We start from the raw sequence: 223,294 nt of genomic DNA, 5'->3' as shown, positions 1-223,294 counted from the left end.
ATTCTCTTATCGAGGTGTCCACTTTTTATTCTAGTTCTAAAATTCACGGTAAATTATTACCTGCCAATATGGGGTTCACATTAACTGGAGGTTTTCCAGTTATTTCGTATGCCTACAGAGAAAAAAACTATATATCCGCAAAATTTTCCATAAATACACTTTAATACTAGCAATGGCCTAATATATATTCTATAATAAGGAAACAAGAGACGAAGAACGTCCCGCTTTCACTCCTAGGAGTGCGCGGGGCGTTTTTTGTTTTTTAGGAGTAAAGAGATGTTGTTTAGTGAGGCATGAGAATTGGTTGAATAGGGTGCTAAATGAGGTAGGAGAACAGGTTAGATGGAGTGTTTAGTGGAAGCAGGAGGATATGAGAATAAGTTAGGTGGGAAGATGGGTTACTAAGTTATCTAGGAGTATAAAGGAGTCAAAGTAGAATGAAGGAGGATGGAGCAGAATGAGTATGGGTTATGTAGGTTTTGAAGAAGCGCATAATTTATTTATTCAAGAGCATCTCGCTTGCCGTACTGGAGAACGTCGCAGAAGATTGGAGAGTGGACATTCCCCTGCTGAATCACTATTTCTACGTAACGTCTGGTGGCCACTGCGGGGGAATTTTCAAGATCTTCATCCTGAATACGAAGTACTCGATTGGCGAGGTAGATCATACTTTGCTGATATAGCCTGGCTCCCGGGATATGTGAAGCTGATATTTGAGATTAAGGGATTTACTACACATGTACGTGACATGGATCGTCAGAAATATTGTAATGAACTGAACCGCGAAACCTTTCTATATGCAATGGGATACAACGTCATTTCCTTTGCCTATGATGATGTCGAGCATCGTCCTGACTTGTGTATCGCACTACTACGTATGGCATTAAGTAGATATCAACCCGCAGCTTCGCCAATTTCTCGCGTCATTCTCGCTGAGAAAGAGATCATCCGGCTTGCCCTCCATTTTACTGAACCCATTCGCCCCAAGGATGTGGAGATTCACTTTGGTATCGATCACAAAACAGCAGTACTGATACTGAGGAGACTTTGTGTAAAAGGATGGTTGCAGCCTTCTTTACGAGGTAACGGTGAGCGGATTGTCCGCTATGAGTTAGTACGTGACAGCCTTCATTATCTCGATTAGCTTTCGTCGAAGCAGGAAATGAGGGCATGATTCAGTTCATGAACGAACATATCTCGCGTCCTGAGGTTGAGAAAGTGGTTATGTAGAACGGCCAAATCACTTTGACCGCTCTTTCTGCTAGATTTAGTTCACTACCTTCATATAATCTGCTAACTTATCACTTTTAATATAGATATCCGGCTTTATGCCTGTATACATGATATTGTTCTGCCGTACATTCCAGTAAAAGTTAATAACGAACACCATAATTTTATTCTTTTTATCTTCAAAAACCTCTTGCCCAACTCCTTTACCAAAGGTATCTCGCCCTACAACTGTGACGTTATTCAGGTACGTTTTCAAGCCCAAAGTTAATAGTTCGGCTGCACTGGCGGTATACTCATCGACCAAGATATATACTTTTTTGAAATCAATATGTGAGGCGTCCGAATAGTAATTATCCGTATAACCTTGTTTATCGATTAGTACACTCGTGACAACCTCGGGAAGGAGCACGTCTAGCATATGATTTGAACTATCCATACGTCCCCCGGAGTTGTTACGTAAATCAAGTACCAACACCTTTTTCTCTGGATCTGGTATTTGGTCTATCATTTCAGTAAATTTGTCATCTGTATTGCCAGCGAATTCGTAGATTCGGAAATAGGCAATATCACCCTGATCCTCATACGTAATATCAGAACCAGTCTCCACCGTTAGTTGATCATATTCATCCCCATATAAGGCAAAGGTGAACCAGTCATCTGGCTTCTTCACGCGCTCGATCACATCAGCTATGTCTTTATTCGTAAGATTAGCCTCGTCTAGCTTTGCCAGAGTTTTATCGAGATTACCACTACTGTCCTGATATAAATAATCATCTCTGAAAAATTTGCTAATCTGTTTGCCCAACGGCTTTTGTTTCTCCTGAATAGCATTCTTTACATAGTTGGCTGTCGAATTATCAGCGTACAAATTCAAACTTTTCTCACTATACTCTTCAGCTTTGTCGTTATCTTCAAGCATTAAATACGCATAAGCCATGTTGGCGTAGGACTCATCATCATCTGGATCAATCTCCACGGCACGCCCGAAGTTATCAATGGCCTCCGGATAGTTTTCTAATTCAAAATTACACTGCCCGGTATACCAAGCTATATCTGTAGAGGTGGCTAGTTGTTTTCCCGCCTTTTCACCAAATGCAGCACAACGCAAATTTCTTTTGCCGTTATAGAGTGCTTGAAGCTTGTTGATATTGAAGTCTTCATCTAACGGATCAATTTGGACCGCTTGGTCGTAATATTCTACTGCTTCAACATATAAGGAGTGATCACTATAGATATCTCCCATGGTGGTGTATAAATCTACATAAGATTTGTCCTTCTTCACGGCCTTAGCATAGCTAGCTTTAGCTTGTTCTAGCTCCCCTATCGCACTATACGCCTTGATCATCTGTACAAAGATATCCATTTCATCCGGAAACTTTTCAATCATGGATTCAAAATACTTCTTTATATCTGCCAATTCGCCCGTATTTTCTATCACTGTTGCCTTTATCCTGTAAGTCTCATAGTTGGTCGGGGCGCGTTTGATTAGATCCTCTGCGAATGATAAAGCCTGCTCAGTGTCACCTAGATCCATATAGGAATAAATTTTCATTTCCATTGCATCTATGTCGGTACTGTCCAAACTTAGGTATGTATCAAACTCATCTATTGCCTCTTGATATTGGTGCCGATCATAATAGATCATGCCCTTGCCATAGTATGCACTTTTATCATTCTTCTCCAGTGAAATGGCTTGATCATACTGGACTAACGCTTCATCATACCTATACAATCCATACAGAGCATTTCCTTTGTTCACATATTCCACATCACTGTTTGGCAGGATGAGGAGCGACTTGTTGGCATATTCCAATCCCTTTTCAAAATCCATTTGCTCATTATACGCCCAGCTTAAATTGTTAAAGGGAGAATCCATCAACTCGGATAGCTCAATTTCATGATCTAGATTAACAAGGCTAGGTTTTAACTTGTAGATATACTCTACCGCCTTATCGAGATACGTTATTGCTTCTTCGTATTCACCACGCTCAACTAAATCGTAACCCTTTTGGTTATTCTCAGTCACTTGGTCTTCCAATTCCATTCGTTTGGTATACGAGAATGGATTACATGCGCTTAGTAAACTGATACTAATTAGTAACGTAACAAGCAGGATTATTCTATTTATCTGCTTCAAAACGATCCCCTCACATCCTATTTCTACTCCGGCCTAATCTCCAATCTCATCTTATCACGGACAACGCGTGGGAGATATTGTAATTAAGTAAAATATAGCGAATCCATAAAAAAATAGGCCAGCCAGTAATTGGCTAGCCTATTCGATGCAGTTATCTACCGATGCGAGCGAAAGGGACAGTAAGCAAGTCGATATCGGCCCACTCTAAAGGAGAGTTAGATTCGCTTACCCCTGACGTGTCGGAAGTCGAAGGATCATTAGGAAGGGTATCCATTGGTGAGAACTCACCTTGGTGCAGCATTACACCGATCCCTACATGCTCAATATCCGGGTTACCCAGTGCGCTCAGTGGAATTTTAGCTTCATAGAATGTATCGCGATTTGCATCGTGACCCAGCATCATGTATTCTACAAGTTTGCTAGGATCGTTAACATCATCAGCATCCTTCACACCCCATAGAGTTGTGTAACCTTTACCTTTGGCAAATTTAACAGTAATACCTGCAGCTGCACCTGTCTTATAGTTTACACTGCCATCATCAACAGGGAATACACCGTTAATGGCTTTGGAGATGTAGCCGGTATGGAACATATTCGAAGCAATATTGAATTGGTAATCTGGAAGGTTGGCTCCCCCCCATAGCGGCTGATTAGCATTCTTCTTCCACATATCATTACTTGCGCCAGCACCAGAAATTGTATCGAATGCAATCGTTTGTGGCATATCCATAGAACGTATTGGTGTACCGCCTGCAGAACCCGCATTAGCTGGATCTACAATGTCTGTTACGTCTACGTATTGCCATGCGAGATACAGATACTCATTATCCCATGCCGCCCATAGATGGCTGAGATCCATTGGTGATTCATGCAGAGACCAATTACTGCCAAGTGTACGTGGGTCATCACCAGCCATGTCGATAGCAATCAACATGTCATCTGTCCATTCACCGTTATTAACGCCATCAATCGTAATTGGAGTAGCTACGCGCTTGCCAAGAGTCGGGTTCGTAGAATACGGTTTATCCCCTCCAGGAATGAAGATCGGCGTTTGTAACGTAACAACGGTAATTTCATTACTCTCAGAAGAGAAATTACCAGCAATATCATAAGCTTTAACGGTATAGCTATAAGGAGTTGTTTCATTTAAGCCTATATCTATGAAGCTTGTTATGGTCGAAGTGCCTACCTGAACTCCATCTCGATAGATCACATAACCTTCCACACCTGTATTATCCTCTGAAGCTGCCCAAGATAAGCTCACTGTGGTGTCGGTTACATCATTCGATACAAGATCCGCTGGTATGCTCGGCGGTTGTGTATCTCCTGGATTGTCTGTACTAAACTTCATGTCATCCACTATAAAGCTACCCGAACCGTTTTCCCCAGATCCACGAAGGATAACATACACTTTGGCACTGACTGCAGTATCTGGCGTAATACCACTCAACTGTAGTGGACTATAGCTGTCAGAAACCTCACTATGATTCAGCACCGCGTATCCAACGAATGCGTTGCTTGCATCATAGAAATCGATATAAAACTGAATAATGGCATCGGTCAGGCTGTTTATTTTAAATTGACCGCTTGCGGTATATGATGTGTTCGCTTCAACTGGAATAAGCTGATACACCATAGCCGCACTACCGATGGACAAGTTAGTGCCCGTTATTTGTTGTGCTTGGCTTCCAGAAGTTACTGGTGTTGTCACCAATTCAAAACTAGCGGTTACTCCATCCGAAGTTGCATCGACCCAATTGTCCGCCACGCCGTTACTTCCTGTATAGGCTTCAAAACCTGGGTTAAGAAGCAAGTTACCACTAAAGACATTCTCTAATGTTGTCACGTTAAAAGCTAGGCTTGGATCGGACTTATTGCCCGCCGCATCCTCCGCTTTCACGGTAAAACTGTAGACCGTGTTTGGCGATAAGCCTGTAATCGTATAACTTGTTGCTGTACCTGCCACGCTTCCGGCTAACAAGCTACCATTGAAGATGTCATAACTTACAACTCCAACGTTATCCATTGAAGGCATCCATTGAATCGTAACAGAGGAAGTTGTCGCTGTACCTGTTACGTTAGTCGGTTGGGATGGTGCGATTGTATCACCACCTCCTGGCACTACAACCGTTACTTCATTACTATATCCAGAGAAGTTGTTTGCTTCATCACGAGCGCGAACCTGGTACTTGTAAGTCGTACCTTCCGTTACTGTGCTATCGATAAAGGTTGTACCATCAAGGTCAATCGTCTCTGAATTTGTACCTACCTTTCGGATTATTTGGTATCCCACAACACCAATATTGTCTGTAGAGGCGCTCCAAGTCAGGGTAATAGTTTTAGGAGAACCTACGCTGAGATTGCCTGCTAAATTTGCAGGAACCGAAGGAGCTATCTTGTCCGTGCCTTCTGGTTTCTCACCGATTTTCACTTGTCCTACAGCACCGTTGATACCCGGAATGTAAATATTATCTCCCACATTAAAGAAATAGTTCTTCTGACTATTACTGTCCCAAACATTACTTCCATTGTTGAAGCATGCTTCAAGTCTGGTTGCCGTCCCAATATCAATCGTTATTTTCTTGTAGCCAGGGTTTATTGGATCATTGGCCATGGTTACACCAGGAACTGCCGTCCAAGTGCCACCCTCTGCACGATAGTGGATATTCACGTTGCTCCAACCCTCTTTGTAATAAACCGTCACTTTATTGCCTGGCCCAGGTATTGCTGGTTTGCCAGCAGTTACCGTACCTGCGCTATAAATATTGTCCCCTTTGTTGAAGAAGTAGTTCTTCTGGTTGTTGCTGTCCCATTGTCCGCTACCATTGTTGAATGCTGCTTCAACTCGTGTTGCTGTAGAGGTTCCAAGATCTATGGTGTATACCGCATAACCAGGAATTGCTGACTCTTCCATCTTCACGCCCGGAACCGCAGTCCAAGTACCACCCTCAATGCGATAGTGAATGTAAGGTGTCGCATATCCCTTTTTATAATAGATAGTCACAACATTGTCTGGAATAGGTCCTGTCTTTTCAGTTGTTACCGTCAAATCACCACTCGGATCAGAAGTACCGCCAGATTGGCTTCTGGCAATAACCTTATAGGTATACGTCGTTTCAGCAGTCAACCCCGTATCCTTATAAGTCGTTGTTGTAGGCGATCCTACCTTAACATTGTTACGGTATACATCATATCCCGTGATTCCAGTAACGTCCGTGGATGCTGTCCATGTCAATGTTACCGTTTTGTCGGTTTTTACCGATGCAGTCACGTTCGACGGAGTCGTTGGTTTCGTGAGGACACGTGGATCCGTATCATGCCATACACTTCCGTCATACCAGCCAGTTGCTGCTCTTGTAAAACCAGGTTGGTTCTGTGCCGGCATCTGCTTACCTGTACTGTCCTTAAAGATAAATGTTGCTTTCTCAGCTGTTGCGAAGGTGTACACATACCAATCGCCACCATCACTCTGCATTGCCGGTGCTGTGGCCCATGTTGGATCGTTGTCCTTCGGAGCTGTGTCATAGAAGTATAGGCTTGGAGTTCCCCAAGCAGCCGGTTTCTTGAAGAAAATTTGCAGCTTCGCATTAGGGTCACCCTTCGTAAAGGTGTACGATGCTGTCCCCTCACCGTTCTCATTTGTACCATATAATTTTAATGTTTTCGTATCATCTATGGCCATATCTGCGCCAATGGTAATCGTTGTTCCGTTTGTAAATGCAATACCATTAATCGGATCACTGCCGTCTAGCGTATATTTACCACTATCCGCATTTTTCACCGAAAGAGTGATCGTCGTTGTTGCTGTTTTGAATTTACCGCCCGCTGGAGAAGCCGTTAGAACCGGGAACTTCTTGTTAGCGCCCACATTCTCAATCAGAATAACTCCATTAGCTCCGGCCGTAAACTTGGCTTTACCATTACTTACAACAACTTCGCTCTTCGTGTAAGCATCTCGTACGGTAGTACCATCAGGGAACATACTAGATACGTTAATATCTACAGTACCCGAGGTACCCGTAGCAACAACAACCTTATCAAGTATGTCTCCTTGCTCATAGGTGCGGGAGAAAGTATACGGGCTGTCCGCGATTTTCTTGTGAGTTCCTGCACCAACAGCGATATGGTTATTTCTGAACTGTCCAATTTTTTGCCAGTGAGACAGAATAGTCTGGTTCATATTGTTCCAATTCATATCTGAACGCGCGCCTTGGTCAGGGTCAGAACCCGTAGCTCCAAATGGTCTTCCAGACTCATCGCCATAGAAGGTTTGGACTCCACCTGGAAGTAACAATAGTGCTGTACCTGCTTGAATCAGGTTGTCACGACTGTACAACCCTTTATCATGTGATGAGATGTAACTGAGCATGTTGTAATTAGGTAGATCGTTATTAAACTCGCTTGCATAACGAGAGAACGTACCTTCTAGATCGTTCATATTTGAGCCCTTGAATGAGAAGTTGATTAAAGAGTCAAACCCGCCAGTGTCAAAATACCTGGTATCCCGACCGAGTCCTTGATCAAATACTTCCCCCGTCATCCAGAAGCTGTCTGTCCAATTCGCTCCTGGTTTGGTAGGGTTGCTCTGTCTCCACTTTGTAAGGGCGCTGTTTGCACTCGTCTTAAGATCTTTCCATCTATCAGCTTGTACGTGCTTCGCCGTATCAATCCGGAAACCGTCGATTCCGAATTCTTCAACCCAAGAGGACAACCATTTAATCATGTAATCCTTAGGTGCAATATTTAGGTCTTTGCGGTATTGTTTAGCAGCCGGAACAATCCAGTTATCATAACCACTAGTTTCTTTGCCAAATTTCGTTTTTAAGACAGGAGGCAAGGAAGTACCACTGGTAGACTCCGTCTTAATGTCTGGCAAGAAACCTACTAATGATGTAAGCTCATCGCCGCCACCTTGGTCATACCCAGAAATGTTACTAGCGCGAATCCAACTACTGCCCCACCATGTTGCCCATGCGCTCGTATTCGTCGTATTCATAATATTGTTGTGCGTGTGCCAAGTCTGGCCCTGATCCTTATTCGGAGTCCAGTTGCCTGCTAGTCCTCCACGATCACCATATCCGTATTCTGCCATGTCTACGAGATTCGGATAAGCGACATGGTTCATAACAACATCAAATACAACACGAATACCCTTGGTGTGTGCGAGATCAACAAACTCACGCATTTCGTCAATAGTTCCTATGCTCTTATCCATTTCAGTGAAATCAAGTCCATAGTATCCATGATAGCCGTAATGGGCAAAGTCGCCATCTTTACCTCCCACCCAACCGTGCATTTGTTCCCACGGAGCTGTGAGCCAGATCGCGTTCGTACCCAAGTCAGTAAAATAGCCTTCTTCTAATTTTTTCGTCAGACCTTTGATGTCCCCACCGTGGAATGTACCAACATTGGAGCCCCAAGCATCCGTCTTTGGTCGTCCATATGCACCGTCATTACTTGTGTTACCGTTGTTGAAACGGTCTGTCATGACAAAGTACATATTGACATTATCCCAACTGAAAGAGCTTACTACCTCTTGCTGCCCGCCGTTGCCGATTTTGACGCTAACCGGAGAGCTAAACGATGATCTCTGTCCAATAGTATCGACAGCCCTAACTGTATAGATATACGTTTTGTCATTCGCAATGTTTGAATCCGCATAGGATGTGCTGACTGACTCCCCTCTAAGTGTACTGTCACGATAAATTTCATATTTCACCACACCTTTGTCATCTGTGGATGGACTCCATGTCAGACTAACAGATGAAGTGCCTACTGCAGTTCCTTGTACATTCGCTGGCGCAGTAGGGATTTGATCCTGCGTCCCACTGCCTGTTGTGACTGAAATTGCAGTAGTGGCTGCAGACTTCTGTCCAATTGTATCCACAGCTTTGATTGTATACGAATATGTCTTATTAGCTGACACTGTTGTATCCGTATACGAGGTAGTCGTGGTTTCCCCTATGAGAACGCCATCACGATAAATCTCATATTTCACCACGCCTTTATCATCAGTAGAAGCATTCCAAGTCAAGTTAATAGATGTAGTCCCTACGGCGGTGCCTTGTACATTCGTTGGTACAGTAGGAACTTGATCTACTGTTACTGCATCGCGTACCCATACCGATACTGAACCATCTTTAACCTTAAATGTTCCATTACCGTTGGAACCAATAGTCACCTTATCAGTGAAGTTGCCTGTGATGTCCTTCCATTGTTCACCAGCATGGCTTGTCCCGACATACATTGTTTTCGATCCGCCGGTACGGTCAGACATCACTGTAGCCAAACCAGAATTAGGTTTAGACGCCAACCCTTCACGAGTCCAACCGATCAAATCAGTGTTATCGAGATAATCGTTCTGTTTGCCGTAAGCGTAATCCTTACGTGCTATGAGAAGAGGATCAATCTTGCTTTTGAGGGATTTAATTTTCCCAGTCCCAGGAGCCGCTGTACTGCTACTTCTAGTTCCATAGTAATCGCCATAGAATACAGTAGGATACCCTGCTTCACGTGTCAGTGTATACGCATAAGCAAGTGGTTTGAACCAATCAAGAACGGGTGCCCCGTGAGCATCTGTTCCACGGTCAGGCTGCGTATCATGGTTCTCTACGAAAGTTACAGATTTAGTAGAATTTACCGCTGTCAACGTACCACTAGAAAGATTGCGCAGATCGAAGTTCCCGTTAGAACTAGAAGCCTGTGCAAAATTGTTTCGCATCGGAAAATCAAACAAAGACATGCTTTGGCTGACTTTACTCAGGTAGTATTGAAGGTCATTTACACTACCGATAAATTCACCTACAGAGAACAGCTCTTTCCCTGTTTTCGCACGAGCATTTTCTAAAAATTCCTGCATGAAGCTATATTTAATATGCTTAACAGCATCAAGTCTGTAGCCATCTAAACCAATCTCGTTGACATACCATACGCCCCATTTTTTGATTTCATCAGCAACATACTGATTATCGTAATCAAGGTCAGTACCCATCAAGTAATCGTAATTTCCATTCTCACTACTTACTTCCCAGTCCCAGCTTTTGCCTGGATAACGGTAGATCTTACCGTAGTCATCCGAACCATCAAAATGCGTCCAATCCCATTTAAACCCGGAATAAGTATTGTTACGCCCACTAAAGTTATATTTAGTCGAAACGTTTGTATTAAACTCACTAATCGTATTATTGCGATTATTACCTTCTACTTGTGTTACTTTAATATTCTCGGTCTGGTCAGCGCCCATCATATGGTTGACCACAATATCAGCATACACCTGCACGTTATTGCTGTGGAGTGCATTAACTGCTGTCTTCAACTCCGCCTTTGTACCGTACTTCGTCCGTACAGTCCCCTTTTGATTAAATTCACCCAGATCATAAAAATCATAGACACCATAACCAACGTCATCAATCCCAACATGGCCTTTATAAGCAGGAGGTATCCATATCGCCGTGATCCCCACATCGCTTAAATTTTTTGCTTGAGCGGCTAGCTCATTCCAGTGTCCGCCGTCCTTAGCTGAATTCCATTCGAAGAACTGCATAATTGTACCATTAACTGGTGTGCTATCCGCTGCCGCTAATGTTGCAGGAGCTTCCGCAACCTCTATTGCGGGTAAAACTTCGACTTCAATTGCGGAATCCATCACCACTGCTTCTGTTGCCGTTACTAATGGAACCGCAGGTGAAACAGCAATCCCCCATAACATCGAAAAGAGCAACATCATGCTTACAAGAAATTTGTACCTCTTCTTTACCATTACCTTATCCCCCTTATAGCTAGTTGATATAAACAAGTGCATTACCCAATACAAAATACACCCTTTTGCTAATGGAAACGTTTGCACTTTAGTCAATATTATCAACCTTTGTTAAAGTTTGGTTAAAGTAATGCATTTTTTTGTAGAATCATAGTCTTGCTTTCGAACCTTATTTAGAGTTGGTTGTCGATATGATCATCGGATAGGGATACGGACCCGTTAAATTTATATCCAGCCCCACGAATAGTATGAATATAAAGTGGTTCCTTTGGTTTTTTCTCGATTTTTTGCCGCAAGTTATAGATGTGAACCATGACGGTCCTTATATCCCCTTCCTTCATATCCCTCCATATAAGTTCGTATAGGGTTTCCGTGTGAAAAATTCGATTCGGATTCTTAGCTAGGGTGACAAGAAGTCGAAACTCCTTGGTAGATAGGACAACTTCTTTGCCATATGACTTAACAGAGCGTGCGGAGGGGTCAATTTCCAGACCCGGATAGAGCAACAAATGACGTTGATTTACGGGGAAGGCTCGTTTATATCTGCGGATGTGGGCTTTAATTCGAGCGAGTAGGACATCAAAGTTGAATGGTTTCAAAACATATTCATCCCCACCTTGATTTAAAGCGTCAATTCTGAGATTAACTTCACTATGCTGACTTGTAAAAAGTACAGGTTTGTCGCTAAATTTACGCAACTCCATACATACAATCAAACCGTCCACGCTTGGCATGGATACATCAAGAATAATGAGATCCGGATCATGAGAGTGAATATAGGCGATGGAGGCTTGATTGCTGTAAGGGTAGCTAAAAGCTTCAAATCCGTGCTTAGACAAGTATTGAACCAAAAGCTTGCGAGTGTTAGCATCATCATCAATGATTATGATTTTATTCCGCATTGTAATTCTCCTTCCACAAGGATAGAAAGCGCTTTCTAATTGTTCTTTAGCTTTCGCCATACACCAACCTTTTTAAAATGACCACTCCTATAATTACAAGTAATTGGTAAAATTATACTGTATGGTGTACATATTAACACTACATAACCATTTTTTAGCGGGTATTAGGTCCTATTTTTATAAAATATTGCAATAAACGCCTTTATCTGATGAATTCCCATGTACAACTAACAAAAAAAGCCAATCACCCTGTCTCTACCGAGCCATGGCAATCAGCTTATATATGAATCTCTTAAATTTAAGCTAGGGGTTCATTATCTGAAAATAGATCAGGATTGTTCCGCAGCATTTCGGTAAGGATATCCGTCAACTTTACTGTGTCACATACCCATACATTTGCATCACCCAGCTGACTTCTATATATCGCCCCTTGCTCCTCAAGCAATGTCTCGACTTTCCAAAAATGCTCCGACCAAGATAAACCGTGATGTCTTCTAGATGGCACCGGTATTTCTGTTCCATCGCTGAGCACCGTGTATAATTCCTCATGGCTGTCGGTTAATCTCCCTGGAATGTCCAGCCACTCCTCAATACCATGAATGAATGTATTTCTTCGCAAATCTACTCCTACCAATATAATAGTTGCTTGACGATCAAGGAGCTTGCCCCAAGGTGATTCCCGGTGACATGGAGTATCGAGGCGTTCATTTCCTTCTACGAACGATTCCGCATCCTGACCCAAGGCTGCCACGGAGTGAGTTGGATGATAAGAACGTACAACTCCCGAGCGCTTCCGGAATAGTTCAGGCAAAATGCCTATGCATGAAGGTGAAGTCTCTACATAAAATTTAGGATTATCAGCGTTGATAAAAGACCAAGTATGTGTAGGTAGAACAAGTAATCCGTCTTGCATATATTCTGTTAAGGCATCCAGTACGGTATCCGCTCCTCCCTCGACCTCCCCAATACTTTTGAGAGACGAATGCATGAGTAGGGTTCCCCTCTTGTCTATCTCAGCATGTTTGAGTTGCTCTATCAAACTATGTTTAGTATGCATGCTAATACCTCCATTATGTCTTGTTATATGCTGCCATAGTAACACTTTTCCTAATATAAAGCGCCATCATTTGCTTTTGATTATAAATACATTAAAATTAAGATGAACTCTCATAGTCATCCATAAGGTTGAATGTAATCAAATACGAGAACAGAAGGAGCTATGTACAATGATCATCGTAACCAACAGAATTAAAGTTAAAAAGGGAATGGGTGCAGCTATGGCTCCAAGATTTACTGCACCAGGGCCATTGGACTCTTCTAAGGGTATCGTAAAGGTAGAAGTACTACTCACACAGAACCTATCCGACTATGATGAATTAAGCGTAAATACGTACTGGGAAACGCAGGAGGACTTTACCTATTGGAGAAATAGTGATGCGTTCGCTGCTGCTCACAAACGCCCGGAACCAAGTTCAACAGAACCTCCCAAAGAATCACCCATCCTGGGTAGTGAATTAATTACGTATGAGATAGCAGCAACGAAAGAAATCGCTAAATAATATATATCATGAGCAAAGAGGCTGCCAGAGATGGCAGCCTCTTAATTCTTTATGCAAGTCCAGGCCAAACCTTATACCAGAAACATAGCGACAATCGTCGTTACAGTAAGACCGATCAGTACCGGCTTCAAATTGCGTCTTGCTAGCTCGAACGGGCTTACTCCGCAGATAGCGGCTGCTGGAATTAGCGCCCATGGAATCAGCGTACCCCCGCCGACCCAAATGGCGGATACCTGACCGAGAGCCGTCAAGGTCGCAGCGCTGGAATGTGTAGCAGCGGCGAATAATTGCGCAATTGACCCAGCTAAGGAGATGCCGGAGAAGCCTGAACCGTCAAGACCGGTGATAGCCCCAGTGACAGTTGAAGTCACGGCACCCACAGCGCCATTAAGCGGGACATTGCCTGCAAGAGCTACCCCCAGGTCATTCACAATTCCATGCGAAGCTTCGGGAAGAACTTTACCGAACAGATCTGTGAATGCTGCATCTCCGAGATAGAAGAAGGCCGCAATCGGAATGACAGGACCAAATACTTTGAAGCCAAAGACAAATCCATCGATCAGATATGAGGTGATCTTCTCCAAGCCTTGATTACGATGCGCCATTAATGTAACCGCAATCAAAATTAACACTGCTGTTCCACCAACCAACGCAGTTGCATCTCCGCCCTGTAAGTTGAGCAAGAACATAGCTACAACGTCAGCCGCGAACAAAATTGGGATCACAATCGCCAGCCATTTTTTAACCCGAGGAGCCATAACTAAACGGCCTTCCCCATCCTCAGTACCTGAGGTTAATGCATCACCCCGATTTCTGATGGCTACCAATCCATCTCTCCAAGTCCCATTCTTCATATCTCTGCGCATCATCCAGAATGCCGTAACCGTGGTCACCAACCCCATTACGATAACAAGCGGGATACTGGCTGTCATAACGCTAGTCACCGGGAGCCCTGCCGCATCTGCTGTTAATTTGGGAGCGCCTTGGATAATATAATCACCGGAAAGGGCAATCCCATGACCGAATAGGTTCATCGCCACTGCTGCACCAAGTGCAGGCAATCCAACACGGAGCGCTACGGGCAGCAATACAGCCCCAATCAGCGCCACTGCTGGTGAAGGCCAGAAGAAGAAGGAAGTCATCATCATAATGATTCCTATTCCCCAAAAGGCCATCGCCGGTGTGCGTAAGAAACGAGTGAGCGGTGCGACCATCGTCTCATTAATTCCCGTACGAATTAAGACCTGACTCATCGCCACTATAATGGAAATAATCATGATCGTACCCATGAGCTCTTTGGTCGCATAAATAAACGAATTAAAAATCCCCGAGATCGACCCGCTAAGCGTTTCTGTTGCGAGTAAACCAAGTGCAAAAATCCCTACCACGCAAATCATTGTTGTGTCCCGCCGCCTGATCAGCAGTATCATAATGAACACAATAAACGCCAGATACACCCAATGGATTGCAGTTAACTGTATTCCTATCATGGAGTCTCACCCCTTCTCACCTGTAGCAAATGATGCTACAGATTATGCAGGGGCCCAAGCAATGGTTCGACGTCGAACAGGTCAGATACTTTAAATTTGTATTGTTTAGAAAAGCTATATCACATTGCCATAGTCAAGCTTGTTAAGCTTGATGCGTCTTCTCTTGAGGCTTCCTCTGCGTCCATTGTTTCTCGCGATGACGTGACCATTCCATGATCGGTTTCTCTACGAAATAGTAAGAAGCCGTTGCAACGATAAAAGAGGCCACAACTACGCCAAGCGATATCATAGCCCAACGATCTAGTTGTACGACCTTCATATACTGATAGTCCTTCGCCCAATACATACTGATCAGTGTGATGAACAAGGTGTGCCATAGGTACAGTCCAAAAGAAACCTTTGCCGTATACCGGAAAAATCGATTATCTAATAAGTTACCCACCCAACGCGAATAGGGAGCGGTCACTAAGAATAAACCCATCATGGCAGTGAAATAGGGGAAAAAGAATGGCTGGTTCTGAAGGCTCCAATCAAATTCCGGGATATTACGAACATTCCAAAGGAACAGGACCGAAATAATTAAGCTACCTAAACTAAGTAGGTCAAATAGGCCCAATTGACGCAAACGGTCTCTCCTACCCGTTGTCATTTGGAGCTTTGATACAAAGCCTGATGCAATAATCCCCACCGTGAACTGCCCAAAGAATCCCACTACATTATAATTCGGCATCCAGTATTTCGCGCCCCCGATGAGCCCAAATTGCCAACCCCGCTGATCTTCATTTGGGGTGAACAACTGATGCATCAAATAATTACCGCCCATAATGATGAGGAATACTCCAAGCCAATATAGAAGACCTACGGTAAAAGAACGTTTCTTCTTAAAGAAATAGAATAACCCAACCATGAAGGGCGGCATCAGAATATAACTGAATACTTCGAAGCTAATCGACCAGAAAGGCCCTATCCATTCCGAGGGGAAGAAGGTTACATAATGAAATCCCGCAGTGAACGTTAATCCAGTTAAGGTCCGTATCCAAAAGTATTCATGATCTAGTCCTAGTGTAAGCGTAAGAATGATGCATACGATAAAAGCGACATAATACCCTGGCATAATTCGTGCTGCTCTACGCATAGTGTATTGTTTGATACTAGGGAATTGCCCTTCGTTTAAATATTGCCGCCAGAATGGCAGCGCTAACAAAAATCCGCTTAATACGAAAAAAATGCTTACGCCAACATTGCCCATCAGCAGGAACGACTGTAACTTTTGAACCCATACTTCTTGCGCTGACATGGCTAATTTCTGCATTAAATGATGACAAATAACTCCCAGACAAGCAATCGCCCGGAGCCCATCTGCACCAAGGATGCGTTGATCCTGTTTCTTTAATGAGTTGCTCATTGTTTCGCCTCTCTTTCAATCATATCCATACCAAAAACCCAATATTTTCAGGTGTAAAAACCATATTCTAGATATTTATTCTAGTAGATTTATAACATAACTTTCCATTTTAAGAAACAGTACTTTTCAATTTTTATGGTAGAAATAATTCTTTAATGAACCTAAATGCATTTAGTTTCGCAAGAAGTACTTCTACTGTATATACCGGTATAACGAAAGATTATGAATCCTTGTTCGTGGAGATAGAATTATTGTTGCTACTACTAAAACTGCAGTGCAATAAACTAGTAAGATACCAGAAGAAGGGGATCGCAAAAGCGATCCCCTTCTTGTATAATAGGTGTTCGTAATTATGGATAGACTAAGGATATGCTGTTTTTACTGCTTCTAATAATTGGAGGTTGTCACCTGTGAGTCGCCGGAAATTGCATGATAGAATCAAATTGAAACATGTCGAGACCCAGCATGGGGAACAATTTAATAATTTATTGCGTTATGTATTTCAAGTAACGAATCGTGATTTACAAACCTTTGGTTGGGAGAACAGGGAGATTGCCCAATCGAAGCTGCCGATTCTCAAGCACGCAGATGTTCTAGGGTGGTTTGATGGCGATAAGCTGATCTCTCAGCTTGCTGTGTACCCATTTCAAGTGAATATTTACGGGCATATTTATGATATGGGTGGACTTACTGGTGTCGGGACTTATCCTGAGTACGCCAATCTAGGGTTAATGAACAAACTTATGCTACACGCTCTGAGTAATATGCGGGATCGCAAACAATCGATTTCTTACCTTTTCCCCTACTCGATCCCTTATTATAGGCGTAAAGGCTGGGAGATTATTTCTGATAAAATCTCTTTTGAAGTCCCCGATACACAGCTACCTAAGCTTAAAAATGTACCTGGTCATGTGGAACGGGTATCAAATGAGCATCAGGATATCAAGACGATCTATGGGCAATTCGCATTGTTACATCACGGAGCCATGCTCCGTAACGAACTAGCTTGGGAAGAGTATTTACGGTGGGATTTGGATGATATGACCGCTGCTATCTATTATGATAACAACGACCAACCTATGGGATATTTATTGTATTGGATCGCCGAGGAGATCTTTACGATCAAAGAGATGGTCTATATCACCGAAGAGGCTAGGACAGGATTATGGAACTTTATTAGTGCCCATTTCTCTATGATCACCCTAGTCAAAGGCGATATCTATAAAGATGAACCTCTATCATTCATATTGGATGATGGAGATATTAAGGAAACCATTGCTCCCTATTATATGGCCCGGATTGTGGATGCCACCTTATTCATCGAGCAGTATCCATTCCAACCTCAAGAGAAGGAATCCGTGCTCATCTTTAACTTACACGATCCGATGCTGGAGTGGAATCAGGGGACATTCACTTTAACTGTAGATAAATCGGGCAAAGGATATTTGAAGGAGGGGGGCGCTCGGCCTTCCGTTACCATTGACATTAGCACGTTAACTACCATGTTAATGGGCTATAAACGGCCCACTTATCTGGCCCGAATCGGCCGGATGAAGTCCGATGCCGAGTCTGTTCAATTACTTGAACAATTAATTAGTCGGGAACATCCGTACTTTTCGGATTACTTCTAAATTATAGCGTTTGTTCATGCAGTTATGTATAAAGGAAGGGGATGGGAGGACTCTCCCCCCCTTCTATAACTTCCTAGGAAGTTATACGCCCCGTTTTTCTCCACTTTAACTTATAAATCTCTGGAAACATGATCCCGAACAGAACCAAGGCCACCCCTACCCACTGCAGCGCACTCACATGCTCATGTAGGACGAGTGACGACAGCATTACAGCAACCGGCAGCTCGGCGGCACCTAATATACCAGACATACTTTCTCCGATATGAGGCACTCCAATCGCAAACAATACCGGCGGAATGAAAGCTCCGAATAACCCCAACAGGAACCCGAATAATAACAGTTGTCCCCATAACAAACCATTAATCAAGAAATGCGGTGGGAACAATACAAAAACAAGAATCAGTCCCCCCGTAATCATCCAAGCGCTACGATAAGCTGGATGTATTGACGGCACAGCTTTGCCGCTAACTTGAATGAACAATGTATAACTCACAGCGGCGAGTAATCCAAGCACAATGCCAATCATTTGATACTCCGTCCCGCCTTGCTCTATAATTCCCGCTGCCAGTATAGTTCCTCCGAACAATAATACCAAGGTAAAGATCATTATCCCATTAGGTCTTTGGCGTTTGCTTACGGCTTGAATAAGTACACTCATCCACGTGAACTGGAATAATAAGATAATTGCCAGCGAAGCTGGAATATAACGAAGGGATTGATAGTAGAGCAACCCTGTAATGGCAGTCGGTGTGCCAGCTAACATGAGCAGCAACCGCTGTTTCCAGACTAGCTTTGGCGATACCTTACTTGAGCCTGCAGACTGCACCTTATTATTACTTTCCTTACGTCGTTCACGTACCTTCGTATACAAAGCCAATAACCAAGCTAAAATACAACCGGTCAAAAGCTGTGTCCCCACCACTTCACCCAGTTGATATCCCTCTCCGTAAGCAAGTACAACAATGGTCGATAGCACACCATAGCTAATTGCCCCAATTAAAACCGATAATAAGTATTTCATATGATGGTCTCCCCCTTAATCTCCTCTTTAATATTCCCTGGATTTTGTCTAAAAACGCAAAAAATCCTAACTTCGTAATAAGGATTTATGACTCAATCCTCATTATCGTAGTTAGGAAGATAAGGCTTCCTGTAGAAACCCTCGCCCTTTTCTTGCATATCTGGCTGCGAGGTTATACGAAAAATGTTGCGAATTACTTTTCACTTGTTTAACCAAATGAAATGTTACATGACAAGTGAATTACTGTCAATGTTAGAAGATGCCAATTACCCCAGCAGGAAATAAAGTCCTAGGCTGTCGCTGTTTTATTAAACTCTAATAAAAGATGAAAGGAAATATAAATGTAACGAAAGCTGCCCAAAGTCCGTAGACCGGCATAAACTTAGTAACCGCATCCTGGATGGTTGAAGGTCCGGTTTTGTTAAGTAGAAATCGCATGTAGGAGAGCATAATCCAACTTAGATTGGCACAGATCAGTATGTTTACGCCTAAAACAGCAAGTCTGTTAGGCGTAATCCCATAAGAAGAGAGCCTGAACACTATGGCTGATAAAGCCACACAGTCAATGATAAGTGCAAGAACAATTAGGCCAAAATTTATATAATCAGAAATGCTCTTTTTCTCGTCATTGCCACTCTCGGTAATGGAGAATATGGTGACAGCCAATACACTAAGGAGTATTCCGTTGAAGGATAGGAGAAAATTGCGGTCCAAGAATGGATTTTTTCCGACCCAAATAACCGTTATAAGATAGACCAACAATGTTACCAGTACAAGAGGACTAAAAATTTTGGCTATATAGGGTGCTATATTTTTAGCAAGTTTAAGGTTGCTTGATACCAGGTATGCAGCCACAATAGCGAGCGCGGCAGCACCAAATATAACGACATTTTCAAAATAGAATTCAGATATATCCATGCCGACAAAACTAAATAACTGCATGGTTAATGCTGTTAGCAGCATTCCGCTAATTGCCATGCTGGCGTAGAGTATACAAAATTCCCCATTAAATTTAAGATAGGCTAATCTTGTCCTACCCATACCATATTCATTTCCTGTAAATGCAATCCCTACTAATACCCATAAGAAAATGGGTAGGTGTAGATAAGCCAGGATAATACTATCTTTATTCTCTAGTGGAAGCATATTCATATAAATTCCTGAGATTAGGAATAACGCTACAAGGGTGTAAAGAATATTTTTGTTGGCTGAATTCTTGTATACAAAATAAATGGCAATAAAGGGAAGTACACCAAATACAAGGTTAATAGGGGATATTGCTTGCTGTTCAACAAAATGCATAATGATCCTGGTGCTAGTCCCGGCCAGCAATGCTAAAATGCCCATGAATAAGAAATCTTTCTGAAGCAAGGATGATTTTTCTGTATTTATCGTCTCCTTGAAATGCAATCTTTCAAACCAAACGGCAAGAACCTGCGAATCAGGGTTCTGTTCCCATGCGGATGAGAATGATTTTTTAAAAGCTTCGGGTTCTATTCTAAACATTCTCTCTAGCTCATGGGGGTTATCCATATTATCAATAATCAGATTGTTAATGTCCATAGTTATACCTCCCCCTATCCTTGCGTATCTTTGTCACTTCTGTATTCTAAAATATCGCCAGGCTGACATTCTAAAGCTTTACAAATCCCCTCTAAAGTGGATAATCGAATCGCTTTTGCCTTTCCATTTTTCAATATAGAAAGATTAGCCATCGTTATTCCAACCCTCTCCGAAAGTTCAGTTACGCTCATTTTCCTTTTAGCCAACATCACGTCAATATTGATTATAATCGCTATGTTATTCACCTCAGACCGTCAAATCATTTTCTGATTTTATATCAATAGCCTCTTTTAATAGCCTTTGAAGAACAGCAGCAAAGACTGCAATCACCATTGAAGCAAAAATAATGACCAATCCGATTACTATGACGCCCGGAGCGTCGTCTTTTTCCCCAATGAGATAAAAGAGTGGCATGTCTACAACATACAAGATACTGATTGTAATTGCGCAGTATTTTATAGTCCTTAGAGCCTTTACAGATAAATCCGAGAAAGCTTTATTCTTGTCAATATAGTTTAAAAGTTTAAAAGCTTGATACAGAGCAAAGTAAAAAGGTATTGCTGTGACATACAAACCGATAAAAACGAGAGATTTCAAAAAGGTCATATCTGGATACAATACTACTGCATAATTCGCTATCTCAGGCACCAGAAATATACATAAAGCAAGAACAGGAATTCCAATAATAATAACAGCTATCTTTAAAAAGATTGTTGTTCCTCGTTTCACAAAAAAAGCACCCCACTTAGTTATTTTAAATTTGACTTTAACATATATTTTATCGTTTTACAATAAATATTTAATGAAATATATTATATTATTATTGTTATAGGATATCCTTCTTCTAACAAAAAAAGCATTCCTCATTGCAAAGAAATGCTCTATATGGACCAATTGCCCCAGCGAAGGATTTTGAGTTCGGACCGACTCTATTCTCAAATTATCGCATATTATTCTTTTTTCCATAGTACATAACGGTTCAAGGTAGGCAAGATTATTTGCTGCGACAAACCACATACCAGCAAAACATGCATAGTCACCATTTGGAGCACTAATTATTACATCCAATGCTTTAGTTTGATGTGGGGATGCTTGTTGTATATATGCATGCTACGATTTCATCCTCTTCTTCCCAAATGGAATACAGATATGTATGTTCACGGTCAAAATCGATAAGTGTTTGTGCATACTCAAAAAAAGGAGCTTTTTCTCCTGTTGCACCATCTATCGAATAATTCCTTATCATAAACTGATAAACATTTTCAAAGTCTACCAAATAACGATAGGGTCTTCGTATAATTTTATTATTTGACATCTTTCATCTTCCTATTCCGACCTACCTGAATTTGTTTGTAAACCTCATCTGATATTTGTTCCAACGTTGTCTTATGCATTAATTTATATGTACTGATTTTCAGATAATCTTGTCCGTCAATCTTCCCTTGTTCAAGAATTTGGTCCAATGCTGGAAGCCGAAAATCTTTAATAGGCAAATAAGCAAGAATGATGTGCTTCATATCTGTTTTGATATAGATTTTTATTCCTAATAATCGTGGAAAAAGAAGATCTCTGTAATCAAGTTTTATTACTACATCCTCTTGTTTGGCATTTCTTATCGTAGGTATATTAGTAGGCAAAGAAACAAAGTAAACGATTTGCTCAAAGGAATAATCCAATTTCAAGATTTGAAAACCATGTGACTTCGTTAATCTTCTAGTTACAGCCTGGAGTTCCATAGAATAAAAGAATCGACTGCTCAATATAATGATCGATGCGAAAATCAAAACAACAACGATAACACTAAATCCAGTCATAATATCCCAACCCTTCTATAACTATGATGCAACAACGGTATTTCTACCGGATTCCTTGGCCTTATATAGCGCCTGGTCTGCTGTATCAACAAGATCAAATGAAGTAGAGGATCCCAGTTCTTCAGATGATGCAACCCCCAGACTAATCGTCAAGCAGCCTAGTGGCTGTTTTTCCCCACAAGGAAACGACGTATTTTCTACATTAGAACGGATTTGCTCCGCCACCATAACGGCGTTTTCCTTATTCGTATGAGGAAGTAGTACCACAAACTCTTCTCCACCAAATCGAAAAGCTACATCATGCTCCTGTATGGAATGCTGGATCACATCCGCCAGCTGAATTAATACTTGATTCCCAAGCAGATGACCATTTGTATCATTAAAGTGTTTGAAGTAGTCAATGTCTAGCAGGATCAGAGACAACAATCCTTGCCTGCTAACGGGCAAATGTTGTTCTAATAAGGTCTGAAATGCTCGCTGATTAAACAGCCCTGTGAGTCCATCCTTAAGTGCCATATCTTCTATTTTCGTATATAGATGTGTATGTTGAATAGCTATAGCAGCTTGGTTCGCCAGTGGAATAACACTATCTATATCGTTAGCCGTAATAGGTCTTTTATTTACAGGATTATCAATGATAAGTACGCCAACTTTTATTCCCTGGGTAATCAAGGGGAAGACAGCCAGTTCACTCATATTAAATTGGTGGGCGAATAGCAGAAGTGCTTTGTCACTAGTATCAATCTCTTTAATATGAAGTGGGCTTCCACGTTCCAAGGTTTTGTATAGGAAATTAGGTTCATCCAATGATATTTCTAGCCTTTCCACTCGTTCATTAAGCAATAAATCAGCAGATTGCTCTGTTTCCTTGATTTCAATCAGATCCATGAGTTTATATTTGTTCTTTGTAATTCGATCCCATACCGCATAACCCTCTTCAACAGTCATGGGACCCGTGCCCATAATTCCGTTCAATTTACTCCCACTATCATCGATCAGTAGAATCATAGCTCGATTAAAACCTAACCCATATCCAGCGGTGACAGACGTTAAAATAGTCCGTAACAACTTCTTCAAATTAAGTGTCTGTTGCATCGAAGTGCTGACTTCTTTAAAAACATTTAACTGTTTAGAATTCTCAGATAATTTATTTAGCCATTCATCACTTTGTGTTTGGAGTTTACTAATATAATTGGATAATAAATATACAACGGCTGCAAATATCAAATATATCAATAAGATAAATAAATCGCTTTCATCTGTTTGGACGACTAAAAGAAGCCAAGCTATACAGGCACTTATCACGGCTCCATATGCATGAAAGCACAACACCGAGATGCCGATAAAAACAGGCAGAATCCAATTTGTATGTAAGAAATCAAATAACAAGCCCTCAATCTCTACTATTGCAAGAATAGCCCCTACAAGCATCCATTTATTTAAGATATCACTAACCTTAAAACGTAAATAATTGATAATGAGTGCAATAGTAAGTGTATACACAATAAATTGAATATATTGCATGATCATCACAATCTCCCCTATTTACATGTTGATTAGATATATTGAACTATGAGTATTGTAACATCTTTTGGGGATAAATAGCGGACAGGTTCTTTCTACCTATACCCCTGTCCCTATGTATTAGTAGATTAATAGAGTTTTCTATTGACTATTTAATCTATCAGAATTATTATGATGATATATGCTAGATTTATTTTCCAATTTAATATATTGATAAAGGCAAACCCATCGAAAGGTGGCGGCGCAAAACTATAGGGGCTAACGCGATTTCTCGCTACGCCAGCCAGTTACCGATATAGAAGTGCAACGTTATCCGTTGTTATTCAACCCTTCTTATCTCGGTAAGAAGGGTTTTTCGTGTCCTTTATCATCATATTACAACTTCATATGTCAATTCCGTATTGACAAAGGCAAACCCATCGAAAGATGGTGGCGCAAAACTATAGGAGCTACCGCGATATTCACTCGCTACGCTAGCCAGTTACCGATATTGAAGCTTAACGTTTTCTATCTAGAAACGTTGGCTCCTGGAGGAATTTATGATGAAATGGACAAAACGTATATTAGCCATACTTATCGTATTTACATTAGTTGGGGCGTTCCCCACATATAAAGCTCAAGCAGCAGATTCTACACTTGATCAATTAGTTGTCTTGCCAAGTGGTGATTATAACACCAAAGAAGCAAAAGCCATGATCGAACGGATTAGCAAAATCCCCGCTCCGATCTTAAAGACTTTGTCAGACAAAGGTGTAAAGATTATTTTGACCAGTGACATCATTACTAAAGTTCCTGAACTCAGCTACCTACAAGGTGTGACTCCTAGAGGTTGGGAAGGCACTGGATTAACATGGGATGATGTACCTGGTGTCAGCGAGAAAGTTGTTGTTGCTCGCATTGGTTATAGCAAGAAAGGCCAAGGTCATAACTCGTTCAATCTCGAGATTCATGAAACTCTGCACGCCGTAGATCGCTTCGTATTTAATGGAGTAAGTGATTCCGAGGATTTCAAGGGTATCTTCAACAAAGAAGCTAGTGTCAACTACAACCAAGATGGTTATGTCTCGGTATATCCAGCTGAATATTTCGCTGAAACAGCAAGCTTGTACCTATACAATGATACAACCCGTGAAGAATTGAAGAAGAGCACACCTTTAACTTATGAATTTATGGACAAGCTTTTCAATATTTAATTTAATGAACGCCATATAACAAAAGCTCCCCTCTGATTAATCAGAGAGGAGCTTTTATTGTTATTTCTTAAGGATACACGCGATCGGATTTCACTTCAGTCCAAGTCTCGGATCCATCTTCGTTTCTGCTGTAATCATGATGATTCGTCGCTTCAAGCACTTCCGTATAATACCACTTAGCTATATTATTGTCCGGCCATGCCTTTGCATCTTCATGAATGCCAGGTACTCTAGTCTTACGATTCAATACACTGTTGATGAAAGCCATGGCTTCAGCACGTGTAATGTATTGATTTGGTTTAAATGTTCCATCTGGATAACCTTTGATCCAACCTTTGTTTGCTGCAGATACGATATACTTTGCAGCCCAGTGGTCTTTAATGTCGGAGAACAATGTGTTCTCTTGCTCATCCAAATTATCGAATCTTGATGCGATTGCAGCAAATTCTGCTCTTGTAATTTGACGACCTGGTTTGAAAGTTCCATCCGGATAGCCAGTGATGATGCCTGCGTTCTCCATCGTAGCGATGTGTTTATTCGACCAGCGACTACCTTCAACATCTCCATATGAGCTATCGTTCTTAAGGTAACTACTGCGTGTCTCATCATCCATCAATCTGTAGAAGATCGCTGCAACTTCTTCACGGCTGATCCGGTTCTCCGGTTTGATCGTTCCGTCTGGATAACCATTAATGTAATTATAATGATTCTCTTTCTCCAACGTTGGTGGAGCTGGAGGCAACGGAGCAACTACTGGAGGTGCCGGTGGCAATGGTGTTGGAGTTGACGTGCTTGGGTTTGACGGCGTTCCTGGATTCGGATCAACAGGTGTATTTTTCGTGTAATAGAAAATGTATTCCTGTCCCTCATTATCCCCAACCTGGAAGGTATCTGTAGACTTCACAGCAGTATACCCCGGGATCGATATTGCCTTTAATGAGATTGTACTTCCGACAATACCGCTTGCCTTTGTTGGCTCCGCCACTTGCGTATTCGTTCCTTGAAGATGATACTTCACAGTCACATGTTGATACTGATCTACTGGAGTTCCATCTTTGCTGTAATAGATGAGGAATTCCTGATCTGGCTCACCAGTGAACGTAATTGAGTACGTCGGTGACTCAGGAGTGTACACCGCATCAGTTACAGTAATCTGTGACGGTGGTATATGAGTGATCGTTGCACCTTGTTTGCCGAAAACAACATCATTGCCAAGCTCGGCATCCGTTCCAAGTTCCAGATATTTAACCAATACCTGTTGTTGATCTACGGCATTTTTCAAGATGTAGTAAAAACTAGTAGACTGTTTTAATTCGTCCGTAATTACGTAGTCAACGTTAGACTCATCCGGTGTGTATACCGCATCACCTACTGTAATTGGCTCTGCGCGGAGAATATCTCCTACAACGCCTTCACGAATAATAGGATCAATAAGAGGTAGATTCGTTACTAGATTAATATAGTTCACAGTCACGAAGCGCTTGAGATCAGGAGCGTTCTTTGTGTAGAGCAAGGTTCTCTCTTGGTCTGCATCAGCTGTAAATTTATAACTGTAATCATTTTCACTACTTGCTGTGTATCCAGAGATAATCTCTGGTTCAAGTGTAATTGATTCACCTGCTACACCAGTTCTAGTAGTTGTAGTGATTACATTATTTGTAGCCTTATCTACATGCTTCACAGTGACTGTTTGCGTGTTCGCTGTGTAGAACAAAGTTCTCTCTTGGTCTGCATCAGCTGTAAATTTGTAACTGTAATCATTTTCACTACTTGCTGTGTATCCAGAGATAATCTCTGGTTCAAGTGTAATTGATTCACCTGCTACACCAGTTCTAGTAGTTGTAGTGATTACATTATTTGTAGCTTTATCTACATGCTTCACAGTGACTGTTTGCGTGTTCGCTGTGTAGAACAAAGTTCTCTCTTGGTCTGCATCAGCTGTAAATTTGTAACTGTAATCATTTTCACTACTTGCTGTGTATCCATCCACCTTTACTGGATTAAGTGCAATTGTTTGACCTGTTACACCATTTTGAGTGGTTGGCTCCTTGATTTCATGTGTCGTACCTTTTTCCATGTGCTTCACAGTTACTGTTTGAGCAATAGCTTCATAGTTAAAAGTAATAGTTACATTTTTATTAGGCATCTTTCCAGTTACGTGCCCATCTTTCGAGGTTAAGCCGCTGTCTATCGGGCTTAGCTCCACGTTCTTGAAAAGATATCCTACAAATTCCTTACTGCTGTAATCTACCGCTTCTCCTTGAAGTATATTGATTGGCTCAGACTGTTCAAGTACGTTGTCGCCAGCCTTATATACAACTTTGAGTGTATAAGGGACTTTAGGGGCTTTCACATATCCAAACCAGATGGTTGGAGAAGGCGCCTTAGTAGTCAACTGCACACTTGTTGGACTTGTACCAACATTGAGCTGATACCCATCAACAGCTTTTGCCGTTACATCATAGGGCTTGTTGATATCAAGCGCTGGTTTTCCATTTACAATAAACGGTTCGTTGTATAGCTGTTCTGCTAACTCAGGTTTCTCTACAACGACTCCGTCTGCATTGATTGGTAGACCGTCCGCATTGACGCTATATCCTCTGACGGTAATGGAACCTTTACCGAAGCTCACTTCAGGTACTATGAAGTTCTTCGATGTGGATTTACCATTGACGTCGGTATAGCTCATTGTCGTTACTTTATTGGTCGGATACAACACATTAGGATCTGCATCATTATCCATCTTAACGATGTAGCTCATTGTTGCAGGGGAACCCTCAACAATGTTACCAATTTCCCACGTTATCGTCTCTGACTTGCTATCCCAAGAAGTTGTTCCTTGCGATACCGTAGGACCATCGATCTTATCGAACTTAGCTCCCATCGGATCGATAACTCTTGCGTTTTGTGCTGCATACGAAATCTTGCTAGACAATTCTGTAAAAACTTTGTTCAGTTCAGAACTGCTAGATTCGTAATAGCCCTTATTTTGGGTGTTATTCAGTACATACTTTGCATTGGCACTGTCCCCAACTTCAAGCCCTATGGAATAAATACCAATGCCACCATCTTTGGCTAGCTTAGCCTCTGAGATAGTGCCAATACCATTGTTTTTTACGTCAAATCCATTTACTTTATAAGTTTCCTTGCCTATTCCGAAAAAGCCCTCAGATAACGCATAATCATCACCTGAACCGAGTTGTTTACTGTAATCAAAATCTGAAAGAGCAAATTTAAATTTGTTATCTGGCCAATTATAAGCTGTCGCTTTACCCGCCTTATAACTATACGTCGGTTCTCCATCACTTAAGAGGACAATGACCTTATTCTGTGCTTGGCTTCCATTCAATAACGTACGGGCACGATTGATCCCTGCCTGAATATTGGTGCCTCCCGAAGCAGAAATACCATTAATTTTAGTCTTTAGAGACTCTTTTCCTGCTGTTCCTTGAAAATCAGATTCAGTTGTTACTCCCTCGCCAAAGGACACAAAAGCGATTCTTGTCTTCGAATCTTTAATTAACAAATTGTCGACGAATTTCTTCGCAGCCTCTTTAGCTTTGGTCATCCGACTACCGTCCATACTTCCGGATCGGTCCATAACCAATACAACATCCGAAGTGCTCTGAATATTCTTACCCTCAACCGTCAACGTTACTTTCCATTGACCCTGTGTCCCTGTAGGCTCAGCCGTCTTTGTCAGATTAACCGCTCCCGGATTGGGCCAGATTAATTCATTCGATGCTGCCGCTGAACTTACGGGCAGGGTACCTGGTATAAATCCTGCGAACACTGACACTATAAACAGCCACGTTACTACAAGTTTCAAACCCCGTTTCATATCTTCCTCCTTAGTTTATGGATTTAGCTCCCCGGAACGCAAAAAAGTCCGGCTGCATTAACGATGTTAATTGCAGCCGGACGATCATGAGTCAAAGACTGTTAGATTCCGAGGCTTTGCGAGCTAATCTTTCGATTAGTGTGCCAAAATATATAATTGTCGTTAGCGCAGTCATACTTTCGTGATATTGATCATATTAATCTGTCTTAATCCAGTATAAGGGAACTATCACAGGACAAATATATCTTACACCCCTAAAATTGTCAATTGCTCTATTAAAGTGAATATTTTCACAAATAGTTTCAAATTTTCACGTTTTCATTCAATTCTATTAGCCATTTCTATAGACTTCAAGGAAGATTTCTATTGATGTCGACTGATGTATTAATGTGCCAGAATAAAAGTTTGATTTTTCGACAAATTTTCAACACCCAAAAACCTGATTCCATTTCCCTAATCATATTCATATCCTCTCCGACTTAATGGTTCATAAAATAAAAAAAAGCAGACTAAGGGGCGCCTTTTGATTAGGTCCTTAGTCTGCTTTTTTGCTTATTTTACACTTATGTTCTTCGAGAATCCTGCCTCAATCTTCACGTACGTTACATCACCATACTTATCAGTTCCGTGTGCCCAACCTTCACCGGCTTGGTTCGTAAGAGCTGCCACATCTTTAACTTCAGATAATGCGGACCCGCCTGAAGTCACGCTCCCTCCAGCAGGACCATGAAACTTAACCAGATAATATCCCAGGTCTGGAGTGAACGTCCCCACTTTATTTGCGGTTGTGAAGACAAGCTCACCTGCTTTCGCCTGCGTTGAGAGTTGCTGTCTGAAGTATTGACCTGTTTCATAACTATAGGTATCGCCGTCATCATCGTAATAGATAAATGATGTCTCAGATGTATCCGGAAATACATCTACGGTTAGAATATCAACCTTCTTCTCACCAATGTAATTCATTACGGGCTGGGTCGGAATGATTGCCCCACGCTTAATGAACAGCGGGATATCGGACCAATTTGTCAGATCAACCTGGTGAGTGATTGTTTGCCCGCCTTGATACTCCGTGCCGTTCGTATAATTAATCCACTGCCCTTGAGGTAAGTAGATCGACTTTACAGCTTCATCCTGACTCACCACCGGAGAGACCAACAGCCAATCTCCAAACATCCAGGAATCGACATCATTCTCAACCTGCGGGTCTTGCGGATAATCGAACACTAACGGTCTTACTAGTCCAATTCCTGTTTCATAAGTCATCCGTTCATAAGAATAAATATAAGGAATAAGTTGATACCTTAACTCGATGGCCGCCTTCGCCGCCGCTTCCGCCGTATCTCCGAAGTACCAGGGTTGACGCTGCATATCCTGTTGGCCATGAACCCTGAATATAGGAGTAAAAGCACTAAACTGCATCCAACGTGCATAGTTGTCAGGTTCGGGATTACTTTGGAAACCACCTGTATCCATTCCCCATTTGAATTGACCCACGTTAATCGAGGTTAACATACGCTCCCGTTGATTCGCCATCGTGTCAAAACCCGAAGTGATATCACCCGACCATAACCCATAGGCATATTTCTGTGCGCCAAGATAATAATTCCGATTAATCGACCAGACTCTTTTGTCGGAATATTCCCTTTGTCCCTCGTAGAGTGCCTTCTGCATATTGATGAACTGCATTGTCGTATAACCTTCATCCGCTTCGTCATTCCAATAACCGATGATTCCTGTATCAAAGGCTTGCTTCGTATGCTCAAAATACCACTTACGAACCTCTTCTTTATCAAAATTGAGATCGTTTACTGCCTGATGCGAGAAATAGTCTAAATAATTCTTTTTGCCGGGCCACCAGAAGTCATGTTCGGATGCATATTTGCCTTGCTCTGTATTTACATGTAGGCGTGGTTTAAAAATACCGGTCAACTTAATTCCCAGGTCATCCATGGTTTGTTTAAGTTCTCCCGATGATCCACTTGGAAACTTCACTTCATTCCAGCGAAACTCACCATATTGATCTTCACTCCAAGCCTTCCAATCAAAGTCGAGTGTGAAGCTATCGATGGGAATCTGTTTCTTACGGTAGGTGGACACTTCCTGTAGAAGCTCTTGCTCATCAATCCCCCACTCACTGTTCATAAAACCCATTGCCCATTTCGGAAATAATGGAGGTGTTCCGCTAATATCTGCTACCGTACTCATCATTGCCGCAGGAGTACCTATGAGGACGTAATAGTGCACACCTTTCCTTGAAGTATTCCTGAACGAGATAATACCCTCATCATTATTGTACCTAGCATCTATAGTATCTACTAACAGACCATATCCTGCGCTGCTCCATACTAGCGGTGCTCCGGGATGACCTTGCTGTCCGCCTCGGACAATCATTGTATCTCCTAACAATATCCCATCCGCCGAACCCTCGGATGCGTTATAACCACCAATTCCATATAAACGATCATTCTGATCATGGGTAAATTCGACTTCATCTACTATGGATTCTAACAAGTCGGGATGTTCAAGCAAAAGCTTTTTCTTTGCATCATAAAAGGTAAGACTTCGTTTCACTGTATCGATCTTTACTTCCATTTGTTCCGTTGAAATGATAATAGGATTACTACTGGTGTCGATTGTTGCTCCAACGGGTGTGAACTGTCGATTTGCGATCACTTCCGTATCAGGATCGGCAACTCCGTTCGGATTCACTTGTACACTTACCGCATCAGCTTGAATTACATCGATCATAATGATATGAGGTCCAGCCTTCAACTCAAGATGATCCTGATCTACTCGTGCAATTGTCAATGCGTTGACATCAGACGCGGGTGCTGTTCCGACTATGGCGGTATTTGTTACTTCTGGGATACTGTTCGTATCCTGTTTCCCCTGAATAATCGCAATTATTCCAATAACGATGATGACAGTAACCACTAAGATCAATCCACTAAGCAACAACTTCTTATTACTCCTATATTGCATCTCAACAGCCCTCCTTAGATCTGTGCAAACGTTACCACATGCTTATTATTTACCATATTATAACGATAGTCAACGTAAAAAAGGACACCTGTGTAGGTGCCCTCTTATTTCAATATAGTTGCTGGTATCTTTATTTAGCGCTTCAAGCTACTAAGCGAAGAACACCTTGTCCACATTGTATTTGGCCTTGAGTTCATTGATGATATAAGTTTCATAGATTTCTCTATGAACAGGGTCCTCGATCAAACAAACTTCTATCTTAGTAACTTCGTTTCTATTCATTTTGATCACGGATACCGTGTCTTCAAAATGCTTTTTAATTCTAGGTCTTAACTTTCTTGCCTTGCCAACGAACAACAACTCGTCTTTGTCGTTGTAAAACATAAATATTCCCGCTTTATCTCTAGGAATCAGGTGGAAATCAGTAAACCCATAAATATTGCTCAGTTCAGGAGCAATCTGTTTGTAAATGGTAACATCCGGTGTTGGAATGGTTATGTTGATCATTCTAATTCACTTCCTCTTTCTATATCGCTGTAAATACACTATCACAAATCTTAATGTAACACCATTATCGAAGTAACATCCTCCGTCATATATGAAAATAACTCTTGAAAATATTTTCATAAAACTAAATAATGTTAATCAGGTCTTATTTATCGGGACTTCTACATAACGAGGTTATAATTTCACTTCATTATATTTCAGACATAAGAAAGGTTGGCATTTACAGCATGGATCTTACTCAAAGTATCGACAAGAAACAGGCGCGCAAAGAACCGTTCCCCATCTCCATACTTTCCCTTACGGTAGGTGCATTTGCAATTGGCATGACTGAGTTTGTCATTATGGGGTTACTTCCCAATGTGGCTTCTGATTTAGATGTGAGTATCTCAACCGCAGGGCAACTGATTACTATGTATGCTCTTGGGGTAGCCATTGGTGCTCCCATACTGACGATCCTCACACAACGAATTCCTCAAAAAAAGCTTTTGTGTCTGCTTATGATTTTATTCATTATTGGTAACGGAATTTCTGTACTGGCTCCGAATTATACCATTCTAATGATAGCCCGTATGATTACAGCGTTAACGCACGGGACTTTCTTTGGTGTGGGAGCGGTCATTGCCTCCAATCTTGTACAGCCAAATAAGCGTGCCGGTGCAGTGTCCATTATGATGGCAGGCTTAACTATTGCCAATATTATCGGTGTTCCAGGTACATTTATCGGACAACATATGGGGTGGCGTGCTTCCTTTGGTGCGATTGCAATCATGGGAGTTATTGCGCTGATCGGAATCCTTATTTTTATTCCGCAACTTAAACAAGAGAAGCCAGTCAGTTTAGCAGAACAGATCACGGCTTTGGCCCAACCCAAGCTACTTTTATTTTTACTTATTGGAGCTTTAGGTAATGCCAGCTTGTTCACCGTGTTTACTTATATCACTCCACTACTAGAGCAAGTCACTGGGTTTGCCGAGCATAGTGTAACCTGGATACTGGTCCTATTTGGCTGTGGCGTGACCATTGGCAATATCGTAGGTGGGAAACTTGCCGATTGGAAGCTAATGCCTTCCCTACTTGGACTTTATTTTGCGATATGTATTATTCTTACCATCTTCACCTTTACAATATATAATCCCATAACTGCCGTAGTGACCATCTTCCTCTGGGGCATTGCTTCCTTTGCGGTGATGCCAGGGCTACAAGTTCGGATTATGAGTCTAGCACAATCGGCGCCAGCACTTGCCTCTACGGCTAGCCATTCCGCAGGTAATCTAGGAAACGCAGCAGGAGCTTTTATTGGGGGTTGGGTCATAACCCACCTAGCGATAACCTCACTTCCATGGGTTGGCGCTCTGCTTGTTGGACTCGGTCTGATTATTGGGGCTGCAGCATACATGGCTGAACGTAAAAAAACAGTCAAGCCACAAGGTCATTAAAAGTCACAACAAACTAGGACTCTAAATTTGGAATATATCTTCTACTATATAACTAAGTAAAAGCCTGCCACCACGGCAGGCTTTTACTATTTTCAGGTCGACATAACATTGTGACATATCCCTCGATTGATAATTAAAGAACCTTATTACTTGCCCTTGCCAGGCTTCGCCCAAATAAGATGGGCCGTGTTCAACCAGTAACTTTCCACTCGCTGGACTGATAGCTCTGTTTGTGAGATCAGCCCTAACATGTCCCTAGTATGGTGACATCCAATTGTTCTAAACAAAAGGGGATCCAGTACTTTTTGGACAGTCGAAGCTACAAAGTTTGAGCTTATCCCGTGTTCCATCAATAAAATATTCCCCTCCGGCTTGCACCATCGACTGATTTTGTGGAGCACCCGTAATGGATTCTCATAACTGCAAAAGGATAAGGTAGAGACGATGGTATCAAATGAATGATCCTGGAACTCCAGCTCTTCGATGTCGGACAGAATAAAATCGACGTTTAAAGAATGATGACTTGCGGCTCTCTTTGCTTTGCTCAGCATCTCAGGACTAAAATCTACCGCGGTAATTTTCACATGAGGTCGATAAAATGGAAAGTTAGCTCCTGCCCCTACGGAAAGCTCCAGGATTTCTCCATCTGCTTGTTTTAATAGCTTCTTCCTCCATTGCTGCTGCGTTTTACCTTCTCTTCTATTCTCATATTGCCTGGCCTGCCGGTCAAATAAACGAACCTGTCTTCCCTTTTCCATCCGCTCTCCCCCTCCTCATTCAGCCCTTTACTAATAAAAAAATGAATTGTACGAATAATAACTTTATCCGGCAAATGCTGTACTACTTATTTTCGAGTAAATAGCTCAATTTCCTCTATCTTCAACATTTCATTGCTGTTTTGCTACCAGTGGGTTAAAATTACGTTCTCAAGAGCTCACGAAAGCTCCATAAACTTAAGAACTCGAAGGTGACTAACATGATAGAGGTTAAAATTTCCAAACTTAGCGATGGAGAGTTCAATAGAGGTGTATTTGCAAAACGTGATATAGCAAAGGGTGAGCTTATACATGAAGCACCCGTCATTCCTTATCCAGATGAGGACAATGAGTTTATAGATAAGACCATATTCTCAGATTATGTGTTTCAATATGGCGTTAACCATGCGGCTCTCGTCCTAGGATACGGCAGTTTGTTTAACCACTCCTATACACCTAACGCAACTTACGACATTAACTTTGATAATCACACGTTTGACTTTTATGCCTATACCGATATAAAGGCTGGGGAAGAGATCCTCATTAACTATAACGGAGATGTCGACTGTGATGATCCTCTATGGTTTTATAAAGATCAGGAAAAATAAGCTACTGGGACAGGAATGCTGTCCCTTCTCTCCCATCTGCTATCCCATAGACACCGCAACCATTTTGTTGCAGTGTCTTTTTTTTTGTCGTCTTGGACAAATATCCATCCCCTATCCCATTTGCCATACTGGTGTAACATACGCGCCCTAAAATTGTCCTCAAGGGAGGGAATTAAACATTGAACAACAAGACGATTTTAATTACCGGAGGAACAGGATCTTGGGGACGGGAACTCGTTGCGAGGTTGCTAGAAAGAGAGCCCAAGGAAATCCGGATTTTTTCCCGGAATGAGGCCTTACAGGTAGAAATGAAGCAAGAGTTTGATCATCACCCTAAATTAACTTTTATTATTGGAGATATTCGCGATCAGGATGAGATTATGCAGGCTTGTCAGAACGTGGATTATGTATACCACTTAGCGGCCTTAAAACATGTGCCAATCTGTGAGCAACAACCAGACAGTGCGATGAAGACGAATGTAATCGGGACTGGTTATGTCATTCAAGCAGCGATCAAAAACGAAGTTGATAAAGTAATCTATGTATCGACCGATAAAGCATCACACCCATCTAGCACTTACGGAATGACCAAAGCCATTGGAGAGAAGCTGATTGTACATGCCAACCTCCGGGAAGGTAACACCAAATTTGTATGCGTGCGAAGTGGCAATGTCCTCGGATCCGCGGGCAGTGTGGTTCCTATTTTCAAACAACGAATTGAGCAAGGATTGGACATTAACCTTACGGATGCGGGAATGACCCGATTTTTCTTAACTATAGAAGATGCTATTACACTCTTACTTAAAGCGACGGAGGAAAGTCGTGGTGGCGAGGTATATGTTACGAAAATGCCTGCATGTAACATCAAAGATCTTGCTGAAGTATTGATCCAGGAGTTATCGACGACAAACATTAAAATTAACGAAGCAGGCGCTCGCCCTGGCGAAAGCTTGAGTGAATCGCTGATTTCAGAATTTGAAAGCAACACTTCATTTAACATGGATGATCAATATTATGTGATCCTGCCCCCTTTTCCTATTGAAGGATTACAAGAAGCTTATGCCACTAGCATGCCTGTAGATTTTCAAAGTTACCAGTCAGATCAGTCTTTGCAGAGCAAATCAGAAATAAGAACAATGCTACAGCAAGGAGGGTTCCTGGCATGAGTACAACAATCGTTTTTACCGGTGGAGGTTCTGCTGGCCATGTGTCAGGTAATCTAGTATTGATCCCAAGGTGTAGTGAAGAGAATTGGGACATCCATTATATTGGATCAGAAGATGGGATTGAGCGTAAGCTAACGGCCGAGTACAAAGAAGTAACTTACCACCCTATTTCTACGGGGAAATTGAGAAGATATCTCTCCTGGGAGAATGTGACCGACGTGTTCAAAGTCGTACGAGGCATATTTCAATCTTACCGACTGATTCGGAAACTGAAGCCCGATGTGATTTTCTCAAAAGGAGGATTCGTGTCGGTACCGGTTGTGCTTGGGGCGAAACTCAATAAAGTGCCGATTATTATTCATGAACCTGACCTCAATTTGGGACTTGCTAATAGGATCTCACGGCCTTTTGCGCAGATTATGTGCACTACTTTTCGGGAGACAGCCCAGAGATATAATTCGCCCAAGACTGTATATGTAGGCCCAATCCTAAAAGAAGAACTCAAATTAGGCAGCATGCTACGCGGATTCATCTCCTGCGGTTTCACTTCGGACAAACCTGTTCTGCTTATTATGGGAGGCAGTCAAGGAGCACATCGCATTAACCAAATGGTGAAAAGTGTACTTTCTGAGCTGGTAGAAAACTTTCAGGTTGTTCATATCTGTGGGAAAGGTAAGCTAGATCATACTCTGTCGATGCCTGGTTATAAGTCTTATGAGTTTGTCACGAAAGAGTTACCGGATCTACTAGCCATGGCAGATATCGTCGTGTCCCGTGCTGGATCGGGTTCCATTATGGAGCTTCTATCACTGCAAAAACCGATGTTGTTAATTCCTCATATCCAGGGTGGAAACCGTTCGGGGCAACAGGTGAATGCTCAAAATTTTCAACAGCAAGGTTTCGCCGATGTATTACTTGAAGAACAGATGACATCGCAAAGCTTCCTTAAAGCGATCAAGCAATTATATAAGAACCGGACGAAGTACATTGATAGAATGAAGGAACATGAGCATGGCGAGGGTACGGATAAGGTCATGGATTTGATCCGAAGGGCTAGTGGTCATGAGATAAGAACGACGATAGATGGCAACCCTAATAAGGCCCATATCCATTAAAAGGAGCCTGTATGAATATATTAATCGCAGATGATGAGCCCTATATGCTCAAGATTCTAAATGCTTATTTTGAAAAAGAAGGCTTCACGACCTATCAAGCATATGACGGTGAAGAAGCTCTGCATATTTTCTACCATCATAAAATCGATTTAGCGGTTCTCGACTGGATGATGCCTAAAGTGAATGGGATAGAGGTCTGCACGGAGATCAAGAAACAGAGCAAGACCAAAGTGCTGTTGTTAACGGCAAAAGGTGAGGCTGATGATGAATTAATCGCATTACAATCAGGTGCGGATGAATATATGAGCAAACCGTTTGATCCTCGGGTATTGATTGTAAGAACCAAAAAACTACTGCAAATGGAAAGCCTAATTTATATCGAGGATCTAAAAATAGATATGGCCGGGCAAAAGATTTTCAGAAATAATAAGGACCTACAGGCAACGAATAAAGAGTTTCATTTAATGCGTTATTTTATTGAAAATAAAGGGGTCATTCTCTCGAGAAAAGCTTTGTTAGACCAAGTTTGGGGATTCGACTATTTTGGCGAAGAAAGAACGGTCGATACGCATATCCGCAGACTTAGGGCTAAGATCGGTGATCATGTGATAAAAACACATCGGGGTATGGGCTACAGTTTGGAAGAAACCCATGAATAAATTAAATAAAAAGTTAATTGCGCGGATTTTACTTGTATTTTCTGTGGTCGTTATTTTTTCTTTTGTCATGAACACTTTTTTCTTACCTAAATATCTTTTGTATCAGAAAAAACAATCACTGTCTGCTCTAACAGAACAGATCGAGATGATGGATACGAAGCAGTTGCTACAAGATGTGGAGGTCCTTGAGAATGAGCATAGTGTAACCATTGTTTATACGACTCTAACGGATAATGTAGATAACCTAAATGAGCTAATCAAAGATAGCTTGGGTAGAAAAGGGATTACACTGAGCAAGTTCTGGATCACGGATGAAAGTATCGAAAAGCTCAACGAGAATAAGATTGTTCGAAAGATCTATAACCAGGAAAAGTTGAAATCGAGCTTTCTTGTTTCTTTTTTGAAGAAGGATAATCAGATCTTTGTCATTGGTGAGTCGATCTCACATTCAACGGAGACGCTGAGGATCGTCAATCAATTTAATATATATATATTTATGTTGGAGAGTTGTTGTTATTGATCTTGTTGTCTGGGCTGTTTACAAGACGCATCGTAAAGCCACTAGCTCAAATCCAGACAGCAGCAGAGGAAATTTCGAAGTTATCTTTCACCAAGGTCCAAGTGCAAACGGGCGATGAAATCGAGATTTTAGCGCAGAGCATTAATCTAATGAGTGATAAGTTAGAGTATGCACATCAAGAATTAGCAGTTAAAAATGAAAACTTGCGCAATTTTATCGCAGATATATCGCATGAGTTGAAGACCCCCCTGTCCTTAATCAAGGCCTACTCTGCAGGTATAAAGGATGGAATGGATGATGGTACTTATATTGATGTTATTGAGCAGCAAACCGATGATATTTCGAGGTTAGTGAGCAAGCTTCTCGATCTTTCTAGATTGCAGACGGATCAATATACGATGAGCGCTTGGGATTTCAAACTGTTGTTCGAAAGGACATTAGAGAAGTATCGCATTTCTACTCAGCAGCAGAACATTGAGATCTCTGTGGATGATAGCTTGCTTAAAGATTCACGAGTTGTGGCAGATGAACAGAAGATCGAGATGGTCCTGAATAATTTGATAACTAATGCGGTGAAATATACAACGGATGGACGTATCCATATTACCCTTGCTAACAAGGATGATAACTTGTTCTTTACGATAGCCAATGGAATCGAGGAGCATGAGGGGCAACCGCAGGGGCAGTGGGATAACATCTGGGAGCCATTTTACGTGTTGGAGAGTTCCCGAAATAAACAGCTTAGCGGAACGGGCCTTGGTCTATCGATTGTAAGAGCTATTTTGCAGAAACATGATTCCACCTTCGGATTCAATATCCTTCGCGGAGAGATAGAATTCTATTTCTCATTGTAGAGGTAGGTGACGGTAACTGGGTTATTGTCCCAAACAAAAAGGGCACCTATGTAGGCGCCCTCTTCTCGCTCGTGTTAATTTAGTTCATCGCTAACCGATATTCACTCATGATGTTGTCGATGATTTGTGATACTGACAATATTTCTTTGATCTCATGTACTCTTGCACCCGCAAACACCAAACCGTTCTGAACATCACCTTTGAGTGATTTAAGCAAGTGATCCATTGTACAAAACCGGTATGAACATGACTTGAGACAGTCTTGGCATTTCTCTATTCTAATCTTGGTTTCTTCGTTGATTATAATCTCTGTAAGTTTATTCTTGATCGCTCTTCCATGTAATCCGACGGTTGTTTTAACCAGAATCGTATCCGACTCCCCGGCATCAACATATTTTTGCTTGAAAGCCAAAGGAGCATCACATTCGTCACTAGCAACGAAACGAGTTCCCATTTGAACTCCAGAGGCCCCCATCTTGATCGCTTTAGCGACATCTTCCCCCGTCAAAATTCCACCCGCTGCAATAACCGGAATATTCACAGCCTCTATTACTTCAGGTAAGATCTCAAACAATTTTCTGTCCGTACCCAAATGGCCTCCAGCTTCATGACCTTCGACAACAACTGCCGAGGCTCCCAATCGTTCAGAGAGCTTAGCCAACTTTGCAGTGGAAACAATAGAAATCACCGGGGTTGCATGTTCTTTGCCCCAGGCATACATGTCTCTTGAAATACCCGCACCTGATATAATGAAGTCTACCTTTTCCTCCAAGGCAACCTTCATCTTTTCTGCAAAATCCTTCATGGAAAACAGTACGTTTACGCCGAAATATCCTATCCCCTTCGACAATTCTCTAGTTCTCCGGATCTGCGCTCTTAATTCGTCAATAGATATTCCTGTGCCCGAAATGGTACCAATACCACCCGCGCCAGCTACGGCAGAGGCAAGGCCGCTTAATGATATACCGACACCCATACCTCCCTGCATAATTGGGACTGCTGCTTTCATCTGCCCGATCTGTAAAATTGGAAGCTTCAAGGATGCACCTCTTTCTGGTATACGAACCAAATAACGCTAAATGTAACATGCCAAGTTTCCAGAAGATATGACCGGGCTCACATTAAACATCAATCGAGATAAAATATACTTTAACCGAATCCTATACATTGCTATTATTAGTGTTAATGAATCATATAATTGATCCTTGCTGGTCATTAGGAGAAATAGACAGAGATGCAGAAAATCAATAACACATTAGTAGGCTTAAGGGGCTTTCTAGCTCTTTCTGTTGTTATCTTTCATATCTACGGCTCTTCAGTTTTGGAAGGGTATATTAAGGGTTTTGCTAGCGACAACATATTATACTCCATAAATTATGCGGGACCGATATCCGTGAATTTATTTTTTGTTATTAGTGGTTACTTAATTCTAAAGAGTTTAACCACCAAAAGGACGATGGGGCAATTCTTAAAAGATCGTACATTACGAATATATCCTGTCTTCCTAACCATTCATATCAGTGTCTTCATCATGGGTCCAATTATCGGTTATAAGTGGATGAATAACATTGATGTTACTTCATACGTCGTGCACTTTATTTCCAATCTATTATTACTTCCAGGTATGTTCAATCTCCCTATCGCACAAATCGTGGCCTGGTCGTTAAGTTATGAAGCTGCTTTCTACCTAATTGCAGGAACCCTCTTTTTTGTATGGAAAAAGTCCAATAAATTAACCCTCCATACCTATTTCAGGTATACTTTTGTGTCAATAATGGCCCTTGTTTGTATTGCCATCTTCTATTTCCGTCCAGCTGCCCTTTTCTTTACAGTAGGTATTTTAGTTTTTCTATGTGAGTCTACCATCAAGCGATGGTTTAAACCCAGAAAAGTATTTTATTTAGGAGGAATTATTACCTTAGGACTCCTTTATCTATCGTACTATATGCAAATAATCCCTACTGCTATAATTCTAGTATTAAGTCTACTTTTATTCATAACTATCATTGTTGAATACGGTCTATTATCTAGTATTCTACGACTCGGCCCCATGCAATATTTAGGTAAAATAAGTTACAGCTTATATATGTGGCATACAATGGTTATGTTTCCCTTGAAAAAGGTAATGGGTAAGATAAGCTTGTATATTCATAACCCTTCTATACTTTTATTAATTTATATAGTTTCAACCATCACTCTATCTATCTTAGTCTCCCATTTATCCTATACCTATATTGAAAAAAAACTCACCACTAACTTGAGAGGATTATGGGATAAGAAGATATGATCTCTGCCTATTTATTCAGCATATTATCTTCCAACACAGCAAACTTATCGCCATATTCTTTAATAATGTGAACCTCTCCCCATGCGCACAGGGAGTTTAATATCGATTCCAAACTCCAACCATATTCACTGAGCTCGTATTCCACCTTTGGAGGTACTTGGTTGTAGATAATCCGATTCACAATGCCATCTTCCTCTAGTTCTCTCAGTTGTTGAGTTAACATTTTTTGCGTAATGGAAGGGATTAGTCGTTTTAATTCACTTGTTCTTTTCTTGCCATGAGTTAAATGACAGAGGATCACACACTTCCATTTCCCCCCGATAACCTCTAAGGTAGCTTCTACTGAAATATTATATTTCTTTGTGGTCATGACTTAGTCCTCCTATATATGTTATAGGCACTTTTTAGTACGTATATTACTTGTTAGTTCCTATACCACTCTAAAGTGCGTACTATTCATTTCGGGCTGAATAACTCATAATAGCATTTACCGGCCGGCAATACCAACTAAGGAGTCATATCCAACATGTCACTAGATAAGAAAAGAAGTACACTAGCACTCCTGGCGTTAGCAATAAGTGCTTTTGCAATTGGGACAACAGAGTTCATCAGTGTGGGACTACTTCCCCTGATCGCTGAGGACTTCAATATATCTGTTACAGCATCCGCATTAACCGTTACTTTATATGCTTTAGGGGTAACTTTTGGAGCCCCCATATTAACGTCATTGACCACAAATGTTCCTCGCAAAACCTTATTGTTCTGGATCATGATCGTTTTTATTATCGGTAATGGACTTGCCGCAGCAGCAAGTGGAATTGGCATTCTACTAGCTGCCCGCATCATCTCCGCGTTCTCACACGGTGTGTTCATGTCGATTGGCTCTACCATCGCGGCTGACCTCGTACCTGAACATCGTAGGGCAAGTGCTATTGCTATTATGTTCTCTGGACTCACTGTAGCTACAGTTACGGGCGTCCCTCTAGGTACCATGATTGGGCAACAATGGGGCTGGCGAGCGGCTTTTGTCGGGATTGTTATTATTGGTATCTTGGCCTTTATAGCCAACATGATATTGATTCCTTCTAATTTGCGCAAAGGAACCAAAACGCCACTACGCGATCAGCTAAAACTGGTTACGAATGGACGTTTACTCCTTGCCTTTGCCATTACGGCCATTGGGTACGGAGGTACTTTCGTAGTCTTTACCTATTTATCCCCGTTACTTCATGACATAACCGGATTTAAGGAATCAACAGTAGCTCTCATTCTGCTTGTATACGGAATTGCTATTGCTATCGGAAACGTCATTGGGGGCAAGGCTGCCAACCGTAAGCCTGTTTCTGCCTTGTTCTATATGTTTATTTTTCAAGCGATTGTACTTCTCGTCCTAACGTTCACTGCTCCGTTTAAAATTGCTGGTTTGATTACGATATTCTTTATGGGATTGCTAGCTTTTATGAATGTACCTGGATTACAAGTGTACGTCGTGATGTTGGCTGAACGTTATGCACCAAAAGCGGTAGATGTAGCTTCTGCAGTTAATATTGCTGCTTTTAATGCCGGGATTGCAATTGGGGCATATTTAGGTGGGGTAGTTACGGACTCCATCGGACTGATCCATACAGCGTGGGTTGGCTCGTTAATGGTACTAGGAGCTGTATTCTTAACGGGTTGGGCACGTTCCTTGGAAAAAAGAGATGCGGCAAACCTCAAATCTAACCCTGTTACTGAATAAAGCTAAAAAAAATAACAACAAAACTCAGGAGGTTTTCTCTATGACTGCGAAACACTTACAAGATACAACAACTTTACAGGGTGGTATTCAAATGCCTTGGTTTGGACTCGGCGTATTTAAAGTAGAAGAAGGCGCGGAATTAGTTCAAGCTGTAAAATCAGCCATCAAACACGGTTATCGCAGTATCGATACCGCAGCTGTTTATGACAATGAAAAAGGTGTCGGACAAGGTATTCACGAAGCCATTCTGGAGAACAATATCTCTAGAGAAGACCTCTTTATCACTTCAAAAGTTTGGAATGCTGATCTAGGATACGAATCCACACTAGCAGCATACGAAACTAGCCTAAACAAGCTAGGTCTGGAATATCTCGATCTGTATCTTATTCATTGGCCTGTAGATGGTAAGTATCAAGATGCATGGAGAGCATTGGAAACCCTATATAAAGAAGGACGTGTAAAGGCAATTGGGGTAAGTAATTTCCAAATCCATCATATTGAAGATCTGATGAAGACCGCTACAATCAAACCTATGGTTAACCAAGTGGAACTCCATCCACAATTAACGCAAACAGAGTTAAGAGACTTCTGCAAGACGCAGGGCATTCAAATAGAAGCTTGGTCACCGTTGATGCAAGGTCAATTGTTAGATCATCCGGTATTACAAGAAATCGCGGCTAAACATAACAAATCGATTGCCCAAGTTATTCTGCGTTGGGACTTACAACATGGTATTGTAACGATTCCAAAGTCCACTAAAGAACATCGAATTATCGAAAATGCAGCCATATTTGATTTTGAGTTATCCTCTGATGATATTGCTCGAATTGATGCTTTGAACCAGAATCTTCGGGTCGGTCCCGATCCAGATAACTTTGACTTTTAATGAGGCTTTATTATAAAAAAATGGCTGAGTAGAATGTAATTTCTGCCCAGCCATTTTTATTTACAGCCAAATGTAGGATAAGAAACCAAGAATCAATTGAAAATTGAAATAATGCGCTCAACAATAGGTTTCCATAATCGAGGATACTCCTGATAAATAAGTGCCCTTACCTGTTCTGCACTTATTAGTTTATTATTCTCCATCAGTAAGGTCTGGGCGCCTCGTACGGATTCACCTATAGCGATGTGTCCGGTTGCGTATTGACCAATAGCAATATGCGAGGCTATGGCGCATGCGCCAACTGAGAACATTCCAATGGCCAGACTACCAATAGCGATGATCCCTATAGCAAGAGCACCGATGGCAATAGGGGCAATTGCCACACCGCCCAGCGCCATTAGCAAGCCCAAGACAACTCCTCCCGAACTCACAAGACCAAAACCTAGGCCTCCTAGACATAATCCTCCCAAAGCAATGCCTCCAATGGATAATCCACCAATCGCAATATTGCCTATTGCAATAATCCCCTTCGCAACATGTATTCCTCGCCCAATGTTGATATGTACCAGCGGAAGGCCCCGCCATGTTCTTTTACTTTTATATTCATAACGATACATGTATCGTGAATCGACATACCGAATATGTTGTACATTCTCCGCCGATTCCGTACTACTAGGTGTATTCTTGACCAGGTTATCCACGGTTACGTTAAACAGCTCGCTTAACGCAATAATCTTATCCAGTTCAGGGTACGCTTGCCCCGATTCCCACTTCGAAACAGATTGCCGTGATACACCAATGATCGCTGCCAAGTTCTCTTGCGACATGCCTCTTTCTTTTCTGAACTTTTGCAATTTATCTGCAAATTCCATGTCATCACCTCAGGCTCATCATATAATATCGATCTATTCATGACTACCAAGTTTAGTTCACAATCTGTCAACCAGCGGTTGCATATGCATGGATATAAGGGTTTTTGGGTCAAAAAGGATAGGATTTCTCTCAAAACCAAAAATATGGACAAGTTCCTGTTCCTCTGTCCCTCCTCCACATTGCATGATAGGATAGATGAATACCCATACTATCTAATAATTACGAAAAGAGTGATATCTTTTGCTTCGACGTTTTTTCTCTTACTACCGTCCTTATAAAGGCCTCTTTATATTGGACTTTGTTTGCGCCATAGTTGCCGGGCTGCTCGAACTAGCATTTCCACTTGCCGTGAGCAAATTTATTGATGACTTACTACCTAGCGGTAACTGGTCGCTTATCGTGCTGGCATGTGTCGCCTTGCTCGCTATCTATGCTCTTAACACCGTACTGAACTATATTGTCACGTATTGGGGCCATATGCTGGGTATCAATATTGAGACGGATATGCGCCGCAAGATGTTTGGGCATGTACAGAAATTATCCTTTCGCTTCTTTGACAACCACAAGACAGGTCACCTCATGGGCAGAATCACGAACGATCTGAATGATATTGGTGAGCTCGCGCATCACGGACCAGAAGATGTGTTTATCGCCGTTATGACGCTAATCGGTTCGTTCTCGTTGATGGCCTATATTAATTTGGAACTTGCACTCATTACTTTTATTATCGTGCCATTCATGGCATGGCTGGTCATCTTCTTCGGTAGAAAAATGACTTCAACCTATAGAAATCTATTCGGGGAAGTCGGTAACTTCAATGCTCGAATCGAAGATAACGTAGGCGGAATCCGTGTGGTACAATCCTTTGCCAATGAAAAACACGAAGAGAAGCTATTCGCAGTTGATAATCAGAACTACCGCACAACAAAGCTACTTGCTTATAAAACGATGGCCAAAAGTATCTCGATTAGTTACATGATGATGCGCCTCATTACGATATTTGTCATGATCTGCGGAGCCTGGTTCTTTATCCAAGGTAAGCTTGTTCTAGGAGAATTCATGGCCTTTATCTTACTCTCTAATATTTTCTTTCGACCGATCGAGAAGATTAATGCTGTTGTTGAAAGTTACCCTAAAGGAATCGCCGGATTCAAACGTTATACGGAAATTCTCGATACAGAGCCCGATATCGCTGATGCTCCAGATGCCATTACAGTAGACAGCGTAAAAGGCGATATTCAATTTGAGCATATAACCTTTGGTTATGAAGTAAATAGACCTATTTTACAAAATCTTGATCTAACGATCCATGCCGGGGAGACCATTGCCTTTGTGGGGCCATCGGGTGCAGGTAAGACCACTATTTGCAGCCTGCTTCCCCGTTTCTATGATGTGGACGAGGGTCGGATCACGGTAGATGGTGTTGATATCAGGAAGTTTAAGCTAGAGTCACTCCGCAAGCATATCGGGATTGTACAACAGGATGTATTTCTGTTCTCAGGTACGATCCGGGAAAATATTGCTTACGGCGATCTACATGCAACAGAAGAGCAGATATGGGAAGCAGCTCGAAGAGCATCGCTTGAAGAGCTTATCCGTAATCAACCAGAGGGAATGGATACCGTCATCGGTGAACGTGGAGTTAAGTTGTCAGGTGGTCAGAAGCAACGCTTATCAATTGCTCGCATGTTTCTTAAGAATCCTCCTATCCTTATCTTGGATGAGGCAACTTCTGCGCTTGATACCGAGACGGAAGCAGCTATTCAGCAATCACTGTCTGAGTTATCTATTGGCCGCACAACGTTAGTCATAGCGCATCGCCTTTCCACCATCCGCAACGCCGATCGCATCGTCGTCGTTAATAAACATGGCATAGCCGAACAAGGTAAGCATGATGAGCTAATTGCTGCCGGTGGAGTGTATAGCCGGTTGAATCAGATGCAGATAAACTAAACACAAATAAACCCTTCAGATGCATGGTGCAACTGAAGGGTTTATTACGATGAATAAGCCGTACAACAGAACTCTACTCAATATCTCTTCACTAAAACATCCTCCGGGCAGTTACGAACCGTTTCATCCACTTATCCCCTAAGGTCTCGTAGTGAACGCCAAGCTCTTTCGAATACGTATGCAGTATCTTATTATTCCCTACATAGATGGCTACATGACCAATATCTAGTCCCCGTGCACTGAAGAACAACAGATCCCCTTTGCGCAACTCGTTGATTCCGACTTCTTGGCCTTCCTTAGCCTGGTTATAGGAGACACGCGGAAGTTCAATAGATAGCTTGTCTAAATAGACATGTCGAACGAAAGAAGAGCAATCAAATGTATCGGTCTGATCCGTTGAAGCCCCGAATTCATAGGGTCTACCTAGATATTTCTCCCCATATGCAATCAGCTCGTCCGCTTGTTGTTCAGCGAGGGTTGTACTTGTATAGTCCGTATATTTGGGTTTGGCCGATATGTATCCTATCTTATTATCCTGGGTACGCACTTCTAGCCAGAAGGCTCCCACTTCCTTGATCACATGAACCTTCTCACCCTTAGGCAACATTTCAAGGGCACTAGAATCTACCGTAGAGTCTGGCGTATTTCGAAGGTTCACTCCCGATAGAACCGTCGTTGTGTAATCAACCTTAGTCGTAATACGAACCGTCCGAGTATTAGCATCCCACTTCACGGTACTACCTAGAGCTTCACTAACAAATCGCAGTGGCATCATCGTGTAGCCTTGATTAATTTGGCCGGGAACGGTCAAGTTTAGTGGTTGTCCATTTAGGTAAGCCGTCTGCTCCCCAATATGATAGGTCATGTTCAGATTGTCCTTGTTCGCCGTTACTGTTTTAGTAGCACCATTCCAGGATAACTTAGCTCCTTGTTCTTCAAACAATTGGCGCATAGGAACGAGTACAGTGTCCTTTACGAGTAACGGCTGGGCATCAAGCTGAAGCAGATTCCCGTCCATATAGATCGCCGCTACAGGAGCCGAAGGTGCTGCTGCCGTATGAGCCGGAGCTGAAGTTGAGTAGAGCATAGTCGTAATTAGTAGCAATAGTAGGGTTCTTTTTGTTTTGCTCATGTTGTCATCACCTTGTTGTTTGATTTGTTCCTATAGTTCTGACGACAACAACCCTGATTAGTTGTGTGCTAAATATTGGTAACAACCTGCCAACTATGAAGCCTGATACCATCCAATCTATAACTACTCTAGTGATTCCTCTTGTTCTAGTCCCGTCCGAGCCACAATTTCATCAATGAAACATTGAAGTGTGCTCGTTAACAACGAATCTTTACGCCGGATAAATATCGTCGTGATTTCACGATAAGGTTCAGGCACATCATGACAGAATACAGTTCCACCTGTAACCAGATCTGTAACGGATGATTCGGGCAGAATCGTTATCCCAATCCCTGCAGCTACACTCCCCATAATCGTCCCAAAAGTTCCAAACTCCATGATCTGTTTCGGGATAATTCCCTCCACCTTCATCCAACTTTCCAATCTCCCACGATAACCGCAACCTTTATTGTATAGGAGTAGGGGCTTAGTCGTGATGTCCTCCATCGAAAAGGTATTTCCTTTCGTTACAAGTACTAACCTCTCTTGAATCACCTCGACCTGTTCGATTAATGGATGCCTAATAGGTCCAGTAACAAACGCTCCATCCAGCTTCATATCAATGACCTTTTGCAGCAGAAGATCGGTTACTCCGGCCTTTAGTGATAGTTCAACATTAGGATACTTATTATGGTAAGAGGATAAAATATCGGGAAGAGCAATCACAGTCTCTACGATCCCGATCTTGAGGATACCGGAGGGGTTCGATTTATCTTGAAATGAGCGCTTCATCTCCTCTACCTTCGATAAAATTTCCCTTGAATGTTCCAACAATCGTTTACCTTCCGTATTTAAAATCATTCCACGCTTATGGCGATGAAATAAAGGCGTTTGGAGTTCTTTCTCGAGCAGCTTAATTCTTGCTGTCACATTGGATTGAACATAGCTTAGCTCAAGCGCCGCTTTGCTGATACTTCCATGTGTCGCAACGCTCTGAAAAATTCTCAAGTCATTAAGCTCCATAACGGCTCCTCCTCTACTTTCCAAAGTATGTACATCATGTGTCTATTATCATTATAAATGATCATAAACGTTATTTATAATCATTTTACTATAATCTTTCATCCCGCTATGATAATTTATACACTACGTCGGCAAATTCTTGCTAAAAGAGAGAGAGCGATAAAACAACATGTTATCCAAGAAAATCATCTTAGGCTCCATATTGTGCCTCATTGCGAGTATGTCGTGGGGAGCTATGTTTCCCGTTGCACACATTGCATTGCAGAAAATCGATCCATTCTATTTTTCATTCATCCGTTATTTAACTGTGGCTATCATTCTTAGCGTAATGCTCTGGTTAAAAGAGGGACGATCAGCGTTTCGCTTAGAGGGACGAGGCAAATCCCTGTTGCTCTTCGGAATCATGGCATTCACAGTCTATAATATGGCCGTCTTCTTAGGACAACATCTCATGGGAGAGCCCGGTACCATTGCCGCCTCCATTATGGAAGTGCTCATGCCGATGATCTCCATATTGATCGTATGGATTACGACCAAAAAAGCCCCGAAAAAATATATGATTTCGAGTGTAGCCATCGCACTAATTGGTGCTTTGCTTGTGATCACGAATGGGGAATTAACCTTCTTCACCATGGCTGGTCAGCACCTTATTCCGTTACTGCTGGTCTTTACGGGAGTGGTTGGATGGGTGATCTATTCGATGGGAGGAGAACGATTTAAGGATTGGTCGACGCTTCGCTACTCTACATTAACTTGTTTGCTAGGAAGTGCAGTAAACCTAGTCATCGTTACCCTAGCTTCAAGCTTTCAAGTGCTTCCTGTTCCAACATGGGACACGATATTCTCCATTAAATATGAAATGACCTTTATGGTCTTATTGCCAGGGTTAGTCGCCTTACTAAGTTGGAATGCAGGAATCAAAATGATATCTTCGCTTAATGGCATCTTATTTATCAACTTTGTGCCGATCACAACATTCGTTATTATGGCTTTTCAAGGCTATCAAATCAGTAGTTTTGAAATCGTGGGGACCCTATTTATTATCTTTGCACTGCTACGCAACAATATGAATCAGAGAAAAGAGCTACGTGGGAATCATACCCCCAAAATGAAGCCCGTTGTACATGATCCAAAAGTGGATTTCATTAAGGCGCAATAAAAGGGGACAAGGAGCCTAGCTCCTGTCCCCTGTCCCATCTTACAACCACTATCATTATCCATTTTTTTGGTTCCTATCAATACCTACGCCGTCACCGTTTCCAATGCAACCTCGATCATGTCATTAAACGTGGTTTGTCTTTCGAGCGCCGTGGTTTGCTCACCTGTAATGAGATGATCACTAACTGTTAATAGAGACAACCCTCTTACCCCAAATTTTGCAGCAAGGTAATAAAGTCCTGCCGTTTCCATCTCTACGGCTAATACACCATGTTTGCCAAGCTTAGTAACTATGGAATTATCTTCTGTGTAGAACACATCAGAGGATAACACATTTCCTACGTGAAGATTTAGGCCCTTAGCGGTTCCAACTTCGTATGATCTCTTAATTAGTTCGAAGTTTCCAATCTGAGGGAAGTCGTAGCCTGGAAAGTTGTTACGAATCATAGCCGAATCCGTCGCCGCAGCTTGCCCAATAATAACATCCCGAATTTTCACATCAGATTGGATGGCACCACAAGTTCCGATACGAACCAAATTTTTAACTCCATAATTGTTAATTAATTCGTGGATATAGATCGATGCTGAAGGCATGCCCATTCCTGTGCCTTGTATCGATACGCGGTTCCCTTTATAAGTTCCTGTATAACCGAGCATACCGCGAACATTATTGTAACAGACAGCGCCTTCCAAAAAAGTTTCTGCAATATACTTTGCACGTAATGGATCGCCCGGTAATAAAACAGATTCTGCAATTTCCCCAGCTTTAGCTTCAATATGAGTACTCATTTTAATTGCCTCCAATAGATATATTTTGTCCCCCAAGAAAACGTTTACAACAAAATCATACCACAATGTTATGGCACGTTCTGTTAATGGGTTAACCCCACTTTTGTGAACTGGTTAACAAAATAATCGTTAAGGCGTTAACTGAAATATAGCGCTTACATTGTTATATTAAATGCACGACATGTCTACTGGTTATTCCACTTTCGAAGTTCTTGAATCTCTTCGGTTTTATTACAAATCGATTCAAGTTTGCTCTTATTTAAGATATAAAAATATTTATCCTGAATGTCGAGGATTCCCTCAGCTTGAAAATCACTTAGGGTTTTGGATATGGATTCTCTAGTAACTCCGAGCATATTAGCCAGCAAAGATTGACCAATCCTTAGATCTATTTTGTAAACGTTATCATTCTGGTTCCCAAAGTTATAATACAGATCCATGATTAAATTCGCTGTCTTCGTTCGAACATCATAAAACGATAAATAGCGAATTAAACGATTGAGTACGCGAATTCGTTCAATCAGGATGGTATAAGCTTTTCGTAGAACAGAGGGATATTCCTCAACGATTTGAAGAAAATCTTGCTTGCTGAGTTGCCAAGCTGAAACATTCTCCAAAGCTTCGACAGAAGAAATCCGATGAATGTCATTGGATAATGCTTCAGCTTCACCAAAAATGTCACCTGCCGTAGCAATACTAAGCACAATTTCTCTATCTTCGCTTAAGCGATACACTTTCACCATCCCTGAGCGAATTAAGAAAACCTCTTCACTAAGATCATTTTCAAACATGAGGACGTGATTCTTTTTAAAATGACGTTCCTTTAATAAGGGTGTGATACGTAACAAGGCATCCTCAGGAAGATCCGAGAAGATCGTGATGTCAGAGAGGTTAGTAATCATTCGAGTCGATCCTTTCTTTCAAGTAATAGGAACATTCCGGACTGGAGGCAACAACGATATGGATTTCGAACGTATTAGTGTCATTGTACTCGATAGTGTTGGCATTGGCGAGTTACCTGATGCATCCAACTTTGGCGATGTAGGAAGCCATACACTAGGCCACATATGTCAGCAGGTACCTGGGATCAAATTACCTAATCTTACTGCGCTTGGCTTAGGCAACATTGCACCACTCTCAGCTATTCCTGAATCGGATAAGCCTCAAGCCTTCTATGGCAAAATGAATGAAGTTTCGGTTGGTAAAGACACAATGACCGGACATTGGGAATTGATGGGTCTCAAAGTGGATGTTCCTTTTCAGGTTTATCCCCATGGATTTCCAACAGAGCTTATGGCGAAGTTTGAAGAGTTGACGGGTAGAAAAGTGATTGGAAACAAGCCCTCCTCCGGGACAGTTATCCTAGACGAGTACGGTGAAGAGCAAATGCGCACCGGAGCATGGATTGTTTATACTTCTGCCGACAGTGTCCTTCAAATCGCAGCACATGAAGATATCATTCCTCTTGAGGAGTTGTATCGCGCTTGTGAAATCGCTCGGGAACTAACCTTGAACGATCCATATATGGTTGGGCGTGTTATCGCAAGACCCTATGTAGGACAACCGGGAGCCTTTACACGCACACCCAATCGGCATGATTATGCCCTTGAACCCTTTGGGGATACCGTACTCAATCACCTGGACGATCAAGGTTATGATGTTATCTCTGTAGGTAAGATCAATGATATTTTTACAGGGAAAGGCATTCAATTATCCCATCCCACCAAGAGTAATTTAGACGGCATTTTGACTACCATCGAATTGTTGAAGCGTTCATTTAATGGGTTGCTCTTTACAAATTTAGTTGACTTTGACTCTTTATATGGACATCGCCGTGATCCTCAGGGGTATGCTGCTTGTCTTGAAGAGTTTGATCAATATTTACCTGAAATTCTACAGCAAATCGGAGAAAGAGACTTGTTGATCATTACAGCCGATCATGGGAATGACCCGACCGCACCAGGTACAGATCATACCCGCGAATATGTGCCGATCTTGATCTACAATCCTTCGCTCGCAAGGAACACCGCGTCCATCGGGGTAAGAAACACTTTTGGCGATCTAGCTGCTACGATTGCAGACAATTTTGATGTCGCCAAGACAGAAACTGGGCAAAGCTTTTTAAATCTTTTGAAAGTAAATGCATAGCCAACACAAAACCAGGGGGAATTAAGAGATGAAGAAATTAATGAAAACATTTATACCCATGTTATTGATCCTTTCATTAGCCCTTACCGCATGTGGGAATAAAACCACGACAAATAAGGGAACTGCTGATGGTGGTGCAACCGAGGGTAAACAAAAACTAAAAATCGGTATGGTAACTGACTTAGGAAGTATCAACGATAAATCGTTTAACCAAAGTGCTTGGGAAGCCTTACAGAAATTAAACACCGATTTCGGTTACGATGTGAAGTATTTAGAGCCAAAATCCGATGGTGAGGTTATGCCAAACCTACTGACATTTGTAAAGGGTAACTATGACTTGACTTGGGCAACAGCTGCTACCTTAGCGGATGCAGTCACACAGCTAGCGAATGAAAATCCAAATGCCAAATTTGGTATTGTGGACTCCGATATTGTTGTACCAAACGTAGCAGCCATATCCTTTAAAGAGCAAGAAGGATCATTCCTGGTTGGTGTCATTGCAGGGTTAACGACAAAAACGAATAAAATAGGCTTTATTGGTGGGATGGAGATCCCAGTTATTAAACGCTTTGAAGCTGGATTTAGAGAAGGAATTAAAGCGGTAAATCCAGAGGCAAAATTAATTGTGAACTATGCCGGCGTATTTAACCGTGTAGATGTGGGGAAATCAGCCGCTGCTACGATTTATAACGAAGGTGCTGATATTATCTTCCACGCGGCAGGATTGACAGGTAATGGTGCATTTAATGAAGCTAAAGAACGCAAAGCAAACGGTGAAAATGTATGGGTCATTGGAGTAGATAAAGATCAGTCCTTAACCTTCGGTGACGATATCACTTTGACTTCCATGATTAAAAAAGTTGATGAAGCGGTTTATCAAGTATCCAAGGACTTAGCTGACGGTAAGTTCCCAGGGGGAAAAGTTACTACAATGGGTCTCAAAGAGAATGGTGTTGATATTGCCCCAACCTCTGCTAAGAATGTAGCACCTGAGGTGCTTGAAAAAGTAGAAGAATATCGCCAAAAAATCATTAGTGGTGAGATTGTCATACCAGCAGAATAAAGTTGATTTCGTCCCTTGTGAACCTAAAAATCACAAGGGACGAATAAATTATTGGAGGGAATTCTTGTGAATAAAGCTGATATCGCGTTGGAGCTTAAAGGAATTACCAAAAGATTCCCCGGCATTGTAGCTAACGATTCTATTAGTTTTCAGTTAAAGCGTGGAGAAATTCATGCTTTACTAGGTGAAAATGGAGCTGGTAAGTCCACCCTAATGAATATCGTTTTTGGACTATATCAACCTGAAGAAGGTGAGATCCATGTTAATGGTGAGAAGGCGCTGATTGATAGTCCTAATAAAGCTATTGAACTTGGAATTGGTATGGTGCATCAGCATTTTAAATTAGTAGAGCCTTTTACAGTAACGGAAAATATCATTCTTGGCACAGAGCCAAAGAGAGGTATGCAAACGGATATAAAAGGGGCAAGTAAAAAGGTAAAGCAACTTTCGGAGCAATATGGATTTGATATTGACCCGATGGCAACGATCGATTCCATTAGCGTTGGGATGCAGCAACGGGTTGAAATTATAAAAACCCTTTATCGCGGCGCTGATATTCTGATTTTTGATGAACCTACTGCGGTTTTAACACCTCAAGAGATTATTGAATTACTAGAAATTATGAAAAGGCTTGTTGCCGAAGGAAAATCGATTATTCTAATTACGCATAAATTGAAAGAAATTATGGAGATCGCTGATACCTGTACCATTATTCGTCGTGGCAAGGTTATTGAAAGCGTTACCGTTGCAGATACAAATCCACAGGAATTAGCAGAGAAGATGGTTGGGAAGGCCGTCAACTTTAAGACGGAGAAACAGCCAGCTAAGCCTAAAGAAGTCTTCTTAGAAGCAAAAGATATAGTAGTGGTTGATCGAAATGGTAAAAATGTGCTGAATCATCTCTCGTTTTCTTTACATGCGGGTGAGATTGTAGGGATTGCCGGTGTGGATGGAAATGGGCAAACCGAGTTAATTGAAGCCATAACAGGGATGCAATCAGTGAAATCCGGTGACATTCTGTTACAAGGGAAAAGTATAGTAAATCATACCCCACGTAGCATTTCTGAATCGGGAATCTCACACATTCCGCAAGATCGACATAAACATGGACTGGTTCTGGACTTTTCTGTCAGTGAAAATACAATATTGCAAACCTATTATCATCCTGAGATTACAAATAAGCGCGGCTTCATCGACGTAAAGGCAAGGAACGAGATGGCAACACGCTTAGTGAAAGAGTTTGATATACGGACGCCTGGGATTGATACGAGAGTTGGATCGATGTCCGGAGGCAACCAACAAAAAATCATTATCGCTCGCGAAATTGATAAGGACCCTCAGGTCATGATAGCGGCTCAACCTACGCGTGGACTAGATGTAGGCGCCATCGAATTTGTTCATAAGCAACTTATTGCTCAGCGCGATCAAGGCAAAGCGGTGTTGCTCGTTTCTTTTGAGTTGGAAGAGATTCTTAATGTCGCAGATCGTATCCTTGTTCTATTTGACGGTCAAATTGTCGGCGATACTACTCCAGATACAACAAATGAGCAAGAATTAGGTCTGATGATGGCGGGTAAATACGAAAGAGGTGGCACGAATGAAGCTAAATGAAATCTTTAAACGCCAGTCCCTATTCGTTCCTATTATCGCTATTGTCCTTGGATTAGTACTTGGGGCACTTGTTATGTTAGCTGGAGGATATGATCCGATCTTAGCCTATCAATCAATGCTCACCAAAATTTTCGGTAGCACCTTTGATATTGGAGAAGCCATTCGGACCATTGTACCGCTCGTAATGTGCGGATTGGCCGTGGCTATTTCTTTTCGCGCTGGGATGTTTAATATCGGAGTAGATGGACAGATTATCATGGGTTCACTTGGCGCTCTGATCGTAGGTACGCAATTCAATCTGCCACCTTTCCTGCATGGGTTGGTAGCTATCCTAGTTGGTGCTCTATTTGGAGGACTATGGGGTGCGCTTGTAGGATACTTAAAGGCAACAAAAGGAATTAGTGAGGTCGTTACCTCTATTATGCTTAACTTTATTGCGTTATATTTCAGCCAATTCATGATTAATCTCTTTATGTTGCAAAAAGGTACTCAAAGATCCGAAATGATCCATGATTCTGCAAGTATACAAGTTAGCTGGTTATCTAATTTAGCAGGTGGTGCACGTATTCACTGGGGTTTCTTCATCGTTATCTTAGCCGTTATTTTCTATCAAGTTTATTTAAACAAAACGAAATGGGGATATGAGCTACGTACCGTAGGTCTTAATCCACATGCCGCAAAATATGCGGGAATGAGTGTGTCCCGTGTTCTGGTACGAACGATGTTCATATCTGGTGTATTTGGTGGTTTAGTGGGAGCCTTCGATGTACTAGGCGTATTTAAATACGTGGCCATCAGCTCAACGACATCGGGCCTTGGTTTCGACGGAATCGCAGTTGCCCTACTAGGTGGAAATACGGCAATAGGTGTGTTGTTGTCAGGCATCCTAATTGGGGCACTCACTTATGGATCTCAGGGAATGAGCTTTGGTGCGGGTGTGCCAGGTGAAATTATTCGAATGGTCATTGGGTTTATTATCTTCTTTGTTGCTGCACCCGGGATTGTGAAGCTACTCTTCCGTCCATTCCAAAAGAAAACTAAGAAGAAGGTGTAACTTTATGGACATTATTGCTAATCTTCTAAATGGCACGCTAGTTTTCTCTACGGCCTTAATTTTCGCTGCACTTGGTGGACTCATTTCCGAACGTTCTGGTGTCATTAATATTGGTATAGAAGGATTCATGGTATCAGGAGCCTTCTTCTCAGCGGTTACGGCTTATTATGCAGAAGCGGCAGGTTTTGGTGCATTCTCCCCATGGCTCGGGTTAATTGGTGCTTTTATATTTACAGTTATCTTCTCAAGTATTCATGCCGTTGCCTCCATTAAGTATGGCGCGAACCAGGTTGTAAGTGGAACGGTTATTAATATTCTTGCCTCTGGTTCGACATTCTTCCTGGTAAAAATGATTTTTGCAGGCTCGGCAGAAACCCCTATATTAGCAAATGTATTTCACAAAGTGAGGATTCCATATTTAACCGACATTCCGTTTATAGGGAAAGTATTCTTTAATGCCTACCCAACGACTTATGTTGCCCTTGCGTTAGTTATAGTCCTTCACTTTATCTTGTTCAAGACACCTAGCGGACTGAGACTTCGTTCCGTGGGTGAGCATCCAAACGCAGCAGCGACGGTTGGTGTAAAAGTAAATCGCATGCGTTATATGGCAGTTATTTTGAGCGGTTCCCTAGCGTCACTTGGCGGAGCAACAATTGTTCTTACTTCGAACAGCAACTTTGCTTATAATACCATTTCGGGACAAGGGTTTATTGCGCTCGCTGCCGTAATCATCGGGAGATGGAACCCCATTGGTGCTATGTTAGCCGCTTTATTGTTTGGTTTAGCACAAGCTGTGAAGGACCAATTCCAGATTTTTGATTTCGCCGCAAATATTCCAACCGAATTTTTCTATATGCTTCCATATCTTCTAACCCTTCTTGTATTGATTGGGGCAGTCGGGAAGTCTCGGGCTCCTAAAGCATTAGGTGAACCTTATGAGGTTGGGAAAAGATAAGCAAGACGGAATGTATATATTACAAGGGGAAGCTGGAAGTCATCTAGACCTCCAGTTTTTTTCTGGAAGAAATGGTATTCTCCTTGTAAAGGAAAATTAGCCGTTTCAACATGGGTAAGGGGCGGAGTTCCAATATGAATAAAAGAATAGATAACTTGTTTCAAATTCAAGCCAACAATACGACAATACGCACGGAAATTATTGCAGGACTAACTTCCTTTATGGCCGCAGTCTATATTATCGCAGTGAATGGTGCTATTTTGAGTACCGTCGGTATGCCCTATGAAGCTGCGACCATTGCCACAGCAATCACTGCCATTGTCGGTTGCTTGTTCATGGCGTTTTGGGCCAAATCGCCCTTGATCCTCATTCCAGGTCTGGGAGATACCTCATTTTTTGTCTTTACGCTCGTATTCTCCTTAGGACTTACGTGGCAGCAAGCACTTACTGCCGTCTTTATAGCTGGTATTGTATTTACCCTGACTTCGATTAGTAAGTGGGCGGACTTTCTATCCCGATCCATTCCGAAATCTATGATTAGTGCAATGACTGCGGGGATCGGACTTTTTATCGCTTTTCTAGGTTTGAAAAATGGAGGACTTATTGTAGCAAACGAAAGTACATTTGTAGCACTGGCTAATTTTAGTGATCCAAATGCCTTAACTACCCTTCTTACCTTACTGATCACGCTGCCGCTCTTCTTACGCAATGTGAAAGGGAACTTTTTGATTGGGATTGTCGCAGGTACGATTATTGGCGCCTTACTGGGCATCGTTGATTTTTCCGTATTGCGTGATTTTAGTTTCTCTTTTAGCGGGTATCAAGAGGTGTTCTTCGCCTTTGATTTTAGTGCCATAAACACGGTTAATTTCTGGACCGCGGTTTTCTCCTTATCCATGATTATTATATTTCAGAATATGGGTACCCAGTTGGGAATGTTGCCGGATAAATCAAAGTTCCGGAAATCCTTTCAGGCAAATGCGTTTTCCGTGGTAAGTGCATCCCTTTTGGGTTGTAGCCCTTCTACGACAGCAGCAGAGTCCGCGACAAGTATTGCTGCTGGTGGCAGAACGGGGTTAACCTCCCTCACAACGGGACTTCTATTTATTCCAGCCATGTTTCTGATTCCACTTTTCAAAGTGATTCCTAACAGCGCTATTGCTCCTGTGCTCATTATTGTTGGTTGCCTCATGGTACAAAGCATCAAAGATATAGATCTGAGTGACTTTACGCAGGCTTTCCCCGCCTACTTAATGATGGCCATCATGCCTTTATCCTTTAGTGTTGCGAATGGACTTGCACTCGGCTTCATTGCCTATCCAATTGTTAAATTGGCCACCGGACGAAGAAAAGAAATCTCGGCCACGATGTACGTGATCGCCTTCTTCTTCTTGCTTTACTTTGTTCTAGGAGCGATATAAACGGTAAGGAACGGGATATTGTTTGAATCAGCGGGAAGATTGGCGTGGAAATAATAACCTCAAATTAATGCAAAAGGCCAGGGGAGTAGGGACAGATTTCTTATCCCCACTCCCCTGGCTTTTATAAGTTGAATGGCGGAGAGAGAAATGATTCTGAAGAAGCTAAAAGCTTTCCTTGGGAAAGCTACCTCGGAAGCATAAGCTAAGTTCGCCTTTGTCCCCAAATTTCAACCATAATAACAATTCAATCAGGAAATTTGGGGACAACAGTGATCGTAAGAACATTTCGCTCTCGGAGCCACACTCACAATGATTAGTTCAACTTGTATAGCTTTATTCACTCATCATTTGCTTCACTAATTCCTTATTACGCTGCTTGAACAGTTCATGATGTGAAGAGACCATGCCAAATTTATCAGCATCAGGCTGGATAAATAGTTTTGCCTGGTTTACGGCATTAGCCGCATCTTGGAAAGCACCTGCGATTAAGTATAGTTTCCCCTCATGCTTGAGAATATCTCCCGCCGCATAAATTCCTTCTATTGAAGATTCACTATTTACACTACCTGCAATATAGTAATTATCTGCTATAGCGATATTCACTTCACTATTCTCAAGTAATGTCTTATCACGCTCATACCCATGATTTACGATCACTTCATCTATTTCTAAAAACGTAATCTCTCCCGTTTCATGATTCGTCAGTTCAACTCGCTCAATGAATTCATGCGTATCACCAGCAATGAGTTTAGTAATTGAAGAATTAAAGAAGCAGTCAGCAGAACTGTTCATCAATTGCGTTACTTGGGATTCATGACCGGATAAGGTATCTTTTCTATAGGTTAAATACACCTTTTTGGCGATAGGCTCTAACTCATTGGCCCAGTCTATAGCAGAATTTCCTCCACCTGAAATGATCACCGTCTTGTCCTTGAAACGATTGAATGACTTCACGGTGTAATTTAAATTAGACACTTCGAACCTCTCTGCCCCCTCGATCTCGAGCTTTTGAGGATTCAATATCCCACCACCAACAGCCACAATGACTGTTTTGGAATAATGCTGTTGCCCTGAGGAACCTAGTAAAACAAAGATCCCATCTTCATTACGTGTGATCGACTCCACTTGTTCATTCAATACGACTTCTGGATTAAATGTTAATCCCTGCTCTACAAGTTGATCAATTAACTTTGTTCCCGTAATCGGTATCTGTCCTCCAACATCCCAGATCATCTTCTCAGGATAGACATGAATTTTCCCACCCAGGTGGGGCTGATACTCAATAAGTTTTGTCTTCATTTCTCTTAACCCACTATAAAAAGTGGAGTAAAGCCCCGCTGGACCTCCTCCAATCACGGTTACATCAAACAATTCATCATCCTGTAACATTCCCGATCACTCCTCAGTAATCATATGTAATTGATTATCATTCTCAATTGGATATACACTCATTGTTCCTTTTTTACAACATAAAATAGCATTTAACATCTGAAAAACCTTCCGCTCACGCGAAACGGTCTATTATATGTTTTTGTCTCAAAAATTAAAGGGTACCCTTTGGGTACCCTTCGTTCGTTCAGTATGGACTCTTTATTTTAAAGTCTTAGAAAGCTCTGTGAAAATAACGCCAATGGCATGGGCTCCAGCATCAGGGTACCCAATACTCCGCTCACCCACTGTGCCCGCTCTTCCCATTCGAGCAACAATCTTCTCCGTTTGTTTCGATCCTTCTACAGCGGCATTCGCTGCCTTTGCGGATGCAGACTTAATCTCTTCGCCTTGCCCCGCACTATTCTCCCATGACTCAGCATAAGGAGCAAGCGCATCAATTAATGTTTTGTCGCCAACAACCGCCCCTCTGCCAAATGCTCTCTCTCCTGTATCTTGAATGCCTTTAACCACAGCAGACATCATTTTGGCAAAATCATCAGCGGACAGCTCTTTTTTGTTGCCCACATTCTTGCTGGCAGCTCGGAACGCCGATCCCCAAATAGGACCCGAAGCCCCGCCGCAATACTCCATAATAACCAGGGAGCAAGCGTCTAAGAAACTTCCGATATCCGCTGTATGGTTCGTTGTGATCTCATGCCACTCTTCTTTTAACTGGCGGAATCCCTTCGCAATACTCATTCCAAAGTCCCCATCACCCGCTTGCGAATCCAGCTCACAGAATGGAACTTCATTCTCGATGACGATTTCACACATCTTATCCACTAGATAGATCAAATTGTTTAACGAATACTTATTGTTTTCAATTTTGGCATAAGCTTCATTCGTCTCACATTTGTACGATACCGACTTCTTCTCTTCTGGTTCTAATACGACCTCAGTATAGTTCACTAGCTCGAAAGGCTCATGTATATATAATGCTGGTGTATCACACTCTTCAGCTAATAACTTCTTCAACTGATCATCCAGTTTCATAATAGAAACGGATGCTCCGGCCATATCTATACTCGTCATGAAATTCCCGACTAGTACTTTATAAACCGTTATCTTCCGGGAAGCTAACTCGCGCATAACGGAGTTGTTCAAAAGGTATAGTTCTTGGAGTGGTGTTGCCCCAAATCCATTGACCAATACCGCAACTTCCTGCCCCGAGTCAGAATCAATCTTCAAGTTCTCCAGTAAAGCGGTCACCATTCTGTTCGCCAATTCATCGGCTGAAACCATCGGTTCTTTGCGAATTCCCGGTTCGCCATGGATACCAACCCCAAACTCCATTTCGTTATCCTCAAGTTTAAATGTTGGTGTTCCCTTGGCAGGAACAGTACAAGAGGTAAACGCGAATCCAATCGTTCTAATATTGTCGATGGCGTTCTGAGCCGCTGCCTTTACTTCACTTAAAGACAACCCTTGCTCGGCTGCTGCGCCTGCGATCTTATGAACCAGCACCGTTCCAGCAACGCCTCTTTTACCCACCGTATAAAGACTATCCTCTACAGCAATATCATCGTCCACTTTTACAAAGTCGACCTCTATCCCATCTTCGCTTGCAAGGTAAGCCGCGCTCTTGAAATTCATCATGTCGCCGCTGTAATTTTTGATAATTAGTAACGTCCCTTTATTCCCTGCTGAGGAGCGGATCGCTTGATATACTTGGATTTGGGAAGGGGAGGCAAACACATCTCCACATACAGCTACATCTAACATCCCTTTTCCGATAAATCCGGCATGAGCAGGTTCATGTCCACTTCCCCCACCACTGATCAGAGTTACTTTTTCTTTGTTTATGTCCTTCTTCTTAATGACCTTATATTTGCTAATAAACTCTAGTTTTGGATGTGCCATGATCAAGCCATTACACATCTCTCTTACTAACGTTTCTGGTTTGTTTATGATCTTTTTCATTTTATTCATCCTTATTCATTTTGTATTTGTTACCAATTTGGTCAGCTACCATAATCGCTGCTGCCACAGCTTCCGCCGTAATGGGGAATGGCATCGAATGAATAGACTCCTCTGGAATACAGGCTTTTTGAGCTACAGTTAGCACTTCTTCATACGAAACGCTATCTACTCCAATGTCCGCAAGGCAAACGGGAAGGCCAACCGCTACACAAAACGCAAGTACTTCATTCAATTCATCTGGATCTGCATTCTCAAGTACTAATTGAGCAATGGTGCTGAAGGCTACTTTCTCCCCATGATAATAGTGATGAGTTCCCGCAAGGGACGTAAGGCCATTATGAATGGCATGAGCAGCAGCTAATCCACCGCTTTCAAAACCCAGTCCCGATAAAAGGATATTAGCTTCTATAATGTTCTCAAGCGCGGGAGTTACTGTGTTGCAATCAGAGGATATTTTGGCATTCACACCATCTCTTAATAAGGTCTCGTAACAAAACTTAGCTAGTACGAGTGCTGTATTCGTTCCTTTAGCATCACCGCAGACTCCTTCACGAACACCACATGGCAACCCTGCATTCACATTGGAGTAGGATCTTGAGGTTGCTCTAGCTTCGAAATAAGTCGAGAGTGCATCCCCCATTCCCGATACAAGAAATCTTGTAGGGGCATTGGCAATCACTGTTGTATCGATCATCACCACACTAGGACTTTGTTTGAAGTAGGCGTAGTCATCAAATTCCCCTTCGGGTGTATACAGCACGGCGGAATGGCTGGTTGGTGCATCAGTAGCTGCTATGGTTGGCACTATAATTAAAGCTTCACCTTCTGCTACACATTTTGCAGTATCAATGGCTTTGCCTCCACCTAGTCCAATCGTACATGAACAGGAATGTTGCCCCGCCAGCTCTTGCAATCTCTTGACCTCTTCGCGTGAACATTCCCCTTGGAATCCACTTTCGATCAATGTGATATTAAATTTATTTTTAGTCCATTCTAGCTTGTCCTTAATTCGCTTAACATCTTCAGGATGAGCAATGAGTAGAGCTGAATCTCCGAATGTTTTCACAAAATAGCCTAAATTGAACAGTTCATCTTCTCCTTGAACATATTTCGTTGGGCTAATAAAAGCTTTTCTCATGATAAATTCCTCCCTTACTTACTATGATTTTCATTATAGGCTGAGCATGGGAAATAAGCATGGAACGTTGAGAGCCTATTTAAACGCTTTCATATTGTGTTTATTTGTCATTTAATCACTAAATAGTAGAATCTTGTTCTTCTGATAGGTTAGAATAGTACCATCAAGCTGTGATACTTCAGCAACTAATTAATATTGTATCCCCACTTTATATTCTCATTCCTGTAAGTAAAAGGGGCGTATATTTATGAGCAATCCATTGTTTAATTTGGAGAAAATTCTCGACATAGAGAAGTGGCATAAGCTTCAGGATTCGCTTGCACTCGTAACCAAAATGGCGATTATTACAGTCGACTACAAAGGTGTTCCTGTAACCAAACATAGTTACTGTCAACCTTTTTGCCAGGGTGTAAGGAAGGACGCTGTCCTATCTCCGTATTGTCAGAAATGTGATGCGAGAGGTGGGCTTGAAGCCGTACGGCTGAATAAGCCTTATATCTACATGTGCCACTTTAATATTATAGATATTGCTATTCCTATCATTATTGATAATCAATATATCGGAGCCATCATGGCTGGCCAAATTAAGCTTCGCGATGCAGACCCTCAGCTAGAGCAAATTGTGTCTCGACCACCAAACGTAGAAACGAATAACAAGTTTAAAGCATTAGAAGAAGATTATCTTGCTTTGCCAACCTTGTCGTACGAGGAAGTTTCAACCACTGCTGAGATGTTATTTCATCTATGCAACTACACCGTAGAAGAGGCCATCAATAAAAATACGACAATAGAAATGTATAAGCGGGCTTTGGCTAGAGAGATAGATCAACCTTCTTCCGTGGATTCCCTTAGCGCATCTGATCGTACTTATCGGAATATTCAAGCGATTCAAAGCGAGCTTTCAAGTACTCTTATTGAGAATAAGATTAAAGTGTCCAAGGAGATTCGTTCCTCCAATCCATTGCTGCAACCAGCGTTTGATTATATCTATCATCATAAAAGTGAAAATGTTACCTTAAACGAAATGGCTAAAGTATGTCATATTAGTCCGAGTTATTTCAGCCGATTATTCACTAAAGAAACCGGAGAGAATTTCTCCGTCTTTGCCCCGCGCTTGAAAATTGAATGGGCGAAGCAGCTTCTAGTAACAACAGATCAATCGATCAATCAAATTAGTGATGAATTAGGATTCTGTGATGCGGGGTATTTCATCAAAACCTTTAAAAAGTTCGAAAACCTAACCCCTGCAGTGTACCGAAATTGGTATCAGAAACATGATGCAGAACAAGATTAGTAATACAGATCAGATTTCTTTAGAATATGAAGTGTAAAGTACTAATAAGTACATCGATTCTCAACTGACTTAAGACTATAGGAGATGTAACCCTGATGAAGCAAAACAAATATGATGATGAAAATTTCTTCTCTGCGTATAAGCAAATGCCTCGTTCAATCCAAGGACTTGAAGGTGCCGGAGAATGGCATGTATTAAAGGCATTAATGCCCGATTTGCGTGATAAAAGTGTGCTGGATCTAGGCTGCGGCTTCGGTTGGCATTGTCGATATGCACGCGAGCAACAAGCGAGTTCCGTGGTTGGCGTTGATATCTCTGAAAAAATGCTACAACAGGCCGCTGAACTAACCGATGATGCCGCGATCTCATATCTACAAATGCCAATTGAAGACATCGAATTTCCTAATGCGCAATTTGATGTGGTGATCAGCTCATTGGCTTTTCATTATATTGAGTCATTCGAAGCGATCTGCAAAAAGATCCATGACGTTCTTAAGCCAGGCGGCAGTTTCATTTTCTCCGTTGAACATCCAATTTTTACTACCCGCAATGAACAAGACTGGTATTACGATGAGCATGGAAACCGTCTGCATTGGCCTGTAGATCATTATTCGTCTGAGGGAAAACGTGAAACAACCTTCTTAACAGACAATGTGATCAAATATCATCGTACGATCTCCACTTATATGAATAACTTAATTCAAGCTGGGTTTGCCATAAAAGCCGTTAAAGAACCTCTGCCTTCCGAAGAGATGATGAGTAATCCCATAATGCAAGATGAGACTAGACGACCGATGTTTATCATTATTTCAGCAGAAAAGATCTGACATACTTCTTCAATACAAAAGGCAGCCCTACACATGATTTTCATGTTCAGGACTGCCTTTATTTTGTTATAGGAGAGAGAATCTCCCCCGCACTTATATCTTTTTAACAAATTCAGACTTTAATTTCATAGCTCCAAATCCGTCAATTTTACAATCAATATCGTGGTCTCCATCAACCAAACGAATGTTTTTCACTTTAGTTCCTATTTTTAAAACGGATGAGCTTCCTTTGACTTTGAGGTCTTTGATGACTGTTACAGAATCACCATCGTTTAAGACGTTCCCATTGGCATCTTTGACTACTTTATTATCTTCACTATTGTTGTTGGCATCTGATTCGGGATTCCACTCATGGGCACATTCTGGGCATACCAACAGGCTCCCATCTTCGTAAGTGTATTCTGAATTACATTTCGGGCAATTTGGTAAAGTAGACATAATTTCATGTCCTCCATTCATTATTATACATTTATTCTGACATAGTCCTCTCCTGTTGACAAACCTTCTCCCCAAAAGATCTTTTGCCACATATTGCACAGAGGCTATTCAGTGTCTACCAAACAGGGTAATAAAGAAACAGGAAGGTTAAAGAATTTATACTTTTTCCACGTTTATACAACAATGATGTAACCACGCTTGTAAACAAATCTATTTTTTACCTGTTTATAATAATAGTAGTAAATAAGCTCAGTAATACATCATATGGGCCAACATAAAAGGAGCGATCGAGGATGAATAAAGGTATGAAATGGAGCGCAGCCGTACTAGCTGCTGGAGTATTGATTGGAGGTTCAGGTCTAACGAGTGAGGTTACTACATACGCCGCGTCCACCAACAAACCCGTTGTGAAACAAAGTGTGCAGCAGCAGGCTGTTGGGCTGAAATATAAAGGAACAACGCTAACACAGCAGGGACAACTTCTAAATGGAAATACGATGATCCCCATCACTGTTCTGCGGGATTCATTAGGCTTCTCGCTAAATTATGATTCAAGCACCAAAACTTATAGCTTAGGTACAGGCTCCATGAAGCTTAATCTAGAAGTTGCCGATTATGGAATCAGCACTTACTTGAACGGATACTATATTTACAGCCAGACCAACGAATATGAGGCAAAAAATATAAATGGACATTTGTATGTTCCATTCAAGTTATTGAATGATTATTTAGGTTATCAAGGGGTGTATAACCCTGCCGTGAAATCGCTGGATCTGAGCAAGCGGGTGATGAATAACATCAATATCTCGGCTGAAACCTTGAACAAGAGCAATAAGAACGCCAACATTGAGATTCAGTATCCAAAGGTTAGTGGTCTGCCAGATGAAGCACAGCAAGCGATGAATGCTGTGTTCAAGCAGAAAGCGGAGGATTTTGCTGCCGCAAGTGAAGAACAAGCCAGCAATAGAGACGGTTCAATCGAGCGTAAGTATGATTTCTCCCAAGACTTTATTGTGACCTTTAACCGGGAGGGCGTGCTTAGTGTCGTCATTGACCAATCTAGCTATACAGGCGGAGCTCATGGTAGTACCCTTCGTGAAGGACTTACTTTCTCATTGAAGGACGGCAAGCAATTAGAACTTGCCCAAGTGTTAAAAGAAGCTCCTAACTACAAGAAAACACTCGACAACATGCTGAAGAAACAAGCCAAAAAGGACTCCTTTGACGATGTCTCGGCTGGACTAAATGATAAGCCAAACTTCTATGTCAAAGAAGGGGGCATTGCCATCTTCTATCAACAGTATGAAATTGCGCCTTATGCCGCCGGAATCCCTACGTATACATTTAATTTTGGTGAGTTACTGCCGAAAGGCGTAAGTCCTTTTGCATCGATCAAGTAAGCTTGGAGTAACTTGAAATACAGGAAAGAGCGCTTAGAGCCGATAACGGCCTATGCGCTCTTTTTTTGTGATGCTACCCTTATTCTTTAATGAACTCTCTTGTACTACGCACAGTATCGATTGGGCGAACTATTCCTTCGATATATTCACGTTTCGCTTCTAAGAATGGAGGTAGAGATAATTTCTCTCCCAGTGTCTCATAAGGCTCATCTCCCATAAATCCTGGTCCATCCGTAGCAAACTCGAATAGGATTTGAGGAGCAACTCTAGCGTACAAAGACTCGAAGAAGTGGCGATTAACATAACCTGAAGTAGAGAACCCGAATTGATCTAGGCGCTCCGTCCACTCATCTAGTACCGTACGATCCTCAACGCGGAAGGCCGTATGGTGAACAGTACCATATCCCTGTTGTGCTCTTGGCAGGGTGGTATTATGCTCAACTACAACTTGCGCACCATTCCCGCCTTCTCCAACTTCAAATAAGTGCTTAGGCCCTTCCTGGGCGATTTCTTTGAACAATAGAACCTTCTCCATCACTTCTCTGAAATGATCAAAATTAGATACTCGAATAAAGATGGGCCCTAATCCTGTAATGGCATATTCTAATGGAATCGGTCCATTCTGCCATGGTGTTCCTGATGTTACTCCTTGATTATGTTCATCAGATATCAATTGATATTGCTGGTTATCGAAATCAATAAAAGCAAGCACCTTTTTGCCGAATAATTCTTGAATGCCTTGATGTTTCACATCCAAACGATCGAAACGATTCACCCAGTAGTCTAATGCTGCATCAGTTGGTACCCGGAAAGACGTTTTGTAAATCTCATCTGTGCCATGTGTACCTTTGCGAATACCTGGAAAATCGAAGAATGTCATATCAGTTCCTGCGCTCCCCTTATCATCTGCAAAGAACAAGTGATACGTCTGAATATCGTCTTGATTTACCGTCTTCTTAACTAGGCGCATACCTAGAACATACGTGAAAAATTCATAGTTTTTCTCCGCGCTACTTGTAATAGCTGTTACGTGATGTATTCCTTTTAATCCGTTCATTGTAATTCCTCCGTCTCTATTTGGGCTTTCTATGAGCTTAATATAAGCGTCTAAAGATTTAATCATGCAGGGCGACAATTAACTTTAAATTAAGTATCTTTATATTAAGATATATTACAGCAACGATTTCGCTTTGTCAATCTAAGGACATGAAACCCAGTCCACTACACGATATTCGTGTTATGAACTGGGTTTCTTCTTGCGCTCATTTCACTCTCGATAAATAACAGCATGTTAAATCAGTTTGTTCTCTATGATCTCAACAAATTTTGTTGAGGCTAGTGACAAGGGTACGCTTTTCAGAAAGCATACTCCTATACTTCTTCGGGGTATTTCTTCATTTAATTGTACTTCATATAACATTCCTTTATTTAAATATTCTTGGGAAAATTCTTTAGTCACACAGGCTATCCCTAAATTTATTTTGGCAAACTCCAACAATAGATCATGAGAACCTAATTCAAATTCTGGTGAAATCTTGATCCCTTTGGACATCATATAATCCTCTACATACCTTCTGGAATTGGACTTCTTTTCAAGAAATATTAAAGGCAGTTGTACTACTTGATCAAGGCTTACGGGTCCAGATACGATATCCTTGTACTTCTCACCACACACAAAAATATCATGGATATCAATACACGGTCGCAGTTCTAATGTAGAATCAGCAATCGGGAAATTACAAATCGCAATATCAACCTCTCCTGATTTCAATATAGAACAAAGCTCTAATGTTGTACCATTAATAATCTTAAACTTAATATTGGGATATTTATTATGAAAGGCTTCTAAATACGGAAGCAAGAAATATCTAGAAATCGTATCCCCTACCCCTATTTTTAGCTCCCCTACGGTTAAATTCTTAAATTCTAATATCTTCTCTTCTCCAACATCAATTAAATTAATTGCTGAATTTACATATTCAAATAGGAGTTTGCCTTCATTCGTTAAAGAGACCCCTTTAGGTGTTCTATTAAAAAGACGTATATCCAACTCTCGCTCTAACTGCATAATCGCCTGGCTAACTGCGGGTTGTGTCATATAAAGATCTCTTGCTGCCTTGGAGAAGCTTTCACTCTTCCCCACCTTACAAAATACTTTATATAAATCTAACTTACTTATCATATAATCACCCCTTATACCTACCATTCGATATATTAATTTTACTTATAACACTAGGTCGATGTATATTACAAGTAGCTACGTAATTTGCTAACAAGGAGCGATTATATTGGAAAGAGTAGTTGGAACAGTTGTTAGAGGTCTTCGTTGCCCCATCATCAATCAAGGTGACAATATAGAGGAAATCGTTGTAGATAGCGTACTAAAAGCTTCAGAAGTTGAGGCCTTTAAAATTAATGATAAAGATATCGTAACTGTAACAGAATCAATTGTGGCTCGTGCTCAAGGTAATTACGCTACAATCGATCATATTGCTAAAGATGTAAGTTCGAAGTTTGGAGAAGATACGGTTGGCGTTATTTTCCCAATCTTAAGTCGTAATCGGTTTGCGATTTGTCTCCGTGGTATTGCAAAAGGCGCTAAGAAAATTGTATTAATGCTTAGCTATCCATCGGATGAAGTGGGTAACCACTTAGTAGATCTAGACACGCTGGATGAAAAGGGTATTAATCCTTGGACCGATGTTCTAACTGAACAACAATTCCGTGAGCATTTTGGATACAACAAACATACGTTTACTGGTGTTGATTATATTGATTACTATAAATCATTAGTTGAAGAATACGGCGTAGAATGTGAAGTCATCTTCTCCAATAACCCAAAAACCATTTTGGACTACACCAAAAATGTTCTAACTTGTGATATCCATACAAGATTCAGAACTAAGAGAATTTTAAAAGCAAATGGTGGAGAGAAAATCTATAGTCTCGATGACATATTATCAGAATCAATAGAAGGCAGTGGATGTAATGAAGCTTATGGTCTGCTAGGTTCCAATAAATCAACAGAAAATAGCGTTAAACTTTTCCCACGCAATTGCCAACCTATTGTTGATAACATACAGCAAATGCTCAAAGAAAAGACAGGCAAAGATGTTGAAGTTATGATCTATGGAGATGGCGCATTCAAAGATCCTGTCGGAAAAATTTGGGAACTGGCTGATCCAGTTGTATCACCAGCTTTCACTGCAGGACTTGATGGTACACCTAATGAAGTGAAACTCAAATACCTTGCGGATAATAACTTTGCTGACTTAAGAGGCGAAGAACTTAAACAAGCTATATCCCAATACATCAACAATAAAAATGAGGATCTTACTGGAGCGATGGAAGCTCAAGGTACTACACCACGAAGACTTACGGATCTCATTGGTTCACTATCGGACTTAACTTCGGGTAGCGGAGATAAAGGTACACCTATTATCTTCATCCAAGGTTATTTTGATAACTATACAAAATAAATTATGAATAATAGCGGTGGCCATTTAGTGTAAATGTGCCATCGCTATTTTATTTTTAATTCCATATATCTTATATTCGCTATGCATAGTTGAAGGTTTGGTCCAAGGTAAATATTTCTGGATATTGCATTAACGAGTATAATGTATTATATTAATTGAGCCATCAATTATTGAGGAGTCAATTATATCACATCCAACTAGAGATGACACTAATAGAAGAAGGAAGGAATAACCATGAATAACTTTCAAAAAACAAATGATTTCAACGAAATCGTATATGGACGTCGGTCCATTAAGACTTATGATCCTAGTGTAAAAATTAGCCGTGAGGAAATGACGCAAATTTTAGAAGAGGCTATGCGTGCACCGTCTTCAGTTAACATGCAGCCTTGGCGCTTTGTCGTTATTGATAGTGAAGAAGGAAAAGAAACACTAGCCCCTCTTTCTAAATTCAACAAGGACAAAGTCATGAGTTCATCGGCGGTCATTGCGGTGTTTGCGGATATGAAAAACTTCGATTATGCTGAAGAAATTTACGGTAAATCGGTTGAGCTTGGATATATGCCTAGCGAAGTGAAAGAATATCAAATGACGGCACTAAAGCCTCACTTTGAAGCAATTTCTGAAAGAGATATGAGAGAGACTATTATACTGGATGCAGGTCTTGTATCCATGCAGCTCATGCTCGTTGCACGTGCACACGGTTATGATACAAATGCCGTTGGTGGCTATGAGAAGGCCCAAATTGCGGAAGCTTACGGACTTGATAAAGATCGTTATCTCCCAGTTATGCTGATTACGATCGGTAAAGCGGCTAGTGAAGGATTCCAATCCTACCGTCTGCCTGTTGAAACAGTAACGACTTGGAAATAATACAATAATCTTAGACCTCTGGACACTGAGATCTAAGCTTAAGGGATTATCCATCGCATTGCTACTCTCATCATTTCGTACTATCATTTAATGAATAGAATTAATGGTTGAGTATTCAAATCATACGATTGTATATATCCACTAAAGCACCTCGGAGGTCAATAATGAAATGTTCTTTTTCGGAGCAAGAAAAGATTTTATATTTACTTAAGGGACTTAGCAACCAAATAAGCCCTAAGTTTGAACGTTGTACGGGGATTAGCTCATCACGCTATGAACTATTGCACCACCTTTACGAAGTCGATGAAGTGAATCAGTCCACCCTGCAAAAAGTCGTGAATATCGATAGCGCAGCGATTACTCGTCATTTAAAGCAGCTCGAGGCCGACGGAATGGTGGTAAGAAACAAGATTCCCTCCGATAACCGAGTCACACTCGTGCGCTTAACGGAGGAAGGCCGCAAACGGATTATAGCTACCAAGATAGAACAAGCTACCTTTGTGAATCAAATGCTCCAGGATTTCAGTAAAGAAGAAATTGATGTTCTTGCGAATATGATCCAACGGATGCAGAACAATATCAGTGAATTTTAGGATATAAACATAACCGTTAAGTTATGACGGTAAATAAATCCAAGGGATGATGATCAATGATTATTATACATGCACACCTCCAAGTGAAACCGGAGCAAGAACAAGCGTTTTTGGATGAAATGAAGACGCTACTCCCTCTATCCAGAGCAGAAGAAGGTAACATCAGCTATGATCTTATGAAGAGTACGGAGCAAGAGCATCATTACACAATGGTCGAACTGTGGAAAGATGTAGCGGCGACTACTTCACATAATACTAGTGCCCACTTTACATCCTTCGTTCAGAAAGCTCCGACTTTCATGGCTGCACCTATGGATCTTAAAGTATTCAGCGGTGAGCCTGTAAATAAATAAAGGCTCAACACCAAAATCAGTGCTTGAAAAAATGTATACGTAGATCAATTACCGCTACGCGGACGGATTATCCTTACGATCGCTGTTGCCTCCAAATTTGTTTGATTATATCGCTATAGCGGTAAAAATTCGGAGGCAAAGCATATGCTTCCGAAGTAGCTTTCCTTTGGAAAGCTTTTAGGCCAACGCTCCGCTTCTTCAGGACAATTCCGTCCTCTCCACTATGATCTAAATATACTTCTTCAATTAAAAGCACTGATTTGGGTTTAGATTGATTTATTCTTCAACTCAACGAAAAACTCGCCCCGTGCTAACGCGCGTGGGACGAGTTTTCTATTTGTTATTCAGTTATTTCAATTAGACTTTTGTTATTCCACAGCTCCTTGAACGAATCGCAATGTTCTATTAAGTCATCAAATTTACCTTCACCCACAACCGAGCCCTTCTTCACCACAAGTATTTTGTCGACATCTTTAACGAAATTTAATCTGTGGGCAATAATGAGGATAGTTTTGTCCCTAAATTCATTCAAAATGGTTTCCATGATGCTTTTCTCCGTGATATTATCGAGTGCTGACACCGGTTCATCCAGGATCAAGATATTTCTCCTCTGTGCAATGACTCTCGCAAATGCTAGGCGTTGTCTTTCTCCTCCCGATAATTTAACACCCTTCTCCCCAACTAACGTATCTAATTGCTCAGGTAAAGCTAATATTTTTTCCTTTAAATGAACTTTGGCCAGAATATCATATATTTCTTCGTCTGAAATAGGATGATCAAAGACAATATTGCCCCTGATTGTAGTATCAAAAATCGGAGTTTCTTGTGATAGATATGAGATATGATCATAATAACTATTCAACTCAATCTCATCTAAATCCGTGCCATCAAGTAAGATATTACCTTCGTGCTTTTTTAATAATCCTACAATTAACTTGATGATGGTTGATTTTCCTCCCCCACTTAATCCGACAAAGGCAACTGACATTCCCCGCTCGATAGAAAATGACATCTGGTTCAATATCTTCACTTGTCCATAATCAAAGGATACATTTCTAAATTCAATATCGCCTTGAATATCTGTAATTACTTTTCCTGATTCTAAATTTTTATCTTCTGGAGCGTTAATGAAATCCTCAAATCTTTGATAGGTTACTTTATTCAGCCTATAATCCACAAAGAGAATATTAAAGATGGCGATCGGCGTGTAAATTTTATCAATAAACATAAATAATGCGACCACAACCCCAAGCGATATCTCACCTTTAACTATGCTATTTATACCGTAGATTAATAAAGTGACCTTGATGATCGTGATAAATAATTCAAATATGGCAAAAAAGGACTCATGGATCATTTTAAGGTGAACGCTTTTTTTAATTATATTTTGTGCTGTATCGCTTAATTTACTTATCTCTTTCTCATATCTTTTGTTTGTTCGGAAAACAACCAATTCCATGAATCCACGTATAGAGTACCTAGACATATTTTCCTGTTCTTTGAGGATGGTTGTCTTTATTTTATACAGATATTTCAGTAGTACGTTCGTTACAAGAAAGATAACTACATAACCACACGCGATAACTAACATAATTCTTATGTCATAGAAACTTATAAAGAATAAGCTAAATATGATGGTGGGCAATAACTCATGTATTGTCCGGAGTAAAAAGGAAAAGATGATGTTATTCCCGGCTGATGCACCATTCTCAATCACTTTTATCATTTGACCTGTGCCCATGTCTTGATACGCTTGATAATCCATTTTTGATATTTTGGATAAGGCCATAATTTTCAATCTTTCTGTGATGCTGTTCGATAAATGTACGCTAGGATATTCGTCGACATAATTGAGGATAACCGTTCCGCCTAGCAATACTCCATAGATGATGATTAGATTTGATATCTCGCCTAAACTGCTCACTACCACAGCTCTATCTAATATTTTTTGGAAGACTACAATCCCTAAACTACTCAGCAGTTGAATTGAGAATCCCAACAAAATATACAGCAATATCCACCATTTTAGATGCATAAGACACTTCTTTAGCATTATAGTTAATCTCCTATCTTTCAAATGAGTATACAAAAAAGCCAGGGATCCCTTGCCACTTAAATAAAGAACCAACCATCACTGAAGAAATGCACGGTCGTCCTTTATGTTAAATAGCTTAGTGCCCTGGCTCTATAAAATGACTGCCCGACACCGTCCAAAGTTCTTAGTTCACTACGATCAAAGGGATACACTCCCCCCTTGATAGCTGGCACGCGTTTCACCCAGCCCGGGAACTAGTTACTTCGAACAGTACGGTAAGCCATTCTCTTCACCTCAATTAAAAGATTATGCCTTATATTATATATCCCAATAGGTAATCGTTCAAGATTTATCCAAGAGGACAAGATTTAACTGTGCGAAATTTTTGACTTACGCAGTGAAATGATGTACATTACAGATTGGGCGAACAATTTGCAAAGTCTAAAACTATAACGTTCGTGTTTAGGGGTGTATTAAATGAAAAAAGTATTTGATTATGAAGATATCCAATTAATTCCCGCAAAATGTATTGTAGACAGCCGCTCTGAGTGTGATACCTCTGTAGCCCTAGGTGGACATACTTTTAAGTTACCTGTCGTACCCGCAAATATGCAAACGATTATTGACGAGAAGGTCGCAATTTACTTAGCCGAAAATGGTTATTTCTATATCATGCATCGTTTTGAACCAGAGAAACGGTTAGCATTCATTAAGGATATGCACTCACGAGGATTAATCGCTTCGATTAGCGTTGGAGTCAAAGAAGAAGAATATGCATTTGTTCAGCAATTAGCTGACGAGCGTATCACACCGGATTTCATTACAATCGATATCGCACATGGTCATTCCAATGCTGTGATCAAGATGATTCAACATATCAAACAATACCTGCCTAATTGTTTTGTTATTGCAGGAAATGTAGGAACTCCAGAAGCCGTACGAGATTTGGAGAATGCCGGTGCTGACGCTACAAAAGTAGGGATTGGACCGGGGAAAGTGTGCATCACGAAAATCAAAACGGGCTTCGGAACTGGTGGTTGGCAATTAGCTGCACTACGTTTATGTGCAAAGGCTGCAAGTAAGCCTATCATTGCTGACGGTGGTATCCGTACTCATGGTGATATCGCTAAATCCATTCGATTTGGTGCCTCTATGGTTATGATCGGCTCCCTATTTGCTGGACATGAAGAATCCCCAGGAGCAACCATTGAGAAAGATGGCAAGCTCTACAAAGAATACTTTGGTTCCGCTTCAGAGTTCCAAAAGGGTGAAAAGAAAAACGTTGAAGGCAAAAAGATGATTGTCGAGCATAAGGGTTCTTTAGAGGATACCTTGATCGAGATGGAACAAGATCTTCAATCTTCTATCTCCTACGCTGGAGGCAACAAACTAGAAGCCATCCGTAAAGTAGATTATGTGATCGTTAAGAACTCCATTTTTAATGGTGACAAGGTATATTAAACCTCCATTTATTTCTGGTGCGAGTCAGCACTAATTCTAAAGGGTACCCTGCGACCTAGGGTGTTCTTATATTTAAGGCTTATACTATAGGTTCTCTCATAGAAAAAACACCTCTTCTGTGTGGTAGTGATATCTGGACACCTTCACTTTACCAAACAAAGCGGTGTTTTTTTTTTACATTCTTATGTTCTAATCGACCTTACAAGATCCAGGGATAGAAGACCTCATTCAGATTTATTTAATATAGAAAACGGCGCTGCATCAGTGCAGCGCCGCCGTACCATTATCAAGCTTAATCACAGCATCCAGCCAACCTCCCTGCAGGCCCTCCAATGCGCCTGAAAAGATAGCGACTGTGCCAGGTGTCATTTCGTACAACGCATCTAGCAGCAAGAAACGAATCTCGATATCCATACCATAGAGAGGCTCATCCAGCAGCAGAAACCATGGATCAGCAAGCATCGCCTGAACAATCATAAGCCGTTGCTTGTTGCCGCCTGACAACCGCTGAATGGGCGTCTTCCTCTCGTTAGAAAGCCCGAGCCGTTCACATAGCTCGCGAGATCGTTCGTCGATGGTTGTGGTTGTCCGTGGCATCAGCTTCATCTCACCCACATAACGCAAGTATGCCTCGACGGTCATATTGTCATAGTACGCTGCCTGCTGTGGCTTGTAGCCCAGATAAGGTTTGAAAGCATTCCCTGACAACGCCACGCCATGAAGCTGATAGGTAATCAAGCCGCGTGCAGGCTGGTAAAGGCCAGCTATCGCTTTGAGCAATGCTGTTTTTCCGCTGCCATTGGCGCCTTCGAGACCATACCAGCCTGGCGTTAGAACCAGATTCACATCCCCTAGCAGCAGATGTCCATTATCAGCATGCAGTTCTACCCCGGTCAGCTTCAGCTCAGCTCCTCGCACCGCTCTTCCCTCCTATTCATCTTGCTTGTAATAATGCCGATGGCGTAGCAACATGCTTGTACAAACACCAAGCGCTATTGCCAGGTTAACAGCAACAAGCTTGCTTGCAAGCCAGTTAGTGGACCCGTATTCGCTGAACAGTTGAAACACGCCAAGCCTCTCACCAGCGGAAAACTGGATGACGCCCACTGCGAGCACAACCGCGGTACCAGGCCATGTCCCGAAGCGAAGCATCGCAGCCAGCGCTGCTAACGTGCTCAGGCAGATCGGCAGTAATAGATCTGTGATCAGTACAGCAGTGCTAGATCCGAATTCACCGCTGGTACCCGTCATGACGAGTATTCCATAAAACAACAGCGCTAGAAGGAGGTCATATAGCAGTATGGTTCCTACTCTGGCCACCATAAGCTGTACGGGCGTAACAGGAAAGGTCGCCTCAAGCTCACTCATTGGCGTATGCATGGATCGGAGTGAATAGGCCACACTGGCTACAGGGAGCAATAGAATCGTAAATAGAAATACATCCGACTTGGTGGAGCTACTAAACCATTCACTTGCAGCCAGCCCCTCAACGGCTGCTCCTGTGCCAACCATAAACGCTGATATAAGCCAAAACAGCCAATGCATCGTCTTTGCCTGGGCTGCCATGCGCTGCATAAGCCTTACAGGCAAAGATATAGCGGCAGTTGGTTGCCGCTCAGGCCTGTCATGCCTTGGCACTCGCCTGGATGAAGGTGCAGCAACCGTCCGCTCAGGCTGTGTAGCATATGCAGCGGCAAGCGCCAGCAGGGATTGGGTCTGCTGGCCGCTGGGGCCTTCCACAGTATAGCGATCCAGTTGGCTGAATACCGCTCCGATCCGCTCAGGTTCCCATTGATCCGCTGCTGCTTCGCCCTTTTCCTCCAGTCGCCGCTGCTCTTGCAATTCCCTGTACAGTTGACTGTCGCGACTGTCGCCACTACCGTTATCGGCGCTCCCGCTTCCGGAATTGTAGCTCATCCTGATCCTCCCCTTTCTGCAATATATCGGCCAGCCGCCTGAATGCCCGGTACAGCTTGGACTTGACCGTTCCAAGCGGCAGTTCCAGCAGCTCGGCTATTTCCTCCAGCTTGAGCTCCTCGTAAAAACGCAAAATAACAATTTGCCGCTCCTCCTCAGGCAAAGCGCCAAGGGCAGCAATGACGGCTTCCCGCTCATACTGCTTGTCTAAAAAAGACGCTACCGTATCTTTACCGCCATCTGCCGCATCATATACTCCGGTATCCTTAGCCGTCACTTCATAACGATAAGCTCCGGACTTCCATACATCACGGCAAAGATTAGTCGCGATTCGATAAATCCATGGTCGAAACCGTTCAGGCAACCGTCCAGCTTGCAAAGCCGTGAACACTCTGACAAAACACTCTTGCGCCAAATCTTCTGCGAGCTGACGCTTGCTGGTCAGACGGTATAAATACGCATAGATGGTTTGATGATACCGATAGACGAACAACTCCAGCACGGCGGTATTCCCTTGCTTGTATTGCGTGAGCAGTTGCTCATCCGTAACAACAGCCCTGCTGTCCACTTGACTCCCTCCTTTCTCGCTCGGCACTATTGCCTACGCACAAGCCAACCTCTGCCTTTCCCCAATAGAAGCAAGCAGCAGAAGAGCAGTATTCCAGCGGCCACAAATAACGCGATGGCGTTGTGCGATTGATCTGCGAACCGGCTCACCGGCCAGACGGCTTGAAATAAATAATAGCGATTGAGCGGCATACTGGACATAAAATACTCCAGTAACCACACCGTTGCCCCCACTCCCAGCCCGACAGCCATATTGCGCCCGAGCAGACTGCTGAGTGCCGCCAGACCGCCGACAAACATATTCACACTGAGGCTATGTTTAATTATGTAGGCTAGTTGTGCCGTACTTAAAGCGATCACCCAGCGGTCAATTGCCCAGAGCAACGCTGCTTCATAGATAACAAGTAATAGCGCAACGACCGTTACCCGCTCGGCGAACACGAGTAGTTGTGAATACGGATAGCTGAAATGGTGGGCAAAAGTACCCTCACTGAAATCATCCGCGAACAAGGTCGCACAGAGGGCAATCGTAAGTAAAGGCAGAATAAAAATAAAAGCCACTTTGACTTGATAAAATCCTGGAGATCGCAACAACTCTGGCAGCATGAGGCAACCAGTTGCTATTAACGCTGCAATAACAGCTATAGCAAGCAAGTATCCGCCCCATAGTATGCCCCATGCATATTTTGCACGGGATAAAAGGATGAGGGCAACCTTCATTTTCCTCCCTCCGTTTTCCTTTGCAAATAGCCTCGCAGAAGCTCTTCCATTTGTTCATCGCTATCCTCGTTTAGCTGGTCTTTGCCAATACTGTCATAGACGAGCTTGATGACATCGTAGACACTTTCAATGCCGTACTGGCTGTATATGGTGTTCATAAGGTCATAAACCTGACTCGGTGTACCGTCCAAAAAATAGCTGTCAGGTTTGAACAATGGACCTAGCAGTTCCTCTCCCGCCACCTTGCGCTCGATATAGACCTGAAAAATATTGTTCAGTATATATTGGGCGTTAAAATTGGCCACTCTAGCATAGCTACTCTCTCTACGTTTGGCACTATAATCAAGCCAATATTGCCCCGTCGTCAGTTGCGTTTTTCCATTTTTTCCTTGTTCAATTTCCGCCCCGGAAGCCCCATAATAACCATTTTTAGAATACTTGGACAAATAGTGAATATCGCGTGCTTCCGGACCTGCCGCAACTGGATCAACCATGTCCGTTTCTATAGAATTAAACTCATTCAATCTACTATACGGATAATCGGCAAGCGCCATAGTAATTGTCTTGGGAAAGCTCGTTGCGGTTTTTCCATCCAACATTTTCAAAGTACGCGCCGCTTCGGCATACTGCTCGGCTGTCAACTGTGCTGCTTCCTCCACAGAACGGGCAGGCAATTGGCCAGATGTCAGCAGACGCACCGTCTTGTCGCCTGCTGTCGCCTCTACAAACTGCAGATCGCCCCCAAACAATGTCAGTCCACTTGCTTCATGCAACTCTAGGCGCGTTATTGTAGCTTCCTTCTCTTCAGCCTGTTCACTAGCAATGAGAGAGGCGTTGGAGAACAGCTTCAAGCCACTTGGTCCTGTGAAGGCAACCTCAAAGTCCGCCATAGGGCGCGGCAAGTGTGTGTCCAGAATATCTGCAGCCTGGCGGCGCTCCTTAAATGCGTCTAATTCGTATTTATGTGTATCCGATTCCGATAGCCGGCTATTGCCGATAACGGGGTACCAGCCGTAAAAGGCTGGCAGGAACAGCCTGTTATTCTCAACGATAGCAGCCTGCTCCCATCGATCCCTGCTAGGATAGAAGGAATAATAGTGCCGCCAATCATTTATGGTACCGCTGTATGTCATCTCGATCTCCAGATGCTCGCCTGGAATAACGTCCGCAGCAGGCGTGATCCAGAGTACATCTGTAGCCTCTTCCCACTCATAGGCAGCAGCAGCACCATTCACCTTCAGTTCCTGTACGTCAAAGATATGCCGCAACATGATGGGGAATCGCCCTAGCGTCTCCGCTTGTCCATTACTTGCTTGCATCGTCGCCTGTATTTCTAGCCCATGCCGCGACAGTAATTCCAACTCCAGCTTGTAGCTGGTAATGTGCAGATCCTGGAACTTCATTCCGACAAGCAGATCTTTAATATGCGATACCGAGAGCGGTTTGCTTGTAAGTCCGTTTGGATTATAGCTAAACCCAATCGCTTTTTTGTTAAGGGTGATACGAGACATTTCCTCAATATCCGCTTCCGTATATTTCCCCGCTGCAATTCCAGCGACGAGCAGTTGCTCCAGTTCTCGCTGTTGCGTGGGTCCGTTGGCTGAAGTAAGACGTTCGCTATAGAAACGTTCATTGGCATCCGCAATATCGACCCGTTCCTGCAAGTGTCCGTACATTGCACTGCCTGCCCATATCAATGTCACACCCAGAACCAGCATCGAGGAGTAGGCCACCCATGCCCTGACCCGTTCCCGCCTGCGCCAACATACCACAAGCAGTACAGCTAAGGCCATTCCTACTGCTATAGCAGCAACCATGCCGCGATGTAGCCAAAACGCCGGATCATAGATGAACCCCCACATACGTGAGTAGGCATTGCCAATATGACTGACTAGTGAATAATCGAGCCAAACCCGCTTATGAGGCGATAATGCATGGCTTATCGGTAAAATTTTTGGCGAATTTGCCAAGACCAACAACAGGACGAAGCTGATCAAATAACTGTATCGCTTACGGATAAGGATGCCTACCAAGTAGGCGAGTACAGTTGCAAATAACATCGGGATGGCAAAGGAAGCAAATACAGCACAGGCATACCATTCACGCATTCCCCATGAGATGCCATCTTTTACGACCAACCATGCATAAGCCCCCATCGGCACGAGCGCAGCTGATAAAGGAAGGGTTACTGCGCAGAGCAAGCGTGCAGCCTCCATTTCCCATGTCCGATACGGGAAGGTGGCCATCATCGATGCTGTCTTCCATTCTTCATCCCGCCGTGCGATCGCCGTTGCCAGCAAAGGCAAAATAATGATGGCTACATTCCAATACACCTCAGATATATCCATTACGTATACTGCACGATCCAATTTTGCATCGATCGTCTGAAGCATCAAATACAGGATGCCAGCCATGGTTGCCAACATCAGATACAAGCCGGGGCCGCGCAGCAACAGCTTGCACTCGGTTTTGTAATAGCGAATCAGGTTCATTGGCTGTTCCCCGCTCTCATGACCGCTATATATCCGTCCTCCAGCCCTGCTGTTGTTTGGACTGCTCCAGGCAACGGCACAGAGCTGGCAAGAACACGAGCCTCGTAACCAGCTCCTGAACGCCTCGCAGTCACGATGACCGCGGTTTCCTTGAGCTCTGCAAGCTTCTCATCACCCACCTGGACCGTCCATACTTGTCCCTGCACACGCTGGAGCAATTGTTCTTGCGTACCGTGAAATACGATGCGCCCCCCGCTCATAATCGCCATGCTCTGACAGTTATTATCGATATCGGCGACGACATGTGTAGACAGCAGCACAGTACGATCTTTGCCCAGCTCTGCCAGCATATCACGAAAACGCATGCGTTCTTCCGGATCCAGCCCTGCCGTAGGCTCGTCCACAATAATAAACTGCGGATCACCAAGCAACGCCTGAGCAATACCGATGCGCTGCCGCATCCCGCCAGAATATTTGCCTATACGGACATGGCGCTTCTCTTCCAGATTTACTTTGCGCAGCATATCAGCTACTGCTTCCCTCCGGGCTTTTCCATTTGTAATGCCCTTCATGGACGCGACATAATCGAGATATTCCGCCCCTGTCAACTTGCGATAAACCCCAAACTCCTGTGGCAGGTAGCCGAGTAAGCCACGAATTTCACGTTCATCGCGCCCGAGCTTGCAGTGGCCGATTTGCACTTCTCCCGATGTTTTCGGTATTGCTGTTGCCAATACTTGCATCAATGTTGATTTCCCCGCCCCGTTGGGCCCGAGCAAGCCGAACATTCCTGTGCTGAGTGTCAGGTTAATTCCGTTCAGCACTTGTTTGCTGCCATATTTTTTGCATAATTGCTGGATTACTACTTGCATGATTGGCTGCCTCCATTCGTACTTGGCCAACCCCCGCGCGCACGAGTAGATTGTCAGACAGTATAACGACGCTCCCTGCTAAAAGTTCAAAAAACGGTGAACTTTTTTTCTAAAGGCATCTTTTCGGGCTGCCAATATAACATTTGTAACATGTGTCACTTGACGCTTATGACTTACACAAATCCCCGCCATTTATTACACTTACATTACATGTTATGTATTACAAAATCTGAAGATTAACTTGTTACCATCGATCGTTGGCCCTAAGACTTCCTCATAATTACCTTTTGTATAATTAGATACGGTCTTATGCCAAAACTTTTGTCCGATCACATTCTTGTCCGCTGGGTTCGTAAATAGCTCCCATTTACCTCTAAACATCTCGAATACTTTCGTTGCAGCACATTGTGCAATCCCATTACCTCTAAACGGCTGCATAAGAAAGAAATCATTCACAAAAAAATCAATGCCCGGCGTGCAGTAAGGTGGTGTAGCAACAAGTTCAAATCCAGCTGGAATATCATCTACTAAAATTAAATACGAATAAAGACAGTTTTGTTTCTCCCACCAAATGTTCTGGGCATCATATTGATCTTGTAATGTTGTGTAATCATTACTATCCTCAAATATTCCATGACAATTTGGAGTATGTCCTGCAATAAGTCCATAGTGCCCCGACAAGTCGTGAAGGTATAGTGGGTACATATTTTTTATAATGTAGGCCTCTTCTTTAGTGGTTAATTTTACTTCGATTTTCATACTGACCTGCTCCCTTCTTTTTACTAACTCTAACCTATATATTTTTCACAGGTTCGATTACTTCGAATAAGAATGAATGGCCACTTAAATAATCTCTTATGTAAGCCCCAGCGTACGGTTGCTCTTCGATTAGGCTGGAGGTTTCTCTTGGATCTGGCGCATGATGGCAGTAGTTCTCGATCATGAACATAATGAAAAAGCACTCTAGCTGCCGAATATAACCCGGTTCCGACTTTCTTACACTCTCATAACCTTGGATAAACATCCCCCGCTGCTTCGGATTAAGCTCTAGTAACAAACCCGCCATATCGTAGAGATAATAACCGTAACCACATTTTCCGAAATCTATCGGATACGGTTGTTCATCATTAAAAACGATGTTGCCCGTATGTAAATCCCCATGAATGAGTCCATGGTTCTGGTCGCTGCGCTCCATTTCAGTGAGCTCGGACAGTATTGTCTCGGCTGCAGCTTGGTATGACTTCCATCCCTCATTTGATAGGAACCGTGTATGATAAAGTTCTAATTTAGCAAATTCACTTCTAAATTGATCAGCCCCCCATTCAGGACGAACAAAATCAGCAGGTGGAACAAAACTCGCTGCTACATCATGCAGTCTCCCCATCATAACGCCCACGTTATATACACAGCTGTCCGAAAGCTTCCCGCTTGCATGCTCGCCGTCTACCCAGCGCATCATCGTGACATAGGGACGTTGATACCCTTCTTCCGTTTCTATTTCCAATACATAAGAGCCATTACAGCTTGCCAGACCTTCAGGTAAATTGAGCTCACTCGATTTATTCAAAGCTTGAAGAAGTACAAGTTCTGAAGCAATTTCCTCTTTGCGGAGCCTTGCCGAATGAATACGAAGTAAATAACTTCCCGCTGTACTTGTCTCGATTTTATAGGTGATCGTATCGGATAATTGGATGAATTGGATCCGTTCCCACTCCAGGTCATACTGTTGCAACGCCGATAAAGCAACTTTCCTCGCTCGTGCTAACAATGAACGTCTATTCTCATCAGTGTCATATTGAAAAAACTCCATCATAGTTGATGCCCCCTTTGTACAAGTAAGTATAAAAGTGGTGGCACTATAAAGATATATAATAAACACTTTAAAATAAATTTTGCACAAAAAGGCCACATCAGATTTCCATCCAATGTGACCTTATGTAGTCTACTTTTTAACATAAACAATCTTCTTAATACTATCGAAGGAAAGACAAAATTGACCTGAAAGTTGATCAATCGTCATCCCAGCAGAAAATTTTTGGCGGATCTCATGATTTCTAAGATTCAAATAGCTTCTGCCACCTGAATTTTCGCCCCATTTCTTACGTACCTCATCAGGTTTGGGGACATATACTAAGCCACCATGTACATATTTCTGTATTTCCTTTAACAACTCTTCCGGAAAAATAAGATCAGCGTTTACATATTTCATAAGCACCCTACTCCTTAAAATAATTGAAATTTTTAAGGTAGCAAAGCCTATTCTATAAACAACGATCACCCTACAAGGCATTATGGCGGCAACTTATCTCTTCGCTCTATACAAACAACCGCCGTTGTTTATAGTGTAGACCTTGCATAGAGCTGATCTTAAACTTTGTCATAATGCCCCTCCCTACTATAAGTGAAATGACTGAATCTAAATTAAGTTAAACGGTAAACAGCGAATGGTTCACTATAACGAAATGGATCGCTGATTTCATCCAACTGTTTAGTTACTTCGGAATCGAGATGGATATCAACGCTCTTTAAATTAGCCTCTAGTTGTTCGACACGTGTTGCACCCACGATCACTGTTGAGACAGCAGGCCGATCCATAAGCCAAGCAATCGAAATCGCACTAGGAGTATAGGCATGTTCTGCTGCAAGTTTACTTACATTTTGCCCAAGTGCTATCGTTCTCTCATTGAGAAATCTGTTAAAATTCGGGTCGGTAACGGCTCTTGAACTTGGAGGTGCTTGGTCTATTGACGTATATTTCCCACTAAGAATACCACCTGCTAACGGAAAATAGGGGATAATCCCCACACCCTGATCTAAGCAGAAAGGAACCAGTTCCTGTTCAGGCGTTCGATCCGCGAGGGAATAACTAACTTGAGTAGAAATATACCGCGTATAACCTTTGTTCTCGCTAATCCCCTGCGCTTTCATTAACTCCCATGCAGCATAATTTGATGCCCCAATATAACGGACCTTACCTGAACTGACCATATCATCCAAAGTACGCAATGTTTCTTCAAGCGGAGTATACGGGTCAAATGTATGGATTTGATACAAATCAATATAATCTGTTTTCAAGCGTCTAAGACTGTTGTCCAGCTCCTGTTGCAAATGATAGCGTGATGACCCCCGCTCGTTCGGACCATCGCCCTTCACTAATCCTGCCTTTGTCGCTAATACAACCTTATCTCGTCTTCCATCCAAAGCTTGCCCAATAATTCTCTCTGACTCAGAGCCCGCATAAATATTAGCTGTGTCTATAAAGTTAATACCGCTATCCAAGGCATAATGCAAGATCCTCGTAGATGTGTCCTTATCGGCCCGTTTGCCAAATGCATTGGTTCCAAGCCCTAATGCCGATACCTCTAATCCACTGTTTCCAAGACGACGATACTCTATGATGTCCCACTCCTTTGCAAACGAATTAATAACCTCATCGAAAAACACATTAAGTTAACAGTTCACGACTACTTCTACTTTCCATTTTATCACTATCTGTGATGAGGTTCACCATGAAGTCTGTAACGGCAAGTTTAGACTCGCGATTATTATAAGAACAGCTTTACCTCCAATTAGAGCAAAACCCTGTTTTCCAATATATTTTTCAAACTGATATGAGACTTTGAAGGGCCGAACTTTATAAGGGAATCTTGAAATTCAGCAAGTTCCTCAATAGATGCGGTTTGTACCTTAATGAGATAATTATATTCTCCACTAATGCGAAATAAATCAGTTACTTCCATAGCATTTTCGCAAAAAACAGTGAGCTCTTGGCAATGTTCTGTTTTTAATAGAATAAAAGTGGTCGTGCCTCGATTCATTTCCCGTAAATTAAAAACTGTGTTATACCCAGATATGATGTTTTTTTCTTCCAACTTGATCATTCTTTCTTTAACGGATGGTTGCGACATCGAAACCTCTTTGCTGATTTGAGAAATGGACATTCGTGCATTGTACTGAAGTAATGCCATGATTTTTTTATCAATTTCATCCATAAGATGTTCCATATCTAGAGCCCCCTGATTCAATTCAATAAAATAAACCCATTCACCAAAAATACCTTATATTTAAGAATCATATTACTATAAAACACTTATCTTTTGTATGTATCTTACTTATTAATGCAACTATAATAAATATATATTTTATAAGGGAGCGATTATTGATGAGCGTAAAAGGCCTTTCACATGTAGCGATCCAAGCCAGAGATTATAAAGCAACCATTACATTCTATATTGAAGTTTTAGGGTTCAAGTTAGGTCATCACTGGAGTTTACCCTCCTTTCAAATTAAAGAAGCTTCCATGCTGATTTCGCCTGACCAAAGAACCTGCATTGAGATCTTTGATAACGATGCAGTCATCCCTGCTCAAGGTAAGAAAGCATTGTCTGAAGAAGATATTGCTCACGGAGCGTTGTTACATCTCGCCTTCTATGTGGATAATGTAGATGAAATGTATCAAAAAGCCCTTGCTCATGGAGCAAAGGCCTTTATAGAACCTGATAACCTTTCTCTTGGCGAACCGCCCCTTCTAATAAAGAACGCTATCATTCACAGTCCCAACGGGGAAATTATCGAATTTATTGAAGATGTTGATTTTGATATGTCGACCAAAACCCATGTAAATTAAGCTGTTCAGAAAAAAACTGCCTCTATTTATGATACGGTTCACCGTGCTATCTGTAACGGCAAGTTTTAGGGCCATCCTCTTTGGATGGCCCTTTCTTTTTCTCGCTTTGTTCAATTATCGTATCCCGATAGTTGAATGATTAATGGTGATTTGACCCTTCATAGCGGGAGTTTAAATGCTTATTTTCGGAGCGAGGCATTATATCGGTGAGTGTATACAAACCATGTAATGCTTGCTGTTAATAATGCCAACGAAATCAAAGCCGTAAGAACACTATATGTTTGCCAAATAAGTATCGTTGACCAATCTAATGCACCGCACATTATACACAGGGCAATCGTAGCAATCAACAAAATAGCTGTTACGATTATTCGCCTTTTTGTCATTGGCTGCCGCTCATTCGTTTTCCTTCTGCGTAATCCTAAGAGAAAGAACAGAACGGCCAATAGGCAAAGAATAATTGTGGTAGACGACAAAATGATGTCCAAAAGCTGTGTGCCGCTTATTTCATATGACTGCGTTATATTGCCGTCTAATATATCTTTAACTTTTAGTACCATACTTCTATTAGTATTTGCGCCGTTGGTCAGCAAGCAGACGGCTGTTCGTTCATTTGGCAGTATGGCCACTTCGGTTGCGAAATTGGGATTACCCCCTGGGTGCTCTATAATCGTTTGGTTGGCGTTTACCGACCAGCCCGCCGCATAATACATTTCGTTGACAGCCGAAACAGACATATCACCCTGATGTGATTTTTCGATAACCGTATGGAATATTTCGGGTATGTCCTGCACAATACCCATCTGTATGCCCATCTGTATGCCCATCCAACGCGCCATATCTTTTGTACAAGAAATGATGTAGCCTGCGGGTTTATTCCCGGAAAAATCCGGCGCGTTATATGGAGTTGTCATAAAAAAGGAAGAACGATAGCCCTGTGCCAACTGTCCGGTGGCTTGAGCATCTTCTTTATAAACATACGTCTGGTGAAGACTTAACGGCTGAAATACCTGCTCCCTCATAAAGTCTTCATAGCTTTGTCCCGACACAATCTCAATAACCAAACCCAATACGTCATAATTAACGGTTCCATAGTTATACTGTTCACCGGGAGGGAACGCCAACTCAGCATCTACCAGCATTTCCACAGTCTTTTGCAGCAAATCTGGCGTATTGCCTTGTGGAATATTTTGAGTATGCCTACGATTTGTTAGGCCGCTAGTATGGTGAAGAAAGTTATTGAGTGTAAGGCTTTGCATATCAACAGGTTTCCCTTGATACTTTAACGTAAACCAAGGTAAATATTTTTGGACATTGTCAGTCATTGACAGCAGCCCTTGCTCTTCCAACAGCAGAATACCCATGCCGGTAAAAGCTTTACTGACCGAGGCCAACTCATATAGTGTATTTTCACTTGCAGACAACCCATTTTCACGGTCTGCATACCCGGAAGAAAAGTAGAACACTTCATCATCAGCAAGTATGGAGATTGACATTCCCGGCACACCTGATATACGAGAGGCATCATCCAGCAACGCTTGTATTGCCGCAGATTGCGTATCTGACAACGCATAACTTTGTGTTGCGAATCCTGAGAATAATATAAGTATCGTTAATACAAAAACAATAGTCTTTTTCATAAACTCTCCATTTCGAAGTACGCCTTATCCGCCAAATGCGTCGTCCCATTATACTTAATGCTAGACGTTCAATGATCAGATTACTATTGTAAACTTCACAGACCCATGTATATTATTTCTTGTTTCGCAAAAAGACCTCTCTGATTGGTTAGCGGAAAGGTCAATGGCTTAAATCTCATGTCTACAATTTGTCAACAACTTAGCTATATGAATAGCGAAAGACCCGCTCCTGTAGCTGGTCCTTCTAATGGGCACAAGGGGGAGTCGAACACCTACTTCTTTCATTGAATAATATTCATTTGAAGATTCACGAGCCTTACGATACGGTTGGTTCACCGTGTCATAAATACGGCAAAATCACTTGTCATAACAACGTGCCGTAAAGGTGACATCAAGCTTTCTTCTTGTTTAGGAGTACGCTATAACCCAGCATGATAATGCTAGCCATACAAATTATACCCCCTAATCCGAATACGGACTTTAAAGCACCTAATAAAGGTGCAGAATCCTGAATGGCATCTCCATTCATCACTCCAAGTCCTAAGGCAGCTCCCAGAACCATCCCCGCATTACGCGTTAATGCGATCATTCCTCCTATCGAGCCAACATCTTTCATTGGAACATATCGCATAATAAAGCTGTTATTAGGTGATGCAATAAGCCCCATTCCCACTCCTATTAATGCTAGTACGGCGACAATCCCAACCGTCGACAATTGATGGAGATAAAGGGCAAGCGCCGTTAGTCCGATTCCCATACCACATAACCCCATGAACATAAAGGACCTAGATCCATAACGATCGGACAAATGACCTGCAACAGGACCTGTAAAGGCTAAAAGTATCGGATAGGCGATCATGATCGTTCCTACGGTTACCGATGAGAAGCCAGCATTTCGAGATAAGAAAAAGGGTATGGTGACTAGAACACTATTTGCCAGCATAAAAGAAACACAGCTTATGATTAATCCATAGGATACCTCCGGGATATGGAACACCCCAAGTGGCAAAAAAGAGCTTTTTTCCCTTGATTCTCTCAGTAGGAAGAGAAAGAAGGCGATGACAGCAGCAACAGACAGAGATAAGGTTTCAGCGGATAGCCATCCCCATGCATTTCCATTCGATATTCCGAATATGACAGAGCCGATCACAAATATGAATAAGATCATTCCAATACTATCGAAAGGTTCCTCTTGTCTTTCCTGTCCTCGCTCGGGAATATAGCGCATAGCCAGCAATGTGGCAACAAGAGCAACAGGAACATGCATCAAAAATAACCATTGCCAACTCAGCCATTCAGCGATAAATCCACCGATGATAGGTCCAGTCATCGCACCAAGGGCAACAGCAGTGCTCATGATACCTAGCGCGTGACCTCTTTTTCCCTTCGGTACATGAATCGTGATCAGTGCAATATTCGTGGCTTGAAACATCGCAGCACCTATGGCCTGAACCATTCTAAGAATAAGCAACACGGATATATTAGGTGAAAATGCCACTAGAACAGAGCTGATGGTAAAAAACACATATCCGAGATTGTGAATACACCGATGCCCGTAGCGATCCCCTAATTTGCCCATTATCGGAAGTAAGGAAGCGATGACGAGTAAATACCCTGTAGTAATCCATTGAACCGTTTCCAGCTCCGTTTGAAAGATTATCATGAACTTAGGAAGCGAGACGTTCACGATACCTGCTGTAAAATGAGAGATATATACTCCTATGCATATGGAGGCCATCATCAAAAAACGATGTCTACCTGATAGAGCTTCTGCGGGTGGTGCAGATATATTCAAGATGATCACCAGCTTTTCCGTGTAGTATAGTTACTAAACTAAATGAGCAAAAAAATTTAATGCAAATCCTTTAATATATTTATAATAGTTTAGCATCTAAACTTATTTATTGTCAAAAAGACATACAATAAGTTTAGATGCTATTTTATATTTTGATTACATCGCTAAATCTCCCTTACTCTCCAATAAACCGCAAAGTCACTTTCGTGCCTTGACCTAACGTGCTATCGATGTGAATTGAACCTCCATACCGCTCCATGATTGCTTTGGCAATGGCAAGCCCCAGACCCGATCCTCCCTGTGCCCGGTTCCGTGAACCCTCTGTGCGGTAGAATCGATCGAAGATGTGCGGCAGCTGTTCGGAAGATATCCCAATTCCAGTGTCCTCTACGATCACAATCGCCTGCCCATCCTTTATGAAGTGACTAATGCTTACTGTACCGCCTTTAGGCGTATATTTAAACGCATTCTCTACAATATTTCGCAACACTTGATAACTGGCGCCCCTTGGCATTCGAATCAGAATCGCTTCCCCAATCGGACTACCATCATAATCCAGTATCACTTCGGGATTGACGTGTACCGTCTGGGGAATCAGTTCCCTCAATGTATCATGAAGATCACACACTTCTCCTACACCGTCCAATAGCGGTTCTTCCGCTTCGGCAAGCAATAGTAACTGGGCAATTAGTTCCTTCATTCTCTTAGTTTCATCCATCATAAATGCGAGCGATTCATCTAACACTTCCGGTGACTTCTTGCCCCACCGTTGTATCATATGCGTATGCCCTTCGATGATAGCGATCGGTGTCTTCAGTTCATGTGAAGCATCCGAGACGAATCGGCGCTGCTGCTCGAAAGAAACATCTAGCTTATGCAGGAAACTATTGAAGGTCTCCCCTAATTGATGAAGTTCATCCTTGGCAACAGGCAAATGCAGCCGCTGAGACAAATTGTTCGCCCCGATACTTCGCACCTCCCCAATCATCATGCGAATTGGCTTCAACGCCGAACGGGCTACGATCCACCCCGTAATGACGGACACGACGGCTGCTATTAATAAGCCAAGGAGAAGGAGCCTGCCGATCTCCCGCTCTGCGGTTGCACTTCGTGAATGTCCGCTATCCATAAGCTGTAGCTTAACAGTACCAAATACAAGTAACTCTATATCTCTTTCCGCTGTATACTTAACATCATTGTTGACCTGTTCTTCCGTGCCTACCTCTGCTAATACTAGGCCGCTGGAATCTAACATTTGGAGGTACTGCCCCTCATCAAGGTCGGACTCAAGCGAGGACAGATCCGGTTCAAATAACGCTGCCATTCCAGTGCCTTCCCCGGATCCCGGGTTAAGTAAGGAAGATATAAATCCTACCTCACCTAGTTGAAGTTCGAACTGTCTAAGCTTAGCATCTAGCAAATCAACCTCTTGGCTCTCAGTCCAATGCTTGAAAGTGACATATACGAATCCGCTGACGACCATCACGACAACCAGGGACGTCAGCGCAATGGATGCGCTGACTTTACGAGAGAACGTCCATGCCTTCATTTCGCTCACCTTCAGTCCCTTAAAATATAGCCGCCGCCGCGGACGGTGTGGATCAGCTTCTCACTAAATCCTTCATCCACTTTCATGCGTATGTACCTTATATAGACATCTACTACGTTCGTTTCTCCCTCGAAGGAATAACCCCATACGAGATTGAGCAGCGCTTCGCGGTTCATCAGTCGATTTTTATTGGCAAGCAAGCATCGAAGAAGTTCGAATTCGCGCTGCGACAATTCAATTTCTTGCCCGGATCGACTAACGTAATGCGATACCATATTTAACGTTAAATCTTTGGCGTACAGCACGTCCGCCGTTTCCTTGAGCTGAAGTCTACGTTGCAAGGAACGCATGCGCGCGAGAAGCTCCTCGATTGCAAACGGCTTCGGCACATAATCATCCGCCCCCGTATCTAGCCCTCGTACCCGGTCGCTTATCGTATCCCTGGCCGTTAGCATAATAATCGGCGTCTGCTTCACCGCACGCACTCTCTTACAGACTTCTATTCCATTGATTCCAGGCAAATTTAAATCTAGTAAAATCAAGTCAAAGTTCTCATTAAGGGCTATGTCTGCACCGACAAGACCATCACTGGCTATCGTGATCTCGTATCCCTCATAAGAGAGCTCCAATTCTAAGAGGCGTATCATAGCGATTTCATCTTCGATGATTAAAATCCGTTCCTTCACTCCTGATTCACCTCTTCGCAAATTACTAGTTTTTCATTAATGATAACCCGCCCATGGAGGACGCTTGTATTTGATAGGAACCCGAGCCGATTTTACCTGTTACATGATTTTTCTTAACCGTTAGCGGAAGATCCGTTTCTATTTCTCCGAAGGACGTTGTTCCGTTGACTTCCACCGCTGCTTTCTCAGGCCAAGCTAGATATACATTCCCTACGGTAGACGACACGTCCCAATCACCGCCAACTTTCGAGCTTTCAATATTAATGTTCCCCGCCATAGTTACTGCCTTTACGGATGAGACTGCATCATCCGAAGACAGGTTGCCGTTCGTCGTCTCCATGTGGAGTGCTCCCGAAATACGATTGGCTACAATGTTTCCATTAGTAACCTTAGCGCGAACACTCTTCTTCGCATCGGACACTTGGACTACGCCATTGGTCGTTTGCAGAGAAATGTCATTACTAACTCCCTTTGCTGTGATGTTCCCGTTCTGAGATGTTAATTTGATTTTACCTATGCTAGTAACTTTTGACAAAGAAATATTTCCATTCGTCAGCACTGCGTTCAAGTCAGATTTGATAGTTTGAGGTAAAGTAATCGTCAAATGAATACTCGGACGATACATATTATTCTTTCCATAAGGCTCGCTAGACGTCTTGATGTCTAAAGCTGTACCCTCTTTCACTTGCAATTTCACCTTACTTGCAACTACCTTTGCTTCCTCTTTCGTCGCATTTTGTACAACCACTTTCGTTTGCACCTCTACATCCTTGACGTGGCCTTGCTTAAACTCAATCGTACCGTTTTGGTTCGTTACAGAAAACGTCTTGGTTTTGTCCCCTACCTTAATACGAGTCGTCCCTTTATCGATGGTTATTCCAGTGTCCGTATTACCTAACTGTTGCAGATCCAAATGAACTAACTTGAGATCGAGATCTAAATCAAAGCCAAGATCGAGGTCGAGATCCAGATCGACCATTGAACGCGCAGAGACAGTTCCTGTACTTCCCAGGCTCGTGTAAAATAGAGTGACCACGGATAAGCTCAATACCAGCATAAACTTCGTTAGAATTTTCAAGTTATTTCCTCCTATATTCATTGTGATTACCCTTATGTTAAAACATAATGAATGAGAAAGACTTTGGAGATACATTAGAGTTTGATGAGAGATACAAAAAGGAGAGGAATCACAATCATGGAATATGTGAACTGGAAAAATGGTGCCCACGGGCATAAATTTATAGCCTCTTTTAGTGGAGGAAAGGATAGCGTCCTAGCTCTATATAAAGCCATGAAAATGGGAACGGCAGTAGGACTAATCGTGATGCTGGAGGAAGAAGGCAAACGTTCTAGATCCCATGGCATGCCTCCAGAGCTCATACGTGCTCAAGCTGAATCTATAGGTCTACCGGTATATACTGGGGCAGCAAGTTGGACAGATTATGAAGAGGTGTATATGCAACTCTTAGCTCAGGCTAAGGATCAAGGTGCCGAGGTATTAGTAACTGGAGACTTGGATGTGCCCACTCACGGTTGCTGGCATGATAAAGTTACGAAAAATGCGGGATTAAAGCTGGGGATGCCGCTATGGGAAATGGATCATAGAGAAGCGGTCGAGGAATTTATCCATCTTGGATTTACCACGATTGTTGTAACTGTAAACTTATCCTTAGGTATGCGGAAAGATGATTTAGGGCGAACACTAACCCTTGAATATGTAAAAGAGCTTATAGATCGTGGCATTGACCCGTGCGGGGAAGGTGGTGAGTTCCATACCACAGTTATAGATGGACCCCTGTTCAAACATCCTATTCCTGTTCGTAAATGTACGATTCATAGGGATGGAGACTATGTCTTTTTGCCATTGGACATTACTACAACGGATAACATTACAACTTGCTAAAACATAGTGATTACCGCATATACTAACGACAATCTATACGTATATAATTGTGGGGTAAGCCTAAAAATGATTATGAGGGAGATACCGCTATGTATGAGTTGACGCATAATCAGGCCCAAACAATTGTTGATAGAATGATGAAGGATATTCCATATAATATTAATATTATGGATCAAACAGGTATGATCATTGGGAGTGGAAATAAAGGAAGGATTGGTACGCTGCATCACGGTGCATTGAAAGCTATAAAACAGGGCAAAATTGTAGAAATTCACAAGGATGAGGAGTTCGTAAAGAAGGGCATTAACTTACCGATCGAAATGAATGGCCATATTGTTGGAGTGGTAGGAATCAGCGGCGAAGTAAAGGAAACGAGACCCTTCGGAAACCTTTTAAAATCAGCTGTTATTTTGTTAATCGACCAAAGCATCGCCTTGGAAAAAGAGAATTTGAAGAATAACTTAAAACAAGAGTTTTTTAGCTTAATTATTGATTCGGACACCACCTATACGAAAGAATTAATGAATCAGGCATTGACCTATGGCATTCAGTTAAGCAAACCCTCCCAAGTCCTATATGTGGACTCTTCTAATGAGATTGCGGAGGATATCACTGTAGGCTTCCCCTCCTTTAAAATATCAAAAACTTCGCTTTGCTTAGTCATTCAGGAAGCGGATAAGGTTGAAGCCCTACAACAATTAATTAGAAATCAGAATCCGGATGCGCTTATTTCAATCAGTAAAGTGAACGACACGATTTCTGAGGGGTTTTTGCAGGCCAAATCGGCAATGCGTGTATTGAAGGGTTTTTATTTCAACGAAAAAACCATCTCCTATTCCAAATGTGAATTCATCGCCGATATGTCTAAACTGCAAAAGAATGATACTAAGGCAGAACGGCTGATCCATTTACTCGAAAAAAATGATGAATTGATAAAAACACTTCAGGTTTATCTGGGCTGCAACCTAAACGCCAATGTAACCGCTGAAAAGCTCATTATCCACAGAAATACATTGAACTATAGATTAAACAAGATTCACACGATTACAGGCAAAGATCCCAAAAATATTTTAGAGCTCGTGGAACTCATTTTTATGCTAATTAACCGGATCATATAAAAAAGGGTGCCCCTATGACTTAGGGACACCCTTTTTGACTCTTATTTTAACAATCTAGCAATGCTTTCAGATGTACGGGCAACATTTTCCCTACCTCGTGCCAGTAAGGTATCAATATCTGCTGCTCCAGGAACAATTCCAAAGATGGCATCAAACCCCTCATCGTACAAGGCTTCAACATCCTGGCCCACATATCCGGCCAAGGCGATCACTTTCATATCGCGATTAACACTTTTAGCTGCTTGGGCAACTCCGAAGGGTGCTTTACCGAATTTCGTCTGAAAATCGATTCCTCCTTCTCCTGTAAAGCAGTAATCCACATTTTGTAGTTTTTCTTTCAAACCTGTATATTCAATTACAATTTCGATTCCTTTTTTCATTGTGGAGTTAGTGAAAGCAATGAGTCCACCACCTAGGCCGCCTGCACCACCTGCGCCAGGTACATCCAAAATTTCGATTCCAAGTTGCTGTTGTACAACTTTGCTGTAGTGTCTTAAATTTTCATCCAAGAATGCAACCATTTCAGGCGTGGCACCCTTTTGCGGACCAAACACAACGGATGCGCCCCGTTCACCGCATAATGGATTGGTTACATCTGATGCTACCAGGATATTAATATTTTTTAATTGCGGAAGTACATCAGTAACATCGATCTTATCCAGCTCACCTAGATATCCGCCACCAAGCTGCAACTCATCGCCGTGCTTATCCAGGAATTTATACCCTAGTGCTTTTGCCATTCCAGTTCCGCCATCATTTGTAGCGCTTCCGCCAATGCCTAGAATGATATCTGTAATGCCCTTTTCAATACATTCCTTAATTAATTCACCTGTTCCTAAGGTAGTTGTAATTAAAGGGTTTTTTGTTTCCTTCGTAACATGATGGATCCCACTGGCTGATGCCATTTCAATCACACCTGTTTTACCGTCTCCCAAAATTCCATAATGGGCGAGAACCGGTGTACCCAGAGGCCCGGTCACTTCTTTCTGTATCAAGGTGCCCCCTGTTGCATCTACTAATGACTGGACTGTACCTTCACCGCCGTCAGCCATAGGTACATGAATGCACTCCGCATCTGGAATAGCTCTTTTTATGCCGATTTCCATGGCTTCGCATACTTCTTTTGCTGTCATGCTTTCTTTGAACGAATCAGGAGCCAACATAAATATTTTTCCCATGAGTTATTCTCCTCCCCTTTTATAAAATAAATCCATAAAGAATTACTGCCACTATAGTCATCGTTATACCGACCATACTTTCATACAGGACAACCTTCATTCTATCCTTCATGCTTATACCCATGGCATTACGTGTAACGTGGAAGTAAGTTCCATGTGGCAAGTGATCGATTACAGTAGCACCGGCATGAGTCATAACTGCAGCTGATAGAGGCGCTACTCCAGTATTTAATATTGCAGTTGAGAATGAACCCGTAGCCAAAATGACACCTGTTGAAGTCGATGCTGTTGCTCCTGCCATCAATATACCTGCAATTGGCGCAAGGAACATACCGGAAATGCCCGAGGATTGTACAAGAGCAACAACTTCTGCAGGTAGGGTTGAAGCTGTAATCAATCCACCAATGGCACCTGCGCCAATAATGATCAAAATGGTTGGTGTCATTCGATTTAAACCGGCCGTACAATAATTCAATATTTCTTTGGTCTTACCTAATGCCAAGGAGCCAACTATACCGGCAAATGGCAGGATAAACAAAGAGTCAATTTTTAGTGATGCTAGGAAATCAACACCTAACATCGAACCAATTGGGCTTATCATCAAAAGAACAATAGCGATGATCGGCGCAACTAAAGCCTTAGATAAAGATGGAAGATTTGTAGGGCTTGTCTTCTCCAATTCAGCCGCTTCAAGATCCGTTACTTTAGTGCCTTTATACTTAATTAAGGATGCGATAAGAACCGCAACTACTAACCCGAAAATAGCAGGGACTAATCCACCAAGCATCACCTGGTTAACATCGAGTTTAAATCCACCTGCTGCTGCAATGGTGTTGGGGTTAGGAGAAATAATGTTCCCCGCTTTACCACCACCAGATAAAGCCACTAGCAAGGCAATCTTAGAATATCCCATTTTGTGGCCAACAGACAATGCGATTGGTGCAACAATCAATACAGCAACAGGAATGAATACCCCTACCGCTGTGATTACCATAGTAGCCAATGCCAGCGACAGCATAGCTTTTGTTCCACCGAGTTTATCAACAATAACTTTCGCGATAGTTCCCGCTGATCCAGATTCCATCATCACGCCAGCAAAAACACCTGCAGCGATAATCCGTATAACTGTACCTTGAACACTTTGTGTTCCGGAAATTAGAATACTGATTACCTCCGAAAAGTTAGCCCCTCCAATAAATCCTCCTATAATTGCCCCCAGAATCAATGCATATGTTGGTGCCAGTCTGAACAAAATTAATATGATTGCTAGCGCTAGGCCGGCTAAAGCACCAATCCAACTAATATCTAATGTTGCCGTCATCTTAAACCCTCCTCAGAGAAGTAATGAATACGTTTTCATTATATTGGCGCCACTATGGTTTAACAATTGATATTCCAACGAAAAATATTGTGCATATGCACTAATTAGTCCGAGTTTAATAGATACTAATATGAGAAACATAGTGCTAGCAAGTGATAGATATAAGGTGCCCGAAATTAACCAATTAATTCAAAAAGGCTTAAATGTATATGATTTGTGAACGTTTACATCTGAATATAATAAAGCCACCCGAATATTCGAGTGGCTTATTTGCTAATCAATCCGATTGTAAATTCACTACCCTTTTAACAACGCAAACATATTCAAATCAACATACGTCTCACGAAAGAAAGCATATTGTTTAAGTAGTCCCTCCAAATCAAATCCAAGCCGTAACAGCAACTTCTCCGATGCCTCGTTCTCCGGGTATACAAGAGCTTCGATCCGGTTCAAACCCATGTCTTGAAAAGCATAAGAAATCGCTGCCGTCAGTGCCTCGCGGGCGTAACCTTGTCCTTGATATGCCTCATTCAACTCATACCCAATCTCTGCACGGTTATGTGAGAATGCCCAGGCGTGAAATCCTACTGATCCAATGATTTGCGCGTTCTCCTTCAACTCAATTCCCCAACGAATGCCCCTGTAATCCTCGAACAACAGTCGGAATCTTTCGATCAACTCTGCCGCCTCAACCTGTTCCAGCAAAGGAAATCTACCATAATACCGCATGACTTCCTCCGAAGAGAGGGTCTGGAACAATGCCTCAGTATCTGCTAATCCAAGCTGTCTTAACCGTAATCGGTCGGTCTCCAGTACAGGAAATTGCCTTAACTCGTTAATGTCCGCCATGCCCTTCATACCCCCTGGACTTTTTCCAAGTTTATCTAACTGTATTTAAATTAGCAATTTGTTTTTTTCATATTTGATGAGTACTTTGCAATGTTAAGTAATATATTTTATGATAGGTTAGTACTCAATTACATTGAGTACTTTGTTGGGGGTGACATTTTGAATACCGAAATGCTAAAGGGTACCATTGATCTTCTGATCTTATCTGTCCTTAAGGAGAAGGAGAACTATGGGTACGAAATATCTAAAGCCATAAAGTCAAAGACACAAGGTGAATTCGAAATACAGGAGGCCACGCTTTATTTGGCTCTCAAACGACTGGAACAGCACGATGCCATCTCCTCTTTTTGGGGCAATGAAACCCACGGGGGAAAGCGCAAATATTATTCCATTACGGAAGAGGGCAAACTTGTATTGAATAGGTCTATTCAAGATTGGGTGAACACCACCAAAATTGTGAATCGATTTATTCAGGAGGAATCGGAAGATAGCATATCTTACGAACAAAATATGTAACTAGAGATAGAGATACAAGAAAAAAATTCTAGGAGTGTTGAAATGGAACATTGGATTACCGAAATCATGAATCAATTCGGCTATATCGGCATTTTTCTATTGATAGCAATTGAGAATCTTTTCCCACCTATTCCATCGGAGGTCATACTTACCTTTGGTGGTTTTATGACCACACAATCTAATCTTAGTATTATTGGTGTTATTATCGCTTCCACAATTGGTTCTGTAGTTGGAGCCGTCATCCTTTATTGGATTGGTGTCTTGCTTGATGTAAAGAGATTGGAAGCAATTATCGTTAAATATGGTCGCATTCTTCGTTTAACTAACAAAGATATTCATAAAGCTGACGCTTGGTTTACTAAATATGGATCATGGGCGGTTTTCGTTTGCCGGTTCGTCCCGTTGATTAGAAGCTTGATCTCCATCCCTGCCGGTAGCATACGGATGAATTTCGCTACCTTCATCTCCCTTACAACGCTGGGATCATTAATCTGGAATGCCGTTCTCATCTATGTTGGGGCTGCAGTAGGTGCTTCATGGGGAGATATCGTGGGTTATATGGATGTTTATTCGAATATCGTCTATGCTGCCCTAGCCCTGATCTTTGCATTGTGTGTGTTCCTATTTATGAAGAAAAGATTCTTGAAAAGCAAAGCAGACTAATACGCTTATCCTATAATCCGATGAAAAAGCAGATCCACTTCGTACTTAAACGAAGGAGATCTGCTTTTACTTTATTCTTCACCTTATTTACGAAGTCGAAGTGGCGGCTTATTTATGAGTATCGGACGAAGCACATTCCATGCTGAAAGACAGCACTGCTGCAGCTAGAGTCTCATTTATAACACGCAGTTCTTCCGCACCTATGCCCGAAGCCACAATCCATAACGCAGCACTATGCGTATAGTTCATAAACGCTGCGAGTCCACATAACGATCCTTTTCCGATTTAAAGGGAATTACTCAAGTTAAGTTGTTGAGAGGACATATCCTTCCGCGTGTAACTGGAATAACTCCAGTTAATCAACCGATTTTCGGTCACAACTGGTCAGAAGCGCTGAATTAGATGGAGAAATTCCAGTTAAGTTGGCCATTGATTGTATGCAAGCCAAATTAGTAGGAGGAATTCCAGTTATTCATACTCCATCGAGCAGGGGTTACTTATGGACCTAATATAAGTACTTGCTAATAGCGGAGGTATCTACAGATAGGGTCTGTCACCCGCTAATTTTGGTTTTGAGCCTTTTTTCTACTTCGTCCATTAGTTGAACTGACAGCCCGTGGTTTATAGGTAAACAACTTAACCACACCATAACCGATCACTCCACCACTTGTGTTTAGTATCAGATCATCTACATCGAAAGTTCCAATGTACAATACCAATTGTGCTACTTCTAAACTCAAGCTAAGACAGAAGGACAAAATCAATACTCTTCTAAAAGTAGCACCGTTTTGATGGAACAGAACTGAAATAAACATTCCAAAAGGAATAAATATAGCAATATTGCCTACCAAGTTAATAAGCGAATGAGGATTAGATAAGGATATATCCCCCATTGCATTCGTGATCTCTTTAAAAGGGACTAAGTTACCTACTCGTGCACCGGAACCGAATACCCGATTAGGATTCTCCAACGCTTTCAACAATTGGCCGTAGAGAAATGGAAAGTCAGGAGCATTCCACTTTAATAAAATCATCCTCATCAATGCATATAGGTACACGATAAATCCTATTGCTAAAATAGTCCTTATTATTGGGTTTCTAAGTTTCATCATCATCCCCCCTTATTCCATCGTTATAATGACCCCATCTATGTTGTTCCCTGATATCTCATACTTGCGACCCGCTGGTAATTCAATGGCCGTGTCATCAGAAACGGGATGATAGGTCACCTCGTAATATTTCCCATCAACTTCGGTTAATAGGCTCTGATTGTCTCTCAGGAAATCTACATACTCTTCTAATGTAAAACCTCTCTCCTGCATAATGGCACTATGAGGCATACCTACATAGCGAAAATGCCACGGCTCATATTGAATCCCCGTGATCGCCGTCTTATCCTCTGGATAGCGTAGAATAAACCCGTGCTTCCAAGCATTTTCCTTCAACCATTTTCCTTCAGATGCTGTACTCATCTCAGCTTCGGTAGAACCTATGTCCAGTGATAATCCTAAATTATGTTCGCTATAACCAGCTGGTAGGGCGTAATCTGATCCCTTTTGTTGATATAACCCATCTTGCTCTTCAAAATCTCGATAACCACTGCTGATTAAGAAGTTATTTACCTTATCCCCCTTAGCATCTTCAATCATTTTTAGAAAAGTTTGCGCAACACTCTTTGACAACCGAATATTTGTATCCAGCAATCCATATCCCTGGACTAAGTCTTTTTGCTCAAATAGATTAACAATATCGGCCTTCACACTTTCTTCGCGCACAGGATACTCCTTGTTAACCAACAATAAATCTCCCTGATAAACCTGATCTTCCGTAATATCTATCGATACGGTATTCGCAGCGGAATTTTTATTGGTATTAGACTCGGTGTTTGATCCGGTGTTTGATCCGGTGTTTGATTCGCTATTTGTTGCAGTTTCCCCTCGAACTAATCGTTGTTCATTCATAAGCTTATTTTCTTGCTGAGAACTTGGCCCAAAGTACCGAAATCCAACTCCTAACAACAATATAATCATCACAAAAAAGCCCCACTTCTTCATTCACAACTTCCTCCTTGATCCTTCATATATCTAGGATAGAGAAAAGAGTTTAAAAAAAGATGGAACAATTCTAAAGTTTTCCTTAAATTTGGCTATAAAAGTGACTCAAAACAAAAATAAGTGGTTGATAGACCCTATAGTGGGAAGTAACGTTTCGTTTTTTGCCAACCACTGATTCTTAGATTGAGCCATATAAGTTGAACAAATAATTTTGCTTAATCAGGTCAATTCCTGGGGTAACTTCACTTCAAACTGTGTTCGGATCACATTGCTCTCGACAGAGATGGTTCCTTTATGTTGCTCTACTATATTCTTTGCTATAAATAAGCCGAGGCCTGTTCCGCCCTCCTGATGTGTTCGTGAACGGTTATTCGTATAATACATATCGAAAATATGAGGTAATTCTTCTGGAGCGATAAACCCTCCGTAATTGATCACCTGAATAACCACTTGTCCTTCTACAAGGTCACAATTGATATCTACAAACTGGCCCTCTTTGCCATAACGGATCGCATTGGATAATAGATTCTCGAACACTCGTGCTAGCAGTTCTCCATCCCCGTGAATGCATAAATTAGGCGTGATATTCAATCTGGTTTTTATGCCATTATTCTCAAACGCTGGATACAATTCTTCATTCATTTGGACGAGTAGCTCGCTTATATCTATACGTGACTTTTCAACGGGTAGCATGCCATAGCTCATCCTAGTGATTTCGAACAATTCATCGATCAGTTTCTCTAGGCGCTGGGACTTAGTATAAGCAATCGTTGCGTAATGTCTTACCTGTTCCTCCGTCAATTCATGATCCTTAAGAATCCAATCGAGATAACCCAATACAGAAGTAAGCGGCGTACGCAGATCATGTGCTAAATTAACTACCAATTGATCTTTGCTGTTCTCTGCAAACTCTCCTCTTTCCACAGCCTCTTGTAACTTTGCACTGGCCAGGTTAAGGTCATCCGCAATTTTTCTAAACTCATCATGGGAGGAGATATGAACACGGTTCTTAAAGTCACCATTAGCCAGATGATGAATTCCCCTAGAGATTTCATTGAAATAGGTCGCATACGGCTTGGTTAGCAAGAAGAAAAAGAGGATCGCGAGCGGGATAAATATAATTAAAAAGGCGTTTAAATCGCCAATATCCCTCATGAAATAGCGAATGGGCGTCAACGGATCCTCAAATCTAACCTGGGAACGATAATACGACTGAAGAACTCTATAGATCCCATAGGTAATTAGACCGGACATTAACATGCTTAAGCCTAATAACATAATCATCCTGGTTCGGAAGCTGCTTACGAGTTTATCCATTGAAGGTATACCCCACACCCCAAATGGTTTTGATGAACTTGTTCTTATTCTGATCTTCCCCAAGCTTTTTGCGTAGCGTCCGGATATGTACCATGACCGTATTGTTGCCACTTTCGTAATAGGCCTCGCCCCATACTTGCTGAAAAATACTTTCGATATTAAAAACCTGCTTCGGATGCTTAGCTAGAAAATATAAAATATCAAACTCCTTCGGCGTTAACTCAACCTTCTCCCCATAAAGGGTAACCTTATGCTGCTCGGGGTAAATGGCTAAGCCCCCCGCTTCCAATACAGTTATATTCGTAGTTGTAGGTGTAGGTTGACTAAATTCTATAGAACGACGAAGCTGGGAATTTACCCGAGCAACTAATTCCATGGGGTTGAAAGGTTTGGTCATGTAATCATCCGCCCCCATTACTAGACCGGTGATCTTGTCCAGGTCCGATGTTTTGGCACTCAAAAAGATGATCGGCATAAGATGCCGCTCGCGAATTTGACGGGTAACTTCATAACCATCAAGCCCTGGCATCATAATATCTAAAATCGCCAAATCTATGGATTTGGATTGAATAGCTTGTATCGCTTCTTTTCCATCAGCAGCTTTGATGATATGATAACCTTCTTTTTGCAAATGTAGCTCAACCAGATCTGCAATCTCCGCTTCATCATCCGCTATCAAAATTGTGATTTGCCTCATTCTTGTCCCACTCCTATATTAAGTGATCCGAGCTAAATCAAGTTGTGCTTGTATACTACATTATCAGTAAAGTCATCCCGGAGACAAGGACCGCCTTGTAACCATTAGTTTCACCATTCCTTGACAGTAAATAAGTTTAGCAACTATACTAATCCCATGAATAATATAAATAACACCCCATCGAACGACAACAATACGGGAAGTCGCAAACTAGGACGCATGATTATGCAGCTTCGCCGACTTGAACGCCAGCCCCATACTTTTGGGAGCGCCGGACCTTTAACTCCAAGCGAAATTCATACCATTGAAGCCATCGGTTCTGAAGGAACCGTGCTTATGAGTGAGCTCGCCGGACGTCTGGCCATTACAAAAGGTGCGGTGACACAGCTGATTACCCGTTTAGAAACTAAAGAGCTTGTCGAGCGGTCACCCCATCCAACGGATTCAAGAGTGACCCTGATTTCACTTACCGAGAAAGGGAAGGAGGCTAACGCAGCTCACGAGGAAGTTCATCTCCGATTCTACGATCAACTGCGTACGCAATTAAGTGAACAGGAGATAGAAATATTCGAGAAATGTATAGATAAATTGAACTCCTTTTTGCAAAAGTAATTTTTTTAGACATTTAGTTTAGTAACTATACTATATAGATAAAGGATATGAGTGAGATGAACATGAATGAACACATCGTTGTGATCGGCGGTTATGGTCATGTGGGGCAAAGGATCTGCAGGGAGCTAGGCGATCTATATCCCGGCAAAGTTTTTGCTGCAGGAAGAAATCTTGAACGTGCGGACAAATTCAGTCGTACTACTGGCGGAAAGGTCCAGCCATTACAACTCAACATCAGCGAGCATGTCGATCCTAATGTTCTGAATAACGTGAAACTGATCGTCATGTGTCTGGATCAAACAGATCCCCACTTCGTTCGTCTTTGTCTCGATAAGGGAATTCATTATGTGGACATTTCTGCGAACATTTCGTTTCTATCTCAGGTGGAACAATTACATTCGGAAGCTATGAACCATCATGCCACAGTAGCGCTGAGTGTAGGGCTTGCTCCGGGGATGACGAACCTAATGGCACTACACGCAAAGCGTCAGATGGAACAGACGGAGTCAGTCGATATATCCATCATGCTAGGGCTCGGAGATCAGCATGGCAAAGCTTCTATCGAATGGACGATCGATAACCTCGGCACGCAATATGATGTCGTTAAGGATGGAAATAGGATGGCAGTTTCAAGCTTTCGAGACGGTAAAACAACCGACTTTGGAACGGGCTTGGGTCGAAAAAAAGCATACCGCTTCAATTTTTCAGATCAGCATGTGCTTCCGCAAACGCTTGATGTGCCTTCAGTCTCTACACGCCTCTGCTTTGATTCAAATCTAACAACAAAATTACTTGCTTGGCTGAGAGCATCAGGCATGTTCCGCTTATTGAAGTACATGCCGATTCGAAATACCTTCGTTCAAGCGTTCGGCAAGATGTCATTCGGAACCGCCAAGTTTGCCGTAAAAATCGATGCATGGGGTAACAAGGGGCAAGAAAATATGAAGGTAGAATGCTTTTTACAAGGAGAAAACGAAGCTGATATTACCGCCAAAGTAGCTTCTGCCGTAGCGAATAAGGTCTATACTTCCTCTCTTCCCCACGGCGTATATCATATTGATCAATTGTTTGATTTAGAAACTCTGATATATCCCTTTCATCCGTCAGTCTCTATCGAAACCAGGATTAACGGGAGCAAAATATAGCCCTCTATAGCTTCCCTTATGGTTTTATTATACAATTCCTGTAGCAGTAGAAACTTAAAGCGTGGTGAATCCTTTGTTTAAGCTCTTGTTGATTGAAGATGATACAACCTTATTTCATGAGATCAAAGATAGATTATCGCAGTGGTCCTATGATGTGTATGGGATTACTGATTTCAGTAAAGTGATGGAGCAATTTTCAGATATCCGTCCTGATTTGGTCGTCATTGATATTCAATTACCTAAATTCGATGGCTTTCATTGGTGCAGGTTGATCAGGTCCCATTCCAACGTTCCGATTATCTTCTTATCCTCCCGTGATCACCCTACCGATATCGTAATGTCCATGCAGCTAGGAGCCGATGATTTCATTCAGAAGCCCTTTCACTTTGATGTACTCATTGCCAAAGTTCAGGCGACGCTCAGACGTGTCTACAATTACAATACGGACAAAGTGGAGCTCAAGACGTGGTGTGGGGCAACTGTAGATTATGAGAAAAATACGGTCACCAATCCAATTGGAACCATTGTACTTTCAAAGAATGAAGTCTTTGTGTTGAAGCTACTCATTGAGAAGAAGAACAGGATCGTAACTCGTGAGGAGTTAATTAATAGCTTATGGGATGATAAACGTTTTATCAGCGACAATACCCTGACAGTTAATGTGAATCGTTTACGAAAAAGATTGGACGAGCTTGGCTTAGGCATCTTTATTGAAACAAAGGTTGGGCAAGGTTATATGGCCACGGAAGAGGCAAATAGCTATGATTAGTAAATTTATCAGAGAACGATATAGCTGGATCATTCTATTTATACTTCTGCAGCTATTAAATATCTTTATTGTCTTTATTGACCCAGAAATCCCGCTAAAACCTCTTCTTTATCTTGTCTTTTTGTCGACGATCCTATTTATGGGCTTTGTCATCATTCGTTATCATAAAGAAACGAGATTCTACAAGGGTCTAGAAGAGCGAAATAACGATCTCGATCTATCGACTTTGCCCAGTGTGGGAAGTCCTTTTGAACAAATTGTTGAAGATAGTATACTCAGCCAAGCCGAATTTCTGAAACAAGTTGCCTCGCAAAGTCTAATGGCTCTTGAGGAAGAGAAGGATGACTTATTATCTTGGATTCATGAGGTTAAAACACCGTTAACAGCTATGCATTTGATGATCGAGCGTTTAGACAACGATACGATGAAAACTCAGCTAACCTATGAATGGTTGCGAATTCATCACTTGCTTGACCAACAGCTCCATCAACGACGCATTCCGTTTATTGAAAATGATCTATTTATGGAACGGATCGATTTAGAAGATATCATTTTTAATGAAATTAAAACCTTACAATCCTGGTGTATTCAAAAAGGAGTCGGCTTTGACATCCAATTAGATTCACCGGAAGTGCTTAGTGATCGGAAATGGCTGGCCTTTATCATAAGACAGCTCCTAACTAACGCCGTGAAATATAGTGAATCCTCCGATATTATAATTAATAGTTACCCGCAGGCTGATCAGGTCATCCTTGAAGTAAAAGATCACGGACGCGGCATCGACCCCAAGGATATATCACGTATATTCGATAAAGGTTTTACATCCACAACGATGCGACAAGACAATGCGGCAACGGGCATGGGTTTATATTTAGCTAAAAAAGCAGCACAGTCATTATTGATCCAAATAAGTGTAGAATCGGCACTTGGAGTAGGATCAACCTTTACATTAACCTTTCCAAAACGCAACGAGTTCCTTAACATCACAAGCATGTGACAACAATGTCACATGCTTGTGCTATTTGTTCGCTCAATCGCACGATAAGAACGACCAAGCCTTTTATACTTATATAAGTTGAATAAAAGAATAATGATATAGCGGAGAGAGCGAAATGATTCTGAAGAAGCGTAGCGTTCGCCTTTGTCCCCGAATTTCAACCTTAATAACAATTCAATCAAGAAATTTGGGGACAACAGCGATCGTAAGAACTTTTCGCTCTCGGAGCCTATAATCACAATGAGTAATTCAACTTATATAGTTTATTGAGAAATGGGAGTGTTACGAGATGGTTATTTTAGAAGCAAATAAAATCCATAAAAGCTATGGCAATAAATTTAATAAGCAAGAAGTATTAAGCGGCCTGGATATGGTCATCGAAGAAGGCGAATTCGTTAGTATTATGGGGGCATCCGGCTCCGGGAAAACGACATTACTCAATGTCCTCTCCTCGATTGATAAGATTAGTAACGGAACGATCACCATCCAAGGAACCGAAATATCTCAGATGAAAGAAAAAGAATTAGCTGAATTTCGCAAGAATCATTTAGGTTTTGTCTTTCAGGACTACAACTTATTAGATACGCTAACCGTGAAGGAGAACATCTTATTACCCTTATCCATTACAAAGATGCCGAAAAAAGAAGCCAATCAGAAGTTTGTAGAAGTGGCGACGGAACTGGGCATTTATGATGTAAAAGACAAGTACCCCAATCAAATTTCCGGGGGTCAAAAGCAACGTACCTCTGCGGCACGAGCTTTTATTCATGAACCAAGCATTATTTTTGCGGACGAGCCAACAGGTGCACTTGATTCTAAATCGGCCTCGGATCTATTGAACAAGCTAAGTGAATTAAATCTGAAGCGAAAAGCGACTATTGTTATGGTTACGCATGATCCCGTGGCTGCTAGTTATTGCAGTAGAGTCATCTTTATAAAGGATGGACGAATTTATACTCAATTAAATAAAGGCGAAGAAACAAGACAAACCTTCTTTAAAGACATCATGAAAACACAAGGGGTATTAGGCGGGGTGCAGAATGAGCATTAATCAACTCATCTTTCGCAATCTGAAGAAGAATCTAAAGAATTATTATCTTTACGTCTTTGCCTTAATCTTTAGCGCCGCACTATATTTCGCATTCGTCACGTTACAGTACGACCCAGCCATGGATCCAACAAAGGGGTCGATTAAAGGGGCAGCTGCAATAAAGGCAGCATCCATTTTGCTTGTGGCTATTGTTTCCATTTTTATTTTCTACGCCAATACGATCTTTATTAAACGCCGCAGCAAAGAAATTGGACTGTTTCAATTAATAGGGATGACCAAGAACAAGATATTCAATATCCTTATCGTCGAAAATTTCTTTCTGTATTTCGGATCATTGTTCCTGGGGATCTTTGCAGGGTTCTCCGTATCCAAATTAATCATCATGATCTTATTTAAAATCACGGGTGTTGAAGGGATCGCAACACTTCGATTGTCTACCAATGCGCTAATTCAAACATTGATTGTGTTCTGCGCTATCTATCTCTTTATTATGTCGATGAATTATGTGTTTATAAAAAGACAAAGTATTCTATCCTTATTTGCCGTGAAATCTAGTACGGAAGCCAAGATAAAAAAAGTTTCGATTCTTGAAATGATCATCGGGATAGCTGGCATCGGCTTCATTCTAATTGGCTATTACATTTCTTCTAAGTTATTTGGAGGAGACTTCGTAACCATGAATGAACTTTTGATAGCCATGGTGATCATTCTGGCTTCTGTTATTGTTGGGACCTATCTCTTCTATAAAGGATCTGTTAGTTTTATATTTCATATCATTCGGAAGAAGAAAAATGGTTACTTGAACATTAATGAGGTATTATCCCTCTCCACCATTATGTTTCGAATGAAATCAAATGCCGTATTACTAACCGTTATTACAACCGTATCTGCGTTGGCGATTGGCTTGTTATCCTTGAGCTATATCTCCTACTATTCTGCCGAGAAGAGTGCTGAGAACTATGTGCCAGCAGAATTTTCAATTACAAATATCGAAGATGCGAAACGATTTAAAGAAGCTTTACTCGCAAAGGACATTAAGTACTCCGAGGAAATCATTGATGTCATCCAGGTAGATGTGAATGTAGAGAACATACTGGATATGAGTATGGAAGGCATGCTCGTTGATCCGAATCTCATGACCCTGGCTGTAATTAGTGAAAAGTCGACCAAAGATACTCAATTGTCACCGGGTGAGACTCTTTTTACAGGTTATAGTGATGTGAACCAGAAATTTATGCCCCTCGATGACTCAGGTTCAATTGAATTGAAGAGTCAACATGAAGTCATTCCGCAACAACTTGTAGGTTTAAAGAAAGATACCATCGTGTCTGGATTTTTTAGCTATGGTGGTTTGCCCGTTGCCATAGTAGACGAAACCGTATTTCAACGCTTGAAAGATGATTTAGATCCCTCTATTCAGAAGAAAGCATCCGTGTATATCGGAATCGACATATTGGATCAGGATCAAATTAAAGCGGCCAATGATATTTTTAAAGAAATCGGCTTTACTAATATTAAGTCCTATGACTCTAGGCTTGAGACGAGCAACTATCAGAAACAAAACATGGGACTCATGATGTTTGTCGTTGGTTTCTTAGGACTCACATTTCTGATTACATCGGGATGTATTCTTTACTTCAAACAAATGGACGAAAGTGAAGATGAACGACCAAGTTATACGATTTTGCGAAAACTCGGCTTCACACAGGGCGATCTGATAAAGGGTATTCAAGTAAAACAAGTCTTCAATTTCGGGATTCCATTAGTCGTCGGGCTTTGCCATAGTTACTTTGCAGTCCAATCGGGCTGGTTCTTCTTTGGCTCAGAGCTGTGGACGCCGATGATTCTAGTTATGGTACTATATACCGGGCTATACTCCATTTTTGGGGTGCTATCTGTCTTGCATTACAAGAAGGTCATTAAGGAAGCTCTTTAATTATAAATCCTAAAGAAGACGGCCAGTATCACCTCTCAGGTGCTACCGCCGCCTTCTTTATTTTTATTAAGGATGAAGGTTCATCAGTCCACCCGATCCAACCTTTACTGTGCCACTGTTTTGAAATAGCGATGTATCTTGTTCAATTTCTCCTTATGTTTACCCTTTGGACTCTCCATGTTGCCAAACTCAAAGAATTTCACCTTCTTGATCCCTACATAGTTGAACAGCGCTTTGCGCATTAAGACTTTGTGGGAATTATTAAGCCATAGCAATGGATAATGAGTTGGACCCTTCATAACGGAAATGCAGACAACTGACTTTCCCTTAAGAAGTCCCTCAGGTAGCATTTTACCCGTTTCTTTATATGCAAAACCCGAGGCAAACATCTGATCGATATATCCCATCAGCATAGCCGGAGGACGCCCCCACCAAATCGGATATACAAAGATGATTTTATCAGCCCACATCAGCTGTTCCCTGTACCTAGCAAAGTCTGGGTCACGATGCATATCTCTTCTACGTTTCTGTTTATTAAACACCAGGGTCGGGTTAAAACCCTCCTCATATAAATCGAGTACCTTAACTTCTTCAATTGTAGTATTCTCCTGAGCGCCCTGGATGACTTCCTGCAAAAATGCATAACTTAAGCTCTGATGATTCGGATGTGTATATATAATGAGTGCTTTCATAGGATTACTCCTTTACTTATCATTTGATAACCAAAGGGTACCATATTCTGAATTTAGTTGTCAAATGATAATTGTATTTTGATAATCATTTTGCTATCGTTTCATATAGAGGTGATTTTTATGGACAAGAACTACATATTCCAGAAATTCGTGGCCTTCACAGCTGCTGTTCATCAAGTAACAAGTGAGATAACCAAAGATGTGAAATCCGAAGCGATTACACCTGTTCAATATAAGATTCTTGAATATATTGCAGTCAGCCAACCTGTAACCATAAGTGAAATCAGTGAATGTATGCTGATGTCCATGCCGAACACAAGCCGTGAGCTAAGAAAATTAAACGAAAAGCAATTATGCGAGAAGATTACCGATAATGAAGACCGTCGCAAACAATTTATCCGGCTCTCAGAAAAAGGGGAAGACATGATGAATGAGGTTTTTGCGCATGTTAAATCGAGGTTTGATGAACGAATCAAGGATATTTCTGAGAAAGAATTAAAGGAAATCGAACAAGCGCTCGATCTCCTTCATCGTAAAGTGTTCTATTAATCCTTCAGTTGATAGCTTACAAAGGCCAGATGGCTACTGTCAGGAGACCAAGAATTCACGTTAAGCGTTCCCTGACCACCGAAGAGCTTGACTAGCGTACGAAATTCACCGCCTGTACTGGACATTACGCGAATTTCAACATGCTTATTGGCAGGATGATCTCCTGGGTCAACATCGCCTTTTTGATAAGAAATATATGCCACCGTTTTACCATCGGGTGATACATGCGGGAACCAGTTATTGCTTTCATCAAAGGACATTTGCACCGGTTCGCTGCCGTCGGCATTCATGCGCCATACCTGCATTAGTCCTGTACGCACGGAATTAAACCAAATATGTCCTCCATCTGGGGAGTATTCAGGGCCATCATCCAATCCGAGAGTATCCGTCAGTTGGGATTCCACCCCACCCGTTGCTGGAATCGTATATATATCATACTGTCCGTTACGCTCAGCACAATAAGCCAGTGTACTGCCGTCAGGGGACCAGCCGTGGAGATAACTTGGTGCGATAGGGGTAATCAAACTCGGGTTGCCACCTTCCAAAGGGAGAACATAAATCCGAGACATACCGTCCTCTCGCGTATGATGGCTTACCGCAATATGAGCATTGTCGGGAGATAATACATGGTCGTTGTTGCAGTGATTAGCATAACCTGAGTCGATAACTAGACTTTCCTTAGTGGCAATATCAAAGGATACGATCCGGCCTAGACTGTTGTATATCAGCCTTTTGCCATCACTAGTCCAATTCGGAGCCTCAATTAGGGAATCGAATTGCGCCAAAATTGTACGTTCCCCCGTCCGTACATCCACGGTTTCCAGAAAGCTAATTACGTTGCGACTTTCAACATTAGGGTTCTCATTTAATGTGTGCACTGTATTCTCTCCTTTATTTGTTCATATCCGTGAAATGCGTGACGCGATTTCTTCCATTCTCTTTAGAGGCGTAAAGTGCTAGGTCGGCTTTTTTCAGTAGCGTAATATCTGAATCCATCTGGATAAACGTTGCTATACCGATGCTTACCGTTATCTGCCCAGTTTCCCAAGTAGAACTAGCTACAGTAAGTCGCAACTCCTCTGCTCTTATCTTGGACTCAGCGGCATCCATGTTAGGCAAGATGAGGACAAACTCTTCCCCGCCATATCTAGCCACAATATCTCCTTTACGGACATGAGACTGTAAGACCTCCGCTAATTTTGCTAACACAGAGTCGCCCATCGGGTGTCCCCATGTGTCGTTTACTTTTTTGAAATGATCTATGTCTACGATATACAGCGAAAAAGGTTGCCCAGTCTGGCTGTAGAGAATCATTTGATCCTCTAACTTTTCCTCAAAAAACCGTCTATTCTTCAGACCCGTAAGCTTATCTGTAACAGACAGTTTAACTAAGTTAGCGTTTAACTCCATCAGTTCTTGCTGCTTCTGTTCAATCTCCATATGGAGTTGTTCTAGCTTCACTAGCGCTTGATCTTTCTCCCAATACGCCTCTTCTATTTGCCTTTTGGCTGTCCGAATTTCAACCTCATAATCAATGCGCTTACCCATCTGCATCAATATACAATCTATAATCTCAACGCCTTCCTTCTCAAACCTTCTACCATTAAGCAGAAAGGGAATGGCGAGACCTTTATGATCTTTTAAACTTAAAAACATTTCTTCTACATGTCCATTGAGATTTATAAAAGGGTAAAAATATGTATGGAAAATAAGCTTATTTGCCGTAGACATGATAGATTCAAAATGATTGTCCACCAAGTTTGCTCGGCTATATCCCATGATAGCAAGGAATGTTTGATTCACATCGATAACAATTCCTTCATGAGTTATGGAAACATACCCACATGGTGCATATTGTAATCGCTCATCCATTCGCTCATTTCCTTTCAATACAGTTTAATCGTATCAACTTGATTGAAGATATTCATTAATGAAAGTGATCGTTTCCTCTGGATGGCTGATATGTGGGTAATGGCCCTTTGCCTCCATTAGGCGAAACGTACTCCCCTTTAAGTGCTGATGTAAATACTCTCCTACTTGTATAGGTACAATGCTGTCATCCGAGCACTGCATAATGAGTGTGGGAACTGTAGCTTTCGATAAATCACTCCGATGATCCGATAAAAATGTAGCTGCTGCAAATTGTCTAGCAATCACAGGGTCTAATGAACTAAAGCTTTGTTCTAACTCTTGCGATAACATCGGGTCAGGATTATTCATCGCAAGTGGCGCCATAAAACTAGCCCATCCCACAAAATTCATCTCCATCATATCTAGGAGTTCAGTAATATCACTTTTATCGAAACCACCGAAATAATCTTCACCCTCATTTAAATAACGTGGAGAAGGTCCGATCATTATCAATCTATCAAAATAGTCGGGTCGCTCGATAGATGCAAGCATCCCTATCATAGAACTAACCGAATGGCCTATGAATATAACATCTTTAAGATCCAACGATTTGATGATGTCCAATACATCTTGTACATAACCATGTAATGAACTATATTTCTCCGCATTATATGCCGATATATCTGAGTGGCCTGAACCAACATAATCAAATAGAATGATCCGATACTTTGTCTTAAATGAGGGTACGATATATTGCCACATGTTTTGGTCGCATCCAAATCCATGTCCAAAGATAATGGTTTGTTTCCCTTCTCCAATCACTTTTACATTATTGCGTACAAGAACATTATCCATCCCATAATTCTCCTCTTCGATAGCATCCTCTTCATTCTGAAGGGACACCCTACAAATATCAAGCTAACATTATGAGAATACATGAACGTTTAGTTAATCCTAATTTAAGAGTAGCTCTTAAAAATCCATTAGCTCAACCTAAATATTCGGGATAACAAATTATGTATTTTTAACATAATATAGTCATATATGACTATAGATAATAGATTCATAGTCTACTATACTGATAGTGAATTTAAATCTATAGTATAGGAGGATAACTATGAAACGTAAATTGACAAGCATCAAGCTCATGCGCGTATGCATCACTTTACTGTCCGCATTGTTAGTACTCACACCTATGGAAGCGTTTACAAAATCGATCTCCGCAAATGAATTACAAGAGCAAGCTTCATTAACCGCATCACCTTGGGTATCCACTCAAGTGTACTTGGGCGGCAATGAGGTCAGCTATAACAACAGTGTGTACCGGGCCAAATGGTGGACGCAAGGCGATGTACCAGGTTCGGGTGATCCATCAAGCTCACCGTGGCTGTTACTTGGTCCTGATACGGGGGGCGTAGAAGATCTTATTCCTCCTACAGCTCCGACGAATCTTGTTTCGACTGGGCAAACAGCTAACACCATCACATTGATCTGGGATGCCGCAACAGACAACATTGCTGTGACGGGTTATGACATTTACCGGAACGAGACAAAGGTTGGTTCCTCGGCCAACGCATCCACACTGACTTACACCGATACGGGCTTACAACAAGATACCCCATATTCATATTTCGTAAAAGCAAGGGATGGCAAGAATAACACGACGGCAAGTTCGAGCATCAGCGTAAGAACCACGCTAGGCGAATTAAACGCTGGCCAAAGTTGTGTACTAACCGATCCACAAGTTACATCGCTATGGGGCGGTATAGACCCGCAATTTTCGCCAGCCAATGCGGTTGCAGCCGTGCAGAGCGCACTACCGAAAAGTGAATACGAAGCGCTGTTCCCGATGCGTATCGGTTCTACAGAGTGGCACACATTTGCTGCGGACAAGCCATATTATAAACAGGGACAAGCAGACTATTATTCGTATAGTAACCTGATCGCAGCTGTAACCGATGTGGCAAATATTAAGTACAAGCTGGAATACAGAGAGGGTGCTACATGGAACAATCGTGTATTCCGATTGGACAAGACAACGAAGACAGAAACACTCATCTATCAAAACGCCGACTTTAACGCTTCATGGAACTTAACGGTTCCGATCATTTCCAAGACAGTTGATTTTGGTTCATTTATTAAGGAAGGTTCTGCTGAGAATCGTAAGCGTGAGCTGGCGGCCTTCCTCGCCAATATTGCGCATGAAACGGGCGGTGGTTGGGCGACAGCGCCTGGTGGCGAGCTTCGTTGGGGTCTATTTTGGAATGAAGAAGTGGGTTATATCAATTCTACCAACATCGGTTACGTTCAATCTCATGCTGACTTCCCTCCAGTTTCAGGTAAATCGTATCATGGACGTGGTCCGATTCAATTGAGTTGGAATTACAATTATGGACTAATTAGTGGAATTATCTATGGGACGAAAGATACCTTACTTCAACAACCGGAGCTTATTACAAACGACGGTAAATTGGGCTTTATGACGGCTATGTTATTCTGGATGACGCCACAACCACCAAAGCCATCAGCTCATGATGTGATCGTTGGAAATTGGACACCCTCAGCTACTGACATCTCTAAAGGGCTAACGCCTGCGGGATTTGGAATCACCATCATGATCATCAACGGTAGCTTTGAAGGCAACAAAGATGAAACCGACTATCGAGTCGGCCGCCGCGTCGGTCATTATCGCGACATTACGACGAAAATGGGCGTCGATATTACGGGCGAGAAACTGAATACACTCGGCATGAGTCCATTCTAGAAAGGGCTGCACCCGCAAAACAGGCTGACCTATAAGCGTTCCTCCTAAAGCGCATCGAGATTCGACGCTTCATGGAGACGCATTATGGTCAGCCTGTTTGTATATATCCATGTGACTCGACGCCACCCTTACTTTTACCGTTTATCCTATTGTCCCCCTGTATTACTTTACTTTCGGATTATAGGCTATCCCATCAATTTGAACCTTTAATCCACTTGGACCACCATGATGCGCAAACTCTGTAGAGATAGTCTTTCTAGCTGGATAGTTGCCTTTAAACCTCCGCTTGAAAACCTCCTCCATAACAGGTATACCCCAGACATCTCTTAGCAGAACATCTACCTTCACTACTGCATCCAAGGTTAAATTCGCCTGCTGTAATCTGTCACTCATGTTATCGAGTGCTCCCTCAATCTGCATTTCAATGGACTGCCCAACATTACCAACGCAAAAGCTCAGAAAGATGAAATCACCTGCTTCAACATATCCGGAGTAGGCATATTCTTCATTTATATCTTTTCTAATAATTTCACCCAAACCTATCATCTCCTTATGAATCAATAGACTCATTATAATAGACGATGTCAGACAACAGTATGTCGTATTTCAACTGAACTTTTTGTAAAATTTACTTCGTTGTAAGTTAGCCAGTAATAACTCTCTCTTTTGGATAATTGAATTTTGCCTTCTTTTGTCTACCACCTATGATAAATAAGAACGAAGTTAAACCAATTCTTCCAATGAACATCAATATCATGAGCAGGCATCTCGCAAAAGGACTAAGCTCTGGCGTAATCCCCGTCGACAAACCTACGGTACCAAAGGCGGAGCACACCTCCAACAGAATAGCAATGAGTTGCTGTTCGCTATCGGAGATACTTATAGCTATCACTGACATACCACACATGATAATAGCTAATAACGTTATGGCCAGAGATTTCATCACATCATCAGGATGAAGCTCTCGATTAAAGACCTTGATATCACGGTTCCCTCTAGCAAAGTGATAAATAAATAATATATTTAGCGCAAATGTCGTCGTCCTAATCCCACCGCCCACAGAGTTAGGGGACCCACCGATAAACATAAGAAAGCTCATAAACAAGTGGGTTGGCATTGAAAAATCATTTATGTCCATGGTAGTAAGCCCGGCACTTCTTGTCGTTGCTGCTTGAAAGAAAGCATAGAAGAAGCTCTCATGCCACGTCATACCCTTGAAATAATGTTGATATTCAAACAATAAAATAAAAATCGTCCCCATAAGAAGAAGAATCGCATACGTAAATGTCGTTAACTTCGTAAATAAGGAAAAGCGGAAAGGGGAATCTGATTTGTTTCTTCTTCTATAAAAATAGTTCTTTACTTCAACTAATACAGGGAACCCGATGGTCCCAAAAATGATCAGTGTAATCGTCACTAGTTGGACAAAATAGTCACCTGCAAATGGAATAAGTGAATTTCCTGTTATATCCATACCTGCATTTGTGGTCGCGCTGACCGACGCAAATAAACCTTGAAGGAATGCTTCCTCCCAAGTTGAGAAAAATCGTAAATAATAGAATCCGAGAATGAGTCCCCCGATAAGCTCGGCAAAGACAATAATTTTCAGAATTTCTTTCACTAATTGTACGAGGCCAGATAATTCAAACTGATTATTATCCACCATGATCAGTTGGCGTTCTTTAAGTCCAATTTTTCTACCTAGAAGCATCCAGAAAAATGTACTCATCGCCATAATGCCAATACCACCAAATTGCAAGACGAGGATAATGACAAAATAGCCAAATACGCTATAGGTTTCTGAAACGTTAAATACACCTAGACCTGTATCACTTACTACACTCACCGCGGTAAACACGGTATCAAAAAATGACACATCAACACCCGGCTTATGGACGGCCGGGATACTAAATAAGAGAATGGATACAATTACGGCTAGTAAATAATATCCGCTTATAACCTGAGCAGGCGACCGTTGCTCCAGCCAACCCCTCGCTTTACGTAACATGGATTACTAACTCCTTTTATTTACAAGTAATTTCTTATCCTATCAACTAGAGTTAGAAAAAGCAAATGAAAAAAATAGGGACAAGGAAACTGTTCTTCTGTCCCTATTTTTCTCGTTTTGTGCCATAAAGTTTACTTGTTATCAATCAGATACATTAATTGTACAAGGCTACCTTCTACTTGATAAGAGATGAACATCATGTAATACCCCTTATCTTCATTGGAAAGGTCTATGGTGAACTTATCGGGGTTTTGATCCCATTCACTCATATCCAAAACAATCTCATTAAACGTTTGATTGTGCCTAACCCCTGCTAAATAAGGGGTAACTTTATTACCGTCTCTTCCTGTAACTAAGTTTTCCACTTCAATAATCGGTCCTTCTAACGTTCCTCCTACCTCAACGATTTGCGGCTCAATCAATAGGTTTTCGAGTTTCGTTAATCCATTTAAAGGAGAGAAGTCCGTAATTTCATTGCCTGTGACATCTAACGTCACCAAGTTCTTGGCATACTGCAAACCTTCCAGCGATCTTGCTCTTCTGGTCTCACTCGTTAATGTAGTCAATCCCAGCATATCGCCCAGTGTGATATCACCCGTAATACCTAAAGTTGTCTTGATAGAATTACTTAGATAGTTATCTTGCACGGTAATCACCTGAGTTAAGTCAATTGAGGTTAAACCTGCTGTTGCTGCTTGTAATGCTACCACTGCTGCATCAACTTCTTGTTGCGTAACTTCTCTACTCGCAACAACTTCTTCCGCTCTAGACAAGCTAGCAGTGAATTCTGCAATGCTCTCCGCAGTAAAACCTTCTAAATCCAAGACTTTAGCATCTACGATCGCTTGTTCCAGAACTCCAGTGAATAGTCTATCCGCATTGGCAAAATGCAACTTCGGATCTCCCCATGTAGCATGGTCAGATCCGTTACCATTTCCCCCGTCCGTCACGACTAACTTAAGCTCCACCGCACCGTTAATGTCCACTTCGATGAATTTTTGTGGGTCTCTTGCATTCATGAGTCCACTATCAAATTTCTTCTCTCCATCGACATAAACCTCAAAGCTTACAGAACCAACGGAACTGTACATTTGTCGATCAACACCAACGAATGAAGTGAAGTAATCGTAGTTCTTGTCGCTTAAATCATACACAATCGTAGAATTTGAATGTGCTCCGATTCCTCTTTCATAAGCAACTTCACGATTGCTCTCATCTGTTAATCGTAGAGTATTACTACTGATAGAGATATCTTTTCTAGGAGCCGTGTAACTATTTTGCGTAGCATTCCAATCATAATCCGTCAGATAGTTGTGATCGTCCATATTCACAACGGCGATCGTACGAATCTTCGTGATTGTATTGCCGTCGCTATCCGTAACGTTGTAAGAGATCATGTACTCGCCAGCTCGATTAAAGTTAACTTGATCTTCACCTGTAACTACCACACTAGAAGTTAAGTCTCCATCTTCGGCATCAATGGCTTCGTAATACTCATCGATATGGATGGCTTGTCCTACTTTAGTCGATATGGATTTAGGTATCGTAAGTGCTGGTACACTGTTTAATACAAGGAACTTCGCATCTGCAAAATCCGCATGATCGGAAGCATTTCCGTTCCCTGCATTGTCTACGACTAGTTTCAATTGCTGCACACCCGTAACTGGGATTCGAACAAATTTAGCTTCCGTAGCATATTTCATCAATCCACTGTTATACACTTCTTGACCATCTGCTAGGATACTGAACTTCACGCTCGAGTTATTTTGCTCTGGGATATTGCGATCGACACCAATAACCGTTTCAAAATAAGCGTAGTTCGTATTGGCAAGGTTATATACGATTTCAGAGTTGGCATGCGTTCCAATCCCTTTTTCAAACTCTTGGATTACACCATCAACAAGTAACTTAATCGTACTGTTTGTACTCGCTTTATCTTTTCTAACCACATTGTAATCTGTTCTAGCTGATTCCCAGTTCAAGTCACTAAGATATGAACTAGCACTGTACACAACGATTTGCCTTGACTTCGAAACCGTATTGCCGTCACTGTCAGTCACTTTGAATTCGACCTGATACGTTCCCGATTTACCCGAATTGAAACCGTTCAAGTTAACTTCAACTTGTCCAATCAGATTTCCATCTTCGGCATCCGATGCTTCTACGCCTTTGAGAACATCAAAATCGCTATTCAACTTCACAAACTCCATGGCATCAGGAACCGTTAATGTAGGCAAACTAGCATTATTCGTAAACTTTGCATCTGCCCATACGGTGTGGTCCCATGAATTCCCATTATGGTTCGCATCTGTTGTCACAAGTTTGATCTCACTTGCACCTGTAACAGGGATCTGTACAAATTCATGTTCTGTGCTCGATTTGAATACATCACTGCTAAATTTCTGTTCTCCATCGACATAGATTTCAAACGTTGCAGAGGAAGCCGCATTGCCTTTCACCGCTTGATCGATACCGATATAGCTTTCGAAGAAGTCATAACCCTTGCCCTCGATGTTATATACTACTTCAGAATTGGCATGAGCCCCCAAACCCTTAGCGTAAGTTGCAGCTAGGCCTTGTCTTACTAGTGTGATCGCGCTACCTGATGGTGCTTTGTCTTTCTTAAATGTGCACGAGCCAACAATAGCGGATACCGCATCCAGATCCGAAGCATACACATAATCACTGGTTACGGTTACGTGTGTCGTCTTGGTTTCGGTAGTCCCTTCGCTCTTGATCTCATAGACAACCTCATAATTTCCTTTTGTCGTGATATCCACGTTATTCGATTTGACGATAACAGCACTAGTAATATCTTGCCCTTGATAGTTCGTCGCCTTAACATAGCTGGTTGGATCAAATGCTTGATTCAGCTTGAGCGTGACATGCTCTTCAACCGATAACGCTGGCTTGAACGCCTTAACCTCTACAGGGTTCAATGTATTTAATTTTTTATCATAGCCAACGATCTTATAGGTATAGTTCTGAGTACCATCCACATTGGCGTCTACAAATTGGTCGGTACCTGTAAATCCAACTAAGACATTGTTTCGGTAAATCTCATACCCGAGGAAATCTTGTTTATAGGCTTTATCCATATTGAAGCTTAACGTATTCGTTTTCGTTGCTGCATTAGCACTTATATTTACATTGATGGAGACATTTTTGTCCGTTATGCCTGTTCCTTCATAATAGACAACCGAATTATTTATATACCATAACTTGCCCGAAGCTGGATATTTACTTACCTTCACCTTCGTCGCTGGATCTACAGTAAAGCCGTGTCTAGCAAAAAAGCTGCTCAAATCCTGGCCTAACACTTCTGAAGAGAATTCTACTAAATACTGCTGTCTCGAGCTCTCACCATTAGGAAGGGATACTTTACGATCTCGATATAGACTATTTAACTTCGCCCAATATCCTGGATGCGCTAGTTCCAATTGCCAGAACGCTCCGAGTCTCGCAAAAAGACCCTGCTGTTCCATGGCTACTTTATTTTCTTCAATAACATATTTATAAATATCCGATTCAAATGGGATACGTGTATCTATAGCATTACGCTCTACAGACATCATCATAGGTAACATGTTATTGCTGACCTCACCATACTCCCGCTCACTCACAGCCATACGGTGCCCGATCTCATGCGACAAGCCCCAACCTGGATTCGTCGTGCTGAGATCCTGTAGCATCAAGGGTATGGTTCCACTTTGAATGCCGGTATGGTCACCTGCTGCATACATCGCACCATACGGCTGCATTAATCTAATATTCTCCCGAATAAGCTTGGCATCATGGTTCTCACTACGACCATCAAGGCCAAAGTAATCAAATAATCTATTGATCCATACATCATAACCCGTTAAAGTAGCCATGGGATTTAGATCTTTCGTTATAAACTCATTGTGGGCCAAGGTAGCCGTACCCGTGAAAATAATACGCTCACTCACCATTTCGACGACATCAATCATTTCACGGTCACTAACGTTCGGATGTGCTGCTTTGTCTGCGTCTAATCTTTGTTTATACGCGGTTAAGAAAGTTTTAAATTCGGCTGGATCGGTATCCTTTGTCATCATCGGGAATCGTTCTACACCTTCAAATCGAAGGAGAGGCGCTTTGCCTTGCTCTTCCGGCGTATAAGGATTAACGATATAAACAGGTCCACCTTTCGTTACATCATGGGCATATGCATTGTTGGTAGTAGATTCAGGCACCACGATCGTATTTTTCCCAGCACGCAATTGTACACCCCTTGCCCAGCTATTCCAAGAACCTTCTTGCTGCGAAAAGATTAACGAAGGTACTTTAGCGGTAGAATCGACATCCACATAGACGTTGATCGTATCGCCGGGCATTGCCACAAGTCCAGTAGGCTGGTTATTTGTGCCCATATTAAATCTAAGATTTTGCTGCGCATGCTTCTTCATATCGCCATGTTGTTCAGCTGTAATGATCATACCTTCGGTTTGTACCTCACCATTTACGATCTTCATCGCCAAATCCAGTTGATCTTTGAGCTGAGGATATAATGGGTGTGCTAAGGCTACTTTCTCTAGCTCATTGATTTTTGCAACACTATTGTATTCGGGAACTACCGAACTCATCGTTCCATCAGTAAATAGGTCACTTACCGTATCACTCACTTGATCTTGCTTGTAAAATCTAAATTCAGCCACAAACGGTCTGTTAATATTAGCTTTTGTGAACTTAAACTTAATTCGCTTAAACTTCGTTGGCTCAAACTTAAATTGCAGAAAATCATTTGTACTAACTGCAGTTCCGCTAGAAACAAGTTGGAACGTATCTCCTTTACTCGTCTCGGATGCATAGATCTCGAATGCCTCCGGGAATCCCTTCCGATTATCTCTAGCTAGAAAGGCTACTCTGTCCAGCACTTCAGCATTCGTTAATTCAAATACAACTTCATTCGTGAAGGTATCATCATTGTTTTTATTCGTTTCCCAATGTGTATTTGGCTGATCATCCAGCATGTATTCTGGTTTCGTTCCCGGGTAGCTTCCGCCATTAGTCGTTACTTTGGACACGTTCGAATTCGGCATACGATAGGCTTCGCTATAAGCTGCTTCATATTCCGTGCCATAACCTTTAAGGGTGGAAACCTTTGCTGTAGTTGATCCTATTGAATTGCCTGAGAGAAGTATTCTTGCATTCTCGATCTCCGCTTGAAATTGAGCGTATAGCGGATGTGACTTCACTTCATTCTCCAAAGCTATTAATTTGTCTAATGTATTAAACTCTTCGCTAACTTGACTGTATGTATCATCCGTAAATAAGTTCTTCATCTGATCTGATACGGCATCTTCTTTATAGAAAGAAAACTCAGCCCCACTTGCCCATTCTTGATTCGCCTTTTTGTATACAAATTTGATTCTCTTAAATGTTGCCGGCGCAAATTTAATTTCAACTACGTCGCCTGTTGAACCTTTATATTCACCCGTCGATACCAATGTGTAATCATCGCCTGAGTCCGTCATAGAGCTATAAATTTCAAACTCCTCAGCAAACCCTTTGCCCTTTGCACTAGATTGTCTAGCAGCATACACGATTCTATTTAATGTAGTTGATTCATCTAAAAGAAATACGACCTCATTCGTAAACGTTGAAGTATTCGGTTTACCTGTCTCCCAGTGCGTATTCATATCTCCATCGATCGCCTTGTTTATAGGAGAACCTGAATAGTTACCACCATTATTCGTGATCGATTTAATATTTGCATTATCCATTTTAAAAGCTGTGTTGTAAGTATTTAAGATTTCCTTCCCGTACAAATCGAACGGCTTAACCGATGCTAAGCTAGATTGACTAACCCTACTCTCTAACACATTCTTCGTTACATTAGCGTTATGTATTTCACTTGCTAAAGCATACCCAACTTCACTCGACATACTAACTAACAGCGCTGCAGATGTGACGATTGCAATCATTTTCTTCATACGTTCTTCCTCCTGATGAACGATAGTTATGACGAATGACCTAAAAAGGCGCAAAAAAAACTACCCTAAGAGTAGCCCGATTGCACACAAAGTCTATTAAAAATGAAAACTCCACTTTTAATAAACTTTAAATAACAAAAAGAATATTACACTCTTTGGCAGCTGGCTGACATCGTCACTAAACTTGATTAACTTTAGTCCCTTTAGCTTTGCGTCCCTACATTTCCATAGGTTTGCCTATTCAATTTTAAGTACATTCTCACAGTAACATATCAAAACATCACACCGCATGGTCAGTTGGTATGATATCGTACTAGGTAATTTACATTAATTTTGATGCATTTTCATTCATTATTTTCATGGTTTCCAAGAGATTTTGATATAGGTACTGATACTTTAGATATAGGAGACATTAAGTGCACGTTTATAGTTACAACTTCGAAAAGAAAAAAATGTTATAATTTGGGTGAACTATCGCCACTCCCATTGACGGCATAGAATAATAATATAGGAGGTCATGTAGATGAGAAGGATTGTGAGTTCTTTTCTTATATTATTTTTGGTTATAACAATGACAGCATGCGGAAATAAGGAAGCTGAAGAATCGCAAGTTTTCAAAAAGGAAAAAGACAACTTATCATTAGAAAATGTAATAGAATTATCTATAAAGGGTAATGAACTTTCATGGAAAGATTTTAAAATATACGATAGCACTGATATTGGTAGTGGATTATATATTCAGCACTATGATATTGATGAAAAATATTATCTTCTTATCGGTGGTGGCAGCATAGATGAAAAACCTATGTACATTCGTTTGGTAAAAGCAAATAATTCAGATGACTATATTGATATTAGAACAGACGATATAGATGAGTTTATTTCTGAGTAAGTTGATGTCTTATTTAAATTACGCTTGATCCTTACGATATAACTCTCGACTCTTATAGCCCGCCTGAAGAATCATCTTCATTTCTTCTCTACGCTTGGCTCTTGTTTCTTCTTGTTTCGCACTATAGACATACCGTGCCCAATCTTTGCGGTATCCTGGAGTAAGCGATTGATATATCGCAAGCAGCTCAGGCGTATCCTCCAAATCCTTCTCCACACTTGGAATCAGGGAAATATAATCATCTACTCGTTGACTTGATTGCGAAGAAGTTTGGTTTCTACCTCCAGCGTCCTCTTTTAACCCAACAACGGTAAAGACATCATCCAACCCCACCATACGTGCAAATTTAATATTACTTGTCCCTACATATCCACTCTCATCGCTTCCTATACCATCCAGTAAATCGTCCCGATGAATGTACGTGGGATAGACTTTGTTTCCCTTTTTAGGGTATGCCGCAAAGAGATAGCCATTCTTGTTGAGGTGCTGATGTTCAATCACGCGATCAACCAGTTCCTTTAAAGACTCCAGATCTAACACAAAGGCAAAAATCAGATCATACCCATGCTCCTTGAGCGTTGTATCATAGTCTGCCAATTCGACCAAATAACCGCTTCCTTCAGGTTGATTCAATACCGCTACTTGGTCGTACTTATGTAAATTCAACTTTTCTACGATCGATTTAGCCATTACGCTTCGCCTCCTATAGGTATTCCGATGTTCTTTTCTTATTAATTCATACTAATTATATCCCAAAAAAATCAAACTATATAAAGAATCAAGAACCCTTATCACCATAGATTGGCCCATTAGTCTGTAATTACATTTCATGTTTTTGTGTTTGTCCATAATAAGTTATACTGAGTAACAGTATGAAGTTTATGACGTAATCAACTTACTCGGAGGGTTATTATGAAATATAATTTTGACCATGTTATAGCTAGAGAGAACACCAACTCATTAAAATGGGATCGGACGGTTCTTACAAAAAGACTGGGTTTTGATGCAGACGGAATATTACCACTGTGGGTTGCCGATATGGACTTTCGTGCTCCTCAGCCTGTCATTGATGCTTTAATAAAGAGAGCAGAACATGGAATCTTCGGATATACCTCTCCTCTCGACGATTACTATGCGGCACTCACTTGGTGGCAGAAATCAAGACATGATTGGGACATTCAAAAGGAATGGGTAACGATGATGCCAGGGATCGTACCTGCATTTAACTTCTTTATCAGAGCCTTAACCGATGAGGGTGATAAGATCATCATCCAAGAACCCGTATATCCACCTTTCAGAAGTACAATTGAGACCAACAATAGGATCGTAGCAAACAATCCTTTGAAGCTCGTGGACGGTAAATATGTGATGGACTACGATCAATTGGAGCAATTAGCTAAGGATCCACAAACGAAGATGCTTATCTTATGTAGCCCCCATAACCCCATGGGAATCGTGTGGAGCAGTGATGAACTTCGGAAGCTAGGGGAAATCTGCAATGCAAACAATGTGGTTGTGGTCGCGGATGAAATTCATAACGATTTAATCTTGCCTGGGAATAGTCACCTTACCTACGCTCTACTGGGCGAGGAATTTGCGAATAATTCGATCATCTGTACAGCTCCAAGCAAAACCTTTAACTTAGCAGGACTGCAAATTTCCAATATTATAATTCCAAATCGGGTCATTAGAGAAAAAGTGGATAAAGAACTGAAGAAGTCCTCCATTATGGAACCTAATGCATTTGGCATTGTGGCAACAACTGCCGCATACTCGGAAGAAGGGGCCAATTGGCTGAATCAATTATTGGTGTACTTGGAATCTAATGCCCAATTTATTCATGAGTTTGTGAATCATAGAATACCAAATGTTAAATACACCAAACCACAAGGTACCTATTTGGCATGGTTGGACTTCAAAGACACGAATATCAGTGAAGAACTAGAACATAAAATATCTAAAGAAGCTAAGGTTTTATTGAATAGTGGGGCTATGTTCGGCTCAGAAGGCAAGGGTTATATGCGAGTTAATTTCGCCTGCCCGAGATCGGTTCTGGCAGAGGCACTAGAACGAATCTCCAAACTGCTTGGATAGGATTACAAAAGATAAGGTCAAAGAAACAGCCGCTTCGCTTAGGCTTCTATTCCTATAGCGATGCGGTTTTTTTGCGTCAGCCACTAGACCCCTTCTTCGTAATTATGGTAAGTTCTCTGTAGCGTGAAACATACCGCACGACAAGATTTAAATACTAGGAGGTAACCATACTCGATGCTCAAAAAAACGCTGAAATGGCTAGCCTGGATCGTGCTCATTCCAGTTGCTGCACTTGCTATTTTTCTGATCTATATTACAACGAGTGATTATAAACCTCCTGCTCAAGTAGAGCTTCAAGCCAACAACAATAGCACTACTATACTTAAGCAAGGTGATCCCTTCACCGTCACTACATTCAATATTGGCTACGCTGGCCTTGACCAAGGACAGGATTTCTTCATGGATGGTGGCACGATGTCCAGATCTAGCAGTAAGGGGCAAACGGAGACTAACCTTAGCGCTATCGAAGATTTTCTGAATGATACCCAATCCAACCTGTATATGCTGCAGGAAGTTGATGTGAATTCCTCACGTAGCAACCATATTAATCAAGTCAAAAAAATCAGCGATAGTCTTCCTGGATATAGCGATACGTTTGCTTATAACTACAAGGTGCCTTGGGTACCTATCCCCGTGACTCATCCAATGGGCGAGGCACAAAGTGGTTTGTTGACATTATCGACATTCAACAGCACATCTCAAACCCGATTCGATCTACCTGGCAAGGAAAGTTGGCCTGTTCAGTTGTTCGAGCTGGATCGTGCATTTATAGAGAGTAGACTTCCCGTAGATAATGGTAAGGAGCTCGTGTTGATCAATCTTCACTTGTCGGCATTCGACAAGGGCGGTACCATTCGCAAACAACAGCTTGAATTCCTAGCGGACTATATCAATCAAGAAGTGAAGAATGATAACTATCTCATTCTGGGTGGCGACTGGAATCACTCACTTCCTAGCACAGACCCAAGTAAGTTCCCTACACAGCAGAAATGGCCCGAATGGCTTCAAGCATTCCCGGACACCTTCGGTCCAGATGGCTTCCAGTGGGCAGTTGATTCAAACACTCCTTCTGTCCGTACGCTAGATGTAGCATATCAAGAAGGGATCAATTTCCTCGCTGTGATCGACGGATTTCTCGTATCCCCGAATGTAGAAATCCTAAATGTTAACGGACACAATCAGAACTTCGAGAACAGTGACCACAACCCTGTTACTGCGGGCTTTAAGCTGAAATAATCTCATAAAGACAGCCGCACTGCTAATAGGATACTAATCCTATAGCGATGCGGCTGATATATTTTAACCCCTAGTTAATTCAATGATTTAAGGTACCTAACCTTTAAAACCAAACAATCCCCGGAACCAATTCCATACATCAAGCGTGATGGGAATTAATCCAAGCCCATGCTCACCAATCACGACTACGCCATATGCCCATTTACCAATAGCGACTGCACCCACAGCGATTTTCCCCATAGCAACAGCACCTACAGCCCAATTCGCAATAGCTACTGCACCGACCGCTACTCCAGCACCTACACCTGCAATTGCCACCGCACCGATGGACAAGCCAAGCCAGCTCAACGCCACTGCACCCAGTGCTAACCACAAACCAAACGACAATGCACCCACGGATAACAATCCTACACTTATAGCACCTATAGAGACCAGTCCAATCGCTACATCTCCAATAGCAATTAAGCCAACAGCTGTCTTAAAACGTGGCTTACTTCCATTTCCATAACTCTGATCTGAGTATCTGCCTAGATTACTACGAATGCTGACGATCGGTAATGAGGGCGATGGCCATTGATAATCGATTTCCTTCCCCTCTATACCTCTTGAAGTTGCCCAGCGTGTTATGTATCGATGCCATCTCATATCCATCCGTCCCCTCATTCAACTATATTCATTGTACATCCCTCCGAAATATATATAATCAGACTCTGACCCGAAATGATCTCAGCCTCTAGACGGAGATACAATATTCATTATAATTGAAATTTATTTTTAATGTATTATTTACAATAGTGTGTGTCATACAGTATAGTGGTATCAGGAGCTGATGTTTCATGGATATAAAAGAAACCATCAACGGGTTAACACAAGAAATGCGGCGCGGAACGATCATTATCGGCGTACTCAGTCAATTATCGGAGCCGCAGTACGGCTACTCTCTAGTCTCTATTTTGGAAGAAAAGGGGATTAACATCGATCCAGGGACCATGTACCCTCTATTGCGCAGGTTGGAGAAGCAAGAATTACTTGAAAGTAAGTGGGACACGAATGAAACTAGACCTCGAAAGTACTACATGCTGAGTCCTACTGGTAAGGAAGTTTACCGTCAGTTATGCCTGGAGTGGCAAATGATGACGGTCAGCCTTGATAGCTTAATTCGGGGAGGAACGGACGATGGAAGTAGTTAAACGGTACATTCATGCTGTAACGCAAAAGTTACCTGAACAACAGAGAGCAGATATAGAGAAGGAACTATACGGATTAATTGAGGATATGGTTGAAGAGCGCGTTCAAGGTGGAGAAATCACCCAGAATGACGTGGAAGAGGTGCTTCTTGAGCTTGGAAATCCAAGTGATCTAGCGGATAAATACAGAGGGAGTAAGCGATATCTGATCGGCCCGGAACTCTTTCCAACCTATCTATTCGTCCTCAAGATCGCGCTGGCAGCGATCGCAATTGCTACGACAGTTGCCTTTGTGATTGAGACTCTTCTAGATCCCGCTCAAATACAAAGTGAGTTAACAAGCTATATAAGTTCCATCATATCGGGCTTCTTCCAAGGATTTGCATGGGTAACGATCATCTTTTTCCTTGTAGATTATAAGGGCATTAATAAGAGTAAACTCGGCATGGATTCATGGAAACTATCCGATTTACCTCCCCTGCCCAATCAACAGGCCCGAATTAAAATGTCTGAACCCATTGTAAGCATCACGTTTACTATTATTTTGTTAGTGTTGCTAACCTTCTCAATCGATCTTTTTGGGGTTTCGTTCACTCGAGATATCAGTATTCGGACGATTATCCCCATTTTTGATGGAGAAGTGTTCCACAGGTTTCTGCCGTTCATTTGGATCGTATTCGCTATAAGCATACTGAGTGATATCATGAAAATCATTGCGGGGAGATGGAGCATCAAACTAATCACATTTGATATTGTGGCAATCGTCCTCCATTTCGTACTGGCAGTGTTCATGTTCGCGGATTCATCCATATGGAATCCTCATTTCATGCAGCTAATAGCAGAAACCGATCTGATCCTGAATGATAGCGATGCGTTGCAAACAATCCAAACAGTTTGGTCATATGCTACACAAGGAATACTTTCTATTATTGGAGTAATTCTGGGTATACAACTCATCACTACGATTATTAAATACTTCAAGATTAGGGATTTCTCATAACCAAAAGGCTGCCGATCATCGGCAGCCCTTTCTGTTATAAAATTATCCTATAGATATGCATTAGACTCTACTAATAAACTCTTCAATCTCTTCTTCAATAAGCTGTAATGCATCCTTCCAGAATTGTGAGGAGTGCACGTCAATGCCCATGATCTTAGCCGCATCAACAATATTATTCTTACTCGTAGCACTGAGAAAAGCATGATACTGGGCTACAAAAGCCTGCCCTCTTTTCTTATATTGTGCATAGAGACCTTTTGAGAACAATAGCCCGAAGGAATACGGGAAGTTTAAATATTCATTGCCCGCCAAAAAATACCCCATCTTGTTCAGCCACATATAAGGATGGATTGTAGCAGGATCAATGCCCTCGCCATAAACTTCTGTCATACAAGCAAGCATGAGTTCATTCAGTTCCTCAACGGACAGCGCACCAGACTGTCTTCGTTCATACATTTTATTCTCAAATAAATACCTGCCATAGAAATCAACAATATAATAACCAGCGTCCGATATACCCCTCTCCAAAATAGACACAGCCTCACCCGTCGGTGCGATCCGCAGTAGTTCGTTATTCACAATACTTTCACAGAAGATCGAAGCTGTTTCGGCGATAGGTGTAGGATAATCCGTATTTACCATCGTTTCATTTACCAGACAGGAACTATGATAGGCATGTCCTATTTCATGTGCAAGTACGCTGATATCGATATAACTTCCCGTAAAGTTAGTCAAAATTCTGCTTTCTTGTATCGGAAAAATATCAATACACATTCCATAGTTTCCTTTGCCCGCCCTCGGCTCCGCATCAACCCATCGATTGTCGAACACCTTCTGAGCAAAATCAGCTAGATCGTCACTAAAGGTTCTAAAGCTGGATACAATACAGTCCCTTGCTTCGGAATACGATACGGTAACATTACCTTCCCCTATTGGGGCAAAGATATCATAGAAGGGAAGACTTGTAGTGGTATGTCCCAAAAGCATCGCCTTCTTCTCATAATACTTATGAAATATAGGCAAGTTTTCTTGTATAGCCGATTGCATCGCCTGCAACGTTTGGGCATCCATTCTTGAAGCCGCAAGCACCTTCTCTAAAGGAGACTGATATCCTCTCATTCCATAGACCGTAATAGCTTCTCCACTTATGCCATTGATACAGGCTGCACTTTGCTCTGCAATGCTCTTACAAGCCTCGGCCTCCGCATTGTACGCTGCTTTTCTTAGAGAAGGATTTCTGTCATACGCCATATTCCTAAGCTCTGAAAGTGACACACTTCTGGACTCACCTTCCACATCCAGATTCGTGAGTACATTCGAAGCACACTGCATATAGAACCTTTGCCATGCTTTAGACCCGGTATTTTGCATTTTGGCAATAACACTCTCTATCTCTTCACTTAATAAAAATTTGGACTGGTCTAGAAGTTCGCTAAGATAGAATCGGTGCTCAGAAAGATACGGTGAAGTATCGATAATCGTATCCAACCTGTCTAATCCCTTGAGCCACTTGTTAAACTTCACAAAAGCATCCGTAGCTGCTGAACTCGTATCCACAATATCATCCAGAACGCTCATCGCTTCCGTACTACTATCAGCATTTAGTATTAAATCAGCATACGAATACAAACAGGTATATACACTCCTAAATGCATTGTAGCGTCTTAAGAAATCTTCCATTTTAGCAGCCGCGTGTTCATGATCATGCAGATTTACGTCAGCCCAATCATTTAATTCGGTTATATATTGACGAAGTAGCTCCTGATCCCCTTTAAATTTCTCCGACTCAAAGCAAGGATATAGAGTTTCTAAATCCCAAGTTAAATTCATTTATAAACATCCCCTTAAAAAATTTATATGATGTAAACCTCAGGGTAGATGATATTAATGAATCCTACACGCTTTCACCTCGTCCGATTATTTAAGTAATCAGTTAATAATTTCTGTATAACAACTTTATTAAACACTAACTCGTTGAAAGATGCTGTGATTAAACGCAAGAGGAGCTTCTTCAAAGGAGATTGAACAAGAAAAGCTGCCCCCGTTCCCTTGGGCAGCTTATTGGCTATTCGAATTTGATATCGACTATTTCCCCGCTTTCCTCGAAAACCTATTTTACGATATACCTTATTTGAATCTGGATTCTGTGAATCAACATACAACATCGGCACCAAACCCTCGGATGCAAGGACCGAGCATAGCTCTACCACTATAGCACTGGAATAACCCCTCTTTAAAAATAAGCAAAGTGGTTACTCTGGACATGTTGTTGTAGGGTTTAAGAAGGGTGGAAAAGAGATTCTTCCTCCACTAGAAGGTATCTATCCTATCAACGCGGAAGATGCGATACCACCCTCTAATAACTACGGGATTGAGCCCTATCAACCTCAAAGAATGATCTTTAATGAAGCAGCGGCAATGTAGATTACTACAATCTTAAATGAGTTTTTCGCATTTCAAATAGTATTCTGACTCACTATTCTAACTTCAACAGTAGAACAGGAAACTATCGTCCGATCTACGTAGAGGAATAGATTGCTGATCAAGCCGATTTCTCTGAAATAAGCGTTACTGTAAAAGAGGAATAACGAGTTGTAATACGATAATTAGATACTTCAAACCAAAGTAGAGAGGATTTTCTCTCTACTTTGTTCTCTTTAAGAGGTAAGTTTATTATATACATCATATTAATAATTCCAAAACCTAACTACGTTATAGTTATTTCAGGGCGATATAAGAGGGTTCTTCCTATTTTCGTTAAGTCCTTCTACCAAACAGCAAGTGAAATGAAGTATCCAGATGCAAGACGTCAAGCTGTTGTCTTGTATCCATTTAATAAGTAAAATGTGTATCTTCTATGAATATCATTCGCTTTGACCCTATATTTTTTATGGAATTAACATCCATATATATATAAATCTACATACTCCGGCTTTACAAAACTAAGTATTACATATATTCTGCATATAGGATGATCATCCAATATTTGTATTTGTAGGAGGGGATAATTTGTTCAAAAAAACAGTTGCCTTTGTAATTTCTTTTTTACTAATCTCATCTCTAGTTGGTTCAGTTAATGCTTCCCCAATTCAAACCTCTGTGAAAAAGGAGAGTTCCAAAACAACTAAGGGAATGTACTTGACCACAGACCCAATTAAAAATCGAGAGCTTATAAAATCCTATGGGAATCGGGCTTTAAATGACGAAATTAGCTATTACATTAATTCATCTACCTATGCTACTTCGGATTACACACTTTTAAATTCATATCCTACACAAGATGGCGACACATATTCTAATCTTTATGGTGTTGTCCGCCTTTACAAGGCAAACAATACAGGAAAACACACTATTTTTGTTTTAGAACAAGATTCTTCAATCTCAGGAGTTACGATTTCAAGTTCAAAATATTCAGGAATTACAAAATTAGGTTGGGTTAATTATTATGAGTCTACGGGTGGATCAATAAATTTACACGATTGGTCTCCAAAAGGTACTACAGAGCAAACTTCAACGAGTAGTTTTAATTGGTCAATAAATCCACAAATCGCTGGTAATGGTATTGGAAGTCTTGGTGGATCATTTCAATTAGTAAAAGGTCGCCTTGTAGGAACTCCAAGTACTGCAATATATACTGAAACTTGGACTGGTGACCCAGTACTTACTCCTGCTAATGTAGCACAACAGGGAGCTACGGCGTGGTTTGTTGAAAATGGAAATGGTCCTGGTCTTACTTTTCATTGGTATTGGAATTGGGGCTATAGTTACTGGAGCTAATTGAACCATAGAGGAAGGAGTACTCCCCCTTCCTCTAAATTCTATTGAATCGAGGCTACTATATGAAGAGGATAAAATATATCTTATTAATTATTGCTATTTTTCTCCTGAGTTCCTGTCAAAACGAAAATTCCAGTATGAAAGATAATAATTCTATAAAGGACAGTGTTTATAATAAAAATGAGACTATAAATCTTTATTATGAGATAAAAAATAAAGTTACCTCCGAAAATATAGGTTTTCAAGAAGTTTCTATAACTCGAGGGAAAAGTAACTATACGCAAATACACGAAAAGAGATATTTAACGAAAGAGTTTTTAACAGGGCTGGGAAAGGATTTAACTAATATAAAGGAATATGAATTGAACTCTGAATATTCATTATTATCCCTCACTGAAACTGAATATTTAAATGAGGAAAATAGGTTCGAAAAAAATGTTATTATTAAAAATCAAAATAAATCCAAAAATGTTATAACTAAATCTAAAGAATATACACAAGATGGGAAAGTAAATACTACTAATGATCAAGTTTCCTTTCCCAAAACTCAAACTATTAGTGCGGGATCATATTTTGAAATTCCTTTTTTTATCACTAATTTAGAAAAAGATGAGCATGTATTCTATACCACTATAGATGGTAAAATAAATAGTTTCAAAATTTCTGGAAATGAAGATATAAAAAATACTACAGAAGAAATAATTAGAACTACTAAAATGTCTACTATGGATGAAAAGGTGAAAATATGGGTTGAAGAGAACAGCAATATTATTGTTCAAATTGAAGAATATATTACAGAGGACAATATACTGGTAACTACTTTAACCAAGAAAAATAATCTGTAAATAATAGTGAATAACAAAAATAAAAGAGTGAATAATGCCTTTAGAATTAACCTGTGAGTGCATTTATCGTTTTTCAAGAAGTAACTACATACTTTCTCAATTCTTTATTAGAATGCAAAAAAGCTTCGCCCCCATTAGGGACGAAGTTACTCCGCGCTACCACCCTGTTTGGTGTATTTATCGTAAATACACCCTCTCTGCCATCATCTAACAATGATGCTCCAAATTAACGGTCGGATTCCGGACCCGCCTACTTCTTTTCGGGGATCTGCTCAGAGGTGATTGTTCGAATCCAGTTGCTGCTTGCTTCGCACCAACCAGCAGCTCTCTGATAGTTCACATAGATCTAATTGTCCTTGTCTTAGTATTTGGTTATTTTTTGCATTCTAATGTTATGATAAAAATTCGTCAATTAATTTCTTAATCCTCATCGTCATTTCCACCATGTCGAAGTAGGATATGTATCCGAGCCGATCAGCACGGTTTGCCCGATTTTCGGCGTCGAAATTTTCACACCCATCTTCTGGCCCGCTGTAGTTACGCGATCTATCGGATCATTCCAATCATGAAGTGATAGCGTAAATGCAGACCAATGGATGGGGATCATGATTCCGCCCTTCACATCTATATGAGCTTGTACCGTTTCCTCCGGCATCATATGAATGTCAGACCATCTGGTGTCATATTGACCACATTCCATCAATGTTAGATCAAAAGGACCATACTTTTCTCCGATTTGTCCAAAGTGAGGACCATAACCACCGTCTCCGCTAAAATACACCCTTGTCTCTTTCGTTGCGATTACCCAAGAGCACCATAACGTGGAACCACTATTAAATAAGCTTCTTCCCGAAAAGTGCCTTGCCGGGGTACAAGCAAGCTTTATCCCTTGGAATTCGAATTCATCCCACCAGTCATGCTCACTGATTCGCTTCGAATCGACCCCCCACCGTTCTAGATGGCTACCCACGCCGAGAGGCACGATAAATTGCGTCACCTTGTCCTTTATCTGCTTTATGGTCCCATAATCCAAATGGTCATAATGATCATGTGATAAGATAACTGCGTCGATGGCAGGTAAATTCTCAATTTCGAACGGTAACTCCTTACTATATCTTTTGCCGCCAAACATCTGCACAGGAGAAGGCGATTTGCCGAACATGGGGTCCAGCAATATTCTTTTCCCTTCAAGCTGAAGCAACAGGGCTGAGTGACCGAACCATGTAATGGAAGGCTGTGTTTGCCCCTCCAAACTATTCAGATCAAACTTGTCCATCGGAATCGCCTTAGCAGGTCTTACATTTGGGTTCCCCTTGGCATAATCGCGTAGTAAAGAGCCCATATTCTTAAGTTGAACTGTCTTCGAAGGTTCTGGATAAATGAACTTATTCTTTCTATAGTTTCGCGATTGGCGATACTTACGAAGCTGCTCTTGGGAAGGATTGCCGCCAAATGCCGGATATAGATTCAAGAATAGGATTGTTACGACTATTAATGTAATAATACTGATGAAAACGATCATTATAGTTAACCTCGCATTCATTGGCTCAAAATCAAAATCGGTGCTTGACGAAATAAAACGGGAAGTAATGTTACGTTTTGGAGGATGTTACCATCGCTGTTAAATGAGAATTTCCTGAATACACTATTGTAGTGGTTGAAATTCTCATTTAAAGGCGAACGCTCCGCTTGTCCACATTCCTCCAAAACTCCACTGCACGCTGGTTCTTATCAAGCACTGATTTCATGGATGAGCCCTTCATTAATTCATGTATGCATCAAGCCGCTAAGCCCGGAGCTCGTACTGACTTAACTTGCCTTCATAGATCAAATGCAGCCGGTCACTTTGCCGGAAATCATCCGGTGTTACAAGTGCAGGTAGCTTGTTCCATAACTTGATGCCGGACCGCTCCAGAATCTCTGCGACGAATTGCGAACAGAAGTAAGAGTTGCTGAATTCGACTGGTTCTTTCAGTGCGATGCCCACTACACCTAGAATGTTATAGAGATACTTTTGGCGCTTTTGGATAAACACCTGCAAGACCCGCTTCATCTTCTCGATTTCACGCTCGGATACTTGAAGCTCATAGATCACGCACGTCGTATTCGGATACTTGCTGAAAGTTCCTGTCTTCAGGTCCTCCTTCACAAACCCACCATTTAGGGGGTTGTTGGGGTGCTTTCGTCCGAAGCTGTACAACTCTGAAAGTTCCCGATTAAAGGAGATCGAGGCATGATTGTAAGGAGCCTTCGTGTAGGTTTGAATAACTCTTGTAAACAGAGTTCCGGTGTTCGTAAGCAAGATAAAAACCGATTGATCAGCTACCATTTACAAAACTTCCCCTTATCAAGTTTGGACTATTCCTTCATAATAACATATGATCCCTTTAATGAAATCCTACCCTGCGATAAGTTGGTGATTGGTAATGGACAGTTCACTATTGACCTTAATTCTTATTTTTGCAACCTTATCGGCTATCCAATTGATCTATTATGCGATAGGCAAAATACAGCCGGATAAAGACTATACAGGCATTGGATTTCGCATCACAACCTGGTGGGGCATGCTCTTCATTTTTTGCTTAGCAACGCTGTTAAACCCCGTCGTTTCACTTCTGTCCCTCATGGTACTCAGCTTCTTCGCACTGAAAGAATATTTCTCCATGATTCGATCAAGAAAAGCCGATCGCAGACTGTTTCTGTGGGCATACTTATCCATTCCCCTGCAGTTCTATTGGATTTATATCGAATGGTACGGGATGTTTATTGTCTTTATTCCTGTGTATGTATTCTTGCTCCTTCCGCTCCCACGACTGATCAACAAAGGAACAGTAGGATTTCTGCGCAGTGTCAGCCGGGCTCAATGGGGGCTTATGCTCATGGTTTTTGGGCTTAGTCACCTGGCCTATTTTCAATTTGCTACGCCACAGTATGGCGCGGGACTTGTACTTTTTCTAGTGGTGTTGACCCAGCTTAATGATGTCGTGCACCATCTGGCCTCGATCTATTTCGGCAAGCGGAAAGTAGTCCCCACTTCTAACCCACATTTGACTTGGGAAGGTTTCGCATGTGCGTTCCTCGTAACGACAGGGGTATCCTATCTGATATATCCTTATCTGACGCCGCTGGACCTGACCTTCGGGATCCTATCTGGCATGCTGATCAGCTTGAGTGGTTTCTTCGGTAGCTTAACGGTGTCAGTGCTGAAGCGGGATTTGTTAATCGGGGATGACGATAGGTTCGAGGCTTTGAAAAAAAGCTACTTAAGTCGAATCGACAGTTTGACCTACACCTCGCCCGTCTTTTTTCACGTCATCCGATATTTTTTCGACTTCATGTAATTATGATTTAAGCCGCTTTTTATCGAGCTTCCCTAATGAAGTATAGGGTAAATCATCCACAACAATGATTTCTTTGGGCATTTGAAATCGAGCCAGTCTAGGGCGCAGCCATTGAAGAAGCTCCTCTTCTGTCGTTTCTGCCTGAGGAGTTAGTCGGACAATGGCTTTCAGCCGCTGTCCAAACTGCTCGTCCTGCATTCCGATTACGGCCGCATCCTCAATTTGAGGGTGCGTGAGCAGGAGCTGTTCCACTTCAAGAGGATATACATTTTCCCCCGCTGAGACGATCATACTGTCCGCTCTTCCACGCAGAAAGTAATAGCCCTCCTCATCTCGATAGCCTAAATCACCAGTTTCGATCCAGGAATTAACCCCGTTTCTCATGGACCAACTGTTGCTAATGCAAAATTGACCCACCGTGCGAGCTTCTACTTCCTCTTTGCGCTCATTCATTATTTTTAAGCGGACGCCCTTAATCTTTCTGCCGATCGTATATGCGGAGTATGCTAGATCCTGTGGCGTTGCGATGATATTCAAGCCCGCTTCTGAAGTGCCATACAGATTGTACAAGACCTCTCCCAATTGACCCTGCGTCTCTTTTACCAGTTTGGGATTGAGCTCTGCACCACCTGAAGCGATACAAGCAAGGGATTTCAAATCATCCGCGTTCGTATTTAACATTTTATGTAACATTAAAGGGACAACCGTTACCACTTCAACTTGGTGCTCCCGAATCAAGCGGCATGCTTCCTCTGCATCAAATCCACGATGAACAACTACTTTCTTTCCCAAAGCGCAAAATAAGATCAGTACCGCTACTCCATAACCGTGATAAATAGGCGTCGCAATATAAGCAGTGTGATAATTCAAGATTTTTAAGCGAATAAGGAAGTCGTGGAAAGGATTTAAATAATTAAATAGCGAGGGTTTATGTGCAGCTTCCTTAGCATTTCCTGTGGTCCCACCGGTCAGAAGCACAAGTTTGCTTGTGGAAGTTCGGTACCTTTTATGCTTAGTGTAATTTCTCGTAGAAAATAGGTTGCTTATCGCCGGAAGCGTATCATGATAGCTAAGTAGTTTGGACTTTGTATATGAAGATTGTTCAAGCAAGGGACTTCGTTCTTCATCAAGGACCATGAGGTCAAAATCATGGCGCTCAAGGATGTTATTCAACTGGCTCTCGCTCATTTCCGCATTAAGCAAATATACATCTGCCCCGGATAAAGAAACCGCAAAAATCGCCTTTACTAAAGAAGCATGATTTTTACACAAAAAACCCACTTTCTTGCCGCTTGCTAGTTGGTAACTCTCCCTCAAAACGACCGAAAGCTCTTCGGATTGTGCAAACAACTGGCTATAAGTTAGGCTTTCCTGCTCATCTACTAACGCTATCTTTTCTCCGTAAGTCCGGGCTGAAAAATTCAGCAACGTCATCAAATTGATTCCAAATGTATAAATGGCGGAAGATAACCGAAACAAGGATAACGGGGAAAATAGTCTGATTTTGTACATAACATGGAACAATTTAAATAGCCTCATTGCCGTTTCCCCCTTTTCCTTAACCTTCTCGGGATTGAAAATTCCAGGCACCTTCTGAATAATAAGGATCCTAGCTGGCCGACAATCAACCACCATGGTTTATATGTTTTTCTTTTCGTATATATGGAATTGCAAATAATCCTTGCAACATGCTGTGGTGACATGGCAGGTAGTTTTTGATAAGCAGCGGTTGGCAGGATCATAGGTGTTCTGACTAACGGAAGATAGATTGAGGTAGTGAAGACCCCGTTCATATTTAGTTCAGGAGCGGCAGATCGAAACCAAGTATCAAAAGCCGCCTTCGACGCTTGATAAGCCGCCCAATGGGGCATCGGGAGCAACAGCGTATTTACGGTCGAGATGTTGATGATGTGTCCTTGTTTTTTTTCAATAAGAGGAAGCGTAGATAAGAGTAATTGAACCGGGGCAAAATAATTGATCGCCATTGTACGAGTAAAATCATGATAGCGGTCCAAGGACTGATGAATGGAACGCCTGATGGAATGACCCGCATTACTTATAACGATATCCAGCCCATCCGGAAGCTGATGAAGAAAGGCGAGTAATCCCTCCATCTCCTGCTCATTTCGAAGATCCGCCGGGAACACACTTATTTGGGCAGCTTTCATTTCAATGGCGTTTTTCATGGCTACAAGCTTGTCCACTCGTCTTGCCACCAATATGAGATGAACCTTAATCTCGGCTAGCATATATGCCAGCTGCTCACCTATTCCGGAACTTGCACCCGTTATAAGAACAGTCTTTCCTTCCAGTTCACGATCCAGCTTCTGTTTATTTAAGAAAATCGACGGGAATAATAGATGTTCGAGAAGGTTGTAAGTAGACATAAGAGCTCCCTTCCTGCCTGAAAGGTTACCTATACAGGCACGCTCCTATGTTTTCGACAGGATCAGAGAAATTCCTTTTTACTGTGACTTAACGCTGGAATAACCCCCACCCTATAGTGGTAAATGATTCCGGCTATTGCAGTCTCTTTTGTTTTGTATTATATTAATTGACATATCAACTATTGACGCATCAACTATATACAAACAACAGAAAGCAGGGAATAACAATTATGAATAACTTTCAGAAAACAAATGATTTCAACGAGATTGTATATGGACGTCGGTCCATTAAAGAATATGATCCAAGCGTAAAAATTAGCCGTGAGGAAATGACGGAAATTTTGGCCGAGGCCACTTCGGCACCGTCTTCAATCAACATGCAGCCTTGGCGTTTTGTCGTCATTGATAGTGAAGAAGGAAAAGAAACGTTAGGTGATCTTGCTAAATTCAACAAAGAAAAAGTCTTGAGTTCATCGGCTGTTATCGCTGTCTTTGCAGATATGAATAACATCGACTATGCCGAAGAAATCTACGGCAAAGCTGTTGAGCTTGGATATATGCCTAAGGAAATCAAAGAGTTTCAACTGAATGCATTCAAACCTCTCTATGAAGCGATGCCCGAGAAAAACATGAGAGAAACCATCATACTTGACGCTGGCCTTGTATCGATGCAGCTTATGCTTGTCGCACGGGCACACGGCTATGACACGAATCCCATTGGTGGTTATGAGAAAGATCAAATAGCAGAAGTATATGGCCTGGATAAAGATCGTTATATCCCTATTATGCTAATTACAATCGGTAAAGCAGCAAATGAAGGATTCCAAACTTACCGTTTGCCTGTTGAAACTATTACGACCTGGAAATAATATCGTCTCGATTACAAAAAAACTCGTCCTATGCTGAGAATGCACTGGACGAGTTTTTTATTTTTACGGGTTGAGTACCATATTTATTTACTTCTCCACACCCGACGGGTTATCCCAACATTCAACGTGATCTAGACCCTTAATGCTGTCTTTATAAAAAACAGGGTCCTTCCCTGCACGTTTCTGCTTCTTGTAATCATGTAAGGCCGCAAACGCGACTTTGGATAGTAAAAGGATGGCAATCAAGTTAACGACCACCATAAGACCCATAAATAAATCAACCAAATTCCATACCAATTGAACCTTGGCTACAGAACCAAACACAATCATACCCAGAACACTATATCTATAGATTGTTAACACTGATTTTTTTGAGTTTAGAAATTCTATGTTCGTTTCACCGTAATAATAATTCCCAATTAAAGTGCTAAATGCAAACAAGAGAATCATGATGGCTAATGAGCCTGATGCCCATGAACCAATATGCTCGCTTAATGCAGCTTGCGTCAGTTTGATACCGTCTAACCCTGGCTGCTTATACGCATCGGACAGCAATATAATAAATGCGGTACTAGAACAAATAATTAACGTATCTGTAAGTACCCCAAGTGCTTGCATAAGTCCCTGTTTAACAGGATGACTTGTGGTTGCAGTAGCCGCAGCATTGGGTGCACTACCCATACCTGCTTCGTTCGAGAACAACCCGCGTTTCACACCTTGTAGAATCACTGCCCCAAAAGATCCACCCACAACTTGTTCGAATCCGAATGCGCCCTTCACAATAAGCGCTAGAACTTCGGGCAATTTGGTAATATTGAGTAGCATAATGATTAGAGCAGTCCCGATATAAATCACAGCCATAATGACTACGATATATTCAGACATTCTGGCGATACGCTTGATCCCGCCGAAGATAATAACCCCAAATACAGCAGCTATGATAAGCCCCAGAACGATCCGATTGGTCCCAAATGAATTCTCGAAGGCCACTGTAATCGTATTGGACTGTACAGCGTTAAATACGAGACCAAACGATAACGTAATCAGTACAGCAAATATCGCTCCCATCCAACGCTTGTTCAGACCTTGTTCCATATAATAAGCTGGGCCGCCTCGAAACCCTGTCTTATCCTTTACTTTGTACACCTGTGCTAATGTACTCTCAATAAAGCTGGATGCTGAACCAATTATCGCAATAATCCACATCCAGAAGACCGCCCCTGGACCACCTAATGCAATAGCAATCGCGATACCGGTTATATTACCTGTCCCGACCCTAGCCGCCATACTTATACAAAAGGCCTGGAACGATGAAATGCTATCTTTAGACCTTTCATTAGAACCTTTAAGAACTACAAACATTTCCTTCAACATACCAAACTGTACAAACTTCGATCTGATGGTGAAATAAATACCACAAACAATAAGAAGAACGATCAAAATCTTCGACCAAAGAAACTCATTTGTTACAGTAATCAAATTATCTAATACTTGTTGCATGTAATCCGCCTCTCTTGCTATCTGTCGAAACCCAGTTGCAAAACATTTTCCACTATAATATTTTCAAAGATAACAACAATTATTTCAATAACTAATAAATTACAGAAACTTATTATGGGAATATTGGTTTAAACTGCTCTGCAACAACTTCATTATTAATTCTTGCAGCTCCCCCGGGCTTATGACTTTCACTTCGGGGCCATACGAGAGCAATTTTCGTGCCATAAAGGGGAACTCATCCGGAGGAACCTGCCCGCACCATTTGTTCTGTTGAACAGGCTTGAATAGAGGTTCCGATTCTGCGAGCCTCGCTCCAAAGTCAGTAAAATGCAATACCACTTCCACGCTTGCCCTGTTATCTTCTGAGCTTAGCCAATCTTTAAGCGTTGGAATAGAATCGTCCATGCGATGAAGTATATCAAACTGTTGTATCCTATCAACCCGATACAGTAAGATTCGTTCCTTGTTCTTAGCGGGCATATACCAATAACCATGCTCATAATAGATGCCAAGCGGGTATGCCTCCACCTTCTTCGTTCCATTGCGGGATGTATATATGAACTCAGCCTTACTCTTCTCGACTGCAACACTTAGTATTTTTGTAGTCATAGGTTCTAGTTGCACGCAGTGATGTTGAAGAAAGGCAATGTGTTGTCTCATGCGAGTGATCGAATCTTGTACATCAACCGGCAAGCTTGAAAAGTATTGTTCCGCTAGGTGGGCACGAATCGAGCCATAGGGAAAGTCCGGTACTTTCTCCAAGTATTCAATCATCATAAACAGCCCAAACGCCTCATGCTCTGTAAGTTGAAGCGGTGGCAAAATTCTGTTCGGTAGCACACGGTAACCTCCGTTCGCTCCCACCTCTGCATATAGAGGAAAGCCCATCTGTTGCAAATGGTCTAGGTCACGTTGAATCGTACGAACCGATACGTTGAACCGCATCGCCAATTCACGGGCAGTAAATTTTTTCCTCGAATCCAATAACCTCATCATACTTAGTCTTCGATTATTCATCTTCTCACCCAATTACGTCATATTTTGTCGTAGTTATAGGGTATCATAAACCATAGAAAGGAGCGATTGAATATGAAAAATAATAAAGTGGTGCTGTATATCGCCATGAGCTTGGATGGTTACATTGCAAGGCTCGACGGTTCAGTAGATTGGTTGATGGATGTCGAAGCTGATGGTGGGGACGGTGGCTATGGAGAGTTTTATAAAACAGTAGGCACGGTTATAATGGGTCGCCTCACATATGACGAGGTGCTGTTACTCGCTGATGAATTCCCCTATGCTGACAAACCATGCTACGTTCTGACTAGATCGCAACAAGCCCCTGCACCGCACGTTACATTTACGGATGAAGCCCTTACCACACTTATTCCAAGGTTAAAACTCACATCAGAAGGCGATGTATGGCTTGTAGGAGGAGGGCAACTTGTTGGTGATTTTTTAGCGGCCAATTTGTTAGACGAACTTCAAATCACCATCATTCCTAAGGTACTTGGTGAAGGTATCCCCCTGTTTCCACAAGGAACCGTGCCTAGCACTTTTCATTTAACGCATATACAGAAGATCGGCCAAATGGCTTCACTGATTTACAAATCAATTGAGAATTAATAAATCGAGCCAATCGGTGTAGATTTAGGTATAAAATGCATAAAAGGATAAACGCCATTTATGTCGAATTGCGTTTATATGATGATGCGAATAAAGAATAAAACCACACTAAAATATATAACCATAATTCTAATATTTATTAGCGTTCTCCTCGGCCTCCGATGGGCCTGGTCCCAGATATTCTCCACATCTGAGTCCCCTCGTGCTGTGAATGGTGTACTCGACATGCGCGGCATAGACTTAGATACATCCTCAAGCATTCCTCTGGATGGCCAATGGGGACTTTACCCGGGTAAGTTCGTTTCCTATCGAGATATACCTTCGATCGAAAGTCAACCCCGTTATATTCAAGTTCCGGGAGATTGGAGCAGTGTGCTGTCAGAAGGCACCCGCTCCTCTTTGGGTTATGCAACGTATCGACTACGTATTCTAGTTGATCCATTGAAACAACCTATCTCATTTTGGTTACGAGGATTAGAAACCTCTTCTGAGGTAGAGATAAATGGGAAGGCCGAAGGCACTTTTGGAAAACTAGCCGAGAACGCCAATGAATACACCCCTAAAAGTGTTTCTTACACAGCTTCCTACTTTGCTCAGGGCGTGGAAGAAATTGAATTACTCATTCGAATAGCTAACTTCGATAATCCTGATAACGGTGGTATCATGAACTCCATTCGTTTTGGCTCTCAAGCAGAAATCGACTACGTGCGTTGGTACTCGATCGGATTTCAACTTGTTGCGTTTATTATTTTGCTGCTTCACGGTTTGTATGCATGCATCCTCTATTTATTCAATCGCCAGGAACAATCCCTATTCGTTGTCAGTCTGTTAACGCTGGCGGTCGGAGTATGTATTGTAATTGGTCATGATAACCTACTCTTACTATGGCTGCCGATCAATTATACATGGGCGCTAAAAATCAACCTGCTTGCTCATTTTTGGCAAACCTTTTTTATTCTACTTATTTTCAGAAAATTCTCTTCGGTTATTCCAAAAAAGAACAAATGGTTGCGAATATATACCATCGCCCTCATTTCTTATTCAGCATTTATATTGGTTTCATCCGCCTCACTGGTCAATGTAACGGTTGGATTAGGGATATATACTTTCTTCTATTTGCTGCCCATTGCTTGGTCTATTTGTTTAGTGGGAATCACGATCTTCAAGAAGCAAGACGACGTCGACATCATCTTCTTACTATTATCGGCAGCAAGTATTATGTCTAACTTTCTTTGGACCTTATTAATCTCTCATAAAGAGGTTAATGTCGTATACTATCCATTAGATATCATTGCAGCCCTTATTGGCTTTTCTACGTACTGGTTCAAGAAATTTTTGCGTAATACTAGAGAAAATACCCTGCTGAACAAACAGTTAAAAAAATCCAACAAACTGAAAGACCAATTTCTTGCCAATACTTCACACGAATTGCGGACACCGCTGCACGGTATAATGAACATCGCTCAGACCGTTGTAACCAAAGAACAAGCGAATATGGACAAGAAAAGCCTAAAAGATATGGAACTTCTTATCACCATAAGTCGCCGCATGTCTTACATGCTCGGCGATCTTCTCGATGTCGCAAGGCTTCAGGAGCAACGCATCGTGCTGAAGCAAGAGCCCCTAAAGATTCAATCCATCGTTCCCGGGGTCATCGAAATGCTAAGATTTATGATAGAAGGCAAACCTATTCAACTAAATATAGATATAGCGGAATCGATGCCGCCGGTAATGGCCGATGAGAAAAGACTTGTGCAAGTTCTGTATAACTTATTACATAACGCCATCAAATTTACGGAAGAAGGGACGATCTCAGTGTCCGCCGAGATGCGGCACGGATATGCCTTGATCCATGTCTCCGACACCGGGGTTGGCATGAACAAAGACACACAGACGCGAATATTTCTCCCTTATGAACAAGGGTCTTATGGGGTAAGCGATGGGAGAGGAATCGGGCTTGGCTTAAGCATCTGCAAGCAACTAATAGAATTACACGGCGGTGCATTAACCGTACGGTCCGACATAGGGAAAGGATCCGTATTCAGTTTTGACCTGCCGTTAGCGGGGATGGTGGATCTCCCACTATCGCAGCACCCTCTTCTGACCCATCCTGTAACGGAAGGAACAGAAGATCAACAAGCAAGATTCATCTTCCATGATGCCGCAATCGATGAAGTGGCAGCCTCTTCACTTATCCCGCCGCTTTTAAATGAAGTGAAGGCGAGTATCCTTGCAATTGATGACGACCCAATTAACTTGAATGTGCTTGTTGGAATCCTGTCGACGGAGCCTTACAACATTACAACAGCCAATTCTGCCCTTGAGGCATTGGAACTACTAGGTACCCGGCAGTGGGATCTACTGATTGCCGATGTCATGTTGCCGCATATATCAGGTTACGAATTGACTCAGAAAGTAAGGGAGCATTACTCTGCAGCCGATCTTCCAGTTCTGCTACTGACGGCACGTAGTCAGTCGGCTGACATCTACACTGGATTCTCTTCGGGAGCGAACGACTATGTGACCAAGCCGGTAGACGCACTGGAACTTAGATACCGAATTAGGGCTCTAATCACCTTGAAGCAATCGGTCAATGAACGTTTACGCATAGAAGCCGCTTATATGCAGGCACAAATCCATCCGCACTTTATATTTAATACGCTCAATTCAATTATGGCACTTAGTGATATAGATGCGAAAAAAATGCAAGATCTGGGCGATGCCTTTGCTTCGTTTTTAAGGATCAGTTTTGATTTCATAAATACAGGAGAACTGGTCAAGCTTTCCCATGAGTTGGAGCTTGCCGAAGCCTACTTGTATATTGAAAAAGTGCGATTTGAAGACAGGTTAAATATCCAATGGGAGGTTGAGCCCGGCATCCACTTGCATCTCCCTCCACTTCTGATACAACCACTGATTGAGAATGCTGTTAGACACGGCATACTTAGTCAACACAAAGGCGGAACGGTTCATATTCGGATTACACGCCAGGACAACTTCACACTTATTGAAGTAAAAGATAATGGCAAGGGTATGGAACAAGAAAAAGTAAATCAACTATTGAGTCCAACCATGAAGGGAAATAGTGGAATTGGCCTTTCCAATACGAATAGACGACTAACACAATTGTACGGCCAAGGCCTGTCTATCATCAGTAAACCGGGCGAAGGAACAACCGTCTCATTCGTCATTCCGGATACTAATGCAGTGGATCAATAGTCTTTCAATTGAACTAATGTAATGGAAGGAATAACGTAGAAGTGGTAAAGTATTTCTTAAGTAGGGGATTTTCAGGATGATAAATGCCCTTTTCACACTATTTCTACCTATAATCGGGAGGCATAAGCAATGAGAGATGAACTTATCGCAGAACTGAATGCTTGGCATGAAGAGGATGAGTACAACCAAATAGTCGATCGAATTAATGAAATTCCTACACCGCTGATTGATGATGAACTAGCCATTCATTTGGGGAGAGCCCTGAACAATCTGGGACGTTACAAAGAAGCGCTGAAGTGGTTCTTGAAGGTTGACGAAGAGTTAAAGAATAACCCACTATGGCATTTCCGTGTGGGGTACGCCTATTATTATTTGGATCAACTTGAAGATGCTATCAGAGAATTTGAGATTGCACATGAAATGGACCCTGAGGATGAAGATACGTCTACGTTCTTGGAATGGAGCCGGAATGAAGCAGCACAAGCTCAATCTGATGCAGATTCTTCTGAGGAATCCGATAACTAGAGTCGAACGAATGAAGAACGCCCCATCGTGCATCCAATACGGATGATGATGGGGCGTTCTTGTTAATCCCAATCTTTATTTAGCATTCCATTATATATGCCTGGTACTGAGCCTTCGATGATCGTAGCCCCAATCGTTTTAGCATAAAATTCAGTTGGGCCTGCGCCACCAATAATGGCATATCCATAACCTTCGGCCCGCATCAACTGCAGAGCATATAAGCATAACATGGTGCCAATCCCTCTACCCTGTTCCTTCTCATCAACGCCTGTAGGACCAAAAAAACCTTTAGCCGTAACGTCGTAACAAGCAAATCCCAGCATTTTATTGTCTTCAATAGCAACTAGGCAATTTACAGCAGGGCGGGAAAATGCGACTTCACATTCACTTACCCATGGGAGACCGAAATGTTCACTAACCCATCCCGTCACAACATGTTTTTCTGGGGGCATTGCACGTCTTATCGTCACCCCAGTACGTTGTTTGAAATCCTCAATGGACTCAACTTCATTTAGTTCATACAGCTTTACAAGCATATCGGACATAGTTCTAACTCCTCCTCTGACTGCACATGTACATCCCCAATGCGCGTAAGGAATGCAACAAGGCATCTTGGGATACATCGGTTTAGACTAAAGACCCGTGGTCCAGTTAGCTGCATTTTGCATCAAGCGAATCATTTGCGGATGACCAAGTGCCTCTGTAGTATGGCCCGGCGTCATACCTACCACTTTACCACTTCCCACCGAGTGTGCCCAGGCGCAAGCGGCGGTCACTACTTCAGACGTGCTTAACATCAACATATCAGTGCGGGAAACATCGACCGAACAATAGTAATGTTCGTCCATAGCAGTGAATCCAGTAATGCCTTCCAATACCGGATGAGAGACGTTACGAATCGTAACGTTCTCAACAGGCACGTGATCATGCGAGTGTCCTAGAAATCTACCAGAATTCAGTTCGACGTAAAATGGGCTATCTTCCTCGATCAAGACTAAACCGGCATGAACGAACATGGCACCCATTCCGTCTTTAACTTTGGCTATGAAGCGATTCTGCTCTTCATGCGTAATGTCTGCTTCCCCGTCCGGACGACCCACAGTAAATAACATCGTCAAATCTACTTGTTGTTCAGTTTCTAGTACATCTCTTAAGCGGTTGGTTAAGACGACATTCCACTCATTTGAATTAAAGACCTTGGCAATTTCCGGATCGATGACTTCTTTAGGATGATAAAAATCATCTCTTACGACATAAACCGTTTTCAGCATATAACATCCACCTTATTCATAGTTAGTATTACTACTCAATTCCGAGTTTTTTTCTATTTTCCTCATATTTCTTTTGTTGATATGCCACTACTTTATCAAATCCTAATTTATCGCGCTCTTTAATAAATTTATTAAAGGTTTCATCAAAATCAGCATCATTCTTAGATAGTAATAGTTTCGTCAACGTCTTGCCCCACAATTGTTTAATATTCGTCGCTATGATACCTTCTTCAGACGTACCTGCAGGATCAAGCTGATTAAACTCCGAGAAGTTATAAGTTTTGCCCTTTGACCATTCCTGAGAGGTTAAGTACGGTTCAATAGTCGGAGGTGCCCAGTTTAACCACATGTTCGTATCCATAAGCATCCAAAATGCCTGTTGTGCTCCATACTTAGTGCTGCCACTAGTATCCTTCAAATATGATTCTATGAATTGATCCTTGCCGTTAACATTCTCATAGGTTATACCTTCTACACCTAATGCAATGTCCTTTTGACCCTCTTCACTAATCATGTAGGTCATAAATTCAATAGCTCTTTTCTTATCTTTTACATTCTTAGAGATAAGAGTGAATGTCCATCCGTTAATACTTGGACCTGCAAGTGTTGGCTGATCTAAATTAGAGTTCGACGGCCCGTCAATCGGAATATAAACCTTATTCGGGTCACTCAAATAAACCTCGGCATTTTGCGGTCCAACGTCTGAAACTTGATATAGCATGGAGAAATAACGACCTTGCGTAACTTTCTCATCCACTTGCGGACGCTTGTCGATAAAGATATCTTTAGAGAGCAAGCCCATTTCGTTCGCTTTGCGGAATGTTTTTAACCATTTGATATACTCAGGATCCGTAGTGCGGTCATACAACTTCCCGTCTTTTTCTTGCGGAATAGCTAAGAAGTTCTGCAAAAAGTTTTCAAGCGAGTAGTTACCATTGTCCGAGAATTCGTGAAAGGTTAACGGAATGAGCGGTTGCCCATCTACGTCTGGATACATGTCTTTCGCCGCCTGTAGAGCATTAAGGAAACCTTCTGGAGTTCTCATGTCCGGTTTACCAAGTGCTTCATACATATCTTTACGGACAAGGAACGATTGGTTCGATGTATATTGCACACCATATTTCGTGAAATCATTTAATGAAGAAGAGGCGTTCGGATAACCGTAGAAATTACCGTCTTCCTGTGTGAACCATCTTACTTTGTCTGGATCTGATGCCTTGAAAAAATACGGATCGTATTTGTCAGCTAGCTCATTCCATGATTCTACCAAACCACCGTCAATCAATTTCTGGACCGCACCATCATCTACACCCAATGTGAGGAAGTCGGGTAAGTCACCAGATGCGATCATCGTTTGGAGCTTCTCGTTCTCATTCCCAGCTGGAACGATCAGATTAACGTTAACGCCGGTTTTTTCAGTGATGTACTTAGAAGTATAGTCTTCCCCCCACTTATTAGTGAACCATGAGAAGTTTACATACCAATCAAACGTGATCGGAGTCAAGTCAGACTTCCAACCTGGTACGTTAGGGTCTAGTACTACAGGCTCAGCTGAATTAGAAGAACCTGTGTTTTCTGAAGACTTAGTTGACGAACATGCGACTGAGACAAATACCATGCAGAAAAGCATTCCAACGATCAGACCTTTACGCATTTTGCTCAACTTCAAAACCCCTTTTCGTATGTGTATTTATGTACATCTTTGTATTGAAACAAAGTCTGTAGCCGAGGGAATTTAACCTTTCATTGAACCGATCATGAAGCCCTTCACGAAATACTTCTGCAAGAATGGATACACCATGACGATAGGTACTGTCGTAATTACCATTGTCGCTAGTTTGACAGACTGCGAGGTTACGGTCCGGACAACGTTACCAGGTACTACAGATGCAATCTGATTCGATCCAGATAATGCGACGATCCGATACAAGAACGTTTGAATCGGCTGTAGGTCAGGGTTGTTCGTGTAGATAACAGCTGTGAAGTAGTCATTCCACTGAAAGACCCCGTGGAACATAGCAATTGTCGCCATAACTGGCATAGACACAGGAAGAACAATGCGATAAAAAATTTTCAGATCATTCGCTCCATCAATTTTCGCCGCTTCTTCCATACCTTCAGGAATATCGCGGAAGAACGTGAGAAAAATAATAAGATCGAAGAAGCTAAACATCGCTGGAATGATATAAACCCAAAAAGTATCCAATAAATGAAGGTCGCGGATTAGTAGGTAGGATGGGATTAGCCCTCCACCAAAAAACATCGTAACCGTTCCTATAAGCATGTAGATATTTTTCCCGATCAAGTCTTTTCGCGATACCCCATAAGCAACCATCGCCGTAAACAATACATGTACAACGGTACCAATTACCGTTTTTGCAACCGTTACACCCATCGATGTCATAAGGCCTTTATTTTTGAAAACAGCCTCGTAACTTTCTAGACTGAACACTCTGGGGTACCAGTAAATGCCGCCCCTCATAGCGTCGACGCCGTCGTTAAAGGAATTGATCAACACATACCATATCGGATAGAGCGTGATGAAGCAGATGAACACCATTAACAACACATTGCCCCAATCAAAGAGTGAATCTCCTAAATTACGTTTCCCTCGCATTCTAATCATCCTTTTAAAATAATGAAGTATCGTTTAGCTTCTTCGTGACAAAGTTGGCGCAGAGCAAAAGAATAAAGGCAATGATTGATTTAAATAGGCCGACTGCTGTTGAATAGGAAAAACGCCCTTGGGTAATCCCCGTTTGATACACATAGGTGTCGATGACATTACTCGCGGTTTCATTAAGTTGGTTTCTCAAAATGAATACCTGATCGAAGTTGGAGTTCAAAATGCCACTAATCGCCAGAATGAACAATATTGAGACAGTCCCTTTAATCATAGGTAACGTGACCCGGAACATCTGTTGGAATCGACTTGCCCCATCGATGGTTGCCGCCTCGTATAACTCAGGTGAAACGCTCGAAATGGCGGCTAGATAAATAATCGCAGACCATCCGAGTTCCTTCCAAATATCCGAGGTAATGACGATGGTCCAGAAGTAAGATGGTTCTGCCAAGAAACTAATCGGTTCGTCGATCCAATTCAAAGCCATTAGCATATTGTTGATGATTCCGACATCCGCAAGCCAGGTCGTCAGGATCCCACCTAAAATGACCCACGACAGAAAGTGGGGTAAATACGAGATGGTTTGTACAAATCTCTTGAAACGCACATTACGAAGCTCGTTAAGAAAGAGTGCGAACAATATCGGTAGCGGAAAGCCAATGAGTAACTTAAAAAAGCTCATACCCAGCGTATTTTTTAGTACATAAAGTAGGTTTTCATCGGTCAGAAATTCTTTGAAGTGCTTTAATCCAACCCAAGGCGCTTCAGCGATCGAATGAATAATATTGAACTCCTTGAACGCAATAATGATCCCGTACAATGGAATGTAGTTAAATATGATCATCCATGCTACTCCAAGCAGTACCATCATCTGCAAATACCGTTGACTAACAAACTTTCTTCCGAATTTCTTAGCCCTTGCTTTCAAGTCAGGGCGATTGGCCTGTACTCCTGGGACTGCTGATTCTCCATCCATTTGGCATCCTCCAGTTTTTTCATAACTTCTCTAGTATTGATGTGGAATGAGCGTGATGCATAAGGGATCAAGCTATGCATGAGGTAACCCTATTTCAAGTTGTTGATAGCTGGCTTAGGCTTAGGTCACTCGGCTGCATAAGATCCTACGGTAACAGGAAGCTTACCTCTAGCAGGAATGTCTCCCATGAGCACTTTGGCTAATGACTGAATAGTGAGCGGTTTGTTCTCGTAGCAGGCTAGATAGGTTTTAACCTTAGGGAAAGTTGTTAAATCGTACGGAATTCGCAGGGAAGCGACGATTAGCGCTATACCTTCTCTTTCTGCGAGCTCCTGCACGAGTCGCTGCTGACCCGTTGAAAAGCTAGCATTATACGTAGCAACAACGACCTGCTCGTAATCCATGCTTTCTGCTAACACATTCGCTATCTCATCTTCACTTGGATTAACGTCAATAACCTGTTCTTTGAGCCCAGTCACCCTGCTTGTCAGCATTTTACCGAGCGTTACTTCCTGGCCTTCGGGTTCAGCCGTTTCTGAGACTGGACGCATATTCGGCCATACAATATACGTTCTTGCGTCAGATTTTAATGGGAATGTACCCTCGTTCTTAACGAGCGTAATACTTGCTTCGCTAAGCGACCTCGCAAATGTCAGCGATTCATCCGTAGCGATGATTGATGTATTTGCGGGCTCACTTTGCTCGAATAGCCCATTTTTCTGTTTCAGTTTCAGTAAGCGTTCCACCGATTCCTCAATGCGTGCTTCACTGATCCTTCCGCTGCGGACAGCGGCAAGAACCGCCTCAATCCCTTCGGTTTGAAGCGAGATTTGGTGACTGATCAATACCAGATCAGCTCCTGCTTCAATTGCCATAACAGCCCCAAGACCAACACCTATACCCTTTTGGATGGCGTTCATCTCCAAACAATCGGTTGTAATGATCCCCTCGAATCCTAACTCCGTCCGAAGCAGACCCGTCAATATCTTATGGGACAATGTTGCCGGAATATCTTGATCCTCATAAGCGGGAAAGATCACATGCGCCGTCATTACTGCATCTACTCCAGAAGCAATAGCCTGCTTGAATGGAACTAATTCCACCTCATGTAACCGCTTGCGATCATGACCTACTAGTGGTAATTCATGATGGGAGTCAGCGTTCGTGTCCCCATGTCCAGGAAAGTGTTTCGTGGTGGCAGTTACACCTGCTTCCTGATACCCTTTGATTGCAGCACAGCCCATGGTAGCAACTAGACTCGGACTCTCCCCGTAAGAACGAACACCGATTACAGGATTATCTGGATTGTTATTAACGTCTAGACAAGGTGCAAAGTCCATATTGATACCCATAGCCCGCAGTTCTCTGCCTGCGATGAAAGCCGCTTTGTGAGCCGCTTCAATATCTCTTGTCGCACCAATCGCCATATTGCCAGGCATGAGGGTAACACCCTTTTCTATCCCCGCCACCATACCGCCCTCTTGATCGATAGAAATAAGTAGCGGAATGCCTGATGCTTGTTGAAGATCTGCAGATAGAGTGGCTACTTGTTCTGGTGAACTAGCATTGCGGCGGAAATAGTTGACGCCGCCAATATGATAATCATTAATCAGGCTTAGAATTGCATCATTGGGCTTCGTATCATCAAACCCACACATAAACAATTGACCGACCTTTTGCTCCAAACTCATGTTTTTCAGTTGATCTCTTATCATTTGGGAACCATTCCTCCTTGATTTCCGGCGCATTACCGATCTTGTATAAATTCGATCATTTCTCCACCTGGAGCCTCAATAAAGCAAAAGCGCATTCGAACGATCTCCCCTGAATGGGCCGTAATGTCAGCGTCCATCGGTTGCCCCCTGCGAGTTGCCCCTGCAGCTTCGGCTTTGAGTAGTGATGCTTCAATATCCTCCGTGCGAATCGCCACGTGCTGCCATATGCCCATAGGGAACGAATCGTTAGATTGAAAGATCTCGATAATATCACCGTCACCTAAATCAACTAGCACAGCATGATCATTCCCGCCATCTGTGCCCCACTCGACCAAGAACTTAGCTCCCAAACCTTCTATATAGAACGCAACCGTTCGGGCCAGATCAATTGTTTTCAAGCAAACGTGGTGAATGCCTAACCGCTTATTTGTCGTATACATTTCGTTACTATCCCTCCAGAAAGGATTGGATCCCATGCAGAGAACGTTCTGCACCTTCAAAACCGGGATATGCCTTTTCAGACTCATGTTCTACAATAAGCCACTCCGTACCAGCAATCTGGCATTGCTTCACAATTTCAGGCCAGTTATTATCGTCATCTTCCGCTCCGATAAAGCTCTCCAATCCGCTTCGGTGGGAATAAGGTTTACCGTGTACGAGTAAGGAGCGACCCGGAATTGCTGCAAGCACTTCCTCTGGATCGACACCTGCTTCCAAGCAATTGCCGGTATCTAGTTCAAGGATGACGTCATTATTCAGATGCTCACACAGCAGATCCCACGGAGTAGTTCCGTCATCGTATCGAATCTCGAATTCATGTGCATGTGTGTGATACCCAAGTCTCATTCCATGTTGTTGCAGTCGTTTACTTATTTGGTTCATCCTCTTAGCGTGCTGTATCCAAACCTCCGGGCAGTCCTCCTCTTGGATATGGGCAATTTCCCATGGACCGCCGAGCGCCGGAATGATCACATTTCGAGTACCTGCAAGCTTGTGATATTGAACCGTCGCGGGGAGTGTATCCGGTTGCAATAACTCCCACTCGGTATGCCAGCCACAATTCACAAGACCATTTCGTTCCAAGAGCGTCCGAATCACTTCGGGGGGGTGTACAAACTTGCCATAAAACTCAACGCCTTCGTAGCCAAGCTCTTTTACACGAAAAAGCGTTTGTTCGATGTCAGCCTGCAGCTCCCGATAAACAGAATACAACCCTAACGCAACGGATAGGGGTTTCATGAAATGCCATCCCATTTTGATACCAAGTGCTTGACGCTAGCTGCAGCCTCAGCATCCATAAGCACTTCACAGTTCGGATGCAATTGAATGATCGAAGCTGGGATGTCTGTTGTCACAGGTCCGAGCAGCGCTTGTTCGATGATCTTGGCTTTGTGCACGCCTTTGGCAACCAGGATGATTTTACGTGTGTGCATTATATTTTTGATACCGCGTGTTAGTCCACCTAACTCTAAGCTGTCCGGCACGTTAGTTTCTCTACGGACACGGGCTTCAAAGTCAGGATCCATCGGGGATACCCAAGTCTCGCTTTCAAAAGGAGTGCCGGGTTGGTTGATTCCAATGTGACCATTCATTCCGATGCCGAGCATTTGTAAATCTACGCCCCCACGACCAGCTAGTCTCTCCTCAAAAATCTTCGATTCTCTTTCAAAATCATCCGATAATGTTGGTGGCATGATGAAGTTATCTTCAGAAATACCCAGATGCCTTACTAATTGATCGTAAATCATCGCATAGCAGCTTCCTGAATACTCTCTTTCCAAATTCGTCAATTCATCAACGTTGAAGAAGGTCACTTTCGAAACATCAAATGGATACTCCCTATAAATGTCTGACACGATTCGATGCATCCCACCAGTTGTCTGTCCGGTAGATAAGCCAATGACGGAATCTGGCTTCTGCATGATTTGTGCTATAATTCTCCAAGCTGCTGTAGTATCAAATTTCTGTTCGTCCGGCATGATTGTAATTTTCATGGTTGCCTCCTCAGAGCCTAAAACTCAAATTTTCTCACTATTCTTCCTTCTCATTCTTGCGTGTCAACCAAACTTAACCCTGGGCGACGAACGATTCCGAATAGTGGACTTTCGTCAAATGTTTGTGTAACGTTACACATAAAATATCAGGTAATATTTACTCTGTCAATGTTTTATACACATATTTTCACATTTCGTTCACCGTTAACCTATCAAATACGGACTAAACTCTTATGAAATACATCAACTTATAATGCTGAATTCCAGCGTCACACCTAGGTTTTCAGCTTTTGGGATGCAATAATTGCAGTGAAATCATGTTTTTAACCCACTTTTGTTTAGTTGACAGCTAATTTCTTGTTTGATAACCTTGTTTCGAAAACGTTACACATTCACAAAATGGTAAAGTTACCAAGTAGTCAGGAGATGTTTTCTAGTGGACAACGAGATTCCTACATCCATTCTTGCGATAGATCTAGGTGGAACCAAAATACTGCTGGGAGAGGTTACACCAGATGGAGAGGTCCTAAATACCAAGTCTTATCCCAGCGATACAACCACGCAGGCGATTGCACTCGAACATATTATTCATGCAATTCATGATTATAAGAAAACAGTACCCTTCATAGCTAAGGAGCAAATAGCCATAGGGATTGGTCTTGTTGGACGAGTAGATCATGAGAATGGAATATGGCTTGAAATTGAACCCGGTAAATCTCAAGAGACGGATGTTAAGCAGATCATCGAAGCTTTATTCCATTTGCCCTGCGGAATCGATAATGACGTAGCCTGTGCTACGAAGTCAGAACAACACTTCGGATGGGGAACTTTATCCAATAATTTTCTATATTTGAATGTCGGTACAGGCATTGCAGCTGGCTTCGTTGTTAACAAAGAATACATTACAGGCTCACATTTCAATGCTGGTGAAATTGGACATACAGTCGTTGCGATGGATAGCGATGTGTTATGCGGATGCGGTCGGACGGGGTGCGTAGAGCGGTTAGCATCGGGTCTAGGATTACATGAGCGGATCATTGCCTTGAAAGACGAATACCCCTCCACCTCTTTGAACATTGAAGAGGGCGAGCGCATATCAGCCTATGCCATATTTGACGGGGCTGAATCCGGAGATGAGCTCTGTTCGAAAGTTACTGAAGATGCTGCTGCGGCTCTTGCTTCAACGATTATGAATCTGGTACGGGTCAGCGATCCAGACACGATTATTCTCGGTGGTGGAGTCACGAACAACACATACTTTTTGAACAGAATTAAGCACTATTTAAATCCACGTACGATGCGCTTTGTAACCAATGGTCTTGTATTACCGAAGCATTCGCAAACCGAGAGTGGACTTATTGGCGCTGCATTGGTTGGTTTGGAGACTAGTAAATTATTACGATGAGGAGTTGGAAGGATATGAACACCAAGTTCAAAGAGGCGATTAAACAATCGGGTTATATTCATCGGCCGTTAGTGCTGGACGAGGAGTTTTCACTTGAGCATGAGCAAAAAAACAATACCGTTCTGGAAGAAAAATATCTATTCGACTCTAGGCACCCAGGTAGTGCCGACTGGATTAATACAGGAACCTGGGACTTACTCACACTTCCTAATCAGGAGCTTCAGATAAGCTCTCCATCACTTATGCCAGACTGGCCAGAAGGTGCCCCAGAAGACGGCGACTACGTAAACTTTGGGACCGCGAGTATGGTCAAGACATTTGACCGTGAAAATTGGGAAGATTTCAACCGGATCACACTCGAGGTATATCCTAATTTCCCTGGTGTCCCTAACCCATATATTATGCTGAGGTTCAAAAATGAGGGCATTATCCCCGTTCCTGACATCTACCATCGTGAAGGCTATCATGGTATCAATCTGAACAACCACGAGTGGAATACCGTACACTTGGAAATCGAAGGGTTACCTAGAGATGCGATTACTGAGCTGTCGATCGGCTACTACTTGGTCGGCAAGGAACGAACTACAGGTGATGAGCTAGAGCTACGCCTACGTAAAGTGAAACTTGAGAGGGTAGTAGAATTCGAGATCTCAAAAGGCTGGATTCCTAAACCAAATGATATTATCTTCTCCCACAGCGGATATAACTTATCCGGGATCAAAACGGCCTTTGCCTCACAATTGCCCGCTCAACGGTTCGAAGTAAAGCATGCCGAAACAAACAAGATGGCATACTCCGGCAATATCGATATCATGGAGACGGATCTAGGCAAATTCTACATTATGGATTTCTCCGAACTATCTCAAGAAGGTAGCTATTATTTACAAGTTGGGGCATTAACCTCCGAGCCATTTACTATAGGGAATAGCGTGGATATTTGGCATGCATCCGTTTGGAAAGCATTGAACTTCATTTTCTGCGAGCGGTGTGGTTATCCCGTCCCTGGCATTCATGGTAGCTGTCACGCCGATATTATCGCAACTCATGAGGATACAACCCTGTCCTTCAATGGGGGCTGGCACGATGCTGGGGATGTATCACAACAGCTAATTCAAACAGCCGAAGTGACCCTCTCCCTCTTCGAAATGGCGGAGAAGGTGAAGCTACTCGACGAAGATCTCTACCTCAGGCTATTAGAAGAAGGCGAATGGGGCTTAGATTTCATACTTAAGACACGCTTCGGCGATGGATACCGAGCGACAAGCGCCGGCATTACCCGTTGGACAGATGGGCGGATCGGCAATATGGACGATGCAGAAGCCCGCGTTCATAATCAAGCTTACGAGAATTTCTATTGTGCGGGAATTGAGGCCTACATTAGTAGCCAGCTGATAACAACGAACGATGCCCTATCCAACCGCTTGGTTCAAATTGCAAAGGAAGATTTTCAATTTGCGATAGCGGAATTTGAGCAACATGGCTTTGACCAGAAGCCCATCTTCTGGGAGCATACATATCAAACTTCGGAAAGTCTATATATGGCGACAGCTTCTTGGGCAGCATCGATGCTATACCGTATAACAAAGGATGAATGGTACGCTCTTAAAGCTGCAGAGTTTATCGCATACGTCCAAGATTGCCAAGAACTAGAGGGCATTATCCTTGATAATAGCTCCACATTATCTGGGTTTTTCTATCGCGACCCAAATAAACAGGTACTACAACATTTTAACCATCAAGCCCGGGAGCATTTGTACATGCATGCCCTTATCGCCATTCACGAAACGCAAAATAATCATCCACAAGCGGAGGGCTGGCTACAGTCCATCCAAGCTTACGGACAATATCTGAAAGATCTATCGACCTATACGTTGCCTTATCCAATGATATCGAGTGGTGTGTATCATATCAAAGAGCATTTAGACGAGAAAAGCTTTCATTATCAGCATCTTCTGACGGATCACCGTGCACAAGAGGACTATCAGGACCAGTTGAAACACGGCGTCAAATTGAATGACTCCTATTATCTGCGGAAGTTCCCCGTATGGTTTTCCTTTAGAGGCAACAATGCTGTGATCTTATCTACTGGGAAGGCCGCTTCATTAGCCGCTGCCTATTTGAAGGACCGTAATTTAAAGGAGATCGCCGAAGGACAGTTGCAGTGGATTGTGGGCAAAAATCCGTTTGGCCAATCACTGATGTATGGTGAAGGCTATCGTTATGCGCAGCAATACTCTGTTATGAGCGGTGAAATGACGGGTGAAATTCCGGTAGGGATTCAAACGTTCGGTAATGAAGATGAGCCCTACTGGCCTCAATTCAATAACGCTACCTACAAAGAAGTCTGGACGGGGAACGCCGGCAAGTGGCTGTCGATTATAGCTGATCTATATGTGAAAGATATCTAGAAATATGCAGATGTGTTAAGCCACTTTGCCGATAATTGAAGTTCAACCATCAGGATATTACACTTTCTCTTTACAACTATTACGAATGATTAGATCTGTCTTCAGTACAATTCTTTCCTTCGGCGCATTCAAGTCTTGCAAGCTGCTGATCACTTGCTTAATTCCCGTATATCCTGCAAGTTCAAGCGGCTGCTTGACTGTGCTGATAGGTTCGAATTGAAAACCGAAATCAGCCGGACGCTCATCATCGTAACCAAAAATAGATACATCATCGGGTACAGAGAGCCCTCTCTCCTCAAGCGCCTTCATGGCTCCAAAGGCAGAGATATCCGTCGCGAAGAAGATCGCTGTCGGCCGATCTGGGTGATCCATCAGTTTATTACCACTCTCATAGCCGCACCTTATATAGGTTTCGATACTCCATACGTCATGCGTATCTCCGCCTTGAGGGACGCTGAAATCGGGGTAAATAATTAATGTCGGATCAATGGGAATCTGAGCATCCTGTAACGCTCTCATGTAACCATTAAGCCGTTCTAATGTTATCTTAAGGTTAATATTCCCTGTCACATGGGCAATCCTGCGATGTCCAAGCCCTATTAGATACTGCGTTGCCCTATAGGCACCATCTACATTGTCCATCACGACTTTATTCGCATTAACCGAATCCAAATCGTTCTCAATCAGTGTGGTAGGAAAATTAGATTGGGATAAATTCATGATAATCTCATCATCAGTAACAAGGCTTCCATAGATTAGGACCCCGTCAGCTCTCCCCTTTGTTAGGAATGCAACATGCCTCTGCTTCTTCTGAAAATCTCCACTCGCGCTGCAATAAATAATATTGTATACGCCCTCTTTATCAAACTCATCTACGCCTTTCTCTAATCCCTTAATCAGCTTACTGGCAGAGGGAGAGCTAAGGTAGTCTAGAACGATACCAATCGTATTCGTCCTTTGGAGTACAAGAGAACGCGCCAACTCGTTAGGTACGTAATTTAGATCGCGCATAGCTTGAAGGATTTTCGCTCTGGATTCCGGTTTAACTCCTTTTTGATTATTCAGTGTTCGGGATACTAGAGTAACGGATACTCCTACTCTCTCTGCTACATCTTTAATCGTTGCCATTCCTATACCTCCATTCTCATTTCTCAACATAATCTTATTATGATATTTGTTCTATACTCTATGCAATTAATCTTCCCTTGAGTGTAGCATTGTGTAGCATTGTGTAGCATCCAATGGGTCTCTTACCCGTTACAATCTCCAATCGAATAAGACACATGTTTTCTGCAAAGTCCCGCACGCTATACTCTCATACACCCCGGCACATTCAGATGGGGACACGACTTCATAAATTCCTTCAACCTTGATCAAGCCATCCCGAATCCATTCCATGGCTCTCACCATACTATTATGATTACTGTTTGGATCGAAGTCCGTGGAATTACCCGGCGAGGACCACTCCCAACCAGAATACACATGAATGTACCCGTAGAAAATATTCAATAACAGCTCTTGCGCAAAAGTATCCGTAGAACGAAACCATGGTACGCCTATTAGATAGAGCTCTCCGCATTTTCGAAGATTTGCCATCAAGGAATAGACCGCATTTTCCCGTCCGGAGCATTCCATTGCTAGTCCAGCAACTCCTTTTACTTCAGGCACATCGTCAAGGGAACCGTATACATGCCGCAGTCCACAGGATTGTGCAACTTCTCTACGACTCAAGTTGGGATCGAACGCATAAACCTTGTAACCACAATGCTGCATGACCTGAGCACACATAAGTCCAACAACACCCAATCCTGTCACGAGAACCACTTCGGTCGGACGAATTCGTGTATGAATCATAGACGTCATTGATACGGCTGGAAAACGGCCAATCACTGCATGCTCCGGAAGCATCCCTGCTGGGATATGTATGATTTCGTCATCTTTCACTCGGTTATAAGCACGATGGGGAACCATAGCAAACACGATATCTCCTACATTGACGTTCGTTACCGCGGCGCCGATCTCCTGCACTTCCATTGCCGCAGCGTAGCCGGTTTCCACCGGATATGCTGTCCCTCCAAAGTAATCCATGTATGCCCCACGTTCCGAACCGGAGGAAACAAGTGAAACTACTGTACGACCGATGATATCGTGCGCAGAAAGAGGACTATCATCCCAAGCACACTTTACCAGTGCGGCCAGTTGCTTCTCTATGAATTGGACCGAATAATTATCTCTTATCGTGATAACCAACACCTACTCTCTATATGTGTAACGTTACACATATAAGTTAGCAGAATACTACGAACGTTGTCAAACGTACTTCGCTTCCATTTTGATAATTAAGCATATACTTTATCCAAGATAAGAGAGGACACTCTCCCAATCTTTACATAATCTTAAAGAACAATTAAGGTTCCACTCAGATTTGCTGGTTACAATAACACTAGGCTGAAACTCTTACATCTCTTAATCATATGATTAACACCAATAACCATGGAAAAGAGGAATTTAACTATGAACATAAAACGAGTAATCATTGCCGGAACGATGATTGTAGTTATAACCTTCGGAAATAGCGCATTAGCCGACTCCATTGCAAGCGCAAGTCCCGTAGCGAAGTGGTCCTACACTGGTGTTTCGGAGAAAGATGATTTGCTGGAAGCACTCAATCAATCGTCCGACGAGGAGCTGTATGAATCCTTATATGAAGGTAATTCCCTATATGACATTACGACGGATCAAGGTGGAGACATCGCGAAAGTCATCCAACTGCAAACGACACAACTTATAGAGCAACTAGATAACCGCCTTCGCAGCGGCAGCATTTCCGCTGAGCAATATGCCGCGTACAAGGAAGAAGTCCAGGAAATCGTCGAACAGAGCGTCTTCACCTCTTTCGGTTAACCCCCGAAGACTCTATGTTCGCGCGCAATAAGACCCAAGGTTATACCTAGGGTCTTCGATATTCACTCTGGCTATCGCTATTAAAATGCCTCAAGGCGGAGGAAATCCTCCGGCTTAGAGCCATTCGTGATAACCAAGTAGCGTGCTTACATATCTTTGGCATTCTTTTTAGACATAGAGGTACTAGTTCTAAACTGATAACGATACAGCACGACAACAGCAATGATCAGCAGAGATAATACAGCAAAAATATTACTGTAGATATATGCTGCATCATTCGTAACAATCGGGTTTAATTGAAGGGACGTTGAGCTTTGGTCGAGCATCTTCCCCAGCGGATGCGACGAATAAAAAAGTGTTGTGGACATCCAGCAAGCCTAATGTTGCAGCGGTAGACGAGAATGGACCTGTCTCGGCGATCGGTAAGGTAATACGTTTGTTACAGCTCGTACTCAAAATGGGGAACTGAGCGCAGTGTCATCGGTCACAGTTGCAGAAGCGGCTACTCCACTAGGGATGCCAACAACGTAAGAGATGACGCAGACTGTGCCAAGTCAAATCCTACCTGCGTGGTTTCTTTCGAGGAACCCTTCAGGTCGGTTATTTGGTTTCTTCACCTTATTGATGTTTAAGCCACTTGCAATCTGTTATTTCTATTTCTGTAAAAACCGCTTTAAACGAGGAGTCTTCTGGGCTACAAGCGTATAAACCAAAATTTATTTGTCTATTCCCCTCAAACAAATGAAAAATACGCATTTGTTTGAATGTAATCCCATCCAAAGAGTTTTCAATACAGAAATCACTCTCACGTCGACTTAATCTGTAGTACATGGTTTTAATTGTGGCATCAACATCTGTTGTTGCCCAATCCGAATATCCGTGATTTGTAACGACACTACCAAGCCTTTGATATTCATCATTTTCATATTCAATCGATGCTTTGAACCAATTGTCACTGTCCTGGTAGATAATTACCCCACACTGGTCAAATCTATGCGTGCTATCGAAATCTGTTTTTACGGTAAAAGAAAAGTACCTTTCGTCCGTTTTCATGAGCAATGCAGGTGCATTATCATTTCTAAAACCATAATATGTTCGTTGCCAAAAATCAGTATTCGGCTCGGTTACCATTTCAATCCCTTCATCTGTAATCGAAAAACTACTTATTGGGTTCTGCCAAAAAAGATGTTCTTTGTTAAAATTCATCACTCTACTCCTCAATTATTATTAACTCTTTCCTGTGTTTCACCTGGTTGTAATAACTTTACCACTCACTATTGCATGTAACAACATGATCCACTTCATCACTTACTTATGGTACGATTCGGCTTATAAATGGCAATATGCACAGAAATAAGTCGTAATAGTGATAACGGTTAGGTCGGGGTCAGTTAAACATCGGCGAACCTGTAAATATTTAATTGTTAGCCTTAAAATCGCAAAAAACTCGTCCTATGCTGAGTATGCACTGGACGAGTTTCTATGATTTCATCTTAAGGGTTGAGCACCGGTACCCTCAATACAGGGTAACATGAAGGTGATACGCTTGATACCGCAGAGGATAATAAACCAAAATTGAAAAATTAACTTATCGCACAACTAAATGCTTAAAGAGCCTGAAACAACCGCTCCCCTTTTGCCCCGATGTATCGGTACATCACGTTACAGACCACTATCATAATAAGTCCAATGCCTAACAAAATAAGATTCCCATTTATATTGGACAAAAGAAGGGATAGACCCAACAGAATCACTATGCTGATGATACCTATAAATAGAGCTACAATAACCGCTGCGCTTTGTTTGATAACGGTAACTTCGCTTGTCCACTCCAGCTTAGGAAGTTTTAAGTTGACCAGCACACCCATTATTGCGGAGAAACAAGCATAAATCACAGGGATCACAAGCAATAGCAAGCTTTCCATCCATCCCGTGTGCAAGGATATCATCAGCAGCACACAGCTGACAACCAAGATAGGTAGGGTAACGGTAAGGTTCACCGCAACTTTGCTAAGTAGTATCGTTTGTTTCGGTACAGGTGAGCTCTTTAAAATCCATATATTCTTACCTTCAAGAGAAATGGAGCTTGACGTTGTACAGCTTATAGCGACAAACATGGATACGACTAGTGGTGCCAGTATGTTCAAATAAGTAGAAAGCTGCGGTATGTTAGTCAATTGTCCAAGCTCATCGGCATCTATGAATAGCAAGGAAATCGACATCGCAAGTAAAAGTATCATGCCGATGCTTGTATTCAGTATATATAAGGAAGAACTAAAATATCGACGCAGCTCCTTCTTATAAAGCGCGCGAAATGGCGACCCTATTGATAGCGACTTCATCTGATAGTTGCTGCTCGTATGAGAAGCCATTAACCCTGTATGAATGGCTTTATATTTTGTAGCCAGTACTGTGCAAAACAACATAAATGAAAGTAGGGATATCGCTATAAATAAGACAAATGAGCCAACCTGATAGGAGCAAACGGCATCTATATACATGGATGTAAGAGGATACAGCTTAAATATCATACCCGCCAGCCCCGTACTCATATCAGCAAATTCTTGCTCATTACCATCCACACGAAACGAGCTCGCCATAATGGCAATAACAAGTGCAAAGTTTAATAGGATATTGATCATCCGACTCGCCTTAAATCGTGAGGAGATCCAGCTGATTAGTGCGCCAACAATAGTTGCAGCAATGATCGGTACTAACGGAATAAATAAGAGTGTCATCAGAAAAAACAGATAATAAAACGAACCAGGATTTACTTTGATCGCATAAACCACCCCAGCTGGCACCATCACCATCAAAGTAAAAAATAAATTCAGCACATAGAGCTGAAGCACACGACTCGCAACAACATGGCTCGTTTTGATAGGCAATGACATAACCAAATCGTAATCTTTAAAACCGAATAATACACCGCTTGCCTTATAGATCGTTGTGAAGAGTCCGATCAGGGAGGTTACAGCCATCATAATAGCAAGTAGCAGATCCATCCGACCTATTGATTCAAAGGTCATCGCCATCGCATAGCTGTATCCAAATGAAACCACTGCAATCATGCCCACACCAATCAGAATACTGATACTCAGCAGAAGTAACTTGCGTCTTTCCTTCACATCACGAGCATGCAGTGCTTTATTCAAGCCAAAGGAAGATAGCAACTGGAGCTTCGTCAATCTCCATATATTAATCATTGGCTATCAACTCCAGGAATACATCTTCAAGACTGTTGTCACCCTTAACATCTTCTGTCCTGCCATGGGTTATTAATTTACCCGCTTTAATAATCGCAATTTTGTTACAAAGCTTTTCTGCCACGTCCAGTACATGAGTCGAGAAGAAGATTGCACTACCATTGCGGCAGAGATCCGCCATGATCGTCTTTAACGTGTGAGCAGCCTTAGGGTCAAGTCCAACAAAGGGCTCATCCAGCACTAACAGCTTAGGTTTATGGATCAGCGCAGAGATGATAGCGAGCTTCTGCTTCATACCATGGGAATACGCAGAGATCATATCACCTAGACTGGCTGTAAGCTGAAAGTCATCACTGTATTTTTTAATTAGTGCCTCACGATCGGCTTTGGATACTTTGAAGAGATCTCCTATGAAATTCAAGTACTGGATGCCGGTAAGATGATCGTATAGATCCGGGTTATCAGGAATATACGCAGTAATGGCTTTACAGGCTACCGGATCCTTTTTAATCGAGATACCATCAATTTCAATATCTCCTTCTTCAAAATCAAGCACACCCACCACCGACCGAATGGTCGTTGTTTTGCCTGCTCCGTTATGTCCGATAAAGCCATAAATATCACCACGCTCGACCACTAAATTCAAGTCGTCTACCGCCTTCTTACCACCCTTATACCGTTTGGAAAAATGTTTTATTGTGAGCATCTTCCATCACCTCTTCATTAGCTTATATAAAACGCTTGGAATAGCGTCCTATCATCTTCTTCATCCGATTTTTCTAGTTGAACAACTATTATACGAATAGCCTAACCTAAACGTTCAATTGCCTCATCAAAAAAAATAAAAAGGTATGCTGCCTCGGCAACATACCTTCTCTATTATATGCAGAATCGCTGGATGCCGCTGTTCAAATTGCCGGCCAATTCAAGGAGCTGCTCAGATGAGCTTTCATTCACGATTCAGAACGTGGGTTCGAATCCAACTTTCTAGCTCGTTGCTCTCTATCCTGAAGGCATTCTCAGTCTCATTAGGATGGAGCTCAATACCATGGGAGTTACCGAACAGAACCAGCTCGACTTGATACCCATCCTCAAAGGAAATAGACCCTGAACCGGAAGCCCCGTATATACTCCCTGTATCGAATGGCTCCAATCGCGCTTCCTTGATCAGTTCCACGACCTCGTTCCTCTCTTCAACCGTCAAACTTAGTTTATCGATCATGCCAAATGAGATTTCTGACACTACTCCGGTCTCCAGCCGTTGCTGGAATTTCTTCTCCCATTTAGCATCCGAACCACCTGTAAACATAGAGGCACAGCTCGAAACGATTAGAATAAATCCAGCAAGTGAGGCTATGACGCCTACGGTTCGATGCATAGCGAGTGCTGCGTCGCTCGGTTCCGCATCTTTAATTTTCCAACCAATAGATAAATACCAGGCTGAGTAAGGTGATGCGACCCCTAAGATTCCTATGACAAGCAGAATGAACCCAAATAATCCATTCATGGAAGCCCTCCTTAATTGTTATGGATATAGTATCAAACGCTTTATTTAGGAATAAGTTCCCTTTATTTGGTTCACAAAAAAAGAAGAGGGGTGATCAGTCCCTCTCCTTTTTGCGTTTAAATAGAAGCTAAGATCTAGCTCCATAGAGTAAGGCACCGATAGCTCCAGAATATTCACCATTCTTAACAAATACGGGTGAAGCTCCTCTAAGCAGAGTATATCTTTGCACAGTCTCGCTAAGTAACTCATTGTCTATAAACGTGGATCCAATAAAAACAACAGATGAGACGCCACAATTTTGAGCCGCAAGAACACTAGTCGTTGCTACGGTTTCCCCTACAAGCCCTACTACCGAGGCCAAAAGCTCTTCATGTGTAAGCTCATCCGTAGAAGGTAACTTTAGCATTCTGCCAAAATTACTTGCCGTCAGATCTCCTGGAATTGGAGGCTCTGCATCCTCATAAATATGACTCACTTTCAAATCGATTCGATCCCGTTCTCCTTTGGACGCTAGTTTGACGATGTCTTCATAATCGGTTAAACCAGTCAACAGACGAGCTAAACCTAATAATGTACCACCACCAACCCCCGTTCCTCCGATACGTTCATGCTTAGTTTTTCCAACATGATGAATCGAAGTCCCCGTCCCCACATTGGTTACTATATATTCTTGCTGCTTCGAATCATATTTATTAAGAAGATACTGTACTCCGCGACAAGTTGCCTCAAACTCAACAATATGTAATGGTTTTCGTATCATAAATGATTCAAATAATTCAGCCTTACCACCGGTAAGACATATCTTTGCATCATCCAACTTATTCATCTCTATAGCGACGTTTTCTATTTGGGCGACAGGGAATTTGTTAAAACTCAGAACATCATTCTCCATACTCGCAACTTTGATTAGCGTACCGCCAACATCAATACCAATATTCTTAATTGCTATGCACTCCTTCTCAGCGAAAATCCACCAACTTATTGTGGCATACTGCATATCAATTGTTCAACTATGTATATATATTTAGCGAAAACTATTCAATAATATCCAACATTATAGTATTAATTACGAATTCGATCATTGCACAAAAAACCAACTCCATTAACGGAGTTGGTTTTAGATCCACTTTATAGAGCATCACTCGCTTGGGCAGCAAGATGCAGTTCCCTATACTTGGCTGGGGTAATTCCCTCTTTCTTTCGAAAGGTGGCAACGAAATGGCTAACGTCATTGTAACCTGCTAATAGAGACACCTCTTTAAGCGCCATGCCGGGATTCGTCACCATAATTTTTTTGGCTTCCCGAATTCGAAGTTGAATCAAAAAAGAATAGGGGCTCATGCCGAATGCATCGCGGAACAGCTCATTCAAATAAGAAACACTCATATTAGCTTGTCCTACAATTTCCGGTAGCCCGACGTTGGCAGAACAATTTTCCTCCATCCATTGTACAACGGGACGCAGCTTATCATAATACTGGGACAATGAGGGCTGATCATTTGGCATGCCAAATTTTTTCAGTAGCATCAGAAAGTGATACAACTCTGTAGACGACTCCAATCCAGAGAATTCGGCATCCCGATCGACCTTATGAATCATCTCCCCAATGACATTCGTGAAGCTAAACTGATCCGACTCGGTATAAATAGCCGATTGGTTCATTCCTATTGAATCCAATATCGCAGCTACAGCCACACCACCAAATGTAATGTAAGCAGTCGACCAACGATCGGATACAGGATAATAGAAATGAGGGGTAAAAGGCGTTATCAATACTCCCTTGCCTGCAGTTAGCGAGACCCTTGATCCTGAAAACTCAAAGATTCCCTCCCCTTCTAGCGTGTGAAGCCAGTGATAATAGGGATATCCATCCGGTCGATTGAATATGCGTTCCCATGCACTGTAACCGATCGTTTCGACATACAGCGGAAGCGAACGCTCTAATGAATTAAATACGCATCTGATGTTCTCATTGCTCCATCTCATGGATCATCCCACCTGTTAGCAACCAGTCTAGTTATGGATAATTCCCACTACTTGCCGACAATTATACCATGCTCAAAATTTTCGGAATACATTTAGGGAGTCCAGCGCATTTCCTTTGAAGTCGAATAATCCTTGGTTGGCCCAATGATTCCCCATCGTAGCGATATCATTCCCGTAGTTCATACCGGCATAGCTCGCCCAGCTTGACCCTTCCACAGGCAACCATGCGGGCTCCCAATAGACGATTCCGAGTCCCTTATTATTAGGGACCTGCTGCACCGTCGTCATCAAATCATGCAGAAATTGCGCTTGACCTTCTACTGTAGCTGGATACCCGGCTTGATTAGATAGATACTCTGTAAAAATATCATGTCCTGACGGACTTTCTGACGTAAATCCGTAAGCGGTCTCTACGACAAGCACCTCTTTGTCATAACGAACACTTATATCTTCCATATTGAATCGCAGCTCTTCTAAGGTTCCATGCCAAATCGGATAATAAGATAATCCTATGATGTCGTAATCAACATCTCTCGCACTCATCTCATCGAACCAAGTTCGGTACAGAATGTTAGAACCCCCTGCATCAAGATGCAAGATGATTCTCATCGAGCCCGCTTCTCTTACCGCCCGAACTCCTGCCTTTAACAGACCAGCCAATCGATCATAGGATAATTTCCACTCTTCGTCATCCACGGCTTCGAACTTTTTCTCTTCAAAAAGATACTTAGGTGTCTTACCATCAGGCCACAACATACCGTTCGTGGTCTCATTCCCAACCTGCACGATATCCGGAAGAACGTCACAAGCTCTGCATACGTCTAGAACCTCTTTGGTGTAAAGGTAAACTTTCTCCTCCAATTGTTCACCGGAAAAGGATTGCCACGCCTTTGGCTTCGACTGCTTTTTCGGATCCGTCCAAAAATCGCTGTAATGGATGTTAAGCATAAACTGAAGTCCTTGTTCTTTAGCTCTTTTAGCTAACTCAATCGTTGTCTCCAAATCATTAGTTCCGCCCAAATAAGGCTCGCCTTCTTCATCATAAGGATTCAACCATAATCGCAGCCGGACTGCATTCAACTCTTTGATACGTAATATTTCAAATAGATCCTTTTTCTCATTGTCGAGGAAGTATTCTCCCCCTAAGGTTTCCACTTCAGTCAGCATAGAAATATCTACGCCTTTCATAAAAGTATGGCTCATCTCTATCTATCCTTCCTATCCTTTGTCTCCACCAGCCGACAACCCGTTAATCAAATATTTCTGAAGCACAATATATAGAACCGCGATTGGAATAGCTACCAACACTGATCCTGATGCAAACAACGTGAACTCATTCCTGGTCTGATCGATAATCATCGAATACAGGCCAATGGCAACCGTCTTCTTCTCTTCGCTAGAAATAAGCAACCTTGGCAATATAAAATCCATCCATGGTGCAGCAAATTGTAATACAGCTACAAAAGTCAACATGGGTGACGCTAACGGTATAATAATTTTCGTGAAAATTTGTGTACGTGAGGCACCGTCGATTAAGGCCGCCTCATCAAAACTCGGTGAAATATTGTCGAGATATCCTTTAAGTAGCCATATGTTATAGGGCAATTGAGCAGCGATACCCACAACGACTAGACCGACTAAGCTGTCCAGCAGGCCAAAGTTCAGAAACAGCATATACACAGCAATTGCTGTTAAGAAGGCTGGGAACATTTGCAGAACTAGAATCGTCAACAGACTGACTTTTTTTCCTTTAAATTTGAATCTTGAAAACGCGTATGCTCCTAAAGTCGAGAGAAGGACACCAAACACCATGTTACTCAGGGCAACTTTGAGCGTGTTCATATACCATATTGGAAAATTCGTGTTCTGAAAAAGATCCTTATAGTTCTGCAAGGTGGGATTGTGTGGTATGGCAGAAGCATTAGCGAGTCCCTTCGAACTACCGAAGGAAGAACCTACAATCCAAACCAAAGGGTAGATAACGACAAGCGCCACAACAATCAATTCCATGTAGATCAGGACTGTTTTGAATACTCCTGCAACGTTTTTACGCTTACGATTCATAGCTTAAAGCTCCTCAAACGATTTCGATTTCCGTAGATTTAGTAGCGAGAAACTAGCAACGATCAGGAAGACGATGATGGACATGACTGCTCCCATATTGTAAAGTCGGTTATCGAGAGTTAACTTGTACAACCAAGTAATCAATAAATCAGTATTACCTGCAAAATTATAATTCGGATTAGCTGGTCCACCTTCCGTTAGGAAGTAGATGACGCCGAAGTTATTAAAATTGCTAACAAAGGACAACATCAACAGAGGTGCCGTTGCTTTGTATACAATAGGTAATGTGATTCTCCAGAACATCTGCCCAGAACTAGCTCCATCTATGCGGGCTGCTTCATAAAGACTCTCCGAGACATTTGTGAGCGTACCCCCGATAAGTGCCATGAAGTAGGGAAAGCCAAGCCACAAATTGACCAACAACGCCAATATCCGTGCAAGCGTTGTATGATTGGGATCTGTGAACCAGTTAATCCTTTCAGACGTAAGGCCGATATCAAGCAGAAATTGACTGACTGGACCAAACTGCCCGTTAAACATCGACTTGAACACGAGCGCAGAGATCATGGCTGGTACTGCCCATGGCAAAATGTAGATACTGCGCCAAAACCTTTTAAATTTCACGGCGGAGTCATTTAGAAGAACGGCTTGGAAGAATCCAAAGAAGTAGGTCGTTACTGTAGCAACGATTGCCCATACGAAGGTCCAAGCCAAGACACCTAGAAATGTATGCATCCATGAGAACACTTGCGTCACCGTTATAAAGTTGTCCAGCCCGACCCAATGCACAAGTTTGGTAGGCGGAGTATTATTACGACTATAATCGGTGAATGCGATCATTACACCAAATACAATCGGCAGTACACTTATAAATAACAACAACACCGCACTGGGGGATAGCACGATATACGCATACATCGAACCCCATATTTTTTGGAAATACTGCAGCGAACTTTCCCATTTACCTGTTTCATTAATTGCGCTTCTACTTTTAGCTGCATCTTTTATATTCCATACGTAGAGGAACAATAGAATAAGGATAATTAACAAAGAGATAATCCCATTCGCCATCAGTACAATGGAATGATCGCCCGCGGTAAGACCGGTCAGCCCCATCTTCCTCGGTTGCGTACCTAACGTGATTAATCCCCATATTCCCTTTAAGAAAAAGCCGCCATTCATGCGAAGGCTATAACCGCCACTCATATTCAGGTAGTTGCCAGTTACAATTTCTGCTGTAATACTCCCCGTTCCTATAAGAAAGAAGAGAAGCCCCTTTAAGTACTGCCTATTCAATACTTGTCCAGAGCCCCAAATAATGGCGGACAACAATCCAACTAACCAATTTGGTGTTTGTTTGATTTGCGAATCTTTCATTTCTCTCACCTTTATCTCTGCACAGTTTCAGGCATTTAGGTTAGTTACCTAAACCCTTCAAATCTGCGTATTCTTTCTCTGCCTTCGCTTGCGCCTCTTCAACTGACAGCAGGTTGTCCCATACATTTACAATAAGTGCATTGCCTGCAGTATAGAGATACTCTGGAAGTTGCGGAGTTAAATCGGCATTTTCAGATTGAGCGATAATACCCGCGATATGATCGTTCCCATCGATACCTTCTACGTTTTGAATCTGGTCACTCTTAAGTGCCGGAATCGCTCCGATCGATTGGTGCAGTGCAGCTGCGCCTTCATTGGATGCCATGAAATTAGCGAATACCCGTGCTGCGGCTGGGTACTTCGAATATCCGGATACAGCAGCTACCGTAATACCTGTTAAGGACGAGGCTACCTCACCCGAAGCTACTTTAGGTAGTTTCGCCACGCCGTATTCAAAGCCGACTTCCTGTGCAGCCGTATCGAAATCCTTGAATACCCATGGGCCTGTAATTATATAAGGTGTTTTACCTTTGATAAACTCATTTTCGATCGAGTCATAGGTTGCGTCTGCAGAGTTAACATTCCAGATGTCTCGTAGGGATTTGTAATATTCCAAACCTTTCGTAAGCTCTGCCGATGTAAAGTTTGGTTTAGACAAATCACTGTCTTCAAAAAGATGCCAACCCAAGGAAGATAACACAGGGTAAGAATAATACAATTGGCCTGTTAGGAAACGGATCGTCCATTGGTTTGTAGCGTTGTTGTTATATCCCTTAGCAAGCTCTGCGATCTCTTCCCATGTTGCCGCAGGTTGGTCGCTTCCTGTAAGTTTCTTCAATAATGTCTTGTTATAAAAGAGTGCTATCGATTCGGTCGAGATCGGAACGCCGAACATTTGATCTTCGTTACTTACTACCTCAATAAAGGTAGCTGGCACTCTGTCTTTTAGCGATTCACTATACTGACCAAGGGGTGCGGCAGTTGCATTATCGATAGCCATTCCGAGCTTATCGTAACTCAACATGAAGACGTCAGCGCCTTTACCGGCTTCTCCATCCAATCCCATGCGTTCCACACTTTCAACTTTTGGAACAATTTCATATTCAACTTTAACTTCTGGATATTTGACTTTGAATGCCGCAATGAGTGCTTTGGCATAATCCTCATATTCGACCCAAATCTTCAATGCTTGTTCACCCGAAGCAACTTCCGCTTCCATTACATATTCCTTCGCAGCAGAATCCCATTCCAGCTCGCTACCCGCTTCAGAATTTGATGAATTTGATGAATTTGGAGTATTAGCTGTATTATTAGATCCTGTCCCACAGCCGGATAACACCAGTACATTTACAAGTACAAAGATGACGGAAAATAGTCCGATTTTTCTCAATTTAATCCCCCTTACAAATTTTATCTTTCTTTAAGAAACCGTTCTCATAAATTATAGAACGTACTTAAACCAATTTATATATAATAAACATAGGGCTAAGAGTATAACAATCTATTGCCCTACGTTATACTTACTCTACAAAATGAACGGAGTGGTAGTATCAAAATTATTGTTTTTGGTGCAACAGGTGGGGTAGGTCAATGTGTGGTAAAGCAGGCGTTAGAAAGGGGTTTTGAGGTGACCGCATTTGTACGTACACCTTCAAAATTACAAGTGAAACATGAGCAACTACATATTATCCAAGGTGATGGCTTCAATAGAGTAGAGGTTACCCAAGCCATTGCAGGACATGACGCAGTTGTATCCTGTTTAGGCTCTAGTCAAGGTATGAAAAAATCTACGGAGCTAGCAGAGATGACCAAAAATATAGTAGATGGAATGATGGACCATACAATCAATCGAATCGTCTATACAGCTTCTGCAGGCATTCATAATGAAATTCCGGGTATTAGTGGGAATTTAGTCATGAAAATGCTAAAGAATGCGCTGATAGATCATCAAGGCGCCGTTAATTATATTGTGGCAAATAAACTGAACTATACCATTGCCAGGCCCATGGGGTTGACGAATAAACCTTTGACAGGACAGTATAGGGAATCTGCTACAAGCGTACCTGATAAGTCAAAAACGATTTCACGTGCTAATGTAGCAGATTTTATCGTGAAGGCATTAGGGGATTCAACATACAATTGCTCATCGATCGGGATTGCTGATTAAAAGAATTCTATAGACGCAAAATAGGTGTTAACGGATATTCGTGGTAAACTGGCTTTAATTATTGCCGTAATAAACACATCTATGGGGAGGCATAATGCTATGAAAGAGCATGACGCAAAGTACTATATATCCAAACTAGGACTGGATGCACATCCAGAGGGTGGATATTATAAAAGAACATTTGAATCTGAGGAACAAACTTCAGATCAGGAATTAACCGTAGAATTTGAAGGGAAAAGAAAGTTGTATACAAGTATCTACTTTCTCTTAGGTTCTAATGATATCTCACATTTCCATCGTCTGAAGTCCGATGAATTATGGTATTATCATGCAGGAAGTCCATTAACAGTTCATGTTATTGATGAACATGGGGCTTATATAGAGCATAAACTAGGGCTAAACTTGGACAAGGGGGAGTCTCCGCAAGTGTTAGTTCCCAAAAACTCGATCTTTGGATCCTCCGTTATGGATGAAAATACATTCTCCTTAGTAGGGTGCATGGTTTCGCCTGGGTTTGAATTTAGGGACTTTGAGTTATTTACACAAGATGAACTTTTGTCTAAATATCCTCAACATAAAGATATAATCATGAAGTTGGCTTATGAGGCCATTCCAGTTTAGTCTGACTGACTAACAAATGAGACAAATAAAAACACCTCCGCTTGAAAAAATGGGTATGAACTACCGATTCATTCAGGTGTGGAGGTGTTTTTTTTGAGCATCAAGACATTCAGAACATTAACTTTGATATTGCTTGTTTTTACTTAGACCGAGCGTCTGCGCTGTTGATGTATGGATTTTGTGTAAAAGCTCTGGGTTATCCTTGAGTGATACCCCATAGGAAGGAATCATTTCTTTTATTTTCGGCTCCCACTCTTTTAAATGTTGCGGGAAGCATTTTTTGATGATCTCTAGCATGACGTGAACGGCGGTGGAAGCACCTGGAGAAGCTCCTAGCAATGCAGCTATCGAACCATCATCATTACTCACAACTTCCGTACCAAATTGCAGCATTCCTTTGCCATCAGCAGTATCTTTGATCACTTGTACGCGTTGGCCCGCCACCACTAGATCCCAATCCTCACTCCTCGCGTTCGGAACAAACATTCTTAATTCTTCCATACGCTTCTCTTTAGATAACACAACTTGCTGAATCAGATATTTTGTCAATGGAACGTTTTTTACACCTGAAGCCAACATAGTTAGAAGATTATCCGGTTTTACGGAAGTTATCAAATCAAACATGGAGCCTGTTTTTAAGAACTTAGGTGAAAAACCTGCAAAGGGTCCAAACAGTAACGATTTTTTATTATCGATAAATCTTGTGTCAAGATGCGGAATGGACATTGGAGGAGCACCCACCGCAGCTTTACCATATACTTTCGCGTGATGCTGAGCTACAACATCCGGATTGTTACACACCATAAATACTCCGCTTACCGGGAATCCCCCTGTCTTTTTCCCTTCAGGAATTCTGGACTTTTGAAGTAAATGTAGGCTTCCACCCCCACCGCCGATAAAAACGAACTTTGCAGTATGGCGTTGCACGGTACCGGTATATTCATTTCGCACTTTTAATTCCCATGAACCATTGCTAGTACGCTTAATATCATTAACCTGATGTTTGTAATTGATATCGACGTTTTTACTCTTTAAGTGGTCAAATAACATGCGGGTTAATGCACCGAAATTGACATCCGTTCCTGAGTCAATTTTGGTTGCAGCTATAGGTTCCTTGGATGTTCGGCCATTCATAATAAGCGGAATCCATTCCATTAGCTTCCCTGGATCATCGGATAGTTCCATCCCTTGAAACAGAGGATTATTTGAAAGCGCTTCAAACCGTTTCTTCAAAAATGTTACATTGTTTTCCCCTTGAACTAGACTCATATGAGGCAATTGCATGATAAAATCCTGCGGATTATGTATCAGATTACTGTTTACAAGATAAGACCAGAATTGCATGGATACCTGAAACTGTTCATTAATTTTTATAGCTTTGCTAATATCTATAGATCCGTCCGGTTGTTCAACGGTGTAGTTAAGTTCACACAGTGCTGCATGTCCCGTTCCCGCATTATTCCATTCGTTAGAGCTTTCCTCGCCTGCGTTCGCGAGCTTCTCAAATACTCTAATTTCCCAGTCCGGTGCTAATTCTTTCAACAGTGTCCCCAGTGTGGCACTCATAATTCCGGCACCAATTAAAATAACGTCCGTTTTAATTTGTCTGTTATCCATTTTCACCATCCTTATCTCTTAAACTTTTCTGTTCCCGTAATAATCTGATCGTAGTCTATCACAATTACTAATAAATTAAAATATTCACAATTTATATAAAAGGTATAACTCGTATTCAGTTGCCAAGTTAGAACAAATGACCTCTGTCTATGCTTAGGACAACAGGACGACAATAATAAGGCCATCCTTTGCGGATGACCCTTTCTCGATCGCGATGCCCAGTTAGTCCGTGTGTGCGATGGCGCTGATTTCGACTAGTTGTTCAGGGAACGCCAGGTATGTCACGCCGATGAGGCTGCCTGCCGGCCGGTGTTGTCCCACATATTCCTTGAACAGACTCATGACCGGCTCGCTATGTTCTTGAGGAGTTGTTAGATAGATCTCCATATAAGCGAGGTTTGACCTCGTAACACCAAATTCCGCCAGCACGCGATCAATATTTCCCAACGTCTGTCGGGTCTGCGCCTCGATATCACCCTCTCCAACGAACTTGCCCTGAGTATCGTGGGAAAATTGTCCCGAAATGTAGATGGTGCCATTAACGCTGTAACCCTGGGTGATGCCGTGATCCCAAAGACCATGATCGTAGGTTTTAACATTAGTCATCTTATTCTCTCCTTTAGTTCAAAGTAAGGTTAGTATAAAATGGGGGTAAACAAAAGAATAGTACGCACTTTATTGATAGGTACTATCAGAAAGGATAGTGTAAATATGGGGATGGCTGAATACAAAGGTAAAGTTAAAAAGATTCAAGATACACCTTTCGGTTATACACTGTCAGTTATCGGGGGCAAATGGAAAATGGTTATTATTTACCTTCTGGCTGAAAACCAACTGGTTCGTTTTAATGATCTGAAAAGACAGATAGGAGCTATTACTTATAAAACATTGAGTTCACAGCTCAAAGAGTTGGAAGCGGATGGTATGGTGAATCGAAAAGAGTATCCTCAAGTTCCACCAAAGGTCGAGTACAGTCTCACAAATAAAGCGAAAACATTATTACCCGCTATGGAAGCGTTATGTGAGTGGGGGGTAAAAAACCAAAGCAATTAACTTTTGGGCGCAAAAAGACCGCGTGCTTTATATAACAAATAGAAGGATGCGACGACAGCACCCACTGTTCCGCAGATTATATCCAGCATCGTATCGGTCAAACTACCATTTTGCGAATGGAGTCCGAATAGATGATCCACCGTAAACTCATAAATCTCCCACATTCCAGCCATTGCAACAGCAAAGAAGAAAGAGAACCAGATCAAAATGTTGTAAGGCATACTGCCTAATCCTTTACGCTTAGCCATCTTGTTCAAGATGAATTGTCCTACGAAGAATAGAATAACACCAGACAACAGATGTTCAATCTTGTCTAGATAAGGAATGACAGCATACATATTAAACAAGTTAGCGATCATCATCGTGAGCGTGATAAAGATCAGCACCGAGAGGCGCAATGCGGGAGACAGTTCGCTTTTGGTCCATCTGATTAAGCCCCTGAATAGCAACAGAACGACAATAATAAGACCAGCTTGAAAACATTTGTCGTAAGTTTCAGTCATACCAAAATAAATAATTGATACTCCGCATATGACATAGAGAATCATTTTAAAAATATGATTAAACCTATGATTTCTAGAAGTGTCTTGCATAGCAGTTCCTTTCCGACTGGCCTCGATTCATTAAATCTCCACGAGCCTTTTCATCGCCTTCATATAATATAGTATGCAAATACATCATCAGGTTGTATTATCACCAGTTCAAAGTCGGCCCATACGACAAGCGGGTTGTTTGGATTAGGCTCCTCGAAACCATACTAGCAAATTTTTTATTGACATCCCATCTACAGAAGGGATATATTTAGTGACATTGAGAATCATTATCAAATATATTTAAAAAATACATTTCTTGATAGGACAGGGGATACGCATGAACACAAAACGAAAGATGTCATTAACCACATTATTCATTTCCGCTCTTCTTGCACTGACGCTAGTAGGTTGTTCTAGTCAGTCCTCCAATTCGACTGCTTCGGTAGATGCCGAAACACCTAAAACAGAAACACCCGCTTCCCAAGATGCAAATGCTGAATATCCGATCGTGATCAAGCATGCTTTTGGCGAAACTGTTATTGAAAGCAAACCTGAACGTGTAGCTACCATACAATGGGCGAATCATGATGTTGTTCTTGCTCTCGGTGTTGTACCTGTAGGTTTCTCGGCGGCGAATTACGGCGTTCAGGATGACAGTGGACTTTTGCCTTGGACAGCGGAAAAACTGAAGGAACTTGGCACAACAAATCCTAATATTTTTCAGGATACAGACGGCCTTGATTTTGAAGCGATCTCCGATTCCGACCCGGATGTCATTCTTGCAGCTTATTCCGGTATTACACAGGAAGACTATGATACGCTTAGCCAAATTGCTCCGGTTGTGGCTTATCAGACCACTGCATGGTCTACCACATGGCGTGAACAAGTCATTAATAATGCAACAGGTATGGGCATGAAAGCGGAGGGTGAACAACTTATCAAGGACACCGAGAAACTCATTCAGGAGAAGGCAAGCGCACATCCTGATATGAAGGGGAAAAAGGTAGTTTGGGCCAACTTCTCGGCTGAAGATATGTCTCAACTTCATATTTATACACCTGCTGATCCCCGCGGCTCTTTCCTGATTGAGCTGGGAATGACTTATCCCGAAAGCGTTACGTCGCAGATTACGGATCCAACCGCCTTCTTCATGAATTTAAGCGCCGAAAATGCTGACATCCTTAACGATGCTGATCTTATCATTGGATATGGCGATGAAAGCTTATATCAAGCAGTTAAAGCTGATCCTGTGCTTGGTAAAATTGCTGCGATCCAGAGAGGATCCGTCGTATTTATTGGTAACGGTACACCTTTGGCGGCTTCCGGAAACCCAAATCCACTTTCGATCTCTTATACCATGGATGAATACCTGGCATTAATCGACGGAGCTATTGATAAGCTGAATGAATAGTTCATCGTCTTCAAAAAATAAGCTATCCAGCTTGCATACTCCTAGGAATTTTACGACGGTTCTGGTGATTTGTATGATCTTGCTCGGAATATGCATATTTGCATCTCTGGTCTTAGGATCTCGGGTGATGAGTGTTAAAGAACTGATAGACGGTTTATTCCACCCGGATATAGACTCCTTCGAGACAAGCGTGGTGCGCAAGCGGATTTCCCGAACTGTATTCAGTCTACTTTGCGGTGCGGCCCTTGGAGTTTCCGGAGCACTTATGCAAGCAGTCACCCGCAATCCGATTGCAGACCCAAGTATACTGGGAGTTAATACAGGCGCTTCCTTGTTTGTTGTTTGCGGAATTGCATTCTTGAACATAAGCACCGCAAACCAATATATATGGCTGGCATTAGCCGGAGCTGCGATTACTGCAGTGTTCGTATTCGGAATAGGGTCGATGGGACGTGGCGGTGCCACGCCCATTAAGCTTGTTCTCGCGGGGGCTGCCACAAGCGCAGCCCTTTCTTCTCTTGTCACTGCAATCATGATTCCACGCGCTGATGTCATGGATCAATTCAGGTTTTGGCAAGTGGGCAGTGTAGGTTCGGCAACCTGGAATGGTATTGCTACTTTTTCCCCCTTTTTGATTGTCGGAATATTGATAGGGTTTATTACTGCCCCGGCATTAAATGCGCTGGCACTGGGAGATGATGTTGCGACCGGACTGGGCGTTCGAACAGGCGTATTGAGATTTTTCGCAGCTCTTACGGGTGTTCTTTTATGCGGAGCGACGACTGCGTTGGCAGGCCCTATTGGTTTTATCGGTCTTTTATCAACTCATGTTGTGCGGCTTATTCTTGGACCTGACTTACGTTTTGTTATACCGATGTCAGCTCTAACAGGAGCAATCATTTTGACGATTTCTGATGTAGGCGGCAGGCTTATCGGCGGTACTGGAGAGGTCGAAGTCGGTGTAGTTACAGCGTTTATAGGAGCTCCAATACTCATCATATTAGCTATGAAATCGAAAGTGCGTTCATTATGAAGAATCCATCTATTGATTTTATTATGGCGGGTAGACGTCAAAGACGCCGCCGTTGGCTTCTTGTTACCGGCATCCTTGTGGTGCTTGCTTGCACGCTTTGCATCACTATGCTTTTACTCGGAAACACCATTTATCCAGTTAAAGATGTAATCCGGGCGCTTTCAGGAGAACAGCTCAAGGGCGTGTCTTTTGCGGTTAATACCATACGTCTACCGAGAATGCTGGCAGGTCTTTTTGCCGGATTTGCGTTCGGTCTTGCCGGATACACCTTCCAGACCATGCTGCGTAATCCCCTCGCCAACCCGAATGTAATCGGAATTACTTCCGGCTCAGGTGCGGCGGCTGTTTTTTGCATCATAATACTTCATACAAGCGGGGCTATTATTTCCGTGGCTTCGGTGGTTGCCGGTCTTGCAACAGTGATATTGATTTATTTCTTATCCAGAGGAAAGTCATTCTCGATTGGGCGGTTAATTCTTGTCGGAATAGGCATACAGGCCATGCTTGACGCCGTGATATCCTATCTTCTGCTCATTAGCGCACAACAAGATATTCCTGCAGCACTCAGATGGCTCACGGGCAGCCTCAATGGCTCTCAGATGAAGGAGCTTCCACCTCTTGTCATAACGGTGCTTATCTTTGCTCCTATCGTTATCATGCTGGGCAAACATCTAAATATATTGGAACTTGGAGAACAAGCGGCTTCTTCGCTCGGTGTCGATGCGGATAAGACTAGAATTGCGCTTATTGTGAGTTCCGTCATCATGATTGCTATTGCTACCGCTGTCACGGGTCCAATAGCCTTTGTCTCCTTCCTTTCGGGACCCATCGCAAAAAGGTTAGTTGGAGTCGGCTTCTCAAACGTCATTCCGGCAGGTCTTGTTGGCGTTAATCTGGTTTTGGCGTCAGATCTGATCGGACAGTTTGCTTTTGCATACAGATTCCCTGTGGGTATCATAACCGGATTACTCGGAGCACCTTATCTGATCTTCTTGCTGATCCGAATGAATCGAAAGGGAGAATTATAATGACAGTAACACATACTTTTCAAGCTGAACAATTAGTAGCGGGCTATGATAATAAACCGGTGATCCAGAAAATAAGCCTTGAAATCCCCAGCAATAAAATCAGTGTCATTATTGGTTCAAATGGCTGCGGGAAGTCTACGCTTCTTAAAACACTGGCAAGGCTTATCAAGCCTATATCCGGAAAAGTCACTCTCGATGGGAAGGCAATCGGCAAAATTTCACCCAAACAATTGGCCCGAGTGGTCGGGCTGCTGCCGCAATCGCCCATTGTTCCGGAAGGAATTTCCGTGGCAGATTTGGTTGGGCGGGGGAGATTCCCACACCAGTCATTGTTCAGCGGATGGACCAAAAAGGATTATGAGGCCGTAGCCGAAGCAATGAGAATTATGGATATTACTGAGTTTGCCAACCATAATATTGACGAGCTTTCGGGTGGTCAAAGGCAGCGTGTCTGGATTGCAATGGCTCTAGCGCAACAAACCGACATTCTATTTCTTGATGAACCTACAACCTTTTTAGATATCGCATATCAAGTTGAGATTCTTGACCTACTCACAGACCTTAACCGAACACACGGAACTACGATCGTCATGGTTCTCCATGATATCAACTTGTCCGCACGTTATGCAGACTATATTTTCGCACTTCATAAAGGAACGCTTGTGTCTGAGGGTGTGCCCTCAAAGGTTATAACGAGCTCCTTGGTGAAAGAGATTTTCGGGCTTGATTGCTCAGTGATAGAAGATCCGATCTCAGGTTCACCTATGGTGGTGCCAATAGGGCGATATCATGCTAATAAGTGTACTCCTTAAATAAAGGCTATTACCCCAGCTAATTATGATACGGACCACCGTATCACCTTGCCCAGCATCGCATTAACAATCGTCACAAAGTCCTTCTGACCGATCTCAAAATGACCGTGTCTATTTCGCTGCTCCAAACAATCCTTGTTTCAAGCGGTCTAGCTGCAGAAGATGATGACGGTAGTGCATTTCAACAAGCAGAAACCATTCCTCCGCACACAGTCCACCGAATGACGGATGTGACACTGTATTTTGTTTGGATGCTTTTTCAAGGGTCGGTTCAATCTCCTTCATTCTCTGGATAGCTTTGTGTAACCCTTGAATGAGCTGCTCTTTTCCCTCTGGCTGCTCTGGTGTATATTGGGCAGAAGGCGGAACCTGAATACGAATGGGCGGAAAACTACCTTGAGCAAATACCGCCGCACCAAGCTCGGTCTTTTCCTTTCGAGGTACCAGAGGATCTTCGCTTGGCACCAAGCATTGATCCAGATTACGAAGCTGCATATAAAGCGCGGAGCTAATAAGATGTTGAACCATCTGCCCGATTGACCACTCGTTGTCGCTTGGCTTTTGCTTCAGTTGCTCCATATTGAATTGATCCAATTCATGAATATAATATATCGCCGTTTCTTCAAAGCGTTGTAATGCTTCCTTTGTTGTAATCATCATACATTAGCTCCCTTAGTTATCTTTTTATCTAAGTATACAAAAACGGTACTGACACCATTATGTCAGTACCGTTTTAACGTTTTTTCCAATTCAGTTCTGACCCGTTGCCTGAAGGATTCCGGCTCCAGTACAACCACTCCGGCTCCCCAGCCGAGCACGAAGTGCAGCAATTCATCGGGTTGTCGAACGCGAAAGGTCATCAGCAATCCTTCCGTATGATCCTCTATGGTTTCTAAATAAAAGTTATTAGACTCCCTTACCTTATCGGCAATATCAGATTGGACAAGGATGCACACAGTGACGTTGCGGTCGTCTGAAGGCTGGTATACATCCAAATGAAAATCAGCTGGCTGCTTAAATTGATCCTCCAGATCGATAAGCTCCGTCATCCGGGATAACCGGAAATGACGGATATCTTGGCGCAACTCACAATGTCCGATGAGTACCCATGCCCCTTGATGAAACACAAGTCCATAAGGAGCAACCGTACGAACACTTTGGCGGTTCCCGTCCACTTCGGCAATTCTTTTGGAATAGTGGAAGCTTACTTTCCTTTCCTCCAATATCGCTCGACGAATCGCTTCCAAGTATGCCTTCTCTTGTATTCGTACTATATCTTCAGCCAATGTAAACAAACGAAAGCTCTTGCGTATCCGGGAGGCCTCACTGCGGATTGGCTCCGGTAGGATGACTTCAATCTTCCTTCTCGAAGTTCGAGACTTATGGCTATAGTCGGTATCAAACCACTGCTCGATAAAATCTGTCCCGATGAGTAACGTCACAGCCTCTTCCACCGTGAAACTGACCGGTGGTAGGAAATACCCATCCATTAAGGAATATCCCTGACCAGGAGCCCCTATCACAGATACGCCTGCTTCACTCAAAGCCTGAATGTCCCTGTAGATAGTTCTTACGCTAGTTTCAAATTTAGCGGCTAAATCCTCGGCTCGTAACACCTTGTTACGCTGCAGTTCAAGTACAATGGCTAACATACGATCCGTTTTATTCATGTGTCTGCACCCTTCCCGGGAGGTTGTTTTATACTGTATTGCTGCCTTCATGGCGCAATTCCTTTATAATGAATTTGTTGTTAGGGATTAAGCCATCTATACTTGAATATATCACTTTTATCCACTTTGCAAAAAGGAAGGATGTACTCCATGATCTATTACATAATCCTGTTTATCGCTGCCGTCATCTATTTCCTTCTGATCTTTCCTACACAATGGCTTAAGGTGGAACGTGTCCGCTACTCTTGTGGGATTGGAAGTCGAGTTCTTCAAATTAGTGACCTACATGTGGAGAAACTCCGTATCAGCCCAAGAAGATTGACCCGTTTGATTACAAAAGAAGCTCCAGATTATATTGTTCTCACTGGAGACTTCACTCAAAAATCCCGATATTTATCCAAGGTGCAGCGGTATGCTCACGCGATTGCAGGGCCCGGCATTCCTGTGTTTGCCGTATTGGGGAATCATGATCATCGCCTAAAGTTCACTGCTTTTAATCAGCTTATCCGCATTCTCGAGGGCGCAGGTATACAAGTCCTTATCAATGAGTCCATAGTGGTTGATAACTTTCAAATTGTTGGCATCGATGATTTTGGCAGCAAGAAAAGCAAGGTTGATAAAGCATTCGCAAACGTCGATCCAAGCAAACCGATCTTAGTCCTCACTCATAACCCGAATCTTGTTCTATCTATTAAACGCAAGTATACCTACTTGATGGCCGGCCATTTCCACGGTATGCAATTCAACGTGCCGTATTTGTTCCAATACATAGATAAAGGTAGGCTAGCAGCCGATGGTATTTACAAGGGAATGCATTCAGGTACCCATGGCACATTCTATATCTCTAAAGGGGTTGGTCAGGCTGGTATAAATGCTCGATTCCTTATTCGCAGTGAAGTCACTCTGCATGAACTCTGAGCCCCTGATATCCACCAAACACCATATAAGTTAAGCTTCTCTTATATAGATTTATAGATATCACCAAGTTTAATCCCCGCTATGCAACCTGTTAGGTACATGAAAGGTTACCTTCGTCCCTGTACCTAACTTACTTTTGATATTAAGTCCTTTTCCGAAGTGCCGTTTCAATCGTTGATCCGTATTAATCAATCCGACGCCTGAACGGCTATCTGCTTTTCTATCTAATATTCGTTGCAATTGAACCTCGTCTATTCCGTCCCCATCGTCTTCAATTGTTATCTCTGCATGCGTCTCATAGACAGAAATCCGAATAAGGATCTTTCCTCCACGACTGCGCTTCATTATGCCATGTCTTATTGCATTTTCAACGAGAGGCTGGATCGAAAGAAATGGAACTTTTATGTCCTCGCATTCGTCTATCTCCCAAATAACCTGTAACCTTTCTTCAAACCGAACCTTTTCAATATATAGATAAGAGCGCACTAGACTTAGCTCTTCTTGGATTGGAACAAGATTATCCATGTTTTGAAATTTAAATTTACTCCTCAACAAATTACTGAACTCATCAAGCAAATCACGCATTTTATTCAAATCAATGTCACTTAAGGCTATTACAGCATTCAACGTATTAAATAAAAAATGAGGTTTTATTTGCGCTTGTAACCATGCAGCTTCTAATCGCAGTTGTTCCCGAACGGATTGTTTAATCGTAATTAGCGCCTCTATACGCGATTTGATTTCTATAGCTTCCACTGGCTTCGTGACATAATCGTTTGCTCCCGCTATAAAACCACTTTGAATATCCTCCGGTCGGCTTCTTGCAGTAAGGAGCAAAACAGGGAGCTCTGTAAGTGTAAACCGCTCACGAATCATTCGTGTCAGCTCATAACCGGACATCAGCGGCATCATAATATCGGAGATGACCAGGTCCCACTTCTTTATGTCCAATGCAGCTAACGCTTCTTTGCCACTCGTTACCATTGTTATATCATATTCGTCTGGTGGTAGTATGGCTTCAAGCACTTGAAGGTTAATAGGATCATCATCAACAATTAATAGGATTGGACGGTCTCGATCCATTTCTAAAAAAGTTGTTGGTTTTGCAGTCATCGGGATATCTGCCTTTACTGCTTTGATCGAAACATGTTCTTGAGTCGGCATGGATTGTAATAGTAACGGTTCAAAAGAGTTCGTCACATCATTCTCTTCCAAGCCTGCTAGCTCTAATGAAAAAGTGAATTTTGAGCCTTCTCCTAAAACAGAGGACACATCTAACGTACCTCCATGAAGCTCAACCAGTTGCTTGCTTATACTCAAACCTAACCCAAAGCCACCCTCAATCATGGTCTCACTCGTGCTAGCTTGCTCGTACGGACGGAATAGGCGCCTAAGCATGTTCTCATCCATTCCAATCCCGGTATCAGTAATAACGATATAAGCTCGTCCGTCCTTTACAAAAGCTTGAATCGAAATGACCCCATCGTTCGAAAATTTCACAGCATTATGAAGTAAATTGAAAACGATCTGAATAACCCGGTTCTCATCCGCATGTACTGGAGAAAAATCTTCAGGAATTTGATTTGCAATTGTTATAGACTTTACTTCTGCATTAAATTGCAGCATATCAAGTACTCCGGTCACAATTGGCTGAATAGATATAACTTTTTTCTGTATACGCGGATTGCCCTCCCGTAAACTCATCACATCAATCAAATCATTTAATATTAATGTCATTCGACGTCCTACAGATAAAACCGTTTCAAGCTCCTTGATGCTCCGTTCCTGCAATAAATGCTGTTCCCTTTTTAAAACGGATTGTGACATGTTAAGAATGCTATGCAGCGGATTTTTAAATTCATGCGATGTGTTTGCCAGAAATTGATCCTTATGGTCATTCATTCTTTGCAAGGTTGCAGCAAGCTCTTTGGTGTTCGCATGCATGATAAAGTAACCCTTAAACCATTCAGAAGCTAAACAACCCATCGCAATAATCATATCGAACGGATAGTAGACAAGACTCAAACCACTATCCAGCAAGATTAACGACCAAAGAGAATGGTTCATCAACGCAAGAAAAGAGAAAAGCAGTAAAAGATTGCTCTTTAATCCTTTGATTACTTTTTTAACCATTGTAATCAACGTGATAACTGCAGCAATACCAACTAATAAATAATAAATCGGAAAGAGCATAATCACTTGAGATGGATCTAAAAAGAAAGTGATGCCGGCAGTCCCTAGACTCATTACTTTATAGACAGGGTACATCCTACGCCAATATAGAAGCTCGCGATGATTCGTACACTGGAGCAAAGCATAGGCTGCAATAACGAAAGCAATATTAGTCAGCCTAAAATCCCAATTAATTCCAATGTAAAATAATTGATGGAACAACTTCTCATCCGTACTAAAGACACTCGTGATCGTTACACATAATGCAAGCAAACTGAAATAAAGCAGCTTCTTTTCCTTATTTCCTAGTAAATACAAAATAAGTGCATAGACAGCATGCATAATAAATATAATCGCTGCCAAAAACTGCATAAAAATGGAAGATTTCATCTCTTTGGCAATGGCTTCTTCTGAACCAAATTTAATGGATCGGACAATGCCCCCGCTTCGACTATCCACATAATTTGCCGCCTGAATGACGAGTTCGATTACACCGTTTTCGTCTGCTGTAAAGGTTGTAGAATAAGGTAGGTCCTTCGAAATATATTCATCCTTTGTTGTCGCCACCTGTCCGGATTTAGTAAGCAATCGACCGTTTACATATAATTCTGATGCAGTGCGTACGCTGGGTACACGAATACTATAATTAAGGTCCTTTTCCTGATTTACATAAAGAAGCAAGCGATAAGAAGCAAATCCGTATGGAGTTGATTTTTCAGTATACAGAGCTTCATTCCATCTTCCTGGAACCTGAATAAGCCTTGGCTCATTCTCATCTAATGCTTGTTGCCGTCTGCCGTCCATCAACCACTGTGAGGGATAAAACTCCCATTCCCCGTCTAGTAAAACAATATCCCCATCTTCTGCATTCCAACTGCGCAAATCGAATTGCCCGTTTTTAATTAGCTCATGTTTTTGATCATGAAACATTTCCATCCACAAAATGCGCGAACAGGATAAAATAACTAAGAATAGTCCTAGTAATAATAGTATATGACTCATTTTCATTTGGTATTTTCGTGAATGATTTGCCAAGAAGTATTCCTCTCTTCTAAGACATTCATGTAAGTAACTCACAATCCGCCTCAGTGAACATGTAGAGTAACGGATGGTATAGATTTCCTTATGTCTATTATACAGGTATACCTGCTTAGTAGACTTTAGATTTTCAAACGATTTTTCAAACGCAACGGCAAATTTTAAGGCCACCCCATCGGGTGGCCTTCTTAAGCGTATTCGGTTATGACTTCAACACATTCCATTAATGCTTCTTTGATTTTTGGCTTATCGAATCCGTTAGCATATTTTCGATTTGCTGAAGAAAGTCCGTAATACTGCAAATGATGATGGACCTTTTACTTAATCGCAAGTTCAGCTTCTCCAGCTTATTGCCAAGCGAGGTCACAAGCTCGGTTACAGAGCCCACTCCCGACACCGCGCCATTGATCTCCGAGCTTGTTCGTTCGATTCCTGTAATAATATGATTGCTGAAATTCTTTACTTCCACCGTAGATTCCGTTACCTGTTTAAAGTCCTGCTGTACATTTTGAGCATATTCATAGTTGTCTTGGATGGTCGCAGTGGTGTGATCAATTCTTCCCTTAAGTGAATCGATGCTTTGATATAGTGCTGTGACGCTATCATCAATACCATGGACCAGTTGGGTAGTGGAGGAGGATAACTTCCTTATTTCATCCGCGACAACGGCAAACCCTCTTCCGGCATCACCTGCACGGGCAGCCTCGATGGAAGCGTTGAGCGCTAGTAGATTCGTGTTCCTTGCGATATCGGTAATGCTGGCGGACATTTCCTTGATATGCCCGAAGTTTTGCTCCAGCACATGGAACGCATCCGTAATGGAGTGAAGCTGTTCACAAGTTCCATTCAACTTATCCGATAGGATACCTATTTTATCATCCGCTTGTTTGACGGTGGTATCTGTCTGATTCATTACACCATCAATTTCCTGAACATACTGCCTGAACTGATTGAAGTTAGCATCCAAATTCATGATCATATCCTGGATGGAGTTAATCTGGGAGTAAGTTGTACCGATCTCATGAATAGATTGGGTCACGATGACTTCTTCGTTCATAAATTCACCGAGTTTCTTCTCGATGTGCATAATACCATAATGAACTTCTTGGTCGTAACTGATTGACGCTTCTGGAATCAACTTCTGCACAGGCTCAATTGCGACCGCCACGCTATCCGTCCCGACATTTTTATATATTGATTTGAACCATTTCATATGCATCCTACCTCACTATTCGAATACAGCCAAGACCATGGTCTGGTTAAAATGCTGCTGCCCCAACTGCTCTCCATACCCAGCAAATCCAATATAATTACCCAAGGCCGAACTCATTTCCTTGGCAAAGTCGTTTAGATAGACATCCCCCTCAAACAGCATAGATCTAGCCAAACAATTGATCATTATGGCCAGCGAAGGATTAGGAATATCTTTTTTAACCGTTTCGATGGTGGTATGTATAACTTTCTTGTAGTCATCCGGTTCAAGAAGTACCATTTGAGAATTATTATAGACTCTTGCGTGATAAGCCATCCCGTTGTTTGCAGTGACCATCTGGTTAGCAGTGATATACATGTCATTACCGATGATTCTGCCCATGGGATAACTATCTAAGTATTTCGGTAATCCTTCTACCGTGGTATTCAGAGCCTCCGCTACAACTTTGGCGGCAGGCCGGTTGTCGTATTCGTGAACAATCCGGTTTCGTTCATCAACCTTCGTTGCAGTGAAGTAATGGGCTGTCGGTTTATAGATGTTCTCCCGATATAGGTGGATCTTCCCGCCCAGGTTCTTGATGATGACAAAAGCACAGGCATTCCTGTAAATACTGCCATTAAAAGATATCAATGTTTTCTCTGCTTTACCGTAGTCCCCAGCTGATCCCCCGAACAAGGGAATCTCCTTATCCTCAAGGATGGAATTGAGAGTGGACAGAACCAATTCCTCGCAGCTTATCAGTGCAGTAGAGATCTCAAAACATACTGTGTTTTTCGTATTACCGAACTTTTGTACGCATTGTTGAACCCGATCCACATATTTCAGCGGATACCGATTGGCGTCCTCCAGCACGTCGGCGTAGCATTCAATCCCCTCTTCAATCCCCATAACAAGCAAGCTATCCTTATAAGCGCCATCCTTGCAGAAGCCCGCAAAGGTGGTGGATCCGAGGATAATGCTGTCCTTAAACCGTCCCTTAATTTCTTCGTTATAGCCCTCAAAGCACTCCACATCAGAGAAGAACAACAGGAGTTTGGGCGAAACGAGCCCTGCTGCAGCTTCCGATACAGCTTCCTTGAAATCACGTTTCGAGCTTTTACCAACGGAAAACTTCATAAATAGCTCCCTCTAGTAGAAAATATAGTTATCATAACTTATGTATCTATCAATATTAAGGCTAAGTATAAACTCCCTTTCTTTGGCTTACAATTGCCACTTGCGGTAATATTCACAAACTTGGCATGTATCGACATAAATTTGTTGAATCATTTCAAAATTTATTGTAATTATGATATCTATTGGAAATAGGTGAGTACAAGATTCTCCGAGCCTTCCTCGACAAAATAATTCGCCGTCCGCTCATTTCCTATGTATCTATAAGCAGTATGAGAAAGTAAACTGAATCGATATATTCACGGTTAATCATAAACGAAAAGACGACCTTCAGCCCGAAAAATGGGAATAAGGGTCGTCTTTTTATTCATCTAACTTTAGTAGTTCCAAAAAACTACAAGTTCTTCAGCGGCCTCTGTTTTATCTGCGGTCTAATTCACTACTAGGAACAGGAATATAGGTTACTACGTTCGAGCGAATATAATCGCCCACCGTTTGATCGTATTCCACAATGACCGTATAAAGTCCAATACCGGCGGCAAACAAACCCTGAATACTCACTGTTCTGTCTTCTGAATTATACGTTCCAAGCCCACCCTGATTAATAATATAATCAGCAGAAGGTGGATTCACACCTGCAAACTGATCTGTTGTTAAGTAGTAGAAATTATAATTACTTCCGGTGTACTCCGGTGAGACCGTAATCAAATTAGGGGTCACGATAGGCATGCTTATACTCATAAACGATTCGATGATCGGATCCGTACGATAGAAGGTAAACTCCGCAACTTGACTATTCAAATTTTCCTTAGATCCCACTATGTAGAGACGATAAGTCATGTTGGAAAGCAAGTCCCCGGAGATACCAATATTGGATTCCCGTGAGTCCGTATCGATCGTCCCATACTGAAGCGCTGGAACTCCCGTTGCATCCAGCCCGGATTTTACTTGATCAGCGCTTGGAGAATCAGAAGGACTAAACTCGGTAAGAACGTAATATAGCTTATCATATCCATCGGCGTTCACACTTGCATTGATCGAGTCGCTAACGTCTCCCCTGCTTCTATTTGTCACCAATGCGTTAAAAGTAATCACAGGTCCGATTTGCTGCTCAACCAACGTCTGAAAAGGTACATTGGAGATGGTAGATGTCTTATTATTGGCAGACTCATAAGCATACAACACGTATGAAGTGCCCGCTGACAATCCGTACAGTTCCAAATTCCCCTTGGTTCCATCCAATTCAACCGAACCGTGGACGACAGAATTCGTCCCTAATTTAATACCATCCAAGCTTGGTGCTGCCAAACCGGATGGAAGCACGGAATAATACATAACCCCGGTGACCGATCCCGTTACCGGATAAGAAGCCGTCGTTTGCGTGATGGTTCCGTTGGCGGCATTAATTGCCAGAGTCACATCAGGCCCTGGTGTGGGTATAGGCGTGGATGGCGATGGCGTGGATGGGGTTGATGTCGATGGCGTGACTACTGGTGGCGTCGCCGGAGGCTCGGTTATCTTAACCGATATTAATGTACTCTCCTCATTTTTCACCTCGTTACCGAATAATGTCTTCAAGCCTTTTACTACGATAACCGGTGTCTTGGATGTATCGAGCTTAAAACCTTGATGCAACTTGATAATGATCGTCTTCTTGTCCTCGGACAGCACATAACTGTCTAACTTCGGATCAAGCGGCACACCGTTAATCGTAATCTTGGATAGATCAACGGAACTCCCATCGATCCCTACTGTTAGCGTCAGTTCCAACTTGTTCCCCGCGGTGAAGTCCGCTCCTGACACCTCAAGAGGCCTGGTAGCTTCGAACGTTTTGGCGGTTTCGAAGGATCCGGTAGCAAGTAACTTACGGCTCGCTTCTTCTTTACCGCCGAATGTACCGTCCGAAGAGTTGCTTAGCAATCCTTGCCCAAGTGCCACCTGGACATAACCTCTCGCCCAATCGGATACAGTACCATCGCTAACACCTGGAGCCGACTGTGCCCTTGCATCCTGACCTAATACCCGAACTAGAAATGTTGCTAATTCTTCCTTAGTCACAGTACCCGAAGGGTTAAATTCTCCAGAGCCTACACCGTTGGTGATTCCTGCTTGCTTGAGCGCCTCGATATAAGGCAGCGCATAGCCGTTTGCTGCATCAGTTGCCTGTACGTCACTGAAAGATGATGTCTTTAAGGCTGGGTTGACTTCCAGGCCAGTAATAAGCGCTGCTACCTTTGCGAATTGGGCTCGATTCATTTCTTCATTCAGACCGAAATTATTGTCAGAGACTCCATTGAAAATACCTGCTTGAATCAGGGCATCAAACTTCGCCTTTGTAGCTGCGTCCAAATCCTTTAAATCGCTGAAATCGGCCGAGGTCTTTGCCTCACTCACACCACCGCCAATCGATAACGCGGACGTTAGACCAACTGTCAGAGCCGTAAACCAAATAAAAAGCTTCTTGTTCATGATTTAACCTAACCTACCTTCCCCAAAATGAAATTTTTAATTATTAAAAATTTATCAGTAATATTTTAACAGAAAATTAATTCTGTATCTTAATGAAATCTTAATAGATTTCAAATTTCTTTTAAAAGATTCATATTTAGGGGAAGAAAGGTGGCGCGCTATCTACAACGCAACGGCAAACTTTAAGGCCACTCCCTCGGATGGCCTTCTTAAACGTATTTGGTTGTGTCTTAAATACAATCCGTTAATGATTTTTCGATTTTAGACTTATCGAATCCGTTAGCATATTTTCTATTTTGCTGAAGAAAGACCTCCTCGATAACTTTTCGAGGAGGGTCTTCTCATGTTATCTTAACTATTTCGCCTTTTTCCTTCTATTCGAAGAATACAAAACAAATAATAGAATAAACCATAGAGGTGTTAACAATAGGGCCGGACGTGTTTCTTCAGCAAACAGCATAATAATGAGAATGATAGCAAACAAAGCTAGAACAACATAATTGATAAATGGTGTAAAAGGTGCTTTGAATTTTGATTTTTCATGCAATTGCGGCTGAGTTTTCTTATACTTTATATGGCAAATGAGGACCACACCCCACACCCAAATAAAACAAATGGCACTAATGGTTGTCACGATTCCAAAAGCCTGTTCTGGAATAAGTTTACTCAAAAGAGCTCCCGCAGATAGGACAAGCGTGGATATGAGCAACCCATTTTTGGGCACATGATTTTTATTCAATTTGGCAAAACCAGATGGAGCCTGATCATTCTTGCCTAAGTTATATAGAATACGGCTTGTTGAGAACATTCCGCTGTTACAAGCAGAAGCGGCTGAAGTTAATACGACAAAGTTAATAATTCCCGCGGCAATCGGAATCCCTACTAAAGCAAATGTTTTAACAAAAGGACTTTCTGCCGGACTTAGCTCCGTCCATGGGTTAATGCATAATAGAGCAATAATTGCACCCACGTAGAAGAATAGAATTCTTAATGGAATTTTATTAATGGCCGACGGGATATTTTTCTGTGGATCGGATGTTTCCGCTGCGGATACACCCACTAATTCTACACCGACAAAGGCAAACACAACCATTTGGAAAGACAGTAAGAATCCTGAAATTCCGTTTGGAAACATTCCCCCATGTCCCCAAATATTCTTGACCGTAACCATTCCTGCATCGGTTTTGAATCCAATCACCACCAAGATAACACCAATGGCGATTAATGCGAGAATAGTGACCACCTTGATTAAGGCAAACCAAAATTCCAATTCCCCAAAATTTTTGACAGTTAATAGATTGAGTCCTAATAAAATGATTAAGCAAAGAACCTCAGGGATCCATTGCGGGATATCGAACCAATATTGTACATAGATCCCGACAGCAATAATATCAGCCATTGCCGTCATGATCCAACAAAACCAATAGGTCCATCCGGTTACAAACGCGGCTCGCGGCCCAAGATAGTCCTCGGCAATATCTGTAAAGGATTGATACCCTGCTTTAGATAACAAAAGTTCTCCTAACGCCCTCATAACAAAGAAAATGGCAATACCCACAATTAGATAAGCAAAGATGATGGAGGGTCCTGCCAGTTGTATCGCTTTACCGGATCCTAAAAACAATCCAGTCCCAATGGTTCCGCCAATTGCAATGAGTTGAACATGCCGATTTTCTAATTCCCGCTTTAATTCTCGTTGTGCCACACCTAGTTCCCCCTTAATGAATACAATAAATTAGTTCAAAAAATTGGTACAAAAAAAAGAGATCGGATGTCATCCAATCTCCTAAGTTCATAAGAATATTAAATAATATCTATCCTACTAATAATAATTATTAGCACGATAAATAAATATTCAGTACTCTTCTGTCCTTTTGCCTGAGATTGTGAACCCTTCGGCGCTGCGGAATTACCGCAGTCTCTCCAGAAGCTGCTCCTGCTATAGTGTGATCCATAGCAATCATAGCTTGCGAATTATTAAATTTTAAGACATGTAATATGTTTCACATGATTTTCAATAATAGTCTTGCTTACATGGCTTGTCAATAACATTAAATACAATCAATGAACCTTGAACTTCATTGGTTCTCAGCGCCACGAAAAAAAATATGCGTTTATTCGAAAATTTTTCTTGCTCAATAGCCCCTAGCCTGCTATTATGAAGAAGCATAAATTTTGGGAAGCTAATATTTAATATATCTAGGATCTTTCCAAGCAGATAATCTTTGACCACTTCCTAAAGAAGTTAAGGCCATACGGACAGCCGGGTCAAATGCCGATTGGCAACTTTCGTTGCCTTATTGATTGAGTTAAAAGCTCAAATTTTATAAGTTGGTTACTTTACAACCAGTGCATTTAGCACACAACTTGTGAAACGGTCAATAAGAGTGGTAAAAGTGAATTATTTGCTATATAGACTCTGATCCTAACATGATATATTTGAATATTAAGGGCCTTTCCCCATGAAACTATGAACTTTATGACTGACGAGCACGCAAGAAGTTTGTCCAGTCATGCTTATTGGGACTGTCTTATTATTTAACTATATCGAAGCAAGTGTGATGCGCATGATGCGTGTTCCGCTTGCTTTTTTTGTTGCCGTTTTCGCGTTTTTTCAAAAAAATTACTTGGGTGAGGAGATCGAAAAATGGGAAAAGCACTTATCATTGGCGCCGGAGGCGTAGCAGCAGTAGCAATTCATAAATGTGTTCAAAACAGTGAGGTTTTTGAAGAAATCTGTATCGCTAGCCGGACGAAATCCAAATGCGATGATCTGAAAGCGAAATTAGACGGCGGTAAAACCAAAATTACGACTGCACAGGTTAATGCAGACAACGTAGATGAGCTGATCGCTTTGATTAATGAATTCAAACCGGATATCGTTATGAACTTGGCTCTACCTTACCAGGATTTGACGATCATGGATGCTTGCCTAGCCACCAAAACGCACTATATGGATACGGCAAACTATGAGCCGGAAGATACGGCGAAATTCGAATACAAATGGCAATGGGATTACCGCGAGCGCTTTGAAAAAGCAGGGATCACAGCTCTTTTGGGCAGCGGGTTCGACCCAGGCGTAACCGGCGTATTCTCCGCCTATGCGTTGAAACACTATTTTGACGAAATCGAATATATCGACATTCTGGATTGCAACGGCGGCGATCACGGCTATCCTTTCGCAACCAATTTCAACCCAGAAATCAACATCCGTGAAGTATCCGCTAACGGACGTTACTGGGAAAATGGCGAATGGATCGAAACGAAGCCAATGGAGATCAAACGCGGTTATAACTTTGCTCAAGTCGGCGAAAAGGATATGTATCTGCTGTACCATGAAGAGCTCGAATCCCTTGCGCAAAACATGCCAGGACTGAAACGCATCCGTTTCTTCATGACCTTCGGCCCAAGTTATCTCATGCACTTAAAGGCGCTTGAAAACGTAGGAATGACTTCCATCGAACCGATCGAATACGAAGGCAAACAAATCATTCCGCTTCAGTTCCTAAAGGCTATACTCCCAGATCCGGCTTCCCTTGGACCTCGTACAGTGGGCAAGACGAACATCGGCTGCATTTTCAAAGGAAAAAAAGACGGCCAAGACAAGACTTACTATGTCTACAATGTTTGTGACCACCAAGAGTGCTATAAGGAAGTGGGCTCCCAAGCCGTCTCCTATACAACTGGCGTACCTGCCATGATCGGCGCAGCGATGGTCATGACTGGCAAATGGAATAAACCAGGCGTATTCAATATCGAAGAGTTCGATCCGGATCCATTCATGGAAGAGCTAAACAAATGGGGACTTCCATGGGTAGAAGACTTTAACCCTGTGCTGGTTGACGCATTGCCAGAGGAAGCGAAAAAGCCGGAGCTCGTTCGCTAATATGCGGTTCGAGGAATTACCGACACCCTGTTTCGTAGTCGATGAAGCACTCATCGAAAAAAACCTAAAAATCCTAAGCGAAGTTATGCAGCGTACAGGAGCCAAGATTGTGCTGGCGCAAAAAGCTTTTTCCATGACCACCATGTATCCCCTCATTGGAAAATACTTAAGCGGTACGACTGCTAGCGGTTTATTCGAAGCAAGGCTGGGTCACGAAGAAATGGGCAAAGAAAATCACGTCTTTGCCCCTGCCTATCGTGAAGATGAAATCGACGGAATTATAGCCATTTGTGACCATATCATCTTTAATTCCTTCTCCCAGCTGGAAAAGTATAAAGCAAAAGCTCTTGCAGCTGGCAGAAAAGTCGGCCTACGTATCAATCCGGAATGCTCGACGCAAGAGGGACACGAAATCTATGATCCCTGCTCGCCAGGGTCAAGATTCGGCGTGAAACAGGAGGATTTCCGGCCGGAACTGCTTGAGGGCGTTTCAGGATTGCACTTCCATACCCTTTGCCAACAGAACTCCGACGATTTGGAGACCACGCTAAATGCGGTCGAAGACAAGTTTGGGCCATGGCTGCCGCAAATGGAATGGATCAATTTCGGTGGCGGTCACCATATCACAAGAGACGACTATGATATCCCAAGACTCGAAGCTTGCATTTCGCGAATGCAGGTTAAATATGGCTTGGAAGTTTACCTTGAACCCGGAGAAGCTGTTGCGCTTAATGCGGGCTATATGGTCACCTCCGTACTGGATATCCATAGGAACGGCATCGAGATTGCTATCGTGGACACGTCGGCTACATGTCATATGCCGGATGTGCTGGAAATGCCGTATCGCCCACCACTTGTTGATTCGGGCGAAGCCGGCGAGAAGCCATACACCTATCGGCTTGGCGGTCCGACCTGCCTTACGGGCGATGTCATCGGAGACTATTCCTTCGATCAGCCCTTAAAAAACGGCGACAGATTAGTGTTTGAAGATATGGCGATCTACTCCATGGTCAAAACCAGCACCTTTAACGGCATGCCACTGCCGGCCATCGCCGTGTTGGAGAAAGACGGTAATTTCCGCGTCGTTCGCGAGTTCGGCTATCAGGATTTTAAAATGAGACTAGCTTAATAAATAACCAAAGCCGGCCGGACCCGTTATATCCGTAAACGACGAATGAGTTGCCGCATACCCAGACTACTTATGTTACGGTTCGGTGTATCATATTTAAGCACAAAGTACGATTTGACCATAACGTTTACATCTGTATATAAACATAAAGCCACTCCGAACAATGGAGTGGCTTCTTTGAACAGATCCCTCTTTATTAAACCCCTCGTGTCCCGTTAATTTAATGCCTTGTGATACGGTTTCCCGAGGCTGTCTGTAACAGTAAGTTTTCGTTTATGCAGCTTACAATTCAAAATAGGCAGAAAATCAAATCAATCTGATATTAATTTTGAATAAATATTGAGATCGTTAAACTTTCCTTCTACTCTTTCATATTGTCTAAGTGTTCCTTCAAAAGTAAAGTTGAGCTTTTGTAAAAGCTTTATAGAATTCACATTTTCGGGGTCAACCTTTGCTTCGACTCGATTCAGCTTTAAAGATGAGAATGCGTGATCTAACAAAGAACAGATAGCTTCTGAAGCGTATCCTCTTCCCCAATATGATTTAGCAACATCATATCCAATTTCTGCTTTTTCATTTTCAAAATCAAAGGAATTAAAACCACAAGAACCAATAATTTCATTGGACTCTTTTATAATTATGGAGAAACGAATAGCCTTACTGTCTCGAGAAAGATCATCAAGAAGATTAATCATTTCTTTTGCTTGATTTTCATCAGTAAAACAACTAACATTCATAAATTTAGTAACATCTGGATCAGACCAAATTTTAAACAAATTAGATGAATCTGATACCTTCATTTTCCTCAAATGTAAACGTTCTGTGTGTAACTCTGTAATCAATACTTTTACCTCCATTATATTTTAATAGTTAGGTTTAAGATATTGACATCTGCGCATAGTTCAGTCCCTTCATTTTTGAAGTTAGTTTCATTATACAAGTGCTTATAGGATTTATCTACGCTACTTATGATACGGTTCTCCTTAACGAGTCTATAGGCTCTATAGTTTTCTGCTTATACCTGGCATTCAGCTGTTTAATAATAACATTTGACGACGTTTTCTCTGCTGCGTAGAATAATGGTAAAGAGGTCAGACCTCTTAATGACTGATTGGGGTGAACCTCGTGGATAAGACTGAAATGATATTACCCAATATTAAAGTGAAACCTGGGGCTATTTCTGAGCATGTAATTGTGGTGGGCGATCCCGAACGCGCCAAAGTGATTGGCGATCAATTAGATAACGCTGAGGAAATCGCATATTCCAGAGAATACCGCACGATAAATGGCTGGTATAAGGGCAAAAAAATAACCGTTACAAGTCACGGTGTTGGTTCTCCAGGTGCAGCTGTTTGTTTCGAAGAACTGATTAAAGCAGGTGCCAAAAAAATCATTCGCGTAGGCACAGCAGGCTCATATACGGATGAATTGCCTCCCGGAAGCATGATTATCGCAGATTCTGCTGTACGAGCAGAAGGTCTAACGAAGCAAATGGTACCTGATGGCGTGCCCGCTGTTGCAGACTTCAATATGCTGCTTAAGTTAGAAGAACAAGCAAAGAAAACGAATTTCAAGTATGGCCTAGGTACGATCGTTACCTTGGATGCATTCTATGCAGGACCCGTTCAGTTCCCTCACATGCTGTACAAAGAGTCAGGTGCTCTTGGTGCAGAGATGGAACTCGCAGCGCTTTATGTGATTGCTAGATTAAGAGGTGTTTCCGCTGTCGGTATCTTTGCACTCGATGGATATGCTTTTAGTGATATGAATGATTACAACCCACACAAAGATTCCGTTAAAGAAGCCGTTCAGGCTGAGATTGATATTGCTCTGGAAACGATGCTAACCCTATAGAAACTCTACCTCCTAGAATGCGCATCGTTTTTCACTAATCAACAATAGTAAGATGAAATAAGTCGCTTTAGGAGGTAAATTAATGAAAAACATTGGAATTGAAAAAGAAACATTATCATCGATTGCGGTACGAACTATTATAGATCTCATTGAAACGGATGTATTCAAAATTGGAGACAAATTGGATGCGGAGCAGAAGCTCGCTGACAAGCTAAATATTAGTCGCCCCATACTACGGGAGGCCCTTCAGATATTAGAGCTAAAAGGATACATCGTTCGTAAACATGGCGTAGGTACATTTGTCATTTCCAAGACACCTATGTTAACGACAGGCATCGAGAAGCTGGACAGTATGACAGATCTGGTTATGGCACAGAACTACACCGTCGGTACTATTGGAATCACAGAACCTAAGGTCTCGAGTGATGAATCCATCAGAGAGTTGCTTGGCTTGAAAGATGATGAGATCTTATTATCCTTTGAGCGAATTCGTACTGCAGACAACAAACCGTTTGCCTTGGACCGAATTTATATTCCTGAGAAGTATGTAAGTGCTGATTTCTTCACCAATTATGCCAATTCATCCATCCTGAGTTATCTAAGTGCTGCGCAAAATATTCAAATTTTTAGCTCTCATTGCAATTTATTTGCTGAGAATGCTACCGCGGGAGATGCCGATAAGCTAGGCGTTAAAAAGCATGACGCGCTTCAAATTTTGGAACAAACTTTCTACTCCAATGCAAATGATCCAATATTTCATGGGAAAAGTTTGATCGTGAACAATATTTTGAAATTTCATATCGTTCGGCGAAGATAGTAATCTGTAGAAGGATGATTGAAATATTTTGTTAATACAAAGGAATGATGGACATGATACACATAGAGTCTGTGAAATACGATGGGACAAAAATCATCCTTCTTGATCAAACTAAATTACCCTTAGAAGAAGTATATCTAGAAATTGAAACACTGAAGGAATTATGGGATGCCATCTTCGAGCTTAAGGTTCGTGGTGCTCCAGCAATAGGGATCGCAGCTGCATACGGCGTTGCACTTGGTGCTAGTCAATTGACTGAAACAGATTATGCATCTTTCTTCGTGAAATATGAGGAGATCTCCAACTATCTAGCCTCATCCCGCCCAACTGCTGTTAACTTGTTCTGGGCACTGGGCCGTATGAAGAAGACATTAGTGGACAACAAAAACATATCTATCCCTGAAATCAAACAAATTCTTCATAACGAAGCCGATGCAATCAAGAAAGATGATGCAAAGATTTGCGCATCCATTGGACAATATGGTCTCACTCTACTACAAGATGGCATGACACTGCTTACTCACTGCAATGCAGGTGGAATTGCAACAGCCAAGTATGGAACAGCACTGGCTCCGATCTATCTTGCCAAAGAACGTGGCATGGATATTAAAGTGTTTGCTGACGAGACTAGACCTCTATTGCAGGGTGCTCGCTTGACCACATGGGAGCTTATGAAAGCAGGTGTGGATGTTACCTTGATTACGGATAGCATGGCAGCGATGGTGATGCAGCAAGGTAAAGTAGATGCAGTTATCGTAGGATGCGACCGGATTGCGGCTAATGGAGATACTGCGAACAAGATTGGTACCTATGGTCTTGCAGTTCTCGCACAAAAACACAATATTCCATTCTACGTAGCAAGCCCTCTTTCTACAATTGATATGGAAACATCTACTGGAGCTGAGATCCCAATTGAAGAGCGCTCTGCTACAGAGATTACTCATAGTTTCGGCAAACAAACCGCACCAGATGGCGTAAAAGTGTTCAACCCTGCTTTTGATGTAACACCAAACGATTTGATTACAGCGATTATTACTGAAAAGGGAATTATTCAAGCCCCTTATTCTGAAAATTTAAAAACACTATTCGTATAAAAAGTTTAGCCCTCTACCACTGTTTGGGCAGCTAGGCACCATCACTTCAGAAGATATTCAACTACAGCGGAGGGTCATATGAACTTCTTTCTACTCATCAACGTCATCGGTATTTTAGTCTTTATCGGAATTGCGTTTCTTTTCTCCAAAGATAAGAAAAATGTAAATTGGAAAGCCATTAGTATACTGGTTATCTTTAACCTATTCTTGGTTTGGCTGTTAACTGCATTCTCAGGTGGCCGCTGGTTCGTTGGACAAGTTGCCGATGCCTTCAATTGGTTAATTGATACCGCATTTTCTGGTATAGGATTTGCATTTGCAAGTATGGTTCATGTTGAAAATATGGACGTTGTATTCAGTGCTTTAATGCCGATCCTACTAGTTGTACCGTTATTTGATATCTTAACTTATTTTGGGATCCTCCCCAAAATCATTAAATTCTTGGGCTGGGCACTGTCTAAACTTACAGGTCAACCCAAGTTTGAATCCTTCTATGCTATTGAAATGATGTTCCTTGGTAACACAGAGGCATTAGCTGTATCCGGTGGACAATTAAAGGCTATGAGCCAGCAGCGCCTATTCACGGTTTCGCTTATGTCCATGAGTTGTGTATCCGCAGCGATGATCGGTGCCTATACACAAATGATTCCAGCAGAATATGTTCTAACTGCTATACCACTTAATATTATCAACGCGATAATTGTGACAAGTATCCTGAATCCGGTCTCCATATCAAAGGAAGAAGATGTTATCTTTGAAATGAAAAAAGAAGATAAGCCTCCTTTCTTCTCATTCTTGGGCGATTCTATCCTTGGTGCAGGTAAGTTGATTCTGATCATCACAGCGATGATTATTGCATTCGTATCCTTAGCGACACTTATTGATAAGGTTCTAATGCTCATTGCGCCTTGGCTTACACTCAGCAGTATTCTAGGTGTGATTATGACACCTTTTTCTTTACTTCTCGGTCTCTCGTTCGGTGAAGCATTCCAAACTGCACAGTACATGGGTACCAAATTGGTAACCAATGAGTTCGTCGTAATGATCGATATTATGCCGATTATGGATACATTTAGTCCACATATGAAGGCGGTCCTAACTACCTTCCTTGTATCCTTTGCGAACTTCTCTACAGTAGGAATGATTCTAGGCTGTTTCAACGGTATTGTGAGTAAGGAAAAAGCAGATAACTTGTCCAGAGGGGTATGGTTGATGATCCTTTCAGGAACATTAGTGTCCCTACTAAGTGCTGCTTTTGTCGGACTATTTGTGTGGTAAGTTATGGTGGATAACATAACCTATTTAAATGATGATGAAGCTAAAGAAATGATCTGTGAAATTGGAAGACGAGTATATAACAAAAATTTTGTTGCAGCGAATGATGGTAATATCTCCATCAAAGTAGGGCTAAATGAAGTATGGGCAACACCAACAGGTGTGAGTAAAGGTTTTATGACACCAGATATGCTAGTTAAAGTGGATCTTACAGGCAAAGTACTAGAAGGAACGCGAAAGCCTTCCTCTGAGTTAAAGATGCATTTACGAGTATATCTGGAAAATGAAGAAATAACAGCCGTTGTTCATGCGCATCCTCAAGCGGCTACAGCTTATGCGATGGCTGGTATTCCACTGGATCATGCTTACTCTCCAGAGGGTGTTATCTTGCTGGGTAAAGTACCCGTTTCTCTATATGCAGCGCCAGGCACACAAGAGGTGCCAGATTCCATCGCTCCTTACTGTAGGGATTACAACGCGGTATTGCTCGCTAATCATGGCGCACTGACTTGGGGAAGAGATATTATTGAAGCCTACTATCGTATGGAATCGCTTGAGCACTACTCCCTGACACTTCTTCATACGAAGAAGCTCACAGATCAATTGGAAGAGCTAAGTGCAGAGCGCTTAGCAGAGCTAATCCAGATTCGAGAGAACATGGGGATTAAGACCGGTGGTCATCTGATCTCCCGTGAAGAAGCTTTGAAACTGGGGGCGAACCATGAGCCTCATGATTCCTCTTCTGTACAAGTGGATCAAAAGCTGATCCAATCCATTGTTGCTCAAGTAACGGAAGAGGTACTCAAAAAATTGTGGTAAGACTGAAATAATAGAAACTGCATACATGCCTTAAGTAGTACAGCATGAAGGGGCTATTCCTTAGACTTAGGAATAGCCCCTTCGTTGTGCAATCAAATTGTTTAATCGATCATCAAATTCTTCTTCATTTTTGGGCATCAAGAATAAACATTGATGCATCATTTCCCATGAATATTTTACTTCCATCATAAAAAGTTTTGGATTGAATATTCCTGTACCCTATTTTAGTCATAATGTCCGTTAGCTTTACTTGATTAAATCCGTTATGAACTATATCTGAAACGTTACAGAAAATCCCGCTAAGATAAAATAAAGCAAGTTTAGCAAAAATAATCCTCTTTGCTTATTTACCATTTTGGATATAAATTCATCCATATAAATGTACAGGAGAAAAGTTAAAAGTATCACTAAAGAAATCATCCAATAGAAACCGGGGTGAAGGGGCTTAACCGCTTGAGAATAAAAAATGACAAACCAGACAGTGAAAAATACGATGCAGTTTATGATTTTCACTTTTTTAATTAGTCTCATATCCATAACATCAATACCCCGCTTTATCTAATTCCTACCCGGTCAGTTGCCACATTTGTTACACTTTCTTTCAAAATATCCGAATTCAAACTTAATAGTACCCCATTACTTATAAGTTATTTTGGGTGTATTTGCAACTTGGATTATCATCCCAATACAAAACAATACTGAATTTTTACTTTAAAACTTATTAGTCTATTTAAGTGTATTAGCAACTGCATCTGCTGAGAGTTTTCCAGAAGTTAATGCCCACGCATTATTAGCTCCCGATGGTGAATCATCACCCATAACTCCACCAACAACTTCACCTAGACCTGGGGAGTCAGAAGTCGCCAGTTCACTCTGGAGAACATTCACGAGCAGACTGAGTGACTACCCGCCACTTATTCCTACCATAAATGCATACAAAACAGCAGATACCGTTTGACCAGTACCTGCCGAATTCAAGTAAAGCTATTCTACCCGTTCTCCTCTTTTCCCCACCGCAACAAACCGGCTGGCAAGTGGCTATTTAAGAGTTCAATTTCACTATTCCCGCAGGTCATTGGTTCGAACGATCCCTGCCCAAAGGAATGACAAGAGGTGTATGTGAGATCGGATCATCAATTATTTTGCACTTCAAACCGAACACTTCTTCTACCAGTTGCTCCGTAACGATCTCGTGAGGATCTCCTTGCGCAATGATTTGACCATTTTTCATGGCGATTATGTGATTGGCATATCTTGCGGCATGATTTAAATCATGCAATACCGCAATGATTGTACGCCCTTGTTGGTTAAGATCACTAAATAACTCTAGTAGTTCAATTTGATGAGCGATGTCCAGGTAGGTCGTAGGCTCATCTAGAAGCAACAACGGCGTCTGTTGCGCGAGCACCATTGCGACCCAGACTCTTTGTCTTTGCCCCCCCGAAAGCTCGTCGACAAAACGATGCGAAAGCTCACTCGTATAAGTAAGCTGCATTGCGGATAGCACCGCAGTTTCATCTTCTTCGGTCCATTGTTTAATGAAACTCTGGTGGGGGTAGCGACCATGCGCAACCAGATTCGCCACTGTAATGCCATCCGGAGCCGTCGAAGATTGCGGCAACAAACCGAGTATGCGAGCGACTTCCTTGGACTTATAGGTCGTTATTGCCTTCCCGTCTAATAAAACTTGCCCTGCGGACGGTTTGATCAATTTAGAAAGCGTACGGAGAAGGGTTGATTTTCCGCACGCATTAGGTCCAACGATCACCGTAAACGATCCACCCGGTATCTTAACGGACAGGTTTTGGGATATAACCCGATCATCGTATTTAATGGTGATATCTTCAGTCCAAAGCCTAGATCCCGATTGGGAAATTTTTTCGCTTTGGAAGTCTGTCGTTGTCATCTTCATATCCATTTCAACTTCTTTCCATCAGCATATCGCAATGCACAAGGGCACCGACGAGAAATGTACTCGGCTTCTTATTTCCAGTTACGATGCCGACCGCGCCTGCCGAAACAGCACCCACACGAGGTAAATTCCACCTAGAGATAGTGTTACTACGCCAACGGGTAGAATCATTCCCGTAATGATTCTCTGCGCCACAATGTCGGCCCCAAGCAATAAGAAGGCGCCCATCGCCGCTACTGGCGCTAGACTCTGCGCTGATTTGGTAAACCTTAAAGCAATTTGCGGAGCTGCCAGAGCAACAAAGCTAACGGGTCCCATGACTGCCGTTGGGGCCGCTGTCAACACAACCGCTACAAGAATCAACGCGAGTTGGGATCGTTCCATTCGGATGCCGTGGGACTTAGCCGCGTCCTCGCCGAGCTCCATCTCTCTTAAAGGTCTACTCATCACCGCAGCGCACATCAGTAGAAGAACAACAGTTAGCATTCCAGGAAGTGCTTGGGCCCAACTAATCCCGTTTAACGATCCGACACCCCACGCCGCTGCAGTGAAGGCAACCTCTGCTTTGCTTTTTAGAAGTAGCACCGAGTTCAAGCTGTTCAAGATTGTCGATATCGCTATGCCGACAATAATAAGACGAAAACCCTGCGTGCCTTTGCGAAACGCAAGTATATAGATGAGGATCGCGGTCGTAATTCCTCCGATCAAAGCGCCTGCCGCGATACCAACAAATGAAGTCGATTTAGAAACGATAATTACGATAAGTGCACCGGTATACGAGCCTGAAGTAAAGCCTATAATGTCAGGTGAGCCTAAGGGATTGCGTGTCAAGGATTGAAAAATCGCTCCACTTACACCTAATCCCGCACCGAATATAATTGCCGCCAATACACGAGGCAAACGCCATTCGACTACGACCGTTCTTGTCATCTTTGTCGCTTCGCCGCTCAAAGCGGCAAACACATCATGCACGCTTAATTGCAGCGTCCCTACCATTAATCCAAATAGCGCAATGGCAAGGGTCGCTCCAAGGAGAATGGCCGTAACCAACATACTTCTCACATCGATACGCAACTTCCAAGGCCCTTTAAGTATTATATAGCGCCTGCCAAAATTAATGGGAGATATACAAATCACTCCTTCTTACAAACAAACAAGTTCCTCGAACGGTCTTACACATTATAACCTATTCGCTGTACGTCTTCGAACAAGAATAAGTAAGATAGGCGCACCAACAAATCCCATAATGATTCCAACCGGGACTTCCGAAGGGGATATAACAACCCTTCCAATAATATCAGCAAGTATAAGCAGCACAGGGGCAACTACCAAAGAATATAGAAAAATCCAAGGCTGGCTTGGACCAACGAACCATCGTACACAGTGGGGAACCATTAGTCCAATGAAACCAATCGGGCCTGCTATCGCGGTTGCGCCTCCCGCTAGAAGCGAGATCGCGATCAGACCTATCCCACGGATCATGGCCACGTTTACCCCTAAAGATGTAGCGCGGTCTTCACCAAATGCGATGGCATTTAACGCCGGGGCTATAGCTAAAGCTAATAGCACGCCAATGATGAGAAGAGGCACGACGAACCCGAGATCCTCCAGGCTTCTTCTCTCCAATGTACCAACGGTCCAGTGCAGCATGCGCGTGAAAGCCTCACTATTCATCATTGTAAGTGCTGTCGTTATCCCACTCAATGCCGCTCCGAGTGCTACTCCCGCAAGTGTAATTTGTACAGGCGTCGGCGATTTTCTGCCGGCGCCTCCACTAATGATATACACAATTATCGTCGCAATCAATGCGCCGGCAAGGGCTAACCATGTGTAGCCAGATATGGTGCTTATCGAAAATACTCCGACGCCCAATGCAACAGCAAAGGCTGCCCCAGCACTCACTCCAAGAATGCCAGGGTCAGCCAATGGATTTCGCGTCAAAGCCTGAATTAATGCTCCCGATAGTCCGAATGCCGGTCCAACTGCGAGCGCAATTAGTGTACGCGGCAAACGGGAGTCCAGAATAATCGTATGATCATAACTATCGGCGTTCAAGAACAGCGCCTCCCAAACGACTTTTAAGGAAAGCGGTTTGGCCCCGATCATTAGGCTTAAGAGCATTACAGTCGCCAATAATAATAGCGCGACGATGAAGCCTATAATCCGTTGCATCCGCAGGAAATTAATGGTCTTTGCTTTTGTTTGTACTACTTCATCCTTTGGCTGCTTTACCGGTGCCACCGTGTTCACTCCCCAGCAACTGCCAGTGCTTTAATCTTCGGTGTCAAGTTATCGATTGTCCATAACAAGGAAGGAATTGTTCCCGTCGAGAATGCATTGGAAGTATCGGCATCAAGAATAATCGATCTACCATCAGCGACAGAAGGGATTTTCTGGTACAGCTTGTTGTTTGTCACTTCGCTTGGATCTACCCATATCGGCATAACAACCGTTATATCGGCATCCAAAAGCTCCAATTGCTCATCGGACACATTAATGTAGAAATTGCCCTCAGCCAGTTGTTCTACCGCATCCTTCGTCTTGAATCCAAGTCGAGTCATAAAATCGATACGAGCGTCACCCTTTACGTATGCGCCGAAACCTTCAGAAGAGTAAGCAGCTACAACAATGGTTTTATCTGCGAATTCAGGATTTTCTTTGGCCGCCTTTTCGAAGGCAGTATCTACCTCTTTCAGCAGCGCTTCACCTTCCTGTTCTTTACCCAGTGCTTTAGCGATCATTCGAACTTGATCCTCGGCGGAAGTCATATAACTATCTCCGCTTGCGGGAACACCGATCGTCGTAGCAATTTCCGAAAGACGTTTGTAGCGCGTCTCGTCCCCTGAAGACTTCACGTCTAGAATGAGATCCGGTTTAAGCGCCGCAATTTGCTCATAATCGAGTTCCATCGTTCCTAGAATGGTCGGCGATGTTTTATAGGCGCCTGTTAGCCATGGACCTACTCCATCTCCGCCAAAAGCTAGCCAGTCGCTTGCGCCGATCGGCTCCACTCCAAGACTTAGCGCTGTCTCGGCATCACCCCAACCGAGTGCGACAATTCGCTTAGGCTGCTCCGTAATATTTACTTGTCCAAATTTAGTATCTATGGTGACGTTATAATCGTTGGAAACGGCTGGAGGGGAAGTTGGCGTCCCGGATTCTTGACCATTCCCTTCAGTTGAATTCGACGAACAACCTATTATTCCAATTGCTAATGCTGCAAAGAGCGCTATACTTCCGAATAACTTCGGCATTTTAATACTTCTAATCATGTTAGTTTCCTCTTCCCATAAATGATAATCATTATCACTCATTCTAATAAATATATGAGCTGTTGTCAAAGCTCGCCTGCAAATCGGGACTATACGCGTAGGCTGGCACACGAAGAAGATAGCCCGCTCGCCTGATACTGCCAGATCCAAAAGCCGAATATGTTGGTCTAAAGGAAAAAAAGATAAGAGACAAGCCTTGTTGGCTAGTCTCTTATCTTGTGTAGAATAATTGATTTGCTCTATCATTTCCATCGCCTTATCATGCTTTCATTTATGATAAGGTTCACCCCGATTAATCTTCACCGCACGGTATACCTGCTCCGTCAATACCAGCCGCATGAGCTGATGGGGCAGCGTCATGCGCCCGAAGCTCATGCGCTGCTGCGCGCGGCGCATGACTTCATCGGCGAGCCCGTGGCTCCCGCCGATAATGAACACGACATGGCTCGTCCCGTAGGTGCCGAGCTTGTCCAGCTCTGCGGCAAGCTCTTCCGAGCTCCAGAGCTTGCCGTCAATCGCGAGCGCAATAACATGCGCCTCGCTCTTCACATGCGCGAGGATGCGTTCGCCCTCGCGTGCCTTCACAGCCAGTACCTCCGCCTCACTCATCGTCTCCGGTGCTTTCTCGTCAGGCACCTCCACGACTTGAAACTTAATATAAGGCGTCAGCCGTTTCGCATACTCAGCTATGCCCTGAACTAAATACTTCTCCTTCAATTTACCCACCGCAATAATTTGAATAAACATAACTGCCTCCTAAATATATAAATACGCCCATATATGGCGTCTTCACTTCTAAGTTATTTTCCGGCTTATTATATCACGAATGCGAATAAGTCATCTGTCGCACTTCACATTGCAATCCATCCGCAAAAAAAGAGCTACCCCTTTGGCATCATAGCCTTTGGAATAACCCTCGTTTTTGGCTTTGCTTACTCACTTGAACTATCTTTTAAATGCAGGATGGTTAATGCACTCCCACGATCTTATTGAGTCTCTGATTCAGCGACCTTTTTAACCTTCTCCAAAAATTTAACAACGACCTTCTCATTCGCAAATATCATAAAAATCTTTACATACCACTTCAATGCTTTATTTGTTGCTGTGTATCTAAGCTTTGTTGTCTGATCATTTATTCTATGCAATTCATATAACGCAGTAATCTCAAAGGCATTTGCCAACGTAAATCCAATCTTCAATTTCTTATCGTTCAGATTATTGGAATACTCTAGAGTATGTACATCGTATTCCTCGATGCGTTTGCCCTCTTTATACTTTTGACGGTATATACTGCCTACGACCTCTTCAGTAATTTTGACTGGTTTATTCTCCACCACTTGAGGCATAATCTTCTGCATCTGTTCTATCGAACCATCTAAATATGACCATACATGCTCAATTGGAGCGTTTATCTCAATTTCTCTTGACCATTGCTTCAATATATTTACCCCTTTTCGAAATCACATTAATCTATTCTATATGATTGACGAAAAAATATAGAATAGAACGTTATTTCAAATTCACGCTTCCTATCCCTTATCTAAGTCAAAGTACCTTGCTTACAGTAGCCTTGTTGTGTTGAATTCGAAGACTCCTTCTCTGGGTCGTGAATAAGACGAAATACCCCAGCGTTGCGAAGATACAGATGATAACGTCAACAATGATCAAGCTCTGATAATTTTGAAAATAATCGAAGAATATCCCTCCTATCAATGCGCCCAATGCACCGCCTCCCTGATGGAAGAGAAGTAGAAAACCGGTTTGTTTCCCTTTACCATTTGCAAACTCATTGATAATAAGGAGACCCCCCGGTACTGCACTTAAGTAGGTAATCCCGAACGCTATAGCAAAAAGAATAGGTGAAACTCCTAAGTGCATAAAGAGAAAGGCAAAACCAATAATCCGTATGCCATATAAAATGGACATCATGATTAATTTATTGTATCGGTCCAGGAAATAGCCAAAAGCGAGCGTCCCCGTGATTTCCATAATGCCAAGTATACTCATAGATAGTGCGATCATGTTTGGTGATACATCTGCCAATTGATGTATGGCTACCAAATTCATCTCGACAGTCCCCATGTTGAGACCGCAGGTAAACAACGCAATAGCGACGACGATAAAGATAGAAAGATGAACAAATTTCTTTGGTGATGAAATACCTCCTATTGGTGTAGCATCCCCTTCGACTTCTATTGAACTATCCACTCGGGCTTTCTTCATATTTTCTTGTTGGGGTCCCTTAATTCCCAGCCAGATTATAGGCAATGTCACAAGAACACCTAGAGCAAAAGAAGCCTTAAAGGCATCATTCCAAGTCAACCAGCCCACCGATACGAAGATTGGCGTAATAACCGCTAATCCTACAGAAGAGGCGCTCCCTAGTAGTGCCATTGCTTTAGCCCGATGATGACGAAACCATTGAAACAGCAGCATATAATTCGTCGTCGTCCCAATACCAGCCAAACCACAGATAACACCATATCCAATAAAAAAAACAATAGGATGATGTCCTAACATAACAACGCCAGTTCCCAATGTACTCATGGCTGCACTTAACAACAGTACCCTCTTAGGACCATAACGATCCACGAGCCAGCCCCCCAAAGGTGCACATAAGGCTGTAATTAATAAATTGGTTGACCACGCCATCGAAATGAATCCCCGGCTAATCTGTAAATCCTCAGATATTTGCACCTGAAAAAAAGCCATGCTGAATCGAGTCAATCCACCAATAACTCCAATAATCCAGAGCGATCCTAATCCAATCCAAGCATACCTAGATTCCTTGAACCATGTCATGGCCATTGTTCGTTCCACCTTCGCCGTTTATAAAAGATACCGATCGGTATCTTTTATAATAGCATAGAACAGTTCTTTTGCAAGAGCGCAAATTCATTTGATATACTACATGTACAAATACAATTAAATTCGGAGGATGACGATGGAAAAAGGTGAAAAAACCCGTAAATACATCATAGCTAAAGCCGCTGAACTCTTTAACCAGAAGGGTTATTCGGGCTCATCCTTGTCTGAGATAACAGAGTTGACAGGCATCAAAAAAGGCGGCATCTACCGACACTTTTCCAATAAAGATGAGATTGCTTATGAAGCCTTTAACTATGCGGGTAGTGTTGTCGGAGCCCAGCTTGCCCAGGCAATTAATCAGCAAGAAACGGCATCTGGTAAGCTATTATCTTATTTACATGTGTACGAGAACGTGGTTGAAGCGCCGCCCTTCATCGGTGGATGCCCGCTCCTCAACACGGCTATTGAAAGCGATGATTGTCATCCCGGTTTACGCGAAAGAGCTCAGCAAGCCCTAACCGGTACGCTAGAATCCATCAAATTAATTATATCCGAAGGTATACAAAGCGGTGAATTTAAGTCAGACCTCGATATCGATGCTCTAGCTACCTTCGCCCTTTCCATCATGGAGGGTGGCATCATGATGAGCAAACTCGAAGGCAATAATCGACATATACGGATGAATATCAAGAGCTTTGCTAATTATTTAAAAATGGTGTGCCTAAGCGAACTCGGGTAATGCTCACCATGAAGGAGAATTATAGTTTTAGGACAAACAACGTTTCTCTATTAAACACAAAAAAGGCTAACTCCGTCATAACCCTCAATCCGAAGTTGCCTTTTTAAATTTTAATATTTAGTTGTTACTCTTATTGGGCTATTTCAATTAACAATTTACTTAGTCCCCATACTCACTACCTCAAACAACCAAAAACTCAGCCTTCTCCTGACATTCCTGACAAGTCACAGGCGGCTCCCAGTTCGCAAACTTCGTGTCTTCCAATTTCACAATATCCGGAGCATCCTCGAATTCGTCTACAAACATATCAATGGCTAATTCCACATGATCTTTACATACGATAAACATAAGCTAGTAGCATCCTCTCTCTACGGTCTCTCTGTAGTGTGACTTCCTATCTCTAGTTGTTCCCACTTATCTGTTCTACCACACTCCCAGCGAAAAAGGAACCGCTTTGCTCACGTTATTCCCACCAAATTCATCTCCACCAAAGGTTTTTGCTCGAATGTAATAGATTTAGCTTAGCCGATTCCTTTTCTTATTGCCATCCATCCTCGTGCGGCGTTTCCCTCTACTCATCCACCTTAACTGGAACAACAGCCTCATGCAGCGCCAAATCCAATTCCTCTGCATACCGGCCCTTGGCTTCAGGTGTCCAATCCAAATACTGTGCCATATATTCCACTACCGGTGTCTTCCACGTTCTAACCCAAGAAATATTGAACAGAAGCGCCCCCGTACGTCGTATAAAAAAATCCACCGGTGTTGCCGCCATCTCCTCATTCATCGCATACAGAAGAGGAACACCTACTTCGGGCGGCAACCCACAATTAGAGGCAACATCCGCCTGTGTAGTATGTACATCGAACCACTCATATAATCGACCAACATTAGAACCGTATTTACGGGCCCATATCTCTGCCAATTCCCAGGAAACTCCCCGCTTCTCGCCTTCATCAGCCTTCCTCAGCACATAATCATTAAAAGAATCCGATCCACCAACTCGTCCACCCGATATTGGAACACCCTTTGTCGCACAGGCCAGGAAAGAACCCACACCTTCTTCCTCCAACTGTACCGCAATCCGATCAACTACCGTTTCAGCCATTTTTCGATAGCCTGTTAATTTACCACCTGCCATCGAAATAAGCCCCGAGGCCGACTGCCAAATTTCATCCTTACGGGAGATTTCTGAGGGGCCTTTTCCTTCCTCATAGATCAGGGGGCGAACGCCTGCCCAACTCGACTCCACATCATCGGCAGTCAAGTCAATCTCAGGGAACATATCACGAAGAGCATCCAATATATACTGCTGGTCAGCGGCATTCACTTGAGGATGAGCAATATCTCCTGTGTACTCCGTATCCGTTGTGCCGATATAAGCCTTGCCGTCTCGTGGAATAGCGAACATCATTCTGCCATCGGAGGTATCGAAATAAATCGCCTGCCGTAGGGGAAAACGGCTGCGATCCATCACCAAATGGATCCCTTTCGTCAGTTGGAGCCTCTTACCCTGCTTTGAATCATCGAATTCGCGTAGTGTATCGACCCAAGGACCTGCGGCATTGACTATTTTCCGCGCCAAGACCACGTAAGTGCTCCCACTAAGTACATCCGTTAAAGACGCACCGATCATTTTGCCATTATCATAAATAAATTGATTTACCTTTGTATAATTCACAGCCTGCGCTCCCCTCTGCACAGCCTCCTTTAATACTTCAATCGTCAGCCTTGCGTCATCCGTGCGGTACTCTACATAAGAACCGCCACCTAGCAGGTTAGATGCATTTAGCAAGGGCTCTCTTCCTAGTGTCTCTGTTGCTGAGAGCATCCTCCGACGTTCTAATTTTTTGACACCTGCCAAGAAATCATACACCCGAAGGCCCAGAGAAGTACTGAGACTACCAAATGTCCCTCCTTTATAGAAGGGGAGCAGCATCCGTTCTGGAGTCGTTACATGAGGTCCATTCTCATACACGATGGCTCGTTCTTTACCCACTTCGGCCACCAGTCGTATTTCTAGTTGTTTCAAGTACCTTAGGCCACCATGTACCAGCTTAGTTGATCGACTGGAGGTCCCTGCTGCGAAATCCTGCATATCAACCAAGCCAACCTTCATTCCACGCGCAGCTGCATCCAAGGCAATACCCGATCCCGTAATTCCCCCACCAATCACTAATAGATCAAGAGGCATGGACGCCATCTGCTGAAGCCTATTCTCTCTTCCTTTACTGGCAAATAGACAATCCATCATCACCAATACCAACCTCCCGCTTCTTCCACAATAATAAAAGATCCCCGCTACACTGTAGGGCGTCTATTCAAACGGCCATAATGTAAGGGGATCTCCAAGTGTCATTCATTCTATATCAGTCGAATTCATTATTGCTATTGCCTTAGTAAAGGCATGGAAGGTTCGAAAGGGCTCTTGTTGTCCCGATCTACTCCTCTTCTGTATTGAGCTCATCTTCAATTTCAGCCTGCGAGGGCTTATCTGTAAGCTTCAACGTTGCAGTCAGTAGTTCGCCATTACGATAATAGCTTACTTTCAGCGTGTCGCCGATCTTCTTGCTCTCATATAAGTATTTACGCAGTTCCCGCGTGGATTCAATCGGCTGCTCGTCAAGTTGCGTAATAATATCGTTCAGCTTGAATCCTGCTTCCTTCGCCGGACCATATGCCTCAAGTACGATTACTCCATCATTGACATCATTCGGTAGCTTAATTTCCTTGCGTTGTTCATCGGTTAATTGCGAATATGGATTATCGAGATCCAATGTGTATACACCTAGGTATGGGCGCACCACTTTGCCGTGTAACATTAAATCATCGACCGTCTTCATCACTTCATTCACAGGTATTGCGAATCCGAGTCCTTCCACACCCATGTCGGAAATCTTCATCGTATTAATTCCGATCAATTCTCCATTCAAATCAACCAGCGCACCGCCACTATTTCCTTCGTTGATCGCTGCATCGGTCTGGATCACTTCCTGCTCCCAATCATACACACCATCTTGATTAAGAGACACCGGAATGACCCGGCTCGGATAACTGACAATCCCTGAAGTAAGCGTCCCGCCAAGTCCGAGTGGATTGCCAATGGCAATGACCGTCTCACCGAGTCTAAGTTTCTTAGAATCTCCCAGATTAATGACCGTATCTATACCTTTGTCATCAATCTCCAGGACCGCAATATCATTCATCTGATCCTGGCCTGTTACCTTTGCTTTCTTAGATTCACCTTCGCTAGTTACAACTTCCAGATCCTCAGCATCAGCGATCACATGCGCATTTGTAATGATATAGGCCTTGCCATCTTGTTTCTTAAAAATAACCCCAGAACCCAGCGCAGCCAAATCAGGATCGCCGCCCGAAAGTTCACTATGATTTAGAATACTTACTACAGTAGGTCCAACCTTTGAAGCCGCCTGACTAATTCGATCATAAGGATCTCCCGCGCCTGCACTCGCAGATGATCCACCTCGGGTAGAGAAGGGGTTTCCTGAAATGAAGCTAATAAGTAATACAGTAACAATCACACTTAAGACGGAGGAGATCAGTGAAATCTGGAGCGTGGATAATCCCGTTCGCTGCTTGCTTCTTCGCAATCCCCAGCCACTATCTTTTGCCGTACGGACGCTACGTTTCGTTATCTTTGTAGAATAAAAATCGTCTTCAAACAGTCCCATCCGAACTCTCCCCCTCCATGACTCTACCCGGGTATATCATCCCATGATCTAAATATTATCTATTTGCTCCCTAAAGTAAGGGTTACTTTCAACTTTATGCGGGGATAGCAACCCCATATTCCCACAGTTTCCTTCACTTCTTTAACGCCATGAACTGTCATTAAGTTGCCGTTTCGGAGGTGCTTTTTAATTTTTTTTATGACTTAGGAATGTTTTGCTCTATCACGGACTACACTAATAGTAAGTCGTGCTAGATTGATAGATTTATTTTACCACAATAAAGTGCTCTGAAACATTTTCCAATAGGATAAATTTCGGGAGAACATGACAAAGAGCCCGATGCGCAGGAATCACCCTTTGCGTCAGGCGCATATGCAAAGATCTGGTTAATATTCAGATCAAATCACTCTATTCCACATTCCACAAAAAGAGTTGCTCACAATCCAATTAGCAACTGGAAGTTCGCTCAACGAGGTGAGAATGAATAACAGTAATTTCTCCAGCTAATGTGACTCAAATACCTCCGCTAGGTAACTTAACTGGAATTTCTCCCGCTGATTTGACGTTTTGAAGCAATAGCGATAGAACTCAGTTGAATTAACTGGAGTTATTCCAGTTAAAAGATGAATGGCGATTTCTCGGAACAACTTAACTGGATAATTTCCCCTTAAATCGATCGGCGGCTCAGACATAATGCGTGTTACTAACCCATAGGTCAAGCACTGATTATGGTTTTCGAACCTACTTTGGTAACCTGTTTCCATGCTAGTTTTGCTCGGTGTCTAATCAATGAAGTCTCTTCACACAAAACTATGCCTACGCTTTCGAAGCTAGTTTTACTTGATGCTACCCTATGGAGCTTATGCTCACACAAAAATTTCAGGAGGTTTACCCATGGATTCCTATTTCTCAACGTCAATGAATGAGATCAATGTTATTGCTAAGCTTGCCGATCTGAAGGAGGATCACTATCATCATCTGCTGACACTCAGTACTTTAATCGAGCTGCTCATAGAGAAGGGCATCCTTACTCGTGAGGAGATCGATAAGAAGGCGCTAGAATTAGATCAGTTTATGGCTCCCCCACCGTATCCCACGGTGTAGGCCGGTCGTAAAATGTATCACGCAGCTCAAACTCGCTATCCCGGAAGAAGCATCCCCGGTCTTCCATGGCCCCGCGCACAGACATCATAGCAAGATCTGGTATATTGTGCTCCCGGCTTAGATGCGCAAGGTATGTCCGTTTTAAACGGCCATTAAGCAGCTCACTCATCAACTCACCCGTTGCTTCGTTAGATAAATGGCCCATATCGCCGAGAATACGGCGCTTAATGTTCCATGGATAACGACCCATACGTAGCATTTCAATATCATGATTGGCTTCTAGTACAAGTACATCGGAGTCGGCAATCGCTAGTTTTACTTTGTCGCTGGCATAACCAAGGTCTGTACAGACGCTTAACTTGTACTTTTCATCATAGAACGAATATCCAACAGGCTCGGCGGCATCATGCGAGATCGCAAAAGATTCTACCCGTAACGAGCCAAAATCATGCGCTTCCCCTGTGCCAAACACGCGTCGATTCTCAGCTGAGATATTACCAACTGAATTGTCTATGGCCCGCCATGTTTTTTCATTGGCATAGATCGGTAGATTATACTTTCTTGCTACGGGGCCCAACCCTTTAACATGGTCGGAATGTTCATGAGTTACTAGAATCCCGTTCAGCTCATGACCGGTCACTTCCCGTTCCAACAGAAGTTCATCTATTCGCTTCGCACTAAAACCTGCATCGATCATCAGCGTCGTTTCCCCATTGGTGACAATCGTCGCATTCCCCGTTGACCCACTCGACAACACTGTAAATCGTAATCCCATACTCTTCATTACTCCTTTGACTTCTCTGTGTTTGGACTAATAACGTCCCCACTGATGCCCTGAACATAATACTCCTTACCGCTTTCTAGCATGAACCGCCAAGCTGGCGTCACCGGCAAATGAGCATCCGAGTCGAATACCTGTCCATAGTATCCTAGCTGAATCTCTTTTACTACGGATCCCTCTGGCAAGTAATTTTCAATCAAATTCCCTAGTGCTTTAGAGGCAGATAACACTCGTTGTTCTTTCTCATCACTCACACTACTTATTTCAATATCTTCACGCATATAAGATATAATCTTCTGATTACTATAGTATAACACTAGGTCAATATTAAAGAGTGGCCACTGGCCCTCCACCAGAGGATGTAGAACAAACATCCCCTCACTACCCGCCACTTCGTCGTAACTATAGTTAGCAATATCCGGCAGACTGCTCTTAAGTGCATTTTGAAGCTCTTTAGGCGTCCAAATCAACTTACTATCCACGGGCTCAGGTAACTCCGTTATTTTACCACCCTGTCTCCCATCTACGAAACGATAAGAAATCTTTGGCAGCTCAGGTGTCTCATTTGGGATCTTGGCCAGCACCTTAATGCCTTTATCATCCATAATCATCTGCGTGCTTCCCTCTAGGGAGGTATAGTCCAGATTGGAGTCCGCTTGTTCCTCCAGATCATTCCATAGCTGATAACCGAGTACTAAATTCAGCAGCAGAAAAGCATATATGAGTACATTCTTCGCTCTACCCCAATCCATTCCCCGACCTCCCTTCTCACATTCAATTCAACACACGCGTCGCACCATTACTCAACTCAACTACCCAGGTAGGCTGCAAAAGTAACCCCTCTTTAGTTAACGATGGTAAGTAAGCCGGATAAAGGTTTGTGATGATAGCCTCTTTAGAAATGACGGCGATTTTATCGCGCAATTCTTTCCCGCCCTGCAAGGTGACTACTTTCTTGCTCCAAGTTCCCTCCGTTGTATAGAGCAGGGAGCGTTCATACCCTACAATCGTACCCTGGCGCATTTCTAGCGTAATAGTACCGTAGTGAAAGGTCGGCAAATCGATAATAGGGAACGCCCCATATTGAGCAGCACCGTAATACTGCCGGAATACAGCAAGATGCTTGTCGTCATCCCTGCCTTCGCTTTGCTCTAGCCGGTACTTCCCGCTCCAACCTCCATGCGAATTCACATAATCCACAGCCGATACTACATTCTTACTAGGTGAATTATCACCTGTAGAAGGGGCTGCCGGATCGGTGAAATTCATCCAATTTCGATCTTGCCTTACCTGTAAACTCCGCTTGCTATCGGTATAAATTTCCGAACCATTTTTCTCCCGAATATAACGGGTAATACTAAAATCGAAGAATAAACTTCGCTGCATCTGTTCAGCTGTATACAAGTCAACATTAAGTCCCGTCTCGACCATATCAATCGGCTCATCCGGGATATAGTATCCATTGACCAAAGTATAAGGAACCCAATCCTTACCGAAGTTAATCTGCTGCTTCAC

The 223,294-nt window shown here is 42.3% G+C and carries 193 protein-coding genes, 1 pseudogene, 6 riboswitches and 1 other annotated feature (1 of these 201 running past the window's edge); of the genes and pseudogenes, 76 read left to right on the top strand and 118 right to left on the bottom strand.

Annotation, left to right across the window (positions count from 1 at the left end):
• Positions 1-463: 463 nt before the first annotated feature.
• Complete coding sequence (locus tag EJP82_RS08920) at positions 464-1,144, top strand: hypothetical protein (RefSeq protein WP_127191707.1); 681 nt, start codon at positions 464-466, stop codon at positions 1,142-1,144.
• Positions 1,145-1,267: 123 nt separating this feature from the next.
• On the opposite strand, the gene EJP82_RS08915 is transcribed toward EJP82_RS08920, so the two are convergent.
• The 4 genes from EJP82_RS08915 to EJP82_RS08900 all read right to left on the bottom strand — a co-directional run bounded on the left by EJP82_RS08915 (position 1,268) and on the right by EJP82_RS08900 (position 13,085).
• The gene (locus tag EJP82_RS08915) at positions 1,268-3,367 is read right to left on the bottom strand and encodes a S41 family peptidase (RefSeq protein ID WP_127191681.1); all 2,100 of its coding nucleotides are present in this window, start codon (positions 3,365-3,367) and stop codon (positions 1,268-1,270) included.
• Positions 3,368-3,518: 151 nt separating this feature from the next.
• Positions 3,519-11,126, bottom strand: coding sequence for an alpha-amylase (locus EJP82_RS08910; protein ID WP_170220160.1), 7,608 nt, complete (start codon positions 11,124-11,126; stop codon positions 3,519-3,521).
• Positions 11,127-11,299: 173 nt separating this feature from the next.
• Positions 11,300-12,028 (bottom strand): response regulator transcription factor, encoded by a 729-nt coding sequence (locus EJP82_RS08905; RefSeq protein ID WP_127191679.1) that lies wholly within the window; start codon positions 12,026-12,028, stop codon positions 11,300-11,302.
• 298 nt (positions 12,029-12,326) lie between these two features.
• Positions 12,327-13,085: an AAC(3) family N-acetyltransferase gene (locus tag EJP82_RS08900; protein ID WP_127191678.1), complete on the bottom strand. Its 759-nt coding sequence runs from the start codon at positions 13,083-13,085 to the stop codon at positions 12,327-12,329.
• 169 nt (positions 13,086-13,254) lie between these two features.
• Here EJP82_RS08900 and EJP82_RS08895 point away from each other — a divergent pair, with 169 nt between their 5' ends.
• Entirely contained in the window at positions 13,255-13,587 is a 333-nt protein-coding gene (locus EJP82_RS08895) for a heme oxygenase (RefSeq protein ID WP_127191677.1), read from the top strand.
• Between the two features lie 71 nt (positions 13,588-13,658).
• On the opposite strand, the gene EJP82_RS08890 is transcribed toward EJP82_RS08895, so the two are convergent.
• Positions 13,659-15,074 carry a hypothetical protein gene (locus EJP82_RS08890; RefSeq protein WP_127191706.1) on the bottom strand — a complete coding sequence of 472 codons (1,416 nt, stop codon included), beginning with the start codon at positions 15,072-15,074 and terminating at the stop codon, positions 13,659-13,661.
• A gap of 145 nt (positions 15,075-15,219) precedes the next feature.
• Positions 15,220-16,482 (bottom strand): acyltransferase family protein, encoded by a 1,263-nt coding sequence (locus EJP82_RS08885; RefSeq protein WP_127191676.1) that lies wholly within the window; start codon positions 16,480-16,482, stop codon positions 15,220-15,222.
• A 410-nt stretch (positions 16,483-16,892) separates the two neighbouring features.
• On the opposite strand from EJP82_RS08885, the gene EJP82_RS08880 reads away from it, so the two are divergent.
• Positions 16,893-18,113, top strand: coding sequence for a GNAT family N-acetyltransferase (locus EJP82_RS08880; RefSeq protein ID WP_127191675.1), 1,221 nt, complete (start codon positions 16,893-16,895; stop codon positions 18,111-18,113).
• A gap of 73 nt (positions 18,114-18,186) precedes the next feature.
• Here the strand turns inward: EJP82_RS08880 and EJP82_RS08875 are convergent, their stop codons facing one another.
• The 7 genes from EJP82_RS08875 to EJP82_RS08845 all read right to left on the bottom strand — a co-directional run bounded on the left by EJP82_RS08875 (position 18,187) and on the right by EJP82_RS08845 (position 24,041).
• Entirely contained in the window at positions 18,187-19,134 is a 948-nt protein-coding gene (locus EJP82_RS08875; RefSeq protein ID WP_127191674.1) for an EamA family transporter, read from the bottom strand.
• Positions 19,135-19,222: 88 nt separating this feature from the next.
• Positions 19,223-19,334, bottom strand: a riboswitch (purine riboswitch).
• A 115-nt stretch (positions 19,335-19,449) separates the two neighbouring features.
• Positions 19,450-20,697 carry a DUF4153 domain-containing protein gene (locus EJP82_RS08870; RefSeq protein ID WP_127191673.1) on the bottom strand — a complete coding sequence of 416 codons (1,248 nt, stop codon included), beginning with the start codon at positions 20,695-20,697 and terminating at the stop codon, positions 19,450-19,452.
• A 14-nt stretch (positions 20,698-20,711) separates the two neighbouring features.
• Positions 20,712-20,933, bottom strand: coding sequence for a helix-turn-helix domain-containing protein (locus EJP82_RS08865; protein ID WP_087433474.1), 222 nt, complete (start codon positions 20,931-20,933; stop codon positions 20,712-20,714).
• Between the two features lie 10 nt (positions 20,934-20,943).
• On the bottom strand, positions 20,944-21,426 hold the full coding sequence (locus tag EJP82_RS08860; protein WP_127191672.1) for a DUF2975 domain-containing protein: 483 nt from the start codon (positions 21,424-21,426) through the stop codon (positions 20,944-20,946).
• 343 nt (positions 21,427-21,769) lie between these two features.
• Positions 21,770-22,012: a hypothetical protein gene (locus EJP82_RS08855; protein WP_127191671.1), complete on the bottom strand. Its 243-nt coding sequence runs from the start codon at positions 22,010-22,012 to the stop codon at positions 21,770-21,772.
• Positions 22,002-22,511, bottom strand: coding sequence for a hypothetical protein (locus EJP82_RS08850; RefSeq protein WP_127191670.1), 510 nt, complete (start codon positions 22,509-22,511; stop codon positions 22,002-22,004). The genes EJP82_RS08855 and EJP82_RS08850 overlap by 11 nt, the downstream gene beginning before the upstream one ends.
• A gap of 21 nt (positions 22,512-22,532) precedes the next feature.
• Positions 22,533-24,041, bottom strand: coding sequence for a GGDEF domain-containing protein (locus tag EJP82_RS08845; RefSeq protein ID WP_127191669.1), 1,509 nt, complete (start codon positions 24,039-24,041; stop codon positions 22,533-22,535).
• Between the two features lie 202 nt (positions 24,042-24,243).
• A riboswitch (cyclic di-GMP riboswitch) is annotated at positions 24,244-24,330 on the top strand.
• A 104-nt stretch (positions 24,331-24,434) separates the two neighbouring features.
• Positions 24,435-24,524: riboswitch (cyclic di-GMP riboswitch) on the top strand.
• Between the two features lie 50 nt (positions 24,525-24,574).
• On the opposite strand from EJP82_RS08845, the gene EJP82_RS08840 reads away from it, so the two are divergent.
• Complete coding sequence (locus EJP82_RS08840) at positions 24,575-25,228, top strand: anthrax toxin lethal factor-related metalloendopeptidase (RefSeq protein WP_246054020.1); 654 nt, start codon at positions 24,575-24,577, stop codon at positions 25,226-25,228.
• A gap of 67 nt (positions 25,229-25,295) precedes the next feature.
• Here the strand turns inward: EJP82_RS08840 and EJP82_RS08835 are convergent, their stop codons facing one another.
• The 3 genes from EJP82_RS08835 to EJP82_RS08825 all read right to left on the bottom strand — a co-directional run bounded on the left by EJP82_RS08835 (position 25,296) and on the right by EJP82_RS08825 (position 32,558).
• Positions 25,296-29,069 (bottom strand): S-layer homology domain-containing protein, encoded by a 3,774-nt coding sequence (locus EJP82_RS08835; RefSeq protein WP_127191668.1) that lies wholly within the window; start codon positions 29,067-29,069, stop codon positions 25,296-25,298.
• A 68-nt stretch (positions 29,070-29,137) separates the two neighbouring features.
• Positions 29,138-29,224: riboswitch (cyclic di-GMP riboswitch) on the bottom strand.
• A 397-nt stretch (positions 29,225-29,621) separates the two neighbouring features.
• Entirely contained in the window at positions 29,622-32,051 is a 2,430-nt protein-coding gene (locus tag EJP82_RS08830; protein WP_127191667.1) for a glycoside hydrolase family 31 protein, read from the bottom strand.
• Between the two features lie 150 nt (positions 32,052-32,201).
• Positions 32,202-32,558 (bottom strand): nucleotide excision repair endonuclease, encoded by a 357-nt coding sequence (locus EJP82_RS08825; protein ID WP_127191666.1) that lies wholly within the window; start codon positions 32,556-32,558, stop codon positions 32,202-32,204.
• A gap of 227 nt (positions 32,559-32,785) precedes the next feature.
• Between EJP82_RS08825 and EJP82_RS08820 the strand changes: the two genes are divergently transcribed.
• On the top strand, positions 32,786-33,994 hold the full coding sequence (locus EJP82_RS08820) for an MFS transporter (protein WP_127191665.1): 1,209 nt from the start codon (positions 32,786-32,788) through the stop codon (positions 33,992-33,994).
• A gap of 146 nt (positions 33,995-34,140) precedes the next feature.
• On the opposite strand, the gene EJP82_RS08815 is transcribed toward EJP82_RS08820, so the two are convergent.
• Entirely contained in the window at positions 34,141-34,752 is a 612-nt protein-coding gene (locus EJP82_RS08815; protein WP_127191664.1) for a class I SAM-dependent methyltransferase, read from the bottom strand.
• A 218-nt stretch (positions 34,753-34,970) separates the two neighbouring features.
• Here EJP82_RS08815 and EJP82_RS08810 point away from each other — a divergent pair, with 218 nt between their 5' ends.
• From EJP82_RS08810 to EJP82_RS28330, 6 genes are all read left to right on the top strand, one after another.
• Positions 34,971-35,357, top strand: coding sequence for an SET domain-containing protein (locus EJP82_RS08810; protein ID WP_127191663.1), 387 nt, complete (start codon positions 34,971-34,973; stop codon positions 35,355-35,357).
• A gap of 179 nt (positions 35,358-35,536) precedes the next feature.
• On the top strand, positions 35,537-36,523 hold the full coding sequence (locus EJP82_RS08805; RefSeq protein WP_127191662.1) for an SDR family NAD(P)-dependent oxidoreductase: 987 nt from the start codon (positions 35,537-35,539) through the stop codon (positions 36,521-36,523).
• The gene (locus EJP82_RS08800; RefSeq protein ID WP_127191661.1) at positions 36,520-37,638 is read left to right on the top strand and encodes an undecaprenyldiphospho-muramoylpentapeptide beta-N-acetylglucosaminyltransferase; all 1,119 of its coding nucleotides are present in this window, start codon (positions 36,520-36,522) and stop codon (positions 37,636-37,638) included. Before EJP82_RS08805 ends, EJP82_RS08800 begins: the two co-directional genes overlap by 4 nt.
• A gap of 11 nt (positions 37,639-37,649) precedes the next feature.
• Positions 37,650-38,297, top strand: coding sequence for a response regulator transcription factor (locus EJP82_RS08795; protein WP_127191660.1), 648 nt, complete (start codon positions 37,650-37,652; stop codon positions 38,295-38,297).
• On the top strand, positions 38,290-38,817 hold the full coding sequence (locus tag EJP82_RS28335; RefSeq protein WP_246054019.1) for a hypothetical protein: 528 nt from the start codon (positions 38,290-38,292) through the stop codon (positions 38,815-38,817). The genes EJP82_RS08795 and EJP82_RS28335 overlap by 8 nt, the downstream gene beginning before the upstream one ends.
• Entirely contained in the window at positions 38,814-39,671 is an 858-nt protein-coding gene (locus EJP82_RS28330) for a sensor histidine kinase (RefSeq protein WP_246054018.1), read from the top strand. Before EJP82_RS28335 ends, EJP82_RS28330 begins: the two co-directional genes overlap by 4 nt.
• A gap of 79 nt (positions 39,672-39,750) precedes the next feature.
• On the opposite strand, the gene EJP82_RS08785 is transcribed toward EJP82_RS28330, so the two are convergent.
• Positions 39,751-40,680: an NAD(P)H-dependent flavin oxidoreductase gene (locus EJP82_RS08785; RefSeq protein WP_211350070.1), complete on the bottom strand. Its 930-nt coding sequence runs from the start codon at positions 40,678-40,680 to the stop codon at positions 39,751-39,753.
• Positions 40,681-40,905: 225 nt separating this feature from the next.
• Here EJP82_RS08785 and EJP82_RS28815 point away from each other — a divergent pair, with 225 nt between their 5' ends.
• Positions 40,906-41,958, top strand: a complete 1,053-nt coding sequence (locus EJP82_RS28815; RefSeq protein ID WP_127191658.1) for an acyltransferase family protein — start codon at positions 40,906-40,908, stop codon at positions 41,956-41,958.
• A 7-nt stretch (positions 41,959-41,965) separates the two neighbouring features.
• Here EJP82_RS28815 and EJP82_RS08775 read toward each other — a convergent pair whose 3' ends face one another.
• Positions 41,966-42,328 (bottom strand): winged helix-turn-helix transcriptional regulator, encoded by a 363-nt coding sequence (locus tag EJP82_RS08775; protein WP_127191657.1) that lies wholly within the window; start codon positions 42,326-42,328, stop codon positions 41,966-41,968.
• A gap of 156 nt (positions 42,329-42,484) precedes the next feature.
• Here EJP82_RS08775 and EJP82_RS08770 point away from each other — a divergent pair, with 156 nt between their 5' ends.
• Together EJP82_RS08770 and EJP82_RS08765 are read left to right on the top strand one after the other, a co-directional pair.
• Positions 42,485-43,696: an MFS transporter gene (locus EJP82_RS08770; RefSeq protein ID WP_127191656.1), complete on the top strand. Its 1,212-nt coding sequence runs from the start codon at positions 42,485-42,487 to the stop codon at positions 43,694-43,696.
• Between the two features lie 40 nt (positions 43,697-43,736).
• Positions 43,737-44,582, top strand: a complete 846-nt coding sequence (locus tag EJP82_RS08765; RefSeq protein WP_127191655.1) for an aldo/keto reductase — start codon at positions 43,737-43,739, stop codon at positions 44,580-44,582.
• A gap of 92 nt (positions 44,583-44,674) precedes the next feature.
• On the opposite strand, the gene EJP82_RS08760 is transcribed toward EJP82_RS08765, so the two are convergent.
• Complete coding sequence (locus EJP82_RS08760) at positions 44,675-45,454, bottom strand: helix-turn-helix domain-containing protein (RefSeq protein ID WP_127191654.1); 780 nt, start codon at positions 45,452-45,454, stop codon at positions 44,675-44,677.
• A 241-nt stretch (positions 45,455-45,695) separates the two neighbouring features.
• Here EJP82_RS08760 and EJP82_RS08755 point away from each other — a divergent pair, with 241 nt between their 5' ends.
• Positions 45,696-47,408, top strand: a complete 1,713-nt coding sequence (locus tag EJP82_RS08755; RefSeq protein WP_127191653.1) for an ABC transporter ATP-binding protein — start codon at positions 45,696-45,698, stop codon at positions 47,406-47,408.
• A gap of 91 nt (positions 47,409-47,499) precedes the next feature.
• Here EJP82_RS08755 and EJP82_RS08750 read toward each other — a convergent pair whose 3' ends face one another.
• Positions 47,500-48,540 carry a C40 family peptidase gene (locus EJP82_RS08750; RefSeq protein WP_127191652.1) on the bottom strand — a complete coding sequence of 347 codons (1,041 nt, stop codon included), beginning with the start codon at positions 48,538-48,540 and terminating at the stop codon, positions 47,500-47,502.
• A gap of 123 nt (positions 48,541-48,663) precedes the next feature.
• Positions 48,664-49,542 carry a LysR family transcriptional regulator gene (locus EJP82_RS08745; protein ID WP_127191651.1) on the bottom strand — a complete coding sequence of 293 codons (879 nt, stop codon included), beginning with the start codon at positions 49,540-49,542 and terminating at the stop codon, positions 48,664-48,666.
• A gap of 169 nt (positions 49,543-49,711) precedes the next feature.
• Between EJP82_RS08745 and EJP82_RS08740 the strand changes: the two genes are divergently transcribed.
• Positions 49,712-50,701, top strand: a complete 990-nt coding sequence (locus EJP82_RS08740) for a DMT family transporter (RefSeq protein ID WP_127191650.1) — start codon at positions 49,712-49,714, stop codon at positions 50,699-50,701.
• 83 nt (positions 50,702-50,784) lie between these two features.
• Here the strand turns inward: EJP82_RS08740 and deoD are convergent, their stop codons facing one another.
• Both deoD and EJP82_RS08730 read right to left on the bottom strand, forming a co-directional pair.
• The gene (gene deoD / locus EJP82_RS08735) at positions 50,785-51,489 is read right to left on the bottom strand and encodes a purine-nucleoside phosphorylase (protein WP_127191649.1); all 705 of its coding nucleotides are present in this window, start codon (positions 51,487-51,489) and stop codon (positions 50,785-50,787) included.
• A gap of 185 nt (positions 51,490-51,674) precedes the next feature.
• Positions 51,675-52,391, bottom strand: a complete 717-nt coding sequence (locus EJP82_RS08730; RefSeq protein ID WP_127191648.1) for a Crp/Fnr family transcriptional regulator — start codon at positions 52,389-52,391, stop codon at positions 51,675-51,677.
• Positions 52,392-52,449: 58 nt separating this feature from the next.
• Here EJP82_RS08730 and deoB point away from each other — a divergent pair, with 58 nt between their 5' ends.
• The 6 genes from deoB to EJP82_RS08700 all read left to right on the top strand — a co-directional run bounded on the left by deoB (position 52,450) and on the right by EJP82_RS08700 (position 59,744).
• Positions 52,450-53,637, top strand: coding sequence for a phosphopentomutase (gene deoB, locus EJP82_RS08725; RefSeq protein ID WP_127191647.1), 1,188 nt, complete (start codon positions 52,450-52,452; stop codon positions 53,635-53,637).
• A gap of 28 nt (positions 53,638-53,665) precedes the next feature.
• On the top strand, positions 53,666-54,700 hold the full coding sequence (locus EJP82_RS08720) for a BMP family lipoprotein (RefSeq protein WP_211350064.1): 1,035 nt from the start codon (positions 53,666-53,668) through the stop codon (positions 54,698-54,700).
• A gap of 66 nt (positions 54,701-54,766) precedes the next feature.
• Positions 54,767-56,311 (top strand): ABC transporter ATP-binding protein, encoded by a 1,545-nt coding sequence (locus EJP82_RS08715; RefSeq protein ID WP_127191646.1) that lies wholly within the window; start codon positions 54,767-54,769, stop codon positions 56,309-56,311.
• Positions 56,298-57,365: an ABC transporter permease gene (locus EJP82_RS08710; RefSeq protein WP_127191645.1), complete on the top strand. Its 1,068-nt coding sequence runs from the start codon at positions 56,298-56,300 to the stop codon at positions 57,363-57,365. Before EJP82_RS08715 ends, EJP82_RS08710 begins: the two co-directional genes overlap by 14 nt.
• Positions 57,366-57,369: 4 nt before the next feature.
• Positions 57,370-58,323, top strand: a complete 954-nt coding sequence (locus EJP82_RS08705) for an ABC transporter permease (protein WP_127191644.1) — start codon at positions 57,370-57,372, stop codon at positions 58,321-58,323.
• Positions 58,324-58,457: 134 nt separating this feature from the next.
• A complete protein-coding gene (locus EJP82_RS08700; RefSeq protein ID WP_127191643.1) occupies positions 58,458-59,744 on the top strand; it encodes an NCS2 family permease in 1,287 nt (428 codons plus the stop codon).
• A 333-nt stretch (positions 59,745-60,077) separates the two neighbouring features.
• On the opposite strand, the gene EJP82_RS08695 is transcribed toward EJP82_RS08700, so the two are convergent.
• The 3 genes from EJP82_RS08695 to EJP82_RS08685 all read right to left on the bottom strand — a co-directional run bounded on the left by EJP82_RS08695 (position 60,078) and on the right by EJP82_RS08685 (position 64,233).
• Positions 60,078-61,133 carry an NAD(P)/FAD-dependent oxidoreductase gene (locus tag EJP82_RS08695; RefSeq protein WP_127191642.1) on the bottom strand — a complete coding sequence of 352 codons (1,056 nt, stop codon included), beginning with the start codon at positions 61,131-61,133 and terminating at the stop codon, positions 60,078-60,080.
• A gap of 201 nt (positions 61,134-61,334) precedes the next feature.
• On the bottom strand, positions 61,335-63,095 hold the full coding sequence (gene dhaK / locus EJP82_RS08690; RefSeq protein ID WP_127191641.1) for a dihydroxyacetone kinase subunit DhaK: 1,761 nt from the start codon (positions 63,093-63,095) through the stop codon (positions 61,335-61,337).
• Position 63,096: 1 nt separating this feature from the next.
• The gene (locus tag EJP82_RS08685) at positions 63,097-64,233 is read right to left on the bottom strand and encodes a glycerol dehydrogenase (RefSeq protein ID WP_127191640.1); all 1,137 of its coding nucleotides are present in this window, start codon (positions 64,231-64,233) and stop codon (positions 63,097-63,099) included.
• Between the two features lie 247 nt (positions 64,234-64,480).
• On the opposite strand from EJP82_RS08685, the gene EJP82_RS08680 reads away from it, so the two are divergent.
• Together EJP82_RS08680 and EJP82_RS08675 are read left to right on the top strand one after the other, a co-directional pair.
• Positions 64,481-65,527, top strand: a complete 1,047-nt coding sequence (locus tag EJP82_RS08680) for a PocR ligand-binding domain-containing protein (RefSeq protein ID WP_127191639.1) — start codon at positions 64,481-64,483, stop codon at positions 65,525-65,527.
• Between the two features lie 95 nt (positions 65,528-65,622).
• The gene (locus EJP82_RS08675; RefSeq protein WP_127191638.1) at positions 65,623-66,354 is read left to right on the top strand and encodes a class I SAM-dependent methyltransferase; all 732 of its coding nucleotides are present in this window, start codon (positions 65,623-65,625) and stop codon (positions 66,352-66,354) included.
• Between the two features lie 93 nt (positions 66,355-66,447).
• Here EJP82_RS08675 and EJP82_RS08670 read toward each other — a convergent pair whose 3' ends face one another.
• Positions 66,448-66,792 carry a zinc ribbon domain-containing protein YjdM gene (locus EJP82_RS08670; protein ID WP_127191637.1) on the bottom strand — a complete coding sequence of 115 codons (345 nt, stop codon included), beginning with the start codon at positions 66,790-66,792 and terminating at the stop codon, positions 66,448-66,450.
• Between the two features lie 293 nt (positions 66,793-67,085).
• On the opposite strand from EJP82_RS08670, the gene EJP82_RS08665 reads away from it, so the two are divergent.
• Entirely contained in the window at positions 67,086-68,192 is a 1,107-nt protein-coding gene (locus tag EJP82_RS08665; RefSeq protein WP_127191636.1) for a PdaC/SigV domain-containing protein, read from the top strand.
• 79 nt (positions 68,193-68,271) lie between these two features.
• Here the strand turns inward: EJP82_RS08665 and EJP82_RS08660 are convergent, their stop codons facing one another.
• Both EJP82_RS08660 and EJP82_RS08655 read right to left on the bottom strand, forming a co-directional pair.
• Positions 68,272-69,249 (bottom strand): ring-cleaving dioxygenase, encoded by a 978-nt coding sequence (locus EJP82_RS08660; protein ID WP_127191635.1) that lies wholly within the window; start codon positions 69,247-69,249, stop codon positions 68,272-68,274.
• A 234-nt stretch (positions 69,250-69,483) separates the two neighbouring features.
• Positions 69,484-70,374: a LysR family transcriptional regulator gene (locus tag EJP82_RS08655; RefSeq protein ID WP_127191634.1), complete on the bottom strand. Its 891-nt coding sequence runs from the start codon at positions 70,372-70,374 to the stop codon at positions 69,484-69,486.
• Between the two features lie 106 nt (positions 70,375-70,480).
• Between EJP82_RS08655 and EJP82_RS08650 the strand changes: the two genes are divergently transcribed.
• From EJP82_RS08650 to EJP82_RS08635, 4 genes are all read left to right on the top strand, one after another.
• Positions 70,481-71,671 (top strand): coenzyme F420-0:L-glutamate ligase, encoded by a 1,191-nt coding sequence (locus tag EJP82_RS08650; protein WP_127191633.1) that lies wholly within the window; start codon positions 70,481-70,483, stop codon positions 71,669-71,671.
• A gap of 234 nt (positions 71,672-71,905) precedes the next feature.
• Positions 71,906-72,544: a nitroreductase family protein gene (locus tag EJP82_RS08645; protein WP_127191632.1), complete on the top strand. Its 639-nt coding sequence runs from the start codon at positions 71,906-71,908 to the stop codon at positions 72,542-72,544.
• 164 nt (positions 72,545-72,708) lie between these two features.
• Entirely contained in the window at positions 72,709-73,137 is a 429-nt protein-coding gene (locus tag EJP82_RS08640; RefSeq protein ID WP_127191631.1) for a MarR family winged helix-turn-helix transcriptional regulator, read from the top strand.
• A gap of 56 nt (positions 73,138-73,193) precedes the next feature.
• On the top strand, positions 73,194-73,490 hold the full coding sequence (locus EJP82_RS08635) for a putative quinol monooxygenase (protein WP_127191630.1): 297 nt from the start codon (positions 73,194-73,196) through the stop codon (positions 73,488-73,490).
• Between the two features lie 340 nt (positions 73,491-73,830).
• On the opposite strand, the gene EJP82_RS08630 is transcribed toward EJP82_RS08635, so the two are convergent.
• Positions 73,831-75,543: an ABC transporter ATP-binding protein gene (locus tag EJP82_RS08630; RefSeq protein ID WP_127191629.1), complete on the bottom strand. Its 1,713-nt coding sequence runs from the start codon at positions 75,541-75,543 to the stop codon at positions 73,831-73,833.
• A gap of 459 nt (positions 75,544-76,002) precedes the next feature.
• Between EJP82_RS08630 and guaC the strand changes: the two genes are divergently transcribed.
• On the top strand, positions 76,003-76,986 hold the full coding sequence (guaC, locus tag EJP82_RS08625) for a GMP reductase (RefSeq protein ID WP_127191628.1): 984 nt from the start codon (positions 76,003-76,005) through the stop codon (positions 76,984-76,986).
• A gap of 261 nt (positions 76,987-77,247) precedes the next feature.
• Here guaC and EJP82_RS08620 read toward each other — a convergent pair whose 3' ends face one another.
• The 11 genes from EJP82_RS08620 to EJP82_RS08570 form a co-directional block, all read right to left on the bottom strand.
• Positions 77,248-77,904 (bottom strand): ATP-binding cassette domain-containing protein, encoded by a 657-nt coding sequence (locus EJP82_RS08620; RefSeq protein ID WP_127191627.1) that lies wholly within the window; start codon positions 77,902-77,904, stop codon positions 77,248-77,250.
• 12 nt (positions 77,905-77,916) lie between these two features.
• A complete protein-coding gene (locus tag EJP82_RS08615) occupies positions 77,917-78,903 on the bottom strand; it encodes a hypothetical protein (protein WP_127191626.1) in 987 nt (328 codons plus the stop codon).
• Entirely contained in the window at positions 78,869-79,471 is a 603-nt protein-coding gene (locus EJP82_RS08610) for an RNA polymerase sigma factor (RefSeq protein WP_170220159.1), read from the bottom strand. Before EJP82_RS08610 ends, EJP82_RS08615 begins: the two co-directional genes overlap by 35 nt.
• 26 nt (positions 79,472-79,497) lie before the next feature.
• A complete protein-coding gene (locus EJP82_RS08605; protein ID WP_127191624.1) occupies positions 79,498-80,190 on the bottom strand; it encodes a hypothetical protein in 693 nt (230 codons plus the stop codon).
• The gene (locus EJP82_RS08600) at positions 80,187-82,682 is read right to left on the bottom strand and encodes an MFS transporter (RefSeq protein WP_127191623.1); all 2,496 of its coding nucleotides are present in this window, start codon (positions 82,680-82,682) and stop codon (positions 80,187-80,189) included. Before EJP82_RS08600 ends, EJP82_RS08605 begins: the two co-directional genes overlap by 4 nt.
• Complete coding sequence (locus tag EJP82_RS08595) at positions 82,679-83,554, bottom strand: ABC transporter ATP-binding protein (RefSeq protein WP_127191622.1); 876 nt, start codon at positions 83,552-83,554, stop codon at positions 82,679-82,681. Before EJP82_RS08595 ends, EJP82_RS08600 begins: the two co-directional genes overlap by 4 nt.
• 213 nt (positions 83,555-83,767) lie before the next feature.
• Complete coding sequence (locus EJP82_RS08590) at positions 83,768-84,313, bottom strand: hypothetical protein (RefSeq protein WP_127191621.1); 546 nt, start codon at positions 84,311-84,313, stop codon at positions 83,768-83,770.
• 34 nt (positions 84,314-84,347) lie between these two features.
• Positions 84,348-85,367 (bottom strand): phosphotransferase enzyme family protein, encoded by a 1,020-nt coding sequence (locus EJP82_RS08585; RefSeq protein ID WP_127191620.1) that lies wholly within the window; start codon positions 85,365-85,367, stop codon positions 84,348-84,350.
• Between the two features lie 129 nt (positions 85,368-85,496).
• The gene (locus EJP82_RS08580) at positions 85,497-85,763 is read right to left on the bottom strand and encodes a CD3324 family protein (RefSeq protein WP_127191619.1); all 267 of its coding nucleotides are present in this window, start codon (positions 85,761-85,763) and stop codon (positions 85,497-85,499) included.
• Between the two features lie 212 nt (positions 85,764-85,975).
• A complete protein-coding gene (locus tag EJP82_RS08575) occupies positions 85,976-86,950 on the bottom strand; it encodes an aldo/keto reductase (protein ID WP_127191703.1) in 975 nt (324 codons plus the stop codon).
• A 173-nt stretch (positions 86,951-87,123) separates the two neighbouring features.
• Complete coding sequence (locus EJP82_RS08570; RefSeq protein WP_127191618.1) at positions 87,124-87,558, bottom strand: Lrp/AsnC family transcriptional regulator; 435 nt, start codon at positions 87,556-87,558, stop codon at positions 87,124-87,126.
• Between the two features lie 158 nt (positions 87,559-87,716).
• Between EJP82_RS08570 and EJP82_RS08565 the strand changes: the two genes are divergently transcribed.
• A complete protein-coding gene (locus EJP82_RS08565; protein WP_127191617.1) occupies positions 87,717-88,181 on the top strand; it encodes a VOC family protein in 465 nt (154 codons plus the stop codon).
• Positions 88,182-88,360: 179 nt separating this feature from the next.
• On the opposite strand, the gene EJP82_RS08560 is transcribed toward EJP82_RS08565, so the two are convergent.
• The 5 genes from EJP82_RS08560 to EJP82_RS08540 all read right to left on the bottom strand — a co-directional run bounded on the left by EJP82_RS08560 (position 88,361) and on the right by EJP82_RS08540 (position 94,929).
• Complete coding sequence (locus EJP82_RS08560) at positions 88,361-89,821, bottom strand: serine hydrolase domain-containing protein (RefSeq protein ID WP_127191616.1); 1,461 nt, start codon at positions 89,819-89,821, stop codon at positions 88,361-88,363.
• A gap of 391 nt (positions 89,822-90,212) precedes the next feature.
• Positions 90,213-91,625: an MFS transporter gene (locus EJP82_RS08555; RefSeq protein WP_341190964.1), complete on the bottom strand. Its 1,413-nt coding sequence runs from the start codon at positions 91,623-91,625 to the stop codon at positions 90,213-90,215.
• Positions 91,626-91,791: 166 nt separating this feature from the next.
• The gene (locus tag EJP82_RS08550; RefSeq protein ID WP_127191615.1) at positions 91,792-93,165 is read right to left on the bottom strand and encodes a sensor histidine kinase; all 1,374 of its coding nucleotides are present in this window, start codon (positions 93,163-93,165) and stop codon (positions 91,792-91,794) included.
• 11 nt (positions 93,166-93,176) lie between these two features.
• Complete coding sequence (locus tag EJP82_RS08545; RefSeq protein ID WP_127191614.1) at positions 93,177-93,851, bottom strand: response regulator transcription factor; 675 nt, start codon at positions 93,849-93,851, stop codon at positions 93,177-93,179.
• 25 nt (positions 93,852-93,876) lie between these two features.
• On the bottom strand, positions 93,877-94,929 hold the full coding sequence (locus EJP82_RS08540; RefSeq protein WP_170220158.1) for a DUF4097 family beta strand repeat-containing protein: 1,053 nt from the start codon (positions 94,927-94,929) through the stop codon (positions 93,877-93,879).
• Positions 94,930-95,046: 117 nt separating this feature from the next.
• Between EJP82_RS08540 and EJP82_RS08535 the strand changes: the two genes are divergently transcribed.
• Together EJP82_RS08535 and EJP82_RS08530 are read left to right on the top strand one after the other, a co-directional pair.
• Positions 95,047-95,754 (top strand): Dph6-related ATP pyrophosphatase, encoded by a 708-nt coding sequence (locus tag EJP82_RS08535; protein ID WP_425464329.1) that lies wholly within the window; start codon positions 95,047-95,049, stop codon positions 95,752-95,754.
• An 89-nt stretch (positions 95,755-95,843) separates the two neighbouring features.
• The gene (locus EJP82_RS08530) at positions 95,844-96,872 is read left to right on the top strand and encodes a CdaR family transcriptional regulator (RefSeq protein WP_127191612.1); all 1,029 of its coding nucleotides are present in this window, start codon (positions 95,844-95,846) and stop codon (positions 96,870-96,872) included.
• Between the two features lie 41 nt (positions 96,873-96,913).
• Here EJP82_RS08530 and EJP82_RS08525 read toward each other — a convergent pair whose 3' ends face one another.
• The 3 genes from EJP82_RS08525 to EJP82_RS08515 all read right to left on the bottom strand — a co-directional run bounded on the left by EJP82_RS08525 (position 96,914) and on the right by EJP82_RS08515 (position 100,220).
• The gene (locus EJP82_RS08525) at positions 96,914-98,050 is read right to left on the bottom strand and encodes a glycerate kinase family protein (RefSeq protein WP_127191611.1); all 1,137 of its coding nucleotides are present in this window, start codon (positions 98,048-98,050) and stop codon (positions 96,914-96,916) included.
• 19 nt (positions 98,051-98,069) lie between these two features.
• Positions 98,070-99,371: a GntP family permease gene (locus EJP82_RS08520; RefSeq protein ID WP_127191610.1), complete on the bottom strand. Its 1,302-nt coding sequence runs from the start codon at positions 99,369-99,371 to the stop codon at positions 98,070-98,072.
• A gap of 297 nt (positions 99,372-99,668) precedes the next feature.
• A complete protein-coding gene (locus EJP82_RS08515; protein ID WP_127191609.1) occupies positions 99,669-100,220 on the bottom strand; it encodes a GNAT family N-acetyltransferase in 552 nt (183 codons plus the stop codon).
• A gap of 159 nt (positions 100,221-100,379) precedes the next feature.
• Between EJP82_RS08515 and EJP82_RS08510 the strand changes: the two genes are divergently transcribed.
• Positions 100,380-100,736: a PadR family transcriptional regulator gene (locus EJP82_RS08510; RefSeq protein ID WP_127191608.1), complete on the top strand. Its 357-nt coding sequence runs from the start codon at positions 100,380-100,382 to the stop codon at positions 100,734-100,736.
• Between the two features lie 42 nt (positions 100,737-100,778).
• The gene (locus EJP82_RS08505) at positions 100,779-101,399 is read left to right on the top strand and encodes a DedA family protein (RefSeq protein ID WP_127191607.1); all 621 of its coding nucleotides are present in this window, start codon (positions 100,779-100,781) and stop codon (positions 101,397-101,399) included.
• Between the two features lie 108 nt (positions 101,400-101,507).
• Here the strand turns inward: EJP82_RS08505 and EJP82_RS27935 are convergent, their stop codons facing one another.
• The 5 genes from EJP82_RS27935 to EJP82_RS08485 all read right to left on the bottom strand — a co-directional run bounded on the left by EJP82_RS27935 (position 101,508) and on the right by EJP82_RS08485 (position 105,467).
• On the bottom strand, positions 101,508-101,648 hold the full coding sequence (locus tag EJP82_RS27935; protein WP_170220157.1) for a hypothetical protein: 141 nt from the start codon (positions 101,646-101,648) through the stop codon (positions 101,508-101,510).
• A gap of 311 nt (positions 101,649-101,959) precedes the next feature.
• A complete protein-coding gene (locus EJP82_RS08500; protein WP_281278187.1) occupies positions 101,960-102,508 on the bottom strand; it encodes a VanZ family protein in 549 nt (182 codons plus the stop codon).
• A 12-nt stretch (positions 102,509-102,520) separates the two neighbouring features.
• Positions 102,521-103,453 carry a M15 family metallopeptidase gene (locus EJP82_RS08495; protein ID WP_127191605.1) on the bottom strand — a complete coding sequence of 311 codons (933 nt, stop codon included), beginning with the start codon at positions 103,451-103,453 and terminating at the stop codon, positions 102,521-102,523.
• 219 nt (positions 103,454-103,672) lie between these two features.
• The gene (locus tag EJP82_RS08490; protein WP_127191604.1) at positions 103,673-104,770 is read right to left on the bottom strand and encodes a HAMP domain-containing sensor histidine kinase; all 1,098 of its coding nucleotides are present in this window, start codon (positions 104,768-104,770) and stop codon (positions 103,673-103,675) included.
• Positions 104,763-105,467 carry a response regulator transcription factor gene (locus EJP82_RS08485; RefSeq protein WP_127191603.1) on the bottom strand — a complete coding sequence of 235 codons (705 nt, stop codon included), beginning with the start codon at positions 105,465-105,467 and terminating at the stop codon, positions 104,763-104,765. Before EJP82_RS08485 ends, EJP82_RS08490 begins: the two co-directional genes overlap by 8 nt.
• Before the next feature lie 219 nt (positions 105,468-105,686).
• Between EJP82_RS08485 and EJP82_RS08480 the strand changes: the two genes are divergently transcribed.
• The 6 genes from EJP82_RS08480 (at position 105,687) to EJP82_RS08455 (ending at position 111,977) form a co-directional block, all read left to right on the top strand.
• Positions 105,687-106,079, top strand: a complete 393-nt coding sequence (locus tag EJP82_RS08480) for a MarR family winged helix-turn-helix transcriptional regulator (RefSeq protein WP_127191700.1) — start codon at positions 105,687-105,689, stop codon at positions 106,077-106,079.
• A gap of 62 nt (positions 106,080-106,141) precedes the next feature.
• Positions 106,142-107,224 carry a saccharopine dehydrogenase family protein gene (locus EJP82_RS08475; RefSeq protein WP_127191699.1) on the top strand — a complete coding sequence of 361 codons (1,083 nt, stop codon included), beginning with the start codon at positions 106,142-106,144 and terminating at the stop codon, positions 107,222-107,224.
• Positions 107,225-107,297: 73 nt separating this feature from the next.
• Positions 107,298-107,993, top strand: a complete 696-nt coding sequence (locus EJP82_RS08470) for a response regulator transcription factor (protein ID WP_127191602.1) — start codon at positions 107,298-107,300, stop codon at positions 107,991-107,993.
• The gene (locus EJP82_RS08465; protein ID WP_127191601.1) at positions 107,986-108,990 is read left to right on the top strand and encodes a sensor histidine kinase; all 1,005 of its coding nucleotides are present in this window, start codon (positions 107,986-107,988) and stop codon (positions 108,988-108,990) included. The genes EJP82_RS08470 and EJP82_RS08465 overlap by 8 nt, the downstream gene beginning before the upstream one ends.
• 289 nt (positions 108,991-109,279) lie before the next feature.
• Entirely contained in the window at positions 109,280-110,041 is a 762-nt protein-coding gene (locus tag EJP82_RS08460) for an ABC transporter ATP-binding protein (RefSeq protein WP_127191600.1), read from the top strand.
• Complete coding sequence (locus tag EJP82_RS08455; protein WP_127191599.1) at positions 110,031-111,977, top strand: FtsX-like permease family protein; 1,947 nt, start codon at positions 110,031-110,033, stop codon at positions 111,975-111,977. Before EJP82_RS08460 ends, EJP82_RS08455 begins: the two co-directional genes overlap by 11 nt.
• Before the next feature lie 104 nt (positions 111,978-112,081).
• Here EJP82_RS08455 and EJP82_RS08450 read toward each other — a convergent pair whose 3' ends face one another.
• Positions 112,082-112,669 (bottom strand): NAD(P)H-dependent oxidoreductase, encoded by a 588-nt coding sequence (locus EJP82_RS08450; protein WP_127191598.1) that lies wholly within the window; start codon positions 112,667-112,669, stop codon positions 112,082-112,084.
• A gap of 120 nt (positions 112,670-112,789) precedes the next feature.
• Here EJP82_RS08450 and EJP82_RS08445 point away from each other — a divergent pair, with 120 nt between their 5' ends.
• Entirely contained in the window at positions 112,790-113,218 is a 429-nt protein-coding gene (locus EJP82_RS08445) for a MarR family winged helix-turn-helix transcriptional regulator (RefSeq protein ID WP_127191597.1), read from the top strand.
• Here the strand turns inward: EJP82_RS08445 and EJP82_RS08440 are convergent.
• From EJP82_RS08440 to EJP82_RS08430, 3 genes are read right to left on the bottom strand one after another with little or no spacing between them, the layout of a single operon-like run.
• Entirely contained in the window at positions 113,215-114,096 is an 882-nt protein-coding gene (locus tag EJP82_RS08440) for a TolB family protein (RefSeq protein ID WP_127191596.1), read from the bottom strand. The genes EJP82_RS08445 and EJP82_RS08440 overlap by 4 nt on opposite strands.
• A 13-nt stretch (positions 114,097-114,109) precedes the next feature.
• Complete coding sequence (locus EJP82_RS08435; RefSeq protein WP_127191595.1) at positions 114,110-115,090, bottom strand: sensor domain-containing diguanylate cyclase; 981 nt, start codon at positions 115,088-115,090, stop codon at positions 114,110-114,112.
• A gap of 33 nt (positions 115,091-115,123) precedes the next feature.
• Positions 115,124-115,924: an alpha/beta fold hydrolase gene (locus EJP82_RS08430; protein ID WP_127191594.1), complete on the bottom strand. Its 801-nt coding sequence runs from the start codon at positions 115,922-115,924 to the stop codon at positions 115,124-115,126.
• 262 nt (positions 115,925-116,186) lie between these two features.
• On the opposite strand from EJP82_RS08430, the gene EJP82_RS08425 reads away from it, so the two are divergent.
• A complete protein-coding gene (locus EJP82_RS08425; protein WP_127191593.1) occupies positions 116,187-117,833 on the top strand; it encodes a glycoside hydrolase family 19 protein in 1,647 nt (548 codons plus the stop codon).
• 162 nt (positions 117,834-117,995) lie between these two features.
• Here the strand turns inward: EJP82_RS08425 and EJP82_RS08420 are convergent, their stop codons facing one another.
• The 3 genes from EJP82_RS08420 to EJP82_RS08410 all read right to left on the bottom strand — a co-directional run bounded on the left by EJP82_RS08420 (position 117,996) and on the right by EJP82_RS08410 (position 125,798).
• Positions 117,996-118,370 (bottom strand): RidA family protein, encoded by a 375-nt coding sequence (locus EJP82_RS08420; RefSeq protein WP_127191592.1) that lies wholly within the window; start codon positions 118,368-118,370, stop codon positions 117,996-117,998.
• Between the two features lie 106 nt (positions 118,371-118,476).
• Entirely contained in the window at positions 118,477-119,841 is a 1,365-nt protein-coding gene (locus tag EJP82_RS08415; protein ID WP_127191591.1) for a TrkH family potassium uptake protein, read from the bottom strand.
• A gap of 131 nt (positions 119,842-119,972) precedes the next feature.
• Positions 119,973-125,798 carry an NPCBM/NEW2 domain-containing protein gene (locus tag EJP82_RS08410; protein ID WP_127191590.1) on the bottom strand — a complete coding sequence of 1,942 codons (5,826 nt, stop codon included), beginning with the start codon at positions 125,796-125,798 and terminating at the stop codon, positions 119,973-119,975.
• A 154-nt stretch (positions 125,799-125,952) separates the two neighbouring features.
• Positions 125,953-126,046, bottom strand: a riboswitch (cyclic di-GMP riboswitch).
• A gap of 275 nt (positions 126,047-126,321) precedes the next feature.
• Here EJP82_RS08410 and EJP82_RS08405 point away from each other — a divergent pair.
• Positions 126,322-126,690 (top strand): hypothetical protein, encoded by a 369-nt coding sequence (locus EJP82_RS08405; RefSeq protein WP_127191589.1) that lies wholly within the window; start codon positions 126,322-126,324, stop codon positions 126,688-126,690.
• A gap of 18 nt (positions 126,691-126,708) precedes the next feature.
• On the opposite strand, the gene EJP82_RS08400 is transcribed toward EJP82_RS08405, so the two are convergent.
• A complete protein-coding gene (locus EJP82_RS08400) occupies positions 126,709-127,380 on the bottom strand; it encodes a YdeI/OmpD-associated family protein (protein WP_127191588.1) in 672 nt (223 codons plus the stop codon).
• 222 nt (positions 127,381-127,602) lie between these two features.
• On the opposite strand from EJP82_RS08400, the gene EJP82_RS08395 reads away from it, so the two are divergent.
• Entirely contained in the window at positions 127,603-128,784 is a 1,182-nt protein-coding gene (locus tag EJP82_RS08395) for a MalY/PatB family protein (protein ID WP_127191587.1), read from the top strand.
• 174 nt (positions 128,785-128,958) lie between these two features.
• Complete coding sequence (locus tag EJP82_RS08390) at positions 128,959-130,020, top strand: endonuclease/exonuclease/phosphatase family protein (protein ID WP_127191586.1); 1,062 nt, start codon at positions 128,959-128,961, stop codon at positions 130,018-130,020.
• A gap of 96 nt (positions 130,021-130,116) precedes the next feature.
• On the opposite strand, the gene EJP82_RS08385 is transcribed toward EJP82_RS08390, so the two are convergent.
• Positions 130,117-130,665 (bottom strand): hypothetical protein, encoded by a 549-nt coding sequence (locus EJP82_RS08385; RefSeq protein ID WP_127191585.1) that lies wholly within the window; start codon positions 130,663-130,665, stop codon positions 130,117-130,119.
• Positions 130,666-130,856: 191 nt separating this feature from the next.
• Here EJP82_RS08385 and EJP82_RS08380 point away from each other — a divergent pair, with 191 nt between their 5' ends.
• Both EJP82_RS08380 and EJP82_RS08375 read left to right on the top strand, forming a co-directional pair.
• Positions 130,857-131,210 carry a PadR family transcriptional regulator gene (locus EJP82_RS08380; protein ID WP_127191584.1) on the top strand — a complete coding sequence of 118 codons (354 nt, stop codon included), beginning with the start codon at positions 130,857-130,859 and terminating at the stop codon, positions 131,208-131,210.
• The gene (locus tag EJP82_RS08375) at positions 131,197-132,207 is read left to right on the top strand and encodes an HAAS signaling domain-containing protein (RefSeq protein ID WP_127191583.1); all 1,011 of its coding nucleotides are present in this window, start codon (positions 131,197-131,199) and stop codon (positions 132,205-132,207) included. Before EJP82_RS08380 ends, EJP82_RS08375 begins: the two co-directional genes overlap by 14 nt.
• Positions 132,208-132,267: 60 nt before the next feature.
• Here EJP82_RS08375 and EJP82_RS08370 read toward each other — a convergent pair whose 3' ends face one another.
• A complete protein-coding gene (locus EJP82_RS08370; RefSeq protein ID WP_127191582.1) occupies positions 132,268-134,037 on the bottom strand; it encodes a M3 family oligoendopeptidase in 1,770 nt (589 codons plus the stop codon).
• Between the two features lie 74 nt (positions 134,038-134,111).
• Positions 134,112-134,429 (bottom strand): annotated as a pseudogene (locus EJP82_RS08365) (GNAT family N-acetyltransferase); the annotation flags it as partial.
• A gap of 787 nt (positions 134,430-135,216) precedes the next feature.
• On the opposite strand from EJP82_RS08365, the gene EJP82_RS08360 reads away from it, so the two are divergent.
• Together EJP82_RS08360 and EJP82_RS08355 are read left to right on the top strand one after the other, a co-directional pair.
• Positions 135,217-135,984, top strand: a complete 768-nt coding sequence (locus EJP82_RS08360; protein ID WP_127191581.1) for a hypothetical protein — start codon at positions 135,217-135,219, stop codon at positions 135,982-135,984.
• A 62-nt stretch (positions 135,985-136,046) separates the two neighbouring features.
• Positions 136,047-136,829: a hypothetical protein gene (locus EJP82_RS08355; RefSeq protein WP_127191580.1), complete on the top strand. Its 783-nt coding sequence runs from the start codon at positions 136,047-136,049 to the stop codon at positions 136,827-136,829.
• A gap of 133 nt (positions 136,830-136,962) precedes the next feature.
• Positions 136,963-137,201 (bottom strand) — a binding site (T-box leader).
• A 61-nt stretch (positions 137,202-137,262) separates the two neighbouring features.
• Here the strand turns inward: EJP82_RS08355 and EJP82_RS08350 are convergent.
• Positions 137,263-138,351 carry an MBL fold metallo-hydrolase gene (locus EJP82_RS08350; protein ID WP_127191579.1) on the bottom strand — a complete coding sequence of 363 codons (1,089 nt, stop codon included), beginning with the start codon at positions 138,349-138,351 and terminating at the stop codon, positions 137,263-137,265.
• 264 nt (positions 138,352-138,615) lie between these two features.
• The gene (locus EJP82_RS08345) at positions 138,616-139,158 is read right to left on the bottom strand and encodes a hypothetical protein (RefSeq protein ID WP_127191578.1); all 543 of its coding nucleotides are present in this window, start codon (positions 139,156-139,158) and stop codon (positions 138,616-138,618) included.
• A gap of 97 nt (positions 139,159-139,255) precedes the next feature.
• On the opposite strand from EJP82_RS08345, the gene EJP82_RS08340 reads away from it, so the two are divergent.
• Positions 139,256-140,170 (top strand): phosphatidate cytidylyltransferase, encoded by a 915-nt coding sequence (locus EJP82_RS08340; RefSeq protein ID WP_127191577.1) that lies wholly within the window; start codon positions 139,256-139,258, stop codon positions 140,168-140,170.
• On the opposite strand, the gene EJP82_RS08335 is transcribed toward EJP82_RS08340, so the two are convergent.
• Together EJP82_RS08335 and EJP82_RS08330 are read right to left on the bottom strand one after the other, a co-directional pair.
• The gene (locus EJP82_RS08335) at positions 140,171-141,709 is read right to left on the bottom strand and encodes an AMP-binding protein (protein ID WP_127191576.1); all 1,539 of its coding nucleotides are present in this window, start codon (positions 141,707-141,709) and stop codon (positions 140,171-140,173) included.
• Positions 141,706-142,557, bottom strand: a complete 852-nt coding sequence (locus EJP82_RS08330; protein ID WP_127191575.1) for an SDR family NAD(P)-dependent oxidoreductase — start codon at positions 142,555-142,557, stop codon at positions 141,706-141,708. The genes EJP82_RS08335 and EJP82_RS08330 overlap by 4 nt, the downstream gene beginning before the upstream one ends.
• Positions 142,558-142,787: 230 nt before the next feature.
• Between EJP82_RS08330 and EJP82_RS08325 the strand changes: the two genes are divergently transcribed.
• Entirely contained in the window at positions 142,788-143,426 is a 639-nt protein-coding gene (locus EJP82_RS08325) for a nitroreductase family protein (protein WP_127191574.1), read from the top strand.
• Positions 143,427-143,513: 87 nt separating this feature from the next.
• Here EJP82_RS08325 and EJP82_RS08320 read toward each other — a convergent pair whose 3' ends face one another.
• Both EJP82_RS08320 and EJP82_RS08315 read right to left on the bottom strand, forming a co-directional pair.
• Positions 143,514-144,926 carry an alanine/glycine:cation symporter family protein gene (locus EJP82_RS08320; RefSeq protein ID WP_127191573.1) on the bottom strand — a complete coding sequence of 471 codons (1,413 nt, stop codon included), beginning with the start codon at positions 144,924-144,926 and terminating at the stop codon, positions 143,514-143,516.
• A gap of 99 nt (positions 144,927-145,025) precedes the next feature.
• On the bottom strand, positions 145,026-145,943 hold the full coding sequence (locus EJP82_RS08315) for a helix-turn-helix transcriptional regulator (protein ID WP_127191572.1): 918 nt from the start codon (positions 145,941-145,943) through the stop codon (positions 145,026-145,028).
• Positions 145,944-146,015: 72 nt separating this feature from the next.
• Between EJP82_RS08315 and EJP82_RS08310 the strand changes: the two genes are divergently transcribed.
• From EJP82_RS08310 to EJP82_RS08300, 3 genes are all read left to right on the top strand, one after another.
• Positions 146,016-146,549: a dihydrofolate reductase family protein gene (locus EJP82_RS08310; protein ID WP_127191571.1), complete on the top strand. Its 534-nt coding sequence runs from the start codon at positions 146,016-146,018 to the stop codon at positions 146,547-146,549.
• 225 nt (positions 146,550-146,774) lie between these two features.
• On the top strand, positions 146,775-149,768 hold the full coding sequence (locus EJP82_RS08305; protein WP_246054015.1) for a hybrid sensor histidine kinase/response regulator: 2,994 nt from the start codon (positions 146,775-146,777) through the stop codon (positions 149,766-149,768).
• A 129-nt stretch (positions 149,769-149,897) separates the two neighbouring features.
• On the top strand, positions 149,898-150,293 hold the full coding sequence (locus EJP82_RS08300) for a tetratricopeptide repeat protein (RefSeq protein WP_127191569.1): 396 nt from the start codon (positions 149,898-149,900) through the stop codon (positions 150,291-150,293).
• 62 nt (positions 150,294-150,355) lie between these two features.
• Here the strand turns inward: EJP82_RS08300 and EJP82_RS08295 are convergent, their stop codons facing one another.
• The 9 genes from EJP82_RS08295 to EJP82_RS08255 all read right to left on the bottom strand — a co-directional run bounded on the left by EJP82_RS08295 (position 150,356) and on the right by EJP82_RS08255 (position 158,872).
• Complete coding sequence (locus tag EJP82_RS08295; protein ID WP_127191568.1) at positions 150,356-150,838, bottom strand: GNAT family N-acetyltransferase; 483 nt, start codon at positions 150,836-150,838, stop codon at positions 150,356-150,358.
• 87 nt (positions 150,839-150,925) lie between these two features.
• Complete coding sequence (locus EJP82_RS08290) at positions 150,926-151,564, bottom strand: ThuA domain-containing protein (protein WP_127191567.1); 639 nt, start codon at positions 151,562-151,564, stop codon at positions 150,926-150,928.
• Between the two features lie 31 nt (positions 151,565-151,595).
• The gene (locus tag EJP82_RS08285; RefSeq protein WP_127191697.1) at positions 151,596-153,218 is read right to left on the bottom strand and encodes an extracellular solute-binding protein; all 1,623 of its coding nucleotides are present in this window, start codon (positions 153,216-153,218) and stop codon (positions 151,596-151,598) included.
• An 81-nt stretch (positions 153,219-153,299) separates the two neighbouring features.
• Complete coding sequence (locus EJP82_RS08280) at positions 153,300-154,124, bottom strand: carbohydrate ABC transporter permease (protein ID WP_370877732.1); 825 nt, start codon at positions 154,122-154,124, stop codon at positions 153,300-153,302.
• Positions 154,125-154,194: 70 nt separating this feature from the next.
• Positions 154,195-155,163: an ABC transporter permease gene (locus tag EJP82_RS08275; RefSeq protein ID WP_127191565.1), complete on the bottom strand. Its 969-nt coding sequence runs from the start codon at positions 155,161-155,163 to the stop codon at positions 154,195-154,197.
• Between the two features lie 125 nt (positions 155,164-155,288).
• Positions 155,289-156,878 (bottom strand): beta-N-acetylhexosaminidase, encoded by a 1,590-nt coding sequence (nagZ, locus tag EJP82_RS08270; RefSeq protein ID WP_127191564.1) that lies wholly within the window; start codon positions 156,876-156,878, stop codon positions 155,289-155,291.
• 32 nt (positions 156,879-156,910) lie between these two features.
• Positions 156,911-157,318, bottom strand: a complete 408-nt coding sequence (locus EJP82_RS08265) for a VOC family protein (RefSeq protein WP_170220155.1) — start codon at positions 157,316-157,318, stop codon at positions 156,911-156,913.
• Positions 157,319-157,325: 7 nt separating this feature from the next.
• Complete coding sequence (locus EJP82_RS08260; protein ID WP_170220154.1) at positions 157,326-158,117, bottom strand: sugar phosphate isomerase/epimerase family protein; 792 nt, start codon at positions 158,115-158,117, stop codon at positions 157,326-157,328.
• Positions 158,114-158,872, bottom strand: coding sequence for a 6-phosphogluconolactonase (locus EJP82_RS08255; RefSeq protein WP_127191561.1), 759 nt, complete (start codon positions 158,870-158,872; stop codon positions 158,114-158,116). Before EJP82_RS08255 ends, EJP82_RS08260 begins: the two co-directional genes overlap by 4 nt.
• A 436-nt stretch (positions 158,873-159,308) precedes the next feature.
• Between EJP82_RS08255 and EJP82_RS08250 the strand changes: the two genes are divergently transcribed.
• Together EJP82_RS08250 and EJP82_RS08245 are read left to right on the top strand one after the other, a co-directional pair.
• On the top strand, positions 159,309-160,277 hold the full coding sequence (locus tag EJP82_RS08250) for an ROK family protein (RefSeq protein WP_127191560.1): 969 nt from the start codon (positions 159,309-159,311) through the stop codon (positions 160,275-160,277).
• Between the two features lie 14 nt (positions 160,278-160,291).
• On the top strand, positions 160,292-162,685 hold the full coding sequence (locus EJP82_RS08245; protein ID WP_127191559.1) for a glycoside hydrolase family 9 protein: 2,394 nt from the start codon (positions 160,292-160,294) through the stop codon (positions 162,683-162,685).
• 57 nt (positions 162,686-162,742) lie between these two features.
• On the opposite strand, the gene EJP82_RS08240 is transcribed toward EJP82_RS08245, so the two are convergent.
• Both EJP82_RS08240 and EJP82_RS08235 read right to left on the bottom strand, forming a co-directional pair.
• Positions 162,743-163,813 (bottom strand): LacI family DNA-binding transcriptional regulator, encoded by a 1,071-nt coding sequence (locus EJP82_RS08240; protein ID WP_170220153.1) that lies wholly within the window; start codon positions 163,811-163,813, stop codon positions 162,743-162,745.
• Between the two features lie 129 nt (positions 163,814-163,942).
• Positions 163,943-164,935, bottom strand: coding sequence for a zinc-binding dehydrogenase (locus tag EJP82_RS08235; RefSeq protein WP_127191557.1), 993 nt, complete (start codon positions 164,933-164,935; stop codon positions 163,943-163,945).
• A gap of 264 nt (positions 164,936-165,199) precedes the next feature.
• Between EJP82_RS08235 and EJP82_RS08230 the strand changes: the two genes are divergently transcribed.
• The gene (locus EJP82_RS08230; RefSeq protein ID WP_127191556.1) at positions 165,200-165,589 is read left to right on the top strand and encodes a hypothetical protein; all 390 of its coding nucleotides are present in this window, start codon (positions 165,200-165,202) and stop codon (positions 165,587-165,589) included.
• A 146-nt stretch (positions 165,590-165,735) separates the two neighbouring features.
• Here EJP82_RS08230 and EJP82_RS08225 read toward each other — a convergent pair whose 3' ends face one another.
• Entirely contained in the window at positions 165,736-165,957 is a 222-nt protein-coding gene (locus tag EJP82_RS08225) for a hypothetical protein (protein WP_127191555.1), read from the bottom strand.
• Between EJP82_RS08225 and EJP82_RS28810 the strand changes: the two genes are divergently transcribed.
• Positions 165,945-166,058 carry a hypothetical protein gene (locus EJP82_RS28810; protein WP_425464331.1) on the top strand — a complete coding sequence of 38 codons (114 nt, stop codon included), beginning with the start codon at positions 165,945-165,947 and terminating at the stop codon, positions 166,056-166,058. The genes EJP82_RS08225 and EJP82_RS28810 overlap by 13 nt on opposite strands.
• A gap of 149 nt (positions 166,059-166,207) precedes the next feature.
• Here EJP82_RS28810 and EJP82_RS08215 read toward each other — a convergent pair whose 3' ends face one another.
• The 10 genes from EJP82_RS08215 to EJP82_RS08170 all read right to left on the bottom strand — a co-directional run bounded on the left by EJP82_RS08215 (position 166,208) and on the right by EJP82_RS08170 (position 177,119).
• Positions 166,208-166,795: a DUF1349 domain-containing protein gene (locus tag EJP82_RS08215; RefSeq protein WP_127191554.1), complete on the bottom strand. Its 588-nt coding sequence runs from the start codon at positions 166,793-166,795 to the stop codon at positions 166,208-166,210.
• A 401-nt stretch (positions 166,796-167,196) separates the two neighbouring features.
• Positions 167,197-168,795, bottom strand: a complete 1,599-nt coding sequence (locus tag EJP82_RS08210) for a hypothetical protein (protein ID WP_127191553.1) — start codon at positions 168,793-168,795, stop codon at positions 167,197-167,199.
• Positions 168,788-169,501, bottom strand: coding sequence for an ABC transporter ATP-binding protein (locus tag EJP82_RS08205; RefSeq protein WP_127191552.1), 714 nt, complete (start codon positions 169,499-169,501; stop codon positions 168,788-168,790). The genes EJP82_RS08210 and EJP82_RS08205 overlap by 8 nt, the downstream gene beginning before the upstream one ends.
• 243 nt (positions 169,502-169,744) lie before the next feature.
• On the bottom strand, positions 169,745-170,302 hold the full coding sequence (locus EJP82_RS08200; protein ID WP_127191551.1) for a DUF6199 family natural product biosynthesis protein: 558 nt from the start codon (positions 170,300-170,302) through the stop codon (positions 169,745-169,747).
• 127 nt (positions 170,303-170,429) lie between these two features.
• On the bottom strand, positions 170,430-171,299 hold the full coding sequence (gene coaW / locus EJP82_RS08195; RefSeq protein ID WP_127191550.1) for a type II pantothenate kinase: 870 nt from the start codon (positions 171,297-171,299) through the stop codon (positions 170,430-170,432).
• A gap of 131 nt (positions 171,300-171,430) precedes the next feature.
• Entirely contained in the window at positions 171,431-172,288 is an 858-nt protein-coding gene (locus EJP82_RS08190; protein WP_127191549.1) for an AraC family transcriptional regulator, read from the bottom strand.
• 72 nt (positions 172,289-172,360) lie between these two features.
• The gene (locus tag EJP82_RS08185; protein WP_127191548.1) at positions 172,361-173,491 is read right to left on the bottom strand and encodes a glycoside hydrolase family 53 protein; all 1,131 of its coding nucleotides are present in this window, start codon (positions 173,489-173,491) and stop codon (positions 172,361-172,363) included.
• A gap of 15 nt (positions 173,492-173,506) precedes the next feature.
• Positions 173,507-174,352, bottom strand: a complete 846-nt coding sequence (locus EJP82_RS08180) for a sugar ABC transporter permease (protein WP_127191547.1) — start codon at positions 174,350-174,352, stop codon at positions 173,507-173,509.
• Between the two features lie 3 nt (positions 174,353-174,355).
• Complete coding sequence (locus EJP82_RS08175; RefSeq protein ID WP_127191546.1) at positions 174,356-175,729, bottom strand: carbohydrate ABC transporter permease; 1,374 nt, start codon at positions 175,727-175,729, stop codon at positions 174,356-174,358.
• 40 nt (positions 175,730-175,769) lie between these two features.
• Positions 175,770-177,119 carry an extracellular solute-binding protein gene (locus EJP82_RS08170; RefSeq protein WP_127191545.1) on the bottom strand — a complete coding sequence of 450 codons (1,350 nt, stop codon included), beginning with the start codon at positions 177,117-177,119 and terminating at the stop codon, positions 175,770-175,772.
• 114 nt (positions 177,120-177,233) lie between these two features.
• Between EJP82_RS08170 and EJP82_RS08165 the strand changes: the two genes are divergently transcribed.
• The gene (locus tag EJP82_RS08165; RefSeq protein ID WP_246054014.1) at positions 177,234-177,896 is read left to right on the top strand and encodes an NAD(P)-dependent oxidoreductase; all 663 of its coding nucleotides are present in this window, start codon (positions 177,234-177,236) and stop codon (positions 177,894-177,896) included.
• A 99-nt stretch (positions 177,897-177,995) separates the two neighbouring features.
• Positions 177,996-178,517 carry a cupin domain-containing protein gene (locus EJP82_RS08160; protein ID WP_127191544.1) on the top strand — a complete coding sequence of 174 codons (522 nt, stop codon included), beginning with the start codon at positions 177,996-177,998 and terminating at the stop codon, positions 178,515-178,517.
• Between the two features lie 117 nt (positions 178,518-178,634).
• On the opposite strand, the gene EJP82_RS08155 is transcribed toward EJP82_RS08160, so the two are convergent.
• Positions 178,635-180,134, bottom strand: coding sequence for a malate:quinone oxidoreductase (locus EJP82_RS08155; protein ID WP_127191543.1), 1,500 nt, complete (start codon positions 180,132-180,134; stop codon positions 178,635-178,637).
• Between the two features lie 222 nt (positions 180,135-180,356).
• Positions 180,357-180,740: a RidA family protein gene (locus EJP82_RS08150; protein WP_127191542.1), complete on the bottom strand. Its 384-nt coding sequence runs from the start codon at positions 180,738-180,740 to the stop codon at positions 180,357-180,359.
• A gap of 105 nt (positions 180,741-180,845) precedes the next feature.
• Here EJP82_RS08150 and EJP82_RS08145 point away from each other — a divergent pair, with 105 nt between their 5' ends.
• On the top strand, positions 180,846-181,187 hold the full coding sequence (locus EJP82_RS08145; RefSeq protein ID WP_127191541.1) for a winged helix-turn-helix transcriptional regulator: 342 nt from the start codon (positions 180,846-180,848) through the stop codon (positions 181,185-181,187).
• Here EJP82_RS08145 and EJP82_RS08140 read toward each other — a convergent pair.
• Positions 181,184-181,780 (bottom strand): DUF2238 domain-containing protein, encoded by a 597-nt coding sequence (locus EJP82_RS08140; RefSeq protein WP_127191540.1) that lies wholly within the window; start codon positions 181,778-181,780, stop codon positions 181,184-181,186. The two genes, EJP82_RS08145 and EJP82_RS08140, sit on opposite strands and share 4 nt — an antisense overlap.
• 277 nt (positions 181,781-182,057) lie before the next feature.
• On the opposite strand from EJP82_RS08140, the gene EJP82_RS08135 reads away from it, so the two are divergent.
• From EJP82_RS08135 to EJP82_RS08120, 4 genes are read left to right on the top strand one after another with little or no spacing between them, the layout of a single operon-like run.
• Positions 182,058-183,131, top strand: coding sequence for an iron-siderophore ABC transporter substrate-binding protein (locus EJP82_RS08135; protein WP_127191539.1), 1,074 nt, complete (start codon positions 182,058-182,060; stop codon positions 183,129-183,131).
• A complete protein-coding gene (locus EJP82_RS08130) occupies positions 183,124-184,164 on the top strand; it encodes a FecCD family ABC transporter permease (protein WP_127191538.1) in 1,041 nt (346 codons plus the stop codon). The genes EJP82_RS08135 and EJP82_RS08130 overlap by 8 nt, the downstream gene beginning before the upstream one ends.
• Complete coding sequence (locus tag EJP82_RS08125; RefSeq protein WP_127191537.1) at positions 184,161-185,192, top strand: FecCD family ABC transporter permease; 1,032 nt, start codon at positions 184,161-184,163, stop codon at positions 185,190-185,192. The genes EJP82_RS08130 and EJP82_RS08125 overlap by 4 nt, the downstream gene beginning before the upstream one ends.
• Positions 185,192-186,004 (top strand): ABC transporter ATP-binding protein, encoded by an 813-nt coding sequence (locus EJP82_RS08120; protein ID WP_127191536.1) that lies wholly within the window; start codon positions 185,192-185,194, stop codon positions 186,002-186,004. Before EJP82_RS08125 ends, EJP82_RS08120 begins: the two co-directional genes overlap by 1 nt.
• Positions 186,005-186,115: 111 nt before the next feature.
• On the opposite strand, the gene EJP82_RS08115 is transcribed toward EJP82_RS08120, so the two are convergent.
• The gene (locus EJP82_RS08115) at positions 186,116-186,661 is read right to left on the bottom strand and encodes a DinB family protein (RefSeq protein ID WP_127191694.1); all 546 of its coding nucleotides are present in this window, start codon (positions 186,659-186,661) and stop codon (positions 186,116-186,118) included.
• Between the two features lie 65 nt (positions 186,662-186,726).
• Positions 186,727-187,674 (bottom strand): helix-turn-helix transcriptional regulator, encoded by a 948-nt coding sequence (locus EJP82_RS08110; RefSeq protein ID WP_127191535.1) that lies wholly within the window; start codon positions 187,672-187,674, stop codon positions 186,727-186,729.
• 150 nt (positions 187,675-187,824) lie between these two features.
• On the opposite strand from EJP82_RS08110, the gene EJP82_RS08105 reads away from it, so the two are divergent.
• Positions 187,825-188,592: a metallophosphoesterase gene (locus tag EJP82_RS08105; protein WP_127191534.1), complete on the top strand. Its 768-nt coding sequence runs from the start codon at positions 187,825-187,827 to the stop codon at positions 188,590-188,592.
• Positions 188,593-188,661: 69 nt separating this feature from the next.
• Here the strand turns inward: EJP82_RS08105 and EJP82_RS08100 are convergent, their stop codons facing one another.
• The 5 genes from EJP82_RS08100 to EJP82_RS08080 form a co-directional block, all read right to left on the bottom strand.
• Entirely contained in the window at positions 188,662-191,799 is a 3,138-nt protein-coding gene (locus EJP82_RS08100; protein WP_127191533.1) for an ATP-binding protein, read from the bottom strand.
• A gap of 226 nt (positions 191,800-192,025) precedes the next feature.
• Positions 192,026-193,015: a methyl-accepting chemotaxis protein gene (locus tag EJP82_RS08095; RefSeq protein WP_127191532.1), complete on the bottom strand. Its 990-nt coding sequence runs from the start codon at positions 193,013-193,015 to the stop codon at positions 192,026-192,028.
• A gap of 15 nt (positions 193,016-193,030) precedes the next feature.
• Entirely contained in the window at positions 193,031-194,131 is a 1,101-nt protein-coding gene (locus EJP82_RS08090) for an FIST signal transduction protein (RefSeq protein WP_127191531.1), read from the bottom strand.
• 417 nt (positions 194,132-194,548) lie between these two features.
• On the bottom strand, positions 194,549-196,597 hold the full coding sequence (locus EJP82_RS08085) for an S-layer homology domain-containing protein (protein ID WP_127191530.1): 2,049 nt from the start codon (positions 196,595-196,597) through the stop codon (positions 194,549-194,551).
• 355 nt (positions 196,598-196,952) lie between these two features.
• On the bottom strand, positions 196,953-198,302 hold the full coding sequence (locus tag EJP82_RS08080) for an amino acid permease (RefSeq protein WP_127191529.1): 1,350 nt from the start codon (positions 198,300-198,302) through the stop codon (positions 196,953-196,955).
• Between the two features lie 151 nt (positions 198,303-198,453).
• Positions 198,454-198,534, bottom strand: a riboswitch (glycine riboswitch).
• 710 nt (positions 198,535-199,244) lie between these two features.
• On the opposite strand from EJP82_RS08080, the gene EJP82_RS08075 reads away from it, so the two are divergent.
• Together EJP82_RS08075 and nspC are read left to right on the top strand one after the other, a co-directional pair.
• On the top strand, positions 199,245-200,483 hold the full coding sequence (locus tag EJP82_RS08075; protein ID WP_127191528.1) for a saccharopine dehydrogenase family protein: 1,239 nt from the start codon (positions 199,245-199,247) through the stop codon (positions 200,481-200,483).
• A gap of 1 nt (position 200,484) precedes the next feature.
• Positions 200,485-201,612: a carboxynorspermidine decarboxylase gene (gene nspC / locus EJP82_RS08070; protein WP_127191527.1), complete on the top strand. Its 1,128-nt coding sequence runs from the start codon at positions 200,485-200,487 to the stop codon at positions 201,610-201,612.
• A gap of 311 nt (positions 201,613-201,923) precedes the next feature.
• Here the strand turns inward: nspC and EJP82_RS08065 are convergent, their stop codons facing one another.
• Positions 201,924-202,454: a GNAT family N-acetyltransferase gene (locus EJP82_RS08065; RefSeq protein ID WP_127191526.1), complete on the bottom strand. Its 531-nt coding sequence runs from the start codon at positions 202,452-202,454 to the stop codon at positions 201,924-201,926.
• Positions 202,455-202,737: 283 nt separating this feature from the next.
• On the opposite strand from EJP82_RS08065, the gene EJP82_RS08060 reads away from it, so the two are divergent.
• The 5 genes from EJP82_RS08060 to EJP82_RS08040 all read left to right on the top strand — a co-directional run bounded on the left by EJP82_RS08060 (position 202,738) and on the right by EJP82_RS08040 (position 207,471).
• Positions 202,738-203,466 (top strand): nucleoside phosphorylase, encoded by a 729-nt coding sequence (locus tag EJP82_RS08060; RefSeq protein ID WP_342773680.1) that lies wholly within the window; start codon positions 202,738-202,740, stop codon positions 203,464-203,466.
• 82 nt (positions 203,467-203,548) lie between these two features.
• Complete coding sequence (locus EJP82_RS08055) at positions 203,549-204,283, top strand: GntR family transcriptional regulator (protein ID WP_127191525.1); 735 nt, start codon at positions 203,549-203,551, stop codon at positions 204,281-204,283.
• Between the two features lie 47 nt (positions 204,284-204,330).
• A complete protein-coding gene (gene mtnA / locus EJP82_RS08050; RefSeq protein ID WP_127191692.1) occupies positions 204,331-205,377 on the top strand; it encodes an S-methyl-5-thioribose-1-phosphate isomerase in 1,047 nt (348 codons plus the stop codon).
• A gap of 78 nt (positions 205,378-205,455) precedes the next feature.
• The gene (locus EJP82_RS08045; RefSeq protein ID WP_127191524.1) at positions 205,456-206,655 is read left to right on the top strand and encodes a NupC/NupG family nucleoside CNT transporter; all 1,200 of its coding nucleotides are present in this window, start codon (positions 205,456-205,458) and stop codon (positions 206,653-206,655) included.
• A 3-nt stretch (positions 206,656-206,658) separates the two neighbouring features.
• The gene (locus EJP82_RS08040) at positions 206,659-207,471 is read left to right on the top strand and encodes a class II aldolase/adducin family protein (RefSeq protein ID WP_127191523.1); all 813 of its coding nucleotides are present in this window, start codon (positions 206,659-206,661) and stop codon (positions 207,469-207,471) included.
• A gap of 1,072 nt (positions 207,472-208,543) precedes the next feature.
• On the opposite strand, the gene EJP82_RS08030 is transcribed toward EJP82_RS08040, so the two are convergent.
• The 7 genes from EJP82_RS08030 to EJP82_RS08000 all read right to left on the bottom strand — a co-directional run bounded on the left by EJP82_RS08030 (position 208,544) and on the right by EJP82_RS08000 (position 215,463).
• On the bottom strand, positions 208,544-209,377 hold the full coding sequence (locus EJP82_RS08030; RefSeq protein WP_425464330.1) for an ABC transporter ATP-binding protein: 834 nt from the start codon (positions 209,375-209,377) through the stop codon (positions 208,544-208,546).
• Between the two features lie 87 nt (positions 209,378-209,464).
• Positions 209,465-210,436 carry a FecCD family ABC transporter permease gene (locus tag EJP82_RS08025; protein ID WP_127191691.1) on the bottom strand — a complete coding sequence of 324 codons (972 nt, stop codon included), beginning with the start codon at positions 210,434-210,436 and terminating at the stop codon, positions 209,465-209,467.
• Between the two features lie 126 nt (positions 210,437-210,562).
• On the bottom strand, positions 210,563-211,624 hold the full coding sequence (locus EJP82_RS08020) for a FecCD family ABC transporter permease (protein WP_246054013.1): 1,062 nt from the start codon (positions 211,622-211,624) through the stop codon (positions 210,563-210,565).
• Positions 211,625-211,629: 5 nt separating this feature from the next.
• A complete protein-coding gene (locus tag EJP82_RS08015; RefSeq protein ID WP_127191521.1) occupies positions 211,630-212,655 on the bottom strand; it encodes an iron-siderophore ABC transporter substrate-binding protein in 1,026 nt (341 codons plus the stop codon).
• 267 nt (positions 212,656-212,922) lie between these two features.
• Positions 212,923-213,402 (bottom strand): 23S rRNA (pseudouridine(1915)-N(3))-methyltransferase RlmH, encoded by a 480-nt coding sequence (rlmH, locus tag EJP82_RS08010; RefSeq protein WP_127191520.1) that lies wholly within the window; start codon positions 213,400-213,402, stop codon positions 212,923-212,925.
• Between the two features lie 239 nt (positions 213,403-213,641).
• Complete coding sequence (locus tag EJP82_RS08005; protein ID WP_127191519.1) at positions 213,642-214,094, bottom strand: SRPBCC family protein; 453 nt, start codon at positions 214,092-214,094, stop codon at positions 213,642-213,644.
• 106 nt (positions 214,095-214,200) lie between these two features.
• Entirely contained in the window at positions 214,201-215,463 is a 1,263-nt protein-coding gene (locus EJP82_RS08000) for an MFS transporter (protein WP_127191518.1), read from the bottom strand.
• A 136-nt stretch (positions 215,464-215,599) separates the two neighbouring features.
• Here EJP82_RS08000 and EJP82_RS07995 point away from each other — a divergent pair, with 136 nt between their 5' ends.
• A complete protein-coding gene (locus EJP82_RS07995) occupies positions 215,600-216,202 on the top strand; it encodes a TetR/AcrR family transcriptional regulator (RefSeq protein WP_127191517.1) in 603 nt (200 codons plus the stop codon).
• Between the two features lie 180 nt (positions 216,203-216,382).
• Here the strand turns inward: EJP82_RS07995 and EJP82_RS07990 are convergent, their stop codons facing one another.
• The 3 genes from EJP82_RS07990 to EJP82_RS07980 all read right to left on the bottom strand — a co-directional run bounded on the left by EJP82_RS07990 (position 216,383) and on the right by EJP82_RS07980 (position 219,894).
• Entirely contained in the window at positions 216,383-216,550 is a 168-nt protein-coding gene (locus EJP82_RS07990) for a CxxH/CxxC protein (RefSeq protein WP_127191516.1), read from the bottom strand.
• 223 nt (positions 216,551-216,773) lie between these two features.
• A complete protein-coding gene (locus tag EJP82_RS07985) occupies positions 216,774-218,453 on the bottom strand; it encodes a glycerol-3-phosphate dehydrogenase/oxidase (protein WP_127191689.1) in 1,680 nt (559 codons plus the stop codon).
• A 190-nt stretch (positions 218,454-218,643) separates the two neighbouring features.
• On the bottom strand, positions 218,644-219,894 hold the full coding sequence (locus tag EJP82_RS07980; RefSeq protein ID WP_127191515.1) for a S1C family serine protease: 1,251 nt from the start codon (positions 219,892-219,894) through the stop codon (positions 218,644-218,646).
• An 894-nt stretch (positions 219,895-220,788) separates the two neighbouring features.
• Between EJP82_RS07980 and EJP82_RS07975 the strand changes: the two genes are divergently transcribed.
• Positions 220,789-220,998 carry a hypothetical protein gene (locus EJP82_RS07975; RefSeq protein WP_127191514.1) on the top strand — a complete coding sequence of 70 codons (210 nt, stop codon included), beginning with the start codon at positions 220,789-220,791 and terminating at the stop codon, positions 220,996-220,998.
• Here EJP82_RS07975 and EJP82_RS07970 read toward each other — a convergent pair.
• The 3 genes in view from EJP82_RS07970 to EJP82_RS07960 are tightly spaced (at most 22 nt apart) and all read right to left on the bottom strand, a layout consistent with a single transcriptional unit that may run on beyond the window.
• A complete protein-coding gene (locus EJP82_RS07970) occupies positions 220,967-221,773 on the bottom strand; it encodes an MBL fold metallo-hydrolase (RefSeq protein ID WP_127191513.1) in 807 nt (268 codons plus the stop codon). The two genes, EJP82_RS07975 and EJP82_RS07970, sit on opposite strands and share 32 nt — an antisense overlap.
• A gap of 8 nt (positions 221,774-221,781) precedes the next feature.
• Positions 221,782-222,531, bottom strand: coding sequence for a two-component system regulatory protein YycI (gene yycI, locus EJP82_RS07965; RefSeq protein WP_127191512.1), 750 nt, complete (start codon positions 222,529-222,531; stop codon positions 221,782-221,784).
• A gap of 22 nt (positions 222,532-222,553) precedes the next feature.
• Positions 222,554-223,294, bottom strand: partial view of a YycH family regulatory protein gene (locus tag EJP82_RS07960; protein WP_127191511.1) — the 3' portion only. It continues 552 nt past the right edge of the window; 741 of the gene's 1,293 nt are visible here — the last part of the coding sequence; its start codon lies beyond the right edge, outside the window — the gene reads right to left on this strand; it ends in the stop codon at positions 222,554-222,556.

Origin of the sequence: Paenibacillus anaericanus, from assembly GCF_003994475.1 — a bacterium.
GTDB lineage: Bacteria > Bacillota > Bacilli > Paenibacillales > Paenibacillaceae > Fontibacillus > Fontibacillus anaericanus.
The sequence above is the reverse complement of the archived record's forward strand: the minus strand, read 5'-3'. Positions and strand labels throughout refer to the sequence as shown.

Coding starts and splice junctions, on each gene's coding strand:
- EJP82_RS08920 (WP_127191707.1), top strand. CDS start 464: ATGGGTTATGTAGGTTTTGAAGAAGCGCATAATTTATTTATTCAAGAG.
- EJP82_RS08910 (WP_170220160.1), bottom strand. CDS start 11,126: ATGGTAAAGAAGAGGTACAAATTTCTTGTAAGCATGATGTTGCTCTTT.
- EJP82_RS08905 (WP_127191679.1), bottom strand. CDS start 12,028: ATGCGGAATAAAATCATAATCATTGATGATGATGCTAACACTCGCAAG.
- EJP82_RS08900 (WP_127191678.1), bottom strand. CDS start 13,085: ATGCATACTAAACATAGTTTGATAGAGCAACTCAAACATGCTGAGATA.
- EJP82_RS08895 (WP_127191677.1), top strand. CDS start 13,255: ATGATCATCGTAACCAACAGAATTAAAGTTAAAAAGGGAATGGGTGCA.
- EJP82_RS08885 (WP_127191676.1), bottom strand. CDS start 16,482: ATGAGCAACTCATTAAAGAAACAGGATCAACGCATCCTTGGTGCAGAT.
- EJP82_RS08875 (WP_127191674.1), bottom strand. CDS start 19,134: ATGAAATACTTATTATCGGTTTTAATTGGGGCAATTAGCTATGGTGTG.
- EJP82_RS08870 (WP_127191673.1), bottom strand. CDS start 20,697: ATGGACATTAACAATCTGATTATTGATAATATGGATAACCCCCATGAG.
- EJP82_RS08855 (WP_127191671.1), bottom strand. CDS start 22,012: ATGTCAAATAATAAAATTATACGAAGACCCTATCGTTATTTGGTAGAC.
- EJP82_RS08850 (WP_127191670.1), bottom strand. CDS start 22,511: ATGACTGGATTTAGTGTTATCGTTGTTGTTTTGATTTTCGCATCGATC.
- EJP82_RS08845 (WP_127191669.1), bottom strand. CDS start 24,041: ATGATCATGCAATATATTCAATTTATTGTGTATACACTTACTATTGCA.
- EJP82_RS08840 (WP_246054020.1), top strand. CDS start 24,575: ATGATGAAATGGACAAAACGTATATTAGCCATACTTATCGTATTTACA.
- EJP82_RS08835 (WP_127191668.1), bottom strand. CDS start 29,069: ATGAAACGGGGTTTGAAACTTGTAGTAACGTGGCTGTTTATAGTGTCA.
- EJP82_RS08830 (WP_127191667.1), bottom strand. CDS start 32,051: ATGCAATATAGGAGTAATAAGAAGTTGTTGCTTAGTGGATTGATCTTA.
- EJP82_RS08825 (WP_127191666.1), bottom strand. CDS start 32,558: ATGATCAACATAACCATTCCAACACCGGATGTTACCATTTACAAACAG.
- EJP82_RS08820 (WP_127191665.1), top strand. CDS start 32,786: ATGGATCTTACTCAAAGTATCGACAAGAAACAGGCGCGCAAAGAACCG.
- EJP82_RS08815 (WP_127191664.1), bottom strand. CDS start 34,752: ATGGAAAAGGGAAGACAGGTTCGTTTATTTGACCGGCAGGCCAGGCAA.
- EJP82_RS08810 (WP_127191663.1), top strand. CDS start 34,971: ATGATAGAGGTTAAAATTTCCAAACTTAGCGATGGAGAGTTCAATAGA.
- EJP82_RS08800 (WP_127191661.1), top strand. CDS start 36,520: ATGAGTACAACAATCGTTTTTACCGGTGGAGGTTCTGCTGGCCATGTG.
- EJP82_RS08795 (WP_127191660.1), top strand. CDS start 37,650: ATGAATATATTAATCGCAGATGATGAGCCCTATATGCTCAAGATTCTA.
- EJP82_RS28335 (WP_246054019.1), top strand. CDS start 38,290: ATGAATAAATTAAATAAAAAGTTAATTGCGCGGATTTTACTTGTATTT.
- EJP82_RS08785 (WP_211350070.1), bottom strand. CDS start 40,680: ATGAAAGCAGCAGTCCCAATTATGCAGGGAGGTATGGGTGTCGGTATA.
- EJP82_RS28815 (WP_127191658.1), top strand. CDS start 40,906: ATGCAGAAAATCAATAACACATTAGTAGGCTTAAGGGGCTTTCTAGCT.
- EJP82_RS08775 (WP_127191657.1), bottom strand. CDS start 42,328: ATGACCACAAAGAAATATAATATTTCAGTAGAAGCTACCTTAGAGGTT.
- EJP82_RS08770 (WP_127191656.1), top strand. CDS start 42,485: ATGTCACTAGATAAGAAAAGAAGTACACTAGCACTCCTGGCGTTAGCA.
- EJP82_RS08765 (WP_127191655.1), top strand. CDS start 43,737: ATGACTGCGAAACACTTACAAGATACAACAACTTTACAGGGTGGTATT.
- EJP82_RS08760 (WP_127191654.1), bottom strand. CDS start 45,454: ATGGAATTTGCAGATAAATTGCAAAAGTTCAGAAAAGAAAGAGGCATG.
- EJP82_RS08750 (WP_127191652.1), bottom strand. CDS start 48,540: ATGAGCAAAACAAAAAGAACCCTACTATTGCTACTAATTACGACTATG.
- EJP82_RS08745 (WP_127191651.1), bottom strand. CDS start 49,542: ATGGAGCTTAATGACTTGAGAATTTTTCAGAGCGTTGCGACACATGGA.
- EJP82_RS08740 (WP_127191650.1), top strand. CDS start 49,712: ATGTTATCCAAGAAAATCATCTTAGGCTCCATATTGTGCCTCATTGCG.
- deoD (WP_127191649.1), bottom strand. CDS start 51,489: ATGAGTACTCATATTGAAGCTAAAGCTGGGGAAATTGCAGAATCTGTT.
- EJP82_RS08730 (WP_127191648.1), bottom strand. CDS start 52,391: ATGATTACTAACCTCTCTGACATCACGATCTTCTCGGATCTTCCTGAG.
- deoB (WP_127191647.1), top strand. CDS start 52,450: ATGGATTTCGAACGTATTAGTGTCATTGTACTCGATAGTGTTGGCATT.
- EJP82_RS08720 (WP_211350064.1), top strand. CDS start 53,666: ATGAAGAAATTAATGAAAACATTTATACCCATGTTATTGATCCTTTCA.
- EJP82_RS08710 (WP_127191645.1), top strand. CDS start 56,298: ATGAAGCTAAATGAAATCTTTAAACGCCAGTCCCTATTCGTTCCTATT.
- EJP82_RS08705 (WP_127191644.1), top strand. CDS start 57,370: ATGGACATTATTGCTAATCTTCTAAATGGCACGCTAGTTTTCTCTACG.
- EJP82_RS08700 (WP_127191643.1), top strand. CDS start 58,458: ATGAATAAAAGAATAGATAACTTGTTTCAAATTCAAGCCAACAATACG.
- EJP82_RS08695 (WP_127191642.1), bottom strand. CDS start 61,133: ATGTTACAGGATGATGAATTGTTTGATGTAACCGTGATTGGAGGAGGT.
- dhaK (WP_127191641.1), bottom strand. CDS start 63,095: ATGAAAAAGATCATAAACAAACCAGAAACGTTAGTAAGAGAGATGTGT.
- EJP82_RS08685 (WP_127191640.1), bottom strand. CDS start 64,233: ATGAGAAAAGCTTTTATTAGCCCAACGAAATATGTTCAAGGAGAAGAT.
- EJP82_RS08680 (WP_127191639.1), top strand. CDS start 64,481: ATGAGCAATCCATTGTTTAATTTGGAGAAAATTCTCGACATAGAGAAG.
- EJP82_RS08675 (WP_127191638.1), top strand. CDS start 65,623: ATGAAGCAAAACAAATATGATGATGAAAATTTCTTCTCTGCGTATAAG.
- EJP82_RS08670 (WP_127191637.1), bottom strand. CDS start 66,792: ATGTCTACTTTACCAAATTGCCCGAAATGTAATTCAGAATACACTTAC.
- EJP82_RS08665 (WP_127191636.1), top strand. CDS start 67,086: ATGAATAAAGGTATGAAATGGAGCGCAGCCGTACTAGCTGCTGGAGTA.
- EJP82_RS08660 (WP_127191635.1), bottom strand. CDS start 69,249: ATGAACGGATTAAAAGGAATACATCACGTAACAGCTATTACAAGTAGC.
- EJP82_RS08655 (WP_127191634.1), bottom strand. CDS start 70,374: ATGATAAGTAAGTTAGATTTATATAAAGTATTTTGTAAGGTGGGGAAG.
- EJP82_RS08645 (WP_127191632.1), top strand. CDS start 71,906: ATGAATAACTTTCAAAAAACAAATGATTTCAACGAAATCGTATATGGA.
- EJP82_RS08640 (WP_127191631.1), top strand. CDS start 72,709: ATGAAATGTTCTTTTTCGGAGCAAGAAAAGATTTTATATTTACTTAAG.
- EJP82_RS08635 (WP_127191630.1), top strand. CDS start 73,194: ATGATTATTATACATGCACACCTCCAAGTGAAACCGGAGCAAGAACAA.
- EJP82_RS08630 (WP_127191629.1), bottom strand. CDS start 75,543: ATGCTAAAGAAGTGTCTTATGCATCTAAAATGGTGGATATTGCTGTAT.
- guaC (WP_127191628.1), top strand. CDS start 76,003: ATGAAAAAAGTATTTGATTATGAAGATATCCAATTAATTCCCGCAAAA.
- EJP82_RS08615 (WP_127191626.1), bottom strand. CDS start 78,903: ATGAGCTACAATTCCGGAAGCGGGAGCGCCGATAACGGTAGTGGCGAC.
- EJP82_RS08605 (WP_127191624.1), bottom strand. CDS start 80,190: ATGAAGGTTGCCCTCATCCTTTTATCCCGTGCAAAATATGCATGGGGC.
- EJP82_RS08600 (WP_127191623.1), bottom strand. CDS start 82,682: ATGAACCTGATTCGCTATTACAAAACCGAGTGCAAGCTGTTGCTGCGC.
- EJP82_RS08595 (WP_127191622.1), bottom strand. CDS start 83,554: ATGCAAGTAGTAATCCAGCAATTATGCAAAAAATATGGCAGCAAACAA.
- EJP82_RS08590 (WP_127191621.1), bottom strand. CDS start 84,313: ATGAAAATCGAAGTAAAATTAACCACTAAAGAAGAGGCCTACATTATA.
- EJP82_RS08585 (WP_127191620.1), bottom strand. CDS start 85,367: ATGATGGAGTTTTTTCAATATGACACTGATGAGAATAGACGTTCATTG.
- EJP82_RS08580 (WP_127191619.1), bottom strand. CDS start 85,763: ATGAAATATGTAAACGCTGATCTTATTTTTCCGGAAGAGTTGTTAAAG.
- EJP82_RS08570 (WP_127191618.1), bottom strand. CDS start 87,558: ATGGAACATCTTATGGATGAAATTGATAAAAAAATCATGGCATTACTT.
- EJP82_RS08565 (WP_127191617.1), top strand. CDS start 87,717: ATGAGCGTAAAAGGCCTTTCACATGTAGCGATCCAAGCCAGAGATTAT.
- EJP82_RS08560 (WP_127191616.1), bottom strand. CDS start 89,821: ATGAAAAAGACTATTGTTTTTGTATTAACGATACTTATATTATTCTCA.
- EJP82_RS08550 (WP_127191615.1), bottom strand. CDS start 93,165: ATGAAGGCATGGACGTTCTCTCGTAAAGTCAGCGCATCCATTGCGCTG.
- EJP82_RS08535 (WP_425464329.1), top strand. CDS start 95,047: ATGGAATATGTGAACTGGAAAAATGGTGCCCACGGGCATAAATTTATA.
- EJP82_RS08530 (WP_127191612.1), top strand. CDS start 95,844: ATGTATGAGTTGACGCATAATCAGGCCCAAACAATTGTTGATAGAATG.
- EJP82_RS08525 (WP_127191611.1), bottom strand. CDS start 98,050: ATGGGAAAAATATTTATGTTGGCTCCTGATTCGTTCAAAGAAAGCATG.
- EJP82_RS08520 (WP_127191610.1), bottom strand. CDS start 99,371: ATGACGGCAACATTAGATATTAGTTGGATTGGTGCTTTAGCCGGCCTA.
- EJP82_RS08515 (WP_127191609.1), bottom strand. CDS start 100,220: ATGGCGGACATTAACGAGTTAAGGCAATTTCCTGTACTGGAGACCGAC.
- EJP82_RS08505 (WP_127191607.1), top strand. CDS start 100,779: ATGGAACATTGGATTACCGAAATCATGAATCAATTCGGCTATATCGGC.
- EJP82_RS27935 (WP_170220157.1), bottom strand. CDS start 101,648: ATGAACTATACGCATAGTGCTGCGTTATGGATTGTGGCTTCGGGCATA.
- EJP82_RS08500 (WP_281278187.1), bottom strand. CDS start 102,508: ATGAAACTTAGAAACCCAATAATAAGGACTATTTTAGCAATAGGATTT.
- EJP82_RS08495 (WP_127191605.1), bottom strand. CDS start 103,453: ATGAAGAAGTGGGGCTTTTTTGTGATGATTATATTGTTGTTAGGAGTT.
- EJP82_RS08490 (WP_127191604.1), bottom strand. CDS start 104,770: ATGGATAAACTCGTAAGCAGCTTCCGAACCAGGATGATTATGTTATTA.
- EJP82_RS08485 (WP_127191603.1), bottom strand. CDS start 105,467: ATGAGGCAAATCACAATTTTGATAGCGGATGATGAAGCGGAGATTGCA.
- EJP82_RS08480 (WP_127191700.1), top strand. CDS start 105,687: ATGATTATGCAGCTTCGCCGACTTGAACGCCAGCCCCATACTTTTGGG.
- EJP82_RS08475 (WP_127191699.1), top strand. CDS start 106,142: ATGAATGAACACATCGTTGTGATCGGCGGTTATGGTCATGTGGGGCAA.
- EJP82_RS08465 (WP_127191601.1), top strand. CDS start 107,986: ATGATTAGTAAATTTATCAGAGAACGATATAGCTGGATCATTCTATTT.
- EJP82_RS08460 (WP_127191600.1), top strand. CDS start 109,280: ATGGTTATTTTAGAAGCAAATAAAATCCATAAAAGCTATGGCAATAAA.
- EJP82_RS08455 (WP_127191599.1), top strand. CDS start 110,031: ATGAGCATTAATCAACTCATCTTTCGCAATCTGAAGAAGAATCTAAAG.
- EJP82_RS08450 (WP_127191598.1), bottom strand. CDS start 112,669: ATGAAAGCACTCATTATATATACACATCCGAATCATCAGAGCTTAAGT.
- EJP82_RS08445 (WP_127191597.1), top strand. CDS start 112,790: ATGGACAAGAACTACATATTCCAGAAATTCGTGGCCTTCACAGCTGCT.
- EJP82_RS08435 (WP_127191595.1), bottom strand. CDS start 115,090: ATGGATGAGCGATTACAATATGCACCATGTGGGTATGTTTCCATAACT.
- EJP82_RS08430 (WP_127191594.1), bottom strand. CDS start 115,924: ATGGATAATGTTCTTGTACGCAATAATGTAAAAGTGATTGGAGAAGGG.
- EJP82_RS08425 (WP_127191593.1), top strand. CDS start 116,187: ATGAAACGTAAATTGACAAGCATCAAGCTCATGCGCGTATGCATCACT.
- EJP82_RS08415 (WP_127191591.1), bottom strand. CDS start 119,841: ATGTTACGTAAAGCGAGGGGTTGGCTGGAGCAACGGTCGCCTGCTCAG.
- EJP82_RS08410 (WP_127191590.1), bottom strand. CDS start 125,798: ATGAAGAAAATGATTGCAATCGTCACATCTGCAGCGCTGTTAGTTAGT.
- EJP82_RS08405 (WP_127191589.1), top strand. CDS start 126,322: ATGAGAAGGATTGTGAGTTCTTTTCTTATATTATTTTTGGTTATAACA.
- EJP82_RS08400 (WP_127191588.1), bottom strand. CDS start 127,380: ATGGCTAAATCGATCGTAGAAAAGTTGAATTTACATAAGTACGACCAA.
- EJP82_RS08395 (WP_127191587.1), top strand. CDS start 127,603: ATGAAATATAATTTTGACCATGTTATAGCTAGAGAGAACACCAACTCA.
- EJP82_RS08390 (WP_127191586.1), top strand. CDS start 128,959: ATGCTCAAAAAAACGCTGAAATGGCTAGCCTGGATCGTGCTCATTCCA.
- EJP82_RS08385 (WP_127191585.1), bottom strand. CDS start 130,665: ATGAGATGGCATCGATACATAACACGCTGGGCAACTTCAAGAGGTATA.
- EJP82_RS08380 (WP_127191584.1), top strand. CDS start 130,857: ATGGATATAAAAGAAACCATCAACGGGTTAACACAAGAAATGCGGCGC.
- EJP82_RS08375 (WP_127191583.1), top strand. CDS start 131,197: ATGGAAGTAGTTAAACGGTACATTCATGCTGTAACGCAAAAGTTACCT.
- EJP82_RS08370 (WP_127191582.1), bottom strand. CDS start 134,037: ATGAATTTAACTTGGGATTTAGAAACTCTATATCCTTGCTTTGAGTCG.
- EJP82_RS08355 (WP_127191580.1), top strand. CDS start 136,047: ATGAAGAGGATAAAATATATCTTATTAATTATTGCTATTTTTCTCCTG.
- EJP82_RS08350 (WP_127191579.1), bottom strand. CDS start 138,351: ATGATCGTTTTCATCAGTATTATTACATTAATAGTCGTAACAATCCTA.
- EJP82_RS08345 (WP_127191578.1), bottom strand. CDS start 139,158: ATGGTAGCTGATCAATCGGTTTTTATCTTGCTTACGAACACCGGAACT.
- EJP82_RS08340 (WP_127191577.1), top strand. CDS start 139,256: ATGGACAGTTCACTATTGACCTTAATTCTTATTTTTGCAACCTTATCG.
- EJP82_RS08335 (WP_127191576.1), bottom strand. CDS start 141,709: ATGAGGCTATTTAAATTGTTCCATGTTATGTACAAAATCAGACTATTT.
- EJP82_RS08330 (WP_127191575.1), bottom strand. CDS start 142,557: ATGTCTACTTACAACCTTCTCGAACATCTATTATTCCCGTCGATTTTC.
- EJP82_RS08325 (WP_127191574.1), top strand. CDS start 142,788: ATGAATAACTTTCAGAAAACAAATGATTTCAACGAGATTGTATATGGA.
- EJP82_RS08320 (WP_127191573.1), bottom strand. CDS start 144,926: ATGCAACAAGTATTAGATAATTTGATTACTGTAACAAATGAGTTTCTT.
- EJP82_RS08315 (WP_127191572.1), bottom strand. CDS start 145,943: ATGAATAATCGAAGACTAAGTATGATGAGGTTATTGGATTCGAGGAAA.
- EJP82_RS08310 (WP_127191571.1), top strand. CDS start 146,016: ATGAAAAATAATAAAGTGGTGCTGTATATCGCCATGAGCTTGGATGGT.
- EJP82_RS08305 (WP_246054015.1), top strand. CDS start 146,775: ATGCGCGGCATAGACTTAGATACATCCTCAAGCATTCCTCTGGATGGC.
- EJP82_RS08300 (WP_127191569.1), top strand. CDS start 149,898: ATGAGAGATGAACTTATCGCAGAACTGAATGCTTGGCATGAAGAGGAT.
- EJP82_RS08295 (WP_127191568.1), bottom strand. CDS start 150,838: ATGTCCGATATGCTTGTAAAGCTGTATGAACTAAATGAAGTTGAGTCC.
- EJP82_RS08290 (WP_127191567.1), bottom strand. CDS start 151,564: ATGCTGAAAACGGTTTATGTCGTAAGAGATGATTTTTATCATCCTAAA.
- EJP82_RS08285 (WP_127191697.1), bottom strand. CDS start 153,218: ATGCGTAAAGGTCTGATCGTTGGAATGCTTTTCTGCATGGTATTTGTC.
- EJP82_RS08280 (WP_370877732.1), bottom strand. CDS start 154,124: ATGGTGTTCATCTGCTTCATCACGCTCTATCCGATATGGTATGTGTTG.
- EJP82_RS08275 (WP_127191565.1), bottom strand. CDS start 155,163: ATGGATGGAGAATCAGCAGTCCCAGGAGTACAGGCCAATCGCCCTGAC.
- nagZ (WP_127191564.1), bottom strand. CDS start 156,878: ATGATAAGAGATCAACTGAAAAACATGAGTTTGGAGCAAAAGGTCGGT.
- EJP82_RS08265 (WP_170220155.1), bottom strand. CDS start 157,318: ATGTATACGACAAATAAGCGGTTAGGCATTCACCACGTTTGCTTGAAA.
- EJP82_RS08260 (WP_170220154.1), bottom strand. CDS start 158,117: ATGAAACCCCTATCCGTTGCGTTAGGGTTGTATTCTGTTTATCGGGAG.
- EJP82_RS08255 (WP_127191561.1), bottom strand. CDS start 158,872: ATGAAAATTACAATCATGCCGGACGAACAGAAATTTGATACTACAGCA.
- EJP82_RS08245 (WP_127191559.1), top strand. CDS start 160,292: ATGAACACCAAGTTCAAAGAGGCGATTAAACAATCGGGTTATATTCAT.
- EJP82_RS08240 (WP_170220153.1), bottom strand. CDS start 163,813: ATGGCAACGATTAAAGATGTAGCAGAGAGAGTAGGAGTATCCGTTACT.
- EJP82_RS08230 (WP_127191556.1), top strand. CDS start 165,200: ATGAACATAAAACGAGTAATCATTGCCGGAACGATGATTGTAGTTATA.
- EJP82_RS08225 (WP_127191555.1), bottom strand. CDS start 165,957: ATGTCCACAACACTTTTTTATTCGTCGCATCCGCTGGGGAAGATGCTC.
- EJP82_RS08215 (WP_127191554.1), bottom strand. CDS start 166,795: ATGAATTTTAACAAAGAACATCTTTTTTGGCAGAACCCAATAAGTAGT.
- EJP82_RS08210 (WP_127191553.1), bottom strand. CDS start 168,795: ATGATTAATATATGGAGATTGACGAAGCTCCAGTTGCTATCTTCCTTT.
- EJP82_RS08205 (WP_127191552.1), bottom strand. CDS start 169,501: ATGCTCACAATAAAACATTTTTCCAAACGGTATAAGGGTGGTAAGAAG.
- EJP82_RS08200 (WP_127191551.1), bottom strand. CDS start 170,302: ATGAATGGATTATTTGGGTTCATTCTGCTTGTCATAGGAATCTTAGGG.
- coaW (WP_127191550.1), bottom strand. CDS start 171,299: ATGCAGTATGCCACAATAAGTTGGTGGATTTTCGCTGAGAAGGAGTGC.
- EJP82_RS08190 (WP_127191549.1), bottom strand. CDS start 172,288: ATGAGATGGAGCAATGAGAACATCAGATGCGTATTTAATTCATTAGAG.
- EJP82_RS08185 (WP_127191548.1), bottom strand. CDS start 173,491: ATGAGCCATACTTTTATGAAAGGCGTAGATATTTCTATGCTGACTGAA.
- EJP82_RS08180 (WP_127191547.1), bottom strand. CDS start 174,352: ATGAATCGTAAGCGTAAAAACGTTGCAGGAGTATTCAAAACAGTCCTG.
- EJP82_RS08175 (WP_127191546.1), bottom strand. CDS start 175,729: ATGAAAGATTCGCAAATCAAACAAACACCAAATTGGTTAGTTGGATTG.
- EJP82_RS08160 (WP_127191544.1), top strand. CDS start 177,996: ATGAAAGAGCATGACGCAAAGTACTATATATCCAAACTAGGACTGGAT.
- EJP82_RS08155 (WP_127191543.1), bottom strand. CDS start 180,134: ATGGATAACAGACAAATTAAAACGGACGTTATTTTAATTGGTGCCGGA.
- EJP82_RS08150 (WP_127191542.1), bottom strand. CDS start 180,740: ATGACTAATGTTAAAACCTACGATCATGGTCTTTGGGATCACGGCATC.
- EJP82_RS08145 (WP_127191541.1), top strand. CDS start 180,846: ATGGGGATGGCTGAATACAAAGGTAAAGTTAAAAAGATTCAAGATACA.
- EJP82_RS08140 (WP_127191540.1), bottom strand. CDS start 181,780: ATGCAAGACACTTCTAGAAATCATAGGTTTAATCATATTTTTAAAATG.
- EJP82_RS08135 (WP_127191539.1), top strand. CDS start 182,058: ATGAACACAAAACGAAAGATGTCATTAACCACATTATTCATTTCCGCT.
- EJP82_RS08130 (WP_127191538.1), top strand. CDS start 183,124: ATGAATAGTTCATCGTCTTCAAAAAATAAGCTATCCAGCTTGCATACT.
- EJP82_RS08125 (WP_127191537.1), top strand. CDS start 184,161: ATGAAGAATCCATCTATTGATTTTATTATGGCGGGTAGACGTCAAAGA.
- EJP82_RS08120 (WP_127191536.1), top strand. CDS start 185,192: ATGACAGTAACACATACTTTTCAAGCTGAACAATTAGTAGCGGGCTAT.
- EJP82_RS08115 (WP_127191694.1), bottom strand. CDS start 186,661: ATGATTACAACAAAGGAAGCATTACAACGCTTTGAAGAAACGGCGATA.
- EJP82_RS08110 (WP_127191535.1), bottom strand. CDS start 187,674: ATGAATAAAACGGATCGTATGTTAGCCATTGTACTTGAACTGCAGCGT.
- EJP82_RS08105 (WP_127191534.1), top strand. CDS start 187,825: ATGATCTATTACATAATCCTGTTTATCGCTGCCGTCATCTATTTCCTT.
- EJP82_RS08095 (WP_127191532.1), bottom strand. CDS start 193,015: ATGAAATGGTTCAAATCAATATATAAAAATGTCGGGACGGATAGCGTG.
- EJP82_RS08090 (WP_127191531.1), bottom strand. CDS start 194,131: ATGAAGTTTTCCGTTGGTAAAAGCTCGAAACGTGATTTCAAGGAAGCT.
- EJP82_RS08085 (WP_127191530.1), bottom strand. CDS start 196,597: ATGAACAAGAAGCTTTTTATTTGGTTTACGGCTCTGACAGTTGGTCTA.
- EJP82_RS08075 (WP_127191528.1), top strand. CDS start 199,245: ATGGGAAAAGCACTTATCATTGGCGCCGGAGGCGTAGCAGCAGTAGCA.
- nspC (WP_127191527.1), top strand. CDS start 200,485: ATGCGGTTCGAGGAATTACCGACACCCTGTTTCGTAGTCGATGAAGCA.
- EJP82_RS08055 (WP_127191525.1), top strand. CDS start 203,549: ATGAAAAACATTGGAATTGAAAAAGAAACATTATCATCGATTGCGGTA.
- mtnA (WP_127191692.1), top strand. CDS start 204,331: ATGGACATGATACACATAGAGTCTGTGAAATACGATGGGACAAAAATC.
- EJP82_RS08045 (WP_127191524.1), top strand. CDS start 205,456: ATGAACTTCTTTCTACTCATCAACGTCATCGGTATTTTAGTCTTTATC.
- EJP82_RS08040 (WP_127191523.1), top strand. CDS start 206,659: ATGGTGGATAACATAACCTATTTAAATGATGATGAAGCTAAAGAAATG.
- EJP82_RS08030 (WP_425464330.1), bottom strand. CDS start 209,377: ATGACAACGACAGACTTCCAAAGCGAAAAAATTTCCCAATCGGGATCT.
- EJP82_RS08025 (WP_127191691.1), bottom strand. CDS start 210,436: ATGTTGGTTACGGCCATTCTCCTTGGAGCGACCCTTGCCATTGCGCTA.
- EJP82_RS08015 (WP_127191521.1), bottom strand. CDS start 212,655: ATGATTAGAAGTATTAAAATGCCGAAGTTATTCGGAAGTATAGCGCTC.
- rlmH (WP_127191520.1), bottom strand. CDS start 213,402: ATGTTTATTCAAATTATTGCGGTGGGTAAATTGAAGGAGAAGTATTTA.
- EJP82_RS08000 (WP_127191518.1), bottom strand. CDS start 215,463: ATGGCCATGACATGGTTCAAGGAATCTAGGTATGCTTGGATTGGATTA.
- EJP82_RS07995 (WP_127191517.1), top strand. CDS start 215,600: ATGGAAAAAGGTGAAAAAACCCGTAAATACATCATAGCTAAAGCCGCT.
- EJP82_RS07990 (WP_127191516.1), bottom strand. CDS start 216,550: ATGTTTATCGTATGTAAAGATCATGTGGAATTAGCCATTGATATGTTT.
- EJP82_RS07985 (WP_127191689.1), bottom strand. CDS start 218,453: ATGGATTGTCTATTTGCCAGTAAAGGAAGAGAGAATAGGCTTCAGCAG.
- EJP82_RS07980 (WP_127191515.1), bottom strand. CDS start 219,894: ATGGGACTGTTTGAAGACGATTTTTATTCTACAAAGATAACGAAACGT.
- EJP82_RS07975 (WP_127191514.1), top strand. CDS start 220,789: ATGGATTCCTATTTCTCAACGTCAATGAATGAGATCAATGTTATTGCT.
- EJP82_RS07970 (WP_127191513.1), bottom strand. CDS start 221,773: ATGGGATTACGATTTACAGTGTTGTCGAGTGGGTCAACGGGGAATGCG.
- yycI (WP_127191512.1), bottom strand. CDS start 222,531: ATGGATTGGGGTAGAGCGAAGAATGTACTCATATATGCTTTTCTGCTG.